The 230,686-nt window shown below is 70.3% G+C and carries 199 protein-coding genes, 3 tRNA genes and 5 pseudogenes (1 of these 207 only partly in view); 93 read left to right on the top strand and 114 right to left on the bottom strand.

Translation table 11 applies throughout. The features are described 5' to 3' along the window. The 3 genes from AB0E78_RS07745 to AB0E78_RS07735 form a co-directional block, all read right to left on the bottom strand. Nucleotides 1-344: the 5' portion of an ABC transporter permease gene (locus tag AB0E78_RS07745; protein ID WP_361829362.1), read on the bottom strand. The gene continues 484 nt to the left of window position 1, outside the view; 344 of the gene's 828 nt are visible here — the first part of the coding sequence; the start codon lies at nt 342-344; its stop codon lies off the left edge, out of view. After that, complete coding sequence (locus AB0E78_RS07740) at nt 341-1,318, bottom strand: ATP-binding cassette domain-containing protein (RefSeq protein WP_361829360.1); 978 nt, start codon at nt 1,316-1,318, stop codon at nt 341-343. Before AB0E78_RS07740 ends, AB0E78_RS07745 begins: the two co-directional genes overlap by 4 nt. A 138-nt stretch (nt 1,319-1,456) precedes the next feature. Beyond that, nucleotides 1,457-2,116, bottom strand: coding sequence for a PadR family transcriptional regulator (locus AB0E78_RS07735; protein ID WP_361829358.1), 660 nt, complete (start codon nt 2,114-2,116; stop codon nt 1,457-1,459). 43 nt (nt 2,117-2,159) lie between these two features. Here AB0E78_RS07735 and AB0E78_RS07730 point away from each other — a divergent pair, with 43 nt between their 5' ends. Further along, nucleotides 2,160-2,774 carry a VOC family protein gene (locus tag AB0E78_RS07730; RefSeq protein ID WP_361829356.1) on the top strand — a complete coding sequence of 205 codons (615 nt, stop codon included), beginning with the start codon at nt 2,160-2,162 and terminating at the stop codon, nt 2,772-2,774. On the opposite strand, the gene AB0E78_RS07725 is transcribed toward AB0E78_RS07730, so the two are convergent. The 3 genes from AB0E78_RS07725 to AB0E78_RS07715 form a co-directional block, all read right to left on the bottom strand. After that, entirely contained in the window at nt 2,771-3,319 is a 549-nt protein-coding gene (locus tag AB0E78_RS07725) for a DinB family protein (protein ID WP_361829354.1), read from the bottom strand. The genes AB0E78_RS07730 and AB0E78_RS07725 overlap by 4 nt on opposite strands. Nucleotides 3,320-3,454: 135 nt before the next feature. Continuing rightward, nucleotides 3,455-4,912: an aldehyde dehydrogenase family protein gene (locus AB0E78_RS07720; protein ID WP_361829352.1), complete on the bottom strand. Its 1,458-nt coding sequence runs from the start codon at nt 4,910-4,912 to the stop codon at nt 3,455-3,457. Between the two features lie 57 nt (nt 4,913-4,969). Then, nucleotides 4,970-5,833, bottom strand: coding sequence for a helix-turn-helix transcriptional regulator (locus AB0E78_RS07715; RefSeq protein ID WP_361829350.1), 864 nt, complete (start codon nt 5,831-5,833; stop codon nt 4,970-4,972). A 329-nt stretch (nt 5,834-6,162) separates the two neighbouring features. On the opposite strand from AB0E78_RS07715, the gene AB0E78_RS07710 reads away from it, so the two are divergent. Next, nucleotides 6,163-6,648 carry an ATP-binding protein gene (locus AB0E78_RS07710; RefSeq protein ID WP_361829347.1) on the top strand — a complete coding sequence of 162 codons (486 nt, stop codon included), beginning with the start codon at nt 6,163-6,165 and terminating at the stop codon, nt 6,646-6,648. 159 nt (nt 6,649-6,807) lie between these two features. Here the strand turns inward: AB0E78_RS07710 and AB0E78_RS07705 are convergent, their stop codons facing one another. After that, entirely contained in the window at nt 6,808-7,047 is a 240-nt protein-coding gene (locus tag AB0E78_RS07705) for a DUF397 domain-containing protein (protein ID WP_361829345.1), read from the bottom strand. A gap of 395 nt (nt 7,048-7,442) precedes the next feature. On the opposite strand from AB0E78_RS07705, the pseudogene AB0E78_RS07700 reads away from it, so the two are divergent. Both AB0E78_RS07700 and AB0E78_RS07695 read left to right on the top strand, forming a co-directional pair. Next, nucleotides 7,443-7,551 (top strand): annotated as a pseudogene (locus tag AB0E78_RS07700) (30S ribosomal protein S14); the annotation flags it as partial. Nucleotides 7,552-7,592: 41 nt separating this feature from the next. Then, the gene (locus AB0E78_RS07695; RefSeq protein ID WP_361829343.1) at nt 7,593-8,105 is read left to right on the top strand and encodes a hypothetical protein; all 513 of its coding nucleotides are present in this window, start codon (nt 7,593-7,595) and stop codon (nt 8,103-8,105) included. Nucleotides 8,106-8,133: 28 nt separating this feature from the next. On the opposite strand, the gene AB0E78_RS07690 is transcribed toward AB0E78_RS07695, so the two are convergent. Then, a complete protein-coding gene (locus tag AB0E78_RS07690; protein WP_361829341.1) occupies nt 8,134-10,485 on the bottom strand; it encodes an FUSC family protein in 2,352 nt (783 codons plus the stop codon). A 198-nt stretch (nt 10,486-10,683) separates the two neighbouring features. Beyond that, on the bottom strand, nt 10,684-11,865 hold the full coding sequence (locus AB0E78_RS07685) for a DUF2786 domain-containing protein (protein WP_361829339.1): 1,182 nt from the start codon (nt 11,863-11,865) through the stop codon (nt 10,684-10,686). A gap of 83 nt (nt 11,866-11,948) precedes the next feature. Between AB0E78_RS07685 and AB0E78_RS07680 the strand changes: the two genes are divergently transcribed. Together AB0E78_RS07680 and AB0E78_RS07675 are read left to right on the top strand one after the other, a co-directional pair. Continuing rightward, nucleotides 11,949-12,782, top strand: a complete 834-nt coding sequence (locus AB0E78_RS07680) for an ABC transporter ATP-binding protein (RefSeq protein ID WP_361829337.1) — start codon at nt 11,949-11,951, stop codon at nt 12,780-12,782. Next, on the top strand, nt 12,782-14,932 hold the full coding sequence (locus AB0E78_RS07675) for an ABC transporter permease (RefSeq protein WP_361829335.1): 2,151 nt from the start codon (nt 12,782-12,784) through the stop codon (nt 14,930-14,932). The genes AB0E78_RS07680 and AB0E78_RS07675 overlap by 1 nt, the downstream gene beginning before the upstream one ends. Before the next feature lie 240 nt (nt 14,933-15,172). Here the strand turns inward: AB0E78_RS07675 and AB0E78_RS07670 are convergent, their stop codons facing one another. Beyond that, nucleotides 15,173-16,012: a nitrilase-related carbon-nitrogen hydrolase gene (locus AB0E78_RS07670; RefSeq protein WP_361829333.1), complete on the bottom strand. Its 840-nt coding sequence runs from the start codon at nt 16,010-16,012 to the stop codon at nt 15,173-15,175. 216 nt (nt 16,013-16,228) lie between these two features. On the opposite strand from AB0E78_RS07670, the gene AB0E78_RS07665 reads away from it, so the two are divergent. Further along, nucleotides 16,229-17,950 carry a bifunctional 3'-5' exonuclease/DNA polymerase gene (locus AB0E78_RS07665; protein WP_361829331.1) on the top strand — a complete coding sequence of 574 codons (1,722 nt, stop codon included), beginning with the start codon at nt 16,229-16,231 and terminating at the stop codon, nt 17,948-17,950. Between the two features lie 85 nt (nt 17,951-18,035). On the opposite strand, the gene AB0E78_RS07660 is transcribed toward AB0E78_RS07665, so the two are convergent. The 4 genes from AB0E78_RS07660 to AB0E78_RS07645 form a co-directional block, all read right to left on the bottom strand. Then, nucleotides 18,036-21,911, bottom strand: coding sequence for a BTAD domain-containing putative transcriptional regulator (locus AB0E78_RS07660; RefSeq protein ID WP_361829545.1), 3,876 nt, complete (start codon nt 21,909-21,911; stop codon nt 18,036-18,038). Nucleotides 21,912-22,402: 491 nt separating this feature from the next. After that, nucleotides 22,403-24,682: an ATP-binding protein gene (locus tag AB0E78_RS07655; protein ID WP_361829329.1), complete on the bottom strand. Its 2,280-nt coding sequence runs from the start codon at nt 24,680-24,682 to the stop codon at nt 22,403-22,405. Then, the gene (locus AB0E78_RS07650; RefSeq protein ID WP_361829327.1) at nt 24,672-25,433 is read right to left on the bottom strand and encodes a response regulator transcription factor; all 762 of its coding nucleotides are present in this window, start codon (nt 25,431-25,433) and stop codon (nt 24,672-24,674) included. Before AB0E78_RS07650 ends, AB0E78_RS07655 begins: the two co-directional genes overlap by 11 nt. Nucleotides 25,434-25,537: 104 nt before the next feature. Further along, nucleotides 25,538-25,933 carry a hypothetical protein gene (locus tag AB0E78_RS07645; RefSeq protein ID WP_361829326.1) on the bottom strand — a complete coding sequence of 132 codons (396 nt, stop codon included), beginning with the start codon at nt 25,931-25,933 and terminating at the stop codon, nt 25,538-25,540. A 391-nt stretch (nt 25,934-26,324) separates the two neighbouring features. Between AB0E78_RS07645 and AB0E78_RS07640 the strand changes: the two genes are divergently transcribed. The 3 genes from AB0E78_RS07640 to AB0E78_RS07630 all read left to right on the top strand — a co-directional run bounded on the left by AB0E78_RS07640 (nt 26,325) and on the right by AB0E78_RS07630 (nt 29,036). Beyond that, on the top strand, nt 26,325-26,852 hold the full coding sequence (locus AB0E78_RS07640) for a hypothetical protein (protein ID WP_361829324.1): 528 nt from the start codon (nt 26,325-26,327) through the stop codon (nt 26,850-26,852). 88 nt (nt 26,853-26,940) lie between these two features. Beyond that, the gene (locus tag AB0E78_RS07635; protein WP_361829322.1) at nt 26,941-28,404 is read left to right on the top strand and encodes a histidine kinase; all 1,464 of its coding nucleotides are present in this window, start codon (nt 26,941-26,943) and stop codon (nt 28,402-28,404) included. Next, nucleotides 28,368-29,036 carry a response regulator transcription factor gene (locus AB0E78_RS07630; protein ID WP_361829320.1) on the top strand — a complete coding sequence of 223 codons (669 nt, stop codon included), beginning with the start codon at nt 28,368-28,370 and terminating at the stop codon, nt 29,034-29,036. Before AB0E78_RS07635 ends, AB0E78_RS07630 begins: the two co-directional genes overlap by 37 nt. 19 nt (nt 29,037-29,055) lie before the next feature. Here AB0E78_RS07630 and AB0E78_RS07625 read toward each other — a convergent pair whose 3' ends face one another. Then, nucleotides 29,056-29,649 (bottom strand): TetR/AcrR family transcriptional regulator, encoded by a 594-nt coding sequence (locus tag AB0E78_RS07625; RefSeq protein WP_361829318.1) that lies wholly within the window; start codon nt 29,647-29,649, stop codon nt 29,056-29,058. Between the two features lie 87 nt (nt 29,650-29,736). Between AB0E78_RS07625 and AB0E78_RS07620 the strand changes: the two genes are divergently transcribed. After that, nucleotides 29,737-30,300 carry a hypothetical protein gene (locus AB0E78_RS07620; RefSeq protein ID WP_361829317.1) on the top strand — a complete coding sequence of 188 codons (564 nt, stop codon included), beginning with the start codon at nt 29,737-29,739 and terminating at the stop codon, nt 30,298-30,300. Nucleotides 30,301-30,373: 73 nt separating this feature from the next. Here the strand turns inward: AB0E78_RS07620 and AB0E78_RS07615 are convergent. The 11 genes from AB0E78_RS07615 to bldG form a co-directional block, all read right to left on the bottom strand. Then, nucleotides 30,374-30,447: transfer RNA gene (locus tag AB0E78_RS07615), tRNA-Thr, on the bottom strand. Between the two features lie 103 nt (nt 30,448-30,550). Beyond that, on the bottom strand, nt 30,551-32,098 hold the full coding sequence (locus tag AB0E78_RS07610) for an alpha/beta hydrolase (RefSeq protein ID WP_361829315.1): 1,548 nt from the start codon (nt 32,096-32,098) through the stop codon (nt 30,551-30,553). 103 nt (nt 32,099-32,201) lie between these two features. After that, nucleotides 32,202-33,407, bottom strand: coding sequence for a DNA polymerase III subunit delta' (locus AB0E78_RS07605; protein ID WP_361829314.1), 1,206 nt, complete (start codon nt 33,405-33,407; stop codon nt 32,202-32,204). A 252-nt stretch (nt 33,408-33,659) separates the two neighbouring features. Continuing rightward, nucleotides 33,660-36,824 (bottom strand): dTMP kinase, encoded by a 3,165-nt coding sequence (tmk, locus tag AB0E78_RS07600; protein WP_361829312.1) that lies wholly within the window; start codon nt 36,822-36,824, stop codon nt 33,660-33,662. Between the two features lie 109 nt (nt 36,825-36,933). Continuing rightward, entirely contained in the window at nt 36,934-39,768 is a 2,835-nt protein-coding gene (gene topA, locus AB0E78_RS07595; protein ID WP_361829311.1) for a type I DNA topoisomerase, read from the bottom strand. A 296-nt stretch (nt 39,769-40,064) separates the two neighbouring features. Further along, a complete protein-coding gene (locus AB0E78_RS07590) occupies nt 40,065-40,262 on the bottom strand; it encodes a hypothetical protein (protein WP_361829310.1) in 198 nt (65 codons plus the stop codon). 292 nt (nt 40,263-40,554) lie between these two features. Further along, nucleotides 40,555-42,087: a class I SAM-dependent methyltransferase gene (locus AB0E78_RS07585; protein WP_361829309.1), complete on the bottom strand. Its 1,533-nt coding sequence runs from the start codon at nt 42,085-42,087 to the stop codon at nt 40,555-40,557. 162 nt (nt 42,088-42,249) lie between these two features. Beyond that, nucleotides 42,250-42,831 carry a small secreted protein gene (locus tag AB0E78_RS07580; RefSeq protein ID WP_361829308.1) on the bottom strand — a complete coding sequence of 194 codons (582 nt, stop codon included), beginning with the start codon at nt 42,829-42,831 and terminating at the stop codon, nt 42,250-42,252. Nucleotides 42,832-43,078: 247 nt separating this feature from the next. Further along, nucleotides 43,079-45,487 carry a sodium-translocating pyrophosphatase gene (locus AB0E78_RS07575; RefSeq protein WP_361829306.1) on the bottom strand — a complete coding sequence of 803 codons (2,409 nt, stop codon included), beginning with the start codon at nt 45,485-45,487 and terminating at the stop codon, nt 43,079-43,081. Nucleotides 45,488-45,876: 389 nt separating this feature from the next. Then, nucleotides 45,877-46,314: an ATP-binding protein gene (locus AB0E78_RS07570; protein WP_361829304.1), complete on the bottom strand. Its 438-nt coding sequence runs from the start codon at nt 46,312-46,314 to the stop codon at nt 45,877-45,879. 113 nt (nt 46,315-46,427) lie between these two features. Then, nucleotides 46,428-46,769 (bottom strand): anti-sigma factor antagonist BldG, encoded by a 342-nt coding sequence (bldG, locus tag AB0E78_RS07565; protein WP_003975386.1) that lies wholly within the window; start codon nt 46,767-46,769, stop codon nt 46,428-46,430. Nucleotides 46,770-46,849: 80 nt separating this feature from the next. Between bldG and AB0E78_RS07560 the strand changes: the two genes are divergently transcribed. After that, entirely contained in the window at nt 46,850-49,303 is a 2,454-nt protein-coding gene (locus AB0E78_RS07560; RefSeq protein ID WP_361829302.1) for a DEAD/DEAH box helicase, read from the top strand. A 252-nt stretch (nt 49,304-49,555) separates the two neighbouring features. On the opposite strand, the pseudogene AB0E78_RS07555 reads toward AB0E78_RS07560, so the two are convergent. The 7 genes and pseudogenes from AB0E78_RS07555 to ssd all read right to left on the bottom strand — a co-directional run. After that, nucleotides 49,556-49,885 (bottom strand): annotated as a pseudogene (locus tag AB0E78_RS07555) (Rv3654c family TadE-like protein); the annotation flags it as partial. After that, nucleotides 49,882-50,277, bottom strand: coding sequence for a TadE family type IV pilus minor pilin (locus AB0E78_RS07550; RefSeq protein WP_361829300.1), 396 nt, complete (start codon nt 50,275-50,277; stop codon nt 49,882-49,884). The gene AB0E78_RS07550 and the pseudogene AB0E78_RS07555, both read right to left, overlap by 4 nt. Then, entirely contained in the window at nt 50,264-50,467 is a 204-nt protein-coding gene (locus tag AB0E78_RS07545; RefSeq protein WP_361829298.1) for a DUF4244 domain-containing protein, read from the bottom strand. Before AB0E78_RS07545 ends, AB0E78_RS07550 begins: the two co-directional genes overlap by 14 nt. 105 nt (nt 50,468-50,572) lie before the next feature. Then, nucleotides 50,573-51,355: a type II secretion system F family protein gene (locus AB0E78_RS07540; RefSeq protein WP_361829296.1), complete on the bottom strand. Its 783-nt coding sequence runs from the start codon at nt 51,353-51,355 to the stop codon at nt 50,573-50,575. Continuing rightward, on the bottom strand, nt 51,352-52,239 hold the full coding sequence (locus tag AB0E78_RS07535; protein ID WP_361829294.1) for a type II secretion system F family protein: 888 nt from the start codon (nt 52,237-52,239) through the stop codon (nt 51,352-51,354). Before AB0E78_RS07535 ends, AB0E78_RS07540 begins: the two co-directional genes overlap by 4 nt. Beyond that, nucleotides 52,236-53,411 (bottom strand): TadA family conjugal transfer-associated ATPase, encoded by a 1,176-nt coding sequence (locus AB0E78_RS07530; protein ID WP_361829292.1) that lies wholly within the window; start codon nt 53,409-53,411, stop codon nt 52,236-52,238. Before AB0E78_RS07530 ends, AB0E78_RS07535 begins: the two co-directional genes overlap by 4 nt. Beyond that, complete coding sequence (gene ssd / locus AB0E78_RS07525; protein WP_361829290.1) at nt 53,408-54,559, bottom strand: septum site-determining protein Ssd; 1,152 nt, start codon at nt 54,557-54,559, stop codon at nt 53,408-53,410. Before ssd ends, AB0E78_RS07530 begins: the two co-directional genes overlap by 4 nt. Nucleotides 54,560-55,079: 520 nt before the next feature. Between ssd and AB0E78_RS07520 the strand changes: the two genes are divergently transcribed. Further along, nucleotides 55,080-55,919 carry an HAD-IB family hydrolase gene (locus AB0E78_RS07520; RefSeq protein ID WP_361829288.1) on the top strand — a complete coding sequence of 280 codons (840 nt, stop codon included), beginning with the start codon at nt 55,080-55,082 and terminating at the stop codon, nt 55,917-55,919. Nucleotides 55,920-56,259: 340 nt separating this feature from the next. On the opposite strand, the gene AB0E78_RS07515 is transcribed toward AB0E78_RS07520, so the two are convergent. Beyond that, complete coding sequence (locus AB0E78_RS07515) at nt 56,260-57,075, bottom strand: oxidoreductase (RefSeq protein ID WP_361829286.1); 816 nt, start codon at nt 57,073-57,075, stop codon at nt 56,260-56,262. Between the two features lie 101 nt (nt 57,076-57,176). Between AB0E78_RS07515 and AB0E78_RS07510 the strand changes: the two genes are divergently transcribed. Next, a complete protein-coding gene (locus AB0E78_RS07510; protein ID WP_361829284.1) occupies nt 57,177-58,157 on the top strand; it encodes an ATP-binding protein in 981 nt (326 codons plus the stop codon). Between the two features lie 3 nt (nt 58,158-58,160). Here the strand turns inward: AB0E78_RS07510 and AB0E78_RS07505 are convergent, their stop codons facing one another. Continuing rightward, nucleotides 58,161-59,441, bottom strand: a complete 1,281-nt coding sequence (locus AB0E78_RS07505) for a hypothetical protein (protein WP_361829282.1) — start codon at nt 59,439-59,441, stop codon at nt 58,161-58,163. A gap of 400 nt (nt 59,442-59,841) precedes the next feature. Here AB0E78_RS07505 and AB0E78_RS07500 point away from each other — a divergent pair, with 400 nt between their 5' ends. From AB0E78_RS07500 to AB0E78_RS07475, 6 genes are all read left to right on the top strand, one after another. Then, nucleotides 59,842-62,205 carry a SulP family inorganic anion transporter gene (locus AB0E78_RS07500; protein WP_361829280.1) on the top strand — a complete coding sequence of 788 codons (2,364 nt, stop codon included), beginning with the start codon at nt 59,842-59,844 and terminating at the stop codon, nt 62,203-62,205. 49 nt (nt 62,206-62,254) lie between these two features. After that, complete coding sequence (acs, locus tag AB0E78_RS07495; protein WP_361829278.1) at nt 62,255-64,258, top strand: acetate--CoA ligase; 2,004 nt, start codon at nt 62,255-62,257, stop codon at nt 64,256-64,258. Between the two features lie 237 nt (nt 64,259-64,495). Continuing rightward, nucleotides 64,496-65,905 carry a Na+/H+ antiporter NhaA gene (gene nhaA, locus AB0E78_RS07490; RefSeq protein WP_361829276.1) on the top strand — a complete coding sequence of 470 codons (1,410 nt, stop codon included), beginning with the start codon at nt 64,496-64,498 and terminating at the stop codon, nt 65,903-65,905. Nucleotides 65,906-66,003: 98 nt separating this feature from the next. Then, nucleotides 66,004-66,510, top strand: a complete 507-nt coding sequence (locus tag AB0E78_RS07485) for a phage holin family protein (RefSeq protein WP_361829274.1) — start codon at nt 66,004-66,006, stop codon at nt 66,508-66,510. Further along, the gene (locus AB0E78_RS07480) at nt 66,507-67,454 is read left to right on the top strand and encodes an alpha/beta hydrolase (RefSeq protein WP_361829272.1); all 948 of its coding nucleotides are present in this window, start codon (nt 66,507-66,509) and stop codon (nt 67,452-67,454) included. Before AB0E78_RS07485 ends, AB0E78_RS07480 begins: the two co-directional genes overlap by 4 nt. 165 nt (nt 67,455-67,619) lie before the next feature. Then, nucleotides 67,620-67,808 (top strand): hypothetical protein, encoded by a 189-nt coding sequence (locus AB0E78_RS07475; protein ID WP_361829270.1) that lies wholly within the window; start codon nt 67,620-67,622, stop codon nt 67,806-67,808. Between the two features lie 82 nt (nt 67,809-67,890). Here AB0E78_RS07475 and AB0E78_RS07470 read toward each other — a convergent pair whose 3' ends face one another. The 3 genes from AB0E78_RS07470 to nth form a co-directional block, all read right to left on the bottom strand. Then, nucleotides 67,891-69,093 (bottom strand): MarP family serine protease, encoded by a 1,203-nt coding sequence (locus AB0E78_RS07470; RefSeq protein ID WP_361829268.1) that lies wholly within the window; start codon nt 69,091-69,093, stop codon nt 67,891-67,893. Nucleotides 69,094-69,142: 49 nt separating this feature from the next. Continuing rightward, nucleotides 69,143-69,925: a CoA pyrophosphatase gene (locus AB0E78_RS07465; RefSeq protein WP_361829544.1), complete on the bottom strand. Its 783-nt coding sequence runs from the start codon at nt 69,923-69,925 to the stop codon at nt 69,143-69,145. A 106-nt stretch (nt 69,926-70,031) separates the two neighbouring features. Continuing rightward, entirely contained in the window at nt 70,032-70,979 is a 948-nt protein-coding gene (gene nth, locus AB0E78_RS07460) for an endonuclease III (protein ID WP_361829266.1), read from the bottom strand. 310 nt (nt 70,980-71,289) lie between these two features. Here nth and AB0E78_RS07455 point away from each other — a divergent pair, with 310 nt between their 5' ends. After that, entirely contained in the window at nt 71,290-71,964 is a 675-nt protein-coding gene (locus AB0E78_RS07455) for a Crp/Fnr family transcriptional regulator (protein WP_016642758.1), read from the top strand. A 103-nt stretch (nt 71,965-72,067) separates the two neighbouring features. On the opposite strand, the gene AB0E78_RS07450 is transcribed toward AB0E78_RS07455, so the two are convergent. The 4 genes from AB0E78_RS07450 to AB0E78_RS07435 all read right to left on the bottom strand — a co-directional run bounded on the left by AB0E78_RS07450 (nt 72,068) and on the right by AB0E78_RS07435 (nt 74,632). Beyond that, entirely contained in the window at nt 72,068-72,898 is an 831-nt protein-coding gene (locus AB0E78_RS07450) for an MBL fold metallo-hydrolase (protein WP_361829264.1), read from the bottom strand. A 151-nt stretch (nt 72,899-73,049) separates the two neighbouring features. Continuing rightward, a complete protein-coding gene (locus tag AB0E78_RS07445; RefSeq protein ID WP_361829262.1) occupies nt 73,050-73,916 on the bottom strand; it encodes an NUDIX hydrolase in 867 nt (288 codons plus the stop codon). 87 nt (nt 73,917-74,003) lie between these two features. After that, nucleotides 74,004-74,474: a RidA family protein gene (locus AB0E78_RS07440; protein WP_361829260.1), complete on the bottom strand. Its 471-nt coding sequence runs from the start codon at nt 74,472-74,474 to the stop codon at nt 74,004-74,006. Beyond that, nucleotides 74,471-74,632 (bottom strand): DUF4177 domain-containing protein, encoded by a 162-nt coding sequence (locus AB0E78_RS07435; RefSeq protein WP_003975360.1) that lies wholly within the window; start codon nt 74,630-74,632, stop codon nt 74,471-74,473. The genes AB0E78_RS07440 and AB0E78_RS07435 overlap by 4 nt, the downstream gene beginning before the upstream one ends. A gap of 82 nt (nt 74,633-74,714) precedes the next feature. Between AB0E78_RS07435 and AB0E78_RS07430 the strand changes: the two genes are divergently transcribed. Together AB0E78_RS07430 and AB0E78_RS07425 are read left to right on the top strand one after the other, a co-directional pair. Beyond that, nucleotides 74,715-75,695, top strand: coding sequence for an ArsA-related P-loop ATPase (locus AB0E78_RS07430; RefSeq protein WP_361829258.1), 981 nt, complete (start codon nt 74,715-74,717; stop codon nt 75,693-75,695). Next, nucleotides 75,692-77,083, top strand: coding sequence for an ArsA family ATPase (locus AB0E78_RS07425; RefSeq protein ID WP_361829256.1), 1,392 nt, complete (start codon nt 75,692-75,694; stop codon nt 77,081-77,083). The genes AB0E78_RS07430 and AB0E78_RS07425 overlap by 4 nt, the downstream gene beginning before the upstream one ends. Nucleotides 77,084-77,254: 171 nt before the next feature. Here AB0E78_RS07425 and AB0E78_RS07420 read toward each other — a convergent pair whose 3' ends face one another. Further along, nucleotides 77,255-77,599, bottom strand: coding sequence for a WhiB family transcriptional regulator (locus AB0E78_RS07420; protein WP_361829254.1), 345 nt, complete (start codon nt 77,597-77,599; stop codon nt 77,255-77,257). Between the two features lie 472 nt (nt 77,600-78,071). Between AB0E78_RS07420 and AB0E78_RS07415 the strand changes: the two genes are divergently transcribed. Further along, a complete protein-coding gene (locus AB0E78_RS07415) occupies nt 78,072-80,351 on the top strand; it encodes a transglycosylase domain-containing protein (RefSeq protein WP_361829252.1) in 2,280 nt (759 codons plus the stop codon). Nucleotides 80,352-80,503: 152 nt separating this feature from the next. Here AB0E78_RS07415 and AB0E78_RS07410 read toward each other — a convergent pair whose 3' ends face one another. Beyond that, the gene (locus AB0E78_RS07410; protein WP_361829250.1) at nt 80,504-80,968 is read right to left on the bottom strand and encodes a GatB/YqeY domain-containing protein; all 465 of its coding nucleotides are present in this window, start codon (nt 80,966-80,968) and stop codon (nt 80,504-80,506) included. A 75-nt stretch (nt 80,969-81,043) separates the two neighbouring features. On the opposite strand from AB0E78_RS07410, the gene AB0E78_RS07405 reads away from it, so the two are divergent. The 3 genes from AB0E78_RS07405 (at nt 81,044) to AB0E78_RS07395 (ending at nt 82,925) form a co-directional block, all read left to right on the top strand. Beyond that, nucleotides 81,044-81,982, top strand: a complete 939-nt coding sequence (locus tag AB0E78_RS07405) for a metallophosphoesterase (protein ID WP_361829248.1) — start codon at nt 81,044-81,046, stop codon at nt 81,980-81,982. A gap of 77 nt (nt 81,983-82,059) precedes the next feature. Continuing rightward, nucleotides 82,060-82,797: a Pr6Pr family membrane protein gene (locus AB0E78_RS07400; RefSeq protein ID WP_361829246.1), complete on the top strand. Its 738-nt coding sequence runs from the start codon at nt 82,060-82,062 to the stop codon at nt 82,795-82,797. Between the two features lie 54 nt (nt 82,798-82,851). Then, nucleotides 82,852-82,925: transfer RNA gene (locus AB0E78_RS07395), tRNA-Pro, on the top strand. A gap of 125 nt (nt 82,926-83,050) precedes the next feature. Here the strand turns inward: AB0E78_RS07395 and AB0E78_RS07390 are convergent. Next, nucleotides 83,051-83,398 (bottom strand): hypothetical protein, encoded by a 348-nt coding sequence (locus AB0E78_RS07390; RefSeq protein ID WP_361829244.1) that lies wholly within the window; start codon nt 83,396-83,398, stop codon nt 83,051-83,053. A 602-nt stretch (nt 83,399-84,000) separates the two neighbouring features. On the opposite strand from AB0E78_RS07390, the gene AB0E78_RS07385 reads away from it, so the two are divergent. The 7 genes from AB0E78_RS07385 (at nt 84,001) to AB0E78_RS07355 (ending at nt 92,124) form a co-directional block, all read left to right on the top strand. Then, complete coding sequence (locus tag AB0E78_RS07385) at nt 84,001-84,654, top strand: hypothetical protein (protein WP_361829242.1); 654 nt, start codon at nt 84,001-84,003, stop codon at nt 84,652-84,654. Nucleotides 84,655-84,839: 185 nt separating this feature from the next. Next, nucleotides 84,840-85,712, top strand: coding sequence for a hypothetical protein (locus AB0E78_RS07380; protein ID WP_361829542.1), 873 nt, complete (start codon nt 84,840-84,842; stop codon nt 85,710-85,712). A 72-nt stretch (nt 85,713-85,784) separates the two neighbouring features. After that, the gene (locus AB0E78_RS07375) at nt 85,785-86,096 is read left to right on the top strand and encodes a hypothetical protein (protein ID WP_361829240.1); all 312 of its coding nucleotides are present in this window, start codon (nt 85,785-85,787) and stop codon (nt 86,094-86,096) included. A gap of 7 nt (nt 86,097-86,103) precedes the next feature. After that, on the top strand, nt 86,104-90,546 hold the full coding sequence (locus AB0E78_RS07370; protein ID WP_361829239.1) for a DUF6531 domain-containing protein: 4,443 nt from the start codon (nt 86,104-86,106) through the stop codon (nt 90,544-90,546). A 4-nt stretch (nt 90,547-90,550) separates the two neighbouring features. Beyond that, a complete protein-coding gene (locus AB0E78_RS07365) occupies nt 90,551-90,859 on the top strand; it encodes a hypothetical protein (protein WP_361829238.1) in 309 nt (102 codons plus the stop codon). 61 nt (nt 90,860-90,920) lie between these two features. Next, on the top strand, nt 90,921-91,382 hold the full coding sequence (locus AB0E78_RS07360; protein ID WP_361829237.1) for a hypothetical protein: 462 nt from the start codon (nt 90,921-90,923) through the stop codon (nt 91,380-91,382). 157 nt (nt 91,383-91,539) lie between these two features. After that, on the top strand, nt 91,540-92,124 hold the full coding sequence (locus AB0E78_RS07355; protein ID WP_361829235.1) for a hypothetical protein: 585 nt from the start codon (nt 91,540-91,542) through the stop codon (nt 92,122-92,124). A 439-nt stretch (nt 92,125-92,563) separates the two neighbouring features. On the opposite strand, the gene AB0E78_RS07350 is transcribed toward AB0E78_RS07355, so the two are convergent. The 7 genes from AB0E78_RS07350 to AB0E78_RS07320 all read right to left on the bottom strand — a co-directional run bounded on the left by AB0E78_RS07350 (nt 92,564) and on the right by AB0E78_RS07320 (nt 99,865). Continuing rightward, complete coding sequence (locus AB0E78_RS07350; RefSeq protein ID WP_361829234.1) at nt 92,564-93,103, bottom strand: Pycsar system effector family protein; 540 nt, start codon at nt 93,101-93,103, stop codon at nt 92,564-92,566. Between the two features lie 86 nt (nt 93,104-93,189). Next, nucleotides 93,190-94,608, bottom strand: coding sequence for a DUF4407 domain-containing protein (locus tag AB0E78_RS07345; RefSeq protein WP_361829233.1), 1,419 nt, complete (start codon nt 94,606-94,608; stop codon nt 93,190-93,192). Then, nucleotides 94,601-95,677 (bottom strand): hypothetical protein, encoded by a 1,077-nt coding sequence (locus AB0E78_RS07340; RefSeq protein ID WP_361829232.1) that lies wholly within the window; start codon nt 95,675-95,677, stop codon nt 94,601-94,603. The genes AB0E78_RS07345 and AB0E78_RS07340 overlap by 8 nt, the downstream gene beginning before the upstream one ends. After that, complete coding sequence (locus tag AB0E78_RS07335; RefSeq protein WP_361829230.1) at nt 95,674-97,956, bottom strand: hypothetical protein; 2,283 nt, start codon at nt 97,954-97,956, stop codon at nt 95,674-95,676. Before AB0E78_RS07335 ends, AB0E78_RS07340 begins: the two co-directional genes overlap by 4 nt. Beyond that, entirely contained in the window at nt 97,949-98,761 is an 813-nt protein-coding gene (locus AB0E78_RS07330; protein ID WP_361829228.1) for a hypothetical protein, read from the bottom strand. Before AB0E78_RS07330 ends, AB0E78_RS07335 begins: the two co-directional genes overlap by 8 nt. Nucleotides 98,762-98,854: 93 nt before the next feature. Further along, a complete protein-coding gene (locus AB0E78_RS07325) occupies nt 98,855-99,562 on the bottom strand; it encodes a Crp/Fnr family transcriptional regulator (RefSeq protein ID WP_361829226.1) in 708 nt (235 codons plus the stop codon). Nucleotides 99,563-99,709: 147 nt separating this feature from the next. Continuing rightward, complete coding sequence (locus AB0E78_RS07320) at nt 99,710-99,865, bottom strand: hypothetical protein (RefSeq protein ID WP_361829224.1); 156 nt, start codon at nt 99,863-99,865, stop codon at nt 99,710-99,712. 766 nt (nt 99,866-100,631) lie between these two features. On the opposite strand from AB0E78_RS07320, the gene AB0E78_RS07315 reads away from it, so the two are divergent. The 4 genes from AB0E78_RS07315 (at nt 100,632) to AB0E78_RS07300 (ending at nt 107,834) form a co-directional block, all read left to right on the top strand. Continuing rightward, nucleotides 100,632-104,678: an AAA family ATPase gene (locus AB0E78_RS07315; RefSeq protein WP_361829222.1), complete on the top strand. Its 4,047-nt coding sequence runs from the start codon at nt 100,632-100,634 to the stop codon at nt 104,676-104,678. Nucleotides 104,679-105,262: 584 nt separating this feature from the next. Then, nucleotides 105,263-106,051 (top strand): GntR family transcriptional regulator, encoded by a 789-nt coding sequence (locus AB0E78_RS07310; protein ID WP_361829220.1) that lies wholly within the window; start codon nt 105,263-105,265, stop codon nt 106,049-106,051. A 3-nt stretch (nt 106,052-106,054) separates the two neighbouring features. After that, on the top strand, nt 106,055-106,849 hold the full coding sequence (locus tag AB0E78_RS07305; protein ID WP_361829218.1) for a glycosyltransferase family 2 protein: 795 nt from the start codon (nt 106,055-106,057) through the stop codon (nt 106,847-106,849). A 52-nt stretch (nt 106,850-106,901) separates the two neighbouring features. Next, nucleotides 106,902-107,834, top strand: a complete 933-nt coding sequence (locus tag AB0E78_RS07300; protein ID WP_361829216.1) for an FkbM family methyltransferase — start codon at nt 106,902-106,904, stop codon at nt 107,832-107,834. A 106-nt stretch (nt 107,835-107,940) separates the two neighbouring features. Here AB0E78_RS07300 and AB0E78_RS07295 read toward each other — a convergent pair whose 3' ends face one another. Next, nucleotides 107,941-109,161, bottom strand: coding sequence for an amidohydrolase family protein (locus tag AB0E78_RS07295; RefSeq protein ID WP_361829215.1), 1,221 nt, complete (start codon nt 109,159-109,161; stop codon nt 107,941-107,943). A gap of 186 nt (nt 109,162-109,347) precedes the next feature. On the opposite strand from AB0E78_RS07295, the gene AB0E78_RS07290 reads away from it, so the two are divergent. The 4 genes from AB0E78_RS07290 to AB0E78_RS07275 all read left to right on the top strand — a co-directional run bounded on the left by AB0E78_RS07290 (nt 109,348) and on the right by AB0E78_RS07275 (nt 112,073). Then, nucleotides 109,348-109,797 (top strand): DoxX family protein, encoded by a 450-nt coding sequence (locus tag AB0E78_RS07290; protein ID WP_361829213.1) that lies wholly within the window; start codon nt 109,348-109,350, stop codon nt 109,795-109,797. 118 nt (nt 109,798-109,915) lie between these two features. Then, entirely contained in the window at nt 109,916-110,470 is a 555-nt protein-coding gene (locus AB0E78_RS07285) for a hypothetical protein (RefSeq protein ID WP_361829212.1), read from the top strand. Between the two features lie 162 nt (nt 110,471-110,632). Next, nucleotides 110,633-111,307, top strand: a complete 675-nt coding sequence (locus AB0E78_RS07280) for a hypothetical protein (protein WP_361829210.1) — start codon at nt 110,633-110,635, stop codon at nt 111,305-111,307. A 172-nt stretch (nt 111,308-111,479) separates the two neighbouring features. After that, nucleotides 111,480-112,073 (top strand): hypothetical protein, encoded by a 594-nt coding sequence (locus AB0E78_RS07275; RefSeq protein ID WP_361829208.1) that lies wholly within the window; start codon nt 111,480-111,482, stop codon nt 112,071-112,073. An 8-nt stretch (nt 112,074-112,081) separates the two neighbouring features. On the opposite strand, the gene AB0E78_RS07270 is transcribed toward AB0E78_RS07275, so the two are convergent. Further along, entirely contained in the window at nt 112,082-112,921 is an 840-nt protein-coding gene (locus tag AB0E78_RS07270; RefSeq protein WP_361829206.1) for a class I SAM-dependent methyltransferase, read from the bottom strand. Between the two features lie 71 nt (nt 112,922-112,992). On the opposite strand from AB0E78_RS07270, the gene AB0E78_RS07265 reads away from it, so the two are divergent. After that, nucleotides 112,993-114,825: a prolyl oligopeptidase family serine peptidase gene (locus AB0E78_RS07265; RefSeq protein WP_361829204.1), complete on the top strand. Its 1,833-nt coding sequence runs from the start codon at nt 112,993-112,995 to the stop codon at nt 114,823-114,825. 91 nt (nt 114,826-114,916) lie between these two features. Then, nucleotides 114,917-115,750 carry an SURF1 family protein gene (locus AB0E78_RS07260; RefSeq protein ID WP_361829203.1) on the top strand — a complete coding sequence of 278 codons (834 nt, stop codon included), beginning with the start codon at nt 114,917-114,919 and terminating at the stop codon, nt 115,748-115,750. Between the two features lie 134 nt (nt 115,751-115,884). On the opposite strand, the gene AB0E78_RS07255 is transcribed toward AB0E78_RS07260, so the two are convergent. The 4 genes from AB0E78_RS07255 to AB0E78_RS07240 form a co-directional block, all read right to left on the bottom strand. After that, the gene (locus tag AB0E78_RS07255) at nt 115,885-117,162 is read right to left on the bottom strand and encodes a hypothetical protein (RefSeq protein WP_361829201.1); all 1,278 of its coding nucleotides are present in this window, start codon (nt 117,160-117,162) and stop codon (nt 115,885-115,887) included. Continuing rightward, complete coding sequence (locus tag AB0E78_RS07250) at nt 117,159-117,818, bottom strand: SigE family RNA polymerase sigma factor (RefSeq protein WP_160506274.1); 660 nt, start codon at nt 117,816-117,818, stop codon at nt 117,159-117,161. Before AB0E78_RS07250 ends, AB0E78_RS07255 begins: the two co-directional genes overlap by 4 nt. A gap of 377 nt (nt 117,819-118,195) precedes the next feature. Beyond that, nucleotides 118,196-119,257, bottom strand: coding sequence for an aspartate-semialdehyde dehydrogenase (locus AB0E78_RS07245; RefSeq protein ID WP_361829199.1), 1,062 nt, complete (start codon nt 119,255-119,257; stop codon nt 118,196-118,198). Next, complete coding sequence (locus tag AB0E78_RS07240) at nt 119,254-120,525, bottom strand: aspartate kinase (RefSeq protein WP_361829197.1); 1,272 nt, start codon at nt 120,523-120,525, stop codon at nt 119,254-119,256. The genes AB0E78_RS07245 and AB0E78_RS07240 overlap by 4 nt, the downstream gene beginning before the upstream one ends. A 321-nt stretch (nt 120,526-120,846) precedes the next feature. Between AB0E78_RS07240 and AB0E78_RS07235 the strand changes: the two genes are divergently transcribed. Further along, nucleotides 120,847-121,200, top strand: coding sequence for a PadR family transcriptional regulator (locus AB0E78_RS07235; RefSeq protein WP_361829195.1), 354 nt, complete (start codon nt 120,847-120,849; stop codon nt 121,198-121,200). A 29-nt stretch (nt 121,201-121,229) separates the two neighbouring features. Next, nucleotides 121,230-122,324: a hypothetical protein gene (locus tag AB0E78_RS07230; protein ID WP_361829193.1), complete on the top strand. Its 1,095-nt coding sequence runs from the start codon at nt 121,230-121,232 to the stop codon at nt 122,322-122,324. A gap of 54 nt (nt 122,325-122,378) precedes the next feature. Here the strand turns inward: AB0E78_RS07230 and AB0E78_RS07225 are convergent, their stop codons facing one another. The 3 genes from AB0E78_RS07225 to AB0E78_RS07215 all read right to left on the bottom strand — a co-directional run bounded on the left by AB0E78_RS07225 (nt 122,379) and on the right by AB0E78_RS07215 (nt 124,144). Continuing rightward, nucleotides 122,379-123,143 (bottom strand): DUF5063 domain-containing protein, encoded by a 765-nt coding sequence (locus tag AB0E78_RS07225; protein ID WP_361829191.1) that lies wholly within the window; start codon nt 123,141-123,143, stop codon nt 122,379-122,381. Beyond that, nucleotides 123,136-123,735 carry a recombination mediator RecR gene (gene recR / locus AB0E78_RS07220; RefSeq protein ID WP_125514107.1) on the bottom strand — a complete coding sequence of 200 codons (600 nt, stop codon included), beginning with the start codon at nt 123,733-123,735 and terminating at the stop codon, nt 123,136-123,138. The genes AB0E78_RS07225 and recR overlap by 8 nt, the downstream gene beginning before the upstream one ends. A gap of 67 nt (nt 123,736-123,802) precedes the next feature. Beyond that, a complete protein-coding gene (locus tag AB0E78_RS07215) occupies nt 123,803-124,144 on the bottom strand; it encodes a YbaB/EbfC family nucleoid-associated protein (RefSeq protein WP_361829540.1) in 342 nt (113 codons plus the stop codon). Between the two features lie 317 nt (nt 124,145-124,461). On the opposite strand from AB0E78_RS07215, the gene AB0E78_RS07210 reads away from it, so the two are divergent. Next, nucleotides 124,462-125,268 (top strand): SLATT domain-containing protein, encoded by an 807-nt coding sequence (locus AB0E78_RS07210; RefSeq protein WP_361829188.1) that lies wholly within the window; start codon nt 124,462-124,464, stop codon nt 125,266-125,268. Between the two features lie 65 nt (nt 125,269-125,333). On the opposite strand, the gene AB0E78_RS07205 is transcribed toward AB0E78_RS07210, so the two are convergent. The 4 genes from AB0E78_RS07205 to AB0E78_RS07190 form a co-directional block, all read right to left on the bottom strand. Then, nucleotides 125,334-125,984, bottom strand: a complete 651-nt coding sequence (locus AB0E78_RS07205; protein WP_361829187.1) for a hypothetical protein — start codon at nt 125,982-125,984, stop codon at nt 125,334-125,336. Between the two features lie 90 nt (nt 125,985-126,074). Next, on the bottom strand, nt 126,075-128,522 hold the full coding sequence (locus AB0E78_RS07200) for a dolichyl-phosphate beta-glucosyltransferase (protein ID WP_361829185.1): 2,448 nt from the start codon (nt 128,520-128,522) through the stop codon (nt 126,075-126,077). Further along, nucleotides 128,519-129,232 carry a GntR family transcriptional regulator gene (locus tag AB0E78_RS07195; RefSeq protein ID WP_361829183.1) on the bottom strand — a complete coding sequence of 238 codons (714 nt, stop codon included), beginning with the start codon at nt 129,230-129,232 and terminating at the stop codon, nt 128,519-128,521. Before AB0E78_RS07195 ends, AB0E78_RS07200 begins: the two co-directional genes overlap by 4 nt. A 131-nt stretch (nt 129,233-129,363) precedes the next feature. After that, nucleotides 129,364-130,725 (bottom strand): aspartate aminotransferase family protein, encoded by a 1,362-nt coding sequence (locus AB0E78_RS07190; protein ID WP_361829181.1) that lies wholly within the window; start codon nt 130,723-130,725, stop codon nt 129,364-129,366. Nucleotides 130,726-130,924: 199 nt separating this feature from the next. On the opposite strand from AB0E78_RS07190, the gene map reads away from it, so the two are divergent. Continuing rightward, nucleotides 130,925-131,695, top strand: coding sequence for a type I methionyl aminopeptidase (gene map / locus AB0E78_RS07185; protein ID WP_361829179.1), 771 nt, complete (start codon nt 130,925-130,927; stop codon nt 131,693-131,695). Between the two features lie 60 nt (nt 131,696-131,755). On the opposite strand, the gene AB0E78_RS07180 is transcribed toward map, so the two are convergent. After that, nucleotides 131,756-131,908 carry a hypothetical protein gene (locus tag AB0E78_RS07180; protein WP_361829178.1) on the bottom strand — a complete coding sequence of 51 codons (153 nt, stop codon included), beginning with the start codon at nt 131,906-131,908 and terminating at the stop codon, nt 131,756-131,758. Here AB0E78_RS07180 and AB0E78_RS07175 point away from each other — a divergent pair. From AB0E78_RS07175 to AB0E78_RS07165, 3 genes are read left to right on the top strand one after another with little or no spacing between them, the layout of a single operon-like run. After that, a complete protein-coding gene (locus tag AB0E78_RS07175) occupies nt 131,907-132,302 on the top strand; it encodes a hypothetical protein (RefSeq protein ID WP_361829176.1) in 396 nt (131 codons plus the stop codon). The genes AB0E78_RS07180 and AB0E78_RS07175 overlap by 2 nt on opposite strands. 44 nt (nt 132,303-132,346) lie before the next feature. Next, a complete protein-coding gene (locus AB0E78_RS07170; RefSeq protein ID WP_361829175.1) occupies nt 132,347-133,105 on the top strand; it encodes a response regulator transcription factor in 759 nt (252 codons plus the stop codon). After that, nucleotides 133,105-134,457, top strand: coding sequence for a HAMP domain-containing sensor histidine kinase (locus AB0E78_RS07165; RefSeq protein WP_361829174.1), 1,353 nt, complete (start codon nt 133,105-133,107; stop codon nt 134,455-134,457). Before AB0E78_RS07170 ends, AB0E78_RS07165 begins: the two co-directional genes overlap by 1 nt. On the opposite strand, the gene AB0E78_RS07160 is transcribed toward AB0E78_RS07165, so the two are convergent. Together AB0E78_RS07160 and AB0E78_RS07155 are read right to left on the bottom strand one after the other, a co-directional pair. Next, complete coding sequence (locus AB0E78_RS07160) at nt 134,390-135,202, bottom strand: VTC domain-containing protein (protein WP_361829172.1); 813 nt, start codon at nt 135,200-135,202, stop codon at nt 134,390-134,392. The two genes, AB0E78_RS07165 and AB0E78_RS07160, sit on opposite strands and share 68 nt — an antisense overlap. Beyond that, nucleotides 135,199-135,864: a DUF4956 domain-containing protein gene (locus AB0E78_RS07155; protein ID WP_361829170.1), complete on the bottom strand. Its 666-nt coding sequence runs from the start codon at nt 135,862-135,864 to the stop codon at nt 135,199-135,201. The genes AB0E78_RS07160 and AB0E78_RS07155 overlap by 4 nt, the downstream gene beginning before the upstream one ends. A gap of 187 nt (nt 135,865-136,051) precedes the next feature. Between AB0E78_RS07155 and AB0E78_RS07150 the strand changes: the two genes are divergently transcribed. The 4 genes from AB0E78_RS07150 (at nt 136,052) to AB0E78_RS07135 (ending at nt 141,012) form a co-directional block, all read left to right on the top strand. Next, nucleotides 136,052-136,648: a DJ-1/PfpI family protein gene (locus AB0E78_RS07150; RefSeq protein WP_361829168.1), complete on the top strand. Its 597-nt coding sequence runs from the start codon at nt 136,052-136,054 to the stop codon at nt 136,646-136,648. A gap of 23 nt (nt 136,649-136,671) precedes the next feature. Then, a complete protein-coding gene (locus tag AB0E78_RS07145; RefSeq protein WP_361829539.1) occupies nt 136,672-137,211 on the top strand; it encodes a helix-turn-helix domain-containing protein in 540 nt (179 codons plus the stop codon). Between the two features lie 79 nt (nt 137,212-137,290). Continuing rightward, nucleotides 137,291-139,315 carry a serine/threonine-protein kinase gene (locus tag AB0E78_RS07140; RefSeq protein WP_361829167.1) on the top strand — a complete coding sequence of 675 codons (2,025 nt, stop codon included), beginning with the start codon at nt 137,291-137,293 and terminating at the stop codon, nt 139,313-139,315. Between the two features lie 161 nt (nt 139,316-139,476). Continuing rightward, the gene (locus tag AB0E78_RS07135; RefSeq protein WP_361829165.1) at nt 139,477-141,012 is read left to right on the top strand and encodes a substrate-binding domain-containing protein; all 1,536 of its coding nucleotides are present in this window, start codon (nt 139,477-139,479) and stop codon (nt 141,010-141,012) included. A gap of 78 nt (nt 141,013-141,090) precedes the next feature. On the opposite strand, the gene AB0E78_RS07130 is transcribed toward AB0E78_RS07135, so the two are convergent. Beyond that, entirely contained in the window at nt 141,091-142,374 is a 1,284-nt protein-coding gene (locus AB0E78_RS07130; protein WP_361829163.1) for an adenylosuccinate synthase, read from the bottom strand. 164 nt (nt 142,375-142,538) lie between these two features. On the opposite strand from AB0E78_RS07130, the gene AB0E78_RS07125 reads away from it, so the two are divergent. Beyond that, nucleotides 142,539-143,366 carry a diacylglycerol kinase family protein gene (locus tag AB0E78_RS07125; RefSeq protein WP_361829162.1) on the top strand — a complete coding sequence of 276 codons (828 nt, stop codon included), beginning with the start codon at nt 142,539-142,541 and terminating at the stop codon, nt 143,364-143,366. A gap of 47 nt (nt 143,367-143,413) precedes the next feature. Here the strand turns inward: AB0E78_RS07125 and AB0E78_RS07120 are convergent, their stop codons facing one another. Next, on the bottom strand, nt 143,414-143,923 hold the full coding sequence (locus AB0E78_RS07120) for a MarR family transcriptional regulator (protein WP_361829160.1): 510 nt from the start codon (nt 143,921-143,923) through the stop codon (nt 143,414-143,416). Nucleotides 143,924-144,029: 106 nt separating this feature from the next. On the opposite strand from AB0E78_RS07120, the gene AB0E78_RS07115 reads away from it, so the two are divergent. The 5 genes from AB0E78_RS07115 (at nt 144,030) to AB0E78_RS07095 (ending at nt 149,923) form a co-directional block, all read left to right on the top strand. Further along, entirely contained in the window at nt 144,030-144,953 is a 924-nt protein-coding gene (locus tag AB0E78_RS07115; RefSeq protein ID WP_361829159.1) for an ABC transporter ATP-binding protein, read from the top strand. After that, nucleotides 144,950-146,566 carry an ABC transporter permease gene (locus AB0E78_RS07110; RefSeq protein ID WP_361829157.1) on the top strand — a complete coding sequence of 539 codons (1,617 nt, stop codon included), beginning with the start codon at nt 144,950-144,952 and terminating at the stop codon, nt 146,564-146,566. Before AB0E78_RS07115 ends, AB0E78_RS07110 begins: the two co-directional genes overlap by 4 nt. 177 nt (nt 146,567-146,743) lie before the next feature. Beyond that, a complete protein-coding gene (locus AB0E78_RS07105; protein WP_361829538.1) occupies nt 146,744-148,009 on the top strand; it encodes a histidine kinase in 1,266 nt (421 codons plus the stop codon). Then, complete coding sequence (locus AB0E78_RS07100; RefSeq protein ID WP_361829155.1) at nt 148,006-148,674, top strand: response regulator transcription factor; 669 nt, start codon at nt 148,006-148,008, stop codon at nt 148,672-148,674. The genes AB0E78_RS07105 and AB0E78_RS07100 overlap by 4 nt, the downstream gene beginning before the upstream one ends. Nucleotides 148,675-148,714: 40 nt before the next feature. Next, a complete protein-coding gene (locus AB0E78_RS07095; RefSeq protein ID WP_361829153.1) occupies nt 148,715-149,923 on the top strand; it encodes a cytochrome P450 in 1,209 nt (402 codons plus the stop codon). A 16-nt stretch (nt 149,924-149,939) separates the two neighbouring features. On the opposite strand, the gene AB0E78_RS07090 is transcribed toward AB0E78_RS07095, so the two are convergent. The 13 genes and pseudogenes from AB0E78_RS07090 to AB0E78_RS07030 form a co-directional block, all read right to left on the bottom strand. Beyond that, complete coding sequence (locus tag AB0E78_RS07090) at nt 149,940-150,821, bottom strand: alpha/beta hydrolase (RefSeq protein ID WP_361829152.1); 882 nt, start codon at nt 150,819-150,821, stop codon at nt 149,940-149,942. Between the two features lie 86 nt (nt 150,822-150,907). After that, nucleotides 150,908-152,107: a kynureninase gene (gene kynU, locus AB0E78_RS07085; protein ID WP_361829151.1), complete on the bottom strand. Its 1,200-nt coding sequence runs from the start codon at nt 152,105-152,107 to the stop codon at nt 150,908-150,910. Continuing rightward, complete coding sequence (locus tag AB0E78_RS07080; RefSeq protein WP_361829150.1) at nt 152,100-152,921, bottom strand: tryptophan 2,3-dioxygenase family protein; 822 nt, start codon at nt 152,919-152,921, stop codon at nt 152,100-152,102. The genes kynU and AB0E78_RS07080 overlap by 8 nt, the downstream gene beginning before the upstream one ends. A 178-nt stretch (nt 152,922-153,099) precedes the next feature. Continuing rightward, nucleotides 153,100-153,513, bottom strand: a complete 414-nt coding sequence (locus tag AB0E78_RS07075; protein ID WP_361829148.1) for a DUF3151 domain-containing protein — start codon at nt 153,511-153,513, stop codon at nt 153,100-153,102. A gap of 90 nt (nt 153,514-153,603) precedes the next feature. Next, complete coding sequence (gene fbaA, locus AB0E78_RS07070; protein ID WP_361829147.1) at nt 153,604-154,635, bottom strand: class II fructose-bisphosphate aldolase; 1,032 nt, start codon at nt 154,633-154,635, stop codon at nt 153,604-153,606. 175 nt (nt 154,636-154,810) lie between these two features. Further along, on the bottom strand, nt 154,811-155,362 hold the full coding sequence (gene pyrE, locus AB0E78_RS07065; protein ID WP_361829145.1) for an orotate phosphoribosyltransferase: 552 nt from the start codon (nt 155,360-155,362) through the stop codon (nt 154,811-154,813). Nucleotides 155,363-155,372: 10 nt separating this feature from the next. Then, a complete protein-coding gene (locus AB0E78_RS07060; RefSeq protein ID WP_361829143.1) occupies nt 155,373-156,161 on the bottom strand; it encodes an aldose 1-epimerase in 789 nt (262 codons plus the stop codon). 248 nt (nt 156,162-156,409) lie between these two features. Continuing rightward, on the bottom strand, nt 156,410-157,204 hold the full coding sequence (locus tag AB0E78_RS07055) for an SRPBCC domain-containing protein (RefSeq protein ID WP_361829141.1): 795 nt from the start codon (nt 157,202-157,204) through the stop codon (nt 156,410-156,412). 46 nt (nt 157,205-157,250) lie between these two features. Continuing rightward, nucleotides 157,251-158,792 (bottom strand): polyamine aminopropyltransferase, encoded by a 1,542-nt coding sequence (locus AB0E78_RS07050; RefSeq protein ID WP_361829139.1) that lies wholly within the window; start codon nt 158,790-158,792, stop codon nt 157,251-157,253. Between the two features lie 158 nt (nt 158,793-158,950). After that, entirely contained in the window at nt 158,951-159,469 is a 519-nt protein-coding gene (locus AB0E78_RS07045; RefSeq protein WP_361829138.1) for a DUF2617 family protein, read from the bottom strand. Between the two features lie 805 nt (nt 159,470-160,274). Then, nucleotides 160,275-160,577 (bottom strand): annotated as a pseudogene (locus tag AB0E78_RS07040) (tyrosine-type recombinase/integrase); the annotation flags it as partial. Continuing rightward, nucleotides 160,576-161,031: pseudogene (locus tag AB0E78_RS07035) on the bottom strand (ATP-binding protein); the annotation flags it as partial. The pseudogenes AB0E78_RS07035 and AB0E78_RS07040, both read right to left, overlap by 2 nt. A gap of 98 nt (nt 161,032-161,129) precedes the next feature. After that, complete coding sequence (locus tag AB0E78_RS07030; RefSeq protein ID WP_361829136.1) at nt 161,130-161,771, bottom strand: pentapeptide repeat-containing protein; 642 nt, start codon at nt 161,769-161,771, stop codon at nt 161,130-161,132. Between the two features lie 546 nt (nt 161,772-162,317). Here AB0E78_RS07030 and AB0E78_RS07025 point away from each other — a divergent pair. Beyond that, complete coding sequence (locus AB0E78_RS07025) at nt 162,318-163,526, top strand: pyridoxal phosphate-dependent aminotransferase (RefSeq protein WP_361829134.1); 1,209 nt, start codon at nt 162,318-162,320, stop codon at nt 163,524-163,526. A gap of 79 nt (nt 163,527-163,605) precedes the next feature. Here AB0E78_RS07025 and AB0E78_RS07020 read toward each other — a convergent pair whose 3' ends face one another. Together AB0E78_RS07020 and clpB are read right to left on the bottom strand one after the other, a co-directional pair. Beyond that, a complete protein-coding gene (locus AB0E78_RS07020; RefSeq protein ID WP_361829132.1) occupies nt 163,606-164,145 on the bottom strand; it encodes a YbjN domain-containing protein in 540 nt (179 codons plus the stop codon). A gap of 83 nt (nt 164,146-164,228) precedes the next feature. After that, nucleotides 164,229-166,826: an ATP-dependent chaperone ClpB gene (gene clpB, locus AB0E78_RS07015; protein WP_361829131.1), complete on the bottom strand. Its 2,598-nt coding sequence runs from the start codon at nt 166,824-166,826 to the stop codon at nt 164,229-164,231. Nucleotides 166,827-167,001: 175 nt separating this feature from the next. Between clpB and AB0E78_RS07010 the strand changes: the two genes are divergently transcribed. Next, nucleotides 167,002-167,430 (top strand): pyridoxamine 5'-phosphate oxidase family protein, encoded by a 429-nt coding sequence (locus AB0E78_RS07010; RefSeq protein ID WP_361829130.1) that lies wholly within the window; start codon nt 167,002-167,004, stop codon nt 167,428-167,430. Between the two features lie 126 nt (nt 167,431-167,556). Here the strand turns inward: AB0E78_RS07010 and AB0E78_RS07005 are convergent, their stop codons facing one another. Both AB0E78_RS07005 and AB0E78_RS07000 read right to left on the bottom strand, forming a co-directional pair. Next, on the bottom strand, nt 167,557-167,934 hold the full coding sequence (locus AB0E78_RS07005) for a hypothetical protein (protein ID WP_361829129.1): 378 nt from the start codon (nt 167,932-167,934) through the stop codon (nt 167,557-167,559). Next, entirely contained in the window at nt 167,931-168,137 is a 207-nt protein-coding gene (locus AB0E78_RS07000) for a hypothetical protein (RefSeq protein ID WP_361829128.1), read from the bottom strand. Before AB0E78_RS07000 ends, AB0E78_RS07005 begins: the two co-directional genes overlap by 4 nt. 113 nt (nt 168,138-168,250) lie before the next feature. Here AB0E78_RS07000 and AB0E78_RS06995 point away from each other — a divergent pair, with 113 nt between their 5' ends. Together AB0E78_RS06995 and AB0E78_RS06990 are read left to right on the top strand one after the other, a co-directional pair. Next, nucleotides 168,251-169,234 (top strand): helix-turn-helix transcriptional regulator, encoded by a 984-nt coding sequence (locus AB0E78_RS06995; RefSeq protein WP_361829127.1) that lies wholly within the window; start codon nt 168,251-168,253, stop codon nt 169,232-169,234. Nucleotides 169,235-169,257: 23 nt separating this feature from the next. Next, nucleotides 169,258-170,019, top strand: coding sequence for a helix-turn-helix transcriptional regulator (locus tag AB0E78_RS06990; RefSeq protein ID WP_361829126.1), 762 nt, complete (start codon nt 169,258-169,260; stop codon nt 170,017-170,019). A gap of 14 nt (nt 170,020-170,033) precedes the next feature. On the opposite strand, the gene AB0E78_RS06985 is transcribed toward AB0E78_RS06990, so the two are convergent. The 6 genes from AB0E78_RS06985 to dnaK all read right to left on the bottom strand — a co-directional run bounded on the left by AB0E78_RS06985 (nt 170,034) and on the right by dnaK (nt 175,489). Then, nucleotides 170,034-170,534: a nucleoside deaminase gene (locus AB0E78_RS06985; RefSeq protein WP_361829124.1), complete on the bottom strand. Its 501-nt coding sequence runs from the start codon at nt 170,532-170,534 to the stop codon at nt 170,034-170,036. Continuing rightward, nucleotides 170,534-171,037, bottom strand: coding sequence for a hypothetical protein (locus AB0E78_RS06980; RefSeq protein WP_361829122.1), 504 nt, complete (start codon nt 171,035-171,037; stop codon nt 170,534-170,536). Before AB0E78_RS06980 ends, AB0E78_RS06985 begins: the two co-directional genes overlap by 1 nt. Nucleotides 171,038-171,161: 124 nt before the next feature. Further along, entirely contained in the window at nt 171,162-171,626 is a 465-nt protein-coding gene (locus AB0E78_RS06975) for a helix-turn-helix domain-containing protein (RefSeq protein WP_361829121.1), read from the bottom strand. Nucleotide 171,627: 1 nt separating this feature from the next. After that, nucleotides 171,628-172,836: a molecular chaperone DnaJ gene (dnaJ, locus tag AB0E78_RS06970; protein WP_361829119.1), complete on the bottom strand. Its 1,209-nt coding sequence runs from the start codon at nt 172,834-172,836 to the stop codon at nt 171,628-171,630. A 41-nt stretch (nt 172,837-172,877) separates the two neighbouring features. Then, nucleotides 172,878-173,615: a nucleotide exchange factor GrpE gene (grpE, locus tag AB0E78_RS06965; RefSeq protein ID WP_361829117.1), complete on the bottom strand. Its 738-nt coding sequence runs from the start codon at nt 173,613-173,615 to the stop codon at nt 172,878-172,880. Further along, nucleotides 173,612-175,489 (bottom strand): molecular chaperone DnaK, encoded by a 1,878-nt coding sequence (gene dnaK, locus AB0E78_RS06960; protein WP_361829115.1) that lies wholly within the window; start codon nt 175,487-175,489, stop codon nt 173,612-173,614. Before dnaK ends, grpE begins: the two co-directional genes overlap by 4 nt. 274 nt (nt 175,490-175,763) lie before the next feature. Here dnaK and AB0E78_RS06955 point away from each other — a divergent pair, with 274 nt between their 5' ends. The 7 genes from AB0E78_RS06955 (at nt 175,764) to AB0E78_RS06925 (ending at nt 187,034) form a co-directional block, all read left to right on the top strand. After that, nucleotides 175,764-178,031 (top strand): (Fe-S)-binding protein, encoded by a 2,268-nt coding sequence (locus AB0E78_RS06955; RefSeq protein WP_361829114.1) that lies wholly within the window; start codon nt 175,764-175,766, stop codon nt 178,029-178,031. Between the two features lie 220 nt (nt 178,032-178,251). Then, nucleotides 178,252-179,589 (top strand): VCBS repeat-containing protein, encoded by a 1,338-nt coding sequence (locus AB0E78_RS06950; RefSeq protein WP_361829112.1) that lies wholly within the window; start codon nt 178,252-178,254, stop codon nt 179,587-179,589. 108 nt (nt 179,590-179,697) lie between these two features. Continuing rightward, nucleotides 179,698-181,071 carry an FG-GAP repeat protein gene (locus AB0E78_RS06945; protein ID WP_361829110.1) on the top strand — a complete coding sequence of 458 codons (1,374 nt, stop codon included), beginning with the start codon at nt 179,698-179,700 and terminating at the stop codon, nt 181,069-181,071. A 65-nt stretch (nt 181,072-181,136) separates the two neighbouring features. Next, nucleotides 181,137-182,609, top strand: a complete 1,473-nt coding sequence (locus AB0E78_RS06940) for an FG-GAP repeat protein (RefSeq protein WP_361829108.1) — start codon at nt 181,137-181,139, stop codon at nt 182,607-182,609. Between the two features lie 255 nt (nt 182,610-182,864). Then, on the top strand, nt 182,865-184,349 hold the full coding sequence (locus tag AB0E78_RS06935) for an FG-GAP repeat protein (RefSeq protein ID WP_361829537.1): 1,485 nt from the start codon (nt 182,865-182,867) through the stop codon (nt 184,347-184,349). Between the two features lie 88 nt (nt 184,350-184,437). Continuing rightward, entirely contained in the window at nt 184,438-185,910 is a 1,473-nt protein-coding gene (locus AB0E78_RS06930; RefSeq protein WP_361829107.1) for an FG-GAP repeat protein, read from the top strand. A gap of 146 nt (nt 185,911-186,056) precedes the next feature. Further along, nucleotides 186,057-187,034 carry a Yip1 family protein gene (locus AB0E78_RS06925; protein WP_361829106.1) on the top strand — a complete coding sequence of 326 codons (978 nt, stop codon included), beginning with the start codon at nt 186,057-186,059 and terminating at the stop codon, nt 187,032-187,034. Between the two features lie 79 nt (nt 187,035-187,113). On the opposite strand, the gene AB0E78_RS06920 is transcribed toward AB0E78_RS06925, so the two are convergent. Further along, entirely contained in the window at nt 187,114-187,611 is a 498-nt protein-coding gene (locus AB0E78_RS06920) for a phosphoribosyltransferase (protein WP_361829104.1), read from the bottom strand. Between the two features lie 8 nt (nt 187,612-187,619). Continuing rightward, nucleotides 187,620-188,195: a dCTP deaminase gene (dcd, locus tag AB0E78_RS06915; protein WP_361829103.1), complete on the bottom strand. Its 576-nt coding sequence runs from the start codon at nt 188,193-188,195 to the stop codon at nt 187,620-187,622. 536 nt (nt 188,196-188,731) lie between these two features. On the opposite strand from dcd, the gene AB0E78_RS06910 reads away from it, so the two are divergent. Then, a tRNA-Gly gene (locus tag AB0E78_RS06910) sits at nt 188,732-188,805 on the top strand. A 45-nt stretch (nt 188,806-188,850) separates the two neighbouring features. On the opposite strand, the gene AB0E78_RS06905 is transcribed toward AB0E78_RS06910, so the two are convergent. Continuing rightward, nucleotides 188,851-189,324, bottom strand: coding sequence for a carboxymuconolactone decarboxylase family protein (locus tag AB0E78_RS06905; protein ID WP_361829102.1), 474 nt, complete (start codon nt 189,322-189,324; stop codon nt 188,851-188,853). Nucleotides 189,325-189,460: 136 nt separating this feature from the next. Between AB0E78_RS06905 and AB0E78_RS06900 the strand changes: the two genes are divergently transcribed. Beyond that, nucleotides 189,461-189,826: a PH domain-containing protein gene (locus AB0E78_RS06900; protein WP_160506205.1), complete on the top strand. Its 366-nt coding sequence runs from the start codon at nt 189,461-189,463 to the stop codon at nt 189,824-189,826. Between the two features lie 82 nt (nt 189,827-189,908). Here the strand turns inward: AB0E78_RS06900 and AB0E78_RS06895 are convergent, their stop codons facing one another. Beyond that, on the bottom strand, nt 189,909-190,292 hold the full coding sequence (locus AB0E78_RS06895; protein ID WP_361829100.1) for a nuclear transport factor 2 family protein: 384 nt from the start codon (nt 190,290-190,292) through the stop codon (nt 189,909-189,911). A gap of 200 nt (nt 190,293-190,492) precedes the next feature. On the opposite strand from AB0E78_RS06895, the gene AB0E78_RS06890 reads away from it, so the two are divergent. After that, nucleotides 190,493-191,443: an SGNH/GDSL hydrolase family protein gene (locus AB0E78_RS06890; RefSeq protein ID WP_361829099.1), complete on the top strand. Its 951-nt coding sequence runs from the start codon at nt 190,493-190,495 to the stop codon at nt 191,441-191,443. A gap of 74 nt (nt 191,444-191,517) precedes the next feature. On the opposite strand, the gene AB0E78_RS06885 is transcribed toward AB0E78_RS06890, so the two are convergent. The 4 genes from AB0E78_RS06885 to AB0E78_RS06870 form a co-directional block, all read right to left on the bottom strand. Continuing rightward, on the bottom strand, nt 191,518-191,802 hold the full coding sequence (locus AB0E78_RS06885) for a DUF397 domain-containing protein (protein ID WP_361829097.1): 285 nt from the start codon (nt 191,800-191,802) through the stop codon (nt 191,518-191,520). Beyond that, entirely contained in the window at nt 191,762-192,610 is an 849-nt protein-coding gene (locus AB0E78_RS06880) for a helix-turn-helix transcriptional regulator (RefSeq protein WP_361829095.1), read from the bottom strand. The genes AB0E78_RS06885 and AB0E78_RS06880 overlap by 41 nt, the downstream gene beginning before the upstream one ends. Before the next feature lie 90 nt (nt 192,611-192,700). After that, the gene (locus tag AB0E78_RS06875) at nt 192,701-192,982 is read right to left on the bottom strand and encodes a hypothetical protein (RefSeq protein WP_361829093.1); all 282 of its coding nucleotides are present in this window, start codon (nt 192,980-192,982) and stop codon (nt 192,701-192,703) included. Nucleotides 192,983-193,023: 41 nt separating this feature from the next. Next, nucleotides 193,024-193,614 (bottom strand): hypothetical protein, encoded by a 591-nt coding sequence (locus AB0E78_RS06870; protein WP_361829091.1) that lies wholly within the window; start codon nt 193,612-193,614, stop codon nt 193,024-193,026. Nucleotides 193,615-193,839: 225 nt separating this feature from the next. Between AB0E78_RS06870 and AB0E78_RS06865 the strand changes: the two are divergent. Both AB0E78_RS06865 and AB0E78_RS06860 read left to right on the top strand, forming a co-directional pair. Beyond that, nucleotides 193,840-194,235: pseudogene (locus tag AB0E78_RS06865) on the top strand (hypothetical protein); the annotation flags it as partial. A gap of 187 nt (nt 194,236-194,422) precedes the next feature. Continuing rightward, nucleotides 194,423-195,715 carry an ion channel protein gene (locus tag AB0E78_RS06860; protein ID WP_361829090.1) on the top strand — a complete coding sequence of 431 codons (1,293 nt, stop codon included), beginning with the start codon at nt 194,423-194,425 and terminating at the stop codon, nt 195,713-195,715. A gap of 33 nt (nt 195,716-195,748) precedes the next feature. Here the strand turns inward: AB0E78_RS06860 and AB0E78_RS06855 are convergent, their stop codons facing one another. After that, nucleotides 195,749-196,378, bottom strand: coding sequence for a MarC family protein (locus tag AB0E78_RS06855; RefSeq protein ID WP_361829088.1), 630 nt, complete (start codon nt 196,376-196,378; stop codon nt 195,749-195,751). 37 nt (nt 196,379-196,415) lie between these two features. Then, nucleotides 196,416-197,327, bottom strand: coding sequence for a LysR substrate-binding domain-containing protein (locus AB0E78_RS06850; protein ID WP_361829087.1), 912 nt, complete (start codon nt 197,325-197,327; stop codon nt 196,416-196,418). 184 nt (nt 197,328-197,511) lie between these two features. On the opposite strand from AB0E78_RS06850, the gene AB0E78_RS06845 reads away from it, so the two are divergent. Then, the gene (locus AB0E78_RS06845) at nt 197,512-198,807 is read left to right on the top strand and encodes an SGNH/GDSL hydrolase family protein (RefSeq protein WP_361829086.1); all 1,296 of its coding nucleotides are present in this window, start codon (nt 197,512-197,514) and stop codon (nt 198,805-198,807) included. A gap of 76 nt (nt 198,808-198,883) precedes the next feature. On the opposite strand, the gene AB0E78_RS06840 is transcribed toward AB0E78_RS06845, so the two are convergent. The 3 genes from AB0E78_RS06840 to AB0E78_RS06830 form a co-directional block, all read right to left on the bottom strand. Further along, complete coding sequence (locus AB0E78_RS06840) at nt 198,884-200,857, bottom strand: FUSC family protein (RefSeq protein ID WP_361829085.1); 1,974 nt, start codon at nt 200,855-200,857, stop codon at nt 198,884-198,886. A gap of 51 nt (nt 200,858-200,908) precedes the next feature. After that, nucleotides 200,909-201,868, bottom strand: coding sequence for an endonuclease/exonuclease/phosphatase family protein (locus AB0E78_RS06835; protein WP_361829535.1), 960 nt, complete (start codon nt 201,866-201,868; stop codon nt 200,909-200,911). A gap of 129 nt (nt 201,869-201,997) precedes the next feature. Continuing rightward, nucleotides 201,998-202,846: a hypothetical protein gene (locus tag AB0E78_RS06830; RefSeq protein ID WP_361829084.1), complete on the bottom strand. Its 849-nt coding sequence runs from the start codon at nt 202,844-202,846 to the stop codon at nt 201,998-202,000. A gap of 187 nt (nt 202,847-203,033) precedes the next feature. On the opposite strand from AB0E78_RS06830, the gene AB0E78_RS06825 reads away from it, so the two are divergent. Beyond that, nucleotides 203,034-203,474 carry an SH3 domain-containing protein gene (locus AB0E78_RS06825; RefSeq protein WP_361829083.1) on the top strand — a complete coding sequence of 147 codons (441 nt, stop codon included), beginning with the start codon at nt 203,034-203,036 and terminating at the stop codon, nt 203,472-203,474. A gap of 72 nt (nt 203,475-203,546) precedes the next feature. Then, entirely contained in the window at nt 203,547-203,939 is a 393-nt protein-coding gene (locus tag AB0E78_RS06820) for a hypothetical protein (RefSeq protein ID WP_361829082.1), read from the top strand. An 83-nt stretch (nt 203,940-204,022) separates the two neighbouring features. On the opposite strand, the gene snpA is transcribed toward AB0E78_RS06820, so the two are convergent. Continuing rightward, a complete protein-coding gene (gene snpA / locus AB0E78_RS06815) occupies nt 204,023-204,688 on the bottom strand; it encodes a snapalysin (protein ID WP_361829080.1) in 666 nt (221 codons plus the stop codon). A gap of 219 nt (nt 204,689-204,907) precedes the next feature. On the opposite strand from snpA, the gene AB0E78_RS06810 reads away from it, so the two are divergent. Both AB0E78_RS06810 and AB0E78_RS06805 read left to right on the top strand, forming a co-directional pair. After that, nucleotides 204,908-205,846: a LysR family transcriptional regulator gene (locus AB0E78_RS06810; RefSeq protein ID WP_361829078.1), complete on the top strand. Its 939-nt coding sequence runs from the start codon at nt 204,908-204,910 to the stop codon at nt 205,844-205,846. A 207-nt stretch (nt 205,847-206,053) separates the two neighbouring features. Further along, nucleotides 206,054-207,331 carry a hypothetical protein gene (locus AB0E78_RS06805; protein WP_361829076.1) on the top strand — a complete coding sequence of 426 codons (1,278 nt, stop codon included), beginning with the start codon at nt 206,054-206,056 and terminating at the stop codon, nt 207,329-207,331. Nucleotides 207,332-207,415: 84 nt separating this feature from the next. Here the strand turns inward: AB0E78_RS06805 and AB0E78_RS06800 are convergent, their stop codons facing one another. Beyond that, nucleotides 207,416-209,524: a PhoX family protein gene (locus AB0E78_RS06800; protein ID WP_361829074.1), complete on the bottom strand. Its 2,109-nt coding sequence runs from the start codon at nt 209,522-209,524 to the stop codon at nt 207,416-207,418. Between the two features lie 555 nt (nt 209,525-210,079). On the opposite strand from AB0E78_RS06800, the gene AB0E78_RS06795 reads away from it, so the two are divergent. From AB0E78_RS06795 to AB0E78_RS06785, 3 genes are all read left to right on the top strand, one after another. Then, nucleotides 210,080-211,321 carry a VWA domain-containing protein gene (locus tag AB0E78_RS06795; RefSeq protein WP_361829072.1) on the top strand — a complete coding sequence of 414 codons (1,242 nt, stop codon included), beginning with the start codon at nt 210,080-210,082 and terminating at the stop codon, nt 211,319-211,321. An 86-nt stretch (nt 211,322-211,407) separates the two neighbouring features. Beyond that, on the top strand, nt 211,408-213,039 hold the full coding sequence (gene metG, locus AB0E78_RS06790; protein WP_361829070.1) for a methionine--tRNA ligase: 1,632 nt from the start codon (nt 211,408-211,410) through the stop codon (nt 213,037-213,039). 202 nt (nt 213,040-213,241) lie between these two features. Continuing rightward, the gene (locus AB0E78_RS06785) at nt 213,242-213,427 is read left to right on the top strand and encodes a hypothetical protein (protein ID WP_361829068.1); all 186 of its coding nucleotides are present in this window, start codon (nt 213,242-213,244) and stop codon (nt 213,425-213,427) included. Between the two features lie 168 nt (nt 213,428-213,595). Here the strand turns inward: AB0E78_RS06785 and AB0E78_RS06780 are convergent, their stop codons facing one another. Next, nucleotides 213,596-214,204: a TetR/AcrR family transcriptional regulator gene (locus AB0E78_RS06780; RefSeq protein ID WP_361829066.1), complete on the bottom strand. Its 609-nt coding sequence runs from the start codon at nt 214,202-214,204 to the stop codon at nt 213,596-213,598. 138 nt (nt 214,205-214,342) lie between these two features. Here AB0E78_RS06780 and AB0E78_RS06775 point away from each other — a divergent pair, with 138 nt between their 5' ends. After that, nucleotides 214,343-215,221 carry an NAD(P)-binding domain-containing protein gene (locus AB0E78_RS06775; protein ID WP_361829064.1) on the top strand — a complete coding sequence of 293 codons (879 nt, stop codon included), beginning with the start codon at nt 214,343-214,345 and terminating at the stop codon, nt 215,219-215,221. Nucleotides 215,222-215,312: 91 nt separating this feature from the next. On the opposite strand, the gene aspS is transcribed toward AB0E78_RS06775, so the two are convergent. Then, nucleotides 215,313-217,097 carry an aspartate--tRNA ligase gene (aspS, locus tag AB0E78_RS06770; RefSeq protein ID WP_361829062.1) on the bottom strand — a complete coding sequence of 595 codons (1,785 nt, stop codon included), beginning with the start codon at nt 217,095-217,097 and terminating at the stop codon, nt 215,313-215,315. Between the two features lie 164 nt (nt 217,098-217,261). Between aspS and AB0E78_RS06765 the strand changes: the two genes are divergently transcribed. Next, entirely contained in the window at nt 217,262-219,472 is a 2,211-nt protein-coding gene (locus AB0E78_RS06765) for a SpoIIE family protein phosphatase (protein WP_361829060.1), read from the top strand. Here the strand turns inward: AB0E78_RS06765 and AB0E78_RS06760 are convergent. From AB0E78_RS06760 to AB0E78_RS06750, 3 genes are all read right to left on the bottom strand, one after another. Further along, a complete protein-coding gene (locus AB0E78_RS06760) occupies nt 219,397-220,491 on the bottom strand; it encodes an AI-2E family transporter (RefSeq protein ID WP_361829059.1) in 1,095 nt (364 codons plus the stop codon). The two genes, AB0E78_RS06765 and AB0E78_RS06760, sit on opposite strands and share 76 nt — an antisense overlap. A gap of 59 nt (nt 220,492-220,550) precedes the next feature. Beyond that, a complete protein-coding gene (locus AB0E78_RS06755) occupies nt 220,551-221,507 on the bottom strand; it encodes a pirin family protein (RefSeq protein WP_361829058.1) in 957 nt (318 codons plus the stop codon). A 145-nt stretch (nt 221,508-221,652) separates the two neighbouring features. After that, nucleotides 221,653-222,141: an SseB family protein gene (locus AB0E78_RS06750; protein ID WP_361829056.1), complete on the bottom strand. Its 489-nt coding sequence runs from the start codon at nt 222,139-222,141 to the stop codon at nt 221,653-221,655. Between the two features lie 136 nt (nt 222,142-222,277). Here AB0E78_RS06750 and AB0E78_RS06745 point away from each other — a divergent pair, with 136 nt between their 5' ends. From AB0E78_RS06745 to AB0E78_RS06720, 6 genes are all read left to right on the top strand, one after another. Beyond that, nucleotides 222,278-224,104 carry an acyl-CoA dehydrogenase gene (locus AB0E78_RS06745; RefSeq protein ID WP_361829054.1) on the top strand — a complete coding sequence of 609 codons (1,827 nt, stop codon included), beginning with the start codon at nt 222,278-222,280 and terminating at the stop codon, nt 224,102-224,104. Between the two features lie 193 nt (nt 224,105-224,297). Next, nucleotides 224,298-225,653 carry a M18 family aminopeptidase gene (locus AB0E78_RS06740; protein ID WP_361829052.1) on the top strand — a complete coding sequence of 452 codons (1,356 nt, stop codon included), beginning with the start codon at nt 224,298-224,300 and terminating at the stop codon, nt 225,651-225,653. 81 nt (nt 225,654-225,734) lie between these two features. Then, the gene (locus AB0E78_RS06735; protein ID WP_361829050.1) at nt 225,735-225,956 is read left to right on the top strand and encodes a DUF6458 family protein; all 222 of its coding nucleotides are present in this window, start codon (nt 225,735-225,737) and stop codon (nt 225,954-225,956) included. A gap of 166 nt (nt 225,957-226,122) precedes the next feature. Further along, nucleotides 226,123-228,318, top strand: a complete 2,196-nt coding sequence (locus AB0E78_RS06730) for a BTAD domain-containing putative transcriptional regulator (RefSeq protein ID WP_361829048.1) — start codon at nt 226,123-226,125, stop codon at nt 228,316-228,318. Nucleotides 228,319-228,433: 115 nt separating this feature from the next. Next, complete coding sequence (locus AB0E78_RS06725) at nt 228,434-229,126, top strand: DUF4232 domain-containing protein (protein ID WP_361829046.1); 693 nt, start codon at nt 228,434-228,436, stop codon at nt 229,124-229,126. 112 nt (nt 229,127-229,238) lie between these two features. After that, nucleotides 229,239-229,736 (top strand): LURP-one-related family protein, encoded by a 498-nt coding sequence (locus AB0E78_RS06720; RefSeq protein WP_361829044.1) that lies wholly within the window; start codon nt 229,239-229,241, stop codon nt 229,734-229,736. 55 nt (nt 229,737-229,791) lie between these two features. On the opposite strand, the gene AB0E78_RS06715 is transcribed toward AB0E78_RS06720, so the two are convergent. After that, nucleotides 229,792-230,595 carry a carbon-nitrogen family hydrolase gene (locus tag AB0E78_RS06715; RefSeq protein ID WP_361829043.1) on the bottom strand — a complete coding sequence of 268 codons (804 nt, stop codon included), beginning with the start codon at nt 230,593-230,595 and terminating at the stop codon, nt 229,792-229,794. Nucleotides 230,596-230,686 lie beyond the last annotated feature (91 nt).

The raw sequence follows: 230,686 nt of genomic DNA, 5'->3' as shown, positions 1-230,686 counted from the left end.
GCGCCGTTGGTCATCGGCATGGACCGGAACCGGTCGATCACGCCCTTGTTGAGGTCCTGCGTGACGGCGACCATCGTCGCGTCCAGACCGAAGGTCATGGTCAGCGCGAACATGCCGGGCACCAGGAACTCGGAGTAGCCGCCGTTGATGCCCTTCCCGCCGCCGATCAGGTAGTTGAACATCAGCAGCAGCATCACCGGGAAGACCAGACCGACGAGCACCTGCACGGGCTGCCGCGCCCAGTACGCCAGTTCGCGCCGCGTCATGGTCCAGGAGTCGATCGCCGCCCACCGGACGGGCGTGCCGCCCACCGCCGGAACGCTGCCGGTCGTCGTCGCGCTCACACGGTCTCCTTCGTACGTCCCTGGCTGTCCGTCTGCGTACGTCCCTGATCCTCCGGGTGGCCCGTCAGGCGCAGGAACACCTCGTCCAGGGTCGGCCTGCGCACCGCGATGTCCTCGGCCTCGACACCGGCGTCCCGCAGGGCCTGTACGACCCCGGTGAGCGCCTCCATGCGGTCCGCGACCGGGGCGCTGGCGAGGCGGCGGTCCGCGTCCAGCGTGGCGTCGCCGGGCAGCAGCCGTGCGGCGAGCTCCAGTTGGGCCGCGTCCCGCACCACCACGTCGATCCGGTCACCGCCGGTCATCGACTTCAGCTCGTCCGCCGTGCCGTCCGCGATGACCCGGCCCCGGTCGATCACCGAGATGCGGTGGGCGAGCTGGTCCGCCTCTTCGAGGTACTGCGTGGTGAGCAGCACCGTCGTACCGCCGTCGACCAGCGAGCGCACCGCCTCCCAGACCTCCGTGCGGCCCCGGGGGTCGAGGCCGGTCGTCGGCTCGTCCAGGAAGAGCACCTCGGGCTCCGTGATGAGCGAGGCCGCGAGGTCCAGGCGGCGCCGCATGCCGCCGCTGTACTGCTTGACCGCCTTGCGGCCCGCGTCCCCGAGCCCGAACCGCTCCAGGAGCTCGTCGGCCCGCACGCGCGCGTGGCGGGCGCCCAGGTGGTAGAGCCGCCCGAACATGTCCAGGTTCTGCCGGCCGCTCAACTCCTCGTCCAGCGCGGCGTGCTGGCCGAGCAGGCCGATGCGCCTGCGCACCTCGTCGGGCTGCCGCCGCACGTCGTACCCGGCGACCTCCACCCGGCCCCCGTCCGCCCGCAGCAGCGTGGCGAGCACGCGCACCGCGGTGGTCTTGCCCGCACCGTTCGGGCCGAGCACCCCGTGCACCGTGCCGCGCCCGACCGCCAGGTCAAGGCCGTCGAGCGCCCACTTCTCCCCGTACCTCTTCCGTGCGCCCTCGACGACGATCGCGTCCGTCATCCGTCTCCCTCCGGGCAAGTCCCGCGCCCTTGCCGCTCCGCACTCTGTAGTCAAACTTGACTACAGGGTCAACGCGAAGGAAGGTATCCCCGAATCCAGGATTAGTCAAACTTGATCAGAGAGTCGCTTTCCCGCCGGTCAGCGGTCGCCCTCCGCACGCGATTCCCGCGATTCCCGCTGCTCCCCGGCCGCGAACGGGTTCTCCTCGCCCTCGGCGAGGACACCCACGAAGGGCTCGCCCTCCCCCGCGAACGTGTACGCCCCGCCCTCGATCCGCTGGATCAGGCCGCGCGTCCACTCCACGCCCCCGTCGGCCGTGTGGACCCAGAGGTTCATGATCTCGCCGATGTGCCCGAGCTGCTCCGGGCCCTCCTCGGGGGTGTAGTACTCCGTGACGGACCTGCGCCACTCCTCGATGCCCCGCACCCGCTGCTTCAGCAGGTCGACCGCCTCGTCGCGGGGCAGGTCCACGATGAAGCCGAGGGCCGCCGAGAGCATGTCCGGGCGCTGGTCGTACGAGACCAGGTTGGACCGGAGCAGGTTCAGGAACTCCTCGGTGCCCGCCTCCGTGATCTCGTACTCCGTGCGCGGCGGGCCGCCCGCCGTCGACGGGGCGATCTCGTGCGCGACCAGCAGGCCCTGCTTCGCCATCTGCTTCAGCGCGTGATAGATCGAGCCGGGCTTGGCGTTGGACCATTCATGGGCGCCCCAGTACTCCAGGTCGTTGCGCACCTGATAGCCGTGGGCCCGCCCGTGCTGGCGCACGGCGCCGAGGACGAGGAGTCGGATCGCCGACATCAGAGCCACCTCCTTCTAATCAACTTTGATTAGAGTAGCGGTTATGGCCGAGACAATGATCCCCATGTTCCCCTGCCACGAGCTCGACGAGACCCTCGACTTCTACCGGGCCATCGGCTTCGAGGTGACCTTCTACCAGAAGGCGCCCAATCCGTACGCCGTGGTCCGGCGCGACACCATGGAGCTGCAGTTCTACCGGCTCAAGGGCTACGACCCGCGCACGTCCCACAGCACCTGCTACGTCGTGACCGACCGCGTGGACGCCCTCAACGAGGCCTTCCGCGCCGGGCTCAAGCAGACCCTGGGGCGGATACCGACCAGCGGCCTGCCCCGGATAGGGCTCACGAAGGACACGAGCTACGGGGTGCGGCAGTTCCTGATGACGGACCCTGCGGGCAACTGCGTCCGCGTCGGCCAGCCCATCGCCGAGTCCTTCGAGCACGCGCCGGTGCCGAGGGAGCGGTACGCGCGCGCCCTGCACCAGGCCACCCTCCTCGGCGAGTCCAAGCAGGACCACGCGGCGGCCCTCCGCATCATCGACCGCGCCCTCGCCGCCGACGGCACCCCCACCCCCGCACAGCTGCGGGAACTGCACGCCCTGCGGGCGGAGATGGCCGCGCATCTCGGCGAGGAGGGGCGGCCCGCCGGGAGCTGCTAGCCCTGCCAGGGCCTGCCGCTCTCCAGGGCCACCAGCTCGAACGCCGTCTTGCCGTCGAGGGTCTCGCGGATGATGTCGGCGTGCCCCGAGTGCCGGGACATCTCGGTGATCAGGCGGAGCAGCACCCACCGCATCGACACGTCCTCCTTCGGGAACCACGGCTGATCGGGGAGCGAGAAGGTCTCGTCCAGGGTCGGCAGCGAGCGGATGAACTCCTCGGTACGGGACGCCACTTGCTCCCAGTACGTGAGCACCGACTCCACCGTCTCGCCCTCGACCAGGCGGAAACACTCGTCCCAGTTCGCCTCGGTGCGCGCGACCGCGGGTTCGACGCCCTTCGCCCGCGAGATCCAGCCCTCCTCGACCTCCGCGACATGCTTGAGCAGCCCGGAGAGCGACAGTTCGCTCGCGCTCGGCTTGCCGGCCGCCTGCTCGCCGGTCAGGCCGAGCACGGATCGCCGGATGCCGCCGCGCTCCGCGTCGAGGAAGGCGAGCAGCGCGCCGCGCTCGTCGCCGGGTGCCTCTGCGTTGACGTGGGTGACCATGGGGTCCGCCTCTCCGAGCCTGTGGAGCCTGCCGGGCTTTCCGACACCACGAACGTTACGGACCCTTGCGGTCAGGTTCTGTCCGCAAGGGTCCGGGATTCCATGCCGTCAGGAAGGGCGGAGAACAGGAGGGGCTCAGAAGGGGAACTGGGAGCGGCCGTGCTGCACCGAGATCCACTTCTGCGTCGTGAACGCCTCGACCGTCGCCTCGCCGTTGAGGCGTCCGACGCCCGAGCGCTTCTCCCCGCCGAACGGCACGATCGGCTCGTCGTGCACGGTGCCGTCGTTCACGTGGAACATGCCGCTGTTGATCTGCCGCGCGAACCGCACGCCGCGCTCGACGTCGGCCGTGTGGACGGCGCCGCTGAGCCCGTACGGGGTGTCGTTGGCGATGCGTACGGCCTCTTCCTCGCCGTCGAAGGGCACGAGCAGCGCCACCGGGCCGAAGATCTCCTGCTGCAGGGCGGGCGAGTCGGCCGGCAGGTCCGTCAGGACGGTCGGCGACACCAGGTTGCCGTCGGTGCGGCCGTGCAGCAGCGCCTTCGCGCCCGCGGCCACCGTCTGCTCGACGATCTTCGTCACCGCGTCCGCCTGCGAGGAGTTGATCAGCGGGCCGATGTGGGTGGCCGGGTCCGCCGGGTCGCCGACGTTCAGGGAGGCGACCTTCGCGACGAACTTCTCGGTGAACTCCGCCTCCAGGGAGCGGTCCACGAGGATGCGGTTGGCGGCCATGCAGACCTGGCCCTGGTGCACGAAGCGGCTGAAGACCGCCGCGTCCACGGCGTAGTCGACGTCCGCGTCGTCCAGGACGACCAGCGCGCTGTTGCCGCCGAGCTCCAGGACCGAGCGCTTGAAGTGCGAGGCGCAGACCGTGGCGACATGCCGGCCCACGCGGTCCGAACCGGTGAAGGATATGACGCTCGGCACCGGGTGCTCGATGAACGCGTCACCGATCTCGGCGATGTCGGTGATGACCACGTTCAGCACACCGGCGGGCAGCCCCGCGTCCTCGAACACCTTGGCGAGGAGGCTGCCGCCCGTCACCGGCGCGTTCTGGTGCGGCTTGAGCACCACCGCGTTGCCGAGGGCGAGCGCCGGTGCGACGGTCTTGGTGGAGAGGAGGAGCGGGAAGTTGAACGGGCTGATGGTCCCGACCACGCCCACCGGCTCGCGGTAGAGGCGGTTCTCCTTGCCCTCGCCGGGCGACGGCAGGATGCGACCCTCGGGCAGCAGCGCGAAGTTCACCGTCTCGCGCAGGAATTCCTTGGTGAGGTGGAGCTCGAAGGCGGCCTTGAGCCGGGTGCCGCCCAGCTCGGCGACGATCGCCTCGGATATCTCTTCCTCACGGTCCTCGATGATGCGCAGGGCACGCTCGAAGACCGCGCGCCGGGCATAGGGGCTGGTCTTGCCCCACGCCTTCTGCGCGCGTTCGGCCGCTCGGTAGGCCTGGTCCACTTCGTCGGCTGTCGCCACGGTGATCGACGCCAGCTTCTCCCCGTTGTACGGATTGAAGTCGATGATGTCCCAGGATCCGGAGCCGGCCTTCCACTCACCGTCGATGTACTGGTGAGCCAGGTCAGTGAAGAAGGACATGAGACCCCTTGCCGCAGACTGTGCAGACATCTGATTTCACGTCATCCTACTGACCGGTCACGTCAGTTGGAGCAGACCTCGTAGAAGATCCCGGCTATCGGCCGGATTCGGGCTGTCGCCCTGCAACTCGCCCACCACCCGCTCGTACTGGCCGACTTCCTCGGGCTTGTCGAGGTACAGGGCTCCGGTCAGCTGTTCCACGTACACGACGTCCGACAGGTCCGACTCCGGGAAGCGCAGCATGGTGAACGCTCCGCTCTCGCCCGAGTGCCCACCGAAACTGAACGGCATGACCTGAAGAGTGACATTCGGCCGTTCGGAGATGTCGATCAGGTGCTGGAGCTGACCCCGCATCACTTCCCGGTCGCCATAGGGGCGTCGGAGCGCGGCTTCGTCCAGTACGCAGTGGAAGCGGGGGGCGCGCTCGGAGATGAGGAGCTTCTGCCGTTCGAGGCGCAGGGCGACACGGCGTTCGACGTCCGCCTTGCTCGCGCCCTTCATGCCGCGCGCGACGACCGCGTGGGCGTAGGCCTCTGTCTGCAACAGGCCGTTGACGAACTGGACTTCATAGACACGGATGAGTGAAGCGGCGCCCTCGAGGCCCACGTACGTCTGGAACCAGCCCGGCAGGACGTCCGAGTAACTGTGCCACCAGCCCGCGAGGTTGGCTTCTTTGGCGAGCGAGAGCAGCGAGACCCGCTCGGCCTCGTCGTTGACGCCGTACAGCGTCAACAGGTCCTCGACATCCCTGGACTTGAAGCTCACCCGTCCCAACTCCATGCGGCTGATCTTCGATTCGGAGGCTCGGATCGAGTAGCCGGCCGCTTCACGGGTGATGCCGCGCGATTCCCTCAGGCGCCTGAGTTGCGAGCCAAGGAGCATGCGCCGTACGACCGAGCCGCTCGACTCCCCTGCGGTCACTTCGCTCAATCCTCCCCATCACTTGGAAGCCAGCAGTCTGCCATTAAACGCTTCAGGCCGTACTCGTTCGGTTACAGAAACGGAAAGCCTTCGGAAGTCCTCCACAAGAAGTCGTAGGAAGAAATGGGCAAGAAGTGGCACGGGAGCGACCAAGTCCGGCGCGTGCACGTGCATCTGCCCTTGCATCTGCTGTACGCATTCGGAACCATGGTCCGCGCGCCACCGCTGTATCACCGTCGCATCGAGCTGTACCGATGCGTCGCAGCGTCGCTGTACCGACCGCACCACCGCTCCATCGCTATGTACCGCGAAACCGGGGAGTGCCTCGCATGGGGACGAATGGATCGACCATGCTCGAGCCGTTACGGCAGGGGCTTCCCCCACTCGACCCCTCAGCCGTTTCCAGCGCCGCGTCCTGCTCGCTGCCCGCCCGCTATGAAGCAGTGGGCAGCGCACGGCAGTTCACCCGCAAGACGCTGTGTCAGTGGGAACTGGAAGAGCGCTTCGACGACATCGCCCTCGTCGTCTCCGAACTGGTCACCAACGCCCTCAGACATGCCCTGCCGTCGGACACCCCGCGCGACCACCGCCCGCCGGTACGGCTGCACTTGATGCGCTGGACCTCGCGTCTGGTGTGCGCGGTGCGCGACCCCAGTGACGACAGTCCGGTCACGCGCGAGACCGACGACGACTTCTCGGCCGAGTCGGGCCGCGGCCTGTTCCTGGTGGACTCGTTCAGCGACAGCTGGGGCTGGCACCCGCTCGCGGGCGCGCTGCGGGGCAAGGTCGTGTGGGCGCTGTTCCAGCTGGCCTAGCGGGCCTCGGGCCCGGCGGGTCTGTCGCGTCTGGCGGGCCTGGGGCCCGGCGGGTGGACGGCGGCCGACGCAGGGACGCGTGACCCGCACGGATTCAGTGACGTGAACGGGTTCAGTGGCGTGAACGTCATTCAGCGGCGGGGCTGATCAACCGGTCGGCTAACCACCTATCAGGTGGTCGAACTCCCCGTCCTTCATCCCGAGCAGCATCGCCTCTATCTCGGCGCGCGTGTAGACCAGCGCGGGCCCCTCGGGAAACCGCGAGTTCCGTACGGCGACGTCGCCGCCCGGCAGTTTCGCGAACTCCACGCAGGCTCCCTGCGAGTTGCTGTGCCTGCTCTTCTCCCAGACCACCCCATGAAGCTCCGTGGCGGCCATGCCGTTAAACACGTGATGCACAGTCGCTCCCCGGTGGTGGTGCAGTGCCTGGTGTGGCTCTAGATCGCTCTAGATGCAGTGGTCAACTGTCCCGGATCATAGCTGTGTTCACATGCCGATGCATGGGCAGATGCACGTGCACGCGGGGTGCTCTCTTGATTACAGCTCTGTCAGCACCTGCGTGAAGCCCCCGCATGCCATGCGAACCGCCGTCCAGGTCGAAGCCTCACCTGCAAGTCCGCGTACGTGTTCATGGGTTCGTGTACTAGGTAGAGACGCACAGGACGCCCTAGGTGTTCCAACGTTTACGCGACTACCTGATGGCGGCGTGGTTCAGCGAGCCGAACAGACCTCGAGGAGGGTGTCGAAGGCAGGGGGCAGGTGCTTCCAGGCCTCGCACCCGCCGGCGTACTCCTCGTCCGCGCGGGGTGAGGGTCTGATGGAAAGTTCGGCCTTTCCAGGGTGAAGCCGCGTGACCAAGCGCACGCCGGATTCCTCCCCGGGGTGCGCAAGTCGTCCTGGTAGCTTGGCGCGCGATTCACCGACCTGGTCCTAGGGGGATTTCAGTGCGCACGCACGTCCGGAACGTACGTATCGGTACCGCGGCGGCAGGTCTTGTCGCCGCCCTTGTCCTGACCGGTTGCAGCAGTGACGGCGGCGACGGTGGGGTCGAGGGCAAGGACAAGGACAAGGGCTCGGCAGGGTCCTCGGCCGGGACGCCGGACGAGGGCGGGGCGGACTCCGATGCGGACTCCGGGGCGGATTCCGGTGCCGAGGACGGCAGTTCCGAGGGCAGCTGGGTCGCCACCGCCGACGGGAATCCGCTGGCGCTGGTGATCGCCGGGAAGCAGGCGACGCTGCTCGGGGAGAACGTCCTGTGCAGCGGGACCGCCGGTGCCGAGACGATCCGGCTCAAGTGCGCCAAGGGTGACTCGGACCGCACCGAGGGCACGGTCGAGTCGGTCAACGGGACGTCGATGACGGTCTCCTGGCAGGGCGCGGGCAAGGATCAGTTCACCAGGACCAAGGGCGGAAAGCTGCCGGACGGGCTGCCTACGGCGGGCATTCCGGAGTCCTGAGGCTCTGGACTCCGGAGATACGGCGTGGTTAACGGGCCGCGGGACCCTGATCGGGGCCCTGCGGCCCGCTGTCCGTTCGGGCGGGGGGCTCTGCTGAGGCGGGGGGCTCTGCTGGAGCGGCGGTCTCTGTTCGGGCGGGGGGTCCTGGTTCTGCCTGTGTGACCGTTTCTGTCTGGGTCGCTGTTTCCGAGCCGTCCACGAGCATGGGCGGTGGCGCTGTGTCCAGGGCGTCCGACAACTCCTCCAGGGTGCTCAGGAGGAGGCCCGCTCCCCTGCGTACGACCCGGTCGGGGACGCCCTCTCCGTCCCACTCGTCCAGGGCTTTGCGCACGGCTTCCCACTTCGGGACGCGGCGCTCGCGTACGGCCTTCGCGCCGTCCTCGGTCGCCTTGCGCAGGGCCTCCGCGAGGCGGTCGGCCGCGGGGACGGGGGTCGCGTCGCGGTCCGGGAGGTGGGCCTCCATCAGCATGGCCACGCGGCCGAGTTGGGCGAGGGCGTCCTCGGCGTCGGCGGCCGCGGCGCGGGAGAGGCCGCGGTGGCGTACCGGCTCGTGCTTGGCGCGGGCGGCGGCCTCCTGCCAGGCGATGCGGGCGTCGCGGGCGGCGAGGAGCGCCTCGCGGACGTCGGGGCAGGCCTTGCCGACGGGGTCGGCGTAGCGGGTGACGACGGCCGCGGCGTACCGGCCGTCCGCGATGAGCCAGTCGGCGAGGCGGTTGCGCAGACGGGGGGTCTCCCAGGCCGGATACACGGCGTACGCGATCATCGCGAGGATGCCGCCGAGGAGGGTGAGCACGACGCGTTCCGGCACCGTCTGCGTCCACTGCTCGCCGCCCATGCCGAGCAGGAACACGACGTACGCGGCGACGCAGGCCTGGGCGGCGACCTGCCCCGTACGCATCAGCAGGTACATCATCCCGGCGCAGAGCACGGCGAGCGCCGCGGAGGGCCCGGTGTCGGGGTGCGCGAGCTGCACGATGCCGGTGGCGAGGGCCACGCCGACGAGGGTGCCGCCGAAGCGGGCCACCGCGCGGGAGTACGTCTGTGAGAAGTCCGGGCGCATCACCATCACGGAGGCCATGGGGGCCCAGTAGCCGTGACCGAGGGGTAGCCAGGTGCCCAGCAGGTAGCCCGCGGCGGCCACTGCGGTGACGCGGATCGCGTGGCGGGTGACGGGCGATTCATGCCGCCGCCGAAGCTCGCCCCGCATGGCCCGGAGAGCGGCGGGGAGCAGGGCGGGGAAGGTGGGACGGAGGAGGGGGGTGGGGGCTGGGGTGGCCGGGGTCGCTGTGGCACCCGTAGGCGCTGTGGCATCCGCCGGCCCCGTAGCCGCCGCAGGGCTTGTGGCTCCTGTCGCTTCCGGGGTTGCTTTTGTGGTGAGGGTTGCGGCCTTGCCGGGGGGCTTGCCTGCTGTTTCGAGTACGTCCCGCAGGAGTGCCGCCAGGCGTTTCGCCGCTCTCTGGGCCGGGCCCGTGAGGATCGCCCCGGTGTCCGGGGTCCGGAGGGTCGCCACGGCCGCGGGCGGGATCTTCACCGGCTCGCCCTGCCGGATCGCCCTGGCCGCCGCGTCCAGGATCGAGCCCGCCGCGGCCAGGATCTCGCGTACGCGGTCGCGTTCGGGGCCCTCCTCCGGTACGCCCACCGCCGGGTCGGCGAGGGAGGCGAGCACCGGGCGGATGCGTTCGGCGACGCCGCGGGCGCCGTGGAGTTCGGCGGGGCGGGTGCGGGCCTGGCGCGGGGTGACGGTCGCCGCGTCGCGGGCCGCCATCAGGGGTTCGGGGTCGAAGTCGGCGTGGGGGTCGTGGCGCAGGCGGCGGGCGTAGTCGGCCTCGGCCGCGAGCGCGTCGGCGAGGGCATCCCGGTGGGCGCCCCATCTGCGTACGGGAAACAGGACCACGAGGGCGGCCTGGACGGCGCCGCCCACCACCATCATCGCGGCGTGGCCGGCCGCGGCGGCGAGGGAGCCGGGGAGAGTGACCGTGACCAGCATGATCGCGACGTTGGAGGAGGCGATGATGCCGATGGTCGGGCCCGCGGCCCAGCTCAGGCCCGAGAGGAACGTCCAGAGGCAGAGGAGGGCGAGGAAGAGCAGGAGGTGTGAGCCGGTGAGGTAGCCGAGGAAGGTGGAGATGGCGAGGCTCGTGCCGGAGGCCAGGGCCAGCTCCGGGCGGGGGCGCCAGCTGCGCTGGAAGGTGGCGATGGCGGCCTGGAAGGCACCGAACGCCGAGCTGGCGGCCACGGCGGGACCGAAGAGGGTGAGGCTCACGCCGATGATGACGGCGAGGCCGGCTGCGCCACGGAGCGCGATGAGGGGTTCGAGGCGCTTCCGCTCGACGGTCAGGCCCGAGCGAGCGGTCTCCTTCAGCGCTCGGAGCCAGGTCACTCTGTGATGATACGGGGCATATAGGGCAGAACCGCGACGGGAGGCGGGAGGGGGTTTTGGTGCGGGTCCGCTCGAAGGGGGCGAGGGCTCGAAGGGGGCGGGGCCAAGACGCCCTCCCTCTCACATACCTGCACGGCGTCGTACTCACGGAGTTCTCGGGGTCCAGGACCGGAACCCAGCCTTGCCGCGCGGGACTTCTCAGGTGAGGCGGCGCCTGCCCGGGGCCATCTGTGCCTCGTCCGCCGCCGCCGTTCCGTGCGTCCAGCCCTCGTGGTCCGTCGCGCCCCGCACCCGGGTGGTGGTGGTCTCCGGGAACATCCGCTCGGTGTGGGACGTGACGGCCACGTCCCTGGCGGCCAGGACGGGCAGCAGCTCGCCCGCGTCCGGGGACTCCGCGGTGACATCCTCCGCCGCGGCCGTGAGACGCGCCCCGAGGCGGTTCGCGTACGCCAGGAGGAAGGCCTGACGGAACACCTTCGTGCGTTTCCGGCCGCCCGCGCGCTGCCCCGCCTCCGCCTTCGTCATCGCCGCCGTTCCCTGTACGAGGAGGGAGGTGTGGAGGAGTTCGACCACTTCCAGGTCGGGCTCGAAGCCGACGACGGTCGAGAAGCCGTACGCCTCGTTCCACACCGCACGGCAACGGTTCGCGGTGGCCACCGCGTCCAGGAGGATCGCCTTCGCCGTCTCGTAGGGGGCGTCCACGCCGATGCGGCAGGCCCCCGGAGCGTCCTTGGCGTGGGTACGGGACGCGAGCAGGGCCTCGTCGATGGTGTGCCGCGCCATCAGCTCCTGCGCCTTGGCGGTGAGCGCCTCCGCCTCCTCGGGAAACCCGGTGGCCTCCGCCTTGGCGAGGAGAGCCCGGATACGGGTGAGGATGCGGGGCTCCTCGTGGCCGGGAAGCGGGGGCGCGTGGACCGGGGTGCCGGGTGCGGGACCGACGGGCTCGATCGCGGGCAGGCGCAGGAGGAGGCGGTAGAGGGCGAGGGTGGCGGTGGCCCGGGAGAAGCGATCGGGCCGATGGCTGCCCTGCGATGCCGGCTCGGCCAGCTCGGCCAGCTGCGCCTGCCAGCGGGGCGGCAGCGTGTCGCCGTACCGCCGGGTCTCCGTGGTGATCAGGCCGGCGGCGAGCTGCGTCTGCTGGGTGCGGTCGGCGCCGTGGGCGATGTCGTCCTGGGCGCGGCCGACCATGCGTATGACGTCCGCCGGCTGCCAGCCCCGCTCCCACGCGCGGCGCACCAGCTCCTCGCCCCTGCGCCGCAGCTCGGCGTCGGCGTCGGGGGCCGCCGCGAGGAGGGACGCGCCGGTGTCGAGGCCCTCGTCGCCGTCCGCGTACAGCGCTGCCGCGAACGCCTTGTCGATCACCTCGGTCACCGGATCCATACGTCAAGGGTATGGCTGGCCCTACCCCCGGGACGCCCCCCAGTGGTCGTGCCCGGCGGGGCCGCGGGCGGTTGGGTTGAGGCATGACCTCAACTGCCGTACGGCTCACCGCCGTCCACCGCCGCTACCGCGATGTGACCGCCCTCGACGGCGTCGACCTCGCGATACGTGCCGGTACCTTCACCGCGATCATGGGGCCCTCCGGCTCCGGCAAGTCGACGCTGCTGCAGTGCGCCGCCGGACTCGACCGGCCGGCGTCCGGGACGGTCGAGGTGGGCGGCACGGAGCTGACGGGGCTGAGCGAGCGGCGGCTGACCCTGCTGCGGCGGGACCGCATCGGCTTCGTCTTCCAGTCCTTCAACCTCCTTCCGTCCCTGACCGCCGCCCAGAACGTCGCCCTGCCGCTGCGGCTCGCGGGGCGCAGGCCCTCGCGTACGGAGGTGAGGGACGCGCTGGGCCGGGTGGGCCTCGCCGACCGCGCCCGGCACCGGCCGGGTGAGCTTTCGGGCGGCCAGCAGCAACGGGTGGCGCTGGCGCGGGCACTCGTCACACGCCCCGCGGTGCTCTTCGGCGACGAGCCGACGGGCGCGCTGGACACGACGACCAGCCGCGAAGTCCTGTCGTTGCTGCGGGAGTTGGTGGACGGGGAGGGCCAGACGACTGTGATGGTCACGCACGATCCCGTGGCGGCGTCGTATGCGGACCGGGTGGTTTTCCTGGTGGACGGACGGGTGTCCGACGAGGTGCTCGCGCCGGATGCGGGGGAGGTGGCCCGGCGGATGGCGGGGCTTGAGCTGGGGGGCGGGGGTGGCGGCCGTTCTGCGGGTGCGGGTGCGGGTGCGGGTGACGGTGCCGGTGGCGGTGGCGGGCGTTCCGTAGGTGTGGGTTCTGCGTCGGTCGTCGTGGGTGGCCGGTGATGTTCCTCGCCTCCCTCCGTAGCCGCTGGGCGGGACTCCTCGGTGCGTTCGTCGCCGTCGCGCTCGGCGTGGCGCTCACCGCCGCGATGGGGCTCGGGCTGGCCTCGTCCTTCGGCGCCCCGGAGCGGGAGCCCGTGCGGTTCAGCGGGTCACCCGTGGTCGTCATGGGGCAGAACACCCTGACCGTCCCGGTGAAACGCGGCCCCGGCACCGCACACGTATCAAAGCCGCTCGCTCATCCACACCCTGTGGATATCGAACTTCTGCGCGACCTACGCCGCCTCGGTCCCGTCCGGCTGGACGGGGCGAAAAGGGATGCGGTGGGCGTGGATGCCCCGGTTGGGGACGTACGGAGAGTCGTCGGCGACCGGGCGCGCGTCCTCACCGGGGGCGAGCGGCGGCTCGCCGATCCGGAGCCGGAGCGGGACGCGCAGGCCCTGGTGGCGGTGAACTCCTTCCTGGGGACGGCGGGCGGGGTGTCCGCGTTCGTGTCCGTCTTCGTCACCGCGTCCACCTTCGCCTTCGTCGTGGCGTTGCGGCGCCGCGAGTTCGGGCTGCTGCGGATGGCCGGAGCGACGCCGGGGCAGGTCCGCAGGATGCTGCTCGCGGAGGCGCTCACGGTGGGCGCCGTGGCCTCCGGCGTCGGGTGCCTGCTGGGGGCCTGGGGCGCGCCGATGCTCGCCGACGCGCTGGTGGACGCGGAGATCGCTCCGGAGTGGTTCGCGATCGGCGGGGCGGTCTGGCCGTACCACCTCGCTTTCTGGGTCGGCGTGACGGTGGCCTTCTCCGGGGCGTGGACCGCCTCGCGGCGGGCGGGACGCGTGGGTCCCGTCGACGCACTGCGGGACGCGTCCGTCGATACCGGCGTCATGCCGTGGAGCCGGCGGATCGTGGGCGGCGCGCTGCTCGCGGCGGGCGTCGGGCTGCTGGGCTGGACCCTGTGGAGCGATCCGTCCGCGCTGATGAAGCGGAAGACGTACACGACCCAGCCGATGATCCTGATCACCGCGCTCGCCGCACTCACTCCCCTTCTGGTACGTCCCGTCCTGCGCGCCGTCCGGCTGCCGGGCGCGATCGGGCTCCTGGTCCGCGAGAACTCCGCCGCGTCCGTGCGACGCACCGCCGCTGTCGCCGCGCCGGTCCTGGTGACGGTGGCCCTCGCGGGTTCGCTGCTGGGCTCGGCGGAGACGGCGGGCGAGGCGAGAGCGGCGGAGGCGCGGCAGCGTACTGGGGCTGAACTGGTGTTGACGGGCGCTGAGTTGAGCCGCACGGAGAGGGTGGATCTGACGGAGAGGGTGGAGGGGGTGGAGGGGGTGCGGGTGGCCGCGTCGTCCGCTTCCACTGCCGTGTTCGTACGGGAGGAAGGCACGGCGCTGATCCGGTCGGAGGCGCGGGCCGTGAGCGATCCGGCCGCGCTCGCCTCGGTCTCGCGGCTTCCGGTGGTGGCGGGGGACGTACGCGATCTCGACGACCGCTCGATCGTCGTCAACGAGGAGTGGGAGCGGCGGCGCGTGGGCGAGTGGGTCGACGTGTGGCTCGGGGACGGCAGGGCCGTGCGGCTGCGGATCGTCGCGGTGCTGGCGCGGGGTACCGGTGACAACGGGGCGTACGTCACGTCGGCGAACGGGGCTGCCGCTGTGGTGGACCGTGTTGACGTGGGGCTACGGGATGGGGCGGACCGGGGTGCGGTGGCGGGGGCGCTGCGGGAGCGGATCGGGGGCGGGGGGCTTCGGGTGCGCACGGCGGAGGAATGGCTGACGGACACGCATCCGGCGACGAAGCCGCAGACGCGGCTGGGGCTGCTGATGCTGCTGGGTATCGCGTTGGTCTACACGTCCATCTCCCTGGCGGGAACGCTGCTGATGGCCACATCGGTACGGGGCCCTGAGCTGCGCTCGCTGCGGATGGCCGGGGCCACGCGGGGCCAGGTACGCCTGGTGATCGCCGGGGAGGCCCTGCTGGCGGTGGGAGTGGGCACGGTCCTGGGCCTGGCGGTGACCCTCCTCAATCTGGCCACACTGACCGCGGGCCTGACCCGCCTGTCGGCACCGGCGGGGATGACGGTGCCGTGGGACATGGTGGGGCTGGCCGCGGGGGTCTGCGCGGTGGTGGGGGTGGGCTCGGGGGTACTGGGGGTACGGCGGCGCTGAGGGTCCGGCCCCACCCACCCGCACCCGGCTCACTCACCTGCTCACCCCTTTGCCGCTGCGGGGCAGGTGAGTGAGCCGGGTGCGGGTGGGCGGACGGGAGAGCTTGTTCGTTCGGGGGTGGCTGCGGGGCAATCGGGCGGGTGAGTGGGAGAGGCCCGTTCGGCAGCGCCCAGCAGCGGGGCCCGGGTCAGCCCCACCCGCCGCAGGGCGACCCGCACCGTCCCGCCCGCCGCCAAGGCCCTAGCTGTCGCCGCCCTCGTCGATCAGGCGTCGTACCTCCCGGTCGACCAGCCCCAGCCGCGCCTCAGCGACAAGCGGCACCGCCCGCCGCTGCCGCCGCGCCTCGTGGACGTCGATGTCGACGGTCACCAGACCCGGCTCCCACTTCGGCGCCTGCGCGACGACCGTGCCCCGCGGGTCCACCACCCGTGAACCGCCCCAGAACGAAGCCCCGTTCTCGTTACCGACCCGGTTCACGAACACCACCCAGCACTGGAGCATGCGGGCCGTGTAGGAGAGAAGGGTGTCCCAGTACAGGCCCGTGTCCATCGCCTCCGGATCCAGGCTCGCCGCGCTGTTCGTGGGGACGACGATGACCTCGGCACCGTCCTGCACGGCCAGCCACGGAAGCACCGGCTGCCACGCGTCGTTGCAGACGAGCGTCGCGGCGCGGCCGTGCCCGCCCGGCAGGTCGTACGCACGCAGGTGCTGACCGGGGCTGACGTGCTTGCGCTCCTCCCAGGCCAGGTAGTTCGGCAGGTACAACTTCCGGTGGGCATGGAGGAGTTGGCCGTCCGCGTAGTACGCGGACGTGTTGTACGCGCGCAGGCTCGTGTGCTCGTGCAGGCCTACGATCACGTCGGGACCGGCGGCGGAGAGTTCCAGGAGGCGGCGGTCCGTCGCTTCCACGGACGTGTCCTGCGCGAGGCCGCCCAAGTGGTACCCGTGCAGACTCAGCTCGGGGAAGACGACGAGGTCGGCGCCCTGCGCCGCCGCCTGGCCGATCTGGTCCCGGGCCTCCGCGAGGTTCTCGTCCACCTCGCCGAGGACACAGTCGGTCTGCGCAAGGGCCACTCTCATGGCTCCGAGCCTCGCAGCGCCGGGCGCCCCTCGCATGTCGGGGCACCCAGGCGTGGGGTGCCCGGACGTGGGGCGCCCGGACGTGGGGCAGGACGTGGGGCCGGACGTGGGGCGCCCCGCACCCCGGACCGACCTCGCACCCCGGACCGACCCCCGCCCCTCCCCCGTAACAAGCCCTCCGCCGCATTGTCAGTGCCTGCTGACACACTCGACCGCATGACCGAAAGGTGGGCCCTCGCCGCCACCGAGGCCGGCGGCGCCACCCTCGCCCCCCTCGGGGAAGACGGCCTGCCCTCGGGCCCGGTCCGGCACGAGCCGGACCTCGCCAAGGCCGTGCGCGACAGACCCGACGCGAGCCGCTGGGTCTGGCGGTCCACCGCCGAGATCTATCCCGCGCTGCTCGCGGCGGGCGTCCGGGTGAACCGCTGCTATGACATCGAGGACGCCGAGCTGCTCCTCCTCGGTCACGAGGGCCGCCTCGGCGAGCCCCGCTCGGCCGCGGCAGCCTGGGCGCGGCTGCACAACGCCCCGGTCCCGGCCGACCCTCCCCCCAGAGCCGCTGCTCCCGGCGCCCAGGACTCCCTCTTCGAGCCCTCCCCCGTGACATCGCTGCCCTTCGACGCCCTCCTGGAGGTGTATGCCGCGCAGCAGCGAAGACACGGGGCCGCCGAGCACCCCGGCAGGATGCGGCTGCTCACGGCGGCCGAGTCGGCCGGCATGCTGGTGGCCGCCGAGATGAACGTGGCGGGCCTGCCCTGGCGCGCCGATGTCCACCACGCCCTGCTCACCGAACTCCTCGGCGAGCGGTACGCGGGCGGCGGCAGGAACGCGGGCGCGTCCGAACCCCGCCGCCTCGCCGAGCTCGCCGACGAGATCTCCGCCGCCTTCGGCCGCCGTGTCCGCCCCGACCTGCCGAACGACGTCATCAAGGCCTTCGCCCAGGCCGGGATCAGGATCAAGTCCACCCGCCGCTGGGCGCTGGAGGAGATCGACCATCCGGCCGTGCGGCCCCTCATCGAGTACAAGAAGCTGTATCGGATCTGGACGGCGCACGGCTGGAGCTGGCTCCAGGACTGGGTGCGCGACGGCCGCTTCCGGCCCGAGTACACCCCGGGCGGCACCGTCAGCGGCCGCTGGACCACGAACGGCGGCGGCGCGCTGCAGATCCCCAAGATCATCCGTCGTGCGGTGGTGGCCGACCCAGGCTGGCGGCTCGTCGTCGCCGACGCCGACCAGATGGAGCCGCGGGTCCTCGCCGCGATCTCCCGCGACCGGGGCCTGATGGAGGTGGCCGGCAGCCACGAGGACCTCTACACGCGCCTCTCGGACCGCGCGTTCTCCGGCGACCGCGACCACGCCAAGATCGCACTCCTCGGTGCCGTGTACGGGCAGACGTCGGGCGACGGCCTGAAGAACCTGGCGGCGCTGCGCCGCAGGTTCCCCGCCGCGGTCGCGTACGTCGACGACGCGGCGAGGGCGGGCGAGGAGGGCCGGCTCGTACGGACCTGGCTCGGCCGGACGAGTCCGCCGGCGGCCGGCGCGGAGGACTTCGACGAGGCGGGCATCCCGCAGCCGCCGGAGGAGTCCGCCGAACTCCCGTCCCAGGACGGTGAGTTCACTCCTGGGTACGCCTCCAGCAACACCCGGGCCCGCGGCCGTTTCACCCGTAACTTCGTCGTCCAGGGCAGCGCCGCCGACTGGGCCCTGCTGATGCTGGCCGCGCTGCGGCAGTCCATCGCCGCGGCCGGTCTCCGCGCCGAGCTGGTCTTCTTCCAGCACGACGAGGTCATCGTGCACTGCCCGCAGGAGGAGGCCGAGACGGTCACGGCGGCGATCCGCGCTGCCGGAGACCTGGCGGGACGCATCACGTTCGGCGAGACCCCGGTGCGCTTCCCGTTCACCGTCGCCGTGGTGGAGTGCTACGCGGACGCGAAGTAGCCCACGGGCAGGTCAGATCGAGCAGGAGCCGGCTCCCACCCCATCCCCATCCCCATCCCCATCCCCATCCCCGGCCGGGGCGGCTTCAGCCCGTCTCCGGCGAACCCGCCAGCAAGCTCTTCAGCTCGTCGACCACCTCGCTGCTGTCCGTGCCGTCCAGCGACGCGAGCGCCGACCTCCACTGCGCGTACGCCTCTTCGGCTCGCCCCTCCGCGTACAGCAGAAGCCCGCGCTGGTGGCGGGCCAGACCCGCCATATGGGCGTCGGCCCGCTGCTCCGCACGCTCCAGGAGGCCCGTGCACTCGCGTTCCGCGTCCCGCGTGCGGGACGTCTCGCGCAGGGCGCGGACGATGCCGAGGCGCACCTTGGACTCGTTGTGCCAGTCCTCGGCCACGCCATGGATGCGCAGGCTCTCCTCGAAGTGCCTGAGCGCCACGTCCGGTTCGTCGAGCGCGAGGTGGGCGTTGCCCATGTCGCAATGGACCTCCTGCCGCAGACCCGCGTGCCCGAGGGTCTCGCCGATCGCCAGGCTCCGCTCGTAGTAGGAGATCGCGGCGCGCGCGTCGGTGTGCTCGTAGACGTTACCCAGGGTGCTGAGGGCGAACGCCTCGCTCAGCGGGTCGTCCATGGCCTTGGCGAGATCCAGGCTGTGGCGCAGGGCCTCGGCCGACTCCTCGTAGCGGCCGAGCGCTTCGAGGAGGAGGCCGCGGTTGATGACGCCTCGGTGGACGCACGACATGCGGCCGAGCTGCTGCCACAGGTCGAGGGCCTCGTCGATCAGGTCGAGCGCCGTGCTGCTGCGCCCCGAAACGTAGTTGAGCCCCGCGAGGTCGGTGAGGGCCTGGGCCTCGGCCGCGGTGTCCTTCCATCGGCGAGCGGCGGTCACCGCGAGCCGGTTGAGGAGCCCCGCCTCGGCGAGCCGTCCACGGCGCTTGAGGTACGAGAAGAAACAGCGGACCAGCACGGGCAGGAGGGCGGATTCACGGCCGTGGCGTTCGGCGAGGGCGATGACGTTGGCAAGCTCGGTGTCGCCCCAGGCGAAGGCGTCGTCGGTGGACATCGGAGGGACGGGGGGAACGGGAGAGTGGTGGGCGGGGTCGTCGGCGTGGGCGGGGCCTGCGGTGACGTCGGCAGTGTCCGCACGGCCATCGGTCGTGTGCTGCTGGGGCAGCACGCCGTCCGGGAGGTCGCCGAGGCGGTCGTCGCGGTCGAGCCCCTCCGGCATGATCGCGAGCAGGGTCTGCCGTGCCGACTCCGCGTACCACCGCAGCGCCGATTCCACGACGTCCGCCGATCCCGCCCCGTCCTGGTGGGCCGCCTCCCGGGCGAAGTCGCGTACGAGGTCGTGCGGGGCATAGCGGCCGTAGGCCGTCTCGTCGAGCAGCGCCACGTCGACGAGCCGGTCGAGCGCGGCCCCCGCGCGCCATTCCTCCACACCCAACAGGCGGGCGACGAGGGGGACTCCGTACGCCGGAAGGTCCAGCGCGCCGATCGCGGCGAGGGCGGCGGCCGCGTCCCGGTCGGACTCGCGCTCGGCCGTACGCAGCGCGTCCAGAGCCACGGCGAGCGAGCGCCGGACGCTCAGGTCGTCGTGTTCCAGGTGGTGCAGGCGTCCGCCGCTGACGGTGAGGAGTTCGGCGAGGGCGTCGGGGGTGAGCGCGCGGCGGGCGGCGAGACGGGCCGCGATGATCCGCAGGGCCAGCGGCAGGCGGCCCGCGAGTTCGACCAGGGGGTGCCCGGCGTCGAGCCCCGCGCGCCCGGAGACGGCGCGCAGCAGGGCGACGCTGTCCCCCTCGGAGAGCGGCTCCAGCGGGAAACGTCCGGCCCCGTCGAGCGCGGTGAGCGGCGAACGGCTGGTGACGATGACCGCGCAGCCGGTCCCGGCGGGCAGCAGCGGGCGTACCTGAGCGGCGGTCGCCGCGTCGTCCAGGACCAGCAGGGTGCGGGTGGGCGCGAGCAGAGAACGGAGCAACGCGGCTGCTGCGTCCGGGTGTTCGGGGCTGTGACTCGACTCGATCCCGAGATCCCGCAGCAGGGCGGCGAGCGCCTGGCCGGGCGTGAGGGGCGTCATCCCGGGGGTGGCCCCGCGCAGATTGACGTAGAGCTGCCCGTCGGGGAAATGCTCCCGCAGGCGGTGCGCCACATGCAGGGCAAGGGCGCTCTTCCCCACACCAGCCATGCCGGACAGGACGGCTACGGGAGGGGTGGTGCTGGGGGGTGCGGTGCTGGGGCGTGCGGCGTCGGAGGGTGCAGCGTCGGAGGGTGCGGTGCTGCTCATCTGGTCGAGCGTGTCGCCATCGCCACCGGCGCGCTGCCCGGCCAGGAGCCGCGCGAGCGACCGCACCACTTCCTCGCGGCCGGTGAAGTGGGGCGGGGACGGAGGGAGTTGGGCGGGACGGGTGGATACGCGTGCGGGGGCGGTAGGGGCAGGGCTTGCGGGGGCGGGGCCTGAGGTTCCCGAGGGAGGGGGCGAGGCGGGGCTCGGGGCGAGGGGCGCCGGTGAGGCCGGACCGGCAGCGGCGGCGGGGAACTCGCCACCGAGGCCCATCGCACCGGCCGCGGGGGCGGAGCCGGTGGGCGCGGAACCAGCCGAGCTGGAGCCTGCGGGGGCGGGACTTGCCGAGGCAGCGCCTTCGGGGGCAGAGCCCGCCGGAGCGGAGCCTGCGGGCGCGGAGCCAGTCGGGGCAGAACCTGCCGGAGTAGTGCCCGCAGGGGCAGAACGCCCCGGAGCGGTCACAGGGGCGCCCACTGGGTCGGCCCCTGAAGCAGAGCTCACCGAAGCACCTCCCGGAGCGGACCCCGCCGAGCGACCACCCTCCGAGGCACCCCCCAGGCCGGACCCCGCGAAACCATCCCCCGAAGCGGACTCCTCCGAAGCAACTCCCCGAGCAGCCCCCTCCGAACGAACGCCCCCCGAAGCAGGCGCCGCCGCAGCAACCCCCCGAGCCGCCCCCGAAGCAAAACCAGAGCCAGAGCCAGTCCGACGCGCACCCCCGGCACTGGAGCCTGAACTCTCCCCGACAGCGGACCCCGACCCTGCCCCACGCGCACCGCCCGCAACGGACCCCGAGCCCGCCCCGCCAGCGGGCCCCGACCTCACCCCACGCACACCCCCGCCAGCGGTCCCCGAACCGGCCCCGGCAGCAGCGGACCCCTCCAAACCATCCCCCGAAGCGGACCCCGAACCGACCCCAGCACCGACCCCCGACCGCACCCCCGAAGAAGCCGAAGCCGACCCCGTCAACGCCGCGCCCGCAGGTTCCTGGAGTACCTCGCGGTGTGCTTCCCGTACCGAGGCGCCCGGTTCCACGCCCAGTTCCTCGACCAGGCGGCGTCGCAGCTCGCGGTGGACGGCGAGGGCTTCCGCCTGGCGGCCCGTGCGGTGCAGCACCAGCATCAGCTGCCGGTGGAAGGCCTCCCGCAAGGGATACTCGGCGACCAGTTCCGCCAGCCCCGGCACGAGCCCTCCGTCGCCGGCCCCGCTCGCGAGCTCCGCGTCGTACCGCAGCTCCAGGGCGAGCAGCCGCGCCTCCTCCAAGCGCGGCACAAGCGCGTGGCCCGCCGTGTCCGCGGGCAGTCCGCCCAGCGGGGCGCCGCGCCAGAGGGCGAGCGCGCCGGACGCGGCACGCGCGCAGCCGTCCCAGTCACGTTCCGCATGAGCGACCCGCGCCTGCGCGACCAACTGCTCGAAGACCCGTACGTCCAGCTCGCCCTCGGCCACCCGCAGCCGGTACCCCGGAGGCACCGCCCGCAGCCGTTCCGGGTCGTCGAGGAGCCGGCGCAACCGCGTCACGTGGTTCTGCAGCGAGGCGTGCGCGGACGCGGGCGGGGCGCCGCCCCACAGCGCGTCCTTGAGGGCGTCGACGGAGACCACCCGCCCCGGTTCGAGCAGCAGCGCGGCCAGCAGGGCGCGGCCCTTGGCGCTCTGCACGGGCTGCGGCTCGCCCTCGGCGTCGTACACCGCAGGCGCGCCCAGGAGCCCGAACCGCAACCCGTCGCACCGCACGTCCACGCCATCTCCCGCCAACCGTTGGCCACATGTTAGCGATCGGTTGGCGAGCCCTGATGGGATCACTACATCGGACCCGGCCGCGCCGGTACTCGCGCCAAGCGCGTAACTCGGGGGAGTGTCACCGTTGCGGCCGGGCCCGCTCAGTTTCTGCGATGCATCCTCAACTCCCTAACGGGGTGGGGGAGTTGAGGTGCTCGCGGAACGAGAGCAGCAGCGCGAGTGTCGCCGTACCCGCGCGGGCGTCCCCGTACCCGAGCGGGAAGCACCGACCCACGGGCCTTGGCCACACGTTCCGGCCCCGCATTCCGACACCAGGTGCTCACGGATCACCCACGGATCGCCCATGGATCGCCCACCATTCGCTCACGTGGACGGCCCGGCGAAGACGTCCCGGAATGGTATCCCCCGGTATCTCCCGGTAACCCCCACACCGGCACCCATCACCCCGCCCGTGACTCGGACTCCGCACCCGCAGCGACGCCCCCATGGCCACCGGCATCGGCCAGCGGCTCCGACGGCGGCTCCGACGGCACCCGCACCGTGAACACCGCCCCCTCCCCCGGGGTGCTCCGCGCCGTCACCGTCCCGCCGTGCCCTTCCACCAACTGCCGGACGATGGCGAGGCCGAGCCCACTGCCGCCCGTCGACCGCGTACGCGACTTGTCCGCGCGCCAGAAGCGGTCGAAGACGTGCGGCAGGTCCTCGGGGCTGATGCCGGTACCGGTGTCGGCGACCTCCACCACCACCGCGTCGAGCGTGCCGCGGCAGTCGATCGTGACGCTGCCGCCCGCCGGGGTGTGCCGGATCGCGTTGGAGACCAGGTTGCCGATGGCCTGGCGAAGCCGGAGCGGATCGGCGGTGAAGCAGGGATCGCCGAGCGTCGTCGCGCTCAGCCGTACGCCCGCCGCCTCGGCACGCGCCTGGTGCGCCGCAGCGACCTGGTCCACGACGTCGGACGCGTGCACGGGCTCCCGGTGCAGCCGCAGGGTGCCCGCGTCGGCGGCGGCAAGATCCTGCAGGTCGTTGACGATGTGCTGGAGCAGCACGGCTTCCTCGAGGAGCGAGGAGACCAGCTCCGGGTCGGTGGCGACCACGCCGTCCTCGGCCGCCTCCAGCCAGCCCCGGATGTTGGACAGCGGCGTACGCAGCTCGTGCGCGACGTCGCTCACCATGGCCTGGCGTTGATGCTCCAGCGCCTTGCGGTGGGCGGCCATGTCGTTGAAGGCGTCGGCGAGCTGTCGGATCTCCCCCGCCGATCCCGCCGAGCGCGCCGTGACGGGTTCGGCCGCCTCGCCCGCCTTCATCCGCTGCGTCGCGGCGGTCAGCGCCCGCAGCGGGCGGGTCAGCCGGGACGCGGCGAAGGCCGTCACGGCGACGGTCACCGCGAGGATGCCCGCCGAGAGCCCCGCGAGCCGGGCGGTGTTGGCACCGGAGAGGCTGAACCCCGAGCTCTCGCCCGCGCGGGCCGCCGCGGTGCGCGAACCATCGGAGGCGGTGACGAAGAGGAGCGCGGGCGCGGAGACGTACGGCCCGAGCTGCTCGCGCCGGGCGCTGCTCAGGCAGGCTGCGGCCTTGGTGTCGGCGGCGCGGGCGCCGTCCATCGGATCGGCGGCGGCGCGGCTCGGCTCGACGGGGCCGCGGCTCGGCTCGACGGGGGCGCGCCGACCGTCGGAACCACCCGTCTCCCCCTTCGAGCCACCCGTCCCCGTGGAACTCCCTGGCTCGGCAGGAGTGGAGCGGGGAGCGGGAGCGGCATCGGAACCAGAACCGGCACCGGAATCGGCACCAGAATCGGCACCAGAACCGGAATCGGGCGGCTCGGTGGGCGTCGGTTCGGCCCGCCCCCCGATACGAAGACCAGATTCGGCGCCCATACCCGACCCGACGGGCCCCACCACCCCGGCAGCGCGGCTCGGCCCTCCGTCGGTCCGCCGCCACGTCAGATCGAGCTCGACCGCGACGGACGGCTCGTCCCCGCGCCGCAGACACGCGTTGGTGAGCTCGTTGAGCCTCTTGAGGGCCTTGCTCTCCGTGCGGGTGGGCACGATGAGCCGTGCGTCGTTGCAGGTGAAGTCCAGGAACCGGTTCGGGTCGTTGGCGGCCTCGACACGCGGGCGCCCGCCGGGCCCCTGGACGGAACGGGCGACGACCCCGAAGTCGTGCATGCACCCCACGACGCCATCGGCCACCTTCGCCAGCTCCCCCCGCTCCCGCCCCGAGAGCCGGAAGGGACCCACCGCACGCGGATCGATACGGTCCGGACCCGCGGTGCCCCCGTCCCCACCCTCCTCGTCACCGCTCCCCGCACCGGCGGTCAGCGCCCCGTCGACGGCGAGCGGATCGACGACGGCCGAGGCCTTGGACGGCAGCTCGGCACCGGGTGCCCCCTTGCCTCCCGCACCGCCTCGCCCGCCCCGCGAATCGGCGATGACGACACGGTCCTGGGTGGTCAGGGCGATACGGCGGCCGGTCTGCCGGGCCAGCTCCCGCACGGTCTTCTCGGCACCCCGCCACCCGGGCGCGGTCGCCGCGAGGCCGAGCAACTCGTCGTAGACGCGCGCGTCATCGGCGAGGACCTGCCCCTGCTCCTGCCGGATCGCGCCGGAGGTGGTCTGCGCGGCGAGCCAGGCGGTGGCGGCGATCGAAAGGACGGAGACGAGCACGGAGACGGCGAGCAGCCGGGGCAACAGGCTCTTGCGGAACGGTATGTCACGCGCCACGACGCGCCGCCGCCCCCAGGGCCGCGCCGAAAGCGGCGCCCGTGAGCTTGTACCCGACGCCGAAGACCGTCACGAGATGGCGCGGCCTGCGCGGATCTACCTCGATCTTCTTGCGCAGATTCAGTACGTGTACGTCGACGGTGCGCACCGATATGTACCCGGACGACCCGTGGATACGATCCAGCAGCTGAGGCCGCGTGAAGACCCGCTCCGGCTCCGCGGCCAGCGCCGCGAGCAGCCCGAACTCCCCCGGTGTGCACTCCACGAGCTGCCCGTCGACGGTCACCTCGTGCCGCACCGGATCGACGGAGAGCCCACCCACCCGCAGAACGCGCGAGACGGTCTCTGCACCCTCGACGACGGGGTGGTGCGTGCCCTGGGAGCGCCGCAGCAGCGTACGGACGCGGGCCATCAGCTCGCGGGGGCTGTACGGCTTCGTCAGATAGTCGTCGGCGCCGAGATCGAGGCCGAGCAGCAGATCGTCCTCGGTGGAACGGGCGGTCAGCATCAGGATGGGAATCCCGACCGCGGGGCCGTTCCCGCCCCGCAGGACGCGGGTGACGCCGAGCCCGTCGACCCGCGGCATCATCACGTCGAGCACGAGCAGGTCCGGCGGCCTGCGCCGCACCTCGTCGATCGCGGCACGCCCGTCGTGGACGACGGCGACCGTGTGGCCCTCGCGCTCCAGATAGCGGCGGACCAGCTCGGCCTGTTTCTCGTCATCCTCCGCGACCAGGACAAAAGCGCACATGGCGTTGAGCATAGGCGGGGCCGCGCGACCCTGACCGAATCCGGACAGCGGCCTGACAGGATCCTCATAACTCCCGGCGGACCGCTCACACCTCGGCAGACCTCTTACGCCTCGTAGGGCACGACCACCACCTGGAACTCGTCCTCGTAGACAACCCGCCCCGGATCCGAGGACCGCACCACCCGGCACTCGACGCCGTGCGCATCGAGAATCTCCAGATAGCCGGGGACGCGCTCGATGAGATGGGTGGCGGTGACCTTGAACCAGGCGACGGCGCGGGGGTTCACGTCGTGGTCGTAGACAGTGGGATCAATCGTCGAGGGGTCCGGATAAGCACGGTCGTACCAGTCGTTGTTCGTACGCCGGAACTGCTCCTGCTCGGCGGTCAACTTCCCCTCCCGGGCAAGCCCGTTGACCAGACCGAACACCCCGGTGAAATGCCCTCGCTGATGGCGCGCGGGGGACTGATACCGAACGTACAACTCAGCCTCTGCGTTCATCGCGGCATACTCGCATCCCCTCACACGGACCCGGCAGCGGGGCTCCCCGGATTCCCCCTTGATCGCCCCACATCAACGAGCGGAGGCAATCACGCAAGGGCAGCACCCCACACGCACCCGCGGCCGGCAGCGCTCGCGAGGGGACGTGCCGGTATGTCCGCCCGGAGCACGGTTCGCGGCACTCCAGCCCCGAAGCACCCGAGCGGCCACCGGACGATAGCGAGGACGGACATACCGGCGCGGCACCGCACCCACAGACGAACCAGCCCCACAGCCCCGCCAAGCACCGCAGCAGGACCCCACAGCCCCGCAGCACCACAGGGCCCCGCAAGGCCCCCCATACGGCCGCCCCACCTCGCGCCCAGGGCCCACCACCCCGAAGGTGGTCCGCATGAACCGCACCCGCACCACCACCCGCACCCGCACCCCCACACCCACACCCAAGGCGACCCGCACCACCACAGCAACCCGCATCGCCACCGCCACAGCCACAGCCGCCCTACTCGCCCTCACCACCACCGCCTGCTCGGACAGCGACGTGGACAAGGCCAAGGACAGAGCCGCCTCCGCCACGGCCAAGGCAGGCGAAGCAGTCTCGTCGGCGACGGAAGCGGCCGCTTCCAAGATGGCCGAGGTAAAGGACGGAGTGGACGCGAAGGGCGACGTGAAGGTCGACGGCCCCACCAAGACCGAGGGCGACCGGGCAACGGCCAAGATCACGGCCACCAACCCCAAGGACAAGAAGGCGGACTACACCATCTCCGTCACCTTCCGCGACGGCGACGGCAACCTCCTGGACACGGCCGTCCTCAACATCACCGACGTGGACGCCGACAAGTCGAAGTCCGGCACAGTCCGCAGCAACCGTTCCCTCTCCGGCACCCCGAAGGCAGAGATCAGCAAGGCACTACGCCACTGACCGCCGTACCCCGACGCCCCAACAACCGCCCTCAAGAGGGGAGTTTTTACCACCGACATCCCAGGGGCACCCAACCCATAATCCCCGTATGGACAGCACAGACCAGGCACACTCCCCGGCCCCCAACTCGCCCCCCACCTCGACCTTCACCCCCACCTCCACCTCCACCTCCACCTCCAGCCACCTCGCATCCCTGAAACACTCCCTCACCCTCTGGGCCCTCTCTATCCGCGCACTGGCCCTGTCCCTCTGGCTCCACGTCGTACACCTCTTGCTCGGCAGCGGCCTCACCCTCCCCCTGCTGCCGAGCGCGACCCGAGCCGTACGCGACCTGGCGGACCGCCAACGCGACCTGGCAAAAAAGTGGACGGGCACAGAGATCCCCACGACGTACCCCGACCCAAAACAGGACACCGCCACCCCCACACCCACACCCACACCCAAATCCCTCCGCACAGCCCTGCTCTCCAAGGACAACCAGACGTACAGGGAATGGCGTTGGGCAAATCTGGACCCCTACATAGGCGGAGCCATCGCCTTCATCCCCGCGGCCCTCATCCTCAGCGGCAGCTGGGGCATGACCACAGCACTCTTCGGCCCCGGACTCTCGGACAGTTGGGGCAACGTCTGGTACCTCTTCATCCCGGTCCAGAACGGCCTCACCGCCACTCTGGCGGGAATCCTCGCCGCCGCGCAGTTCCCCCTGGCCCTCTGGGCGGCCCCCCGAGTGGTACGCCACCACTCCCGCTACCTCCGCGCGATGCTGGCCCCCAGCGAGAGCGAGCTGCTCGCCACCCGCATCGAGCACCTCACCATCACCCGCTCCGCGGCGGTGGACACCCAGCAGGCCGAACTCCGCCGCATCGAACGCGACCTGCACGACGGCGCCCAGGCCCGCCTGGTGGCGATGGGCATGACGCTGGACGCAGCGGAACACCTCCTTGAGTCGAACCCAGAGGCGGTCCGCGCCCTGCTCCAGGAAGCCCGCCAGTCCTCGGCCAAGGCACTGCAGGAGCTGCGCGACCTGGTCCGCGGAATCCACCCGCCCGTACTCGCGGACCGCGGACTGCCCGACGCCGTACGCTCACTGGCGATGACCTGCCACCTGCGCACCGAGGTCGAGGCAGACCTGCCGGGCCGCCTCGAACCCGCGGTGGAGTCGGCGGCGTACTTCGCGGTCTCGGAGATCCTGACCAACGCGGCCAAGCACGCCCAGGCAGACCGCGCCTGGATAGACATCCGCTACGAAATCTCGGAACCCCCACACCCCCCGCAGACTTCACAGCACTCACAGCACTCACAGCCCTCGCAGGCCCCACCGACCCCGCAGACTTCACTGACACCACAGCAACACGGCGCCCTCCGCGTCACGGTCACCGACGACGGCAGGGGCGGCGCGGACATCTCCGCCGGCACGGGCCTGCGCGGCATCGAACGACGCCTCGCCACGTTCGACGGCATCCTCGCCGTGAGCAGCCCGCTCAACGGCCCGACCATGGTGACGATGGAGCTGCCGTGCGTGTTGTCCTCGCAGAAGACCACTTCCTCCTGAGGGACGGCATCACCCGCCTGCTCCAGGCGTTCGGCCACGAGGTGACAGCGGCAGTGGACAACGGCCCAGCGCTCCTCTCGGCCCTGACCACACCCTCCAACGCCCCGACCGCGTCCCCCGACATAGCGATAGTCGACGTACGCCTCCCCCCGGACTTCACCGACGACGGCCTACGCGCAGCCGTGGCGGCCCGCGCCCGGAACCCCACCCTCCCCATCCTCCTGCTCTCGCAGTACGTGGAACCGCTCTACGCAAAGGAGTTGCTGGCCACGGGCTCGACGGGCATCGGCTACATCCTCAAGGAACGGGTCTCCAACGGCGCCGCCTTCATCCGCACCATCGAACGCGTGGCCGCCGGCGGCACGGCGATGGACCCCGAGGTGATCTCGAAGCTGCTCATCCGCAAGACCCACGACCAGGCGGACCCCATGACCCGCCTCACCCCGCGCGAACGCGAGGTCCTGGAATGCCTGGCCCAGGGCCGGTCGAACGCGGGAACGGCGGAAGCGCTGTTCATCTCGGAGAAGGCGGTCGCCAAGCACATCAGCAATATCTTCCCGAAGCTGGGCCTGCCTCCATCGGACACGGACAACCGCAGAGTCCTGGCGGTCCTGGCGTACCTGAACCGCTGATCTCCGTGGGAGAGACGGCTCAGGGAACAATCGACGCCCAGATCCTCTCCGGCAGGACACGCGCGGCCTGATCAAGGTCGACGTCGGCGAAGCCGGCGAGCCAGCGGCGCGCGGTGGCGACGACGGGCCCAAGGACCAGCCCCTCGATCAACGGCATCGGGATCGGGGCGACTTCACCCGAGTCGACGTGCTGCTGCATCCAGCCGCTCAGCGGGGACAGCCGGGCTTCCTGAGCATCACGGAGCTGCCGTGCCTGGGCCATCCCGAGCCGGTCGGCGTACGACGAGTGGAGGAGCCGGGAGGCGTCCGGGTTCTCCTCGATGAACTTCAGATAGGCCCGCACGAGGGCGCGGATTCCGGTCCGAGCCGTACGGGAACGCTCCACGGAAGCGGCGAGCTCGGCAAGAAGACGCCCGAGCCAGCGCTGTAGCAGGGCACTCATGAGGCCGTCGACGCTACCGAAATGGTGGTACAGACTCCCAAGGCTGACACCGCTGGTCTTGGTGAGCGCGCCGACGGTGACGCCCTGGTCGCCGGAGGCGGCGTACACCTGGAGCGCGGCATCCAGGAGACGGTCGGCGGTCTCTTCGCCGCGTTGCTGCTTGGGGCTCATGGTGCACCCAGCCTAGAGCATCTGCTTCTAGAACTAACTTCTAGAAAAACACTCCACTCGAACGGCCCTCTGCCCGATACTGACCCCGTGCCTGAACCCATACGGCCAGTACCGCCGACCCCACGACCTGCCCCCACACCCGGCTCCACAGCCCGCGGCTGCCTCGCATCGCTCGGCGCGATCGGCGCCGTAGTGATCGTCATCCTGCTGATGACCCAGGGAAACGACGACAGCACCGACAGCGCCACCCCGACCTCCACAACGAGCCAGAGCGCATACACGTACACCCCCTCAACCAGCACCCCGTACACAAACGACCCCTACGACTCCGGCACCGGAGCCGATACGGCCGCCCCCGCCGCCACCCCCACAAGCGAGGCCCCCACCCCCTTCACCTCAGGGACCTGCCTCAACGGCACGCTGCCGGACTCCGAGACGGCACAGGAGGTCAGCAACGTCGACGAGGTGTCCTGCTCGGCATCGGACGCCCACTACGAGGTGATCGAGACGATCCCCCTCACATCGGACATGAGCCGCTGCGACAACAACCCCAAGACGCAGTACGCCTTCTCCTACCGCTACACCCTCAACGGCTCGACGATCAACGAGTACGTCTACTGCCTGATCGGCCTCGGCCCCTACGCCCGCTGAGCCCCCAAGCCCCAAGCCCCGAGAAAAAGCAAAAGCCCCAGGTCACGGCGAGTGAGTCCTGGGGCTTCCACAGAGCCGCCTTCGGGATTCGAACCCGAGACCTACGCATTACGAGTGCGTTGCTCTGGCCATCTGAGCTAAGGCGGCGCACGCGTCCCGCACCTATGGTGCGATCAGCAGCGACGCCAAGTCTACACAGTTTCCGGGGGTGCTCCGCACACCCCCGGTAGGGCGGCCCGCTGGGCCCGTTTCACCCCTGCGAGCAGCGCTTTCCGTCGTTCGGGGCCTTGCCCTTCAGCAGGTATGCGTTGATCGCCGAGTCCACGCACTTGCTGCCGCGGCCGTACGCCGTGTGGCCGTCGCCCTCGTACGTCAGCAGCTTGCCGGAGGAGAGCTGGTCGGCCAGGGCCTCCGCCCAGCGGTAGGGGGTCGCCGGGTCGCGCGTGGTGCCGACCACGACGATCGGGGCCGCGCCGTCCGCCTCGATGCGGTGCGGCTCGCCCGTCGCCTTCACCGGCCAGTACGCGCAGTTCAGCGACGCCCAGGCCAGGCCCTCGCCGAAGACCGGGGAGGCCTTCTCGAAGTCCGGGAGCGACTTCTTCACGTCGGCCGCCGTGTCGAAGGCCGGGGGCAGGTCCAGGCAGTTCACGGCGGCGTTGGCGAACATGAGGTTCGCGTACGACCCGTCGCCCTCCCGCTCGTAGTAGCTGTCGGAGAGCGAGAGGAGGCCCGCGCCGTCCTTGTTCTTCATCGCGGCGGACAGCGCCGTGCGCAGTTGGGGCCAGGCCCCCTCGTCGTACATCGCGGCGATCACGCCCGTCGTGGCGAGCGCCTCGCCGAGCTTGCGGCCGTCGGAGTCGCCCGCCGGGATCGGCGTGCGGTCCAGGTCGTCGAAGAAGGACTTGAGGCGCTTGCCCGCGTCCGCCTCGCCCTCCGTGCCCAGGGGGCAGTCCGACTGGCTCGCGCAGTCCTTCGCGAACGACTGGAACGCCGTCTCGAAGCCCGCCGTCTGGTCACGGTTCATGCGGCGCGCCGGCAGCGACGGGTCCATCGCGCCGTCCAGGACGAGGCGCCCGACGCGGTCGGGGTAGAGCCCGGCGTACGTCGCTCCCAGGAACGTGCCGTACGAAGCGCCCACGTAGCTCAGCTTCTCGTCGCCAAGGGCCGCGCGCAGGATGTCCATGTCGCGGGCCGCCTCGACCGTGGAGACGTGGGGCAGCACTTCGCCGGACCGTTTTTCGCAGCCCGCCGCGAACTTCTTGAAGGAGTCCGACAGTTCGGTGGTCTCGCGCTGGTCGTCCGGCGTGATGTCCGTCTGCGTGTACGCGTCCATCTGCTTGCCGTCGAGGCAGGTGACGGGCTCGCTGCGGGCCACGCCGCGCGGGTCGACCGCCACCATGTCGTACTGCGCGCGGACCTCTTCGGGGTAACCGAGGGCCGCGTACGACTGGAGGTAGCCGATCGCCGAGCCGCCGGGTCCGCCCGGGTTGACCAGGAGCGAGCCCAGGCGCTTGCCGGGCCCCGTGGCCTTCTTCCGGGAGACGGCGAGCTTGATCTCCGGGCCGTCCGGCTTCGCGTAGTCCAGCGGCGCCTTCATCGTGGAGCACTCGAAGCCGGGGACGCCGCACTCGCGCCAGTTCAGCTTCTGTCCGTAGTACGGAGTCAGCTCCTGCGGGGTGGCGCGGGGCAGCGCGGCCATGGACGCGTCCACCGTCGAGCTCCCGGCCGAGCAGCCGGAGATGAGCAGTCCGGCCGCCAGGAACACGGTCACGGGGGTGCGGAGTCCTCTGATGCGCATCACGCGAGCGTAACGCCATGCGTTGGATCAGCTACGCAAGGTGCTCGTATGGGTGACTCCGTCAACCCGTCCCTCCGGCCTCACCGAAGCCCTCCCTGAGCCGCTAACCCGCCCGCAGCGCCACCGTCATCGCCTCCACCGCGAGCAGCGGCGCCACATTGCGGTCCAGTGCCGTGCGGCAGGCGCCGATCGCCTCGATGCGGCGCAGTGTCGACTCGGGCGAGGTCCCGCGCGCCAGGCGCTCCAGCATGTCGAGCACCTCCGTGTTGGCCAGTGCCACGCGCGAGCCCAGCTGCAGGGTGAGCACATCGCGGTAGACGCCGGTCAGCTCGATGAGCGCGAGGTCGAGGCTGTCGCGCTGGGTGCGGGTCTTGCGGCGCTTCTGGCGGTCCTCCAGGTCCTTCATGATGCCCGCCGTGCCGCGCGGCATCCGGCCGCCCTTCTCCGCGCCGAGCGCCGCCTTCAGGTCGTCCGTCTCCTTGACGTCGACCTCCTCGGCGACCTGCTTCGCGTCGTCGCCTGCCGTGTCGATCAGCTCCTGCGCGGCCTTGAGGCAGCCGCCGATGTCCTCCACCCGCATGGGCAACTTGAGGACGGCGGCACGGCGCTCGCGCGCCCGCGGGTCGGTCGCGAGGCGGCGGGCACGGCCGATGTGTCCCTGGGTGGCGCGCGCGGCGGCGGCGGCGACGTCCGGTTCGATGCCGTCACGCCGGATGAGCACGTCCGCGACGGCGTCCACCGGAGGCGTACGCAGCGTCAGGTGGCGGCAGCGGGAGCGGATGGTGGGCAGCACGTCCTCGAGCGAGGGCGCGCAGAGCAGCCATACGGTGCGGGGGGCGGGCTCTTCCACGGCCTTCAGCAGGACGTTGCCCGCGCCCTCGGTGAGGCGGTCCGCGTCCTCCAGGACGATGGCCTGCCAGCGGCCGCCCGCGGGCGACATCTGGGCCCGCCTGACCAGCTCGCGGGTCTCCTTGACGCCGATGGACAGCAGGTCCGTACGGACCACTTCGACGTCCGCGTGCGTGCCGACCAGGCTCGTGTGGCACCCGTCGCAGAAGCCGCAGCCGGGGGCGCCGCCCAGCGCGCGGTCCGGGCTGGTGCACTGGAGCGCGGCGGCGAAGGCGCGGGCGGCGGTGGACCTCCCGGAGCCGGGCGGTCCGGTGAACAGCCAGGCGTGCGTCATCTTGGACGCCTCGGGCCGGGGGGTGCCCTCGGCCACGGCGGTGACCAGCGTGTCGGCGTCCCGGGCAGCGGCACCGAGCTGCTCGCTCACCCGCTCCTGGCCCACCAGGTCATCCCATACGGTCATCGGTCACCGCCTCCGCCCTGCTCCCGCACCTGATCGCACCTGCACGCGTCGCCCGCCGCGCATCGCGCACCACACGCCACGCGCCGCACGCACCGCACCTCGCGCTGTCGCATTCATTGTGGAGCACGCCACTGACAACGCAGGCCGCCGTCCGCCGCCGTACAGCGACGTACGGCGGCCTGCACGCAACGTACGGCGGCACACAGCACCGCTCAGCAGCCTCCGGCGAAGGGCTGGCCTCCGGCGAAGGGCTCAGCGCCCGTTCCGACGCCCCCGCCGCCCCCGGCCGTCCTCGTCCTCGTCCCGCTCCCCCAGCAACTCGTCCGCCAGGGAGGGCAGATCGTCCAGCGGAGTCTCCTCCGCCCAGTCCGAGCGGGGCCGCTGCTTGGGCTCCCCGTTCTCGTCGACCTGGGGCAGCTCACGGGTCCGGTCGTTCCCACCGTCCGGTGCGGGCGCCGGCCGCTCGTCGCGGAAGTACCCCGGCGGCACCCTGTCATCCCGTACGGAAGGCAGCACGGCCGTCTCGTCGGCAGCCCCCGGCACGGGCGGCTGCGGCAGCACCTCGGTCTCGTCCGAGCCGGACGTGTCCCGGACCGACGGGAGTACCGCCGTCTCGTCGGCCGCACCCGGCGCGGACGCCCCGGGCTTCACGACGGGCGTGGGCACCGTCGTCTCGTTGTCCGGAACGGCGTCCGAAGGGGCGTCCGAAGGGGCGTCCGATACAGCGTCCGCAGGGGACGCGGACGGAGCCGGAGCCGGAGCCTGTGCAGGAGCCGGCTTCGCAACCGGAGTCGACGCGACCGCCCGCGAAGCCGTCGAAGCAGCAGCAGCCGCAGCCGCGGAAGCAGCAGCCAGCCGCCGCGCCTCCTCGGCCCGCAGCAGCGCCGCCTCGGCCTTGCGCTGCTTCTCCAGGCGTCGCTCCTCGGCCTCGGCCCGGAGCCGCGCCTCTTCCTCCGCCTCGCGGCGGCGCCGCTCCTCCTCGGCCGCCCGCACCTTCTCCTCGGCGAGCAGGCGTGCCTGCTCCTCCTCGGCCCTGCGCTTGGCGTCCTCGGCGCGCTGCCTGGCCTCCTCGGCCTGGCGCTCGGCCTCGCGGCGCTGCGCCTCCTCCAGCTCGCGGCGCTTGCGCTCCTCCTCCTCGGCACGGAGCTTGGCGAGCTGCTCCTGGCGCTCGCGCTCGACCCGCTCCTCCTCGGCCTTGCGCGCGGCTTCTTCCTCTGCCTTGCGGCGCGCCTCTTCCTCGGCTGCCTTGCGGGCCTCTTCCTGGGCCTTCACCTCGGCCTCGGAGAGCGGCAGCATCAGGTCGAGCCGGTGCCGGGCGACGGTCGTGACCGCCTCCGGCTCCTGTGCGGCGTCGATCACCAGATAGCGCCCCGGGTCGGCAGCGGCGAGCGTCAGGAAACCGGCCCGCACGCGCGCGTGGAACTCGGCGGGCTCCGACTCAAGACGGTCGGGGGCTTCCGTGAACCGCTCGCGGGCGGCCTCCGGCGCCACGTCGAGCAGCACCGTCAGATGCGGTACGAGCCCTGCCGTCGCCCAGCGCGAGATACGGGCGATCTCGGTCGGGGACAGATCGCGTCCGGCGCCTTGGTAGGCCACAGACGAGTCGATGTAGCGGTCGGAGATGACGACCGCGCCCCGCTCGAGGGCGGGACGTACGACCGTGTCGACGTGCTCGGCGCGGTCGGCCGCGTACAGAAGTGCCTCGGCGCGGTGCGAGAGCCCGGCCGACGACACGTCGAGCAGGATCGACCGCAGCCGCTTGCCGACCGGCGTGGCACCCGGCTCGCGCGTCACGACGACTTCGTGGCCCTTGGCCCGGATCCACTCGGCGAGCGCCTCGGCCTGCGTGGACTTGCCCGCTCCGTCGCCGCCCTCCAGGGCGATGAAGAAGCCCGTGGCCGCGATCCCCTGGGCGGGGTCGTCGCCGCCGCGCAGCGCGTCCCGCAGGTCGTGCCGCAGCGGCACACCCTGCCGGTCGTCGATCTTGGCGAGGACCAGCGCGGCCACCGGCAGGAGCAGTGCGCCCACCAGCATCAGTGTGAAGGCGGCGCCTCCGTGGTCGAACACGAACTTGCCGTTGACGAAGCGGTGCGGGCCGATGGCCGCGGCGACGACGGGGGCGATGAGCGCGCCGAGCGCGACGAAGAGCCGTACGACCGCCTGGAGGTGTTCCGTCGTGCGCGCCCTGCGGTGGTCCTCGACCTCCTGGTCGAGCAGCGCGTGCCCGGTGTGCGCGGCGATGCCCGCGGCCACCCCGGCGAGCGCCAGGAGCAGCAGCACGGTCGTCAGGTCGGGCACGAGGCCCGCGGCGAGCAGCGCGACGCCGGTGAGGGCGATCGCGAGCGCGAGCAGGCGACGGCGCGAGAGCGAGGGCAGCAGGGATGGCGAGGTGCGGATGCCGACGACGGTGCCGCCGGTCAGCGCGAGGACGATCAGGCCGTACGTGACGGGCCCGCCGTCCAGGTCCTTGGCGTGCAGCACGGCGACCGCGACGGAGGCCGCGACGGCCCCGGCGATCGCGGCGCAGGCGGCGACGAGCAGCGGGATCGCGCCGGTGCGGCCCTTGTCGGTGCCGCTGCCGGTGCGCGGCCTGCGCAGCCCTTCGAGGGGGCTACGCGCGCGTGGCGTCTGCGTGGCGGGAAGTTCGAGGAAGTAGACGATCGACAGCGAGGCCGCGAAGAGGCCCGCGGCGACGAACGAGCCGAGCCCCGCTTGGTGCCCCTCGAACCAGTCGAGCCCGGCACCGAGGAGGTTGCCGACCAGGGTGATGGCGACGAGCGCGGCGGCCGCGATGGGCAGCGCCACGAAGCCCGTACGCAGCGACAGGCGCCGCAGTGCGTCCATGTGGTCCGGCAGCGGCCGCACCGTCGCGCCCTCCAGCGGCGGCGCGGGCAGCAGCGCGGGCGCCGCGCTCTCGCGGCAGACCGTCCAGAAGCGTTCGGCGACGCCGATCACGAAGGCGGTGACGAGGAGCATCGCGAGCGCGTTGTCCGGGGTCCAGTCGATCCAGAGCGGCGCGACGATCAGGAGCCCGACCCGCAGCCCGTCGGCCACGACCATCGTCCAGCGCCGGTCCAGCGGCCCGTCCGGTGACGTGATCGAGCTCAGCGGCCCCAGAAGCACCGCCCCGAAGAGCAGCGTCGCGAGAACACGGGCCCCGAAGACAGCGGTGATCGCGAACGCGACCCCTCGGTAGCCGCCCCCGAACGCCCCCTCGGCGATGGCCGCTTGCAGCGCGAGCACCACCAGCACAAGGAGGGCGAGGGCATCGCCGACACCGCCGACCAGTTGGGCGCTCCAGAGCCGCTTCAGTTGCGGCACGCGCAGCAAGGCGCGGACAGCGCGCTCTCGGGAATCTGCGACCAGGGCGTCGTCGGGGGCCGGGTTTCCGACCGTTGGCTGCTCGGCACGCGTCATCCGTCCAGCCTATCTGGACGGTGCGACACTCCGAAGGGGCGCCCGAACAAACGGACGCCCCTTCGGTTCACACATGCACAGCGCCGGACAAAACGACGCGGACGGCCGGCTACTCGGTGTCGGAAGCCTTGGCGGCCGAAGCCGCGGTCTTCTTGGCGGCGGCCGTCTTCGTCGTGGTCTTCTTCGCTGCCGTCGTCTTCTTGGCGGCCGTCGTCTTCTTGGCAGCCGTCTTCTTGGCGGCGGTCTTCTTGGCCGGGGCCTTCTTCGCCGCCTTCTTGGCGGTCTTCTTGGCCGGACCCTTCGCCCGCTTCTCCTCGAGCAGTTCGAAGCCCCGCTCGGGGGTGATGTCCTCGACGCTGTCGGCGGCCCGCAGCGTGGCGTTCGTCTCGCCGTCCGTGACGTACGCCCCGAAGCGGCCGTCCTTGACGACGACCGGCTTCTTGCTGACCGGGTCCTCGCCGAGCTCCTTCAGCGGCGGCTTGGCCGCGGCCCGCCCGCGCTGCTTGGGCTGGGCGTAGATCGCCAGGGCCTCTTCGAGGGTGATGTTGAAGAGCTGGTCCTCGGTCTCCAGGGAGCGCGAGTCGGTGCCCTTCTTCAGATACGGGCCGTACCGGCCGTTCTGCGCGGTGATCTCGACGCCCTCGGCGTCCGTCCCGACCACACGCGGCAGGGACATCAGCTTCAGGGCGTCCGCGAGCGTCACCGTGTCGAGCGACATGGACTTGAAGAGCGAGGCCGTGCGCGGCTTGACCGCCTTCTTGCCCGTCTTCGGGGTGCCCTCGGGGAGCACCTCGGTGACGTAGGGGCCGTAACGGCCGTCCCTGGCGATGATCTCGTGGCCCGACGTGGGGTCGGTGCCGAGCGCGAAGTCACCGCTCGGCTTGGCGAGCAGTTCCTCGGCGTACTCGACGGTCAGCTCGTCCGGCGGCAGGTCGTCGGGCACGTCGGCGCGCTGGTGGCCCTCCGCGTCCTTCTCGCCCCGCTCGACGTACGGGCCGTAGCGGCCGACCCGGAGCAGGATGCCGTCGCCGACGGGGAAGGAGGAGATCTCCCGGGCGTCGATCGCGCCCAGGTCGGTCACCAGTTCCTTGAGGCCACCGAGGTGGTCGCCGTCGCCGTTGCCCGCGCTGGAGGCGGCGCCCGCGTCGTCGCCCTCGCCGAAGTAGAAGCGCCTCAGCCACGGCACGGCCTGCGCCTCGCCCCGCGCGATGCGGTCGAGGTCGTCCTCCATGCGTGCGGTGAAGTCGTAGTCGACGAGCCGCCCGAAGTGCTTCTCCAGGAGGTTGACCACGGCGAAGGACAAGAAGGACGGCACCAGGGCCGTGCCCTTCTTGAAGACGTAGCCGCGGTCGAGGATCGTGCCGATGATCGACGCGTAGGTCGACGGGCGGCCGATCTCGCGCTCTTCGAGCTCCTTGACCAGCGAGGCCTCGGTGTAGCGGGCCGGCGGCTTCGTCGCGTGGCCGTCGACCGAGATCTCGTCGGCGGACAGCGCGTCGCCCTCGCTGACCTGCGGGAGCCTGCGCTCGCGGTCGTCGAGCTCGGCGTTCGGGTCGTCCGCGCCCTCTACGTAGGCCTTCATGAAGCCGTGGAAGGTGATGGTCTTGCCGGACGCGTTGAACTCGGCGTCGCGGCCGTCGGCGGCCGTGCCGCCGATCTTCACCGTGACGGAGTTTCCGACCGCGTCCTTCATCTGAGAGGCGACGGTCCGCTTCCAGATCAGTTCGTAGAGACGGAACTGGTCGCCCGTCAGGCCGGTCTCGGCGGGCGTGCGGAAACGATCACCCGAAGGGCGGATCGCCTCGTGCGCCTCCTGCGCGTTCTTGACCTTCCCGGCGTACGTACGGGGCTTGTCCGGCAGGTAGTCGCTGCCGTACAGCTGCGTGACCTGCGCGCGGGCGGCGGTGACCGCCGTGTCGGACAGCGTCGTGGAGTCCGTACGCATGTAGGTGATGAAGCCGTTCTCGTACAGCTTCTGCGCCACCTGCATCGTGGCCTTCGCGCCGAAGCCGAGCTTGCGGCTGGCCTCCTGCTGCAGCGTCGTCGTACGGAACGGCGCGTACGGAGAGCGGCGGTAGGGCTTGGACTCGACGGAGCGGACCGCGAACCGGGTGTTCTCCAGAGCGGCGGCGAGCGAACGGGCGTTCGCCTCGTCCAGGTGGAGCGTGTCGGACTTGAGCTGCCCGACCGAGTTGAAGTCGCGGCCCTGGGCGATGCGCTTGCCGTCGACCGTGGTGAGGCGCGCGATCAACTGCGAGGGGTCGGACGCGTCACCGGTGCGGCCGGTGCCGAAGGTGCCCGTCAGGTCCCAGTACTCGGCGGAGCGGAAGGCGATGCGCTCGCGCTCACGCTCGACGACGAGGCGGGTCGCCACGGACTGGACACGGCCCGCCGACAGCCGCGGCATGACCTTTTTCCACAGGACCGGCGAGACCTCGTAGCCGTAGAGACGGTCGAGGATGCGGCGGGTCTCCTGGGCGTCGACCATGCGCTTGTTGAGCTCGCGCGGGTTGGCGACGGCGCCCTGGATCGCGGCCTTGGTGATCTCGTGGAACACCATGCGCTTGACCGGGACCTTGGGCTTCAGGACCTCGAGGAGGTGCCACGCGATGGCTTCGCCCTCGCGGTCCTCATCGGTGGCGAGGAAGAGTTCGTCGGAGTCCTTCAGCAGGTCCTTGAGCTTCTTGACCTGTGCCTTCTTGTCGGCGTTGACGACATAGATGGGCTCGAAGTCGTTCTCGACGTCCACGCCGAGCCGGCGCACCTCGCCGGTGTACTTGTCCGGGACCTCCGCAGCCCCGTTCGGGAGGTCGCGGATGTGCCCGACGCTCGCCTCGACTACGTAGCCGGGGCCGAGGTAACCCTTGATCGTCTTCGCCTTGGCAGGCGACTCGACGATGACGAGTCGGCGGCCGCCCTTTGCGGTCTCGCTGGTCGGGGACAACTTCGCTCTTCTCTCCGGTCGGTGCTCGGTGGCCGCGCCGCGTGGCCTCGTGGCCCTGCTGTGTGGCCTCGCTCGGTGCGCTTGCGTTGCGCTGACGCTGCGGAGTGTGACGGTACATCCCGCCCCCGTGTCAAACGGGAAAAGCCCGCAACGGCCACTCGAACGGTAACCCGACTACCGCCATTCCTGCCGCCCGGAGTGGCGACCTGCCGTTTCACCACCGGGTTCACGACCGGCGCGGCGCCGACGCCGGGCCTACGGCCCGTACGCGCCCCGCGGCCACCGGCCCCTTCCGGTCAGAGCCGAGTGAAACACCACACTCCGAGCACCAGTGCGCCCGATCCGGCGACCGCGGCGAGCGTCGCCGATGCGACAGGGCTCACACCCTGGGCGACGGGCGCGCGGTGCGCCACGCGTGCCCCGGTCCACAGCAGCAGTCCCGCTCCGAACAGCGCGAATACCGTTCCCGCGAAGATCGCTGGTCCGCTCTCCATGGCATTGCCTCCCCGTACTGAGTTCCCGGCTTGGGAAACTCGCACGCCCGGGAAGCCGGGGCGCGAACCCCGGGTGAACGGAGGGCGCCCGGCCCGAATGCCCGGCCCGCCGCCCGGCCGACTCGGCCGGATCCTGTCGCCGCGGAGCCGGTTCACAGTCCACCTTCTCGATGTACGTCCCACGGGCGCGGACGTCCATCCATCCCACCCACAACGGGCGACCGATGTCCCCGAAACGTACGAGACACGGCGTACGCGTACCGCCAACGGCCCGGCGTGCGAGCGGCCGCCCTTACGCGCCGACCGGCTCCAGGAAGCCCTGCTCGACGAGGAGCCGGATCTGCGACGGCGTGCGGTCCCGCAGCAATACGGGGTCCTCGCCGACCAGTTGGGCGATCGCGTCGAGGATCCGCCCCGCGCTCAGCGTCCCGTCGCACACACCGGCGAAGCCCGCGCCCACCGTGTCCACCTTGGTGGCCCGCCGCATCCCGCGGTGCTGGCGCAGCACGACGTGCTCGGGGTCCTCGGCGCCGGGCAGCCCGACCTGCTCCTGCACGACCTCGGCCGCGAGCTTGAAGTGCCCTGCGAGCAGCGCGGCGTCGTCGTGCGTCCGCAGGAAGTCCTGGCGCGCGAAGAATCCCCGCACCGTCTCGCCCAGCGGCTGCTCGACGGGGTGCGGCCACTCCTCCACGGTCACCGACGGCTCGGCAGCGCCTGTCTCTGTCCCGGACTTGCGCAACGTGATCCACCCGAACCCGATCGCGCGCGTCTTGCGGGCCTCGAACTCGTCCAGCCAGGCGTCGTACCGCGCCGCGTACTCCTCCGGGTCCGACCGGTGGTCCCCGGCGTCCCGCAGCCACAGCTCGGCGTACTGCGTGACGTCCTGCACCTCGCGCTGCACGATCCACGCGTCGCACCCGCGCGGCACCCAGGAACGGAGCCGCTCGGTCCACTCCTCGCCCTCCACGTGCTGCCAGTTGGCGAGGAAGTGCGCGTACCCCCCCTCGTTCAACCGCTCCCCCGCCTGCTGAACGAGCGACCGGCACAGATCGTCCCCGCCCATGCCGCCGTCGCGGTAGGTGAGCCGCGCACCGGGAGAGATCACGAAGGGAGGATTGGACACGATCAGGTCGTACGTCTCCTCGCCCACGGGTTCGAAGAGGGAGCCCTCCCGCAGGTCCGCCTCCGGAGCGCCGGACAGGGCCAGGGTGAGCCGCGTGATGTGCAGCGCGCGGGGGTTGAGGTCGGTCGCCGTCACCCGGGTCGCGTGTTGCGCTGCGTGCAACGCCTGGATGCCGGAGCCGGTGCCGAGGTCGAGAGCGCTGTCCACCGGCGTTCGCACCGTGAGCCCGGCGAGCGTCGTCGACGCCCCGCCGACACCGAGTACGACCCCTTCGTCATGGCTGCCGGTGCCTCCGGCGCCACCGACCGCGCACCCCAGGTCGGAGACGATGAACCAGTCTTCACCGCTCGGCCCGCCGTAGGGCCGCACGTCCACCGTCGCCTTCAGCGCGCCCTCACCGTCCGCCGCGGACAGCCAACCGCTCTCCAGGAGCGGGCCGACGGGCAGAACGGCCGCCACGCGCGCGTGCGACACGGAACGCTGCAGCAGGAAGAGCCGTACGAGCGTTTCCAGCGGCCCTTCGCCACGGGTGGCCCGCAGCGCGGGCACGGTCTCGCTGCGCGCGAGCGCCGTGTAGGCGGGCGCCCCGAGCAGTTCGAGCAGGCCGTCAGCGGTGAAGTCGGCCGCCAGCAGGGCTTCCCGCAACTGGGCAAAGACGTCGGCACGATCGGACGAGGGCAGGGGGGCGCTAGCAATACTCACCCCCTCATTGTGACCCGCATCCGCCTCTCCACGCCGAGTCCGCCACTGCCGGGCGCAGCCGGATGCCACCGGATGCAGCCGGATACACGGCTGCCCCGGCGCCGGGGTCTCCCCCAGGCTCCGGGGCAACAGGTCGAAGAAGGGTGCGACTCCGTGCGACCCCTACGCGGCCGAAGGCGTGGCGCTGGCGGACTTGCAGCTGTCCTGCTTGCTCATCGCCTTGCCCACCTCGCCCTCCTGGAGCTTCTCCAGCGCCTCGTTGCCGCTCTTGCTCAGCTTGTCCAGTTCTCCCGCGACGCTCTTGAGGCCGTCCGCGAAGTCCGCCTGGTTCTTGGTGTCCAGGCCGTCGACCTTCTTCTTCAGGTCGCCGTACGACTTGGAGATGGCGTTCAGTTCCTTGACCGCGTCGTCGGTCTTCTTCTGACCGCCGTCGACCGGCGGGGCGCCCGCGTCCTTCACCGCGGCACCCATCGCCTTGTAGGCGTCGGACATGTCCTGGAACGCCTTGGAGTCGGTCTTCTGGACGTCCTCCGGCGAGCTGTTGTCCGAGGTCTCCTTCTGGATCGCGGAATTGGCGGAAGCGATCTTCTTCGACTGCGGCTGAACCGAGTCACAGACGTCCTTGGCCCAGGAGTCCAGCTTCTCGTTGCCGTCATCGCTGCAGCCCGACAGCGCCAGTACCAGTACCGCACCGCCGGACAGTGCGGCTGCAAGCTTCTTGTTCACCGGATTGGTCCCTTCCATGGCTCTCGGCCCCGGAACTTACACGCCAACTGGGCTACAACCGCATGCCGGGGGTCCGGTACCGCCCCTATTGAAGCCATTTGCACCAAGCGGAGAGCGCGAGAGAAGCCTCACCAGACGGCTCATCGGTCACACGGCCCGCTGCACGACGGGGCACACGAAGGGGCACACGAAGGGGCACACGAAGGGCGGACGCCGCGTCAAAACGCGCCGCCCGCCCTTGTGTTGGGCAGAGTCTGACCCGGCGTTACGAAACCACGGCCGGGTCGGGTGAATTACTTACCCGCTCCGCACCACCTTCTTCCTCGTCGCCCACGGCGATGCCTCGCCTCTTGGAGACGTACACCGCGCCGATGATGACCAGGATCGCGAGCACCGCGATCAGTGCCCGGATCCCGGCGCTCGCGTCGTCCCCGTAGCTGAACTGGACGACCGCCGGCGCGATGAGCAGCGCCACCAGGTTCATCACCTTCAGCAGGGGGTTGATCGCGGGACCCGCGGTGTCCTTGAACGGGTCGCCGACGGTGTCGCCGATGACCACCGCGGCGTGGGCCTCACTGCCCTTGCCGCCGTGATGACCGTCCTCGACGAGCTTCTTCGCGTTGTCCCAGGCGCCGCCCGAGTTGGCGAGGAAGACCGCCATCAGCGTGCCGGTGCCGATCGCACCCGCCAGGAACGAGCCGAGCGCGCCGACGCCGAGCGAGAAGCCGACCGCGATCGGCGTGAGCACGGCGAGCAGACCTGGCGTGGCCAGCTCGCGCAGCGCGTCCTTGGTGCAGATGTCGACGACACGCCCGTACTCGGGCTCCTCGGTGTAATCCATGATTCCGGGGTGCTCGCGGAACTGCCGCCGCACCTCGTAGACCACCGCTCCGGCCGACCTCGACACCGCGTTGATCGCAAGCCCCGAGAAGAGGAAGACGACCGCGGCGCCCAGGATCAGGCCGACCAGGTTGTTGGGCTGCGAGATGTCCATGACCAGGTTCATCGGAGCGCCGTCGCCCATTTTCTCGCCGACGTCCTTGGCCGCACCCGCGATGGCGTCGCGGTACGAGCCGAAGAGCGCCGAGGCCGCGAGGACGGCCGTGGCGATGGCGATGCCCTTGGTGATGGCCTTGGTGGTGTTGCCGACGGCGTCCAGGTCGGTGAGCACCTGCGCGCCGGCGCCCTCGACGTCACCGGACATCTCGGCGATGCCCTGCGCGTTGTCGGAGACCGGACCGAAGGTGTCCATGGCGACGATCACGCCGACCGTGGTGAGCAGGCCGGTTCCGGCGAGCGCCACCGCGAACAGGGCGAGCATGATCGACGTACCGCCGAGCAGGAACGCCCCGTACACACCGAGCCCGATCAGGAGCGCGGTGTAGACGGCCGATTCGAGGCCGAGCGAGATGCCGGCCAGGACGACGGTGGCCGGGCCGGTGAGCGAGGTCTTGCCGATGTCCTTCACAGGGCGCCGGTTCGTCTCGGTGAAGTAGCCGGTGAGCTGTTGGATCAGTGCGGCCATGACGATGCCGATCGCGACGGCGACGACCGCGAGAACCCGCGGGTCTCCGTCATGACCGGCGATCGCCGGGTCCGTGACGCCGTCCAGGTCGGCGTACGACGACGGCAGGTAGACGAAGACCGCCACCGCCACGAGCACCAGGGAGATGACCGCGGAGATGAAGAACCCGCGGTTGATGGCGGTCATGCCGCTGCGGTCGGAGCGCCGTGGCGCCACCGCGAAGATCCCGATCATCGCCGTCACGACGCCGATCGCCGGAACGATCAGCGGGAAGGCGAGTCCGGAGTCGCCGAACGCGACCTTGCCGAGGATCAGCGCGGCGACCAGTGTCACCGCGTAGGACTCGAAGAGGTCGGCGGCCATACCCGCGCAGTCGCCGACGTTGTCGCCCACGTTGTCGGCGATGGTCGCGGCATTCCTCGGGTCGTCCTCCGGAATGCCCTGCTCGACCTTGCCGACCAGGTCGGCGCCGACGTCGGCGGCCTTGGTGAAGATGCCGCCGCCCACACGCATGAACATCGCGATCAGCGCCGCCCCGAGGCCGAAACCTTCGAGGACCTTCGGCGCGTCGGCCGCGTAGACCAGCACCACACAGGAGGCGCCCAGAAGACCGAGCCCCACCGTGAACATGCCGACAACGCCGCCCGTGCGGAAAGCGATCTTCATGGCCTTGTGCGAAACGGCGGTGAGATCCTTTTCGGGTTCACCTTCCGCAGGCGTGGCCTCTCGTGCGGCTGCCGCCACACGAACATTGCTGCGTACGGCGAGCCACATGCCGATATAGCCGGTGGTCGCCGAGAAAACCGCACCGATCAAGAAGAAGATCGATCGGCCGGCACGCTGATTCCAGTCGTCTGCGGGCAGCAGCATGAGCAGGAAGAACACCACGACGGCGAAAACACCGAGCGTGCGCAACTGCCTGCCCAGGTAGGCATTGGCGCCCTCCTGGATCGCCTTCGCGATCTTCTTCATGCTGTCGGTGCCCTCGTCGGCCGCGAGTACCTGGCGTACGAGTACCCAGGCGACCACGAGAGCCGCCACCGCGACGGCCGCGATGACCATCACGATGAGGCGGTTGTCGTCGGTCAGTACTGCGGCTGCGAGGGTTGTGGGCTGGTCAAACTGATGAGGGGTAGAAAGCCCCGCCATTCGTCCTCCTTGGCGCGTGGGCTGAGCTCAAGATGTGGACGGATTGTAGGGAGCGGAACCTGATCAAAACAGAGTGCCGCAAACGGAATTGGCGCAAGATTGCTTCCCAGCAAATGATCGCGACCACAGATTGACCCCGAAAGCGGTAATGCCCCAAAACCGTTGACGGCGACCGGCAGTCCCTGGGCAATTGACCGGGGCAATGATCCAAAAATGATCCACAAATGAAAAAAGGCCCTGCTCCCGGGTCGGGAGCAAGACCTTGGTGTGGCGGGATCTCTCGGTGTTCCGGGATCTCGGTGTGGCCGGATCCCGGCGTGGCGGATCTCGGCGTGGCGGATCTCGGTGTGGCGCGTGGAGCCGAAGCTCAGTGGCCGTGGAGCCGAAGCTCAGACGAGTGGCACCGGGGTCGTCGGCCACGTCATCCGGATGAGACCGCCGCCCTCGCCGGAAGTGACCTCGACGTCGTCCACGAGCCCGCTGATGACGGCGAGACCCATCTCGTCCTCGCCCTCGGCGTCCAGATCGTCGGCCGGACCGGCCCCAGAGCCGGGAGCCCGGTCGCCGGCTGTCGTGTGGGGAACCTCGTCGCCGACCTCGATGGAGAACTGCTTCTCGTCCTCGATCAGGGCGACCCGCACCGGCGCCGAGACGCCGTTGCTCTGGTGCAGCCCGACGGCACGTGTGCAGGCCTCGCCGACAGCGAGTCTGACCTCGTCCAGAACGGCCTCGTCCACTCCGGCCCTGCGCGCGACCGCTGCCGCCACGAGCCGAGCGGTCCGGACGTGCTCGGGCAGCGCGCTGAATCGGAGTTCAACGGTGGCCATGCATCCCCCTCGGACATACACGCGTGCTGTCAGGGGGCCGGGCCGAGGGCCCGGTCCCCTGCTGTTCTGCCACCCCCGGGCCGCGCAAGCAGCCAACCCGGGACTTCCGGCTCTCAGTCGGTGGCCGCGACCGCTTCCTCGACCGAGGTGTGAATGGGGAACACCTTGGTCAGGCCGGTGATGCGGAAGATCTTCAAAATGCGTTCCTGGTTGCAGACCAGGCGCAGCGAGCCCTCATGGGCACGCACCCGCTTCAGGCCGCCGACCAGTACGCCGAGCCCGGTGGAGTCGAGGAAGTCCACGCCCTCCATGTCGACGACCAGATGGAAACTGCCGTCGTTCACCAACTCGACCAACTGTTCGCGCAACTTGGGCGCGGTATAAACATCGATTTCGCCACCGACCTCGACGACCGTACGATCGCCGACGGTACGGGTCGACAGGGACAGGTCCACGGATCCTCCAGCACCTTGCTATCGAGCGGTCATCCCTCGGGACACCTCGGCAGAGCCCCCAGGACGGATCGCCAGCCGCGATGGCATTCAATCACTTACAGGCAGGCGTGCACGACGCCTTGGGACCATTGTCCATCCCGCCAGTGACACACTCGGTGCCGATGGCCAACTTTTCTCCCCCGGAAGGACCCTCCACGGGCGCCCCGGTACGCACGTCTCCACGGACGGTCCTGGACCGGCTCACCGCGGGACCGAGCCGTGCTTCGCGCGTCACTCATACGGAGCACTTGCCCCCGCGCGCGGCCCGATATGCAGTCTGGCCTGATCGCATTCGTTCGGAGGTCGTCGCCGCGGTCCAGTCGGCCGGGATCGAGCACCCCTGGGCCCACCAGGCACTCGCCGCCGAGTACGCCCTGGACGGCGAGTCGGTCATCGTCGCCACTGGAACGGCCTCGGGGAAGTCGCTGGCGTATCTCACGCCCGTGCTCTCGGCCCTCCTGGACGGCTCGGAGGCCCCCAACGGACGCGGCACGACCGCCCTCTACCTCGCCCCGACCAAGGCTCTGGCCGCCGACCAGCGCCGGGCCGTGCGCGAGCTCGCGGCGCCCCTCGGCAACGCGATCCGCCCCGCCGTGTACGACGGCGACACCCCGGTCGAAGAACGCGAATGGGTACGTCAGTACGCCAACTACGTCCTGACCAACCCCGACATGCTGCACCGCGGGATACTCCCCTCCCACCCCCGCTGGTCCTCCTTCCTGCGCGCCCTGCGCTATGTCGTCATCGACGAGTGCCACACCTACCGCGGCGTCTTCGGCTCCCACGTCGCCCAGGTCCTGCGTCGGCTGCGCCGCCTCTGCGCCCGCTACGGCTCCGACCCCGTCTTCCTCCTCGCCTCCGCCACCTCCGCCGAGCCGGCCATCGCCGCGGAACGCCTCACCGGACTTCCCGTGAAGGAGGTCGCCGACGACGCCTCACCCCGCGGCGACCTCGTCTTCGCCCTCTGGGAACCCCCGCTCACCGATCTCCACGGCGAGAAGGGCGCCCCCGTCCGCCGCACCGCCACCGCCGAGACGGCGGACCTGCTGACCGACCTGACCATCCAGGGCGTCCGCACGGTCGCCTTCGTACGGTCCCGGCGCGGCGCCGAGCTGATCTCGGTGATCGCCCAGGAACGCCTCGCCGAGGTCGACCGCTCCCTCGCCCGCCGCGTGGCCGCCTACCGGGGCGGATATCTCCCCGAGGAACGCCGCGCCCTGGAGCGTGCCCTGCACTCCGGGGAACTCCTCGGCCTCGCGGCCACCACCGCCCTCGAACTCGGCGTGGACGTCTCCGGTCTCGACGCCGTGATCATCTCGGGCTATCCGGGGACCCGCGCCTCGCTCTGGCAGCAGGCGGGCCGTGCCGGACGCTCCGGGCAGGGCGCGCTTGCCGTCCTCGTCGCCCGCGACGACCCGCTGGACACGTATCTCGTCCACCACCCCGAGGCGCTGTTCCAGCAGCCGGTGGAATCGACGGTCCTCGACCCCGACAATCCGTACGTCCTCGCGCCCCACCTCTGCGCGGCCGCCGCGGAACTCCCGCTCACGGACGGCGACTTGACGCTCTTCGGTCCTGCCACCGAGGAGCTGATCCCCCAGCTGGAGGCCGCGAAGCTGCTGCGCCGCCGCACGAAGGCCTGGCACTGGACCCGCAGGGAGCGGGCCGCCGACCTCACCGACATCCGGGGCGAGGGCGGGAAGCCCGTCCAGATCGTCGAGGAGGGCACGGGCAGGCTGCTCGGCACCGTCGACGCGTCCGCGGCGCACACCGCCGTCCACGAGGGCGCGGTCCACCTCCACCAGGGCCTCACCTATCTGGTGCGCCGTCTGGACCTGGAGGATTCGGTGGCCCTGGTCGAGGAGGCCAGGCCGCCCTACTCCACGACCGCCCGCGACACCACGGCCATCTCCATCCTGGAGACGGACACCGAGATCCCCTGGGGCTCCGGCCGCCTCTGCTACGGCTCCGTCGAGGTCACCAACCAGGTCGTGTCCTTCCTGCGCCGCAAGCTGATCACCGGCGAGGTCCTCGGCGAGACCAAGCTGGACCTGCCGCCCCGCACCCTGCGCACCCGCGCGGTCTGGTGGACGGTCATCGAGGACCAGCTGGACGACGCGCGAGTCAACCCGGAGATCCTCGGCGGCGCCCTGCACGCCGCCGAGCACGCCTCCATCGGCATGCTCCCGCTCTTCGCGACCTGCGACCGGTGGGACATCGGCGGTGTCTCCGTGCCGCTGCACCCGGACACGCTCCTGCCGACCGTCTTCGTGTACGACGGCCACCCCGGCGGCGCGGGCTTCGCCGAACGGGCCTTCCACACGGCCCGCGAGTGGCTGACCGCCACCCGCCAGGCCATCGCCTCCTGCGAGTGCGAGGCCGGCTGCCCCTCCTGCATCCAGTCCCCGAAGTGCGGCAACGGCAACGACCCCCTGCACAAACGCGGCGCGATCCGCCTCCTCACCACCCTCCTCAAGGACGCGCCGGCCCCGTGAGGGGCCGCTGTCGACGGCGGCAGGGCTCGCACCTGCCGACCGGAAGGCAGCGGACCCTGCGCCCACCCGAAGCCTCCGCCCCGCAAGCCCCACGAGGGTGTCTGGCGCCCTTCCGGTAGCTCGCGCCGACCACACGGCCGGCTGCCACCCGGCGTGCGCCACAGCCGCCGCCTCCGCATTCGTGTCCCCGTCCGTGTCCGTGCTCGTGCTCGTGTGCGGAGCCGGAGCGGCCGGTCCCGCCGGGCCTGCCCGGGATCTGACCTCCGTCACGAACGGGCCGAAGGCCATCGACGCGGTGACGTCCGAGATATCTCCGTGCACCGCACACCGCACGAGGCGCGTGCCCTGCGCCTCGGCCACCCGGTCGGCCTTGGCACACGCCCCGGAGCGGCCCTCCATCCAGTGGTCCGCAGCCGCCAGCGCCGCCAAGTCGGCCGCGCCGCCCGCCCGATGGCGGGCGACGATCACCTGGCTCATCGCGAGGACCGCGCCACAGACCACGCACAGCACGGCCATCACGACGACGACCCACACCGTGGCGGCCCCCCGGTCCGAAGCAGCCCCCGCAGCCCGCCCCCTCACGCGCCCACCCCCACCGTCTCCTCGGCCAACGCCACCGCCTCCGACCGCAGCCGCAGCCCGATCCCCAGCGCTTCAGGCCCCGGCGAGTCGGCCACGACCTCCACCCGCACCAGGTCACCGTCACGCCGCACGGCCACCGCCGCACCACGCGGCGCCGCCTGCCGAGCCGCCGCCACCGCCGCGCTCTCGGGGTCCTGCCGGGCCATCGCACGCGCCCCCGCCCGTGCCGCGTCCACGCACTGGATCTGCGCGGACGCGGTGAGCAACGCCCAGACCAGTGCCATCGTGAACAGCACAAGCGTGGGCAGCACCACGGCCGCCTCGGCCGTCACGAACCCTCGGTCCTCGCGAGGGCCCCGACCGCCCCGCACCACCCCCTCAGAACTGGACATCGAGAGCCTTCTCCACGACCGCCTGCAGAGCCGCCCTGACCTGCCCGCTCGTCACCACCTTGTAGAGCAGTCCGGCGAACCCCACCGCCGCGATGAGCCCCATCGCGTACTCCGAAGTGACCATCCCCGCGTCCCCTCGCACCGCACGCGCCTTGCGTCGCGACGCCCGTGCACACAGCTGTCCCCACATCTCAACCCCCGTGAAATTCCCGTACGTTCAGAACATCCAGATCACAGCGGCCCGCCTCACGAAGCCCCCGTCGACAAGCCGCCGATCCACCAGGCCGCCCAGCGCTCAGACCGCGCTCAACAACCCGCCCGCCAGGCCGATCACCACAGGCAGCACCCCCACCGCGACGAACGCGGGCAAGAAGCACAGCCCCACCGGCGCCGTCATCAGCACGCCCGCCCTGCGCGCGGCAGCCATTGCCGTACGACCCCGTTCCGCGCGGCAGTCAGCGGCGAGACGCGCCACCGGTTCCGCCGCCGGAGCGCCCGAGTCCCCCGCCCGCTCCAGCAGACGAGCCAGCGCTGCCGCGCCCGGTATCGCGGCCAGCCTCCGCCACGCGTCGACCGGTTCACCGCCGAGCCGCACCTGCGCGGCCCCCTGCGCGAGCCGCTCCCCGACCGGTCCCTTCAGCGCCTCGCCGACAGCCTGAGCGGCGGCAACAGGACCCGCGCCCGCAGCCACGCAAGCCGCCAGCAGGTCCGCCGCCAAGGGCAGTTGCCGAGCCGCCTCCACCGCGTCGAACTCAGCGGCGCGGTCACCTCGCCCCCGCCACCGGCGCCACACCCCGTACCCGGCGCCCACTCCCACCAGGCACCCCGCGACACCGCCCACCAGCACCCATCCGGCACTCACCGCCCCGGCCACCGCCAGCCACCCCCGCGCCGCGCCCCGCCACCGGCACCACGGCCTCTCCCGGCCCTCTGGCAGCCGCTCCACCACCCCCAGTACGACCCCTGAACGCCCCCGCACCGCCCGTTCACGTCGCGCCGCAAGGGCAGCCGACATCAGCCACAGCACCGCCGCCGCACCCCACGCGGCCACCCCCAGCTCGTGGACCACAAGGCTCATCGCTCCTCCGCCCCTCGTACGATCCGCAGCGCCCACCACACGCCGGCCCCCTCCAACGCCCCGCCCACCGCCAGGCATCCGAGCCCGGCCCCGGTGTGCAGCAACACCCGCAAGGGTGCGGCCCCGAGGGCGCTTCCCATGAGCAGTCCGAGGACCGGCAGCCCCGCCAGCATCACCGCCGTCGACCGGGCTCCCGCCAACTGAGCCCTGAGGTCGGCGCGTTGATCACGCTCCGCCCGCAGCGCACCCTCCAACCGCTCAAGCCCCGCCGCGAGCCCGGCACCGCGGTCCACCGCCACCCGCCAGCACGCCGCGAGCCCGGCAAGACCCTGCGCCCCCGGCTCCCGCGCCGCCTCCTCCAACGCCCCCGGCACATCCCCGCCGAACCGCGCCGCCGCCAGCACCCCGGCCCGCCCCTCACCAAGCCCAGCTCCGGCTCCAGCTCCAGCTCCAGCAACGGGCCCGGGTTCGGCCTCAGCCGCCGCAGCCCTCAGCGCCTCCCCGGGTTGCCGCCCGGCCCGTACTTCCCCGGCGAGCGCCCCGCACAACGCGATCACCGCGGTGGCCCTGCGCTCCCTGTCCAGCCGTGCGTCCCTGCCCCGCCGTACGCGCCGTATCAGCGGCACTCCGGCCGCCCCCAGGGCCAGCGGCACCAAGGACTCCCCGAGCAGCGCGACCGCGGCCCCGCCCGCCAGGGCCCACCACTCCTGACGCCCCCGGCCGCCGACGCGGACCTTCACCCGCCGCCACGCCGAGCCTTCCGGACCGGCCTCGCCGTCGCCAGCGAGCACCGCCCGTGCCCGCCGCTGCCCCCGGTCACGACCGACCACCAGGCAGACCGCGCTTCCGGCGAACACAGCCGCCGCAACCCCCGTCACGCTCATCCCTCGCCCCTCCAACCACCGCTCACCAGAAGCGAATTCAGCCGCTCCCAGCCCCGCTCACGGACAAACCCCTTCTCGCCCCACCGCAGCGCCGGCACCGTCACCACGAGCCCGGACGGATCGCGTTCCAGGACATGCACCTCCGCGATCCGCCGCCGCCCCGCCCGGTCCCGTACGAGATGGAGCACCACGGACAGTGCGGCCGCCAACTGGCTGTGCAGGGCTGCCCGGTCGAGCCCCGCAGCCGTCCCCAGCGCCTCCAGACGGGCGGGCACGTCCCCCGCGGCGTTGGCGTGGACCGTGCCGCAGCCGCCCTCATGGCCCGTGTTCAGGGCGGCCAGGAGATGGACCACCTCCGCGCCCCGCACCTCGCCCACGACCAGCCGGTCGGGACGCATCCGCAGCGCCTGCCGCACCAGATCGTCCAGGCCGACCTGACCGGCCCCCTCCTGGTTCGCGGGCCTGGCCTCCAGGCGCACCACGTGCGGATGGTCGGGGCGCAGCTCGGTGGAATCCTCGGCGAGGACGATCCGCTCCCCCGGTCCCACGAGCCCGAGCAGGGCGCTCAGCAGCGTCGTCTTGCCCGAACCCGTACCGCCACTGATCAGGTAGGAGAGCCGGGCGTCGAGCAGGGCCCGGAGCACCCGGTCCCCGCCCGGCGGCACCGTCCCCGCCGCGGTCAGTTCCGCGAGGGTGAAGGCCCGGGGCCGTACGACACGCAAGGAGAGGCAGGTCGACCCGACGGCGACCGGGGGCAGCACCGCGTGGAGACGAGTGCCGTCCGGAAGCCGTGCGTCCACCCAGGGCCTGGCGTCGTCGAGGCGGCGCCCCGCCACGGCCGCGAGCCGCTGTGCGAGCCGCCGCACCGCCGCCGCGTCCTCGAAGGACACCCCGGTCAGCTCCAGGCCTCCGCCGCGGTCCACCCAGACCCGGTCGGGCGCGGACACCAGCACATCGGTCACGGAGTCGTCCGCGAGCAGTGCCTCCAGGGGCCCCGCGCCCACCAGTTCCGATCGCAGCCGCGCCGCCGTGCCCAGGATTTCCGCATCGCCGAGCACCCTGCCCTGGGCGCGCAGCGCCTCGGCGACACGGGCCGGGGTCGGCTCCGTCCCGTTCTCCGCGAGCCACTGGCGCACCCCGTCCAGCATCCTGGCCCCGACGACGGCGCTCATGAGCCGCCTCCGGTGACGTCGGCCGGGACCCGGTCCCAGAAGGCCGTGCAGAACCGCGACAGCGGGCCCCGCGCGACACCTCCGGGCGGCGTCCCTCCGGCCTGGGCGGCCAACAGGCCCGCCTCTCGCGGCAGTTCCCCGACGAGCGGCAGCCCGAGCAGTCGCGCGACCTCCTCCGCGTCGAATCCACCGAGGCCGTTCAGGCCGTCGCCGCCAGTGCCTCCCGAGCGGCCTGCGCCGCCCCTGCCGACCACCACCCGCAGATCTCGCAGCACCATTCCCACCGCCGACGCGACCCGGCGGGCCCCCGCCACCGCCCGCAGCTCCGCGGGCACCACGAGAAGCCCCAGATCCACCTGGGCCAGCGCCTCGGCCACTCCTTCGTCCACGCGGCGCGGCAGGTCCACGATCACCACACCGCCCCGCCTGCGGGCCGCGGCGATCACCGCCCGCATGGCTTCGGGCGGGACGACCACCGCATCGCCGCGGTCCCAGCTCAGGACCCGCAGGGAATGCAGCTCGGGCAGCGATTCCTCGAGCGCGCCGCCGCCGACCCGGCCCCTGGACTGCGCGAAAGCGGGCCAGCGGAGCCCGTCGGCCGCCTCACCGCCGAGCAGCACGTCGAGCCCGCCGCCGAGCGGGTCGGCGTCCACCAGCATCGTGCGCCGCCCCGCGCGGGCCGCCGTGACGGCAAGGGCACAGGCCAGCGTCGAGGCACCGGCTCCCCCGCTGCCGCCGATCACCCCCACCGTGAGCGCCGCCCTCCCCACGCCCTCGGCGACATCGGCGATGCGGTCCACCAGCCATCGCTCGCCGTCGGGCAGGACCAGCACATGATCGGCACCGATCTCCACCGCGCGCTGCCAGACCCCGGAATCGTCCTGGTCCCGCCCGACCAGCACGACCCCGCGCCTGCGCACGGCCCCGCGCACCCGGTCCACCGCGTCGTCCCCGACCAGGACCAGCGGCGCCGCGTCCCAGCCGCCTCTGCGCTCCGGCACGCCGTGCTGCACCTCGGGCCGCACTCCCGCCGCGGCACACAGCCGCAGCAGGTCGTCCAGCAGGTCCACATCTTCCGTGACGATCAGCGGTCCGCCCTGCCGTCCATCGGACGACGGTGCCCCGTCACGTGTCATCACTCCGGCCACGATCCCCAGCCCCCTCTCACTGCAAGCCCGTTGAATGCCGCGTTCCACATCAGCGATGAGTCGGCCAAAGCAATCCGGCCATGAACTTCGCGTGCAGAACGAGCGGAATCAGCGTGCAGCGATCCGGGATAACGTGTGGATCTTGGTCAATAACTGTGGACAAGGCGGGGGCTGTGAATATCCCCGTCACCCATACCAGTGACATCGCGAAGTCTTCCGCAGAGCAGCCTGACAACTACGCACAGTGACGGATCTTGGGCATGCGGAAAGATCGCCGAAACGGCCGCCGGAAGGCGCCAGGCGATCAGATGAGGGTCGGAAGAGGTCCGGAAAACCCATCCGGACATGCGACGACCCCCGCCGGGGGGGAGAGCGGGGGTCGTCCCCACGGTCCGACTCGGGGGGGGAGGAGCCAGACCGGGTTAGCACGGTCGCGAACGATCCGTGACTTCCATGGTGTACCCGAGAGCCTTCTCAGGCAAACCCACGCGCCTCACCTTACGCCGAATGGTGGGCGCCTATGCTCGGGCTCGTGGAAAACCACTCCTTGCCCCGCACAGCCGCCTTCTTTGACCTGGACAAGACGGTCATTGCGAAGTCGAGCACTCTCACCTTCAGCAAGTCGTTCTACCAAGGCGGCCTGATCAACCGCAGGGCGGTTCTCCGAACCGCATATGCACAGTTCGTCTTCCTCGCGGGCGGAGCCGATCACGACCAGATGGAGCGGATGCGCGAGTACCTGTCCGCACTCTGCCGCGGATGGAACGTGCAGCAGGTCAAGGAAATCGTCGCCGAGACACTCCACGACCTGATCGACCCGATCATCTACGACGAAGCCGCGTCCCTCATCGAGGAGCACCACACCGCGGGCCGGGACGTCGTCATCGTCTCCACCTCGGGAGCCGAGGTCGTCGAGCCGATCGGTGAACTCCTCGGAGCGGACCGGGTGGTGGCGACCCGGATGGTGGCCGGCGACGACGGCTGCTTCACCGGTGAGGTGGAGTACTACGCCTACGGCCCCACCAAGGCGACCGCGATCAAGGAGCTCGCGGAGTCCGAGGGGTACGACCTCGACCGCTGCCACGCCTACAGCGACTCGGCGACCGACCTTCCGATGCTCGAGTCCGTGGGGTTTCCGCACGCGGTCAACCCCGATCGGGCACTGCGCCGCGAGGCTCTCGCGCGCGGGTGGCCGATTCTCGACTTCCATCGCCCGGTGCGGCTCAAGAAGAGGCGCCGAGCACCGTCCCGGCCGGCACTCGTGGCGGTGGCGGCGGTGGGTGCCGCGGCGGCCACAGCGGGGCTCGTGTGGTTCGTGAGTCACCGACGGACTCCACACGCCCGATTCACCCTTGTTTGAACCTAAAAGTAAAGAAGTAGTGCCAGGACTTCCGCTTACTCCAGGACAGGAGTACAAAGGAGTCAACGGCCCGCGAGACCAAGGACATCCGAGAGGATTACCTTTAAACGCAACCACGGCCCCACGGACCGAAGCATGAACACCGAGCACCCACGCGACGTCGACCCGTCGATTACGGGCCAGCCGCACCAGGTTACGGGCCAAGTTCCCGACTTGATGGGCAACTTTCGAGGACGCTTGGTAACCCGGTGAACATGCCAGCGGCGGTACGAGTTCTCGTACCGCCGCATCCCTGTGTCAGGGCCTTTCCGTCTCCGCGCCAGGCCTCTTCGAAGGTGCCTCAGGCCGCGCCGCGCTGCATCGCCTCGCAGACCGCCGTGGACTCCCTGACCCCCAGTTCGACCGCACGCCCGCAGTGGGCGATCCAGGCGGCCATTCCTTCCGGCGTCCCGGACGCGTAGCCGTCGAGCGCCCCCACGTAGGCCGCACGCCCCTGCTCCGCGTGGCCCGCCTCAGCGGGGCAGACGGACTTCGGGTCGAGGCCGCTGCCCACCAGGACGATGCGCTCGGCGGCCCGCGCCACCAGGCCGTTGTGCGAGCCGAAGGGGCGCAGGCTGAGCAGCTCGCCGTGCACCACGGCGGCCGTCACGAGGGCCGGCGCGGAGCCGCCCGCGATGATCAGCTGCGACAGGCCCTCCAGGCGGCCCGCCACCTCGTCGGAGTCCGGCACATCCAGCTCGACCAGCGGCTCGTCCACGGACTCGCCGGCCAGGCGCGGCCTGCCCGCCGCCTCGTCGTTCTCCGCGGCGGCCACCAGGTGGAGGCGCGCGAGGACCCGGAGCGGTGACTGCCGCCAGATGGACAGGAGTTGGCCCGCCTCCGCCGTCAGCCGCAGGGCCGCGCCGATCGTGCGGGCCTCGCCGCCGCCACTGAAGTCGCTGCGGCGGCGGACCTCTTCGAGTGCCCAGTCGGCACCGGAGAGCGCCGCCGAGCCGCGCGCGCCGCGCAGCGCCGCCTCGGAGGTGATCTCGTTGCTGCGGCGCCGCATGATCCGGTGGCCGTAGACCCGGTCCACGGCCTTGCGCACGGAGTCCACGGAGTCGGCCACGCCGGGCAGTGCGCCCAGGGCCGCGAGCGGATCGGCTGTCGTACTCATGAGTACGACCCTACGCACCCCGGGCGCCCACCCCACGAAGGAGTGGTCTTCTTCACGCCGCATCGATACGACACGTGATCACCCCGCTACTCTTGGTGACTATGAAAATCGCTTTCGTAGGGAAGGGCGGCAGCGGCAAGACCACGCTGTCCTCGCTGTTCATCCGACACCTCGCCGCCACCCGAGCGCCGGTCCTCGCGGTGGACGCCGACATCAACCAGCACCTGGGCCCCGCGCTCGGCCTCGACGAGGCGGACGCCGCCGCGCTGCCCGCCATGGGCGCGCGGCTCCCCCTGATCAAGGAGTATCTGCGGGGCTCGAACCCGCGAATCACCTCCGCCGACACGATGATCAAGACGACGCCGCCCGGCGAGGGCTCACGGATCCTGCGGGTGCGCGAGGACAACCCGGTGTACGACGCGTGTGCGCGGCCGGTGGAACTCGACGACGCGGCCGTGCGTTTGATGGTGACCGGGCCGTTCACCGAAGCCGATCTCGGTGTCGCCTGCTACCACTCCAAGACGGGGGCGGTGGAGCTGCTCCTGAACCACCTGGTCGACGGACGCGACGAGTACGCGGTCGTGGACATGACCGCAGGTTCGGACTCCTTCGCGTCCGGCATGTTCACCCGCTTCGACATGACGTTCCTGGTGGCCGAGCCGACCCGGAAGGGGGTCTCCGTCTATCGCCAGTACAAGGAATACGCACGGGACTTCGGCGTCGACCTCAAGGTCGTCGGCAACAAGGTGCAGGGCCAGGACGACATCGACTTCCTGCGCGAGCAGGTCGGCGACGACCTCCTGGTGACGGTCGGGCACTCGGACTGGGTACGCGCCATGGAGAAGGGCCGCCCGCCCCGGTTCGAGCTCCTGGAGGACACCAACCGCCGTTCCCTGCAAGCACTTCAGAGCGCCGTCGACTCCTCGTACGACCGCAGGGACTGGGACCGCTACACCCGCCAGATGGTCCACTTCCACCTGAAGAACGCCCAGAGCTGGGGCAACGAACGAACGGGCGCCGACCTGGCTGCCCAGGTCGACCCCACGTTCGTCCTGCGCGAGTCGCAGCCGCAGAGCGCCTGACGACTACGGCTTGGCTGCCGGGGCTCCCGGTACGCCCTTCGGGGCCGGGGCGGGCTGGGCGGAGAGGAAGGACGCCCAGCCCTCCTTCGGTGCCTTGCCCACCGGGAGCTTGGTGAGGCGTTCCACGGTCTGCGGGTCCTGGGCGTCGAGCCAGTCGGCGAGCTGGCGGAAGGACACACAGCGCACGTCGCGCTTGGTGCAGACCGACTCGATCGTCTCCTCGATGGCGCGCATGTACGTGCCGCCGTTCCAGGACTCGAAGTGGTTGCCGATGATCAGCGGGGCACGGTTGCCCTTGTAGGCGCGGTCGAAGCCCTGGAGCAGGCCGTCGCGCATCTGGTCACCCCAGTACTCGTGCTTGTCGGGGTCGCCCTGCGACGTCGTGCCCGACTGGTTCACCATGAAGTTGTAGTCCATGGTCAGCGTCTCGAACTTCCGCCCGGGCACGGGGACCAGCTGCATCGACAGGTCCCAGAGGCCCTCCTTCTTCTTGGGCCAGATCTGGTTGTTCACGCCGCTGGTGTCGTAGCGGAAGCCCAGGTCGCGGGCCGCCCGCATGAAGTTCTTCTGGCCTTCGAGGCAGGGCGTGCGGGCGCCGATGAGTTCCTTGTCGTAGTCGAAGGGCAGCGGCTGCGCCTTCTTCGTGCCCGTGTTCGTCTTCCAGCCCTTCACGAAGGACTTGGCCTGGTTGATCTCGCTCTTCCAGTCGGCGACCGACCACTGGCCCACGCCGCCGCTGGTGCCGCAGAAGTGGCCGTTGAAGTGGGTGCCGACCTCGTTGCCCTCGAGCCAGGCGCCGCGGAGCTGGTCCACGGTGTCCTTGATTCCCTTGCGGTCGTTGAAGCCGATGTCCGAGCTGCCGGACAGGTGCTGCGGCGGGTCGTAGAGCTTCCGCTTCGACTCGGGGAGCATGTACACGCCGCTGAGGAAGTACGTCATCGTGGCGTTGTTCCGCTTGGCCACCTTGCGGAAGTGCGAGAACAGCTTCTGGCTGTCCTCGCCCGCGCCGTCCCAGGAGAAGACCACGAACTGGGGCGGCTTCTGGCCGGGTCTCAGACGGGCGGGCTCGGGCAGGTGCGGCTGCCGGCCGGTGAAGGCGGTGGAGCCGTCACCGATCAAGCGGACCGCGCTCTTGGGGGCCTGGGCGGGGGCTGCCTTCTTGGCGCCCGGTGCGCCCGGCTTGGCGCCGGTGTCGCCGTTCGAGCAACCTGCCAGTGCGGCGGCGCAGGCCACGAGGGCGGTGATGCCCGCGGCGATCCGGTGGATCCTCTGGGTGGCGGCCATCTTCCGCCCACCTTCTTCCTTCAGTCGGCTTCGAATCGGGGCACTCCCCGCAGGCGCGCTGCGGGGAGCCCACGAGGGCACGCTTCAGGTGTCATCACCGGGGACGATTGGGCAGCATTTACCCGGAAATGACCCACAGCGCCGCCAACGTCGCATGGAGACTCCAGGCAGACGTTCCGACAAGCCGATGAATAGCTTTATTCACCCTTCAGGGTGATCTAGTGCCCCATTTGCGCCACTTGTCTATCCGAGACCTTTACTCTCCATTACGATTCATTTACCGAGAGTTGAGATATCCCGCCGCTGCAACGCCGTGACCCACGGCCGCGACCCGCCCTCCGGAGACCTCCGGAGGACCCCTAGTCCCGCGACCGCGCTGCCCCGGAGGAGACGGGAAACCATGTCTGCCTGCGTCCCCACCCATGCCACCGACTCGGCCCACGCCTCACGCGACCACGAGCCTCACGGGCCGCCGCCCGGCAAGTTCCGCAAGATCCGCAAGTTCCGTATCGCGGGCGCCGACGTGTCCGCGTCGATCGCCGTCTTCCTGATCGCCCTGCCCCTGTCCCTCGGCATCGCGCTCGCCACCGGAGCACCGCTCCAGGCAGGCCTCGTCGCCGCCGCCGTAGGTGGTCTGGTCGCCGGATGGGTCGGCGGATCGCCGCTGCAGGTCAGTGGACCCGCCGCAGGGCTCACGGTCGTCACCGCCGACCTCATCCACCAGTACGGCTGGCGGACCACCTGCGCCATCACCGTCCTCGCCGGAATCGCCCAACTGGGCCTCGGCTGCCTGCGCGTGGCCCGCTCGGCGCTGGCCGTCAGCCCCGCCGTCGTGCACGGCATGCTGGCCGGCATCGGTGTCACCATCGCCGTCGCACAGCTGCACATCGTGCTCGGCGGGACCCCGCAGAGCGCCGTGCTCGACAACCTCCGTGCACTGCCCGCCCAGTTGGCGAAGCTGCAACCGTCCGCGCTGTCCATCAGCGTGCTGACCCTCGCGGTGCTGCTGCTCTGGCCCCGGATTCCGGGCCGTGCGGGCAGAGCCCTGCGTGTCGTACCGGCCCCCCTGATCTCCGTCGCCGCCGCGACGACCGTCGCCGCGGTCGCCGGGCTGAGCGTGGCCAAGGTCGACCTGCCGTCGTGGAGCAGTCACGCCCTGGCAGGCCTGCCCCGAGGGCCCGTGCTCGGGCTCGTCGCCGCCGTCCTCACCGTCACGCTGGTCTGCAGCGTGCAGTCACTGCTCGGCGCCGTCGCCGTGGACAAGCTCGTCTCCGGGCGGCGCGATCCGCGGGCCGGCGGCATCCGCTCCGACCTCAACCGCGAACTGCTCGGCCAGGGCGCCGCCAACGCCGTGTCCGGAGCGCTCGGCGGGCTCCCGGTCGCCGGGGTCGCGGTGCGCAGCGTGGCCAATGTGCGGGCCGGTGCCGTCAGCCGGAACTCCACGATGCTGCACGGCGTTTGGGTAGTAGTGGCCGCCGCCTTGATGGTCCCCCTGCTGGAGCTGATCCCGCTCGCCGCACTCGCCGCCCTGGTGATGGCGGTCGGCATCCAGATGGTGAACCTGAACCACATCCGCACCATCACCCGCCACCGCGAGATCCTCGTGTACACCGTCACGATCCTCGGCGTGATCTGCTTCGGGGTGCTCGAAGGCGTGATGCTCGGCGTCGCCGTGGCCGTGGCCGTCGCACTGCACCGCCTCGCCCGCACCCGGATCACCCACACCGAGGAGGACGGGATCCACCACGTCCGCGTCCGCGGGCAGCTGACCTTCCTCGCCGTGCCGCGCCTCAGCAGGGCGCTGCATCTCGTGCCCCACGGCGCGTCCACCATCGTCGAGTTGGACGGATCGTTCATGGACCACGCGGCGTACGAAGCGCTGCAGTGCTGGCAGGACGCGCACACCGCGCAAGGCGGCACCGTCGAGGTGACCGGGCGCGCCGGGACGCGGATCGCCGAGCCCGCCAGCGCGTCGCACTCCTGCTGCCGGCCCTGGACGGCCTGGCGCAACCACCACTGCGACCGGCCCCAGGAAGCCCACCAGGGCGCGGGACGGCCCAGCGGGTATCAACTGGCAAGCGGCATCAGCGCGTTCCAGCGGAACACGGCGCCGCACGTGCGAGGGGAGCTGGCCCGGCTCGCGCGCGAGGGACAGCAGCCCTCACAGCTCTTCCTGACCTGCGCCGACTCCCGGCTCGTCACATCGATGATCACGTCGAGCGGCCCCGGCGACCTCTTCGTCGTCCGCAACGTCGGCAACCTGGTGCCGCTGCCTGGCGCAGAGAGCGGCGACGACTCGGTGGCCGCGGCGATCGAGTACGCGGTGGACGTACTGAAGGTGCGGTCCATCACCGTGTGCGGGCACTCCGGATGCGGGGCGATGCAGGCGCTGCTCACCACCCCGCCCGGGGGCACCCAGACGCCCCTGAAGCGGTGGCTGCGGCACGGCATGCCGAGCCTTGAGCGCATGGCGGCCCACGAGGACGAGGGCTGGGCGCGGCTCGCGGGGCGGGCACCCGCCGACGCCGTCGAGCAGCTCTGTCTGACCAATGTGGTCCAGCAGCGGGAGCACCTGCGCGGGCACGAGGCCGTGGCCCGGCGCATGGCCGAGGGCTCCCTCGAACTGCACGGCATGTACTTCCACGTCGGCGAGGCGCAGGCCTATCTCCTGACGGAGAGTCCGGACGACGTATTCGACCAGGTGACGCCGTCACCGCAGCAGGGAACACCCCGCGAGGAGCCGCCCACCCGAGTAAAGGTCTAAACCAATTTTCGGCAGCCTCTTGTCACCAGGGGTTCGGGTCTGATGAGCTGTGGCTTTGGACACAACGGACACCCTGGGAATGGGAGATGTCGTGAGCAACGAAAGCCTGGCCAACCTTCTTAAAGAAGAGCGAAGGTTCGCGCCACCGGCCGACCTGGCGGCCCACGCCAACGTCACCGCGGAGGCGTACGAACAGGCCAAGGCTGACCGACTCGGCTTCTGGGCCGAGCAGGCCCGCCGGCTGACCTGGGCCACTGAACCGACCGAGACGCTCGACTGGTCGAACCCGCCGTTCGCGAAGTGGTTCGCCGACGGGAAGCTCAACGTCGCGTACAACTGCGTGGACCGTCATGTGGAGGCCGGGAACGGCGACCGGGTGGCGATCCACTTCGAGGGTGAGCCCGGCGACAGCCGGGCCATCACCTATGCCGAGCTCAAGGACGAGGTGAGCCGGGCCGCCAACGCGCTGACCGAGCTCGGCGTCCGGCAGGGCGACCGCGTCGCCATCTATCTGCCGATGATCCCCGAGGCCGTCGTGTCGATGCTGGCCTGTGCCCGCATCGGCGCCGCCCACTCCGTGGTCTTCGGCGGCTTCTCCGCCGACGCCATCGCCAAGCGCGTGGCGGACGCCGACGCCAAGGTCGTCATCACCTCCGATGGCGGCTACCGCAGGGGCAAGCCCGCCGCCCTGAAGCCCGCGGTCGACGACGCCGTGTCGCGCGAGGGGAGCTCCGTCGAGCACGTCCTCGTCGTGCGCCGCACCGGCCAGGACGTGGCGTGGACCGAGGGCCGCGACGTGTGGTGGCACGAGCTCACCGAGCGCCAGTCCGCCGAGCACGCCCCCGAGGCCTTCGACGCCGAGAACCCGCTCTTCATCCTCTACACGTCGGGTACGACGGGTAAGCCGAAGGGCATCCTGCACAGCTCCGGCGGCTATCTGACGCAGGCCGCGTACACCCACCACGCCGTCTTCGACCTCAAGCCGGAGACCGACGTCTACTGGTGCACGGCCGACATCGGCTGGGTCACCGGGCACTCGTACATCACGTACGGCCCGCTGGCGAACGGCGCGACGCAGGTCATGTACGAGGGCACGCCCGACACCCCGCACCAGGGGCGCTTCTGGGAGATCGTCCAGAAGTACGGCGTGACGATCCTCTACACGGCGCCGACGGCGATCCGGACGTTCATGAAGTGGGGCGACGACATCCCCGCGAAGTTCGACCTGTCCAGCCTGCGGGTCCTGGGGTCGGTCGGTGAGCCGATCAACCCCGAGGCCTGGATGTGGTACCGGAAGAACATCGGCGCCGACACGTGCCCCATCGTGGACACCTGGTGGCAGACCGAGACCGGCGCGATGATGATCTCGCCGCTGCCGGGCGTGACCGAGACCAAGCCGGGAAGCGCCCAGCGCGCGCTGCCGGGCATCTCCGCGACCGTCGTCGACGACGAGGCGCGCGAAGTGCCGGACGGCGGTGGCGGCTACCTCGTCCTGACCGAGCCGTGGCCCTCGATGCTGCGGACCATCTGGGGCGACGACCAGCGGTTCATCGACACCTACTGGTCGCGCTTCGAGGGCAAGTACTTCGCCGGTGACGGTGCCAAGAAGGACGACGACGGCGACATCTGGCTCCTCGGCCGCGTGGACGACGTGATGCTCGTGTCCGGGCACAACATCTCCACCACCGAGGTCGAGTCGGCGCTCGTCTCGCACCCGTCGGTCGCCGAGGCGGCGGTCGTGGGCGCGGCGGACGAGACCACCGGGCAGGCCATCGTCGCGTTCGTGATCCTGCGGGGCACGGCGAACGCCGACGACGAGGGCCTCGTGGCGGACCTGCGCAACCACGTGGGCACGACGCTGGGGCCGATCGCCAAGCCGAAGCGGGTCCTTCCGGTGGCCGAGCTGCCGAAGACGCGGTCCGGGAAGATCATGCGGCGCCTCCTTCGCGACGTCGCCGAGAACCGCGAGCTGGGTGACGTCACCACGCTCACGGACTCCTCCGTGATGGACCTGATCCAGACCAAGCTGCCGGCCGCGCCGAGCGAGGACTGATCCACCGGGGCACCTCGTGCCCCATGCGCCGAAGGGCCGTCCGGCATCGCGCCGGATGGCCCTTTTGCGCATAAGGTGACGATCACCGGATGGGCTCGCGCACCCCAGGGACACGTTAGGTACGCTAAGGACCGCGTCAACAACGCGACAAGAAGTCACGACACGAAGTATCTGGGTGCGCCGGGAAGTCTGGTCGGCAAGTGTTTTGTCCTGCCTACCGACCGGAGGTCGACCCCCGTGGCCGCGCCCGCACCCAGCAACGCACCCCAGAACAACCGCAAGGTTCTCGGACGGCTCTCGCTGCCCGAGCGGAACTTCGTCGCGAACGCGCTGCGTGCCGAGACCGTCGGTGGTGTCCTCCTCCTCGTCGCCGCCGTCACCGCACTGATCTGGGCGAACACCGCCGGCGGTTCGTACGCGTCCGTGAGCGGTTTCCATCTGGGACCCGGCGCCCTCGGCCTCGACCTCTCCATCCAGCACTGGGCGGCCGACGGACTGCTCGCCGTCTTCTTCTTCGTCGCCGGTATCGAACTCAAGCGTGAGCTGGTCGCGGGCGATCTGAGCGACCCCAAGGCCGCCGCGCTGCCCGTCGTCGCCGCGCTCTGCGGCATGGCCGTACCCGCGCTCGTGTACTTCACGGTCAACACGGTCGGCGGCGGATCCATGGACGGCTGGGCGGTGCCGACCGCCACCGACATCGCCTTCGCGCTCGCCGTCCTCGCGGTCATCGGCACCTCGCTGCCGTCCGCCCTGCGCGCCTTCCTGCTCACCCTCGCCGTCGTCGACGACCTCTTCGCGATCCTGATCATCGCGGTGTTCTTCACCAGCGACCTCAACTTCGCGGCGCTCGGCGGCGCCGTCATCGGCCTCGCGGTCTTCTGGCTGCTGCTCCGCAAGAACGTACGCGGCTGGTACGTCTACGTTCCGCTGGCCCTGGTCATCTGGGGGCTGATGTACAACAGCGGCATCCACGCCACGATCGCCGGTGTCGCGATGGGCCTGATGCTCCGCTGCATCCGCCGCGAGGGCGAGGAGCACTCCCCGGGCGAGCACATCGAACACCTTGTGCGCCCCCTCTCCGCAGGACTCGCCGTACCGCTGTTCGCGCTGTTCAGCGCCGGTGTCGTGGTGTCGGGCGGCGCCCTGGGGGACGTCTTCACCAGGCCGGAGACGCTCGGTGTCGTCCTCGGGCTCGTGGTCGGCAAGGCGGTCGGCATCTTCGGCGGCACCTGGCTCGCGGCACGGTTCACCAAGGCCGAACTCAACGAAGAACTCGCCTGGCCGGATGTGTTCGCGGTCGCCTCGCTGGCCGGCATCGGCTTCACCGTCTCGCTCCTGATCGGTGAACTCGCCTTCACCGAGGACCCGCTGCTCACCGGTGAGATCAAGGCAGCCGTCCTGATGGGCTCTCTCATCGCGGCCGTGCTGTCCGGGATCCTGCTCAAGGTGCGCAACGCCCGCTACCGCGCGCTGTACGACGCCGAGGAGCGCGACGACGACCTCGACGGCATCCCGGACGTGTACGAACAGGACAAGCCGGAGTACCACCTGCGGATGGCCGCGATCTACGAGAAGAAAGCCGCCGAGCACCGCAGGCTTGCCGAAGTGTCGGCCGGGGCACGCGCCGATGACGAGGGTCCGGCATGATCTGAGCAGACTTGACTGCGCAGACTGAGCTGAGCGGTCGTACCGGAACAGACGTATGTGAGCAGGCTTACGCAGGCTTACGGAGAAGGGGAGAAGCGATGAGCGCACCCGACGGGCCCGTCGGCACCGAACGCAGCCTCGGCCAGCTGGTCTCCACGGCGACCAGCGAGATGTCCGCGCTGGTGCACGACGAGATCGCGCTGGCCAAGGCCCAGCTGCGGCAGGACGTCAAGCGGGGTGCGGTCGGCGGCGCCGCGTTCGCCGCGGCGGGGACGGTGCTGATCTTCTCGCTGCCGATGCTGAGCTTCGCCCTGGCGTACGGCATCCGCACCTGGAGCGGATGGAACATGGCGATCTGCTTCGTGCTCTCCTTCGCGGCGAACGTGCTGGTCGCCGGGTTGCTCGCACTGATCGGCGTCGTCTTCGCGAAGAAGGCCAAGAAGGGCAAGGGGCCGCAGAAGGCCGCCGCGTCGGCCAAGGAGACGGCTGCCGTACTGCAGAACGTCAAGCCGCACCCGCGTCCGGTGGGCCCCGCGCCCGCCGTGGGAGCCACCCTCGACCGTGTCGGTGACAAGGCTTCGGCTGTGGCACGCTCGTCTTCATGACGGACCCTGCCACGCCCGCCCCCCATCCGGCCCAACCGACGTCACTCGTACGCATCGAAGGACCGTGGACCCACCGGGACGTCGCCGCCAACGGCGCCCGTTTCCACATCGCCGAGATGGGCGACGGGCCGCTCGTGCTGCTCCTGCACGGCTTTCCGCAGTTCTGGTGGACGTGGCGGCATCAGATGGTGGCGCTGGCCGACGCGGGCTTCCGTGCGGTCGCGATGGACCTGCGGGGCGTGGGCGGCAGCGACCGTACGCCCCGCGGTTACGACCCGGCGAACCTCGCGCTCGACATCACGGGCGTCGTGCGGTCGCTCGGCGAGCCGGATGCCGCGCTCGTCGGGCACGACCTGGGCGGGTACCTCGCGTGGACGGCGGCCGTGATGCGGCCCAAGCTGGTGCGCCGCCTCGCGGTCTCCTCGATGCCGCACCCGCGGCGCTGGCGCTCGGCGATGCTGTCGGACCGCAAGCAGACCTCCGCGGCCTCGTACGTGTGGGGCTTCCAGCGGCCGTGGGTTCCGGAGCGTCAACTCGTCGCCGATGACGCCGCTCTGGTGGGGCGTCTGGTGCGGGACTGGTCGGGCCCGCGGCTTCCGGACGACGAGTCGGTGGACACGTACCGCCGTGCCATGACGATCCCGTCGACGGCGCACTGCTCCGTCGAGCCGTACCGCTGGATGGTGCGGTCGATGGCCCGGCCTGACGGCATCCAGTTCAACCGGCGCATGAAGCGCCCCGTACGGGTTCCCACGCTGCATCTGCACGGCTCGCTGGACCCCGTGATGCGCACGCGCAGCGCGGCCGGCTCGGGCGAGTACGTCGAAGCGCCTTACCGGTGGCGGCTGTTCGACGGTCTGGGGCACTTCCCGCAGGAGGAGGACCCTGTTGCTTTCTCCACCGAGCTGGTGAACTGGCTGAAGGATCCCGAGCCGGATCGGTAGGCCGGACCGGAAGGCCGTGTGAGGCCCTGAACGAGGCCGTCAACGAAGCCCTGAACGAGGGTCAGGGGAACACCTGTCCTTCGAACGGCCAATTGCCTCCCGCATAGGCCAATTGGGGCCCGTGGGCGCGATTACCGACCTTGAGGCACGGGCACACGTCCGGGTATGGGCTGGACGCACGACTACAGTGACGTAGCACGCAATCGCCGCTCGGCCACAGCGCTGAACAGCCGTGAGAGGGGCGGTCCGCATGACCCGGGCCATACGGGCCCTGCTCAGGGCATCGGCATTCCCCACATCCTGCGCCGCAGGGCCCGCTGGGTCTCGGCGCGGCTGAGGCATACGCGCGACTGAACCAATGGCGTACGCGCGACTCGGCTGAGGCGTACGCGCGATCGATCCGCCTGCTCCGACCGCTCCCCCGACTGCGCGCCGACTAGAGCGCGCAGCCCTCGCTGTCGACCTCTTGGTTGGCGGTGCGGCCTGCCTCGATGTCCTTGCGGATCTCGTCGGCGGTGAGGGCGTAGCCGGTGTCCGGGTCGTCGAGCGACTTCGCGAACACCACGCCGTAGACCTTGCCTTCGGGCGTGAGCAGCGGGCCGCCGGAGTTGCCCTGGCGGACGGTCGCGTAGAGCGAGTACACGTCTCGGCGCACGGTGCCCCGGTGGTAGATGTCCGGGCCGTTGGCCGTGATGCGCCCCCGCACGCGCGCGGGGCGGACGTCGTAGGGGCCGTTCTCCGGGAAGCCCGCCACGATCGCGTTGTCACCGCTGGCCGCGTCCTTCGACGTGAACTGCAGCGCGGGCGCCTGGAGGGTCGGCACGTCCAGTACGGCGATGTCGCGCTCCCAGTCGTAGAGCACGACCTTCGCGTCGTACGTCCTGCCGTCCCCGCCTATCTGCACCGTCGGCTCGTCCACGCCGCCGACCACGTGCGCGTTCGTCATCACACGGCGGTCGGAGAAGACGAAACCGGTGCCTTCGAGGACCTTGCCGCAGCCGCGCGCCTCGCCCTGCACCTTCACGATGGAGCGCTTGGCCTTCGTGGCGACCGCGCTCTTGGCGAGCTTGGGGTCGGGGGCCTGGACCTCGGTGATGGGCTCGTTCGAGAACGGGCTGAAGACCTGCGGGAAGCCGTTGCGCGCAAGGACGGTCGAGAAGTCCGCGAACCAGGTGTCCGCCTGGTTCGGCAGCGTGCGCGAGACGCCGAGCAGGATCTTGGAGTTGCGTACTTCCTTGCCGACCGTCGGCAGCGTCGTGCCCGCGAGGGCGGAGCCGATCAGCCAGGCGACGAGAAGCATCGCCAGTACGTTGACGAGCGCGCCGCCCGTGGCGTCCAGGGCGCGGGCGGGCTGCCAAGTGATGTACCGGCGGAGCTTGTTGCCCAAGTGCGTGGTGAAGGCCTGGCCGATGGAGGCACAGACGATCACGATGACCACGGCGACGACGGCCGCTGTCGTGCTCACCGCTCCCTCGTCGTCCGTGAGGGCGCCCCAGATGACGGGCAGCAGGTACACCGCGACGAGTCCGCCGCCCAGAAAACCGATCACCGACAGGATGCCGACGACGAATCCCTGGCGATAACCGACGACCGCGAACCATACGGCGGCGACCACCAAAAGGATGTCCAGCACGTTCACCGATTCAATCCTCGCCTCGCATCGCGGTCGCCACGTCCCCGCAACCTTGTCATGCGCGCCAGTCGAGCGGCACCTGCTTGGTGCGGTCCCAGGGGCGCTCCCAGCCTGCGAAGTGCAGGATCCTGTCGATCACTCCGGCCGTAAAACCCCAGACCAGAGCGGACTCGACGAGGAACGCCGGGCCTTGGTGGCCGCTCGGGTGAATCGTCGTCGCGCGGTTCGCCGGATCCGTGAGATCGGACACGGGGACCGTGAAGACGCGGGCCGTCTCGGCCGGATCGACGACGCCGACGGGGGTCGGCCTGCGCCACCAGCCGAGCACCGGGGTCACCACGAAGTCGCTCACCGGGATGAAGAGCTTGGGCAGCACGCCGAAGATCTGGACGCCCCGGGGGTCGAGCCCGGTCTCCTCCTCGGCCTCGCGCAGGGCGGCGCGCAGCGGGCCGTCCGTCAGCGGGTCGCCGTCCTCGGGGTCGAGTGAGCCGCCGGGGAAGGAGGGCTGTCCCGCGTGCGAACGGAGGTTTCCCGAACGCTCCATCAGAAGCAGCTCGGGGCCGCGTGCACCCTCTCCGAAGAGAATGAGCACGGCGGACTGGCGTCCCGCGCCGCTCTCCGGGGGCAAGAAGCGGCTGAGCTGGGTCGGCAGGACCGTCTCGGCCGCGCGTGCGACCGGATCCAGCCAGGCGGGGAGCCCTTCGACACTGAGGCGCACGTGCCCGTTGGGGCTCCCTGTGCCGTTGGGGCTGTCGGTGCCGTTGGGGCCCGTGCCGTGGGGGCTGTCTGGGTCGCCGGGCCGCTCCTGGAAGCCGTTCCCATCGCTCATGTCGCTCATGTACGTATCGCTCGTGTCGGTTGTCTCGCTCGTGTCGCTCGCGTGCGTCATCGGCACCCCCGTCCAACTGTGGACAACGCCTGTGGACCCTCGGTTGGTTCCTCGCTCATGCGGCACCCAGCGGGGGCGCCGCCTTCCCCGGATAGTCCGGCGGGGGCTTCAGACGCTGGCCCGGCAGGCCGCCCATCTCGTACTTCAGGAGCTTCTTCGCCTTCTCCGGGTCGGTCTCGCCCTCCCCGTACGACGGGCAGAGGTCGGCGATCGGGCAGGCGCCGCAGGCGGGCTTGCGGGAGTGGCAGATCCGGCGGCCATGGAAGATCACGCGGTGCGAGAGCATCGTCCACTCGCTCTTCGGGAAGAGGTCGGCGATGGCGGCCTCGACCTTCACGGGGTCGGTCTCCTCGGTCCACTTCCAGCGCCGGACGAGCCGCCCGAAGTGGGTGTCCACGGTGATACCGGGGACCCCGAAGGCGTTCCCGAGCACGACGAACGCGGTCTTGCGTCCCACACCGGGCAGCTTGACCAGGTCCTCTATGCGGCCGGGGACCTCGCCGCCGTGGTTGTCCCTGAGAGCCGTGGCGAGCCCCATGATCGACTTCGTCTTCGCCCGGAAGAACCCGGTCGGCCGGATCAACTCCTCGACCTCTTCGGGGTTCGCGGCGGCGAGGTCCTCCGGGGTCGGATACGCGGCGAAGAGGCGCGGGGTCGTCTGATTCACCCGCAGGTCGGTGGTCTGCGCGGAGAGAACCGTGGCGACGAGCAGCTCGAAGGGGTTCTCGAAGTCCAACTCGGGGTGCGCGTACGAGTACACCTCGGCGAGCTCACGGTTGATGCGACGGGCCCGGCGGACGAGGGCGGTGTGGGACTCGGGGGCGGCCTTCTTGGCTGGGGCGGCCTTCTTCGCTGCGGTGGCCTTCTTCGCTGCCGTGGCCTTCTTGGGCGCGGTGGCCTTCTTCGCCGGGGCGGTCTTCTTCGCAGCCGCGGCGGCCTTTTTGGCCGGGGTGGATTTCGCCGCGCCGGCGGTGGCTGGTTTTTGCTCCGAAGGCTTGCTCACCGGTGGCACCCTTGTCCCTTTTGTCGCATTCTCTGGCTCAGTGGAAGTATGTTCGCCCACAGCGGAATCCGGGTTGGCTGTCGCCTTCCCAGCCCTCCTGGCCTGTGCTCTCACCGGCTTTTTGGACACCCGGCCAGCCTAGAGCCCGACACTGACATCCGCCCTGGACCCCATGGATCGGCCCCCAATTGGCCCCCTCCCGCACAGCATGCGACGCCAGTGCGGCAGACTTGTGACTGATCACACTGTTTGGACGGTCCGGCAAAATGGGGACCCGGTCCCCTGATGCAGGTCGACAAGGAGAGAACTCGTGGACGACGTTCTGCGGCGCGCCCCGCTCTTCGCGGCGCTCGATGACGAGCAGGCCGCGGAGCTCCGCGCCTCCATGAGTGAGGTGACGCTCGCGCGCGGGGATGCGCTTTTCCATGAGGGCGACCCCGGAGACCGCCTTTATGTGGTCACCGAGGGCAAGGTGAAGCTTCACCGCACCTCACCCGACGGGCGCGAGAACATGCTCGCGGTGCTCGGCCCCGGAGAGCTCATCGGTGAGCTCTCGCTGTTCGACCCGGGTCCCCGTACGGCCACCGCCTCCGCGCTCACCGAGGTCAAGCTGCTCGGCCTGGGCCACGGCGACCTCCAGCCGTGGCTGAACGCGCGGCCCGAGGTGGCCGCGGCGCTGCTGCGTGCCGTTGCCCGGCGCCTGCGCAAGACGAACGACCAGATGTCCGACCTGGTCTTCTCCGACGTGCCCGGGCGTGTGGCCCGCGCCCTTCTGGACCTGTCGCGCCGCTTCGGCGTGCAGTCCGAAGAGGGCATCCACGTCGTGCACGACCTCACGCAGGAGGAGCTGGCCCAGTTGGTCGGCGCGTCCCGCGAGACGGTCAACAAGGCTCTGGCGGACTTCGCCGGACGCGGCTGGCTCCGGCTGGAGGCGCGTGCGGTGATCCTGCTGGACGTCGAGCGACTGGCCAAGCGGTCACGCTGACACGGTCACGCTGACACGGTCTCGCTGACGCTGTTTCTTACGTGGATGGGGTCCCGCCTCTCGGAGGCGGGACCCCATCCGTGCTTCCCCAGGTGAGTTACGGCTAGATCAAGCCGTGTTCCCGCAAGTAGTCCAGTTGCGCCCTTACCGACAGTTCCGCCGCCGGCCACAAGGAGCGGTCCACGTCCGCGTAGACGTGGGCGACCACGTCCGACGGGGCCGCGTGGCCGTTCTCCACGGCCGTCTCGACCTGGGCCAGACGGTTCGCGCGGTGGGCGAGGTAGAACTCGACGACGCCCTGGGCGTCCTCCAGGACCGGACCGTGGCCCGGCAGGACCGTGTGCACGCCGTCGTCGACCGTCAGGGACCGCAGGCGCCGCAGGGAGTCCAGATAGTCCCCCAGGCGGCCGTCAGGGTGCGCCACGACCGTCGTACCGCGTCCCAGGACGGTGTCGCCCGTCAGGACCGCCTCATCGGCCGGGAGATGGAAGCAGAGGGAGTCCGCGGTGTGGCCCGGCGTCGGGACCACGCGGAGCTCCAGGCCGCCCGTGGTGATCACGTCACCCGCGCCCAGGCCCTCGTCGCCGAGGCGCAGCGCGGGGTCGAGGGCCCGCACCTTGGTGCCGGTCAGCTCGGCGAAGCGCGCGGCGCCCTCCGCGTGGTCCGGGTGGCCGTGGGTGAGGAGGGTGAGCGCGACCCGCTGCCCGGCCTTCTCGGCCGTGGCGATGACGTGCCGGAGGTGCGCGTCGTCCAGGGGGCCCGGGTCGACGACGACCGCGAGCCCTGAGCCCGGCTCGGACACGATCCACGTGTTGGTCCCATCCAGCGTCATCGCGGACGCGTTGGGGGCCAGGACGTTGACCGCGCGGGCGGTGGCGGGACCGCTGAGGACTCCGCCCCGGGGCTGGCCGGGAAGGGCGGCGGCTTCGGTCATGCGGGGAGGACTCCCGTCCGGTTCGTGGCAGGTGTCGTCTGCGGGGCAGGTGTCGACTTCGGGGCAGGTGCCGCCTTCGCGACAGGTGGCGTCTTCGTTGTCGGCATGCCCCTCGGGGCAGGCGTGGCCTTCGTGGCAGGCGTGGCCGTGCTCATGCGGGACCCCCCGTAGGGATGTGCTTGGTGAATTCGGCGTGGCCCGGCCAGCTCAGCACCAACTCGCCGCCCTCGAAGCGCGCCTGGGCGAGCACCGGGGTGAGGTCGCGCTCCGGGGCGGCGGCCAGGGCGTCCGCGGCCGATCCGTAGGGACTCAGCTGGCGCAGGGTCGCGATGGTGGGCGGCATCATCAGGAGGTCGCCCTTGTCGTACCCCGCGGTGGCCTCCCCCGGAGCGATCCACACCGTGCGGTCGGCCTCTGTGGAGGCGTTGCGGGTGCGCTGCCCCTCCGGGAGGGCCGCCACGAAGAAGAACGTGTCGTAGCGCTTCGGTTCGAACTCCGGGGTGATCCAGCGCGCCCAGGCGGCCAGCAGGTCACTGCGGAGGACCAGGTCCCGGCGGTCGAGGAACTCCGCGAAGGAGACGTCGCGGGCCACCAGCGCCTCGCGGTCCGCCTCCCAGTCGTCCCCCGTGGTGTCGCCCACCACGCTCGACGGAGTCGGCCCGGCGAGCAGCACACCCGCCTCCTCGAACGTCTCGCGGACGGCGGCGCACACGATGGCCTGCGCGCCCGGCTCGTCCACCCCGAGGCGCTGCGCCCACGTCGCGAGGGACGGGCCCGCCCAGCGGACGAGGTGGTCGTCGTCGCGCGGGTCCACGCCGCCGCCCGGATACGCGTACGCGCCTCCGGCGAAAGCCATGGAGGCGCGTCGGCGCAGCATGTGTACGGCGGGGCCCGCCACGGAGTCCCGCAGGAGCATGACCGTGGCCGCCCGGCGCGGAGTCGCCGGCGTCAGTTCGCCGCTGCTCAGCGCACGGATACGGTCGGGCCACTCCGGGGGGTACCACTGCCCATTAGCCATGGGCGGAGGCTATCCCCTAGTGGGCTGATGTTCGAGAGGCAACTATCGGGTGCCAGGAGGCAGCCGATGAGGCACTCAGGGCGGCGTTTACGCCTCCGTCAGCTCCACCTGGATCTCGACCTCGACGGGCGCGTCCAGCGGCAGGACCGCCACACCCACGGCGCTGCGGGCGTGCACGCCCTTGTCGCCGAGCACCTCGCCGAGCAGCTCGCTCGTGCCGTTGATCACCGCGGGCTGGCCCGTGAAGTCCGGGGCCGACGCCACGAAACCGACGACCTTCACGACGCGCGCGATCCGGTCCAGGTCACCGGCGATGGACTTCACCGCGGCGAGCGCGTTCAGCGCGCACGTGCGGGCCAGTTCCTTGGCCTCCTCGGGGGTCACCTCCCCGCCGACCTTGCCGGTCATCGGAAGCTTGCCCTCCACCATCGGGAGCTGGCCCGAGGTGTAGACGTACACACCGGACTGGATCGCCGGCTGGTAGGCGGCGATCGGCGGCACGACCTCGGGCAGCGTCAGCCCGAGCTCGGCCAGCTTCGCCTCCACGGCGCCGCTCATGCCTGCTTCTCCCGCTTCAGGTAGGCCACGAGCTGCTCAGGGTTGTTCGGCCCGGGGACGACCTGGACGAGCTCCCAGCCGTCCTCGCCCCAGGTGTCCAGAATCTGCTTCGTGGCATGGACGAGCAGCGGCACGGTTGCGTATTCCCACTTGGTCATATGGCCGACTGTAGCCGTTGTGAGGCGCTGCTCACGGTGGCCTCCTGCTTAGCCCGGACGACGACTGGTTAGGCTCGGAAGTGTGAGCAGGCTCCAGGTCGTCAGCGGCAAGGGCGGTACCGGCAAGACCACGGTGGCCGCCGCACTCGCGCTCGCCCTCGCGACGGAGGGCAAGCGCACTCTCCTCGTGGAGGTCGAGGGCAGACAAGGCATCGCGCAGCTCTTCGAGACCGAAGCGCTGCCGTATGAGGAGCGGAAGATCGCCGTCGCTCCCGGGGGCGGGGAGGTGTATGCCCTCGCCATCGATCCCGAACTGGCGTTGCTCGACTACCTCCAGATGTTCTACAAGCTGGGGGGCGCCGGACGCGCGCTCAAGAAACTCGGCGCCATCGACTTCGCCACCACGGTCGCACCGGGCCTGCGGGACGTCCTGCTGACCGGCAAGGCCTGTGAGGCCGTACGCCGCAAGGACAAGAGCGGGCGTTACGCGTACGACTGCGTGGTGATGGACGCGCCGCCCACGGGGCGCATCACACGCTTCCTGAACGTGAACGACGAGGTCGCGGGCCTGGCCAAGATCGGCCCCATACACAATCAGGCGCAGGCCGTGATGCGCGTCCTCAAGTCTCCGGAGACAGCGGTCCACTTGGTGACGCTCCTCGAAGAGATGCCCGTCCAGGAGACCGCCGACGGGATCACCGAGCTGCGCGCCGCCAAGCTCCCCGTGGGGCGCGTCATCGTGAACATGGTGCGGCCCGCGCTGCTCGACGAGGACGCCCTGGAGCTCGGGCTCGGCGAGACCCCGCGTACCGCCATCGCCAAGTCCCTGTCCGCCGCCGGGCTCGGCGGGGCCCGCCGCGGAGGGGTCGCCGAGCGGCTTGTCGACCCGCTCCTGGAGCAGGCCGCCGAGTACGCCGAGCGGTACGCCCTGGAGGGCTCCCAGCGGGCCGTCCTGGGCGAGCTGGACCTCCCCCTGCACGAACTCCCCCTGCTGGCCGGGGGAATGGACCTGGCGGGGCTCTACGACCTCGCCACGGAACTGCGGAAGCAAGGGATCGCATGACCTCGGACCCGGCACGAGACCCGGACACGACACGCCCCCTGGATCCGGCCCGCATGCTCGACGTGGACAGCCTGCTCGACGACCCGAGGACCCGCATCGTGGTGTGCTGCGGCTCCGGAGGCGTCGGCAAGACGACCACGGCGGCGGCCCTCGGCCTGCGCGCCGCCGAACGGGGCCGCAAGGTCGTCGTCCTGACCATCGACCCGGCACGCAGGCTCGCCCAGTCCATGGGGATCGACTCGCTCGACAACGTCCCGCGCCGGGTCAAGGACATCGAGAGCCCGTCCGGCGACGGCGAGCTGCACGCGATGATGCTCGACATGAAGCGCACCTTCGACGAGATCGTCGAGGCGCACGCGGACAAGGAGCGGGCGAGCGCGATCCTGAACAACCCCTTCTACCAGTCGCTTTCGGCGGGCTTCGCGGGCACGCAGGAGTACATGGCGATGGAGAAGCTGGGGCAGCTGCGCTCCCGCGACGAGTGGGACCTGATCGTCGTCGACACGCCGCCCTCGCGGTCGGCCCTCGACTTCCTCGACGCTCCGAAGCGCCTCGGGTCCTTCCTGGACGGGAAGCTGATCCGGGTGCTCATGGCCCCGGCGAAGGTGGGCGGCCGGGCCGGGATGAAGTTCCTGAACGTCGGGATGTCGATGATGACAGGGGCCCTGGGCAAGCTGCTCGGGGGTCAACTGCTGCGTGACGTGCAGACGTTCGTGGCCGCCATGGACACCATGTTCGGTGGTTTCCGGACCCGCGCGGACGCCACCTACCGGCTGCTCCAGGCGCCGGGCACGGCGTTCCTCGTGGTGGCGTCGCCGGAGCGGGACGCGCTCAGGGAGGCCGCGTACTTCGTGGAGCGCCTGGCGGCCGACGACATGCCGCTCGCCGGTCTCGTGCTGAACCGGGTGCACAGCAGCGGTGCCGCTCAGCTCTCGGCCGAGCGGGCGCTTGCCGCCGCTGAAAATCTTGAAGAGATCCGCATTGTGGATCAGGAGGAAGGGAAGGTTCGACTGCGTAACTCCCGCGAGGCTTCTTCCGAGGCCGAGGCTTCCCCCGAGGCACCCCACGAAGCTCCCGGCAACTCCACCGAGGCCACCGGCGATTCCCGGACTCCCGCACCTTCCGAACTCGATGACGCGCATCCGCATGCCACGCATCCCCATGCCACGCATCCGCCCGTGGCGCAGCTGACCGCCGGTCTGCTGCGACTGCACGCGGAGCGCATGCAGCTGCTCGCGCGCGAAAAGCGCACGCGCGATCGCTTCACCGCGCTTCACCCCGAGGTTGCCGTGGCCGAAGTGACGGCGCTGCCGGGTGACGTGCACGACCTGGCAGGCCTTCGGGCCATCGGGGACCGGCTCGCGGCCGGTGATCCTGGTGACCAGTGACAGTGATCCGGCCTGGTGACCAGTGATGGTGGCCGACCGGTGACCAGTGATGGTGGTCCGGCCCGAGCTGCCTGAGCAGTGGGTCCGACCCACTCCCTCCGGCGCCCGCTCCCGCTCCCACTGCCACGCGGCCGGTGGGGACCTACCCCACCGCCACGCGGCGGACGGGCGCTAACCCACTGCCGCGTAGCTCTCGTACGTCTCGTCATCCTCCAAGTCCACGGGCAGCAGGCCCGCGCCACGCTCGTACTCGGAGCGCGCCGTCTCCAGCAGATGGCGCCACGAGGTGACCGTGGGACGCCTGCGCAGCAATGCGCGACGCTCCCGCTCAGTCATGCCACCCCACACGCCGAATTCGACGCGGTTGTCCAGCGCGTCGGCCAGGCACTCCGTGCGCACCGGGCAGCCGGTGCACACCGCCTTGGCCCTGTTCTGCGCTGCTCCTTGAACGAACAGTTCATCTGGATCGGTAGTGCGGCAGGCCGCCTGCGCACTCCAGTCGGTTACCCAGCCCATACCGGCGCCGTCCTCTCCCGAATCGAGGCTCCCCCACGGCGGCAGCGGCATATTCACCGCCGCCAGTTGAGGACGTTACGGAAGGTGGGCACAGCGCAACACCCCCTTCGGGCCCAATCTTGAATGGCCCGAACGGACTATGCGTAAGCGGCAGATCACCCGACGGAGTGAGCTGGCGACATGCGTGATTAACCCGGCAAATGCGGGCACTTCAGCTGAGTCACAACGGGCATCGAATGCCGCATGAGGCGAATTCGGGCACTTTCCCCGGCTCGATCAAGGCTCAATCCGGGCCGGGCTCCGGGCGCGTCCCACGAGCTCACTCGGAGCTCCGCAAGAGCAGGGGAGGCCCCCGTCCGGGATTCGGGACCGACGGAGGGTTGTTGCCGAACCGCACTGCTGTGACAGTTGAGAGCAGCTTAGGCCAAGGCATTGAGGCCTGTCCGGCGAATCAGAACGTAGGCTGCCCCCCATGGGAAAGAAGCGCTCGGGCGGTGGTCTGTCACCAACTCAGCAGGCCGCGAAGTTCCTAGGTGTCAGCGTGCTCGCGGGAGCCGTGCTGGCAGGTATCGCCCTGCCCGCGGCCGGAGCGCTCGGCCTCGCGGCGAAGGGCTCGGTGGAGGGGTTCGACGACATCCCGTCCAACTTGAAGCAGCCGCCGCTGAGTCAGCGCACCACGATCCTCGACAGCAAGGGCGGCTCCATCGCCACGGTCTACTCGCGTGACCGCACGGTGGTCCCCCTCAAGGAGATCTCGCCGTACATGCAGAAGGCGATCGTCGCGATCGAGGACTCGCGCTTCTACGAGCACGGCGCGGTCGACGCGAAGGGCATCCTGCGCGCGCTGAACCAGAACGCGCAGAGCGGCGGCGTCTCCCAGGGAGCGTCCACGCTCACCCAGCAGTACGTGAAGAACGTCTTCGTCGAGGAGGCGGGCGACGACCCCACGAAGGTCGCCGAAGCCACCCAGCAGACCCTCGGGCGCAAGATCCGCGAGCTGAAGTACGCGATCCAGGTCGAGGACAAGCTCGGCAAGAAGCGCATCCTCAGCAACTACCTGAACATCACCTACTTCGGGCAGCAGGCGTACGGCGTCGAGGCCGCGGCCCAGCGCTACTTCTCCAAGCCCGCCAAGGAACTGCAGGTCCAGGAGGCCGCGCTGCTCGCCGGCATCGTGCAGTCCCCCAGCAGGTACGACCCGGTCAACGACACCGAGGAAGCGACCAAGCGCCGCAACGTCGTCCTCCAGCGGATGGCGGAGACGCACGACATCACGCAGGCGGAGGCCGCCGCGGCCAAGGAGAAGCCGCTCGGCCTGAAGGTGAGCAAGCCCAAGAACGGCTGCATCACGGCGGTCAGCGGCGCCGGGTTCTTCTGTGACTACGTACGCGAGGTCTTCCTCTCCGACCCGGTCTTCGGCAAGACCAAGGAGGCCCGGGCCAAGGTCTGGAACCAGGGCGGTCTGCGCATCAGGACGACGCTCGATCCCAAGGCCCAGCAGTCCGTGCAGGCCTCGATAAAGGATCACGTCAACCAGTCCGACGACGTGGCGACGGCGGCCACCCTCGTCGAGCCGGGCACCGGCAAGATCCTGGGCATGGGCCAGTCGCGGCCGTACGGCTTCAAGAAGGACGAGACCACGATCAACCTGTCGGTGGACGACTCCATGGGCGGCGGCGCCGGCTACCAGCCGGGATCGACGTTCAAGCCGATCGTGGCCGCGGCCGCGCTGGAGGGCGGAACACCACCGACGAAGAGCTACGACTCGCCGTACGAGATGCCGTATCCCAGCAGCGTCGCGGCGTGCGACGGCAAGAAGTGGCTGAACTCGGGCAACGCGAAGCTGACCAACGAGAACGAGGCCGAGGTCGGCCCGTACGACCTGCGGGAGGCGACCGCGAAGTCGGTCAACACCTACTACGTGGAGATGATCGGCGACATCGGGATCTGCCCGGTGACGGAGATGGCCAAGAAGATGGGCGTCGAGCGCGCCGACGGCCGGAAGATCGACCAGGCGCCGTCGATCGCGCTCGGCACCCAGGAGATGTCGCCGCTGACGATGGCGGGCGCGTACGCCACGTTCGCGGCGCGCGGCAAGCACTGCACGCCCGTCGCGATCGAGTCGATCGCCGCTCCGGGCGGCAAGTCGCTGCCCGTGCCGAAGTCGACGTGCTCGCGCGCGATGTCGGTGAAGACGGCCGACACGGTCAACACCCTCCTGAAGGGCGTGGTCGAGGACGGAACCGGCAAGCAGGCCGGCCTCGGCTCCCGCGCGAGCGCGGGCAAGACGGGTACGACCGACTTCCGCTACGCCGCCTGGTTCGTGGGCTACACCCCGAACATGTCGGGCGCGGTCTGGGTCGGCGACCCGCAGCACAAGCGGCGGATGGTCGACATCACCATCGGCGGAGTCCCGTACGGCAAGGTCTTCGGTGGTGAGGTCCCGGGTCCGATCTGGCGGGACGCGATGAGCGGCGCGCTCGCGGGCAGGCCGGCCCCCGGCTTCAACACCGTCCACATCCCGGGCGGCGACAAGGACAAGGACAAGCCGCACGAGGACAACAAGCCGGGCGGCGGCGGTGGCGGCGGTCACGGCGGTGGTGGCGGCAACAACGGCGGTGGCGGGAACGGCGGCGACGACGATCCCTGGGGTGACATCACCCTGCCGCCGGATCTCGTCGGCGGCGGCGGGAACGGTGGGAATGGCAATGGAAACGGCAATGGAGGCGGGATCGGCGGCTGGGGCCGGTAGTCCCCCCCTCGGCTGGGGCCGGTAGTCCCCCCTAGCAGGCCTCCAGTAGTCCGTTCTTCTTCAGTACGTACGTGAGTGGGGCGCCCCCTGGCTTCAGGGGGCGCCCCACTCACGTACCGGAGTACTGCTTATTGCAGATTCTCGCCGTCCGGTCAGCCCGCGAGCAGCTTCTTCACCACGGCGGCGACGCGGCCGCCCTCCGCCAGACCCGCGACCTTCGGGTTCACGATCTTCATGACCTGGCCCATGGCGCGCGGCCCCTCGGCACCGGCGGCCCTGGCCTCCTCGACGGCCTGGGCGACGATCGCCTGGAGCTCGTCCTCGGAGAGCTGCTTCGGCAGGTACTCGGCGAGGACCTCGCCCTCCGCCTTCTCCTTGGCGGCCTGCTCGGCGCGACCGCCGTTGGCGAAGGCCTCCGCCGCCTCGCGGCGCTTCTTCGCCTCGCGGGCGATCACCTTCTGCACTTCATCGTCGGAGAGCTCGCGGGCCGTCTTGCCCGAGACCTCCTCCTTCGTGATGGCGGTGAGGGTCAGCCGGAGCGTCGAGGAGCGCAGCTCGTCACGCCCCCTGATCGCGGCGGTGAGGTCTTCCTGAAGCTTCGACTTGAGCGTGGTCATGCGGTGATTGTCGCAGGTGCGTACGCCCCGACGCCCGCAGATTTACCGGCCCTTCAGGTCTGACACCATGGGTGGATGCGCGCGCGATACGCAGTACCCCTGGGAATCACGGCGACGGCCGCCGCCGGTCTTGTCTACTCGGTGGGCATCGAACCCCGCTCCTTCAGAGTGCGACGGGTCACGGTGCCCGTGCTGCCGCCGGGGATGCGACCGCTCCGGGTCCTCCAGGTGTCGGACATCCACATGGTGTCCGGGCAGCGCAGGAAGCAGCGCTGGCTGCGGTCCCTGGCGGGCCTGCGCCCCGACTTCGTGATCAACACCGGGGACAACCTCTCCGACCCGGAGGGCGTGCCGGAGACGCTGGACGCGCTCGGCCCGCTGATGCAGTTCCCCGGGGCGTACGTCTTCGGCTCGAACGACTACTACGGGCCCAAGCCCCGCAACCCCGCCCGCTACCTCGTCGAGAAGTCGCAGGGCAGGCACGGCCTGAACGGCAACGCACCCGTCGTCGGCGTGATCCACAACCCCTGGGAGGACCTGCGCGACGGGTTCGACGCCGGGGGCTGGGTGAACCTGACGAACACGCGGGGCGCGCTGAAGATCGAGGGCTACGAGATCGGCCTGACGGGAATCGACGACCCGCACATCAAGCGCGACCGGTACGAGCACGTGGCGGGCGGCCCCGATACGGGCGCCGACTTCTCGATGGGCATCGTGCACGCCCCGTACCTGCGCAGCCTCGACGCCTTCACGGCCGACGGCTACCCCTTGATCCTCGCGGGCCACACGCACGGCGGTCAGCTGTGCATCCCCTTCTACGGGGCGCTGGTCACCAACTGCGACCTGGACAGGCAGCGGGTGAAGGGCCTCTCGCGGCACGAGGCGGAGGGCCGGACGTCGTTCATGCACGTCTCGGCGGGCTGCGGCGCGAACCGCTACACGCCGATGCGCTTCGCGTGTCTGCCCGAGGTGACGCTCCTGACGCTGACGGAGCGCTCCGCCAGCGGGTCCTGACCCGCTTCCCTCCCGTCGGCCGCCCGGGCGGACGCTGACCGCGCGCGGCCGGGCGGGAGGGTGCTTAGCGTGGAGTCATGATCGCGCCGATGCCCTGGTACGCCCCCACGGAGGCGGTCGTGCCTCCGGTACGACGCCCCGTGGCCGGGGTGTTCCGGGCGCTGGTCGCGCTGGCGGCGATCACCGGCATCGCGATCGACCTCTACGTAGGCAGCCCGTTGCGGGTGCTGAGCTACTTCACGATCCAGAGCAATGTGCTGGTGGCGGTGGTCTTCACGCTCTCGGCGCGCCAGGCGTGGCAGGGCCGGCGCCCGCTGCCGCCGGTGGTGACGGGCGGCACGCTCCTCTTCATCTCGATCACGGGCCTCGTCTATCACCTCATCCTGGCGAATGACGCGAGCAGCTTCTCCATGACGGGGGACGCCGCGACGGCGGTGTCCGGCTGGCGCACCCTCTCGAACGACCTGCTGCATACGGTGACCCCGATCGGCGCGGTCCTGAACTGGCTCCTGCTGACGACCCCCGGCACCCTTCAGCTGCGCCATGCCGCGCGCTGGATGCTCTACCCCTTGGCCTACCTGGGCTTCGCCCTGCTCCGAGGCGCGCTCATGGCCTCCGGCTCGACGGCCCGCTACACGTATCCGTTCCTGGACGTGGACGCCCACGGCTACCCCGGAGTCCTGGCCAACGCTGTCTTCTTCGGGCTGGCCTTCTACGCCCTCGCCGCGCTCCTGGTGGGCCTGGACCGCATCCGGCCCGCTCCTCCCCCCAGGGGCCCGAAAACCGGATTTCGTCTCCGGGCATTGGTCCGCTAAAGTAATCGATGTCGCCACGGCCAGCAGCAATGCGGGCAGGTGGAGCAACGACATCGGGGTGTAGCGCAGCTTGGCAGCGCGCTTCGTTCGGGACGAAGAGGTCGTGGGTTCAAATCCCGCCACCCCGACAGCTGAAACACCAGGTCAGGGGCCTGATCCGCTTAGCGGGTCGGGCCCCTGAGTGGTTTCTGGGATCGTCTTGGGAGCCATTTGAGAGCCAGTCACCAGATCCGGCTCCCAAATCTCCCGGTAATCAAGCAGCCATCTCCGACACGGGGGCGGGCCCCTCCGGCGGGTCGAGGAGCGTGAACGCGCAATCCCCCGGGCTCCGCTCCATACGCTGGACCGTCAGTGCACCCAGAAGCGCGGCTCCAGGGCCGCGCACCGGCCCTGCCTCGGTACCTACGAAGGTCAGGCCGTTCTCGTCCGGCTCCCACTTCTCGTACTCAGCCCCGGCAACCGAGGCGAGGCAGAAACCGAGGAGGTCGGCCTGTAGCCCGGTGGGCAGGTCGCCGCGGAGGAACACCAGCGGATGCGCCATCCCCTCGTCGTCGTAGCCGGCTGCCACGACGGCACCGAGGCGTTCAGGCAACGGGTACATGTCTTCGGGATGTCCTCCACGACGCCCTTGAGATGAAGGACTCCGACCTCTTTCAACTCCGCGAGGACCTCCTCATCGCACCGCCAGCCCTCCTTCGGCGCTCAGTTGCCGTCCCCGTAGAGGTCCAAGACGTCTGCCGTCACCTCCGGCGCCTCTGTCGGCATCGAAGCTGGCAGGTCATCCACTCCCTCCACCCTTACGCCTTGCCCGTTCGGCTCCGGCCAGAGCGCCAGCAGCGACCGGATGGCGACTGCGACCTGCGGAGCACTCAGGCCGGGACGCACAAGTATGCAGAGCCGTCCTGAAACGACGGCCAGTGCCGCCTGCCTACCCTGCTCCCCAGGTCGAACTCGACTGCCCGTGCGCTCATCGCAGCCCCAGACTCGGTGCCCGAGCCGCCGTCGAACTCCTAGCTGGGCCGCTTCGTTCGGATCAGGCCGTTTCTCAGCCGGGCAACGAAGCCATTCGTAGGCGAAAGCAGCCGCCAGCAACAGGTATGCCCGGTACGTCTCAGCCAGAGCCCGACCCGCTCTCATCGTCACCAGGCGGCCACGGATAGCGTTACTTCACTCGTGTAAACCCTCACCTCACCGGAGACAACAGTGACTCGCTCGACCCGGCGCGTGGTGGCCGCGCTCACGGCCTCCGCCGCCCTGCTGCTGACCGCCTGCGGCGGATCGGACGACAGCAAGGACAACGACAAGATCGCCGGCGCTGACGCGGGCAGCGGGAAGTCGGCATCGCCGTCGTCATCCGCGCCAGCGGACGGGGCCGACCGGCCGGAGATCAAGCTGCCCTCTGACGTGAAGCTCACCTTCACTCCAGAACGGGCGGGGGATTCCGTCAAGGACGCGATCCTGCGGGACAACGCGGACATGATTCGTGCGCTCAACATGGCCATCGTGGCTGGCGATCCTCAGCTGCCCGCCCTGGAGTTCTACACCGAGGGCGAGGGTGCTGTGGCCGCCCAGGACTGGGCGAAGTCGTTCAAGGATGCGGGCTGGACCGTCACCGGGACGGTGCGCTATTTCGACCGGAGCGTGAAGGTCAAGTCCAAGGACAGCGCGGCGATCGGATACTGCGCCGATGAGAGCAAGGGCTTCAGCAGAGACGTCAAGACGGACGAGATCAAGCGGACGAAGGTGACGAAGGACAGCTACGTCGCCTACAGCGCTCAGCTCAGGAAGAACAAGCAGGGGGTCTGGGAACTCATGAAGATGGCATCCACCCGCGGCGCGACGGGCTGCCAGCCGTGAGTCGGCTCCTCCGTACCGCCGCGATCGCGGCGGTAGTGGGAGCGGCCTGGCTGTGCGCGGCGCCTGCCGCCGTCGCGGACCAGAAACCTCCCGGAGGAGGCGGCTCATTCGGTGGCGGGCCGGGAAGCGACGCCAGTGTCTCCGGCGATGCCAGCGGTCCCGCCCTCTCGGCGTCGGCCAAGGGGATCGTCTACGACTTCTCGAAGAATGGAAAGGGCAGCTCCGCCGGTCCCGTCACTTCGTCTTCCGCAACGTGGACTCCCCCTGCCTGCTATTACGCTCCCAAGTACACCCCGAAGTCACTTGAGGGGTACATGCGGTACCAGTGGATGGGCACATCGACCACCGAAGAGTGGGACAAGGAGACGCAGGGCCAGTACGTCGACAAGGGCGGCGACTCCGACAAGGACTTCAACAAGGACAAAGCCGGCAAGGGGAATTGGTGGGGTGCCTTCGTGACCGAGGGGCGAGAGGCTGACCCCGCGGCGCAGGACTGCGACAAGATTCCCTTCTGGGTCGACAAGGGGGACCCGCCTCCCGCTGACGCTCCGCAGGCCGTCACCCCGGAAATCCTCGCGCAGCTCGCCTACTCCGAGATTCGTGTTCCCGGTACGAAGGTCGAGTTGAAGCCGCAGAACAAGTCGACGGTGAATCTGCCGACGTGGGCGTGGCTGGAGAAGGCAGAGTTCAAGCCGGTGTCAGTCACCGCCTCCGTTCCCGGGCTCGGGATCGAAGCAACCAGCACGGCCGAGCCCGCTGCACTCAAGATCGAACCAGGGACGCCAGATGCTGAACTACACCCGGCCTCCGGACAGTGCCCGATTCAGGGCGGCCGCATCGGTGTGCCGTACAGCAAGGGCAACAGCGGCCACAGCCCTCCGTGCGGCGTGACGTACTTGCGGGCGTCCGGCGACGACGCGTATCAGCTCAAGGCCACCGTCACCTGGAAGATCCATTGGACAGGAACCGGGATCGCGGGCGAACAAAAGCTTCCTGATGGCGTGTTCGGCACTGAACAGGAAGTCGTCGTGCAGGAGATCCAGTCCATCAACCGCTGACCGGGGCATGGGTCCGTCGGCTGGTAGTCACACCGCACGCACAACCATCTCAACCAACGGGGGCAGGGCAGCATGTCGGACCTGAGGAAGGATGCGGAGTCGCTGAACAAGGCGGCTACCGCGCTGGGCAAGGTGGATGACCACACCCGTAAGCCGCTGCACGACTTCAAGGCGGCCTCGCACGACATGTCTGCGTTCGGGGTCCTTGGCTCGCTGATGGGCGCCAAGGACGACATCCAGGACGGCATGGACACCATCGCCAAGCTCACGGGGAGCCTGCACAAGGAGTGGGAAGCCGAGGCCAAGTTCATGGGCGACGTCTCCGACGCCTTCGACCTCCTGGACATCCTGCTGAGCGCCGCGGCCCGCGCCAAGAAGAGCTGACCCGCACGTGGGCATCGACCTCAACCCCCTGCACTGGATCAACAAGGCCAACCACGCCTTCGGCGACACCCTCGCCGGCAATCTGGAGTTCCTGGGCATCACCGACCCCGCCGTCGATCCCGACGGCATCCGCGAGATGGCCAAGCAGTGGCGGGCCCTGGCCAAGGGGCTTGACGCCGCCGCGCACGCCGCCGAGACGGCACTCAAGGACCTGGAGTGGAAGGGCGAGGCCGCCAAGGCCCTCCACAAGCGGGCCAAGGCCTCCCGCACGCAGGCCACCGACATGGCCGAGTCGCTGCGCAAGGGCGCCAAGGCCCTGGACGACTTCGCCGACGAAGCCCACGAGCTTCTTACGGAGATCGGCGTGATCCTCGCGGAGATCGCCGAGTTCGAGATCGCGAGCCTGGGCCTGTCCGTGCTGACCGGTGGCCTGTCCGTGATCGCCGGAAACCTGGCGGCCGGTGCGCGGGCCGCGAAGGTCGTGGCGCTGATCGCCCGGATCGAGAAGTCCGGGACCCGCATGGCCTCGGTCATCCGCACCGTCATGGAAGCCATCCGCGGCCTGGAACGGGCCCTGAAGGCACTCGGCGAGATCAAGACGATCGCCAAGGCCGGGAAACTCGCGGGCGAGGGAATGAAGTTTTCCGCCTTCGACGCCGCCCTGCAAGACCCTGGTGCGTTCAAGGATCCGGGCAAGCTGGCCGGGCTCTTGGCGGAAGGCGCGGTTGTGGGCGTCGGCGGCGGAATGCTGGGCAAGGCTCTCGGCAAGGGCCTGAAGAAGCTCAAACCCAGTGAACTGGCCAAACTGAGCAGGTCGTTGGGGATCGGCGGATCCGACGTCACCAGGCTCAAATTGAAACCTGGTGAGGCTGAGCAGCTCAAGGCTGGAATTCGCGCGGCGGAGAAAGAACTCAAGGTCGACCCGATCGACGTGGCCACCGGAGACATGTTCCTGGCGCAGACCGATGTCCAACTCCCCGGTGCTCTCCCCTTGATCCTGGAGCGTACTCACCTCTCCTCCTACCGCTGGGGAGGCTGGTTCGGCCCCTCCTGGGCCTCCACTCTTGACCAGCGTCTACAGGCGAGCGACGAAGGCATCACGTACGCCACGGCGGACGGCGCCCGGCTGACGTACCCGCTCCTCGATGCCGAGGCCGAGGGCCCCGTCTATGCCGGTCCGGTCAAGTCCTTGCCGCTGAGCTGGGACACAGAGACCGACGGTGCGCTCCGGGTGAGTGACCCCGCTTCGGGCCTCGCGTACGTGTTCCACACGCCGCAGCCCACCGATGACGGTGAGGCTGTGGATCTGCCTTTGCAGGCGATCGTGGACAACAACGGACAGCGCATCACCGTTCAGTACGCCGACGACGGCACCCCTACCGGGCTCGCTCACTCCGGCGGATATCGAATAGCCCTGGATCAGCACCCCACCCTGCCGCGGATCTCCGCCCTTCGTCTGCTCGACCCGGAACACCCCGGCGGCCGCGGGACGACGCTCGTGTCGTTCGGCTACGGCGACGACGGCAACCTCACGGAGGTCACCAACTCCTCCGGCCTGCCGACCCGATTCACGTACGACGAGGCGGACCGGATCGCCTCATGGACCGACCGCAACGAATCGGCCTACCAGTACTTCTACGACGACCGCGGCCGCGTCGTGCGCACCGACGGCAGCGGCGGATTCCTCGCAGGCACCCTGACCTACGACGACGCCACCCGTACGACGACAGTCACCGGCTCGCGCGGCCAGACGACCCGTTACGAGCATGATGAGGCCCACCGCCTCGTCCGCGAGACCGATCCGCTCGGACACACGCGGCAGCAGGAATGGAACGCCCACCACCAGCTCGTCGCTGTCACAGACTCCCAAGGGCACACCACACGCTACGAGTACGACGAGCACGGGCAGGTGACATCCGTCGTCCGCCCGGACGGCAGCGAAACCCGGTCCGCGTACAACGAACTCGGCCTGCCCACCTCACTGACCGGGCCGGACGGTGCAGCCTGGCACCAGGAGTACGACGCCCGCGGCAACCTCACAGCCATGGCGGACCCGACCGGAGCCACCACGCAGTTCGCGTACAACGGGGCAGGACACCGGAAGTCCGTCACCGACCCGCTGGGCAACACCACTCACCTGCGCTGCGACCGCGTGGGGCTCCCTCGTGACCTGATCGACCCGCTCGGGGCCGTAACCCACTACGAGCGAGACGCCTTCGGCCGCACCAGCGCCATCACCGACCCTCTGGGGAACGTCACTCGCTTCGAGTGGACAGTCGAGGGCAAGCTCGTGCGCCGCACGGCTCCGGACGGGACCTCGGAGTTCTGGCAGTACGACGGCGAGGGCAACTGCACCGCGCACACGACCCCGGACGGGGGCGTCACCCGCTTCGAATACACCCACTTCGACCTCGTGGCGGCCCGCACCGACCCCGATGGCACCCGCTACGAGTTCACGTACGACACCGACCTGCGGCTGGTCAGTGTCACCAACCCGCAGAATCGTTCCTGGAGTTACACCTACGATGCCGCGGGCCGACTCGCGTCCGAGAAAGACTTTGACGGCCGGGGCTCGGAATACTCCTACAGTCCCGCGGGGCACCTGACGTCCCGCACCAACGCCATGGGGCAGATCACCCGCTTCGAGCACGACGCGCTCGGCCGAGTCGTTCGCAAGGACGCCGACGGAGCGGTCACCACCTTCGAGTACGACCACACGGGACTCCTGGCCAGGGCGGCCAACGCCGACGCTGCCATCGAGCTGGAGCACGATGCCGCAGGGCGCGTGCGGAGCGAATCCGTCAACGATCACACCATCAGGTACCTCTACAACTCCGCCGGGCACAGGACGAGCCGCACAACACCCAGCGGCGTCTCAAGCGAGTGGGCGTACGACAGGGCGGGCCGCCCCACAGTTCTGCTCACGGGCTCCGGACACGCGGTCGCGACCGACTACGACACGGCGGGCGGCGTAGTCGGTCGTCGCGTGGATGACACTGCCACGCTGACGCAGACCCTTGACCAGCTGGGCCGCCTCACCGACCAGTCGGTCATCGCACCAGGTGGGCTGACCGTCCAGAACCGCACTTATGAGTACGGCAGCGACGGCAGCCCGCGCCGCATCGACGACCGGCTGAACGGCGCACGCCACTTCGACGTCGACGGCGCCGGACGCGTCACCGCCGTCCAGGCCCACGAGTGGAGCGAACGGTACGCCTACGACGAGCTGGGCAACCAGACGGAGGCGGCCTGGCCCTCCACTCACCCGGAGCAAGAGGCCACGGGCACCCGCACGTACCAAGGCACCCTGGTCACGCGCGCCGGCGCTGTGCGCTATGAGTACGACGCCCAAGGCCGCGTCGTCCTTCGCCAGAAGACCCGCCTGTCCCGTAAGCCGGACACCTGGCGCTACGCCTGGGACGCCGAAAACCGCCTCGTCTCGGTCACGACTCCAGACAGGACTACATGGCGCTACCTCTACGACCCCTTCGGACGCCGCATCGCCAAACAGCGCCTCGCCGCCGACGGAGCGTCCGTCACAGAACAGACTGACTTCGCCTGGGACGGCACCACCCTGTGCGAACAGAGCACGAGCTCCGCCGACTTGCCCTCCGTCACAGTGACGTGGGACCACGACGGCACACGCCCTGTCGCGCAGACCGAACGCCGCGTCGCCCCGGACGCACCGCAGGACCAGATCGACACACGCTTCTACGCCATCGTCACCGACCTCGTCGGCACACCGACCGAACTGCTCGGCGTGGACGGGGACATTGCCTGGCGCGCCCGCAGCACGCTGTGGGGCGTCACGGCGTGGTCCACGCAGAGCACTACGTACACGCCACTGAGATTCCCGGGCCAGTACTACGACCCCGAATCCGGCCTCCACTACAACTATTTCCGGTACTACGACCCGGAGACCGCCAGATACCTGAGCCAGGACCCGCTCGGACTCGCCCCCGCCGACAACCCCCGAACGTACACAGCGAACCCAAATGTCTGGACTGACATATTGGGGCTCGCTCCTGGCACTTGCCCTGTCACCGGGCAGCAAATAGACCCCAAGGGGTATTCGTCCCTTTTTGAAATGCAATTGGATCCGACGGACTTCGGACGGGGGCGCGGTGTCCACTTCAATCGTGCGAACACCGCGCTTGACGATGCGATCAAGGCGAATCCTGAACTGGGCGCTTACCTGGACCAGTTTTCTCCCGGGATCGCGGACCGTGTGAGCTCCACCGGTGGCCGAAGGGACCCGCTTGGTCACACGTGGCAACACGAGCCGGCCGCCAATGCCGGGGGCCGTCAGGGAGTTATCCGCCTTGTGCCCCGCTACCAGCACACTCCGGGATCCCCCTGGTGGGACGTCCTCCATCCCGGAAACTCCGGAGGGTATGCTGAATGGGCGATACCCAATGGAGCTCCTCCAAATTATCGACGCAGAAGGTGAATTGATGTCCTATTTTATGCGCGACGTAATGGGGTCGGACATTGATGATCCCAATGAGGAGCAAATCCGAGAGCTCGTCGAAAGCCTGGAAACGGCGGCTGATGACGAACACACAGACGTGTCGCTGCAGCACGAGTCGGAATGGTGTCTCAGTGTTTTCGCCGATCGGACACTGTGGTGGGAAAACGTCGAGGATTCCTCGGTCACTCCTCGTCGCATCACACTCGAATCCTGGGACGAGGTCATCGAAACCCTCCTCAAGCTCTCCCGGGGAGACATTGAGGGAGTGAATCAGCTCGATTGGCAGGAGTGACCGGATTCCTTGCCCGGTCCGGAGCCTGTGCGCAAGTGGCCGACGCGGCGGTGACAGCCAAGTGGTCGACGCCGCGGCTGAGCGGATCGTGTGGCGGGCGTACCGGTCGCGCAAGGGCAAGGCACGCCGTCACTGCGAGCGGGTCGTCAGGGAGCATTCTGAGCGGGTGGTTGCAGTCCTGCGGGAAGCCGAAGCCCACCAAGGCGCAGAGCCCGAGCAGGCACTGGAGGACTTGATGGTCCTGCTGCTGACGATCGCCGAGCGCTACGCCGAGGGGCATGTGGGCCGACTCTTGGACGGCCCCCAGCTCGGCGAGGACCGCGTGGCCCCACGGGAGAGCCTGCGATTTGTCGCCTTCGGGGTATCGGTCGTCGCGCTACTGGCGGGTGCTGCCTTCGCGGGCTTTCCCGAAGCCGCGCTCGTCGCACTGCTGCCGTTGCTGGCCATCGGGTCCGCGATCGTCCTGAACCGGGGAAAGGTGCCCGCCCCCGGACAGCTGACTGACCTGATCATCCCCCGATAGAGGGCGGCCACCCACCGGCACGCGGTGAGTGCGCTGTCTCCCTGATCGGCGACCACGCAGCACGCCGACCCGAGGCACCACCGTCTCGCGGCTACGCCGCCTTGGTCGCGTCGCAAAGGACCTGCGCGAAGAGCGGGTCGCTCACCGCGAAGACATCATGAAGCAGCCGGTGTGGGCACCGGCCAGTGATGGACCCGTGCCGGGCGAACTGTCAGGGCTCGTCCGTTTCCACGCAGATGCCATCTGCCGCTATCTCAACGACGCGATCCACCGCGACCGTTACACGGGGCTGCCCTTCTACGAGTGGCAGCGCATGACGCTGTACCACCTGACCGACGCCCTGGAGCACCTGAATCTGCTCATCGGCACCATTGCGGCCTACCTCCAGGACCAGCGCGTTGACCCGCAGCGGATCCGCTCCCACCTGCAAGTACGGGACGAGAAGGCGGTGCGGGCCCTCGTCACGCCCAGCGCTCTGGCCCACCTCGCAGGGCTTACGGGCAAGACCACCGAGGAAGACCGGTCCGGTGTCTGGCACGACGTCGGCGCATCCATCGCCGAGGGCACCGGCTGGGCATCCCCAGAGCGCGAGGCCGCGCTCGAAGCTGCGCTCGCGGCCCTGTATGCCAACTATCCGGACGACGAGGAAGCCTTCGGCAACCTGCCGACTCCGCTCAAAGAGCGAGCCCTGGCCTTCAACGAACTCGTTCGGTCGTTCTTTGGCCCAGAGAGCCAGAGGTAGCTGGCCCGTCGACGCGGGGAAGCCCACGGGAGCGGCCTAGTGAGCAGTGGAGTTCGGATCATCGGCCACGGTCGATGCGTGAGCGATGCGTGAGCGGATGGCTCCCCACAGGCCGTTCCCCGGTGGATCAGGCAGCCCGCGCCATCCCTGACCAGGTGTCTACGGACTGGAGGGGACTGCCCCGCCGAGTCCGCCCGAGAAATCTGGGAGATGATCTTCTCCCAGAGCCCTTGCGACACCCCGCCACACCAACCGAGACCAACAGTCTGACGTGCACAGATATCGATCTCGGCCGGTAGTGATCTTGTCCGAACCTCATTTCGGGACGAAGAGGTCGTGGGTTCAAGTCCCGCCGCCCCGACAGCTGAAACACCAGGTCAGGGGACTGATCCGTACTGCGGATCAGGCCCCTGAGTGGTTGTAGGGAGCTGTGGTGCCTCTAGGTCGACGCCCCCAGCACCATGCCCAACAGCGAGAGTGCGAAGAAGACTGCGGTCCAGACCAGTGCGTGGCGTATGCGGCGGTATTTGGTCCAGGCGATCTGGGACACGGTCGCCAATTGGCTCAGGTTCCGGGACGTGAGGTCGGTGCGGCGGATCCTCCGCTCCAAGTGCACGACCGTCGTCGCGAGCCTCGCGTCGCCGAAGTAGTGGGTGCGGCAGCAGTAGGGACGCCCGATCCGCGGGGTCACGGCAAGACCCAGCAGGACGAGTGCCGGTACACAGGCGGCGCAGCCCGCCCAGAGAAGGACCTGCGGAACGACGGCGTACTGGCGTGGGGCGATCACGCCGCCTGCGATCGCACTGAGCATGGCGGCCAGTGCCGCCCCCAGGGACGCCAGTATGAGGCCGGCCTTGCTGTCAGCCTTCATGACCTCCTCGCGAGCCTCGGCCAGCAGGACCCTGGCGAGTTCCGCGCCACAGTCGGCTGTCGTGTCGGCATCCGGCACCGTACCGCCGTCGCCTCCGGGTGTGGTCATGCCTCCCCCTCCGTTGCGTCGATGCCAGGCGACCGCCCCGGTGCGCGGGCCGGCCGTGATGCTGTGTTCTGGTGCAGGCAGCTGCGTCAGACCGTCGACTGGCGGCGGATCTCGTCCTCCAGCGCGTTCACCGCCTGCCGCACCCGGATGTTCATCGCTGCCGTGTGTTCCCGGAGCGCCGCCTCCGACTCGGCGCGGTGCCGCCGGACCTCCTGTTCGATGGCGTCCTGGGCGATCTCGATGTCCGCCATGACCCGGTACTCGGTGAGCCGAACCTCGGCGTCGTGGACCTTGACCCCGCTGTTGCTCGCGGTGGTGAGCATCCGGTCGTATGCGGACTCGCCGCTCAGGTACTTCACCAGCACGGGGAGTATGTCGAGAAGGATGAACAGCAGGCGGACCAGCCAGATACCCACGAACAACACCGGATTTCCGGTGGCCAGTTGCTCAAGCGCCCGCATCCGCTCCAGGACCCCGATCTCCTTCTGCTTGGCATGCTCTTCTTCCAGACGCCGCTCGACACCATCGGCCCGCGCCTTGAGAAAGGCGCCGCGTGAGGCAGTCTGCTTCGTCTCGATCGTTGAGATACGGCTGTTCATGCGGGCCAGCCGTTGCTCGTTCTCGTCGGTACGGTGGGTCGTCCGATAGTCCCGTGCCTTCTCACGCAGGCGCAGGCACTCGGAGGTCCGCTGATACAAGCCGGTGGAGGCCATGCGGATCAGCCGACGGCACTCGCCGCGCACCTCGGAGTCGATGGATTCCAGCCTGGTGCTGTCCCGGTCCACTCGCTTCTGCAGAGCGGCTGCATCCGAGCGCAGGGTGGCCAGTTCCTCGGCGCGTTCACCGGGCGTCTTACTGAAGGACAGGACGTACGTCCGCTCACAGCCCTCCGGGGTTACGGCTCGCATCGTGGACGGTACGGGGTTGCAGCGCACCAGGTTCGCGCGCAACTGGTCGATCTCATCAGTACGTTCGTCAGCGACGCGTTCCTCGATGGCAGTCTGGAAGATGCGCAACACCAGGGGCTCAGCGATCACCGCGCCGAGCATCAAGGCGATCAGCAGGCGCATGAGGAGGGGGCCGACCCGTCGCCGCGCGTTGGGTTGCGGAGTGACCAGCCAGCGGTCGAGGTTGAGCACGAAGAGCATCCAGATGCCCGTCGGGACGACGGCCAGGAGGGAGACCCTGCCAAGCGCCTCGATCGCGAAGTTCCACATCGAGAACGCCGCGATGACGGAGGTGCCGAGCACCACCCCGCCGAGGGCCGTGTACTTGCTCCGCTCATACCTGACCCTGTCAAGCAGCTCCTCGTCGACGCCGGTCAGCGTGCGCAGCCGTCGTGCGGCGTCGAAGCCGAAGGGACGGTGGGCAGTACGGGCAAGGGGGCCGTCACCGGTAGGGCGGGCTGTTGACCGACCGTGCGCAGTATGCGCGACAACATCGTCAGCGCCTTGGCCCTCCCCCGCACCGGAGGCCATCACAGGGTTCGTCGAGACGTCACTCAATGAGATCGTCCTCGTCCCTGACGAAGCCACCCTGCGGGTCACGGGAGCCGCCGCGGCCCTCCTCCGTGTGACGGGGGCGCGCCGGTCCCGACTCGACCATGCGGGCAGTGTCAGCAGCGGCACCGAGGCCGGACGCGGCCTGGCCGCCGCCCGTCTCCCGAAGGACCTGTTCCAGTACTTGGTGATAGTCGACGTACTCGCTGCCGCCCATCTGCCGGAGCAGCGTCAGCAGCATGTCGCGGCGCATCTGCGTCTCCGCCGTCTCCCGCGCCTGGGCGTGGGCGCGGTTCGACGTCTCAGCTGCGTGACGGCGGGCCGACTCCCCCTCGGCATTCCGATGGATACGGGCCGCCGCCTCAGTGACGTCGATCTCCTTCCTGGCGATGCCGAAGGCGTCCACGTGGTCGGAGCCTTGGGAGAGCAGTTCGGCGATGCGGCGCGCGTCCTGGGTCTCGAAGTCCCGCTGTCCCCGACGGAGTTCCCAGGAGCGCCGCTCGTCGCGCAGCGTCTGCTCCCAGTCGCGCAGGTCGTCCGACGCGTGCACTTCGGCGCTGACGAACTCCACGCTCATGCCGGCCACCCGCGGCGGCACGATGGCGCTGTACGCGGTCATGCGATGACTGACCTCGGTCCGTACCGCGTTGACCTCCTCCACGCGGTGCCCGGCGCTCGCCCGCGGCAGGTCTCCGTCTCCCATCAGGTAAGCGCGCAACGGGACGGTGACGTCGATGGTGCCCTGTCGGGCGATGACGGTCGGATCAGTCACCTGGCAGGTGAAGGCCGCCCGCACCGTGAAGTTGTCCGCCTCGCTCACCGACGGGAGTGTGCGTTCCACCTCGACCAGGCGCGCGCGGGTGTCGACCAGGCTGACCGAGGAGGCGTCGAGCACGTCCGGGTGTGACGAGTCGAACACCATGCCCTCGGGGAAGGTGCGGTAGTTGCCGCCGACCCTGAAGACGTAGACCGCGCCGGGCGGTAGCTGTGGCACGTCGTCGCGCTGGCGACGCCGAGACCACCAGGTGCCTTGGACGGTAGCCAGTATGTGCTCGGCGATGACCGGGTAGTTCACTTGCTTCTGCCTCCTTGAGCCGGAGTGAAGTGAGGGGTGGGCATGAGGGGCGAGGTGGCGCCCTGCGGGTCCGTCAGCAGTCGTCCGCGGAGTGATCCGAGGAGCACCTGCGCCAGTTGGTCAGCGCCGGGGAGCGCGTAGTCGGGATGCTTCAAAGCAATGGACAGGTGCTGGCGCAGCGCGCCCCACTGGCGTCCGCTCATGGCGTTGCGCATGGCCTCGCCGAGTTCGTGTACGGCGCCGGTGACGGATGGGTCATCACGTAGCTGCACCAGCGTCCTGCACAGCGCGCTGACCGCCCGGCTGCGGTTGCCGCTGTGCAGGACATCCGCCCACAGGGACCCGAAGTGGCGGGCGCTGTCTGGGACGGTGCGCAGGAGTGCCGAGGTGAGCGCTTCAGGAGTCTCCAACCGGACCGCTTCAAGGAGTTGAACGGCGGTGCGCAGCGCGATCGACCGCTCTCGGGATCCCGGGGCCGTCCTGGCGATCACGGTCCGCATGAACCGCAGGATGATCAGAGCGCGTTCCGTGTCCTGTTCGGAGGTCTGCAACAGCAGGACCATGGAGCGGTGGGCCGCGAAGGCGATTCGCTCCCCACGCTGCGTCAGGAACCAGAGCAACTTGAGCGCGTCCAGGCGGTAGAGGGACCCCAGGCGGCCCGTGAGCGCCATGGCCGCCGTCACCGCACGGCCCTGCCCACTGTTGTCCGTCCAGCTCAGCGCGATGTTCAGGGCCTGCGGCGCGAGATGCTCGTCGTCACACATGAACTGCAGCGTCAGCGCGGCGGTCACCCGCTGGCTGGCGAGCCCGTCGGACCACACCTTCAACATGTTCTCGTCGACCTCGACGAGCGCGTGCCGGGCCAGGAGCGCGACACCACGGGCCACCTCCGTACGAGTGGCCAGGTCGCCCAGCAGGGCCAGTTCGCCCAGCCACTGGCGCAGTGGGTACCAGAGTTCGTAGCCATACAGCTCATGCAGTTCCTTGATGAGGAACTCACGGACGCGCGGCGTGGTGAACACCAGACGGCGCTCGCTACGCCCGGAGCTCCGACCCGACTCGGCCCGGCGCTCGGCCGTCACGAGCCCCACCGCCCGTTCCCTCCACCGGGCCCGCGACTGCTGGTCGACCGCACCGCGCAGTCGCAGGGCCCCCGCGGCCTCGTCGCCCCGCTCCGCCACCGGCGTTTCGCCGCTCTGCTCCCAGTTGTGGATGTGGGTGGTGAGGGCGGCGCACTCCTTCTCGAACGTCCGCTCCGGGATGCCCTCGAGAAAGGCCAGGGCCGCGAGCGGAATCAGGTCGTCCGCGGACGGCTGCTTGCGGAACAGCTCCTGAACCAGCTCCTGGTGGGTGTCTCGCAGGTTGTCCAGCGCCTTCTGCGCTCCTTCCCTGGACAGGGCCACAGCCGCAGTGACGACATCCGTAGGCCGCCGCTGTTCGCCGACCCGCTCCAGCAGCTCCTTCTCGATGTCGGGCTCCAGAGAGGGGTGCGGCAGCTCCTCGCGGCAGCGCTCGAACAGCTCCACGGGGTCCGGGGCCTGCCACGGCACACAGTGATCCCGCAGCGCCAGCCGCCGACGGGTCGTACCACCCGCGGTGATCACCAGATACGACCCCTTGCGGCGGAGCTCCTCGCTCAGCCGTCCGATCGCGTACGCCTGCACGGACTCGACATGCAACTCGCCGACGTAGTCGAGGAGGACGTACCCCTGCCCCGGCTTCAAGTCACGCGACCCCGCAAGCTCGGCCAGGGCGTTGGCGGGCGACAGGCTGCGCAGCCTGGCCTCCTTGCCCAGGATCTTCCTGATCAGAGCGAGGGAGCTTGCGCCACGGCCGCAGTGGTCCTCACCGGTCAGCACCACTAGGGCGTCTGTGCTCAGTTTGCGCAGCGCCTCGTCGAAGCAGGGCTGCGGCGGGTAATAGAACCGCAGGGCCCGGTCCGCCTCCTCGGGCTCGATGGTGCCAGGTGCCAGACCGACGGACGGCGCGGCGCCGAAGCCGAACGCCGCCCCGGAGGCATCGACGCCGCCGTAGAAGTTGTTGTTGACGAGTTGATGGACGCGGCGCAGCTCGCCGTAGCCCCGTTCGTCCTCCTCGCGTTCGTCCGGCTCCTTGCGCCCTTCGAAGGGCACGTCCGGTCCAGCACCCAGGTCTTGGGACTCCTCACCTGCTTCCGGAGCCCCGTCGGTGTCCTCCGGCGCGGGCGACAGGACGTCCTCGTCGGGTGCGGATACAGGTGGGACGACCGCCATGTCGTCCGGGGGCGCATCGTCAGCCACCAACACTCCCGAAGCCGAAGACAGCGCCCCTGGCGTCCACAGGGCCCGCGACATTGGTGACGTTGACGTTGTCGGCCCGGTACTCGTTGCTGATCCGCGCCCCGCTGCTGGCCCCGCCTGCGGCGGCCGGTCCCGTCCGGTCCGCCGCAGGCTCCCCCGGCGCAGGGGCCGCGGACGCCCCCTCCTCCGCGGCCCCGGGCTCGTGTGCGGCGCCGGTCGGCGCACCGAGCGCGGGCACGCGCAGCCAGGCCGTGGCCTCGAACTCCTTCACCTGCACAGTGACGCGGCGGAAATCGCCGGTGGACAGGGTCGTGTGACCTCCCGCCACGGTGGACCGGAAGACCTCATCGGACAGCAGCAGCGCCAGGTCGGCCTCGGGGTGTGCGGCCAGGGCGCCGTAGAGCGGACCCGAGTTCAGCAGGCGTGCCGTGGCCACCACGGCCGTACCGGCAAAGCCGTTGTCGGCCAGCTCCACCAGTCCCTGGTGGATGACGGCCCGCAGTCGCATACGGGCCTCGGGAACGCGCTGTGCGTTGTAGGCGCGCAACTCCCCGACGAGATGGCGGACGTAGTCGTCGACCAGGCGCGGTTCCTTGCCGTCGACGGGCCGCACGGCCAGTTGCTCGTCGCCCTTGCGCTGGATCTGCCACTGCTCGCGGTCCAGGCCGGCGCTCCTGGCGGCACGGTCGAGGAGCCGCGGCAGGTCGTGCTGGATTTCCGACTGCCTACGGTCGCTATTGCTCCCATACGCCTGTGCGTCCACGGCTATGCAGGTGCAGGGATAGAAGTCAGGCCACGCAGCCACCCGATCATTTCCTCTCTGGGTAGGCGATGGGCAGACACTGCCCACGAAGTGCTGCCCGAGAGGCTAGGAGAGGACGCGCGAGGTGATCCCGTATCAGTACGGGTTGTCAGCAAAGACTTTGGCGAATTCGAGCAGCTTCGGAACGTCACAGATGGTTATGTTTCGGTAGTGACGCTCCACCAAGCCATGAGCTGTCAGCACAGCCAGGTTCTTTTCGGCCGTGTTGAGCTTCAGGCCGGCCAGTGAGGCGAGTTCTTTCTGCGTCAGCGTCACGCCGAGGTCGCACCGCTTGCCATCGCTGCCCAGTGCGGGCTGTGCGTACGCCTGACACAACTCGGCGAGTACCCGAGCCAGTCGGGTCAGCGAGTCGTACGCCTGGAAGTCGACCCGGCGCCGGTTGGCCCATCGCAGCCGGGCGCACAGCATGTGGAGGATGGCCCGCATGGCGTCCGGGTGGCGGCCGAGGAACGCCTCCAGCGTCCGCATCTGGATGATCCTCGCGGTCACGTCACTACACGCGATCACAGTGCCGGACCTGGGGCGCTCCTCGAAAGCCGCCATCTCGCCGACCAGGTCACCCGCTATCCGGACGGCGAGCAGCATGTCGTAGCCGCTCTCAGCGCTGGCGACAACCTTCACGACACCACTCGTGATCAATAGAACGTGACGGCTCTCGTCTCCCTGTTGCAGCAGAGCGCGATGGGTCGGATACGTGATCGGGGTCCCCTGGCTCAGGAGTTCTTCCCGTGACGCGCTCCGCAACCGGCCGAGAAAGGTCGACGGTGGCCATGCTTGATTCACCAACACCCCCGCGATCTCACTCCGCAGCGCAGCGCGCCGTTCAAGTGCCTGACCATGCTGCCGTCGAGCTGCCAGCCGGCAAACAGACAGGTAGGGATGTGGCCAGTTTCGTCGCTTCACATCCGGGATTGGCCGAATGCGCATTCTTTACAGGCGGCGTCCGTCCAGAGCTTGCGGAGCCGCGGTGAGCTTGGTGGCACGGACGATCGCGGCGTGCACGCCGTCCGCGACGGTATGGGTGAGGGCGATCTCCGTGAAGCCGACCGCCGCCAGGCCCTCGCCGGAAACGTCGGCCCCCCTCATCGAGGTCCCCGTCCTCATCGGACTCGTGTACGTGGCACTCGCCGCCCCAAAAGACCTGCGGTCCCGGCTGCCGAATCCACCGACGTACCGGAAGACCCCCCAGCCTGACCTCGCCAAGCCCTCGGTGCTGTTCGTCTGCGTCCACAGCGCCGTACGCTCCCAGGTGGCCCGGATGCCACAAGGCCGTACGTCCGATCCACGACGCGATCAAACAGCGCGGCGGGCCCCTGATCGCCGACGTCACTCCCGCGTAGCCGCAGGTCGTAACGTCTGGGAGCCGCCTGCGTGCGCCCGCGTGACGACCACCGCTCCGGGCCGCGCTTGAAGGTGCTGTGCCGTCCATGAGCACCGAACCGGTCTGGATCGCGGGACGCGGGACGCGAGTTTCCTCGAGTCTGCGTCGATTCGGCACCGGTCCCTCCCCTGTGGGGACCGGTGCCGAACGACGCGGTCTGTTTCGATCCGTGCCGCATGGGCGTAATGGCGCGGATCGAGGAAAGGTGGAACCGCAGTCGGTGTGACGGCGGTCCGGATGTGATCGGCGGAAACCAGCCGAGGCGCCGTGCGGCGTCGTGGGGCGCCGTCCACGGAAACCGGGGCGGTGACCTGCTCTGACGCTGCGCGGTTGGTTCGCTACCGCATCGCGATCCTGCCAGTTGGGGTGCCGGAAGAGGAGGTTCCACTGTTGTCCGGACAACTAATCCGCAGGTCAGCGATATAAAGTGAGTTTTCCGGTCCGGATATTCAGGTGCGGGGGAAGTAAGGGGTGGAGGCCTTGAGTTCCGACTCAGGGGCACGCACGGCCTTCGCGGAACGTCTCGCGCTGCTGTACAAGGAGGCCGGCAATCCTCCCCTTCAGCGCGTGGCCGAGGCGGTCGTCCGGCTGCAGCGGGTCGACGAGCGCGGGCGGACCGTGCGGGTCTCCGCCCAGCGGATCAGCGACTGGCGGCGGGCCAAGAACGTGCCTGCCCAGTTCGTCGCGCTCGCAGCGGTGCTGCACGTCCTGATACCCGAAGCACGCCGCGAGCGGCCCGCTCCGGTATCCGCGGGCCTGTACGACATGGCCCAGTGGCAGCTCCTCTGGGAACACGCCGTGGCCGATCCCATCGGGGGGCGGGCCGCCGCCACATCCGGGGATGAAGAGGAGCGGCGGCCTTCGGGCGACTCCCCCGGCCCGCCGAGTGTGTGTCCCTACCGCGGGCTCGCTTCCTATCGTCAGCAGGATGCCCGGTGGTTCTTCGGCCGGGAGCGGAGCACGAATGCCCTCATCGCCCAGCTCCGCGCCGTGGAGGAGACCGGTGGCCTGGTCATGCTCGTGGGCGCCTCAGGGGCGGGGAAGTCCTCGCTTCTGAACGCCGGCCTGGTGACCGCCTTGCAGAACGGCGCACTGAGCGACGGCAACAGCAAGCCGGGGCTCGTGCTGCAACTCGTACCGGGGCACGATCCTCTCGCGGAGCTGATCCGCCAGATACCTGAGCTGGCGGATGTCCTCTCCGCCACGGGGGGTTCAGGGGCGGCGGAGCCCGGTACTCCGCACTTCGCGCGGGCGGTGCGGGAGGCCGTCGGGGCGAGGGCCCGGTGCGAGAACTCGGGTGGCGGCCGGCCGGTCATCATCGTGGATCAGTTCGAGGAAACGTTCACCCTCTCCTCCGACGAGGCGAGCACCCGCACCTTTATTCAGCTCCTTCAGGCCGCGTGCACCCCCGGTGACGGTGAAGGCCAAAGCCAAGGCGACGGCGCCGGTGAGCCCGCTCCCGCGCTCGTCGTCCTCGGCATCCGCGCCGACTTCTACGAGCACTGCCTCGGGTACCCCGAACTCGCCGACGCCCTGCAGCACCGGCACATGGTGCTCGGGCCGCTGACCACCCCGGAGCTGCGCGAGGCCGTGACCGGTCCGGCCAAGGCCGTGGGTCTTGAGCTCGAACCGGGGCTCGCGGAACTGATCGTCCGGGAAGTGAGCACGGACGGCCCCCGCGGGACCCACGACGCGGGAGTGCTGCCGCTCCTCTCCCACGCCCTGCTCGCCACCTGGCAGCGGCGCAAGACGGGCCGGCTGACACTGGCCGGCTACCGCGCCGCGGGCGGAATCCAGGGAGCGGTGGCGGCGAGCGCCGAGCAGGCCTGGTCCGGCCTCGACCCGGCGGCGCGCACGGCCGCGAGGCTGCTTCTGCTCAGGCTGGTCCGGCTGGGCGAGGACACCCAGGCCACCCGTAGGCGGGGGACGCGGCGCCAGTTGGCGGAGGAGTCGACGGACCCCGGCAAGACGGACGAATCACTCGAAGCGCTGGTACGCGCCCGGTTGGTGACGCTCGACGCGGAGACCGTGGAGATCACTCATGAGGCGCTGCTGCACGCCTGGCCACGGCTGCGCGACTGGATCGACGAGGACCGGAACGACAATCTGCTGCGGCAGCGCCTGGAGGAGGACGGCAGGACCTGGGAGGACTCCGGCCGCGACACCGCGCTGCTCTACCGGGGTTCCCGTCTCGAACAGGCCCGTGCCTGGACGAAGACCGCCGGCGGCACCTTCCTGACCAAGGGCACGGTGGAGTTCCTGGCCGCGTCCGCCAGGCTGCGCAAGCGCACGGTCTGGATCAGCCGTGGCGCGGTGGCGGCCCTGGTCGTCCTGGCGGTGGTGGCCGCCCTTTCGGCGGTGGTCGCGTGGCAGCAGCGGGACGACGCGGTGTTCGAGCAGGTGGTCGCCGAAGCCGATCGCGCCCAGCACACGGACCCCTCGCTGTCCGCCCAACTCGATCTGGTGGCGCACCGCTTGCGCCCGGACGACGAGGGCGCAAGGAACCGCCTGCTCTCGATCGTGAACGCGCCGCTGGCCACACCGCTCCTCGGCCACAAGGGCGCCGTCTACCTCACCTCGTTCAGCCCCGACGGCCACCTCCTGGCCACCGCCAGCTACGACCGGACCGTACGGCTGTGGGACGTGTCGGACCCGGCTCGTCCCGAACCCCTGGGCAAGCCCCTCAGGGGTCACAAGAGCTGGGTGAGCAGCGCGGTCTTCAGCCCGGACGGCACCACCCTCGCCAGCGCTTCGGACGACGGCACGATCAGGCTGTGGGACGTCCGGGACCCCAGCCACCCGCGTCCGCTGGGGGAACCCCTGACCGGCCGTGGCGCCGCGACCTACCTCGTCGCCTTCAGCCCGGACGGGCACACGCTGGCATCCGCCAACGACGACCACACCGTACGGCTGTGGGACGTGGCCGAGCCGCGCCGGCCGAAGGCACTCGCCACGCTGACCGGCCACACCGCCGCCGTGCGCTCCGTGGCCTTCCGTCCCGACGGCCGCACACTGGCGGCCGGCGGTGACGACGGCACCATCAGGCTCTGGAACACGTCCGACCCGCGCCGCCCGAAGAAGCTCGGCAAAGTCCTGACCGGCCACACCGGCACCGTGCACTCCGTGGCCTTCAGCCCCGACGGCCGCACACTCGCGAGCGGCGGCTCGGACAACACCATCCGGCTCTGGAACACGGCCGATCCGCGCCACGCGAAGCCGCTCGGCACGCCGATCACCGGCCACACCGGCGCCGTATGGTCCGTGTCCTTCAACCCCGCGGGAACCATGCTCGCGGCCGCCAGCGCCGACAGCACCGCGAGCCTGTGGAACGTCCGGGATCCGGCCCACCCGTCGCAGGTCGGCGAGTCCCTGGCGGGCAGCAGCGGGGAGATCTACGCACTCGGCTTCAGCCCCGACGGGCGCACTCTCGCCACCGGGAGCGGAGACAACAAGGTCCGCCTCTGGTCGATCCCGACATCGGACATGATCGGCCGCATCGGAGCGTTCCGGCCCGACGGGAAGGTGCTCGCCACGGGCGCGCGCGACGAGCAGCTCCGGCTGTGGAACGTGGAGCGGCCCAACCGGCCCGTGTCCCTGGGCAAACCGTTCCGGCCCGGGGGCGGGGTCGGGGACGTGCGTTCGCCGGTGTTCTCCCCCGACGGCCACACCCTCGCGGTACTGACGGGAAGCCGCGCGGTGCAGCTGTGGAACGTCACCGACCCGAAGAAGCCGGTCCCCTACGGGCCGCCCGTCGCGCTGCGGACCCGGTTCGCCGCCGCCCTGGCCTTCAGCCCGGACGGGCGCACGCTGGCAACCGCCCACACGGACCGCACCATCCAGCTGTGGAACGTCAGCGACCCGTCCCATATGCGCCAGTTGGGCGCGCCACTCGCGGGCCACAAGGGATACGTCAACACCCTCGAATTCAGCCGGGACGGGCGAACTCTCGCCAGTGGCAGCGCGGATGGCACCATCCGGCTCTGGAAGGTGTCGGAACGGCGCCGTGCCGCCCTCGTCGGCCGGCCTCTCAGGGGTCATCTGGGCCCCATCAACGAGCTCGCCTACAGCCCGGACGGCCGTTCGCTGGCCAGCGGCAGCGACGACAGCACGGTCCGGCTCTGGAACATCACCGACCCCCGCAAGGCAACCCAGCTGGGCTCCTCCCTCACGGGCCACACCGACTCGGTGGTGTCACTGACGTACAGCCGGGACGGCCGCACGCTGGCGAGTGGCGCCAACGACAACACGGTGCGGCTCTGGGACGTCACCCGACCCGCCAAGGTCGCTCCCATCGGCCAGTCGATGAGCCCCAACGCCAAGACCGGCAGTTTCTTGTCGTTCAGTCCGCAAAGCAACATGCTCGGTATCTCGAGCGGCACCGACACCGTCCGCCTGTGGAACCTGGATACCGATGCGGCCATTCGCCGCATTTGCTCGACCACTCGGGACGTTCTGACACCGAAGAAATGGCACGAGTATCTGCCCCGGCTGTCCTACGAGCCGCCGTGCGACAACTGACGGAGTCGAGGATCAACAGATGGCCGGATGGCTGGATGTCGAGCATCACGCGGCGCTCGCGCACGTGATCCCGATCACAACTCAGCAATTCGGTCGAGCGGTTGACTCCCATCGAGCAGGCAGTCTTGTTACTGTTTCACCAGCCCGATCGCTGGTGCATCCCCCGTCGCCAGCGATCGGGCGCTTTCATGCCCGCGCCGTCACGGCGGCAGCCGCACATCACCTGCAAGGCATCCGGTTACCCGATGCTTTTCGATACGGCGGGGCAGGCGCTCCGAATTGAGGCAATAGGCCTCCACTCCTTCCGGTGCGCCCTGCCAACCATCTCCCGGCCAGGTCGATGGTAGAGCCATGCTTCGTATCGTTGAGCCTTGTCCATATCGAGGATCAGGCCGGGTTCGCCTATTAGCACGCTCGGCTTGATTACTGCTTGAGTAACAGGTCAGAAGCCTCGCGGGAGTTGCCCCGACTGCTGGCGGGGCGCCCATCGCCAGCTCCTCTTTAGGAGTCGTATGCTGAGCCGCGTTCACGACAGGGCGGTGAGCGTGACCGGACGGTGAGCGGCGACAGGACGGTGAGCACCGGTGGCGAAGGCGTACGAGGAGATCGCGGACGAGCTCCGTGCGCGGATTCGCGGAGGCCTGCTCGCGCCCGGTGACCGGCTGCCGTCCGAGGCGGACCTCATCAGGAGCACAGGGCGCAGCGGGCCCACCGTCCAACAGGCCCTGCGCGTGCTCCAGTCGGAGGGGCTGATCGAGAGGCAGCACGGTCGCGGAACCTTCGTACGCCGCCCGCGGGTGAGAGTACGGCGCAGCAACGCGCGGCACCAGTGGGAGAAGGACCGTGCCCGCGCCCCCGAGCGGCAGCGCCTGGCGACGGGCGCGACCGAGCACGACACCGGCCTCACGGTCGACGACCTCGTCTTCCACGCCGCGTACCGCGAGATCGAGGCGCCCCAGGAGATCGCGGCGGCCCTGGGCGTCGCGAAGGGAACGGCGCTCGTCGAGCGGACCTACCGGACGCGGTACAGCGCCGAGCAGAATCCGTTCGGCCTCGTCACGTCGTACCTGATCCGCGAGCTCGTCGAGGGAAACCCGGACCTCCTCGACGAGGCGAAGGAGCCCTGGCCGGGCGGGACCAGCAACCAGCTCCGCACGGTGGGCATCGAGATCGACCGCGTCGAGGAGCGGGTGACGGCGCGGCCCCCGACGGTGGAGGAGGCGGCGGAGCTGGGCCTGCCGCCCGGCACATCGGTGCTCGTCCTGCGCAAGATCCTGTACGACACGGACGACCGCGTCGTCGAGATGTCCGACGTCACGCTGCCCGGCGACCGCACGGAAATGCTCTTCACGACTCACTTGGAAAGGTGGTGAGCCGTGACCCGGCGCATCATCATCGTCACGGCCGTCCATGCACCGTCGGCGCACTTCCTGGCCGACGCGTACAAGTCCCTCTGCGCGCAGGAGTTGCCCGCGGGCTGGGAGTGGCACTGGCTGATCCAGGAGGACGGGACGACGGACCAGGTCGCGCCCCACGTCCCCGACGACGAGCGGATCACGTTCAATCAGGGGCGCGCGGGAGGCCCCGGGGTCGCCCGCACCATCGCCCTGGCGAACGCGGACGGCGAGTACGTCAAGATCCTGGACGCCGACGACCAGCTCGCGCCCGGTGCGCTGGCCCGCGACCTCGCGGCCCTCGAAGCCGACCGGAGCATCGGCTGGGCGACGTCACGCGTGCTCGATCTGCTGCCCGACGGATCCACCGCCGGTTTCCCCGGCGACCCCGAGCCCGGGGCGATCGGGCTTCAGGAGGTGCTCGACTACTGGGCGGCGCACGACTATCGCGCGCAGGTTCATCCGGCGACGCTCTTCGTCCGCCGCGACCTGCTCGTGGCCCTGGGTGGCTGGATGGCCCTGCCGGCATCCGAGGACACGGGCCTTCTGCTCGCCCTGAACGCGACGTCCCGCGGCTGGTTCTCGTCCGAGGTCGGCCTGCTCTACCGCAAGTGGGAGGGCCAGATGACCGGCCAGGCCGCCCACGTCGACACGGCGGAGCGCGCGGCGCGCATGACCGTGGTCGAGGCGAGGGCGCGGGCGCTGGGGTCCTTGCGGTGGCGCTATCCCGGTGCGGCTGATGGCACGGCTCCTGGCGCGGCCGCCGGCACGCGCTGAGCGGCTCCGCCGATCTTGCCGTGGCCGCGGCGGACTACGTACGGTCTCGTCCATGCCTCGCACCCCCCTCCACCGCGTGTCGGAACCCCTGGTCACCCTCGGCCGCGGCTACGTGCGCAACGCGCCCGGCTCGCTGCTCAAGGGGCCCCTCGCTGCCCGGTTCCTCAACCCGTATCTGCGCGACCATCCGCGGCAGCGCGTGGTCGAGGCGCGGTTCGGGGCCCGTTTCGCCTGCGATTCCCGCGACCTCATTCAGCGCTACATCAGCCTGTACGGGGTGTGGGAGCCGCACATGACGCGGTGGCTGCGGAGTCGGCTCGCCCCCGGCGACACGTTCATCGACGTGGGCGCCAACATCGGCTACTTCACCATCCTGGGCTCGCGTCTCGTCGGCGGCACGGGGCGGGTCGTGGCCATCGAGGCGTCCCCCGCCTTCCACGACCGCATGCTGCGGCACGTCGGGCTCAACGGCTGCGACAACGTCCGTACGGTCAACGAGGCGGTCTCCGACAGCCACAAGAAGCTGACGTTCGTGCTCGCCAGCTCGAACAACATGGGGGCGAACTCGATCGTCCCGTACGACGGTCCCGCCGAGTCGAGCTTCGAGATGGCGGCCAGGCCCTTGCCCGAGATCCTGGACGAGGACGAACTCGCCACGGCCCGCGTGATCAAGATCGACGTGGAGGGTGCCGAGGGCGGCGTCATGAGAGGCCTGGCCCCCGCCCTCGGGCGGCTCCGCCCGGACGTGGAGATCGCCGTGGAGGTGACCCCGGACCGCATGAGCCAACTCGGCGATTCCATCGACGAGTTGATGGAGACCATGGCCCGGCACGGCTTTCGCACCTACCGGCTGCCCACCGACTACCGGCCCGAGAACTACCCCCGCGCCCTGCGCAGGCCGGAACCCCCGGTGCGGTGGCGCGGCCCCATCGTCGGCGAGAGCGAGCTGGTCTTCTCGCGCGTCGACGCCGAGACCCTGCGATAGCCGGCCGATGGGCACGGGCCGGTGCCCCGGTTCGGCCCCGGCTCCCGCGCCCGGTGGTGGAGCCGGCTGCGCACGCCCGGCCCACCACGAGTGAACGCGAACGTGCCTACAGGTCCCGGTCGAACGGCAGATCCAGCATGCGGATGGCATTCCCCCGGAGCAGCTTGTACGCCACGTCCTCGGGGAGGTGGCCGACGTGGTCCTCGGCCACTGCCTTCGTGTGCGGCCACGTCGAGTCGACGTGCGGATAGTCGGTCTCGAAGGTGGCGTTGTTGACGCCCACGGTCTCGATCGAGGCGACACCGTGCTTGTCCCGGAAGAAGCAGCAGTAGATCTGCCGGTAGTAGTACATCGACGGGGGCTCCGGGATCAGGTCCTTGACCCCGCCCCAGGCGCGGTGCTCCTCCCAGACGTCGTCGGCACGCTCCAGGGCGTACGGGATCCACCCCATCTGGCCCTCGCTGTAGGCCAGTTTGAGGCGCGGGAACTTCACCAGGACCCCGGAGAAGAGGAAGTCCATCATCGAGGCCATGGCGTTGTTGAAGCTCAGGGACGCCTGGACGGCCGGGGGCGCGTCGGGTGACGCCGCCGGCATCTGCGACGACGAGCCGATGTGCATGTTCACGACGGTGCCGGTCTCCTCGCACGCCGCGAAGAACGGGTCCCAGTAGCCGGAGTGGATCGACGGCAGTCCGAGGTGCGTGGGGATCTCGCTGAAGGTCACGGCACGCACGCCGCGAGCCGCGTTCCGCTTGATCTCGGCGACGGCGAGGTCCACGTCCCACAGCGGGATGAGGCACAGCGGGATCAGCCGTCCGCGGCTGTCCCCGCACCACTCCTCCACCATCCAGTCGTTGTACGCCCGGACGCAGGCGAGCCCGACCTCCTTGTCCTTGGCCTCGGAGAACGTCTGCCCGCAGAAGCGGGGGAACGTCGGGAAGCAGAGGGAGGCCTCGACGTGGTTGATGTCCATGTCCGCCAGGCGGGCCGCCGGGTCCCAGCAGCCGCGGCGCATCTGCTCACGCGTGATGCCGTCGAGCGTCATCTCGTCGCGCGAGAAGCCGACGGCCGCGATGATGCGCTTGTACGGGAAGATCTCCCCCTCGTACTCCCACCAGTCGGTGATCTGCCCTTCCGGGTCGGTCGTGAACTTGTACTTGCCTCCGATGTACTCCAGTTCCCCGATACCGGCCGTGAAGGGCTTCGGTCCCCGGTCGCGATATTTGCTCGGCAGCCACTTCTCGAAGAGGTGCGCGGGCTCGATCACGTGGTCATCCACGCTGATCACCCTGGGGAGTTCCTTGGTGCCGTCGTCGCTACTGACCACTGCTGTGCCCCCTACTGCCTGCCGGCTGCCGAGACTCGTATCTGACGATCCATCAGATTTAGGCTATGGGCTCACCGGGGTGACGGCAAGCGCTCACCCTGAACTCAGCCTCTTGCGCGATCGCCGCCGATCCGCTGAACTGACGCATCGTCAGGTCGGATGGTTCAGGTCGAAGGAGGGCACACGATGCAGACGATGTGGCTCAGCGGAGCCGAGTGGCTGGCCGTTCTCCGGATCGGGCTCGGCCTCTGGTGGCTGGAGAGCTGGCGCCACAAGGACAAGAAGACCTGGTTCGACGGCGGCGGGATCACCTGGGCCGCGGGGATCGCGGACAAACACCGCTGGGCCTTCGTGCGATCGGGCTTCGAGGTCGTGGCGAAGCCCCGGCCGCGCACGATGGCGTACGTCGTCGCCTACGCGGAGCTGGCGCTCGGCCTCGGCCTCGTCGTCGGCTTCCTCACGCCGATAGCCCTGGTCTGCGGCCTCGTGCTCAACCTGATCTATCTGGTCCTGATGATCCATGACTGGGGCGAGCAGGGGCAGAACCTGATGATGGCGCTGATCTCCGCGGTCGGCTTCTTCGGGATGAGCTGGCAGGTCTGGTCACTCGACCACGTCTTCGGGCTCTTCATCTGAGGTCATGAGCAGCAAGCCCAGTGCGCGCACTCCAGCGATCACCTTCCCCCGCCCCGGCCGTACTCGTAAGATCGTCCAGTCGTCTTGAGGAGTACGGCTGACCTGACCTGGGGGAACGTTGGGAGCGGGCGAACAGCTCGTCACGGTGGCCGCCGTTCTGCTCGGCGCCCTGACCACACACGTCACCAACTACTTGATGGAACGCAGCCGGAACCGGCATCAGTTGCTCACGCGCTGGGACGACAAGAAGGTCGAGGCGTACGGCGATTACGTGGACGCGGCGAAGGCGCGCATAGCCATGGCCGTGCGGCTCTACGAGCAGCGCGGCGGCATGCAGGATCACCGCAGGACGGAACACGAGCTCCGTGACGACCTGGCGGAGGCGGGGCGCGCCTGGGGCAGCGCCTTCGAGCGGGTCATGCTGATGGGCGGTGACGAGGCCGTCGAAGCGGGCCACGACCTGAACGCCCTTGTCGCGCAGATCGATTGGCAGGCCACAGGCAGGACCGAGGGGACTCTCGACGAGTGGCGCCACCGGAACCGCGAGGCGTTCCGCGCCATCAACACCTTCCACGACGCGGCGCGCAAGGACCTCGGAATCCAGGGCAGCGTGTCGGGCGAACAGCACCCGGAACGTGATCTGTTGTTGCCGCCCGCGCAGCGGAACGCGTAACGCGCGGAGCGTGTGAAGGGCGGCCGGGTCCGCGCGCGGCTCTGGTCTGTTGTGCGGCGACGTGCCACCCTGCCCGACACATCCGCCGTCCACCGCTGTGGACCACGTCGGGTGGGGGCGGGGCACAGCGCCCCGTTGCTCCGTGCAGGCATGGAGGTGCCGGTGAACGAGCACGACCACGAAGAGCGAGAGCCAGCGGGTGAACCGGGAGCACCGGGAGCACACGCCCCTGCGGCGGAAGCCCTGCGGGCGGGTCACGCGGCCCGCGCCGAGAGCGCGGCGGCACGGGCGGCGGCGCTCAGCCGCTACGTCGAGCGGCGCGGGGCCGAGCAACGTGGGGCCGAGCAACGTGGGGCCGAGCAGCAAGGGACCGGGCAGCAAGGGACCGAGCAGCCGGGGCCCGGGGCCGGCGGTCATGCCGACGCCGTCTGGAAGGCCGCTCACGCCGCCCGTGTGGCGGCCCAGGCCCTCGCCGTCCTCTCCGAGAGTGCGCCCGACCCGGCCGCGGATTCCCGCTGTGCGCGCAACGCCTCGGCCGCCGCCGCGCAGGCCGCCCAGATGGGGCAACTCGTGGACGAAGGCACCGAGGGCGCCGAGCACGCCGAGCACTCGGCAGCGGCCTGCAAGGCGGCTCTCAAGGCCTCGCTGACGGCCGGAACAGCGGCGGGGGCACAGCACTTGGGCGCCGACGAACGGCTGAACGCGGAAGCCGATGCCGGGGAGCGGGACGCCGTCATGGCTGCCGAGCGCGCCGGATGGATCCGCGCGGACGAAGACGTGCCCACCGTGTCGACGGGCGTACGGAGCCCTGAGGTCATGGCGATGATGCACCTTTGAAGCCACCGATGGCCCGGCGTCCTGTCTTCAAGTAGCCCTGTCTTCAAGTGGCTCTGTCTTCAAGTGGCCCTGACACGCCCCGTTCCGCTCACCGTTCCGTGGTGCCACCATGCGGAGTCCATGGGTGTCGAGGGGTTCGAGGTTCCCTCGGCGGGGGCGGGTGGAGGAACGAATGGCAGAGGTCTTCTTGCGGCGGCTGACCCGGTGGCAGGCGGAGCAGCAGCGGGAAGCGGTCGCCGACGTCTATGTCGAGGCCTACGAAGGAGACGCCGGCGCCGAGTACCGCGACAGGCAGGGGTTTCTGCGGCTCTTCGAGAGCGCCGTGCAGCGGCCCGACTTCGACATGGTCGTCGCCGACGCGGGGGGCCTCGTCGGCTGTCTCTACGGCTACCGCGCGGCGCGTACCGGCGACTGGTGGGAGGGGTTTCGCGGGGTGCTGCCCCCGGAGGTCGAGGAACGCACGGCATCGGGCCGGGTCTTCGTCCTGACCGAGCTGATGGTGGTGCCCGCGTACCGGCGCCAAGGGGTCTCGGGCCGCCTGCGCACGCTGCTGCTCATCCGGCACGCCACGGATCTGGTCGTCGCGGTCATCAAACGGGACGACGACCTGGGGCGCGAGGTCCTGCGCTCGTGGGGCTGGACCAAGCTCGGCGAGTTCGACCCGGTCGGGCCCGGCTCGACGGCGCCGCCCGGCCGGGGAGAGAGCGAGGCGGGGGTGGCGCGCGACGGGCTCGTGCGGGAGGGGTGGATGCGGCCGACCCACTGAGAAGAAGCTCAGGCCGCCGTCCTGCGCGGCTTGCTCGCCCGCAGGGAGTACATGAGGGGGATGCGGGGGCGGTCCACCGGGAACTGGTGGACTCCGTCGCGGAGTTCGAGGGTGCCGAAGCGCGCGAAGAGCGTCGTGTCGCGCTCGTGGAGGAAGTCGATGCGCAGGCCCGCCGCCGCCAGGGCCGAGACGACCTCGCCCACCGGGTGCTGCCACTCGACGGTGCGGTTGTGGACCGTGGGGGTGGTGGTGTCCGCGTAGCCGCCGGGGGCCTCGTCGACCCAGGCGTCGCGGGCGAAGTAGTCGTGCTCGATCCGTGAGCCCGTCGCGTCGTCCAGGATGTCGGCGAGCGGGTGGAACTCCGAGAGGTAGAGGAAGCCGCCGGGCGCGACGAGCGCCGCCGCGGTCTCGGCCCACCGCTGGATGTCGGGGAGCCAGCACAGGGCGCCCACGCCGGTGTAGACGATGTCGTACGAGGAGTCGGGCACCGCATCCGCCGCGTCGTACACGTCGGCGGCGACGAAGGACGCCTGGTCGGCGCTGAGGCCGAGCTCTGCGGCGAGGTCGCGGGCCGCTTCCACGGCGGGCTCGGAGAAGTCCAGGCCGACCACGCGGGAGGCCCCGTGCCGGGCCCAGGAGAGGGTGTCCAGGCCGATGTGGCACTGGAGGTGGAGCAGCGAGCGCCCGGTGACGTCACCGACCTCGGCGAGCTCGAAGGCGCGCAGCGGGTCCTTGCCGGCGCGGAAGGCGTCGAGGTCGTAGTAGTCACTGGCCAGGTGCAGAGGCACGCGTTCGTCCCAGCGTCTTCGGTTGGCCTCGCGCCAGTCGGAAGGGGTCGGTGAGTACATTCCAGAAAGTTATCCACAGGCTGGGGACCCTCGCCAGCGGATTGTCGGCGTGGACGTGCACTATGGGGTCCATGAGCGACTTGGGTGCGGGTACGGATGCGGGTGCAGGTACGGACGCGGCTGCGGAGACGCCGGACTGGGAGAAGCGGTTCCGTGCGCCGCGGGTGTCCCTGCCCGACTGGGCGGAGGACGCCCCCGACCGTTCCTTGTTCGTGTCGAACGCGACAGGGACGTACGAGCTGTACGCGTGGGACCGCGCGACCGGCGAACAGCGCCAGGTGACGGACCGGCCGAACGGCACGACGGACGGGATCCTCTCGCCGGACGGCGAGTGGATCTGGTGGTTCAACGACACGGACGGCGACGAATTCGGTGTGTGGATGCGCCAGCCCTTCGCGGGCGGCGGCACCGACGAGCCCGCGGTGCCAGGGCTCGAGGCGTCGTATCCGGCGGGCCTCGCTCTCGCCCGGGACGGGCGGATGTCCGTCGTGGGCCGCTCGACGGACGACGAAGGGTCGACGATCCATGTCGTACGTGCCCCGGGCGCGGACCCCGTCGAGATCTACCGCCACCGCGAGTCCGCGGGCGTCGGCGACCTCTCCCACGACGGCTCGCTGATCGCCGTCGAGCACACGGAGCACGGCGACGCGATGCACTCCACCCTCCGGGTGATCAGGCCGGACGGCTCCACGGTCGCCGAGCTCGACGACACCGAGGGCGGCACGGTCGAGCTGGGTCTTGAGGTCCTCGGTTTCGCGCCCGTCGCCGGGGACACGCGGCTGCTCGTCGGGCATCAGCGGCGCGGCCGCTGGGAGCCGATGGTGTGGGACGTCGCGTCGGGCGAGGAGACGGACCTGGCCCTGGACCTGCCGGGTGACGTGAGCGCCGAGTGGTATCCGGACGGTTCCGCCCTGCTCATCGCGCACAGCTTCGAGGCCCGCAGCGAGTTGTTCCGGTACGTGTTCGCCTCCAGTGAGCTGATCGAGGTCGAGACGCCCGCGGGGTCGGTGTCGGGGGCGACGGCGCGGCCGGACGGCAGCGTGGAGTACCTGTGGTCGTCGGCCGCCGAGCCGCCGGTGGTGCGCTCGACGACGGGCGGCGTCGTCCTTGACCCGCCGGGCATGAAGGCCCCGGCCTCCGTGCCGGTGGAGGATGTGTGGGTGGAGGGCCCCGGCGGCCGTGTCCACGCGCTCGCGCAGAAGCCCGCCGGCGCGACAGGCCCCCTCCCCACGGTCTTCGAGATCCACGGCGGCCCGACGTGGCACGACAGCGACGCGTTCGCCGCGGGCCCGGCGGCCTGGGTGGACCACGGGTACGCGGTGGTGCGCGTCAACTACCGCGGCTCGACCGGGTACGGCCGGGAGTGGACGGACGCCCTCAAGCACCGGGTCGGTCTGATCGAGCTGGAGGACATCGCTGCGGTGCGGGAGTGGGCCGTGACGTCGGGCCTCGCTGACCCGGACCGCATCGTCCTTGCGGGCGGCTCCTGGGGCGGCTATCTCACGCTCCTCGGCGTCGGCACCCAGCCCGACTCCTGGGCGGTGGGCCTGGCCGCGGTCCCGGTCGCCGACTACGTGACGGCGTACCACGACGAGATGGAGGCCCTGAAGGCCATGGACCGCACGCTCCTCGGCGGTACGCCCGAGGAGGTCCCGGAGCGCTTCGAGGCCTCGTCCCCGCTGACGTACGTGGACGCGGTGAAGGCCCCGGTCTACATCTCCGCGGGCGTGAACGACCCGCGCTGCCCGATCCGCCAGGTGGAGAACTACGTGGACCGGCTCAAGGCCCGGGACGCCGTGCACGAGGTGTACCGGTACGACGCGGGGCACGGCTCGCTCGTCGTGGACGAGCGGATCAAGCAGGTGCGGCTGGAACTGGACTTCGCCGCGCGGCACCTCCGCTAGGCGGGACCCGGGCCGCGGGGGCGGTGGCGCGGCCGGTGGCTTCGCCAACCCCGCGGGGCGTCTGTGCCGGGCACACCCGTACCGTGGGGGTGTGTACCGGTTCCTGCTGACGCCCCGCTGGTGGGGGATCAACGTCTTCGTACTGCTGGCCATCCCCGTCTGCGTCTTCATGGGGTCATGGCAGCTCGGACGGTTCGAGGACCGCGTCGAGGCGCATGACGCCGCACAGAAGCAGGCGGACCGGCAGGCGTCGCCGACCCGGTCGCAGGAGAAGCCCCGGCCGCTGGACTCGATGCTCCCCGTGGACAAGGAGACGTCCGGGGAACGGGTGTCGGCCTCCGGGCGGTACGGCAAGCAACTGCTGGTTCCGGACCGGGAATTGGACGACAAGTCGGGCTACTACGTCCTCACCCTGCTGCACACCGGCGACGGCAAGGACCTGCCGGTCGTGCGGGGCTGGCTCCCCGGGCACGCGAGTGCGGCGAAGGCTCCCGCCGCGCCGTCCGGTGAGGTCACCGTGACGGGGGCGCTCCAGGCCTCCGAGAGCCCCGGTTCGAACGGGGTCAGCGCGGCCGGCGGGCTGCCGGACGGCCAGCTGGGCGCCATCAGCGCGGCCTCGCTGGTGAACCTGGTCAAGGGCGATGTGTACGACGCCTGGGTCACCCTGGAGAAGGGCGACTCCGGGATGAAGGCGGTACCGGCGTCAGCGCCGGAGAACTCCGGGCTCGACCTCAAGGCCTTCCAGAACCTCGGTTACACCGGCGAGTGGTTCGTGTTCGCGGGGTTCGTCGTCTTCATGTGGTTCCGGCTGTTCCGGCGGGAGCGGGAGTTCGCGCGGGACGCCGAGCTGGGGATCCTGCCAGAGGGTTCCGCCACGGCGGACGGGGCGGCGGGGGCCGGGACGGCCGAGGTCCGCGCGGGCTGAGATCCCCTCTCCCCCTCCCTCACCTCCAGCCTTCTCCCACTGAACGTCGGACGGGCCGGATCCTTCTCAGGATCCGGCCCGTCCGGTTTCGTACCACTGGCGTCCGGCCGTGAGGGTCCGGTCGCCGACGTCACCTACGACGCCGACAACATCCCCGTCCGGTACACCGTCCCCGCACACGCGTTGGTGATCGTCGCGCCCGCCGAGGGCGAACCCTGGGCGGCGGTCAGGGACACCGTCACACCGCCGTCCAGTACGCCGCCGTCCTCGCGCACCATCTGGGGCTCCGTGCCGCCCGGTGAGCCACTGTCTCCGCCGCTGCCCTCGGTGGGGGTCGGGTCGGGGGACGGCGGCTCACCGCTGTCCGTCGGACACGACTCCGAAGGCACCCAGGCGAACTTCACCTCGTACGCGGCGCCCGGCTGCAGGACCAGCGAGCCGACCGCCTGTCCCGGGTCGGGAAGGCCCGTCGCCGCGTCGCCCGCCACGTGGTCGGCGACGACGATCTTCGCGGGATCGGCCGCCCCCGTGGCCGCCGTGCTCACGCCGCCCGGGGCGCTGACCGTGCAGCTGCTGCCGGAGATGTTGGCGATGCGGAAGCTGCCGTACACCTTGCCCTCGGCGTCCGCGCCGCCCGCGCTACCGCTGGCATTGCCGAGCTGGTCCGCCGCGCAGGCAGGCGAGTCGGCGGATGCTGTACCCGCCGGGTCGGGACCACCGGTCGCGCCGCCGCTGGCCTCACCCTTCCCCTTGCCGTCCTTCTTGCCCTTCTTGTCCTTCTTGTCCTTCGACTTGGAGGGGCCGGAGTCGCTGCCCCTGCCCTTCTCGCCGCCGTCGGGGCCCTTGCCCTGACTCGAACCGCCCTGCGTCTGCTCGCTGTTGCCCGCGATCGACGGCCGGTCGTCCGAGCCGCCGCCGGAGTTCGTGACGTGCACGAGAGCGGGGATGGCGGTGCCGATGAAGAGCGCGGCGGCGGCCATACCGACCACGGCCTGGCGCTTGCGCTGCCTGCGCGCCGGTACCGCGTACCGCAGCCGCTCCAGGGCGCGGTCCCCCGGCTCGATCTCCTGGACGGCGGAACGCATCATCCTGCGCAGTGCCAGCTCGTCCGGGCCGCCGTCCTCACCGAAGAGGGAATCCGCCCCGGAGCCCGACTCGGCGTCGGCCTTCGCCCCCGGCTCGCTCTCGCTCCCGGAGGCCTCGGCCTCGGGAGTATCGGCCCCGGAGACCTCGGTCTCCTCCGTCCCGGAAGCCTCGGTTTCGGACCCGCTCTCGGGCGCGGACGCGGTGGGCTCGTCGCCCTGGCCGTGTTTCACAGTTCCGTCCCCAGCATGCTGCTCAAACTCGGCGCTCTCGTCGCGGCTCTCGTCGCGGCGCTCTTCGTGCTCGCGCCCGTACTCATGCTTGCTCATGCCGGTGCCTCCATGGCGACCCGCAGCGCCGCGATCCCGCGCGAGCCGTACGCCTTCACCGACCCGAGCGATATGCCCAGGGTCTCGGCGACCTGCGCCTCGGTCATGTCCGCGAAATACCGCAGGACCAGAACCTCGCGCTGGCGGCGCTGAAGGCCGCGCATCGCCTTGATCAACTCGTCCCGCTCAAGGAGGTCGTACGCACCCTCCTCGGCGCTCGCCATGTCGGGCATCGGCTTCGAGAGCAGCTTCAGCCCGAGGATCCGGCGCCGCAGCGCGGACCGCGAGAGGTTCACGACGGTCTGCCGGAGATAGGCGAGCGTCTTCTCCGGGTCCCGCACGCGTTTGCGCGCCGAGTGCACCCGGATGAACGCCTCCTGCACCACGTCCTCGCAGGAGGCCGTGTCATCGAGAAGCAGCGCCGCCAGGCCGAGGAGCGACCTGTAGTGGGCGCGGTAGGTCTCGGTCAGGTGGTCGACTGTGGTGCCGGCGCTCATCGCCTCCTCAGCGCCCTCGCGCTGCGTCGGGATGCGGGCCGATCTCGTGGTGGGCATGGGGGCGATCACCGGCATGCCGGCGGGCGCACGGGGACGGCGAGGCGGGCGCAGGGCCGCGCCCCTCGCCTGAACCGCTGTGAAATCGAGTACCTCTGCCACGCCTGTTGGACACGCTCACCCCCTGGAGGGTTGTACGCATCACGCGGCGCGTTTGCGGCAGGCAGCGTCGCCGTTGGTGACGATGCATCAATTGCACCCATGCGTACCAGCTCTTCCCCTATGCCCAAATTTCCGCAGCGCTCAGGTCACACCCCCGGGAGGGCGCTCGCAAAGACGCGCCCCGCCCAGCTGCCGGTTGCAGTGGACGGGGACGAATATTGCGAATCTTGGAACGTGGCAATGGTCCAGTTCAAGCGATCCTGGCCACCAAGTTGGACACAGAACTTACACAGACGCCACAAAGACTTTCGCCCCGGGGAGCATGTGGGGCTATTTCTGCCCGCCCGCCCGCACCTTTCTGCGCCTTTTTGTCCCTACTACTGACGCCCGGTGAACTCCCCCGCCACGAGCTCCGCGATCTGGGTCGTGTTCAGCGCGGCGCCCTTGCGCAGGTTGTCCCCGCACACGAAGAGCTCCAGGGCCGTCGGATCGTCCAGCGCGCGCCGCACCCGGCCCACCCACGTGGGGTCGGTCCCGACCACGTCGGCGGGGGTCGGGAACTCCCCGGCGGCCGGGTTGTCGAACAGCACGACGCCAGGAGCGGTGGCCAGGATCTCGCGCGCGCGGTCCACCGTGACCTCGTCCTCGAAGCGCGCGTGCACGGTCACCGAGTGCGTGGTGACGACCGGCACGCGTACGCAGGTCACCGCGACCTTCAGATCGGGCAGGCCGAGGATCTTGCGGGACTCGTCCCGCACCTTCATCTCCTCGGACGACCAGCCGTCGTCGCGCAGCGTCCCGGCCCACGGCACCACGTTCAGCGCCACGGGCTCCGGGAAGGGCCCGGTGTCGTCGCCGACGGCACGGCGTACGTCACCCGGGCTGGTGCCGAGCTCCGAACCCGCCACCAGCTTCATCTGCCGCCGCAGCGTGTCCACGCCGTCGCGTCCGGCCCCGCTCACCGCTTGGTACGAGGAGACGATCAGCTCGCGAAGCCCGAACTCGGCGTGCAGCGCGCCGATGGCCACGATCATCGAGAGGGTCGTGCAGTTGGGGTTGGCGACGATGCCGCGCGGGCGCACGCGCGCGGCGTGCGGATTGACCTCGGGGACGACCAGCGGCACGTCCGGGTCCATCCGGAAGGCGGCGGAGTTGTCCACGACGACGACGCCCTTGGACGCCGCGACGGGAGCCCACTGCGCGCTCACCTCGTCGGGCACGTCGAACATCGCGACGTCGACGCCGTCGAAGGCCTCTTCGCTCAGCGCGAGCACCTCGACCTCCTCACCGCGCACGGCCAGTTTCTTGCCGGCCGAGCGCGGTGAGGCCACGAGTCGGATCTCGCCCCAGATGTCGGCGTGCTGCGACAGGATCTGGAGCATGACCGCGCCGACGGCCCCGGTCGCTCCGACGACCGCGAGCGTCGGCTTTCCGGTCATCGCCCGGTGCCTCCATAGACCACGGCCTCGTCCGTGTCGGAGTCGAGGCCGAAGGCCGTGTGTACGGCGCGCACGGACTCGTTCGCGTCATCGGCGCGCGTCACGACCGAGATGCGGATCTCGGAGGTCGAGATCAGCTCGATGTTCACGCCCGCGTCGCTGAGCGCCTCGAAGAAGGCGGCGGTGACGCCGGGGTTCGTCTTCATGCCCGCGCCGACCAGCGAGATCTTGGCGATCTGGTCGTCGTAGCGAAGGGAGTCGAAGCCGATGGCCGCGCGGGTCTTCTCCAGCGCGTCGACGGCCTTGCGGCCCTCTGCCTTGGGCAGCGTGAACGAGATGTCCGTGAGGCCCGTCGAGGCGGCCGACACGTTCTGGACGATCATGTCGATGTTGACCCCGGAGTCCGCGATGGCGCGGAAGATCCCTGCGGCCTCACCCGGCTTGTCCGGCACGCCGACGACCGTGATCTTGGCCTCCGAGGTGTCGTGCGCGACACCGGAGATGATGGCCTGCTCCACCTTGCGGTCCCCTTGCGGTTCGTTGCTGACCCACGTACCCCGCAGTCCCGAGAAGGACGAGCGGACGTGAATCGGGATGTTGTAACGACGGGCGTACTCCACACAGCGGTGGAGCAGCACCTTGGACCCGGAGCTCGCGAGCTCCAGCATGTCCTCGAACGAGATCCAGTCGATCTTCTGGGCCTTCTTGACCACACGGGGGTCGGCGGTGAAAACGCCGTCCACGTCCGTGTAGATCTCGCAGACCTCCGCGTCGAGCGCGGCCGCGAGGGCGACAGCGGTCGTGTCGGATCCACCACGACCGAGCGTGGTGATGTTCTTGCCCTCCTGGCTGACGCCCTGGAACCCGGCGACGATGGCGATGTTGCCCTCGTCGATCGAGTCCCGGATGCGGCCCGGGGTGACATCGATGATCCGCGCTTTGTTGTGGACGGAGTCGGTGATGACACCGGCCTGGCTGCCCGTGAACGACTGGGCCGCGTGACCCAGGTTTTTGATCGCCATGGCCAGAAGGGCCATGGAGATCCGCTCCCCGGCGGTCAGCAGCATGTCGAATTCACGCCCGGCAGGAATCGGGGATACCTGCCCGGCAAGATCGATCAACTCATCCGTCGTGTCACCCATGGCGGACACCACGACAACGACCTGATGGCCGTTCTTCTTGGCGTCGACAATCCTCTTGGCGACCCGCTTGATGCCCTCGGCATCGGCTACGGAGGAGCCTCCGTACTTCTGCACGACAAGGCTCACGTGCGCTCCTCGCTCAGTCCGTCTCTTACCGCACTGCTGCGGTCGGCTCAGTCTAACGAGCGGCCGAAATTCGCCGCGCGAATATCGCATCGTGAGATGTCCCGCCCACTCCGTGATCATCCGCCGGCATACGCGCCCGCTGCTCGGGACGTACGTTTCGACCGCTCGGCTTGGCACATGCCCGCTGGGGAGTGGAGCACTCCGAAAGTGGGGCGGGTCACAGGCTCTCCCTCGCTTCACTCTTCCGGGTCTGGCGGATGTCCGAGACTCCGACTATTCTGAAATCCGAACTAGTCGAGAAGACGAGGAGGGGCGGAGGGCATGGCGGAATTCAGCTCCGCATGGCTGCGCGCGGCGTTGCCTCTGTGTCTGCTCGGGATGCTGGAGCGGGGCGAGAGCTATGGGTACGCGCTGCTGCAGGAGTTGAGCGCGGCCGGTCTGTCCAACGCCAAGGCGGCGACGCTCTATCCGGCCCTGACCAGGCTGGAAGAGGAAGGCGCCGTCGACATCCGCTGGAGCGCGGGCGACGGCGGACCCGGACGGAAGTACTACAGCCTCACCGAAACGGGGCGCACGCGGCTGGCCGTCGAGTACCGCGCCTGGCGGGACTTCGACGGTGTGGTGACGGCATTGGCCGATGGCAGCGGGGTCTCCGCGGAGAGCTCCGAGAGTTGAGAGCGGACAGGGACTGGGGGAAGTTGACGATGCGTACGGAAGGCAAGGAGAAGGCTTCGGGCTGGCCGAGCGGCGATGACGCGCGGTGGGCCGCGGAGTTCGAGCTCGCGCTGGTTGTAGAGCACTCGCCGCCCGAGGGGCTCGCCGAGGAGGCCCTCGAGGAGGCCCGGATGACCGCCGTCGAGGCGGGGGCGCCCGTCAGAGAGGTGCTCGGCGATCCCACGGCGTACGCCGAGACGGTGGCAGCCGAGCGGATCGACGAGACCCGGCGCAGCTCCGTCGACGTCGAGGGCTTCGCCCCCGGTGACCGGTTCACCAGCTCCTTGTTGCTGGCCGGCGGCCAGGTCACCCTGTTCGGCGTGGTGCTGTGGGCCGCCAACGGCCTCTGGATGCGGGTCGGTTGGGCCACCGGCGGGGCCGGGCTGCTGCTGGCCGTGCTGATCGTGCTCGTGACCGGCGTCGTCCCCGAGCTGCGCGCGGCGGGGCGGCTTCGCGCCGGCCGGGTGGCCATGGCCTGCGCCGCGGTGCTCGTCGTGGTCTGCGCCGCGTTGTTCACCGCAGTACCCCGAGGGCCTCAAGTGAGCGTTCCGGCGCCCTCGTTGTTCGCGGTCGGCGCGCTGCTCGGGATGGTGGGGTGGCGGATTCGCCCGGAGTCAGTCGGGCGCTGGTTCCGTGGCCGGGCCGTGCCTGCCGAGGACATACGGAGCGGCCGGGAAGGGGGCGCGGGGAGCGACGACGAGGCGTGGCTGACGCGGCTGTTCGCGCTGCTGCGGGGGCGGCACGGGGTGTCCGCGGGGGACGCCCGGCGCAGCGTGGCCGAAGCGCGGGACCATCTCGCCGCATCGGGCGGGAGCGCCGCGGGCGAGTTCGGGGACGTCGAGGTCTACGCCCTGCGGCTCAGCGAAGGGCCGGGGAAGTCACGGCGTGCGGCACGGGCCGAGGTAGTGCCCACGGTCCTGTTCACCGGTGGACTTCTCTGGTGGGGCATCGACCTGGTCAGTGATCCGGAGCCCGCGTCGCTGTGGTTCTGGACGAAGGTCGCGGTGCTGGTCGCCGGTGCGTGGGCCTGGACCACCACCACGTGGTCGCTGTGGCGCAAGCTCCGGCCGACCGGCAAGCGCTGAGCCCTCGCCGGCCCGGGCAGCTGGGTGGCCCGGACCGGGTGTCCCGGACGCCGTCTACTGCACGGAGCGCAGGCCCAGAGGCCCGGCGATCTCCTCCGCCATGACCTTGCCCGCCGCTTCCGCGAGTGCTTCCTCGGCCAGGTCCTCGTCGGTGTCCAGGCCGTTGAGGTCTTCGAGGGGCTGGTTCAGGCGGACGTGGGCGACCAGCGACTGGAGGGCCCGCAGGGCACCCGACGCGGTGGAGCCCCAGTTCGAGAAGTACGAGAACTGCCACCACCACAGGGCCTCGACTGTGCGGCCCGCGCGGTAGTGCGCCAGGCCGTGGGAGAGGTCGGCGACCACGTCTGCCAGGTCGTCCGAGATGCGGCAGGGCACCGGGGCCTTGCGGGGCTCGTACGGGTCGAAGACCTCGGAGTAGACGTCGATCGGCTCCAGCATGGCGGCCAGGCGCTCACGCAGATCGTCGACGTCGCGCTCCGGGCCGAGATCCGGCTCGTAGCGGTCCTCGGGGACGATGTCCTCGTGCGCGCCCAGGCGGCCGCCGGCCAGCAGGAGTTGGGAGACCTCAAGCAGGAGGAAGGGGACGGCCGAGTCGGGCTCGTCGCCCTTGGCGACCTCCGTCACCGCGACGATGAAGCTCTCGATCTGGTCCGAGATCTGCACCGCGAAGGAGTCGGGGTCCTGGGCGGCGTGCAGGAGGACCGTCGCCTCCGGGGCGATGAGCGTCTCGGGGACGATCACCGGCTCGGGGACGACGACCGGCTCCGCGACGGCCGACGCTTCCGGATTCGTGGACTTCTCTTGCTGCTTCTTAGACATCTAGGAGTCGTCTCCCCTCGAAGGCGCGGCCCAGGGTGACCTCGTCCGCGTATTCCAGATCTCCCCCGACAGGGAGCCCGCTGGCCAGGCGGGTGACCTTCAGGCCCATGGGCTTGATCATGCGCGCGAGGTACGTCGCCGTCGCCTCGCCCTCCAGGTTCGGGTCCGTGGCCAGGATCAGCTCCGTGACCGTGCCGTCCGCCAGGCGCGCGAGCAGCTCTCGTATACGCAGGTCGTCCGGTCCCACCCCCTCGATCGGACTGATCGCTCCGCCCAGGACGTGGTACTTCCCCCGGAACTCGCGCGTACGCTCGATCGCCACGACGTCCTTGGGCTCCTCGACCACACAGATGACGCTGAGGTCGCGGCGCGGGTCGCGGCAGATGTTGCAGAGCTCTTCCTGCGCGACGTTGCCACAGGTCGCGCAGAAGCGGACCTTGTCCTTCACCTCAAGGAGGGCGTGGGCGAGGCGGCGTACGTCCGTCGGCTCGGTCTGCAGGATGTGGAAGGCGATCCGCTGCGCGCTCTTGGGACCGACGCCGGGCAGCCTGCCCAATTCGTCGATGAGGTCCTGAACCACGCCTTCGTACACGGGGTGCCTTTCCTGCTTTTGCCGAGTATCACACTTTGGTACGTACGGTAGTTGGCCTGTGGCCCTCTTAGAAGGGAAGGCCCGGGATGCCTCCGCCGCCCAGACCCTGCGCGAGCGGGCCCAGCTTCTGCTGCTGGAGCGCCTGCGCGTTCTCGTTCGCCGCCTGGACCGCCGCGACCACCAGGTCCGCGAGGGTCTCGGTGTCTTCCGGGTCGACCGCCTTGGGGTCGATCACCAGGCCGCGCAGCTCGCCGGAGCCGGTGACCGTCGCCTTGACGAGGCCACCGCCCGCCTGGCCTTCGACCTCCGTGCGCGCGAGCTCGTCCTGAGCGGTCGCGAGGTCCTGCTGCATCTTCTGGGCCTGCTGGAGCAGCTGCTGCATGTCGGGCTGGCCACCACCGGGGATCACGATCAGCTCCTGTCTCGTCACGGTATTTGCGGTGGGTTTTCCACCTGGAATGAGCCTACGTGGTCGAGGGTGCCCTCGCCCCAGCACTCTTTCGAGTGAGATCGGCCGTCTTCCTATACCTGATCAAGCAGCTCTTCCGGGCGGAAATACCGCGAAAAAGGGCTCATGGCCACCCATTGGGCGGTAGGACTGGGGCTGCGCATGAGCAGATGACATCAGTCGCATCAGCACCACACAGCACCAACTGTCACAGCGCGCGCACCGTACGGAGCCGCCGCAGGGAACAGTCAGGAATCTCGTAGAGGTAGGAGTGCCGGGTGAGCCAGCCGGAGATGCAGCCCGAGGGGGTGCCCCCAGAGGGGCAGGGTGCCGGGGCGGGTGCGCAGCCGGGCGTTCCTGGTGGCGTTCCTGGTGGTGGTCCCGGTGGCGCCCCCGGCGGTGGGGACCGCTCCCGGGTCGGGGATCTGACGGGGCGGGCCTTTCCCCTCGGCGACTGGGGCGATCCCGCGCGGCGGCTCGACGAGCTGTACCGGTGGGTGGAGCGGGGCGCGCTCAACACCGCCGAGTGGTACTTGTCCGACCGGGCGTGGAAGCGGCGCGGGGCACGGCTGGCGCGGGTGGGGGCGGCGGTGGGGGCCGTGGGCGCGGGGGTGCTTCCGCTGCTCGATCTGGCGGGGGCGGTGGGGGGCATCGCCACGTGGGGGTTCGTTTCGCTGCTCGCGGGGGCGGCGTGTGTGGCGTGCGACCGGTTCTTCGGCCTGACGTCCGGGTGGATGCGGGACGTGGCCACCGCGCAGGCCGTGCAGCGGCGGCTCCAGGTGCTGCAGTTCGACTGGGCGTCGGAGAGTGTGCGGGAGGTGCTCGGGCCCACCGACGGGACGGCCAGCGAGGCCGCCGAGCGGTGTCTCGGGGTGCTTCGGCGGTTCTCGGAGGACGTGACGGAGCTCGTGCGGTCCGAGACCGCGGACTGGATGGTGGAGTTCCGGTCGGGGCCCGCGCCGTTGGCCATGCAGGCCGTGGTTCCGGCCTCCCGCGGGGAGGCCGGAACTGCCCCGCTCCGAGCCGCCCTGCCGCCCGGGGCGCGCCCCAACATGCCCCGACAGCGACCGCCGGAGCCTCGCTGAGGTGAGGTGAGGTGAGGTGAGTGGGACGGATGGGCGCCTCGAACGGCCGGGCGGGCCACGAGCCGTCAGCTGTAAATGATCATTGAGCCTTGCGCCAGGCTTCGGGTGGTCGCCGCGTGCAGGCCGAGCCACACATGGCGCTCCCTCGCGAAGGGGCTGTCGTCCGGTGGAGCCGGGGCCGCCGGTTCCTCCAGGGACGTGGGCGCCTCGGGCGGGGTCGGCGGGCGAGGAGGGTTGGTCGCGTCGATGCCGATGGACGGGGCCACGAACTCCAGTTCCCGCAGGAGCGCGTGGGACGAGCCCAGCGGGCCGCCCCCGGAGAGGAGTTCGTCGTTCGAGAGGGGCGCGGGGAAGTCGACCGGGACGTAAGCCCCCGCGTGGTCGTAGTGCCAGACCAGGTGCGACTGCTGAGCCGTGGTGTCGAACATCTCCAGCAACTGCTCGTAGTCCCCGCCCAGTTCGTCCACCGGCGTGACCTCCAGGCCGCAGACCTGGAGCAGATACGCCCGACGCAGGAAATGCAGCGCGTCGTAGTCGAATCCCGCGACCGGGGCCACGTCCCCGGAGAGGCCCGGCATATAGGCGAAGACGGGGACGGAAGGCAGGCCGGCCTCGTGCAGCGCCTTGTCGTACGCCGCGATCTCCTCCGCGAAGGGATTGTCGGGGCTGTGGCACAGCACGTCGACGAGCGGGACCAGCCACAGATCACAGGCCAAGGGTGCTCCTCAGGTCAGGTCATACACGGATGGCATATCGGACGTCGGACGTTCCTCGCGTGCAGGCAGCGTAGTCCGGGCGGACACCCGCTAGCTCCCCTTGTGCAGATCCCAGATCCACACCCCGTCTACCCACTTTCCGGGGCGGTCAAGGAGTTCCTCCACCGTCACCCGCAGTTCGGTGTCGTGCTCCTGCGGCGCGAGCACCAGGACGCCCGCGTTCCAGTACGCCAGGTCCTCGCGCGCCGCCCTGCGCCACGCGTCCGTGATCCGCGGGGCACGGCCCGCCGCGCGGACGTCCCGCAGGAGGTCGGAGGTGTTGCGGGGCGACGCGCCGTAGATGCCCACACGGTCCGGTCCCCACGGCCCGTTGAAGTAGCCGCCGGGCAGGCGGAAGCCCAGGCCGGCGGTGGTCTGCCAGTGCAGCGCCTCCGCGCCCGCCGGGTCCGGCAGGGGCACGGGCACGAGAGTCTCGCCGTCGCCCAGGTACTTCTTCCAGGTCCCGTCGGCGATGAACCCGGGAGGCTGCTCCCGCTCCACCGCCCGCAGCGGCGCCGGCACGATCGGCAGCAGCGCGAGGGCGACCGCCGCCACACCCGCGTACCGCGCTGCCGTCATCCGGCGGGGCGCGGCGAAGAGGCCTGCCAGCGCGAGCGCCACCAGCATGCCGAGCGCGGGGGCGCACACCATCGCCACCCGCGATTCGATGACCGACTCGAAGAGCGGGAGGTGGGACAGGGGCGCCCAGGGGCCGGGAAGCACGATGTCCGTCAGCGGAACGCGGAACTTCGGGCCCAGGGAGAGGAACGCCGCCGCGAGGACCGTGAAGGCCAGCGCCTTCACCACCGTCCACTCCCAGAGACGTACGACGATCGCGAAGGCCAGCGCGGCCAGGGGCCAGCCGTAGAAGGCGTTCTGTTCCGTGGGGTTGGCGGAGAGGGCGGCGGCCGTCTGCTCGTTGCCCGCCAGTGAGCGTTCCGCGAAGGAGAGGAGCGCCAGGGGGCTGTTGCCCGCGTTGTCGCCGTGCAGCACGCTCGTGTAGCTCTGCGGGCCGAAGAACTGCCAGTACAGCGGGAGGGCGACCAGCGGGACCGTGACCGCCACGGCCACGCCGAGGCCGCGCGCGAGGGGGCGCAGCGCCGCCCGCGCCATGTCCCTGTGCGCCAGCCCGTACGCCGCCGCGAACAGCAGCATGCCCACCGCGGCGAGCAGCAGCGGCTCCTCGCCGAGGAAGATCTGGTACGTCGTGAAGAGCCCGAGGATCACCCCGTCGCGTACGACCCGGGTGCCCTCGCCCTCGCAGAGCCGCAGCGCCCGGTCGATGATCAGCGGGATCATGAACAGGACCATGAAGTTCGGGTGCGCGTGGGCGTGGCTGACCATCGGTGGTGCGAAGGCGGCCAGTGCCGCGCCGGCGGCTGCCGCGCCCCGGTGCCGTACGAGACGTCTGCGGATCAGCCAGTACCAGGCGAGGGCGGTCGCGGCCAGGCCCAGCGTCATCGCCGCGTTGAGGGCGGCCGCCGGGCCGAAGAGCCAGGTCACGGGGGCGAAGGGGACGGAGAGGCCGAGCATGACCGTGTTGGCCATGAGGTTCACGCCGTCGGGGTGGTTCTGGAGGTCCGTGAAGAGGGGGTTGTGGAGGTGGCGGACGTTGTCCGCGGTCACCGCGAAGAACCACTCCCACTGGTTCTGGTCCTGGAGGGAGTCCGGGAGATAGCGCGCGCCCGGTGCCGCCCAGCGTCCCGAGTAGAGGGTGACGGCCATGGCCAGGAAGAGCGCCGCCACGAGCAGGTCCCTGGGGCGGAGGGTGCGGGCCTTGAGCGAGGTCAGTTCGGCGAGGACCTTCGCGTAGTCGACCGGGCGAACCTTCGAGCCCTCCTGGTGCGCCCAGCGCACCGGCACCTCGGCGACCGGCCAGCCGGAGCGGCGGAAGTACTGCAGTATCTCGACGTCTATGCCCCAGCCGCGCAGGCGCGACGCGGCGAAGGCTTCACGGGCACGGTCGCCGTCGAAGAGCTTGAAGCCGCACTGGGTGTCGCGGACTCCGGGGACGGCGACCGTTCGTATCAGGAAATTGCCGGTACGGCCGAGGAGTTCGCGCAGGCGGTGCTGGTGGCTCTCGATCGTGGCGCCGGGTCGGGCCCGGGAACCTATCGCCGCCGCGTGGCCCTCGGCGAGCGCCTTGTCGAGGCACTCCAGTTCCTCGATGGGCGTGGCCAGATCGGCGTCGGTGATCAGGACGCGGTCGCCGCGCGAGGCTAGGACGCCCAGGCGCAGGGCGTGGCCCTTGCCGCGGTTGCGGGGGGAGTGGACGAGGCGGACGCGGGGGTCGGCGGCCTCGGCGTCGGCCGCGATGTCGAGGGTGCCGTCGGTGGAGCCGTCGTCCACGACGATCAGCTCCCACCGGGTGCCGTCGCCGCTGCCCGCCGGCCCGCCATCGGTCCCGTCCTCCAGGTACGCCCGGATCGCGGCGAGGGTGGGGGCCAGGCGCCGCTCCTCGTTGTAGGCGGGGACGACGACGGACAGATCCACGCTCATGCAGCGGCCAGCCGCTCGATGAGGGCGAGGGAGTGGGCGTTGTACTCCTCGACGATCGCGTGCGCGGCCTTGGGGTCGCGGTGCGCCAGGGCGTCGACGAGCTCGGTGTGCCGGGCCCAGAGGGTGCCGCGCAGGTCGCCGTCGCCGCGTTCGACGGCGCGGCGGAGGTAGGTGACGGCGCAGACCCAGGACTGCAGCCGGAGGCGGTGCAGGAAGTCCGAGAGGTAGGGGTTGCCGAAGAGGGCGCTGAGCTCGCGCCAGAAGCGGAGGTCGTAGCCGATGAGGACGTTCAGGTCGCCCGCGCAGGCGGCGCGTGCGGCTTCCTCGCCGCGGCGGCGTACGGAGATCAGGGCGGCGGTGGTTTCCTGCTGGCCCCTGGGCCCCAGGGGGGTGCCCTTCTTCACGAGGTCGCGGAAGATGCCGTCGGCGACGAGGCCGCGGGCCTCCAGCATGCCCCGGTAGTCGGCGAGGGTGTGCTCGTGGACGCGGTAGCCGCGGTGCTGGTCGGCGTCGAGCAGGCCCTGCGCGGCGAGGTTCACCAGGGCCTCGCGGACCGGGGTCGCGGAGACGCCGTACTGCTCGGCGATCTCCTTGACCGTGAACTCCTGGCCCGGCTCCAGACGGCCGCCGAGGATCTCGTCGCGCAGCGCGTCGGCGATCTGCTGGCGCAGAGTGCTGCGGATGACGGCGGAGCCGTCGGTGCCGGGCATCTGGGCTCCCTCGCGGAGTCATCTTGGTGGTCGTCGTCTGCTTACGAGCACGTCAGACTACGCGGTCGGGGTTCCCGGCCCCGGGCGACCGGTTTCCCGGCGCCCGGCGGCGGGGGTGCCCACCGGGGCGGTCACACCGTGTGCTTGTCCGCCTCCGTCAGCGCCACGTCCAGCGCCGCGAGGCCCTCCTTCGCCTCCGTGTCCGTGATGTTGCACGGGGGGACCACGTGCGTGCGGTTCATATTGATGAAGGGCCACAGGCCCTGCTTCTTCGCTGCGGCGCCGAACGCGGCCATCGGGGCGTTCGCCTCGCCCGTGGCGTTGTACGGGACGAGGGGCTCGCGGGTCTCCCTGTCCTTGACCAGCTCCAGGGCCCAGAACATCCCGAGGCCACGGACCTCGCCGACGCTCGGGTGCCGCTCGGCGAGGTCCGCGAGGGCGGGAGCGATGATCTCCGAGCCGACGCGGGCCGCGTTCTCGACGACGCCCTCGTCCTCCATGACGTTGATCGTTGCCACGGCGGCGGCGCAGGCCAGCGGGTGTCCGGAGTACGTGAGGCCGCCCGGGTAGGGCCTGCGGGCGAACGTCTCGGCGATGGCCGGGGAGATCGCGACCCCGCCGAGCGGGACGTACCCCGAGTTCACGCCCTTCGCGAAAGTGAGGAGGTCGGGCACGATGCCGCCGTCGAAGTGGTCCGCGGCGAACCACTTGCCCGTACGGCCGAAGCCCGCCATGACCTCGTCGAGGATGAAGACGATGCCGTGCCGGTCGCAGATCTCGCGTACGCCGGCGAGGTAGCCCGGCGGCGGGATCATGATGCCGGCCGTGCCCGGGACGGATTCGAGGATGATCGCCGCGATCGTCTGCGGGCCCTCGAAGGCGATGGTGTCCTCGAGGTGCTGGAGGGCGCGCTCGCACTCCTGCTGCTCGTTCTCGGCGTAGAAGGCGCTGCGGTAGAGGAACGGCGCCCAGAAGTGGACGACGCCCGCCGTGCCGTTGTCGGAGGGCCAGCGGCGGGGGTCGCCGGTGAGGTTGATCGCGGCGGAGGTGGCGCCGTGGTACGAGCGGTAGGCGGAGAGGACCTTGGGGCGGCCGGTGTGGAGGCGCGCCATGCGGGTCGCGTTCTCCACGGCCTCCGCGCCGCCGTTGGTGAAGAAGATCTTGTCCAGGTCACCGGGGGTCCGCTCGGCGATGAGGCGTGCGGCCTCGGAGCGGGCTTCCACGGCGAAGGCGGGCGCGAAGGTCGTCATCTCCGCCGCCTGTTGCTGGATCGCGGCGACGACCTTCGGGTGCTGGTATCCGATGTTGGTGAAGACGAGGCCGCTGGTGAAGTCGAGGTAGCGGTTTCCGTCGTAGTCCCAGAAGTACGAGCCCTCCGCGCCTGCCACGGCGAGGGGGTCGATCAGCTCCTGTGCGGACCAGGAGTGGAACACGTGCGCGCGGTCCGCGGCCTTGACGGCGGCGCCGACCTGGGGATTCGGCTGAGGGGTCATGTGGGCGAGGGTAAATGTCCACGGTGTGGACGGGACATGGGCGGTCTGTTTCACGGCGGTGAGGGGCACTGGACAGTGTGTCGGGGTCCCCGGAGCCCCGGGGTGTGAGTGAGTGGGACCGGACCACGGCAGGAAACCAATTCTAATACCGGTACAGTATGGCCGGTATAGTTATTGGTTTCATGAGAAGGGCACCCCCATGATCGAAATCCTGAACCCCACCCTGCTGGCCCGGGCGAAGGACGCCGGCGCCCTGGTCGCCGACATCCTGCACACCCTGAAGGGCCGCAGCACGGTCGGCACGAATCTGCTGGACATCGACCGGTGGGCCAAGGCCATGATCGACGAGGCGGGGGCGGTGTCCTGCTACGTCGACTACGCGCCGTCCTTCGGGCGCGGCCCGTTCGGCCACTACATCTGCACGGCCGTCAACGACGCCGTGCTCCACGGCCTTCCGCACGACTACGCGCTCGCCGACGGCGATCTGCTGACCCTCGACCTCGCCGTCTCCAAGGACGGAGTCGCGGCGGACGCCGCCATCAGTTTCCTCGTGGGCGCCGCGCGGCCCCAGGAGAGCGTCGCGATGATCGAGACGACCGAGCGCGCGCTGGCCGCGGGGATCGCCGTCGCCGGGCCCGGGGCCCGCATCGGGGACATCTCGCACGCCATCGGCACGGTCCTCGGCGATGCGGGGTACTCGGTCAACACCGAGTTCGGAGGGCATGGCATCGGATCGACGATGCACCAGGACCCGCACGTCGCGAACACCGGGCGCCCCGGCCGCGGATACAAGCTGCGCCCCGGGCTGCTGCTCGCGCTGGAGCCGTGGATCATGGCGGACACCGCCCAGCTCGTCACCGACGACGACGGGTGGACGCTCCGCAGCGCGACCGGCTGCCGGACCGCGCACAGCGAGCACACGATCGCCATCACCGACGACGGGGCCGAGATCCTCACCTTGCCGAAGTAGGCCGAAGCAGCGGGGCGTCGCGACGCCGGGGAGATCCCTCAGCAGTTCCCTCCGAAGCCCCTAGTCGTCCGCCACCACCTTCGCCCGTGGCTGCCCGTCCGCCCCGCACCGGATCTCGTAGGGCAGATCGTCCTGTGCGTCGTCGTCATCGTCGCTCGGCTCCGCCTCCAGGCGGGCCACCGCGCCCGGGCCCCGTGCCACGTCGTCGTCCATGTGGAACCCGTCCGCCGGGCTCCACGAGACGAGGTACACCGTCCCGTCCGCCCTGCACTCGACCGTCGCCGTCCCGCCCGTGAACCGCAGGGTGGACCGCTCACTCTTCGGCGGCGTGCTCTTCGAGGGAGACGGCGAGGTGGACGGCGCGGTGGACGGCGAGGTGGAGGCGGACGGCCGTCCTGGCGTCGGCGGGGACGCCTTCGTCGCCGCCAGGGCTCTCTCCACCGCCCCCTCGTCCAGCGGACGGCTGTGCGCCGCGACCCCGCTGTCCGACGTGGCCAACTGCCAGGCGCCCAACGCCCCGGCAGCCGTTCCCATCGCCACCCATGCCGCGGTCACCGCCGCGCTCCGCCACTTCCTCATCCGGCCACTGTGCCGCACCGTTTCCTAACGCCCGGTTAAGGGCTGCCCAAAGCACGTGGCTACGGTGGATGTATGGCCCATCTTCTCGTCGTGGAGGACGATCCCCAGCTGCGCGGCGCCCTGGTGCGGGCCCTGCGCGACAGAGGGCACGCCGTCGCCACCGCGCCCAGCGGCATGGCAGGACTGGACACCGCGGTCACCAACCGCCCCGACCTCGTCGTGCTCGACCTGGGGCTCCCGGACGTGGACGGCGCCCAGATCCTCCGGATGCTCCGCGCCGTGAGCGACGTCCCCGTCATCGTCGCGACGGCGCGCGACGAGGAGCAGGAGATGGTGGCGATCCTGGAGGACGGGGCCGACGACTACATCGTCAAGCCGTTCGGTGCCGCCCAGCTCGACGCCCGCATCAAGGCGGTCCTGCGCAGGCTCGGCGCGGCCGACGCGCCGGAGGAGCCCCTGCGCGTCGGAGGCCTCGCCATCGCCCCGGCCTCCCGTGAAGTCACCCTGGACGAAAGCCCCCTGGACCTCACCCCGCGCGAGTTCGACCTGCTCGCCTACCTCGCCCACCGCCCCGGCCAGGTCGTCTCCCGCCGCGAACTCCTCGCCGAGGTGTGGCAGCAGCCCCTGGGCGGCGCCGACAAGACGGTCGACGTACATCTCTCCTGGCTCCGCAGGAAACTCGGCGAGACGGCCCAGGCACCCCGCTACCTCCACACGGTCCGCACGGTGGGCGTGAAGCTGACGCCCCCCGAAGACCTCCAGAGCCCCCAGGACCCCCAGGACCCCCAGGACCCAAGTGAGTCCGCCGCCGAGCCGGAACGGGACCGCTGATGCGCCGCAGTCTCCTCCTCCTCACCGCCGCGACCACCGCCCTCGTCCTGACCGCCCTGCTCGTCCCCCTCACCCTGCTCACCCGCACCCACGCCGCCGACCGCACCACCGCCGAAGCCACCGCCCGTGCCCAGTGGGTGGCCCACGCCCTCGGTCCCGCCCTGGCCACCCGGGACGAGCGCGAGACCGCCGAGCAGACCGTGGAGAGCGTCAACACGCAGGATCTGCCGACCACTTCGCTCGTCCTGGCCGACGGCACCGTCATCGGGGCCGGCCCGCAACGCCGGTCCCGGGCGCACGTCACGGACGCCATCCGCCTGGCCCGCACCGGCCGCGCCTTCACCTACGAGCCGTCCACCGGCGGCCGCCAGGTCCTCGTCCCCGTCCAGGGCGCCGCCGACGGCACCGCGGTCGTCCAGGTCACGCTCACCGAGCGGCAGTTGTACGCGGGCACCATGACCTCCTGGCTCGTGCTCGCCGGGATCGGGGTCGGCCTCGTCCTCGTCGGGCTGCTCCTCGCCGACCGGCTCGGCTCCCGTCTGGTCGGCGCGGCCCGCCGCCTGGCCCGCACCGCGGACCGCCTCGCCGCGGGCGACCTCACCGCGCGCGCCACTCCCGAGGGCCCGCCGGAGCTCCGCCTGGTCGCGGGCGAGCTGAACCACCTCGCCACCCGCATCGACGAACTCCTGACCGCCGAGCGCGAGAACGCCGCCGACCTGGCCCACCGCCTCCGTACCCCCGTGGCCGCCCTCCGGCTGGACGCCGAGACCCTGCGTGACTCGGAGGAGGCGCACCGCATCGCCGCGGACGTCGCCGCCCTGGAACGCAGCGTCGACGACGTGATCCGCAAGGCGCGCCGCCCCTTCCGGGACGCCCCCTACGCGGACCTGGCCGCCGTGGCGCGCGAACGCGCGGCGTTCTGGCTGCCGTTGGCGGAGGACCAGGGGCGTACGACGGAGATAGCGGCCATCAGCGGCACCCACCCCGTGCCCGTCCCCGAGGACGATCTGACCGCCGCCATCGACGCCCTCATCGGCAACGTCCTCGACCACACCCCTCTGGGTACCCCGTTCCGTGTCACCGTCCGCACCAACCCGGCGGGCGAGGCCGAGCTCAGCGTCGCCGACGAGGGCCCCGGCCTCCCGCCCACCTACGCGGCGGAACGCGGCACCAGCGGCGGCGGCTCCACCGGCCTGGGTCTCGACATCGCCCGGCGGACGGCACAGGACGCGGGCGGCACCTTCGACATGGCGTCGGACGCCGCCCACGGCACCCGGGTGACCCTCACCTTCCCGCAGGCAGCGCGGCGGCCCGCGGAAACGCGACCCGGACGGCCCGGGCCCACCGATTGACGCCCAACTCGGGCCGCAGGGCGGCGAACCCACCGCAGTACTTCGTGAAGTCCGCGGCCCGCACGCCGTACCGGTGAAGGACCCGGTCCGCCTCCGTCAGATGCCCCTGCGTCTTGGTCTCCACCAGGACGAGCCCGGAGTCCGCCGCCACCGACCGGCCCGTGGCCAGGTCCCGCACGACGAGCCCCGCGTCGCACGTGATGCGCTGGCCGTCGGCCACGAATGTCGCCCGCTGGTACTCGGTGACCAGCGCCGTCGTGAGACCGCCCGGCGCCTCGATGCCGTACGACCCGCTCAGGACGCCCGCGAGGAACCCCTGCCGCTCGGCGTCGAGCACGCGGTCGTCGCCCTCCAGGCGCTGGCGGTGCTTGACCGTCTCGCCGCGCCCGCTCTTCAGCTTGATCTCGAACTGCCGCTCGCCGCTGTCCTGGTAGACCCGCTCCCGGATGCGGTAGCGCAGCCGCCTGCCCTGCCGGTGGTGGTGGTAGGTCAGCAGCTCAGGGGTGTCGTAGTACGTCGAGTGATAGCTGAACCAGCGCTTTCCGCCGATGCTCAGGGCCCGGAAGGGGCCCGAGGGGCGGCGCGGGTCCGTGAGCAGCGCGGCCAGGTCGTCGAAGATCTCGACGGGCACGAGGTAGCTGTTGTCGTAGCGGGCGAGCAACTCCGCGCGGGCGTTGACCTCGTCGAGCGAGATGGAGTGCGCGGCGAGCGCGGCTCGTCCGATGGCGCGTACGGCGGGGTTCACACGGTCTCCTTCTGATGGGGGACGGCAGGCGTGCGGGACCGGGTCGTGCGGCGTCGTGGTTCTGTGGGTACGAACTCCCCGCGACCCTCGGAAGGTTCCGGTGGCCGGAATCGGACTTCCAAAACCATCAGGTCGCGTACGTAGTCGACCTCTTGGACGGTCCAGCCGAGCGGCTCCCCGAGGCGCCGCGCCAACTCGGCGCGCAGCGCGCTCTCCTCGCGGTACACGGCGTCCAGGGTGATGACCGCGCGGCGGTCGGCGGCGAAGAGGCGGGGGTGGTCGGCGCCGTACATCACCAGGAGCAGCACGGCCGCGAGCCCTGCGGCGACCGGCAGATCGAGGCCCGGAAGCCCGCAGAGGAGGCCCAGGACGAGGGTGATGAAGTAGTACGCCACTTCCTGGTGCTGCAGCGCGTCCGAGCGGAGCCGCACGATGGACAGCACCCCGAAGAGCCCGAAGCCGAGCGCGAGCCCGCCGTTGCCGCCGGCGCTCGCGAGGGCGGAGACCACCGCGAAGAGCGCGACGTTCAGGGCGAGGTAGGCGGGGACCAACTCCCTTCTGCGGTGCCGTGGATAGAAGACCCCGAAGGTCAGGAGGGTCACGGCCACCAGGTCGAGCCCGAGGTGGGCCGCCATCTGTCCGAGGTTCTCTGCGCTGTCCATGACCAGGACGCTAGGGACCGGCGGGTTAAGGCCGCCCCCGGCGGGAGTTAACGAGCCCTGGTACAAGCGCGGGCACTTTCTTGACAGCATGCTGTCTATTTGACAGCATGCTTACATAAGCGCGACGGAGAAAGCACAGCACGCAGCGGCACCCCACCCCGTGGACCAGTGACCAGTGGAGGCAGTCATGACCCGCAAGCCCGTGCACCTCGCCGTTTACGACACACTCGCCGACTGGGAGCCCGGATACGCCACCGCGTACCTCGCCCGCGCCGGGTACGAGATCCGCACCGTCGCCGCCGGCTCGCTGGACCCCGTCACCACCGTGGCCGGAGTCCGCGTACAGCCCGACCTGACCCTCGCCGACCTGCGGCCCGAGGACAGCGCGCTGCTGATCCTGCCGGGCGCCGACCTGTGGGACACGGGCGACGACCTCGCCCCCTTCGGCCGCGCGGCCCGCGCCTTCCTCGACGCGGACGTGCCGGTCGCCGCGATCTGCGGGGCCACCGCGGGGCTCGCCAGAGAGGGGCTGCTCGACGATCGTGCGCACACCAGCGCGGTGTCGTTCTACCTCGCGGCGACCGGCTACAAGGGCGGCGAGCGGTACGTCGACGTGGACGCCGTCACCGACGGCGGGCTGACCACGGCGGGTCCTACCGAGCCGGTGGCCTTCGCCCGCGAGATCCTCGGGCGGCTCGGCGCCTTCGAGGGCGAGAAGCTCGACGCCTGGTACCGCCTGTTCCACGACTCGGACGCGTCCGCCTACGAGGTGCTGGAATCGTGAGCGACGACAGCGTGAGCGAGGACATGGGCGGCGACGACACCGACCGCCGGGTGCGGGAGCGGCAGGACCTGTTCTCCCGCACCGCCCTCGGCGTCTTCCGGCTCAACGGCCAGTTCCTGACGGTGGCCGACGAGCTGGCCAGGCCCGGCGGTCTCACCGCCGCCTGGTGGCAGGTGCTCGGCGCCGTGCTGCGCGAGCCCCTGCCCGTCGCCGGCATCGCCCGCGCGATGGGCATCACCCGGCAGAGCGTGCAGCGCATCGCCGATCTGCTCGTGCGGCGCGGCCTCGCCGAGTACGTGCCGAACCCGGCCCACCGCCGCGCCAAGCTGCTGCGCCCCACGGACGAGGGACTGGCCGCCGTCCGGCGGATCAGCCCCGGCCACGCGGAGGTGGCCACCCGGCTCGCGGAAGCACTCGGCGAGGCGGAATTCGCCGAAACGGTACGGGTGTTGGAGCGGCTTTCCGGGGTTCTGAGCGAGGCGGTCCTCCCCCTTTTGGAGGGGAATCCGGCTATCGAGGGGAATTCGGCCACGGATACGGAACAACCCGTTACGGAGCCGTAGCAGGCAGTCCGTGCCCCGATGTCCTACCGCCCCACTATCCTCGATCTGTTGCACACCAACGGGGGAGGTCGGCGCGGCGATGGAGAAACTGGGACCTGGGGATCCACAGCGAATAGGCGCCTATCGGCTGCTCGCGCGACTCGGCGCGGGCGGCATGGGGCACGTCTATCTCGCGCGATCCGACCGGGGACGTACGGTCGCGGTCAAGCTGGTGCGTGAAGAGCTCGCCGAGCAGGAGGAGTTCAGGAACCGTTTCCGGCAGGAAGTGAAGGCGGCGCGGCGGGTCGGCGGCGCGTGGACGGCGCCGGTGCTCGACGCGGACACCGAGGCGACGATCCCCTGGCTGGCCACGGGGTATGTCGCGGGTCCCTCGCTCCAGAGCGTCATCTCGCACGACCACGGGCCGCTGCCCGAGCGGTCCGTGAAGATCCTGGCGGCCGGGCTCGCCAACGCCCTCAAGGACATTCACGCGGCGGGCCTCATCCACCGCGACCTCAAGCCGTCGAACGTGCTCGTCACGATCGACGGACCCCGCGTCATCGACTTCGGCATCGCCCGCGCCCTGGAGACGGTGACCGACGGCGGTCTGACCCGCACCGGCGCGCTCGTCGGCTCGCCCGGCTTCATGGCGCCCGAGCAGGTGCGCGGCGACCGGATCACCCCGGCCTGTGACGTGTTCTGCCTGGGTTCGGTCCTCTCTTACGCGGCTTCGGGCGCGCTGCCGTTCGGCACGGCCAACAGCGGCGTGCACGCGCTGATGTTCCGCATCGCGCAGGAGGAGCCGGACCTGGAGGGGCTTCCGGAGGAGCTGGCCGAGCTGGTCGGCGACTGCCTGCGCAAGAACCCCGCCGACCGGCCGACGCTGGGGCAGGTCCTCGAGCGGACGGGCGCGGAGGACACCCTCGGCGACGGCGGCCGGACACGCGATCCCTGGCTGCCCGGCGCGCTGGTGGCCCAACTGGGCCGCCATGCCGTGCAGTTGCTGGACACGGAAGATCCGGACGAGGACGGCTCGGAGGCGTCCGCGAAGGGAGCGTCCGCGAAGGGGGCGGTCCCGCCCGTGTCGCTCGCACCGCCGAAGGAGCTGGCCGCGGGGAGCGGGGACGGCGCGGCCAGGTCCGCCGCGGAGGCCGGGGCAGCAGCGGAAGCCGCTGCCGGGGCCGCCGCCGTGGCCGGAGCAGCCGCCGCGGCCGCGTCCGCCGAGGGGAACGGCACCGGGCCGGGCCCCGTCGACGGTGACACCCCGCCGGCGCCCGGCAGACCCGGCGACGCGACGCCCGTGAACCACCTCCCCACGATGATCACCGGGCAGGCACCACCGCCCACTCCCCCGCCGGGCCAGGCGGCGTACGGCTATCCCCAGCAGCACCCGCAGCACCCTCAACCCCAGCAGCACCCCCAGCAACCGCCGCCCGGCTACGGCTACCCGCAGCAGCAAGGCCCGTACGGCCCGACACCGCCCTACGGCCCCACGCCTCCCTACGGCCCCCTCGTCCACCCCCAGGGCGAGCCCCCGCGCCGCAGCGGGCGGTCCACCGCCGCGCTCATCGCGGTGGCCGTCATAGTGGCCATAGGGGCGGGCGGCACGGTGTACGCGGTGATGAAGGGCGACGGCACCACCAAGGCGGGCGGCACGAACTCCGATACGCCGTCCAGCGCGCCCTCGACTCCGGGCACGCCGTCCGAGGACGGCTCGTCGGATGCCGAGACCCCGCCCACGTCCGCCGCCTCCGAGGAGGAGACCGCGGACGGCACGATCCCGGAGAAGTTCCTCGGCACCTGGAACGGCTCCATCCAGAACAACCTGGGCAGCAACTCCCGGCGTCTGGTCCTCCAGCAGGGCGACGTCGGCGACACCGTCGTCTCGATCACCGCGGACGGCCCGACCGACACGGGCGGCACGTACCACTGCGTGTTCCAGGGCAAGTTGGAGTCGGCGAGCGGCAACACCCTGAGCATCGGTCCGACGGACGTGATCGTCGGACAGCCCGCGAGCTCCTGCAAGGCGGGCGAGGCGAGCACGGTGACGCTGCTCTCCGGCGGCAGGCTGCACCGCGAGAGCGCGGGCACGGACAAGGGGCTGACGTACGACAAGGAGGGCTAGGACCAGGACCAGGTCCGGGAGTCAGAGCCAGGCCGGGAGTCAGGACCGCGCGGCCACTGAACTGGGCGTACGGCGACGGTAGTTGAACCCCCGGCGAACAGCTGCCGTCCGGACGGACAAGCGCCGCCCGGCGGTCATGGCCGCCCCCTACCGTGCCGCCCATGAACTGGTTGAGCACCGAAAACATCATCGCCGTGCTCGCCATCCTGGTCGGCATCGCCGGCGCGTTCGTCCCCGTCCTGCTCGAACGCCGCGTACCGCGCCGCAAGCGCATCGGCTACCGCAAGCAGATGGACACGGCGATAGGCGACAACGTCCGCACGGGCGACGCGAACGCGCGCCTCGGTCTCTTCGACGAGGCCCCCGAGATGTCGGACGCGACGCTGGTGCTGCTCCGCGTCGAGAACGACGGCTCGCTGCCGATCGACGTCGCCGACTACACGGGCCGTTCGCCGCACGGCCTGACCGCGGTCTTCGAGAACCGCACGATCCGCGCGGTGGCGGTGACGCTGCCGCCCGCGGCCGACCATCTGATGGAGCACTTCGCGCCCGGCACGGGCCTCGGCTACGAATCCGGCAGGCTGCACATCCCGCGCGTGCCGCTCAACCGGGGTGAGTACTACAAGCTCCTGGTCCTGCTGACCGGCGGCCCCGTCGACAGCGACTACACGGTCGTCGGCGGCATCCAGGGCGGCGAGACGCACGAGAACCACAGCGCGGCACCCGACGAGAAGCCGCCGGTGTTCAGCAGGCTCTCGCAGCGGGTGGCCATCGCGCTGAGCCTGGTGATCCTCGGCCTCGCGGGGCTCATCCTGCGCCCCGACACCCCGCCACCGCCCTCGTACTGCGAGAAGGGCACTCTCACCCTGACCGGGTCGACCGCGTTCGAGCCGGTCGCCACCGAGCTCGCGGACAAGTACATGAAGGACTGCGAGGGCTCGGACATCACGGTGAGCGCGCACGGCAGCCGGGGCGGTGTGCGGGAGCTGGCGGCGTCGGACACCGGGCCGGGCAAGGGCTCACCGCCGGTGATCGCCTTCTCCGACGGGCCGCGCCCCGCCAGCTACGCGCAGCTGAGCGAGACGCGGGTGGCGGTCTCCCTGTTCGCGCTCGTCCTGAACGACAGGGTCCCGGTCAAGAACCTCTCCACGACGGACGTACGCCGCCTCTTCACCGGCGAGATCCGCAACTGGAAGGAGCTGCGGGGCGGACCCGACCTGCCGGTGGTCCTGGTGAGCCGGGGCTCCAGCTCCGGCACGCGGGTCACCCTCCAGCACCGGGTCCTCAAGGGCGCCCCGGAGATCCAGGAGTCGTCGAGCGACTGCCTGACGAAGGACATCGGCCCCAGGGCGCCGGTGATCCGCTGTGAACTCGACTCCACGGAACAGGTCCTGGACACGGTCGCCACCACCCCCGGCGCGATCGGCTACAGCGAGCTGCGCAACACCAGCGCCCTCAAGGGCATGCACCGCCTGACCCTGGACGGCCACACCCCGTCCGTTGACCACATCCAGTCGAGCGGCTATCCGTACCGCGAGATCGAGTACGCCTACACCTACGGCAGTCCGCCCGCCGACTCCCTGGCGTCGAGCTTCCTCGCGTACGCGATCCGCGGGAACGGCCAGGACGTGGTCCGCACGCACGGACACCTGCCGTGCCAGACGCCGGTGGGGCTGCGGATGTGCGGGGCGGGCTGAGCGGGGCGGACCGGACGGGGGTACGGCGAAGGGGCTCCCCGGACTGGCCGGGGAGCCCCTTCGCCGTACTGAGGACGCCTAGACGAACGAGTTGATCTCGATCGTCTCCGTGCGGCCCGGGCCCACGCCGATCGCGGAGATCGGCGCGCCCGACATCTCCTCGAGCGCCTTCACGTAACCCTGCGCGTTCTTCGGCAGGTCGGAGAAGGTCTGCGCCTTGGTGATGTCCTCGGACCAGCCGGGGAGCATCTCGTAGACGGGCTTCGCGTGGTGGAAGTCGGTCTGGTTGTACGGGAGTTCCTCGACGCGCTTGCCGTCGATCTCGTACGCCACGCAGACCGGGATCTGCTCCCAGCCCGTCAGGACGTCCAGCTTCGTGAGGAAGAAGTCCGTCAGGCCGTTCACGCGGGTCGCGTAGCGCGCGATCGGCGCGTCGAACCAGCCGCAGCGGCGGTCACGGCCGGTGGTGACACCGCGCTCGCCACCGATGCGGCGCAGGTCCTCGCCGTCCTGGTCGAAGAGCTCCGTCGGGAACGGGCCCGCGCCGACACGCGTGGTGTAGGCCTTCAGGATGCCGATGACGCGGCTGATCTTCGTCGGGCCGACGCCCGTACCCGTGCAGGCGCCGCCCGCGGTCGGGTTCGAGGAGGTGACGAAGGGGTACGTGCCGTGGTCCACGTCCAGGAGGGTGCCCTGGCCGCCCTCGAAGAGGACGACCTTGTCCTCGTCGAGCGCGTTGTTGAGGATCAGGGTGGTGTCGGCGACGTACTGCTTGATGTTCTCGCCGTGCTCCAGGAGCTGCTCGACGATCTGGCCGACCTCGATGGCGCGGCGGTTGTAGAGCTTGGTGAGGAGCTGGTTCTTGACCTCAAGAGCCGCCTCGACCTTCTGCTCCAGGATCGACTGGTCGTAGAGGTCCTGGACGCGGATGCCGGTGCGGTTGATCTTGTCGGCGTACGTCGGGCCGATGCCGCGGCCGGTCGTGCCGATCTTGCGCTTGCCGAGGAAGCGTTCCGTCACCTTGTCGACGGTCACGTTGTACGGCGTGATGATGTGCGCGTTACCGCTGATCAGCAGCTTCGACGTGTCGACGCCGCGCTCGTTCAGACCGCTCAGCTCGGAGAGCAGGACCGACGGGTCGACGACGACTCCGTTGCCGATGACAGGCACGCAGTCCGGGGAGAGAATCCCGGAAGGGAGGAGATGCAGCGCGTACTTCTGGTCGCCTACGACGACCGTGTGGCCGGCATTGTTGCCGCCCTGGTATCGCACTACATAGTCCACGGAGCCACCGAGCAGGTCAGTGGCCTTTCCCTTGCCTTCGTCACCCCACTGAGCACCGAGCAGCACAAGTGCGGGCACAGGCGTACACCCCTTCCGGGCGGGGCATGTCCAAGGTCAGGGGCCGTAGCCGCCGTATGGGTGTGCCTTGGATGCTGCCCCGGAATAGACGAAGCCCCTGGCGCAATAGCGCAAGGGGCTCTTGCACAAAGATGCTACCCGAGGACTCTGAAAAGGGGCGCACGTTGTCGGCTCGCGACCAGCTGCTAGTCGTCATCGACCCGGTCGCCCGGCGCACGGACGGTGAGTCGGTACGGATCGCGAAGGATGTGCTCGGCGCGGGCGCGGCCATCCGGATCTGCCTGCCGGAAGGACCGGAGGATTTCGCGAAGGCCCTGGCCAGAAGGGGTGCACGGCGTCCCGTGGTGATCGGGGACGACCGGGCGCTGCTGCGTGCCGTGACGGTCCTGTACCGCGAGCGGGAGCTCGGTTCGTGTGCGATTTCGGTCGTTCCGGTGGGGGCTTCCCAGGTGCTCTCCAGGTCCCTCGGAGTGCCGTCCGGGGCCGTCGCAGCGGCCCGCGCGGTGCTCGAAGGGGCCGAGCGGCGGCTCGATCTGCTGGTGGACGACAGCGACGGGGTGGTCCTCGGGACGCTGCGGATCCCGCCCGTCGCCTCGACTGCCCCCGGGGGCACGGCGGTGGACGGGCACCACCCCTGGCTGCGCACGTGCCAGTCCTTCGTGCGCACGCTGGCGCGTCCCTCGCGGGTGGCGTCGGCGCCGGGACCCGGTCCCGCGCGGCTGCGGGTGGAGGCGGACGGGGTGCTCGTGGTGGACCTGGACCAGCCGGTGGAGGGCGTCTCGGTGCGTCCGGGGGCCGACGGTCTCGCGGAGGTCGAGGTGCGGCCGTCCTCGGTGGGCGCGGCGGCGGAGGCCCTGCGCGCGCGGGCCCGGACGGTCACGGTGTCCGGGGCGGACTTCCGCTACCGGGCGGACGCGGTGGTCGGGGGGCCCGTGCGGACGCGGACGTGGTCGGTGCGGGCCAGTGCCTGGGGCCTGATGCTGCCTCGGTGACTGCCGGTGCGCAGGGGTGACCGGCTGCGCGCGCCTGCCCCGGTGGCTCACTTGCCGAACAGGGTCTCCCGGTGCACCCGCCAGCGGTCCAGCATGGCCACGAGCTCGTGCTCGACGAACTCGAAGAAGGCGAGCGTCTCGGCCATGCGGCGGCCCGCCGGGGTGTCGGCGCCCAGGCTGCTGACGCCGTCGCGCAGGGCGGACTCCCAGCGCTTGAGGACCCCGTCACGGTTGGCCAGCGCCTCGTACCACTGGTTGCTGTGCACCCGGAAGAGATCGCGCCGGGAGCCGGGCTCGCGCTCCCGGGCCACCATGTGCTGCTGCGTGAGATAGCGGACCGCGCCCGACACCGCCGCCGGGCTCACCTGGAGCTGCTTCCCGAGCTCCGCCGAGGTCAGCGCGCCGGAGTCCGAGGCCAGGAGCGCCGCGAAGATCCTCGCGGGCATCCTCGCCATGCCCGCCTCGACCAGTTGCGCGGCGAACTGCTCCACGAACCGGGAGACGACCTCGTCGTCACGTCGCGTGCCCTCCGCGGACCCCTCGGACCCCTTGGGCATCTGTCGATCATCTCCCCTGTGCTTCGTCGAGCGTGTCCCGTTCATGGTCGAGTTTATACGCTTCCTTAACTTCACAAATTTCTGAAAGAAGCGTACTTTCAGAAACATGACGAAGGCAATCACCGTCTCCGGACTGCACAAGTCGTTCGGAAGGACGCACGCGCTGGACGGTCTCGACCTCGACATCGAGGCCGGCGAGGTGCACGGCTTCCTCGGCCCGAACGGCGCCGGGAAGTCCACGGCCATCCGGGTCCTCCTCGGCCTGCTCCGCGCCGACTCCGGCGCCGCACAGCTCCTCGGCAAGGACCCGTGGAGCGACGCCGTGGAACTGCACCGGCGCGTGGCGTACGTGCCGGGCGACGTCACCCTGTGGCGCAACCTCTCCGGCGGCGAGGTCATCGATCTGTACGGGAAGCTGCGCGGCGGCCTCGACCGGACCCGGCGGGCCGATCTCGTCGAGCGGTACGAACTCGACCCCGCCAAGAAGGGCCGTACGTACTCCAAGGGCAACCGGCAGAAGGTCGCCCTCGTCGCCGCCTTCGCCTCCGACGTCGACGTCCTGATCCTCGACGAGCCCACTTCCGGGCTCGACCCGCTCATGGAGGAGGTCTTCCAGAGCTGCGTCGAGGAGGAGCGCGAGCGGGGGCGGACGATCCTGCTCTCCTCGCACATCCTCAGCGAGGTGGAGACGCTCTGCGACCGGGTCAGCATCATCCGCAAGGGGCAGACCGTCGAGGCCGGGTCGCTGGCCGAGCTGCGGCATCTGACGCGGACCAGCGTCACCGCCGAGCTTGCGGGGCCGCCCAACGGGCTCTCCCGGCTGCCGGGCGTGCACGACGTCGACGTGTCCGGGCATCGCGTCAAACTCCAGGTCGACACCGACAAGCTGGACGCCGTGCTGCGATCGCTCACCGAGACCGGGGTCCGCTCGCTCCTCTCCACGCCGCCGACGCTGGAGGAGCTCTTCCTGCGGCACTACCAGGCGGACGTCCGGGTGAGCGGTGCCGCGGAGAAGGCGGACGCGCGATGACCGCCCTCGCCGAAGCATCGGGGTTCGCCTCCCGCACTGGCGGCTCCCGCCAACTCGCCGGTACGGGCGCCCTGTTGAGGCTCGCGCTGCGGCGTGACCGCGTCATGATGCCCGTCTGGGTCCTCGTCGTCGGCGGCCTGGTGCTCTCGATGCCGGGCGCGCTGGAGCAGACGTACGGAACGGCTGCCGAGCGGGCCGATGCCATGCGGTCGATGAACGCCAACTCCTCGATGCGGGCGCTGTACTCGCCGGTGTTCGGGGATTCGCTCGGGGCGCTCTCCGCGTGGCGCATCGGCGTCTACGCAGCGATCCTCGCCGCCGTGATGAGCCTGATCATCGTCGTACGGCACACGCGCGAGGAGGAGGAGACCGGCCGCCAGGAGATGCTCTCCGCCGCGATGGTGGGGCGGCGTGCGCCGCTGACCGCCGCGCTGCTCGCCGCGTTCGTGGCGAACGCCGCCGTGGGGCTGCTCATCGCCGGGGGGATGGCCGGGCAGGGCTCGGCCGGTGCGCTCGCGCTGGCGCTCGGCGTCGCGGGGACCGGGATGCTCTTCGCCACCATGGCGGCGATCGTCGCCCAGCTGACGGAGAGCGCGCGGCTGGCGAAGGGGCTGACGTCCGGGGTGCTGGGGGCCGCGTACGTCCTCAAGGCCGCCGGTGACGCGGGGAGCGAGGGCGGCTCATCGGCCCTGACCTGGGTCTCGCCGCTCGGCTGGACGGAGAACCTGCGTGCCTACGCCGGGGAGCGGTGGTGGGTGCTGCTCCTGGTCGCCGCCGCGGTCGTGGCGCAGGGCGCGGTCGCGTACGGCCTGGCGGGGCGGCGTGACGTCGGCATGAGTTTCCTGCCGACCCGGCCGGGGCCCGCGAGCGGTCGCCTCGCTTCGGCGGGCGGGCTCGCGTGGCGGTTGCAGCGGGGCAGTGTGCTCGGCTGGACGCTGGGGTTCCTGGCCTCGGGGGTGGTCTTCGGCGGGATGGCCGAGGGGGCGGCGGACATCGTCGGCGACAACGAGAACACCCGGGACATCATCGAGCGGATGGGCGGCCAGGCGGGCCTGACGGACGCCTTCCTCGCCACGATGGTCGGCATGCTCGGCATGGTCGCGTCCCTGTACGTCGTCGCTTCGGTGCTGCGGCTGCACGGCGAGGAGACCTCGCAGCGGGCGGAACCGGTCCTGGCGGGCGCGGTGGGGCGGCTGCGGTGGGCGGGCGGCCACCTGGTGATCGCCTTCGGCGGTGCGGTTCTCCTGATGCTGGTGGGCGGGTTCGGTCTCGCCCTCGGGTACGGGAGTGACCTCGGGCCGATCCTCGGGGCGTGCCTGGTGCAGGTGGCGGCGATCTGGGCGCTGGGCGGGCTCGCGGTGCTGCTCGTGGGGGCGGTTCCTCGGGCCGCGGTGGCCGCGTGGGGGGTGGCGGGGGTGTGCCTGGCCATCGGCTGGATCGGCCCGGCCCTGGACCTCCCCCAGGCAGCCATGAACCTCTCCCCTTACGGCCACCTCCCGAAGCTCCCGGGCTCCCCGATGACCTGGGCCCCGGTAGCAGCCCTCCTCGCCACGGCGGCGACCCTGACCACAGCCGGCCTCGCAGGCTTGCACCGCAGGGACCTGACTACGTGATCCATGGCGGGTGAGGGTGCCCCACCCGGGAGGGGTCCTGTAGTACCTGGGATGGAGGGGGGAGGACCCCTCCCTGGCGGGACGACCCCCCTGCCCCGCACCCGTACCTTCGTAAGCGTGACTGACGCGACCAAGACCGATACCAGCGGCAACCGCAGCCCGGAGTTCCGCCTGGCCATGGGGGCGCTCGCGGGCCTGCGGCAGGACCTCTTCCGGGACGCCTTCGCCTACCGCCCGCTGCAACCGATGCGTACGGACGGGGCCCTCACCCGGCGCCTCCCCGCCCGCATACGCCCCTACGCGGGCTGGACACCGCACGCGGCCCTCGCGGTCGCCGCCTTCTTCACCGTCCTCCTCGGGTACGCGGACGACTCCATCGGCCTCGACTACGTGATCACCGGGATCGTCCCGGCCGCCACCATCCTCATGACCCTGATCAGGCCCATCGGCGCCTGGTGGCTCCTGCTCGCGGTCACGCCCTTCGCGGGCGCCGTCGGCAATCCGTGGGGCGAGCATCCGTGGCCCTCCAGCGTCTTCTTCGCGCACATCGTCGTGATGACGGTGATCACCCTGCGCACCCGCCCCCGCACCGCCGCCTGGATGTGGGTCGGCACGGGGCTGTACGGCATCGTCGCCGAGATCGGCTTCAGCCCCGGGTACGGCTCCAACACCCCGCAGATGCTCTTCTTCTCCGCGCTCGCCCTCCTCGCCGCCTCCTTCGTGCACGTCCGCCGCGAGGCCAAGCACGAGGTCAGCGTCCAGCGGACGGTCACCGAGGTGGAGCGCGGCAGGCGCACCCTCCTGGAGGAGCGGACGACGATCGCGCGCGAGCTGCACGACGTCGTCGCGCACCACATGTCGGTGGTCGCCATCCAGGCGGAGGCCGCCCCCTACCGCGTCGAGAACCCGCCGCCGGAACTGGAGCAGGCGTTCGTCACGATCCGCGAGAACGCCGTGGCCGCGCTGACGGAGCTGCGCCGCGTCCTCGGTGTCGTACGCGCGGAGGACTACGAGGCGCCGGACGCCCCGCAGCCCACGCTCGGCGACCTGGACCGGCTCATCGCGAACGTCCGCGAGACCGGCCTGGACGTCGAGAAGGTCGTCACCGGAGCCGTCCGCGATCTCCCGCAGGGCGTCGAGCTCTCCGCGTACCGCATCGTTCAGGAGGCGCTGAGCAACACCCTGCGCCACGCACCCGGCGCCACGGCCCGCGTCGAGGTCGGCTACGTCCTTGGCGGGCTCGGCCTGCGCATCGTCAACGGACCCGCGACCGGCCTGGTCAAGCCGTCCCCCGGGGCGGGCCACGGTCTCACCGGCATGCGGGAGCGTGTCACGATGCTGGACGGCGCGATGACGACCGAGGAAACGGCCGACGGCGGCTACGAAGTGACCGTGTTCCTGCCCGTCGCGTCCGCGTCGGAACCCACCGGAGGCCAGGAATGACGATCCGCGTACTGATCGCCGACGACCAGATGATGGTCCGCGAAGGCTTCTCCGTGCTGCTCAACGCGATGCCGGACTTCGAGGTCGTGGGCGAGGCGGTCAACGGCCGCGAGGCGGTCGACCGCGTCCGCGAGCTCAACCCGGACGTCGTCCTGATGGACATCCGCATGCCCGAGCTGAACGGCATCGAGGCGACCCGCGAGATCGTCGCGGCGGACGTCACGTCGAAGGTCCTCGTCCTCACGACGTTCGACCTCGACGAGTACGTCTACCAGGCGCTGCGCGCCGGTGCGTCGGGCTTTCTCCTGAAGGACGCCTCCGCGCGCCAACTCGCCGACGGGGTGCGGGTGGTGGCCGCCGGTGAGGCCCTGCTCGCGCCCTCCGTGACGCGCCGCCTCATCACGGAGTTCTCCAAGCTGGGCGACACGCCGCGCCTCTCGGCGACGGTGCAGGCGCAGCAGTACGGCGAGCTCACCGAGCGCGAGACGGAGGTCCTCGTCCTCATCGCCCAGGGCCTGTCCAACGGGGAGATCGCCTCGCGCCTCGTCGTCGCCGAGTCCACGATCAAGACCCATGTGAGCCGCATCCTGGTGAAACTGGGCCTGCGCGACCGCACGCAGGCGGCGGTCTTCGCGTACGAGGCACGGCTGGTCACCCCGGGCTGATCCCTTCCTGGGCGGGCGCACCTGCGACTACCGTCCCTCCATGGATGCTCCCTTCGCCCCCTGGTCCCCGGAGTTCGTCGCCGACCCCTACCCGGCCTACGCGCGACTGCGGGCCGCCGGGCGGGTCCACTACTTCGAACCCACCGACCAGTGGCTCGTCCCGCACCACGCGGACGTGTCCGCGCTGCTGCGCGACCGGCGGCTCGGGCGGACCTATCTGCACCGCTTCACGCACGAGGAGTTCGGGCGGCAGGCCCCGCCGCCCGAGCACGAGCCGTTCCACGTCCTGAACGACAGCGGCATGCTCGACCTGGAGGCGCCCACCCACACCCGCATCCGGCGCCTGGTGTCGAAGGCGTTCACGCCGCGCACTGTCCAGCAACTCAGCCCGTACGTCGAGGAGTTGGCCGACCGGCTGGTACGGGAGCTGGTGGACGACGGCGGCGGTGACCTCGCCGCACGCGTCGCCGAGCCGCTGCCGGTGGCGGTGATCGCGCAGATGCTGGGCATCCCGGAGAGCGACCGGGACCAGTTGCGGCCCTGGTCCGCCGACATCTGCGGGATGTACGAGCTGAGCCCTTCCGAGGAGACCGCCGGGCGCGCGGTCAGGGCCTCGCTCGAGTTCTCGGCGTACCTGCGCGAACTCATCGCCGTGCGCCGCGAGAAGCCGGGCGACGACCTGATCTCGGGGCTCATCGCCGCACACGACGAAGGGGAGTCACTCAGCGAGCAGGAGATGATCTCCACCTGCGTGCTGCTGCTCAACGCGGGGCACGAGGCGACGGTCAACGCCACCGTCAACGGCTGGTACGCCCTCTTCCAGAACCCCGCTCAACTGGCCGCCCTGCGTGCCGACCCGGCGGCACTGATCCCCACCGCCGTGGAGGAGCTGATGCGGTACGACACCCCGCTCCAGCTCTTCGAGCGGTGGGTCCTCGACGACATCGAGGTCGACGGCACGGTGATCCCGCGGGGCAGCGAGGTCGCCCTCCTCTTCGGCTCCGCGAACCACGACCCGGCGGTGTTCACCGCTCCCGCCGAACTGGACCTGGCCCGCGCCGAGAACCCGCACATCTCCTTCAGCGCGGGCATCCACTACTGCATCGGCGCACCCCTGGCCCGCATCGAACTGGCCGCGTCGCTCGGGGCGTTGCTCCGCCGGGCGCCCGGCCTGACCCTCGCCGCCGAGCCGGAGCGCAAGCCGAACTTCGTGATCCGGGGGCTGCGGGAGCTGGTGGTCCAGGTGTAGGCCCGTACCCGCCCCCTCAGAACGCCAGTTGCGCGATCTCCTCCGCCACCACGGCGCAGGCGTCGGCGGCCGGGTCGATGAGCGGGAAGTGCCCGACCTCTTCGAGCAGCGTCACGCCGACGACCTCGCCCGCCTTCGCCGCGGCGTCGGCGTACGCCTCGGCGACCGCCTGCGGCACCACGATGTCGGTGCGTCCCTGGACGACGGTCGTGGCGATGCCGGTCGGCAGCAGGGCCGCCGGGTCCGCGTGCGGGAGACGCTCCTCGAAGTGCGCGTCACCGCCGAGGAGTTGCAAGGCGGCGCCCGAGCAGACGCCCAGCTCCTGGGCGACGCGGAAGTCGGCGATGGGCGCGAGGGCGACGACACCCCGGAAGGGGGCGGGCCGGTCCAGGCGCCACGGGGAGCCGGTGGGCAGCACGTGACGGGCGGCGGCCCAGAGGGCGAGGTGGCCGCCGGCCGAGTGGCCGGTGACGACGGTGCGGCGCAGGTCGGCGGTCGGCAGGAGTTCGGCCGCGAGCGCGGGCAGCGCGTCGAAGGCGGCGGCGATGTCGTCGAAGGTCTCGGGCCAGCGCCCGGCGACGGGCCCGTCCCCGCCCTGGGCGGGGATCGAACTGCCGCGGCGGTACTCGACGCTGGCCACCGCGAAGCCCCGCCTTGCCAGGAAGTCCGCGAAGGGCGTGAGGTGCTGCCGGTCGTACGGGGCGCGCCAGGCGCCGCCGTGCAGGACGACGACGAAGGGGGCGGGGTTCTCCGTGGCGGTGCGGGGCTCGTAGAAGTCGACCACCTGGTCGGGGTGCTCGCCGTACGCGGCGGTGGCGTCGGGCGTCACCGCGGGGTGCGAGAAGGCGGCCTCGGCCTCGGCGGCATCACGGGCCACGGCGTAGGCGTCGTCCGGCATGCGACTACCTCTCTGCGGGTGGGGGCAAGGGGCGGGGTGCTGGTCTCTTGATCTTCCCCTACCCCGCCCCCGCCCGATACCGGCGGTCAGCCCAGCGTCTCGGCGAGCACCCGCGCCGCCCGCTCCACATCGGCGAAGCCGACGTACAGCGGCGTGAACCCGAACCGCAGCACGTCCGGCGCCCGGAAGTCGCCGACCACGCCCCGCTCGATGAGGCGTCGCATCACGTCACCCGCGTCCTGGGACCGCAGCGCGACCTGGCTGCCGCGCTCCGCGTGGGCGGCCGGGGTGAGCACCTCGACCCTGCCCTCGGGGACGTAGGACGCCACGCACTCGACGAAGAAGTCCGTCAGCGCGAGGGACTTGGCCCGTACGGCCTCGATGGACACGCCGTCCCACACGTCGAGCGCCGCGTCCAGCGCCAGCATCGACAGGATGTCCGGCGTACCGACCCGCCCCCGCAGCGCACCCTGGGCCGCCTCGAACTCCGGCCGCATCCCGAAGGGTTCGGCGTGCGAGTTCCAGCCCGGCAGCGGGGAGTCGAAGCGGGGCTGCAGATCCGCCCGTACGTAGAGGTACGCCGGTGCACCCGGGCCCCCGTTCAGGTACTTGTAGGTGCACCCGACCGCGAGGTCCACGCCGTGCGCGTCGAGCCCGACGGGCAGCGCACCGGCGGTGTGGCACAGGTCCCAGACCACGAGCGCGCCCGCGTCGTGCACGGCCGCCGTCAGACCGGGCAGATCGTGCAGGCGCCCGGTGCGGTAGTCGGCGTGGTTGAGCAGCACGACGGCCGTGCGCGGGCCGAGGACACCGCGCACCTCGCCGGGCGCCACCGGCACGAGACGGCATCCCGTCATCCGCGCCGCGGACTCGGCGATGTACCCGTCCGTGGGGAACGTCGTCGCGTCAACGACGATCTCGTCCCGCCCCTCGTCCGGGTCGCGCACCATGCGTACGGCGGCCACCAGGGCCTTGAAGACGTTCACGCTCGTCGAGTCGCCGACCACGATCTGGCCGGGTGCGGCCCCGACGAGGGGGGCTATGCGGTCGCCGATGCGCTCGGGCGCGGTCCACCAGCCGCTCTCGTCCCAGGAGCGGATGCGCAGCTGCCCCCACTGCCGGGAGATGACGTCCGCGACCCGGTCCTGGACGACGGCGGGCAGGGCGCCCAGCGAGTTCCCGTCCAGGTAGACGGTGTCGTCCAGGACGAACTCCGCGCGCTTGGCGCGGAGTTCGTCGTCGGCGTCGCGCTTCGCCGCCTGCTCCTTGAGGCCGGCCTCAGACATGGCTCCTCGCAGTCCACAGCTCGGGGAAGACGTTCTTCGTCGCGCGCTTCTCCAGCCACGCCACACCGGCGGAGCCGCCGGTGCCCGTCTTGGAGCCCATCGCGCGCCGGGTCGCCACCAGGTGGTCGTTGCGCCAGCGCCACACCAGTTCGGCGACATCCGTCATCGTCTCGCCGAGGCGGGCCAGTTCATCGCTCTCGTCACCGGCGTAGAGGTCGGTCCACACCTTCTCGACCTCGGGCGACGGCTCGTACTTCTTGGTCAGGTCGCGCTGCAGCACGGCGGCCGGGACGGCGTGCCCGCGGCGGGCGAGCAGGGCGAGGACCTCGTCGTACAGGCTCGGCTCCTGGAGGGCCTTCTCCAGCTCCGCGTGCACGCGGGGCGCGCCCCGGTGGGGCACCAGCATCGACGCGGACTTGTCGCCGAGCAGGAACTCCATGCGGCGGTACATCGCGGACTGGAATCCGGATCCCTCGCCGAGCGCGGAACGGTAGGAGTTGAACTGCGCGGGGGTGAGCTGGGCGAGCGGGCGCCAGGAGGCGTTCAGCGCCTCCAGTTCGCGCAGGCTGCGCTTGAGTGCGGCCACGGCGGTGGGGATGTCGTCGCGGCGCAGGGCGTGCGACGCGGTCTCCCACTCGTGCACGATGACCGTGAACCACAGCTCCATCACCTGGGTGGTGACCAGGAAGACCATCTCGCCCGGGTCGTCCGAGCGCAGGTGCTGGAGGTGCGTGAGGACGTCCGCCTGGACGTAGTCCTCGTACGGGGTGGTTCCTGCGAAGTCGAGGTTCGGGGTGTCCGCCTCTTGGGACATCGCGATCTCCTTGATACGTACTCCGGGTAGCGGTCCGCCCCTGCCGTTACCGACACGGGGGCCCCGGTCCCCACCGGCATCCTCCGCAACATCCCGGGAAACGGCAAGACCTGCCTGGTCACACAGGGTGGCCGGGCAGGTCCTGTACGTTTTTCCGCCGGTCGGGCGGGTGCGGGCGTCAGCCCAGGGTGTCCGCCGCGGTCTGCGAGGAGTCCCGCAGGAAGCCGGCGCAGCGCTCGTACTCCTCCTGCTCACCGATCGACTGGGCGGCGCGGGCGAGGCCGTGCAGGGCCCGCAGGAAGCCGCGGTTCGGCTCGTGCTCCCACGGCACCGGGCCGTGGCCCTTCCAGCCGCTGCGGCGCAGCGAGTCGAGGCCGCGGTGGTAGCCGGTACGGGCGTACGCGTACGACTCGACGACGCTGCCCCGCTCGAACGCCTCGTCGGCGAGCTGCGCCCAGGCGAGCGAGGAGGTGGGGTACTTCGCCGCGACGTCGGCGGGCGCCGCGCCGTTCGCGAGCAGCTCGCGCGGCTCCGGGTCGTCGGGCAGGTGGGTCGGGGGCGGTCCCCCGAGCAGATCCTTGTGAATGGCCATGGGTTCCAGTCTGCGCCATACGCGTACGGGCCCGGCACCCAGGGAAGGGTGCCGGGCCCGTATCCGGACGCGGTGGTGCCTGCCGTGCGGCTACTTCAGCTTCGTGCCCGTGGAGCGCAGGTTCGCGCAGGCCTCGGTGACGCGCTTGGCCATGCCCGCCTCGGCGGCCTTGCCCCAGGTGCGGGGGTCGTACGTCTTCTTCGAGCCGACCTCGCCGTCGACCTTCAGGACGCCGTCGTAGTTCTTGAACATGTGGTCCGCGACGGGACGCGTGAAGGCGTACTGCGTGTCCGTGTCGAGGTTCATCTTCACGACGCCGTTCTCCAGGGCGGTCGCGATCTCCTCGGCGGTGGAGCCGGAGCCGCCGTGGAAGACGAAGTCGAACGGCTGCGAACCGGCCGGCTTGCCGTACTTCGCGCCGACGCCCTCCTGGAGGTCCTTGAGGAGCTCGGGGCGCAGGACGACGTTGCCCGGCTTGTAGACGCCGTGGACGTTGCCGAAGGACGCGGCCAGGAGGTAGCGGCCCTTCTCGCCCAGGCCGAGGGCCTCGGCGGTGCGCAGCGCGTCGTCGACGGTCGTGTAGAGCTCGTCGTTGATCTCGTGCGTGACGCCGTCCTCCTCGCCACCGGTGGGGGTGATCTCCACCTCGAGGATGATCTTCGCGGCGGCGGCCTTCGCGAGCAGCTCCTGGCCGATGGCCAGGTTGTCGGCGAGGGTCTCGGCGGAGCCGTCCCACATGTGCGACTGGAAGAGCGGGTCACGGCCGGCCTTGACGCGCTCGGCGGAGACGTCGAGCAGCGGGCGGACGTACGTGTCCAGCTTGTCCTTGGGGCAGTGGTCGGTGTGCAGCGCGACGGTGATGTCGTACTTCGCGGCGACGATGTGCGCGAACTCGGCGAGGGCCACGGCGCCCGTCACCATGTCCTTGTTGTACTGGCCGCCCAGGAACTCCGCACCACCGGTGGAGATCTGGATGATGCCGTCGCTCTCGGCCTCCGCGAAGCCGCGCAGCGCGGCGTGCAGGGTCTGGGTGGAGGTCACGTTGATGGCCGGGTAGGCGAACTTGCCTGCCTTCGCCCGGTCGAGCATCTCGGCGTAGACCTCGGGAGTTGCGATGGGCATGTGTCCGCTCCTTGTGATGTGCGGGTGTGTGCTTGGCCCTGACCTAAGGGGGCGACGTCATCGTCGCCCCCATCTTTCCAGACTTGCCGGGCGGCTCCGGCCGCCCGACGGACACCGGATCCGGTCCGGCCGTGGTCCGGCCCCGGTCCAGCCCTGGTCCAGGCCTAGTCCAGGCCTAGTCCAGGCCGAGGTCGTCCTTGGAGTACGCGAAGAGGTACGGCACCCCGGCCCCCTCGGTGATCTTCTCGCCCGCCCCGGTGGCGCGGTCCACGATGGTCGCGACGCCGACCACCTCGGCACCGGCCTCGCGCACGGCCTCGACGGCGGTGAGCGGGGAGCCGCCGGTGGTGGAGGTGTCCTCGACGACGAGAACGCGGCGCCCCTTGATGTCCGGGCCCTCGACGCGGCGCTGCATGCCGTGCGCCTTGGCGGCCTTGCGCACGACGAAGGCGTCGAGCCGCTTGCCGCGGGCCGCGGAGGCGTGCAGCATCGCGCCGGCGACGGGGTCGGCGCCCATGGTGAGGCCGCCCACGGCGTCGAAGTCGAGGTCGGCGGTGAGGTCGAGAAGGACCTGGCCGACCAGGGGGGCGGCCTCGCCGTCGAGAGTGATGCGGCGCAGGTCGATGTAGTAGTCGCCCTCAAGACCCGAGGAGAGGGTCACCTTGCCGTGCACCACGGCCTTGTCCTTGATCTGCTGCAGCAGCACGCCACGTACGTCGTCAGTCATGCCTGTCAGCTTAAAGCCGCGCCCAGGTCCAGGTCGTCGACGCTTCCAGGGGGTCGATGGGGGTGACCAGGCGGGGCAGGGTGTTGAGCCCGTTCGGCGGGCCTGTCTGCGGCTCCACGCACACCGCGGCCTCCTGCTCGTCGTACACGACGGCCCACGGCTCGCGGCTCTTCACCGTGAGCGCGAGCTGGCCGGGCCAGGTGAGGGTGACGTCGACGCCGTCGGGCATGCCGAAGCAGTCGTCCCAGGGGCCGGGGGTGGGGGCGATGCGGTTGCCGGTGGGGAGATGGTCATCGCCCCGCTCCTCCTGCCAGGCGGGCTCGAAGCCGATGCGGACGTCCTCCTGCCCCAGGTTCCGGTTGAACCACGGGTGCCAGCCCGCCTGGGCCGGGAAGGAGTCGCCGTACGTCTCGATGCCGAGCGTGAGGGTGAGGGAGTCCTCGGTGAGCGCGACGATCTGCGTGACGCGGCCTTCGTAGGGCCAGGGATCGGTCAGGTCGTACGTGAACGCGGCCTCGCTCTCGCCCGCGCGGGCGGTGCGCCATGCCGCGTCCCTCGCGAAGCCGTGGATGGCGTGCGGCGGGGAGTTGAGGGGCATCTGGTGGGTGGTGCCGCCGTTGCGGAACTTTCCCTCCCGGATGCGGCCGGCCCAGGGGGCCATGGGGAAGCAGCCGTAGCGCTCGCCCTGCCTCAACAGCTCGGTCCCGCCGACCCGAAGGCTCCCGATCCGGCAGCCGTTCCCCGCCTGCACGGTAACTTCCGCGTCACCCGCGGTCAGTGTCACGTCTTCGCTACTCACGGGGACGACCCTACGGCCAAAGGGCTTTTACTTCCCCAACCCCGCCCCTTCCCACAAACCCGCTCGGCGCAGGGGCCTTGTGCGTACCGTCATCACCGGCTTCGCCGAGTTCGTCCTCAGGCGCCGGACGGGCTGGAAAATCCAGCCCGTCCGGCGCTTGAGGACATCTTGTCGGGGTCTGGGGCGGAGCCCCGGGTAGGCCCGGGGCGCAGGCACGGTTTTCGGGAAGGGGCGGGGTCGGGGAAAATTCACCGCCTACGGCGCAAGACGCGGCCCGCGACGATCGCCGAGGCCAGCACCACCGCGGCCGCGGGCGCGGCCCAGCGCAGGGTGGCCCTCGTGGACATCGACTCGGCGGCGGGCGCCGGGGCGTACCGCCCGCGGGGCGGCGCGTGGTCGACCTCCTCCGCGCTGCGGCCGATCATCGTCCGCCGGGCGTGCGCGGCCTCGGCGGGAGGCACCACGACGTCCTCGATCTCCACGTCGGTGTCGACGGTGTCATCGGTGTCGTCGAACGACGACGGCGGCACCTCCGTCTCGAAGACGGAGGGGGCGTCGACCGGCTCGACCACCGCTTCCGGCTCGGGCGCCGCAAGCTCGGGCTTCGGCTCGGCCGCCCGGCCCAGCCCCTCGGCGAACCGCTCGATGAGCCGCCGCACCGCGCCCTCCACAGCCTGTGGAGAACTTTCGGTGACGCGCCCCTCGCCCGCGCCCGTACCGGCGAAGACCAGCTGGGTCCCGGCGCCGTCATCGGCGGATTCGAGCCGCACCGTCAGCGAGAGCTTCACGGAGCCGCCGCCCCGCACCTCCACGCCCTCGCCCTCGATCGCGAAGGAACCCTCGCCGCGGCGGGCGACCCGCGCCGCGCCGCGGTACGTGATCGTGTGCCCCCCGACCCGCACCCTGAGACGGCCGGAGAGCGGCGACGCGGACTCGTCGGCGTCACGCTGAAGGCCGGGCACCGCCCCAGCGACCTGCTCGGGGTCGCTCAGCACCTGCTGAAGACGGTCGGCGGGAACCGGAACGAACACCTCATGCTCCATGGCAGTCGAGCCTACCCACGTGGCCGAGAACATGTACGTCAGTTCGTCAGTTCGCGTACCGCGGGTGCACCAGTGTGGAGGGGGTGAGGCCCCGCATCCGCGTCCGTTCGGCGGACGCCACGCCCACCCGCAGCAGCGCCGCCGTCCCGGGCGGTTCCAGGACGGGGCGGGACCTGGCCGCCAGGACGAAGCCCCAGTCGCGCGGCGCGGAGGCGCCTTCCGCCGTCCGGTCGGGGCCCGCCGCGAACCCGGAGATCCTGCCGCCCACGCGGTACGGCTCGGTGAGCAGCCCCGCCGCCCGCAGCGTCGCCTCCACCGTCCAGAAGACGCGCGGCCGGTCGGCCATCGGCCCCGCGTGCACGGCGAGGCGTCCGCCGTCGGCGAGGGCCTGGCGCGCGAGGCCGTAGAACTCCTGGGAGTAGAGCTTCGTGCTGGCGGTGATGCCGGGGTCGGGCAGATCGGAGATCACCACGTCGTACGTACGAGGGGGTGAGCGCAGCCAGCGGAACGCGTCGGCCTGCACCACCCGCACCCGGGGGTCGCTGTACGCGTGTTCGTTCAGCTCGCTCAGCGCCGGGTCGTGCCGCGCCAACCGCACCACCTCCGGGTCGAGTTCGACGACGTCCACCCGGCGTACTCCCGGATGCCGCAGCACCTCGCGCGCCGCGAGGCCGTCGCCGCCGCCGAGGATCAGCACGCGCGCGTGGCGTCCGCTCATCGCGGGGCCGACGAGCGCCCGGTGGTAGCGGTGCTCGTCACGGCCGCTGACGCGCAGCCGCCCGTCGAGGTAGAGGTCGAGCGAGTCGCGCCTGCCGCCGGTGAGCACCACTTCCTGGATGTCGGTCTGTACGGCGACCCGTACGTCCTGGCCGTAGACCGCCCGGCGCGCCGCATCCTCGAAGTCGCCGACGAGGACGGCGGCCGAGGCGAGCAGGCCCAGGACCGTGGCGTTCGCGACGAGCAGCGCCCAGCGGCCCCGCACGCTCAAGTCCTCGCGGAACAGGCCGAACACGAGCGCACCGCCCGCCAGCGCGTTGACCGCGCCGGTGATCAGCGCACCGCTGAGCTGTCCGAGCAGCGGGAGCAGGAGGAAGGGGAAGGCGAGGCCACCCACCAGCGCGCCCACGTAGTCGGCGGCGAACAGGTCGGACACCGCGCCGCTGGGGTCCTGCCGTCTGATCCGCTGGATGAGCACCATGAGCAGCGGTACTTCGGCGCCGATGAGCAGACCGATGGCGAGCGAGAACGCGACGAGGAGATAACGCGAGCCGCTCGCCCAGACCTCGCCCCGGTCGCCGGTCCAGGCGAACGCCGCGTACAGCGCCATCGCGCTCAGTCCGCCGACCAGTGCGAGGGCGGCCTCGACCAGACCGAAGCCGACCGCGGCGCGGCACCGCAGGTGCTTGGCGAGCAGGGAGCCGATGCCCATGGCGAAGACCATCACCGAGAGGACCACCGACGCCTGCGTGACCGAGTCGCCGATCAAGTACGAGGCGAGGGCGACGAGTTCGAGTTCGTACACCAGACCGCAGGCCGCGCAGATGAAGACGCCGACCAGGACGAGGAACCGCCCCGTCCTCGGCGTCACCGGTAAATGCGTTGACGGCTCGATCACCTTGGGAACGCTACGTCACCGCACTCGCACATCCAGTCACCCACAAGGATGCAACTCGACGCCGGAGGTGTATATGAGATGTCTGCGGGGCGCGGTGGTCAGAGCACCGCCAGAGCACCTTCAGAGCTCTGTCAGAGCACGGCCGGCATGCGCACGCCCACGCGGGTGCGGGTCGCCACGAGTTGTCCGTCCTGCGGGTAGGCGTGCCAGGTGCGCCATTGCACCACGCCTTCGTGCCGCTGAGCCAGCATGGCCGTGAACGCGTGCGGACTGCCGGGGAAGACCCCGGCGAGGCCCCGCGGGTGGTCGGCCACCAGGGCGAGTAATTCCTGTGCGCGGCCCGCGAACTGGCCGCGCGAGAGGGTCTCGACACGCGCCGCGAATTCGTACTCCCACTCGCCCAGGCGCTTGGAGACGCCGAGCGGCAGTGGCGTACTGCTGCCGGGGATGCAGGCGACGGTCTCGGAGCAGGTGCCCTGCTCCTCTTCGAGGATCACTTGGTGCGACGCGCCGAGGAGTCTGAGCTCCATTCTCGCGTCGGACAGTTCCAGTTCGAGTGTGGCGAGCGCGGGCAGCGGCTCGCGCCCAAGGGTCCAGGCGAGGTCCGCGGCGCACGTGTCGGTGTAGACAGTCTTCAGGGTCGTGAGCATGGGTCGGCTCCGCTAACACGCAATGGAGGTGGGGCCGGCGCGCACGGTCGGAGACCGGGCGGTCGGGATGCCGGCTCGTGCCCACGAGAACGTCCTTGATGTCCAAGTCGTCCGTCCGAGGGCGGTGCTGACGGTTAAGAGGGAATCATGGACTGCTGCACTGCCACTGCGCTTTTACCCAACTTCGGAGGGTTTCCACCCCCGCGGGGGCTGCACAGTTCAACTGTTCAATGACTCAACGACGAAGTGCCCGGCAGGAGTTGCCTCCCACCGGGCACTTCAACAGATGGACGGACCAGCTGCCCCGTGTCAGCTGCCTCCACCACCGCCACAACCGCCACCGCCGCCGCACGAAGAACCGCCGCCGCAGGACGAACCGCCACCGCATGAGCCACCGCCGTGGTGACCGCCGTGCCCCCCGCCACTGTCACCACCGCCGGCCCACCAACCGCCGCCGGACCCCGCCGCACCGGCCGCACTGGAGCCCGAACCGCCGCCGCGTCCCCGCCCCGCGTACATCGCGAGTCCGACGACCAGAGCCACTGCGATCACCACGAAGACCAAGACCATGACCTCCACGCCCCTTTCCATTCCCCCGAAGCAGGCCCCCCGTGGGTCCGCGTGGGTCCGCGTTCTTCTTCTTGTTTGTTCTTCTTGTTTCTTCTTCTTGCCTCGTACTTCTCGTGTGAAAGGGGAATGCCCCCGCGCATGCCGACCCAAAGCAGAGTTGAGCAACTTCAGAGGGTTCTCGCGGGGCAAATGCCTTTGACCTGCTCAGAGGTGCAGTTCAGGGGCCGTCCGCGCCTCACTGGGCCGTCTGTGGGCCGTCATCGCCTGCGGAGAGGGCTCCAAAGACCTGGTCGATGGCGCGCCGGGCGCGCTCCCGGCTATCGGGCATCAGATGGGCGTACACCCGCAGCGTCAGCCCCGGATCGGCGTGCCCCATGTACTCGCTGACGGCCTTGATGTTCTCGCCCGCGTCCAGCAAGGCGGAGGCGTAGAAGTGCCTCAGGGCGTGCATGCCGTGCTCGCGGGCTCCCGCGTAGCGTTCCCCTTCCTCAGCCTCCGGGATGAATCCCACCTTGGCGAGAGCGGGCTTCCAGTCCTTGGATGACGCCCACGTCGATACCCGTGAGAAGGAGGGGGCGGCGGTAGCCGACGCGGAATACGTCCCCGTCGGTGAACAGGGCCCGCTTGACGCTCTCGGCGCCGGTCACGATGCAGCACATCGCATCCGACAGGTCGGGCGTCATGTGGGAGAGGTTGTCCAGCGCGGTGATCCATCCCGCCGCCACGGCCGCGGTGAGGTTCTCCTCATCCTTTGGCGCCCGCCGCAGGTCACCGCTCATCCCCTCGATGATCCGGGTGAGCATCCGGCCCCCGGTGGACTTGCCCGCGCCCTGCGGGCCGGTGAGGAACGGCGCGGGGACGGGAACGGACGGCCCGAGACAGCCGATCAGCCACGCGATGGCCAGGCACTCGGTCTCCGCGTTGGCGAAGTTGCACAGCCGCATCAGCAGGTCGATGCCCTTGCCGTCGGTGTCCTTGACCGGTAGCGGGAGTTATGCATCAGGCTGCGCTATTCGCCTGCTTGGATGGCCTCGTTGCCGCAGCCGCCGACAGATACTTCCGCCTCCCCTTGCCACGCTAACCCCCGACTTCACGAATTCCTGCCCGCTTTCCATTCTTCGACTTCAGAGATCCGTTCCACTACTAGCGGATCATTCTCTATTCCGTTCGGTAATTTCGTGCCAAGAGACGGGAAGGCACTCAAGACTTGTTCTACAGTCAACCCTTTAGAGTAGTGGAATTGTGCCCCATCCAGCCATGCGCGAGACAGGTCGGCCCCGGATAGATCTGCGTTCGCAAAAAAGGAAAACTCAAGGTTCGCTCCCGCGAGGCTTACCCGCTCAAGTTGCGCATTGCGGAAATCTCCTCGGCCGAAATACGTTTGAGACAGATCTAAATCACGAAAGTCCAATCGAGCAAAGGGTTCGTAACGACTGATCAGAGCAGTCACAGCCGCTGTGACGTCAGCAGGAAGTGGTGCCCCTGCCTCGCGCCCGCCACACCTGGGCGCTTGCGACTGGAGGAATGCGCTCAGTACCTGCCGGGCGTGCCGCGACTGATCGGGAGCATCGGCGGCGATTTGCTCAAGAGCAAGGATCCCGCCGAGACGCACGTGCATTCGCTCTGAATCGAGGCGCTCCAAGGCCTTTGTAAAACGATCCGTCACTTGCCCACGGAAGGCCAGCTTGTAATTGCGTGCAGTGTAAGCCAAGGCGATACTGGCGCCAGCCACTGCCGCAAACTGCACGACAGCTGTACGGAATCCGGTTACAAGGGCAGCGGACCCTGACCTCAGTTCATCGTCACTGATGTACTTACCGTCGAACCACCAAGGTCCACGCCAAATTAGCACCACAGTGACTATGAAAAGTGAGGGAATCCCTATGAGGAAGCGGCTTCGGTACAACCACGTACTGGTTCGAAGCAGCAGGACAAATATACCCACGATCAGGCCGAGGATACCCGCGTGCACTTTCGACCGTAGTTTCGATTCCGGGCGCCATGCAGCTCTCTGGCTGGCCATACTGCATGAAAGCAGATCACATGCCTCCACGTCTGGCTTACATCAGTTCAAGCGTGGGAGGACCACCGAGATGTGGCGCACAGCTCCTCTCCCCGTAAGCCCTGGGCCGTCTCTGGGCCGTCCAACGAAGATCGATAACAGCCGACGACGACCAACGACGACGGCTCCGCCGCAGGTCAGGCGCAACGCCTCGTGCATCACTTCAGGCCCCCAAGCCCGTACGTGAGTTGAGCAACTCCAGAGGTTGGGCGCAGGATGGCGGCCATGACCTCCACATCCGGGAGCGGGCGCCCGCTGCTCAACCGCCGCCTCGCCGAGTTCGGTACGACGATTTTCGCCGAGATGTCCGCGCTGGCCGTGAAAACGGGTGCCATCAACCTCGGGCAGGGCTTTCCCGACACGGACGGCCCCGAGGAGATCCGCGAGGCCGCGGTCCGCGCGCTGCGGGACGGGCGCGGCAACCAGTACCCGCCGGGCCCCGGCATCCCGGAGCTCCGCACCGCGATCGCCGCGCACCAGCAGCACCGGTACGGACTGGCGTACGACCCCGACCGCGAGGTCCTGGTCACGGCGGGTGCGACGGAGGCCATCGCCGCGTCCCTGCTGGCGCTGGTCGAGCCGGGTGACGAGGTCATCGCCCTGGAGCCGTACTACGACTCGTACGCGGCGTCGATCGCCCTCGCCGGGGGCAAGCGGGTCCCGGTGACGCTGCGCCCCGACGCGGCCGAGGGGCGCTTCCGCCTCGATCTGGACGAGCTGCGCGACGCCATCACGCCCCACACCCGGCTGCTGCTCCTGAACACGCCGCACAACCCGACCGGCACGGTCCTGACCCGCGCGGAGCTCACCGAGATCGCGAGGCTCGCGGTCGAGCGGGACCTGCTCGTCGTCACGGACGAGGTGTACGAGCACCTGGTCTTCGACGACGGCGAGGGCACGGCGCACATCCCGCTCGCCTCCTTCCCCGGCATGCGCGAGCGCACGGTGACGATCGGCTCCGCGGGCAAGACGTTCTCGTTCACCGGCTGGAAGGTCGGCTGGATCACGTCCTCGCCGGAGCTCGTGACGGCGGTCCGCTCGGCGAAGCAGTTCCTCACCTACGTGTCGTCGGGCCCGTTCCAGTACGCGATCGCGGAGGCCCTCGCCCTGCCCGACACGTACTTCACGTCCTTCGCCGAGGGCATGCGCGCCAAGCGGGACCTCCTGAGCGAGGGCCTGACGGCCGCGGGCTTCGATGTCTACCGCCCGGCGGGCACGTACTTCGTCACCACCGACATCCGGCCCCTGGGCGAGTCGGACGGCTTCGCCTTCTGCCGGGCCCTGCCCGAGCGCATCGGTGTCGTCGCCATCCCGAACGCGGTCTTCTACGACCACCGGGAGGCCGGGGCGCCGTTCGTGCGCTTCGCGTTCTGCAAGAAGGACGAGGTCCTGGCCGACGCGGTCGCGCGGCTCAAGTCGCTGTAGCCCCCCTCATGACGAAAGCCCGGCCGGGGCGCCCACCTGATGGTGTGGCGTCCCGGCCGGGCTCTCGCCGCGGCGTGGCCTAGGCCTCGTCGTCGGGCTTCTCTTCACCCTCGGTGGCGTCGACCTCGGCCTCCAGGCCGAGCTGCTCGACCAGCCACTTGTCGAACTCGATGGCGGCCCGCACCCAGCTGACCGTCGACGACACGAAGTGCTCGAGCGCGACGCCCGTGCCGATCAGCATCTGCGCCTCGCCGATGAGGCGGACGGTGCCGTCGTCGTGCGTGTGCGTGTAGACCTTCGGCCACAGGGTGCGGCGGTTCCAGTCGTCGATCGCCTCAAGGATCTGGGGCTTCTCTTCGATGCCGTGCGCGCGGTCGTAGAACGTCCGCACCGAGAAGACCTGCTGGTCGTCCTCGCCACGGAACATGAAGTACGTGCGGAACTCCTCCCACGGCGCCGCGAGGTCTCCCTCTTCGTCGACGACGTGCTTGAGCTCCATCTGGTCCAGGAGCTGCTTGACCAGGTCCTGGTCGGGGACAACGGGGCCCGCCGGTCCATCGCCCTGCTGCGGTTCGGGCTGTCCCCCGAAATTCGGAATCGAGGACGGGTCGATGCTCACGTGCTTAGTCCCTTCGTACGGATTCCGCCATCCTGCCCCATGTCGGGCGGGGGCCCGCAACCCCCGCCCCCGATGTGACCGGGTTATGCCGTCCCGGCCGTGGCCGGACCGACGATCAGGCCGTCGCCGAACGTGTCCACGCGGACCGTGTCGCCGTCCTTCACCTCGCCCGAGAGGATCTCCTTGGCGAGCCGGTCGCCGATGGACGTCTGGATGAGGCGCCGCAGGGGCCGCGCACCGTACGCCGGGTCGTTGCCCTCCTCCGCCAGCCATGCCAGCGCCTCCGGGGAGACCTCCAGCGTGAGCCGCCGCTCGGCGAGCCTCGCGGCGAGGCGGTCGATCTGCAGCTGGGCGATGTGCGCCAGCTCGTCCTTGCCGAGCGCCGAGAAGACGACGAGATCGTCAAGCCGGTTCAGGAACTCCGGCTTGAAAGAGGCCCGTACGACGTCGAGGACCTGCTGCTTCTTCTCCTCCTCGGAGGTCAGCGGCTCGACGAGGTACTGACTGCCGAGGTTCGAGGTCAGGACGAGGATGGTGTTGCGGAAGTCCACCGTCCGGCCCTGCCCGTCGGTGAGCCGCCCGTCGTCGAGGACCTGGAGCAGCACGTCGAAGACTTCCGGGTGCGCCTTCTCGACCTCGTCGAGGAGCACGACGCTGTACGGGCGCCGACGCACGGCCTCGGTGAGCTGGCCGCCCTCCTCGTAGCCGACGTACCCGGGCGGGGCGCCGACCAGCCTGGCCACGCTGTGCTTCTCGCCGTACTCGCTCATGTCGATGCGGACCATGGCGCGCTCGTCGTCGAAGAGGAAGTCCGCGAGGGCCTTCGCCAGCTCGGTCTTGCCGACGCCGGTCGGCCCGAGGAAGAGGAAGGACCCAGTGGGCCGGTCGGGGTCGGCGATCCCGGCGCGCGTGCGCCGCACGGCGTCGGACACGGCCTGCACGGCCTCGGTCTGGCCGACGAGCCGCTTGCCGAGCTCGTCCTCCATGCGCAGCAGCTTCTGCGTCTCGCCCTCGAGGAGCCGCCCGGCGGGGATGCCCGTCCAGGCACCGACCACGTCGGCGATGTCGTCGGGGCCGACCTCCTCCTTGACCATGGTGTCCTTGGACACCTCTTCCTCGGCCTCGGAAGCGACCTCCAGGTCGTGTTCGAGGGTGGGGATCTCGCCGTAGAGCAGCTTGCTCGCGGTGTCGAAGTCACCGTCGCGCTGGGCGCGCTCGGCCTGGCCGCGCAGCTCGTCGAGCTTCTCCTTCAGCTCACCGACGCGGTTGAGGGACTGCTTCTCCTTCTCCCAGCGCGCGTTGAGCCCGCGCAGCTCCTCCTCCTTGTCGGCGAGGTCGCGCCGCAGCCGTTCGAGGCGCTCCTTGCTCGCCGGGTCGGTCTCCTTGCTGAGCGCCAGCTCCTCCATCTTCAGGCGGTCGACGGAGCGCTGGAGCTCGTCGATCTCCAGGGGGGAGGAGTCGATCTCCATCCGCAGCCGGGACGCGGCCTCGTCGACGAGGTCGATGGCCTTGTCGGGCAGGAAGCGCGAGGTGATGTACCGGTCGGAGAGCGCGGCTGCGGCGACGAGCGCGCTGTCGGCGATCTGCACCTTGTGGTGCGCCTCGTAGCGCCCCTTGAGCCCGCGGAGGATCGCGATGGAGTCCTCGACGCTCGGCTCGTCGACGAGCACCTGCTGGAAGCGCCGTTCGAGTGCGGGGTCCTTCTCGATCCGCTCGCGGTACTCGTCGAGGGTGGTGGCGCCTACCATCCGCAGCTCACCGCGGGCGAGCATGGGCTTGAGCATGTTGCCGGCGTCCATGGCGGAGTCGCCGCCCGCGCCGGCGCCGACGACGGTGTGCAGCTCGTCGATGAACGTGATGATCTGGCCGTCGCTCTCCTTGATCTCGGAGAGGACGGTCTTGAGCCGCTCCTCGAACTCGCCGCGGTACTTCGCGCCCGCGACCATGGCCCCCAGGTCGAGGGAGACGAGCCGCTTGTTCTTCAGCGACTCGGGGACGTCGCCCTTCACGATGCGCTGCGCGAGCCCTTCGACGACGGCGGTCTTGCCGACGCCGGGCTCGCCGATGAGCACGGGGTTGTTCTTCGTGCGCCGCGAGAGGACCTGCACCACGCGCCGGATCTCCTGATCACGGCCGATGACGGGGTCGAGCTTGCCTTCCCTGGCGGCGGCGGTGAAGTCGGTGCCGAACTTCTCCAGGGCCTTGTACTGGCCCTCCGGGTCCGGTGTGGTCACCCGACGTCCTCCCCTTGCCGTCTCGAACGCGTCGAGCAGCTTCTTGGCGGTGGCCCCGTGCTTGCTCAGGACCTCTCCGGCGGGACCGCCCTTGGCGGCGGTGCCGATCAGCAGATGCTCGGTGGAGAGGTAATCATCGCCCAGCTCCTTCGCCCGCTGCGAGGCGTCGGCGATGACCGCGAGCAGGTCGCGGTTGGGCTGCGGTGGTGCGACGGTCGACCCGGTGACGCTGGGCAGGGCGCTCAGGGCGCGCTCGGCGTCGGCGCGGACGGCGGCCTGGTCGGCCTCGACCGCGGCGAGCAGGTCGGTGATGTTCTCGTTGTCCTGCCCCTCAAGCAGTGCCAGCAGCAGATGCGCGGGGGTCAGATCGGGATGCCCTTCCTGCACGGCCCGACTGCTGGCCGCGTTGATCGCGTCCCGGCTCCTGTTGGTCAGCTCGGCGTCCACGTGCGTCGTCTCCTCCTTGCGTCCTTGCGGTGCGTATGGCGTACGGCTCGCGTACGGGTGCGTGCGTTCTCCCTGGCGGGTTCCGCGACCCCACCTGACTTAAACAGCGTACATAAAGTTGAGTCTATTCCGCTCAAGGGAAGGTGATGGCCGGAGAACGGCTAGGTTCCAATGCATGGCCATGGACCCTCACCACCCGACCCCGGCGTATCTCAGCTTCTGGCGTGAACGGCATCTGTGCACGCTGACGACCCCGCGCCCCGACGGCACCCCGCACGTGGTTCCCGTCGGCGTCACGTACGACCCGGAGGCGGGTGTGGCCCGCGTCCTCGCAAACAAGTCGAGCGCGAAGGTCGCCCACGTCCTCGCGGCGACGGGCGGGGAGGGGTCAGGGGCGCGGGTGGCGGTCTGCCAGGTCGAGGGACGGCGCTGGGCGACGCTGGAGGGGCACGCGCGCATCCGTACGGAGGAGGCCGCGATCGCGGTGGCGATGCGGCGCTACGAGGAGCGGTACGGGAGGGTGCCGAGGCCGAATCCGGACCGCGTACTGATCGAGATCACGCTGACGCGGGCGATGGGCACGAGGTCCCTGCTTGAGGCATGACCTCCGGGCCCGCAGCGCCGGCCTTCCCCCCTCGCACACACCACAGCGACGCCACCGTGTTCAGGTCCACGGTGGCGCCGCTGCTGGGGGAAGCACCTGCGCGATGTACAACGACGGGGGATCGCGTCAGGCGCTGCGGGGGGTGGCTGTAATGGTTCTTGTAGTGGTGGAACTCTGCTGGTCCTGCTGCTCGCGGCCGCCGCCGGGCTGCCCCGGCTCACCGACCAGCTGGTGGTCGCGCCGGTCCAGATTGACGAAGACCATCCCGTACCGAATGGCACACCGCACGGGCTGTGGGGCGCCCCGCGGCTTGCGGAGGCACCGGTAGGCCCGGATCTCCTCCTCGTCGTCACGGGTGACGACCACCGGCTCCCCGAGGAGCGTGACCATCAGCGAGTCGCCGGCGTGGGGTATCGCGGTGGCGAGATCGATGAAGTGCCAACCGGAGCGGTAGGCGGTGGCCATTTCTCGGCGGAAGGTGCGGTCGTCGGGGGGAGTGCTCATGACGCGACACCCTCAGCGCCAGGCAGGACATTCCAAGAGACGTCCCCCTTGGCGGCCTGCGTGGCGACGCCCTTTCCGGAGGCTCCTCCTGAGGAGTCCCAGGAAACGTCACCCGCGGTTGCAAGGGTGAACGCCGCGGCGGCGACGGTCATGACTAGCGCCGAGCGAAGCATTCTCGTGAACATCGTCAGCTTCGTCCTCACTTGGTAGGTCCTATCCCCCGGCTCCATGAAGACGATGTCTTAATCCAGCACGTCGAGGCCACAGGATCGATGCATCATGTTCCTGTACGTACAGGACCCTGGGGGGTGGAGAATTGCTCACAACAAGCACGAAACCGACACATCCCCACCCCATTACCGAGCTCTGCGGTGAGGGAGCGCGTCTCTACGCAAGCGCTCTGAGCGCTGGACGCATCGCCCGGGCGGAGATCGAACCGGCTCCCTGCTTGGTGGAATTCGCGTTGCTCCACCCCGATCCGGACGATGCGAATTGGCTTCGCCCCGTACCGCCGTCGGCCATACTCGCGCAGCGCCTCCACCCCATCGAGCGCGAGATCAGGGACCGTAGAAAGCTCAGCATCGAACTAACCGATGTGTTTGAGCCTTTCATGAACATCAGTTCACAACCGTCGGTGGCCACACACGCGATCACGGTCCTTGAAGGTTTGGCGAGTATCAACTCCACCCTGGACGCGGCGACAGCCGCATGCAAGGACGAGATACTCACCATCCAGCCCGGCGGTGTGCGTGGCGGCGACATGCTCTCCCAGTCCCTGGCCCGCGTACGAGAACCCCTCGACCGGGGCGTACGGATGCGGACGCTGTACCAGCACACAGTGCGCCACGGACCCGGCGTCTTCGCCTACCTGGAGCAGCTCGATCCTCGCCAGATCCAGGTCAGGACGCTCGAGGAACTCATCGACCGCATGATTATCTTCGACCGGTCGACCGCCGTCATCCCGGCGCGCCGCGACCGGCAAGTGGCCCTGGAACTCCGTCATCCGGGCCTCGTCGAGTACCTCGTCTCCGTATTCGACCAGTTCTGGCAGCAGGCCACTCCCCTGCGGGAAGAAACCCCGTACAGCCCCGCTCACAACGGCATTACGGGCGTTCAGCGCACCATTGCCAAGCTCCTCATCGACGGCCACGTCGACGAGGCGATCGCCCGTCGACTCGGCATGAACGTCCGCACCTGCCGCGCCCACATCGCTAAGATCGCCGCCGCCCTGGGCAGCGGAAGCCGAGCTCAACTCGGCTATCTGATCGCCCAGTCCGGAATCCTCGACAAGGATCACTGAACTCGGCGATGGAATGAGTCGACGTGACGACAGAACCCCATGCCCACGAGGCCGATGAGCCGTGTGAAGCGGGCTCCGGCCTGCACTGCCGGGCTCTGCGGGAGACGCAACCGGCCGCAGCCTCCGCCACCACGGAGCTGAGGGGTATCGCTCGCATCAACGAAGCCGTCAGCCGGGCCGAGGCGGCGGCTTCGCAGGAAGTGCTCACCATCCAGCCCGGCGGAGCCCGCCCTCCCGACATCCTGGAAGCCACCCTTCCGCGTGAGCAGGCGCTGCTCACCCGCGGCTGCCGGATGCGGACGCTCTACCAGCACACGACGCGTCACTCACTGCCTGCTCTGGCCCACTTCGAACAGCTCGACGGGGATGTCGAGGTACGCACCCTCGACGAGGTCACCGAGCGGCTCTTCGTCTTCGACCGCAAGGTCGCCTTCATCCCCGCGAGCAAGGACCGCAGCCGCGCCCTCGAACTGCGCCACCCCGCCGTGGTCGGCTACCTCGCCACCACCTTCGACCGGCTGTGGCGCCTGGCCACCCCCATGTGGCCCCAGTCGGCGCCCCAGCGGGCGGAAAACGGCATCACCACCCGCCAACGCGCCATCGCCACTTTCCTTACCGAGGGGCTGACCGATTCCGAGATCTCCGCGCGCCTGGGCATGAATGTCCGCACCGCGCGCGTCCACATAGCCAAACTCGCCGCAATCCTCGGCAGCGAGAGCCGGGCCCAACTCGGCTATCTCATAGGCCGGTCAGGAATTCTCGACACGGAGGAAACGGAGGGCTGAGCCCGAGCCGCGGGTCAGTCGGCCGTGTGCGATCTGCGGTGCAATTCCTTGATTTCTTCCGTCAGTTCGGGGGACGGGCCCGCCACCTGTACGCCGGGCGCGATCGCGGCGATCGGGAGTGCGTTGACCGGTGCGGGTGGGGCTTTGAACTCCGTCAGCCAAGAGGTCAGTTGGGCGGAGGAGGCCGCGTACACGATGCGGCCCAGGCCCACCCAGGCGTGAGCCGCCGCGCACATGGGGCAGTGCTCGCCCGACGTGTAGACCGTCGCTCCCGCCCGCTCCTCGGGGGTCAGGTGCTCCGCCGACCAGCGGGCCAGTTCGAACTCGGGGTGGCGGGTGTGGTCGCCGCCCGCGACGCGGTTGTGGTCCTCCCGGAGGACCTTTCCGGCCGCCGACACCAGGAGCGAGCCGAAGGGCTCGTCGCCCGCGTCCAGGGCCTCCCTCGCCAGCTCCACGGCGCGGCGCAGGTACGCCAGGTCCGTTTCGGCGGGCGGCGGCACGTGCGGGGTGTCCATCAGATCTCCGTCCAGGTGCGCAGCAGGTCCTCGCGGTCCGGTGTCTTCGGGGTGCCGCCCTCGTGGCGTCTGCCCCATTCCGCCATCGCCGCCAGCGTCGTCAGCAGTGTGCCCGCACCCTGCGTGAGGCGGGCCAGGAGGGCGCGCGAGAGGTCGTACTCCGTCTGCGAGTAGCCCGTGGCCGCCGCCGTGTAGACCGTCAGGTCCGTGTCGCCCTCGGTGCCCGAGACCCGCAGCGTCATCGTGGGCGCCTCGTCGCCGCCGCCGAGGCCCACCGTCAGCGCCAGGTCCACCAGCACGCCCACGTTGCGCTTCAGGGACTTCACGGGGGCGTCCTCGACCGAAAGGGCGTGGACGTCCTCCCAGGGCCACAGACCCGCCTGCTTGTCCCCCAGGGCCACCACTCCCTCCGGAGTGAGCCGCGCCCCCGCCGCGAGGCCCGACGGCTTCGCGCCCACGTACACATCGCCCTCGGCGATCCAGAAAAGTCCCACCATGGTCATGGCGAGCCCCCCGCTTCCCCAGCATGAAACAAGCAAAGAATCTTCAGGTCGTCACCGCCAACGCACGTCGGGGCCGGGAGGTTCCCACCTCCCGGCCCCGACGGCGCGCACGGCGCACGAAAAATTACTGCTCCGACGTCCTCTTCGGACGCCACACCACCAAGGCGCTCGCCTGCTGCACGTCCTGGTACGGAACCAGGTCGCGGCGGTACGACGCGTGGACCGCCGCCTCGCGCTGCTGCATCGCGGCGGCCGCGCCCTCCACCGCGCTGGACAGCTCGACCACCCTCGCCTGCAGCGCGGCGACCTGGTTCTCCAGCTCGATGATGCGCTTGATGCCGGCGAGGTTGATGCCCTCCTCCTGCGACAATTGCTGGACGGTGCGCAGCAGTTCGATGTCGCGGGCGGAATAGCGCCGGCCACGGCCCGCCGTGCGGTCCGGGGAGACCAGACCGAGGCGGTCGTACTGGCGCAGGGTCTGCGGGTGGAGGCCCGAAAGCTGAGCGGCCACCGAGATGACGTAGACCGGCGTCTCGTCAGTCAGTTGGTACGCCCGCCCAAAATTGGACTGTCGACGACGGCCGTCCATCTCATGCTCCCTTCGCGGCCTGGAACAGTTCTGCCCGCGGATCGTCGTCCGCAGTCGCCTCGCGGTAGCTCTCCAGGGCTTCCTTCGCCTGGTCGCTCAACGACGTCGGTACGGATACCTCCACCGTCACGAGCAGGTCGCCCCGTGAACCGTCCTTGCGGACCGCGCCCTTGCCCCGCGCCCGCATCGTACGGCCGTTGGGCGTGCCCGGCGGCAGTTTCAGCGTGACGGGAGGGCCGCCCAGCGTGGGCACCTTGACCTCGCCGCCCAGTGCCGCCTCGGCGAACGTCACCGGCACCGTCACCGTCAGGTTGTCGCCCTTGCGGCCGAAGACCGGGTGGGTGTCGACGTGCACGACCACGTACAGATCGCCTGCCGGACCGCCCCGTTCACCGGGACCGCCCTTGCCTCGCAGGCGGATGCGCTGGCCGTCCGACACCCCCGCGGGGATGCGGACCTGCATCGTGCGCGACGACTTCGCCCGGCCCGAGCCCTTGCAGACCTCGCAGGGGTCCTGGGCGATGAGCCCACGCCCCTTGCAGTCCACGCAGGGATCCGTGAGGGAGAAACCGCCGCCGCCTCCCCGCGTGACCTGGCCCGTGCCGACGCAGGTCGGGCACACGCGCGGTGTGCCGTTCTTGTCGCCGGTGCCGGAACAGGCCTTGCAGGGAGCCTGGGAGGACATCCGGAGCGGGACCGTGGCCCCGTCCACCGCCTCCGTGAAGCTCAGCGTGACCTCGGACTCGATGTCCTGGCCCCGCCGGGGCTGCGTACGCGTGCCCGCGCCGCCCGCGCCCGTGCCGCCTCGGTTGAACAGGCCCCCGAAGACGTCACCCAGACCGCCCCCGAAGCCGCCGCCCGCGCCGCCCGCTCCACCGCCGCCCGGGGCGCCGCCTCCGAAGAGGTCGCCCAGGTCGAAGTTGAACGAACCGCCGCCGCCCGCGCCTCCGGGACCGGCCCTGAAGCCGCCGTTGCCGAAGAGAGCACGCGCTTCGTCGTACTCCTTGCGCTTCTTGGGGTCCCCGAGGACGTCGTTCGCCTCCGAGATCTCCTTGAAGCGCTCTTCCGCTTTCGCGTTGCCCTTGTTGGCGTCCGGGTGGTTCTCGCGTGCGAGTTTCCGGTACGCCTTCTTGATCTCGGCTTCGGTGGCGTCCTTGGGGACGCCGAGGACCTTGTAGTAGTCCTTCTCGATGAAGTCCTTGGTGCTCATCCCCGACGTCCCTCCTCTCGCTTCACAACAGCTCCGTCATGTCAGCCCTCGTCCGGGCCACCGGTCTCCTTGTCCTCCGCCGCGTCGGCGGAGTCCGTGGAAGCAGCGGTCTCGGACTCGCCCTTGACCGTCTGCGCGCCCGGCTGCGGTTCGGCCACGGCCACCCGCGCGGGGCGGATGGTGCGCTCGCCGATGCGATACCCCGGCTGCAGGATCGCGACGCAGGTCGTCTCGGTGACGTCCGGTGCGTACGAGTGCATCAGGGCCTCGTGGATCGTCGGGTCGAAGGGCTCGCCCTCCTTGCCGAACTGCTGCAGGCCCATCTTGGCGACGACCGTCTCCAGGGCCTCCGCGACGGACTTGAAGCCGCCGACCAGCTCGCCGTGTTCACGGGCGCGGCCGACGTCGTCGAGGGTCGGGAGGAGCTCGGACAGGAGGTTCGCCGCGGCGATCTCCTTGACCGTGACCTTGTCCCGCTCCACACGGCGGCGGTAGTTCTGGTACTCCGCCTGCAGTCGCTGGAGGTCCGCCGTGCGCTCGCCGAGCGCCGTGCGCACCTGGTCGAGCTGCGCGATCAGACCGACGTCCTGAGTGGACTGGGCGGACTGAGCGGACTGACCCGACTGGGCGGATGCCTTGCTTGCGTCCCCGGCCGGGGCCGCCGGGCCCTCCTCGATGGAGGGCTCGGCGGCCTGCGGCGCCGCGTCATCAGGGGTGGCGCCGGAGGGGACGTCAGGCTTCTCGGCGTTGTCGCCGAAGCCCGGAGTCTCCTCGGTCATGCGGCGCCGCCCTTCGTGTCACCGGGCTTCTCGTCGTCGACGATCTCGGCGTCGACCACGTCGTCGTCCTTGGACATGTTCGGGCCCTCGTCGCCGCCGGCACCTTCGGCACCGGGGGCAGCGCCCTCGCCGCCGGCGGCCTGAGCGTCCGCGTACATGGCCTGGCCCAGCTTCTGCGAGACGGCCGCGACCTTCTCGGTGGCCGTGCGGATCTCGGCGGTGTCCTCGCCCTTGAGCTTCTCCTTCAGCTCTTCGACGGCGGACTCGACCTCGGTCTTCACGTCACCCGGAACCTTGTCCGCGTTGTCCGTGAGGAACTTCTCCGTCTGGTAGACGAGCTGCTCGCCCTGGTTGCGGGACTCGGCGGCCTCGCGGCGCTTGTGGTCCTCGTCCGCGTACTGCTCGGCCTCCTGGCGCATGCGGTCGACCTCGTCCTTCGGCAGCGAGGAGCCGCCGGTGACGGTCATCTTCTGCTCCTTGCCGGTGCCGAGGTCCTTGGCCGTCACGTGCATGATGCCGTTGGCGTCGATGTCGAAGGCGACCTCGATCTGCGGCACGCCACGCGGGGCCGGCGGCAGACCGGTGAGCTCGAACATCCCGAGCTTCTTGTTGTACGCCGCGATCTCGCGCTCGCCCTGGTAGACCTGGATCTGGACGGACGGCTGGTTGTCCTCGGCCGTCGTGAAGATCTCGGAGCGCTTGGTCGGGATCGTGGTGTTGCGCTCGATGAGCTTGGTCATGATCCCTCCCTTGGTCTCGATGCCGAGGGACAGCGGGGTGACGTCGAGGAGCAGGACGTCCTTGACCTCGCCCTTGAGGACACCGGCCTGGAGCGCGGCGCCGATGGCGACGACCTCGTCCGGGTTCACGCCCTTGTTGGCGTCCTGGCCGCCGGTCAGCTCCTTGACGAGCTCCGCGACGGCGGGCATACGGGTCGAGCCACCGACGAGAACGACGTGGTCGATCTCGGAGAGCTGGATGCCCGCGTCCTTGATGACGTTGTTGAACGGGTTCTTGCACCGCTCAAGGAGGTCGGACGTGAGCTGCTGGAACTGGGCGCGCGTGAGCTTCTCGTCCAGGTGCAGCGGGCCCTCGGCGGACGCCGTGATGTAGGGCAGGTTGATCGAGGTCTCCGTGGAGGAGGACAGCTCGATCTTGGCCTTCTCGGCCGCCTCGCGCAGGCGCTGGAGCGCCATCTTGTCCTTGGAGAGGTCCACCCCGTGGCCGTTGTTGAACTGCTTGACCAGGTAGTCGACGACGCGCTGGTCCCAGTCGTCACCACCGAGGTGGTTGTCGCCGTTCGTGGCCTTCACCTCGACGACGCCGTCGCCGATCTCCAGGAGGGACACGTCGAAGGTGCCGCCACCGAGGTCGAAGACGAGGATCGTCTGGTCGTCCTTGTCGAGGCCGTACGCGAGAGCGGCGGCCGTCGGCTCGTTCACGATGCGCAGGACGTTCAGGCCCGCGATCTCGCCGGCCTCCTTCGTGGCCTGGCGCTCCGAGTCGTTGAAGTACGCCGGGACGGTGATGACCGCGTCGGCCACCTTCTCGCCCAGGTACGACTCCGCGTCGCGCTTCAGCTTCTGCAGGATGAACGCCGAGATCTGCTGGGGGTTGAACCCCTTGTCGTCGATGTCCACCTTCCAGTCAGTGCCCATGTGGCGCTTGACCGAACGGATGGTCCTGTCGACGTTGGTGACCGCCTGGCGCTTCGCAACCTCGCCGACCAGCACCTCGCCGTTCTTCGCGAAGGCGACGACGGACGGCGTGGTCCTGGCGCCCTCGGCGTTGGTGATGACGGTGGGCTCGCCGCCTTCAAGAACGCTGACGACAGAGTTAGTCGTGCCCAGGTCGATGCCGACCGCACGTGCCATTTCGATTCCTCCAGATGGTTCTTGAGTGGATCTGACTCAAGGATGCATGAGCGCTTCGCTTGAGTCAACAGAGCTGAGTCGAGGGCACTCAACTCTTATCCAGGCCTTACGCGCAACCTGGCCTTCGGGGGCGCTGACACGGCAAGGGTTGCCTGAGCGACGCAGATCACCGCCTCGCTGGCTACAGTGCGGCTGAGTAAGTGGGTAGTCTCAGACGGACTGCATAAGTTACCGCTTAGTAATAGTTCGCCTCGCAGGCCCGAGGAGCCCCCTAATGCAACTCGCCGCGATCATCGTGTCGCTGGTCCTAATCGCGGTCGGCGTAGCGCTGTTCGGCCGTGCCATCGTGCAGATCTACCGGTTCGTACGGCTCGGACAGCCCGTACCCGCGGGTCTCAGGACCGACAACCCCTGGCAGCGCGCCCTCACCGTGGTCAAGGAATTCCTCGGCCATACGCGGATGAACAAGTGGGGCATCGTCGGCTTCGCGCACTGGTTCGTGGCGGTGGGCTTCTTCTCGCTGCTGCTGACGATCGTGAACGCCATCGGCCAGCTCTTCCAGGCCGACTGGATGCTCCCGATCATCGGCGAGTGGGCGCCGTACAACATGTTCGTCGAGTTCATCGGCACGATGACGGTCCTCGGCATCCTCACGCTGATCGTCATCCGGCAGCTGAACCGCCCCGGCAAGCCGGGGCGCAAGTCCCGCTTCGCGGGCTCCAAGACCGGCCAGGCGTACTTCGTCGAGACCGTCATCCTCATCGTCGGCGTCTGCATCTTCACGCTGCACGCCCTTGAGGGCGCCCAGCACCACGTGGACGGCTACGAGGCCTCGTTCTTCATCTCGTACCCGTTCGTCTCCTGGTTCGAGGGGATGGACGTCTCCACCCTGCAGAACCTCACGTACTTCTTCGCCGGGCTGAAGATCGCCACCTCGTTCATCTGGATGATCGTGGTCGCCCTGAACACCAACATGGGTGTCGCCTGGCACCGCTTCCTCGCCTTCCCGAACATCTTCTTCAAGCGCGAGGCGAACGGCGCGGTGGCGCTCGGCGAGCTCCAGCCGATGACGTCCGGCGGCAAGCCGATCGACTGGGAGGACCCGGGCGAGGACGACGTCTTCGGCGTCAGCCAGGTCGAGCAGTTCTCCTGGAAGGGCCTCCTCGACTTCAGTACGTGTACGGAGTGCGGCCGCTGCCAGTCGCAGTGCCCCGCCTGGAACACCGGCAAGCCGCTCTCCCCGAAGCTCCTGATCATGTCGCTGCGCGACCACGCGCACGCCAAGGCCCCGTACCTTCTCGCCGGTGGCGGCAAGGACATGGAGGGCAACGAGAAGGCGACCGAGGAGCAGCTCAAGGACGTTCCCGCCGCCGCGATCGCCGAGGCCGAGCGCCCCCTCATCGGCACCGCCGAGGAGAACGGCGTCATCGACCCCGACGTCCTGTGGTCCTGCACCAGCTGTGGCGCCTGCGTCGAGCAGTGCCCGGTGGACATCGAGCACATCGACCACATCGTCGACATGCGCCGCTACCAGGTGATGATCGAGAGCGCGTTCCCGTCCGAGGCCGGGACGATGCTCAAGAACCTGGAGAAGAAGGGCAACCCCTGGGGTCTCGCCAAGAAGCAGCGCCTGGAGTGGCTCAAGGAGCTCGACTTCGAGGTGCCGGTCGTCGGCAAGGACATCGAGGACCTCAGCGAGGTCGAGTACCTGTACTGGGTCGGCTGCGCGGGCTCCCTGGAGGACCGCGCCAAGAAGACCACCAAGGCCTTCGCGGAGCTCCTCAACATGGCGGGCGTCAAGTTCGCGATCATGGGCGGCGACGAGAAGTGCACCGGTGACTCCGCCCGCCGTCTGGGCAACGAGCCGCTGTTCCAGCAGCTCGGCCAGGAGAACGTCGCCATGCTCAATATGGCGTTCGGCGAGGACGACGAGGACGAGTCGACCAAGAAGCCGAAGACCGCGAAGAAGATCGTCGCGACCTGCCCGCACTGCCTCAACACGCTCGGCAACGAGTACCCGCAGCTCGGCGGCGACTACGAGGTCATCCACCACACGCAGCTGCTCCAGCACCTCATCGACGAGGGCAAGCTGATCCCGGTGACGCCCGTCGAGGGCCTCATCACCTACCACGACCCGTGCTACCTGGGCCGGCACAACAAGATCTACACGCCGCCGCGCGAGATCATGTCCGCCGTCCCGGGCCTGCGCCAGCAGGAGATGCACCGCCACAAGGAGCGTGGCTTCTGCTGCGGCGCCGGCGGTGCGCGGATGTGGATGGAGGAGCGGATCGGCAAGCGCATCAACACGGAGCGGGTCGACGAGGCGCTCAGCCTCAACCCCGACATCGTGTCGACGGCCTGCCCGTTCTGCCTGGTGATGCTCACCGACTCCGTCAACGGCAAGAAGAACGACGGTGCGGCGAAGGAAGCCCTCCAGGTCGTGGACGTCGCGCAGCTGCTGCTCGACTCCGTGAAGACCCCGGTGGACCCCGCAGGTGAGTCCGAGACCGCGGACGAGCCGGAGCCCGAGCCGGTGAAGTAAGCACGGCCACGCGGTATTGAGGCCGGTTCCGCCCCTGGGGGCGGGGCCGGCCTCTCGCGTTGTTGTGATGCAAACGGCACCCCGCCGTCCTTATGGCGTGAGCATGAGGGGAGCATCATGTGCTGGTTGTTGTCGGTTGGGGCTGTCGGGGTGGGTGATGGGCATGCGGAGTGCCGGGATACGTGGCGTCGGACGCGGTGGTGTCAGACGCGGTGGTCTCGTGGGTACGGCCGCCGTCGTGAGCTGCGCGCTGCTGCTCGCCGGGTGCGGCGGGAGCGATGACGGCGCGGGCAAGAGCGACGCCCGGCACGACCCCGTCAGCATGGCGGGCAAGGGCGCGGCCCAGCTGCCCGTCCCCCGCGGCAAGGGCAGCAAGGGCAGCCAGGTCGACGACGACTTCAACGGTGACGGCGCCCCCGACCTCGTACTCGACGACCTGGTGCACAGCGGGCACGGCGACGACGCGGGCATCGGCGTCGTCTACGGCTCGGAGAAGGGACTGCGGCCCGGGGCACGGCAGTTGCTCAGCGCGCGGGCCAACGGGGCCCGGACCAAGGGTGAGTTGCCCGCGGCCTTCGAGTCGGAGGCCTCCTGCGACCTCGACGAGGACGGCTTCACCGATCTGCTGGTCTCCACCGATCCGCCGTACGACGGCATCGGCCAGCCGCCCGTGCCGCTGCAGATCCTCTTCGGTTCGCCGAAGGGTCTCACCGGCAAGGCCGTGAAGGTGCAGGTGCCCGCGAAGTCCCGCTTCGGCAACGACTGGTCCGACCAGCCGGTGTGCGGGGACTTCGACGGGGACGGCGCCACCGACCTCGTCCTGCACGCGAGCGGCGCCCGCCTCACCTACCTGCGCGGCCCGTTCAAGCGGACCGGCGCCCCGCGTGCGGCGGGCAAGCCGCTGACCGCGCCGGGCAACGACCTCGTCACCGGCAGGGCCACGGACGTCGACCGCGACGGTTACGACGACCTCCTCGTCCGCAAGGCCGCGAACGCGTCCGGCGCCGCCACCAGCGCCCTCGTCCTGGGCGGCCCGAAGGGTCCCGCCGAGACCGGCGTGCTCTTCCCGGCGGGCACGGAGATCGCGTTCGGCCGCTTCGGCAAGGGCAAGGCGACGGACGCGGCCGTCGCGGGCCCGAAGGGCGTCGCCCTGCGCTACGACGTGCCCGGCACCGCTCGCGCCGCCATGGAGTCCAAGAACGTCGCCGTGGACGCGGGTGACCTCGACGGCGACGGCCTGAGCGAGCTGATCCTGAGCGGCGGGAGCAGCGGGGACGGCGGCGGCACCGGTGAGGTGCGGGTCTTCCGAGGGCGCACGGGCGCGCTCGACAGGAACGCCTCCGCGCTCGTGGTCCCTTCGGCCAAGGGCACCACGCAGGTCCTCGCCGTCGCGGACTTCGACGGGGACAAGCGGGCCGATCTGGTCCTGCGCACGTACCGGGGAGACGGCGAGGACACCATCGGGATCTACCCGGGGGTGAAGACCGACCTGGTCGCGCGCAAGCCGCAACTGGCCTTCTCCAGCGCCGAGTTCGCGGCTCTGGGGGACGGCGCCTGAGAACCCGGCGTTCACCCGGCGGCCACCCTCACACCCCCGTCGCACAACCATTCGTACGCCTCACCTGTCACACCCCCGGAAGCCTTCCCCCACTCCCGGGAGTCCCACGTGCGCCTACGAAACCTTGCCATCGCCGCGAGTGTCGCCGCCCTCGCCGGGGCAGGCCTGACGCTGCCCCTCGCGGGCACGGCGAGCGCCGCGTCGACGCTCAAGGACGACTACAACGGCGACGGCTACCGCGACCTGGCGGTCGGCACGTCCCGGTCCAACTCCGTGACCGTGACGTTCGGTTCGGCGTCCGGTGTCTCCGGGGGACGTTCCGTCACCGTCACGCAGAACACGCCCGGGGTGCCCGGAGTCACCGAGACCGAGGACGAGTTCGGCGAGAACGTCAGCAGCGGTGACACCGACGGGGACGGCTACGCCGACCTGATCGTCGGAGCCCCCGGCGAGCAGGTCGCGGGCAAGCCCTCCGGCTCCGTCACCGTCATCAAGGGCGGCAAGAACGCGTTCACCACCGGCGGCCATGTCCTGAACGCCCCCGATGACACCGCGGGCCGCTACGGCGAGGCCACCGCGTGGACCGACCTCGACGACGACGGCTCGCCCCAGCTCGCCGTGATCAGCGGCGACAACTGGTGGTACTACTCCGGTGCCGAGGGCCGCGCGTACGGCCTGGAGGTCGACTTCATCCCCGAGGGCGCCCACCTCGACGGCATGGTCGCGGGCAACTTCACGTACAAGGACGGCTTCGGCTTCGTCCTGTACGGCGAGCGCGCGGACGGCGGCGCCTGGACCGCGCACATGAACGGCGGCGCCGGCGACTACGGCTACCAGGCCGAGGTCCTCGGCGAGGGCGCCGACCCGACGGCCACGCGCGACGCGGCCACCGCCGGTGACGTCAACGGCGACGGCTACGACGACCTGATCACCGGCAACTCCCGGGACGGCAAGGGAGGTTCGGTCACCGTACTGTTCGGCGGCGACCGGAAGTTCGGCGCCGCGGTGACGTACGACCAGGAGAGCGCGGGCATCCCCGGCGCCGACGAGGCGGACGACGGCTTCGGCGCGTCCGTGGCCGTGGGTGACGTCACCGGCGACGGTCTCGCCGACCTCGCGGTGGGCGCGCCCGGCGAGGAGGTCGGCACGGTGGACGGCTCCGGCAGCGTGACCCTCCTGAAGTCCACCGCGGGCACGTTCACCTCGGGCAAGGCCTGGCACCAGGAGACCGCGGGCGTGCCAGGGGTCTCCGAGGCGGGCGACAGCTTCGGCGCGTCCGTACGCCTCAAGGACATCAACAGGAACGGCAGGGCGGACCTGGCCACCGGCGCGGTCGGCGAGGACATCGGCTCGACGGTGGACGTCGGCGCCGTGTGGGTCCTGCGCGGCACGTCGACGGGCCTGACCTCGTCGTACGCGGCCTCCTTCAACGGCTCGGACTTCGGGCTCGGCGCGGCGAGCTTCGGCACGACACTGCGCTGAGCGCCTTTGCGTTACATCACCCCCACACACCTCATCAGTGAGTTGGAGATATCCCAGTGGCATCAATGCCTCAGCACGTCCGGAAACTCGCGCGGAACAAGGCGCTCGCGGCGACCGCGATCTGCGCCGCGACCGTGCTCGGTGTCGCGGGCCTGACCGCGGGCGGCGCGTCCGCCGCCGACCGTGGTGTCGAGCCCGCCAACCCGACGGCCGACTACAACAACGACGGTTACGCGGACCTCGCGGTCGGCGTGCCCGGCGCGACGGTCGGCGGCAAGGCCAAGGCCGGTTACGTGAACGTCGTCTGGGGCGGCAAGTCGGGCCTCGGCAAGCACGGCTCGACCACGGTCAGCCAGTCCACGGCGGGCGTGCCCGGCACCGCGGAGGCGGGCGACGGGTTCGGCACGGCCGTCGACTCGAACGACATGAACGGCGACGGTTACAGCGACCTGATCGTCGGAGCGCCCGACGAGGACACCGACGCGGGCCTGTCCGCCGGTACGGTCGCCGTCGTGTGGGGCGCGGCGAACGGCTTCAAGGGCGGCTTCACCGCGGCCAACGGGCAGATCAGCGACGGCAGTTACGGTGCGGTGCTGGCGAGCGGCGACTTCGACGACGACGGCGACCAGGACATCGCCCTCAACTCCCACTTCGACGAGTCCAGTTCGATCGTGATGCGGCCGGGTCCCTTCACGGCGGGCTCGCCCTCCGACGTGTCCCGGGTCGAGGGCTGGCACTTCGCGGGGCCCCGCACGATGGCCGCCGGTGACTTCGACGACGACGGCAAGGACGACCTCGCCTTCAGTTACGCCGGTATGGAGGTCAGCGGTACGAGTGTGATGAGCCGTGAAGCGGGGAGCGGCGAGTGGAAGACGACGTGGTCCACGGGCGACAGCACCGACACCGCGCTCGCCGCCGGTGACTTCGACGGTGACAACACGACGGACCTGGCGATCGGCAACGTCCGGCCCAACCCCGAGTCGGAGACCACGTACTGCGAGGAGCGTCTCGGCGGGGCCATCGCGACGGTCTACGGCAAGAAGGGCACCACGCTCGGCGGCCCGTCCTCGTGCACGACGCAGAGCGGTCCGCAGGTCGGCGGTGACCCGGAGGCCGAGGACAACTTCGGTGCGCATCTCGCCTCCCTCGACTCCGACCAGGACGGGCGCGAGGAGTTGATCGCGGGCGCGGACTCGGAGGCGGTCGGGACCGCCAAGAACGCGGGCTCGTACTGGTTCCTCACCTCGACCGGTGCGGGGACGACTCTCGCGGGGCCGGCCTTCAGCCAGAACACCGCGGGTGTGGCGGGCACGGCGGAGGCGGGCGACCGCCTCGGCGCGGCGGTCACCGCCGGTGACTACAACGGCGACGGCCTCCCCGACTTCGCCGTGGGCGCGCCCGGCGAGGACGCGAAGTCGGGCGGCGTCTGGTACGCCGCGACCCCCACGGACGGACCGAGCCCGGCGGTGACGTCGGTGACGCCGGGGAAGCTGGGGCTGGCCGGGGCCAGCGGGTACGGGGCGGTGCTGAGCCGCTAGGACGTGTGGGCGCGGGGCGGGCTGGAGCGATCCAGCCCGTCCGGCGTTTGAGGACGAACTCGGCGAAGCCAGTGATTTCTGGTACGCACACCCCCAACACCCGCCCCCCATACAACCCTTGCTCCGCGCCGCGAGTCTCCCGTTCGCCAACAAGGTGTGATGTCCGGGCCAAAACCCGGTGAACGCGCCCCACCGGCACCCCATCGACTGCGGATGTCCGCCAGGCATCCCCGCATGCAGCAGGAGACCGACGGAATGCCCAAGCACAAGCGCACTTCCCCTCTCGCCCGATCCAGACGCGGCCGCCTCGCGGCGGCAACGGCCACCGCCGCCGCGCTGACGGGCGGACTCCTCACTCTCACGGCCACCACGGCGACCGCCGCGCCCGCCGCGGCCACCCAGCCGGACGACGCCGACTTCAACGGCGACGGCGTGGCCGACCTCGCCACCAGCGCCCCGCACGCCAACGTCGGCGGCAAGGACAAGGCGGGCCAGGTCGTCGTCACGTACGGCGGTGCCGAGCAGCGCCACGTCACCTACAGCCAGAACAGCGCGGGCGTGCCCGGCTCCGCCGAGACGCGTGACTACTTCGGTGGCGACACCGCGTACGGCGACTTCGACGGCGACGGCTACGACGACCTCGCCGTCGGCGCCCCCGGCGAGGACGTCGGCAGCGACACCGACGGCGGCACCGTCCAGGTCCTGTGGGGCTCCCCCGGCGGCCTGTCCGGCGGTTCCACGATCAAGGACCCGCGCCCCACCAAGCACGACAACTTCGGCGGCCCGATCCAGGCGGGTGACTTCGACGGCGACGGCAAGGACGACCTCGCCGTCGGCGCGGCGTCGGGCGCCGCCACCATCGACGTCCTCGACGGCGGGATCTCCCGCTCCGGCGCCACCGGCGGCCGCTACACGGTCCTGCCCCCCATCCACAGCGGCGAAGGCGCGGGCCCCTTCAACCTGCACTCCGGGGACGTCAACGGCGACGGCAAGGACGACCTGATCGTCAACGGCTACTCCACCGGCGACGACTACAACGCCAACCTCTGGCTGCCCGGCAGCGCGAACGGCGTCACCACGAGCGGCGTCCAGCGGCTGCCCGCCGGCATCATCACCGACGTCGGCGACACGGACAGCGACGGCTACGGCGACGTCATCATCGGCCTGGACTGGGACGAGGGCATCGACGGCGCCAACAAGGGCGGCACCGTGTACGTGGTGAAGGGCAACGCGAACGGCCCGTACGGCGACAGCCAGGCCTTCACCCAGGACACGGCGGGCATCCCCGGCGGCAGCGAGAAGGGCGACTTCTTCGGCTCCGAACTCGACCTCGGGGACATCAACGGCGACGGCCACCTCGACCTGGTCGCCAGCTCTCCGGGCGAGGACCTGAACGGCGTCACCGACGCGGGTTCCCTCACCGTCATCTACGGCGCGGCGGACGGCTCGGGCCTCTCCACGGCAGGGTCGGCCCTCTACAGCCAGGACACTCCCGGCGTCCCCAACGCCAACGAGAAGAACGACTTCTTCGGGTCCGACGTCCACGTCGACGACCTGAACGCCGACGGCCGGGGCGATGTCGCGGTCGGGGCGATGGGCGAGAACGGCCTGAACGGCGCGGTGTACATCCTGGACGCCCTGCCCGACGGCTCCCTCGCGGGCACGTCCGGCGTCTACACGTCCACGGTCGGCATCTCGTCCGCGGGCACCCCCCGCCTGGGCGTCGGCTTCGCGGACTAGCCCCGCAGCACCCCCTTCTCCACTGCCGGGTCCACACCTTCCCCCGATGCGGACCCGGCCCCCAGACCATCAATAAGTTGGAGTCCCCGTGACCCTGCGCCCCCGCACCCTCGCCCTTGCCGCCGCCACCGCCCTCGCCGCCACCGGCCTTGCCCTTCCCCTCGCGGGGACCGCCGGGGCCGCGCCCGGGGCCGCCGATGCTCCGCTCGTCAGTGACTTCAACGGGGACGGATACGACGACCTCTTCGTCGGTGTGCCCAGTGGCAGTGTCGGGGGTGAGGCCAAGGCGGGGTACGTGAGCGTCGTGTTCGGGGGGAAGTACGGGCCGGGGCCGCACGATGTGCGACGGATCACTCAGGCCACCGTCGAGGTGCCCGGTACGCCCGAGGCCGGAGACCGGTTCGGGGGAGCCGTCGTCGCCGCGCATGTCGACGGCGATCAGTACGCCGACCTCGTCATCGGCGCTCCCGGCGAGGACATCGACGCCAAGACCGACGCCGGTTCCGTCACCGTCCTCTACGGGACGGGGGACGGCTTCGCCCTGGCCAACACCGCCGCCCGGGGTGCCGCGTCGAAGGACGCGTACGGCAACGCCCTCGTCGCAGCCGACTTCACCGGTGACACGGACGTCGACCTCGCGATCGGCGGCAAGGACAAGGTCGTCGCGAACTTCAACCCGTTCGCCGCCGACACCCAGCCCCTCATGACCGACCGCATGGGCGGTCGCGCCCCCGTCATGGCCACCGGCGACTTCGACACCGACGGGCTGCCCGACCTCGCCCTCGGCTACTACACGCAGAACCAGCCCTACACCCAGTCCCACCTCCGCCTCTACGGCTGGAACAAGGACGAGGGCTCCATGGCCAACTTCTGGAACAACTCCAACGGCGCCGCGAACGCCCTGGCCGGCGGCGACTTCGACGGCGACGGCTACGACGACCTCGCCCTCGGCAACTGCCGCGAGATCGCCGACGAGAACATCACCGACCCCTGCGGCCCGGAGGAGCTCGCCAAGGGCGGCGCCGTCCACATCCGCTTCGGCGGCCCGAACGGCAGCTTCGGCTGGGAGCAGCAGACGTTCAACCAGGACACCCCGGGCATGCCCGGCGTCGCCGAGACCGGTGACGGCTTCGGTGACGCGCTCTCCGTGGCGGACATCGACGCCGACGGCCACGACGACCTGATCGCGGGCGCCCCCGGCGAGGCCATCGGCAGCGCGGCGAAGGCGGGCAGCTTCACGGTCCTGAAGGGCGGCGAGATGGGCCTGCTCGACCCGGCGGGCGCGGCGAACCCGGGCACGGCCGCCTACCAGCAGAACTCCCCCGACATCCTGGGCGTCGCCCAGGCGGGCGACCTCTTCGGGGCGGCCCTCGCCTTCGGTGACCACAACGGCGACGGCGTACCGGACCTGTCCGTCGCCGCGCCCGGCGAGAACTCCGCAGCGGGCGGCGTCTGGGACCTGCCGGGCGCGAAGGCCGGCGGCTCGGTCGTCACCCCGAACTCCCTTGGCCTGCCCGCCTCTTTGAACCCGCTGGCCTACGGAGCCGTGCTCGGAAAGTAACCGGTCCCTCGCGGCACCCGGACCGTGGGAGGGCCCTGGGGAAAACCCCTCAGGGTCCCCCTAAGGGTTGTCACAGGTCAGCGGCAAAGCCGCTCTCCTCCACAGGACGGACGACCCGGGCCCTCCAGACCAGGTACGTTCGATTCGTGGCTGGATTCAGGATCGGACGCGGCCGGGACAACCGCACCCCGCAAGCGCGACCCCAACAACGACCGCGGCAGGAGCCGTACGGGCAGCAGGCCCCCCAGGGCCAGCAGCCTCCGTACGGCTCCCCTCAGCCGTCCCCGCAGCAGTACGGCAGGCAGCAGCCGCCGTACGGCCAGGGCCAGAGAGGCCAGGGCCAGGGCGGATACGGCGGCCAGCAATGGCCGCAGCCGGGCGGCAACCACGGCAACCACGGCGAGCCGGAGTACTTCGGCGGGCCGGGAGGCCAGGGGCACGGCGGCCAGGGCGGACAAGGCGGACAGGGCTTCGATCCGTACGCCGCCAACAACCCGGGGCACACCCAGGCCTTCTCCGTGGGCGAGGACCCGTACAACCAGGGCGACACCTACCGCGCGGGCCAGGCCCCCGCCCCGGTGGGCCCGCGCCTGCACTGGAAGGACCTGCTGCGCGGCATCGTGCTGCGCCCGGGCCCGACCTTCCTCCAGATGCGGGACTACGCGATGTGGGCCCCGGCCCTCATCGTGACGTTCCTCTACGGCCTGCTCGCGATCTTCGGCTTCGACGGCGCCCGCGAGGACGCCATCAGCGCCACGCTCTCCACGGCCGTGCCGTACGTCCTCACCACGGGCGTCGCGATCACGATCAGTGCGTTCATCCTGGGCGTGGTCACGCACACCCTCGCCCGCCAGCTCGGCGGCGACGGCGCCTGGCAGCCGACGGTCGGCCTCTCCATGCTGATCATGTCCATCACGGACGCGCCCCGCGTGATCGTCGCGATGTTCCTCGGCGGCGGCCAGTCCTTCGTGCAGCTGCTCGGCTGGCTGACCTGGATCGCGGCGGGCGCGCTGCTCACCGCGATGGTGAGCAAGTCGCACGACCTGCCGTGGCCGAAGGCGCTCGGCGCGTCGGCGATCCAGCTGCTCGCGCTGCTGTCGATCATCAAGCTCGGCACGTTCTAGACCCCGCGGACAGAGCAGACAGAACAGGACGGCCCCCGGCGGATCACTCCACCGGGGGCCGTCCTCGTCCGTACGGGCCTCAGGCGTCGAGAACCTGCCCGGCACGCTTCACTACGGGAGCCTCGACGCTCCACGGGAAGTTGATCCAGTCGTCGGTGCGCTTCCAGACGTACTCGCACTTCACGAGCGACTGCGACTTCTCGTAGATGACGGCGGACCGCACCTCGGCCACGTGGTCGAGGCAGAAGTCGTGCACGAGCTTCAGCGTCTTCCCGGTGTCGGCGACATCATCGGCGATGAGCACCTTCTTGTCGGTGAAGTCGATGGCGTTCGGCACGGGCGCCAGCATGACGGGCATTTCCAGGGTCGTCCCGACGCCCGTGTAGAACTCGACGTTGACCAGGTGGATGTTCTTGCAGTCGAGCGCGTACGCGAGGCCACCCGCGACGAAGACGCCACCGCGCGCGATCGAAAGCACCACGTCGGGCTGGTAGCCGTCATCGGCGATGGTCTGCGCGAGCTCGCGCACGGCGCCGCCGAACTTCTCGTACGTAAGGTTCTCGCGCACGTCACTCATGCTGGATGTCACACCTGTGTCCGATGGAAATTGAGGAAGGAGCGGGAGGCGGTGGGTCCGCGCTGGCCCTGGTAACGCGACCCGTACCGCTCCGACCCGTAGGGCTCCTCGGCGGGCGAGGTCAGCCGGAACAGGCAGAGCTGCCCGATCTTCATGCCCGGCCAGAGCTTGATCGGCAGCGTCGCGAGGTTGGAGAGCTCCAGGGTCACGTGCCCGGAGAAGCCGGGGTCGATGAACCCGGCCGTGGAATGTGTCACAAGCCCGAGGCGCCCCAGGCTGGACTTGCCCTCCAGCCTGCTCGCGAGGTCGTCGGGCAGGCTGATGACCTCGTACGTCGAGGCCAGCACGAACTCGCCGGGGTGCAGGATGAACGGCTCGTCGCCCTCGGGCTCGACGAGCCGCGTGAGGTCGGCCTGCTCGACGGAGGGGTCGATGTGGGGGTAGCGGTGGTTCTCGAACACCCGGAAGTAGCGGTCGAGCCGCACGTCGATGCTTGAGGGCTGCACCATGGATTCGTCGTACGGATCGATCCGTACTCGTCCGGTGTCGATCTCGGCCCGGATGTCCTTGTCTGAGAGAAGCACGCACCGAGGATACGCAGAGCGCGCGGGCCCGCCCCAATCGGACGGTCCCGCGCGCTGTCGTTCTCTGCGTCCGGTGCCTGCCTGCGCCTGCCTGCGCCTCTGCCGCTACCGCTTCTGCGACGCGACCGGCACGGCATGCCTCAATCGGGCACATCGTGGACAGCGGATCAGCCGGCCGGGTCCGAGCCGGTCGGCCTTCTGCATCGGGAACGAAGCAGTGCTGAACACGTGCCCTTCGGCACATCGGACGACGGTGTGCTCCATCAAGTCCTCGAGTCCCTTCCCCAAAGCCGTAGTTGAGCTCGCAGCGTCCCGCACTCTGCTCGTACGCGAGCTGACGACGAAAGGCCACATTACGGGACGAATGGGGCGCCCCTCCAGGCGGCACTCCGGTCCCTCACCGTACGCCCCAACTCCCGCGTCCCGCAGCGCCATCCATGCCCCGGACAGCACGCAGGCCCCATGGCAAAAGCGCCCGGGGCCTGGGATGAGGTAGAGTGTGCGACGTTACGACACCGCCACAGACGGTGTCTTTCGCGGGTGTAGTTTAGTGGTAGAACATCAGCTTCCCAAGCTGAGAGTGCGAGTTCGATTCTCGTCACCCGCTCCACAGTTGAGACCCAGGTCAGTGACCTGGGTCTTTTTGTTTCCCCTCTCAGCCGAACTGGCCCGGCTGGTAGTCACCCGCCGGCTGCTGGACGATGACGTTCACCCGGTTGTACGTGTTGATCAAGGCGATGAGCGACACCAGGGCGGCGAGCTGGTCCTCGTCGTAGTGCTTGGCGGCGTCCGCCCAGGCCTCGTCCGTGACGCCGCCCGCCGCGTCGGCGACGCGCGTCCCCTGCTCGGTGAGCTCAAGGGCGGCGCGCTCCGCGTCCGTGAAGACCTTGGCCTCGCGCCAGGCGGCGACGAGGTTGAGGCGCGTCGATGTCTCGCCCGCGTGCGTGGCGTCCTTCGTGTGCATGTCGGTGCAGAACCCGCAGCCGTTGATCTGGCTCGCGCGGATCTTCACCAGTTCCTGTGTCGCGGCGGGCAGGGTCGAGTCCGTCACGACCTTGGACGCCGAGTTGATGTGCTTCAGGACCTTGCCCGCGAGCGAGCTGCCGAAGAGGTTCAGACGAGCTTCCATGGTGATCTCCTATGCCGCTGCCGATGCTTCCATTCCTCTGACGGATGCGCTCGGCAAGATGTGACAGAGCAGGCGTCCCACAGTGCGCGCGTTACAGTCGGAGATTCCTTGAGTTCAACTGAATGGGGGGTCTCTCATGGCACTTTTCGGAAACGCTCACACGATCGATCCGATGACCGCGCAGCAGGACTACGCGCGTCTGCTGGGCCACGGTGAGCAGGTGCAGGCCGCGTTCCTGCTGATCCGCGACACCATGCTCTTCACCGATCGTCGCCTCGTCCTCGTCGACAAGCAGGGGATAACCGGCAAGAAGGTCGAGTACCACTCGGTCCCCTACCGCAGCATCACGCACTTCGCGGTCGAGACCGCCGGGCACTTCGACCTCGACGCCGAGCTCAAGATCTGGATCTCCGGGACCCCCGAGCCGATCCAGAAGACGTTCACGAAGGGCGTCGACATCTACGAGGTCCAGGCGATCCTCACGCAGTACGTGGCCCGCTGACGCACCTCGGGTCAGTTCGCCCTACGGGCTGTAGTGGTTCGTAGGGCGAACGTCGATCGCGGCTCCGGCCGTGCACCGGGCCTCAGGCCGTGGGCACGCGGTCCAGGAAGCCGTGCACGGACCGGATCCGGCCGTCGTCGGCGAGCGTGATGACGTCGAAGCCGGCGACGGGGGCGGAGCCGTCCGCGACCGACACCAGTTCCCAGCCGAAGCGCGCGACGTGGTGGTGGCCGTCGACCGCCCCGAGCTGCCGGAACTCGAAGCCGGGGAACTGCGCGTGGGCTCCCGCGATCACTGCGGCGAGGGCCTCGTGCCCCGTGACGTCGGCCAGCGGGTCGGTGTAGCCGCCGTCCTCGCTCCAGCAGGCGGCCACGGCCTTGGCCAGGTCCTCGGCCCCCTCGGCGTTCCACGCCTCGAAGTAGCGGGCGACGGCGGTCTCGTACGCGGTGGTGGCGTGTGCGGTCATGGCGGGTGCCTCCTGCGGCTGGTCATCCGGGCTGTTCTTTCCGATGACCTGATCTTGCCGCGCGGTACGCAAGGGGTCGATTACGTCCGGGGTAATGCGGGAACGGAAGCGGGCCAAAAGCGCCACCCGCTCTCTTCTCACGCGACGGTGACTGTGCTTGCCTAAGGGGCTATTTCGGTCGCCTGAACGGGAGTTGGCGTATGCGCAAGCCGTGGATCGGTGGGGTGCTGGCCGCTGTGCTGCTCCTCGGGGCGTGCGGTGACCCCGGCTCGGGAGGGGCGTCGGACGAGGTCCCGGAGACCCCCGCCGCCGCACGGACCTCCGACGCCGCTCGGGACGAGCCGCCCGCCGGGTCCACCGACCCCTCGCCCTCCTCGACCACCCGCCGCCGCGCCGCGGAGAAGCCACGGCCCGCGAACGCCCCGAAGGTCCTCTACCTCGGCGATTCCCTCGCCATGGAGAACCAGACGGTCCTCGGCGACCACCTGCGCGACGGTCTCGGCGCCCGCTACCGCAGCGCGCCCTACTCCGGCACCACCCTCTGCGACTACCTCGAAGGCACCGGCAAGGACTCCCTCGTCCCCGACAAGGACAAGGCCGCCACGCTGGTCCGCGAGCAGCGGCCCGACTACGTGGTCCTCCAGTTCTGGGGCAACGCGTGGGGCTATACGCCGTGCATGGACGGCATCACGTACGACAAGGCACGCCAGAAGTACTTCGACCGGTACGCCGCCGACGCGAAGGAACTCGCCTCCCAGATCCGCGGCGCCGGGTCCGGGGCGGGCCGGCCGCGGATCGTCTGGGTCCTCCAGGGCCCCGACCCGATCACTCCCGACCGCGTCCGGCGCGTCAACGGAATCTACGCGGCGCAGGCGCGGGCCTCCGGCGGGGTCATCGCCGACGCGGGCCGAGCGGTCGCTCCGGCGGCGGATCGGTACACGTGGGTGGAGAAGCTGCCGTGCACGTCGTACGAGCGGTCGCACCCGGCTTACTGCACCGGGGCTGGCCGCGCGGCCCTGCACCGGGGGGATGACTACCTGCACTTCTGTCTGGCCCCGACCACGGCCAAGTCCCGGCCCTGCCCTGCCCGTTCGCCCGGCATCCGCCGGATGGCCGCGGAGATTACCCGGGCCGTGGCCTCGGCGGGGTGAGGCTGCCGCCGCCGCCTCGCCGCTGCGGGTGCGTCGTGGCTTGTCGCGCAGTTCCCCGCGCCCCTGCGGGGCGCTTACCTCAGGGTGCCGTTTGCCGCTGCCGCTACGAAGGTGGCGAAGGCTCGGGGGGTGGTGGTGAAGGCGGGGCCTTCGGGGTTCTTGCTGTCGCGGACGGCGATGGTTTCGTTGCACTGGGCTTGGGCGAACTCGATGCATTCGCCGCCGGTGTCGCTGCTGTACGTCGACTTACACCATGCCGTGCCGTTGAGGGGGGCGCATTCGATGCAGTCGCCGCCGGTGCCGCCGCTGTAGGACGACTTACGCCACAGGGCGCCCGTCTGGCTCTGGTTGATCCCCATATCGCTCCTCCATTACGCGGGCGATCCGCGCCGCCGACGCCTCCACGGAGAGGGCCGCGGCCTGCAAATGATCGTAACGGTGGGCGCAGTCTCTGGTGGTCTCTGGATTGGCGAGAACATGGGAGGAGCCGTAGCTCTCGGCGTAAGTGATAGCCGGCTCGTCGTCGAACCTCAGGACATTGAACGACCCCACAGTCGCGGGGTGTTGAGCGGCGCCAAAAGGCAGCACCTGGATCCGGACCTCACGTCGTTCCCGGAAGTCCAACAGGTGCCGCAGTTGGTTTCGCATGATCTCGTGACCGCCGAACGGCCGGTACAACACCGCCTCGTCCAGGACCACCCACACCAGAGGTGGACGATGGCGGCTGAGGATGCGCTGCCTCTCCATTCGGGCGGCGACAGCTTCGTCGAGCTTGTCCGTCCACCCTGCGTGCAGCACCGCGCGTGCGTAGTCCTCCGTTTGCAACAGCCCGTACACCAGCTGGCATTGGAACGAGGAGATCGCAGTGGCCCGCGTCTCCAGTTCCGCATACTGCTGAAACCACGTAGGCAACTGGCTCCGCAGCACCAGCCCCACCAACCGCGAAAACACCCCGTCAGTCCCGAGCGCCGCGTCCACCCGCTCGGAGAAATCCCTCGTCGGTACCTTCTTCGCCGTCTCGATCTGGCCGATCAGTGACGCCGTACAGAAGATGCAGCTCCCCAACTGGCCCTGTTTGAGGCCCGCGGCCTCTCTGAGGCGGCGCAGTTCCGAGCCGTAGTAGTCCAGCGGGGACGCGCTGGGGTCCAGGTCGCGGATGTTGACCATGCGTGGGCCACCCCCATAACCGGCGCCGTGTGACGCTCAGTTCATCTGGTAGCCCAGCGTAACCAGCCAACTCCACGCCGGAGGCGTGAATCATGAAACTGGCGGGTCCTCTGACGTGCCGGTCTCGTCGTCCGTACGCGGACGTCGGCCGCGGAGGCGTTCCAGGGCGGCGGCGCCGAGGAGCACGAGGCCGACGGCCACGATCTTGCTGCCCTGGTAGCCGGCCACCGGGTCGTCCGCGGAGGCGGTGCCCAGGAAGGCCCACAGCGTCCAGGCGATCCCGGTGAGGATGATGAGGATGGCCCCGACTGGGCCGACGCCCCACCACCACGGCGCCTGGGGGTGCTCGCCGGACTGGTCGTTCTTCGTCACGGACTCTCCAAGGTTCGAACCGTGTTCCCTGGGTCCCGCGCTTACTGGTGCTTGGCCGGCGGGCAGGTGCCGGTGTCCTCGCCGATGCTGTTGATCTCGGCGTTGGAACGGGGGTCACCGGCGTAGTTGATCTGGTCGGTGCAGCTGACGCCGGGCTTGTTGGGGGTGCCCGTGGGCTTGGTGGCCTTTTGCGGCTTGGGGCAGGTGCCGGTGTCCACGCCGATGGAGTTGATCTCGGCGTTGGAACGCGGGTCGCCCGCGTAGTTGATCTGGTCCGTGCAGCTCGCACCGGACTTGGTGGGGGTGCTTCCCGAGGGCTTGTTGCCCTTCTCCGGCGTCGGGCAGGTGCCGGTGTCCGCACCGATGGAGTTGATCTCGGCGTTGGAACGCGGGTCACCCGCGTAGTTGATCTGGTCCGTGCAGCTCTTGCCGGACTTGTTGGGCGTGCTCGTCGACTTGCCGTCGGCGGAGTTCCCGGCGGAGTTCCCGGCGGACTTGGTCGCGGAGCTGGAGGCGGAGGACGACGAGGTGTCGTTGCCGCTGCCCTGACAGGCGGTGAGCCCGAACGCGGCGACGGTGATCACCATGGCGGCGGCGGCCTTGCGGGCGTTGCGGAGGGTGGTGTGCGTCATTGTTCTTCCCGTTCTTTCCGGTCGTTCGGGCTGGTGAGAACAAGACTGTCCGCTGCTGCTGTTGATCTGGCGCTGTCTGACTAACGCCCCGCTAACGTCCGATCCGATGGCGGAATCGTGCGGCGCGGGAGGTCGCAAAGGGACCCGTTCGGCCCAAGCCCGGTCGCGTGCCCCCGTAGGGCTGTCACACGCTGTGAACTCCTGACCGGCTAAGAAAGGGAGCCCATGAGCAGCGGAGCGAGCAACCCGCGGGGCGAGAGCCCCTGGGCGTCGGGCGGCACGGTGTTCGCGGGTGTCCTGATGCTGGTCAGCGGCATCCTGGGCGTCCTCGAAGGCATCGCGGGCATCGCCAAGGACGACGTCTACGCGCGCATCGGCGACTACGTCTACAAGTTCAACCTCACCACGTGGGGCTGGATCCACCTGATCCTCGGCATCCTGGTCGCGGTCGCCGGTTACGGCATCCTCAAGGGCGCGACCTGGGCCAAGGCGTGCGGTGTCGCGCTCGCCTCGCTCTCCGTCATCCTGCACTTCATGTGGCTGCCGTATCAGCCGATCTGGGCGCTGATCGCGATCGCGATCGGCATCTTCGTCATCTGGGCGCTGTGCACGGACCACTCGGACCGTGACGACCGCCGCGGCGGACCGGGCGCACCGGGCGGCTGGGAGCCCCGGCGCACCACCTCCGGCCCGGGCCCGTTCGCCGAGGGCTCCGCGGGCGCCGACCCCGGTCCGCCCCGCGACGCGGGCCGCACGCCGCCTCCCACCGTCTGACCGAGCGAGAGGCGGGGGCTGCCCCGGAGGGTCCATGACCGAGACATCCACGCCGGACCGCAGCCCCTCCCTCTGGACGCCGCAGGCCCGCGCCCTGCTCCCGCTCGTGCTGCCCGCCCTGCTCGTCGGCGTCGGGTCCAGCCTGGTCCTGCTGCTGCTCAGCTTCGTCGCCGAGCGGCTGCAGGATCTGCTGTGGGACGCGCTGCCGGACGCGGTCGGTGTCTCCGGCACGTCGGCCGGGTGGATCATCGGCGTGCTCACCGTGGCGGGGCTCGTCGTCGGGCTGATCGTGTGGAAGGTCCCCGGGCACGCCGGGCCCGACCCCGCGACGCTGGGCCTCGTCGACCCGCCGCTGCCGGTCCGGGTGCTCCCCGGCATCGCGCTCGCCGTCGTCGTGGGCCTGGCGGGCGGTGCCAGCCTCGGCCCGGAGAATCCGATCACGGCGATCAACATCGCCCTCGCCTACGCACTCGGCGTGCAGGTCATGCCCCGTACTCCCGCCGCCGACTGGGTCGCGCTCGCGGCGGCGGGGACCATCGGCGCGCTCTTCGGTACGCCGGTCGCGGCGGCGCTCATCCTCTCCGAGACCGTCACCTCCCCCGGCCCCGACCCGCGCCCGCTGTGGGACCGCCTCTTCGCACCGCTGGTCGCGGCGGGCGCGGGGGCGCTGACCACGGTGCTCATCGCGCACCCGACGTTCCAGATCGACGTCCCGGCGTACTCGGGGCCGCACTGGGGCGACATCCTCTCCGCGATGGTCATCAGCACGGGGGCGGCGGCCGTAGGGCTGTGCGCGGTGTACGCCTTCCCCCACCTCCACCGCGCCTTCCGCCAGCTCGGGCATCCCGTCCTGATGCTGACGGTGGGCGGTCTCGTGCTCGGCGCCCTGGGCGCGCTCGGCGGCCATCTCACGCTCTTCAAGGGCCTTGAGGAGATGAAGGAGCTGACGGCGGAGGCCGCCGACCACGACGCGGGCAACCTGCTGCTGCTCGCCCTGGTCAAGCTCCTCGCGCTCTGCGTGGCCGCCACCTGCGGCTTCCGTGGCGGGCGGATCTTCCCGGCGGTCTTCGTGGGCGTGGCGCTCGGCATGTTCGCGCATGCCCTCGTCGACGGGGTGCCGCCCGCTCTGGCGATCACCTGCGCCATCCTCGGCGTGCTGCTCGCCACGACGCGGCAGGGCTGGCTGAGCCTGTTCACGGCGGCGGTCGTGGTGATGGACCTCTCCGTGCTGCCCGTCCTGTGCGTCGCGGCGCTGCCCGCCTGGCTGTTGGTGACGGGGCGCCCGGAGATGCTGATCGAGGAGGGCCATTCGAAGACGGCGGGTTAGACGCCGGTCATCGGTGTCCTCGGCAGGACAGTGTCAGTGGCGGTCCAGGCCCGGGACGCCGAGTGAGGCGAGCCCGTCCAGGACCAGGTCCACGCCGACCGCCGCGAGGAGCAGGCCGAGCAGCCGGCCGAAGAGCTCGATCGTGGCGTGGTGGGTGCCCCGCAGGACGCGCGCGAGCAGCACCACGCAGACCAGGTCCAGGGCGACCACGGCGACGTACGCGCCGACGACCGTGGAACGCCACGACCAGGTGTCGCGGGCCGCCGCCTCGATCAGCACGGCCGTCATGGCGAGCGGACTCACGATGTACGGCATGAGCAGTTCGCGTACGCCGCTGACGAGGTCGGGGGCGTCCTGGTTCGCCCCGTCCGAGCCGAGGTGGACGCCGAGGACGAGGCCGACGGCGTAGATGAAGAAGATGACGCCGCCCGCGAGTTGGAGTGCGGGCGTGGAGATGTGGAAGAGCTCAAGGAGCCAGGGCGCGGTGAAGCCCGCGATCAGGCCCACCACGACGGCGGCACCGGACGAGACGAGCGCGATCATCCGCAGCTCGCGGACCGGATGGTTCTGCGCGAGGCCGCCGAAGGCGAGCAGCACCTTGGGCGGCCCGACGACGGAGAAGAAGGTGATGAAGGCGGCGGAGTAGGTCAGGGCAGCGGTCACGCACGGCATCCTCCCGCGCGGGAGCCGCGCGGGAGCGTCAGAACCGCGCCGGTCCTCCGTTTGCCGCGACGGAGTCACGCACCGCGCGGACGAACGCGTCGAGGCGCGGGGTGCCGGCGGCGGCGGTGCGCCAGATGAGAGCGACGTCGGCCAACGGGACGTCGTCCAGCGGGACGAAGACGATGTCGGGGCGGGCGTAGTACTTCTCCACGGACGCGACGACCGGCGACACCCCCTGCCCCATGGCGACCAGCGTCATCAGCTCCTGGAACCCGGCGACGGCCTGACCGCGGCGGATCGGGAGGCCGCTGGGGGTGCGGGGCGGGTGGTGGAAGTCCCACCAGTAGCCGGGAGCGCCGTTGACGACACCGAAGAAGGTCTCGCCCGCGCACTCTTCGAGGGACACGCTGTCGCGCCCGGCGAAGCGGTGGCCGAGCGGCACGGCGAGCATGCGGGATTCGTTGATGACGACCGGCCCGACCGTGAGGTCCGGCTCCTCGACGGGGAGGCAGGTGAACAGCGCGTCGGCGTCACCGCCGCGGAGCGCGCCGAGCGGGTCGCCGTACTGGGTCTCCCGCATCCGGACGTCGCAGCCGGGGCAGCGCTCGCGGAACGTCCGGAGGATCGAGGAGGTCAGCGAGCCCGCGCCCGACCCCAGGAAGGCGACGGTCAGTTCGCCCTCGACGCCGCGCGCCACGTCCTTGGCGCGGGCGACGGCGGCCTCCATGCGTACGTGCAGAGGCGCCAGGTCGTCGTACAACTGACGGCCCAGCGGAGACATCTCGACCTTGCGGCTGGTGCGCTCGAAGAGCGGGGCGCCGATCTTGCGCTCCAGCTTCTTCACGGTCTGGCTGACGCGGGCCTGGGAGAGGAGGAGGCGTTCGGCGGTGCGGCCGAAGTGGAGCTCTTCGGCGAGCGTGAGGAAGGTTTCGAGTTCTTGGCGTTCCATTGCTGTTCCCCGCCCCGTCCGTAGGTCCTTCTATGCCCGTTACGGCTCTGACCTGCATCGATAAGCCTGAGCGTGGTAATCGTTTCACGGATCGCCGTTGATCGGGGGTGGGCGGAGGCGGATCTTGGAGGAGTCCGGTCACCGGATGCCTCCCACCACTCCTTTCAACTCCCCGGAGATTCAGATGCTTTCGCGTACTCGTACGTCTGCCGCCGCCGTCGCCACCGCCGCCACCGCCGCGCTCGCCCTGACGGCCGGTCTCGGCCTCGCCGTCACGGGGGCCCACGCCTCGGGCTCGAAGCCGTCGGGCCCCGCCTGGACCGCCGCCTGGGCCGCGTCGCCGCAGCGCGCCAGCACGGGCTTCAAGGCCAACTGGTCGGAGGACGGCTTCTCCGGCCACACCCTGCGCCAGATCGTCCGCGTCACCGAGGGCGGTGACAGATCCCGCATCCGGCTCTCCAACGCGTACGGCACGTCGCCGCTGCACATCGCGGGGGCGACCATCGCCCGCACGAAGAAGGGGGCGGCGGTCGAGGAGGGGTCGGTACGGCGCCTCACGTTCGAGGGGAGGCGGTCGGTGGAGATCCCGGCACACGGCCAACTCTCCAGTGATGAGGCGGGCTTGAAGCTGAAGCCCTCCGAGTCGGTCACGGTGACCTTGCACCTCGCGCGGACCACGGGTCCCGCCACGTTCCACGCGCAGTCGTTCGCGACGAGTTACCGGGCGGACGGGGATCATGTGGGGGACGCGGGGGCGGGGGCGTTCGACGAGTCGACGGAGTCCTGGTACTTCCTGTCGGGTGTGGACGTGAGGGGCGCACGTGACCGTGACCGTGCACATGCCCGTGGCGGCATCGTCCTGTTCGGCGACTCCATCACCGATGGCTTCGCCTCCTCCACGGACCTCAACCGCCGCTGGTCCGACGCGCTCGCCGAGCGGCTCGCCAAGGCGGGTACGCCCCGGCCCGTCCTGAACGCCGGTATCGGCGGCAACCTCGTCCTCAACGACTCGGCCTGGTACGGGGAGAGGGGTACGGCCCGCTTCGGGCGGGACGCGCTCGACCTGCCCGGGGTGGGGACGGTGGTCGTCCTCGAAGGCCTGAACGACATCGGTTTCAGCGAGAGCGACACGCCCACGTACAAGCCCGCACCGAAGGTGAGCGCGGCCGAACTCATCGCGGGGCACCGGAAGCTGATCCGGGCCGGGCACGCGAAGGGGGTCAAGGTGGTGGGGGCGACCTTGCTGCCGCTGGGGGGTTCGGATCACTACGGGGAGCGGGCGGCGAAGGTGAGCGACGAGTTCAATGAGTGGGTTCGGAACTCCGGGGAGTACGACGGGTACGTGGACTTCGACCGGGCGCTTGCGGATCCGGCGGACGGGGAGCGGATCGCCCCTGAGTTCGACAGCGGGGATCACCTGCATCCGAATGATGCGGGGTATCGGGCGATGGCCCGTGCGGTAGATCTGGAAGCGCTGTAATCACCGGCTTCGCCGAGTTCGTCCTCAAACGCCGGACGGGCTGAAGGTTCTTTCACCCGCAGGGAACGCCCGAACCTCACTCCCGCGGCGGGGCGGGCGACGCAATCGCCCTCGCCGCCGCCACCTCCTGGCGAAGCGGCTCCAGGACACTCTCCTGGGCGCCCATGAAGGAAGCAGAGACCTCCTCCAGGGTCTCCGAGTCCCGCAGACCCTGCGCCAACTCCCGCAACTGCCGAGCGACCTCCCCCACCTCAGTGAGACCCGGCTCCCCCGCCCCATGCCGAATCCGCACCCGCGCAGCGGTCGTCGCGTCCACGATGCGTTCGACCGCGATCACCAGTGGCCACCACGCCGCCGCCCGCGCCCCCATCGGAGGCGGTTCCGTCAGGGCGCGCTGGAACTCGGTGCGGATGACGGACAGGTCCCGGTACAGGCCGCGCCGCATCCGCGCCCGCGCGGCCACGTCCACCGCCGTGCCGAACGCGCTCTCGACGTACGACGCCGTATCGGCCACCGCATCCGCAAGCCGGTCGCCGATCCGGGTGTGCCAGCTCTCCGGCCACAGCAGGTAACCCGCCACCAGGGAGATGCCGCAGCCGATCAGGCTGTCCACCAGGCGGGGCAGGACCAGACCGAAGCCCTGGTGGTTCAGGACGTCCGACAGGAGCAGGATGACCGGGGTGATCGCGGCGGTCTGGTAGCCGTAACCCCGCGTCGTGAGCACCGGGATGAGCGCCGCGAGGACCAGCATCACCGGGACGTCCCACCAGCCCCGCGGCACCTCGGCGAGGACGGCGGCGGCGACCACGAGCCCGGCCGCGGTGCCGATCGCCCGCAGCACCGCCCGCGAGAAGACCGAGCCGAAGTCGGGCTTGAGGACGAACGTGACGGTGAGCGCCACCCAGTACGAGCGGGGCACGTCGATCAGGGACACCAGCGACTGCGCGATGCCGATGCAGAGCGCGAGACGCAGGCCGTAGCGCCAGGACGCGCTCGACAGGACGACGTTGCGGGCGGCTCTGCGGGCCCGCACGCGCAGGGCGGCGGGGCGGCCGAGGCGGTCGTCGACGTGCACGACGCCGTGCGGGTCGGAGTCGTTGAGGAGTTCGGCCACGTGCCGCAGGGCGTGGTCGACGGCGTCGGCGGAGGGTTCGAGGGGCTCGGGGAGCACCGGTTCGGCGACCCGGGCGGCGCCGGGGGACGCCACCTCGTCCGCGAGGCGCCGCACCTCCGCGGGGAACTCCGGGGGCATCGGGACCCCGCACTGATGGGCGGCGGGCGCGGCCTCGATGACGGGCGTGATCGCGTTCAACTGGGCGATCAGGCGCACCAGATCGGGGTTGCGGCCGTGCGCGCGGGTGCGCCGGGCGAGGACGAGGTCGTACGACTGGTTCAGGGAGGCGGTGACGGCGGTGCGCGCCTCGTCGTACCGCTCGGTGCCCGCCGCTTCGAGGAGCGCGGCCACGCTGCGGTAGGTCGCCGCGACGGCGGCCCGCTCCGGGATGCCGGACCGCAGCGGCCAGGCGAGCAGGGCGAGGAGGAGGACGAGAAGGCCGCCGCTCGTCATCAGGGCCGGGGCCAGCCACCATTCCCCCGGCATCGGAAGTCCCGCCCCCACCACGGAGTTGAGGAGGAGCAGCAGCCCTGACACGGATGCCACCGCGCCGATCGTGGACATCATCCCGGAGACGAGCGCGACCAGGGTCACCACGCCGACCGCGACCCAGCCGTGGCCGAAGACGAGCGAGCCGATGGTGACGCCGATCGCGCCGAAGAGCTGCGGCACGGCGATGTTGAAGATCCGCATGCGGTAGGCGTCGGCGGTGTCGCCGATGACTCCGGACAGCGCGCCCATGGAGGCGAGCGCGCCGTACGCGGGCTGTCCTGTCGCGAGGCCGATGAGGAGGGGCAGCGCCATGGCGACGGAGGCGCGCGCCACCGCGGCCCACGGGACCGGCGCCGTCTGCGGTTTGAGCGTCCTGACCAGCCAGGGAGGTGGGGCGAGGGCGCTCAGAGGGCCCGGTGGTGCGGGTGACTCACGGCGGGGCATGCGGCCATTATCGCTGCCGCTGTTGCCGCGCTGCCCGGCCTGACCTGCGTTTTACCGGTCCGTCCCGTGCAGCGTCACGTCCACCACCAGGGCCCGGTGGTCCGTGTGGCCGATCTCCAGGAAGCGGGCGTCGCGGGCCGAGAAGTCCGGGGTGAGCAGGACGTGGTCGATCTGGGTGCCCAGCGGTGACATCAGGTCGGCGGGCCAGCTCGGAGTGCGGGCGGAACCGGCGAGGCGGGCGGCGTCGCGTACCCCGCCGGTGTCCAGGATGTCGCGGAAGGCGGCGTGGTCCTGGGTGGCGTTGAAGTCGCCCGCGATGATGGTGGACCGGTTCGCGCGCCTGCCCTCGGCGGCGTAGTCGCGGATCCCGGCGAGTTCGGTGCGCCAGGTGGAGAGCTGTTTGGGCAGCGGCGGCATCGGGTGGGCGAGCTGGACGCGGACCTGGTGGCCGTTCTTCAGCTCGGCGACGGCGCCGGGCATGCCAAGGGTGCCCGCGAGGCCGCTCGCCTTCTTCAGGGGCAGCTTGCTGACGATCACCGAGCCTTCGGCGCCGCCGGCCTCGCTCGCGGTGCGGTAGGGGTAGTCGGAGCGGGGCAGTTCGTCGCGCAGGGTGTCCGAGCAGCTGTAGTCGCACTCCGGGACGAAGAGGAGGTCGGGTTTCTCCTTGCGGACCGCCTTGAGCAGACCCTGGGTGGCCCGGCCGAACTGCACGTTCGACGCCATGACGCGGATCTCGGCGACGGCGTGCCCCTCCGGGTCGTCGGTCTTGCCGTACGGCTCCATGAACCAGGCGACGCCGCCGAGCACGACGACTCCCCAGACGAGGCCGACGCGCCAGCGGGCGAGTGCGGCGAGCAGTAGTCCGGCGACCGCCGGGGCGATGAGCCAGGGCAGGAACGCGAGGATCTGCGGTACGGGCGTGACGCCGTCGGAGTCGGCGATCCGGAAGCCGATGACGGTGCTGACACCGGCCAGGAGGAGAGCCGCGAGCCAAGCGGAGAAGCGGTGCACCGGGCGCCGCTTCGCCCGCGGCTCGTGCCACTCCTCGTGGGGAGCCGTCCTGGCTGCCGTTGCGCTGTCTGCGCTGTCCAAGGCCGGCCTCTCCGTCTGATCCGTCTGGGGTCCTGCGCGAATCTTCCCCTAGAGACGGCGGGAGGCACGGGAGGGTTGCATGCGCCGGAGCAGCCATGCGGCAAGGGCAGCCGCCAGGCCCACCCCGAGGATCACCCAGCCGGCCACGCTCAGGGAGGACGTCAACGCGTCGTAGACCGCTTCCGCCGCCGGGCGGGAGACGTCCTTCGGCAGGTCGTCCAGGGTCAGACCCCGGCCCACCATGACCGCGAGGGCGAGGGCCGCCCCCGCGAGGGCCGCGCCGAGGGCCGTGCGGATGATCGCGCGGCGGCGGTGCACCGCCAGGAAGATGCCGGCCACGGCGAGCAGTACCGCGGCGAGGGGGAGCCAGAGGCCCGCCACCTGGAGCATGTGGAATCCCTTCCCGAAGGGCCCGAGGTCCGACGACTCCATGAGCGTCACCTCGGTGTGGGTGACGGGGATGCGGTCCGCGAACGGCACGCCGTCCGCGTCCAGTTGGCGCTTGACCTGCTCGGTGATCGGCGCGAGGTCGATGGTGACGGCGCCGCCGTCGGCCTGGTCGGTGAGGGCGTCCTGCACCGCGGCGTGCGCCTCGCGGTTGGCCGCCTTCCAGGCCGCCTCGAACGCCGGGGTCCCGGTGAAGGACCGCACCGCGTCCCGTACGAACGACTCGACGGTGTCCTGGAGCGGCCCCGCGTCGATCTCCTTCGCCACCCCGTCCGTGACCGCGTCCGCCACCGCGTCCCGCACATCGGGGTCGGAGGCCAGCGGCGCCATCGTGGCGACGTACCGGTCGGCGTCCTCGATCTCGTACTTCGCCCAGGTGGAGAGCGCGCCGAGCGGCACGAGGAGGACGGCGAGCACGAGGAGGACGGCGGACAGCGAACGTCTGAGCACGTGCCCCAGCAGAAGTCCCGGTCACGCGGGGCGCGACCGGGACGAGTGCATACGGGGGCAGGAACTCCCCCGTGTGAACTCATCCTCCGGTGGAGCCCTAGCCCGAACGGGTGTTTGCTGGAGGGGGGAGAAAAGGGGCGGAGGGACCCGGGGGAACGGGGAAACAGGGGGAACGAGGAGGTCGATCATGCGGACCACTCCGGCCCTGAGGCGCACTCCGGCCGCCCTGGGAACTCTTGTCACCGCGCTCCTGGCCGCGGGCGCACTGTCCTTCGGAGGTGCGTCACCGGCAGCCGCCGCCGCGGCACCCACACACGACCACCATGTGGTCTGGGGGACGATCGTCGCCCCCGTCGACCTGAAGATCCGGGACGCGCCGTCCACCAGCGCCTCGATCGTCGCGAAGCTCCCCGCGGAGAGCCAGGACCGCGTCGAGTGCGTCACGCAGGGGTCCAGCGTCTGGGGCGACACGTCCTGGTACTGGCTCGGCGGGGTGCAGGGCTGGGCCAGCGCCGCGTACGTGGACACCGGCGGGCAGCATGTGCCCAGCTGCGCCACCGCGGACCCGTGCCAGCAGTACAAGCCGTGCTGGGACTCGTGCCAGGGCGGCTACAACCGCTACCACTGAAGCCGCCGAGTTGCCGGGCGGCGCGGGCGGGTGTGCCCTGGATGGGGGGCGACCGTGTCTGGAGGACCCGTCATGGCTCACGTGGCATCCACTTCGACAGCACCCCGCGTGCTCGGCGGCTCCGCCGCCACCAGGGCAGCGACGGCCACCGTGCTCCTCGGCCTCGTCTACGGCATCTGGGCGGCGGGCATCGCACGCGACGCGGGGCCCATCACCACCGGCAACGTCCTGCTCGGCATCGTGGCCGGAGTCGTCGTCGCGGCGGTCTTCATGGGGCTGCGCACGATCGCGCCCCGGCTGCCGCGCGAGCTGCGCGCGGCGGCCTGGGCGGCCTTCGCCGGAATCGCGTTCGGCTATCTCTACAGCCTGACCGACGCGACGATCCTGCGGTCCGTGATCATGTCGCTCGCGGTGGCGGGCGGCGTGTTCGCGCTGACGTTCTACCGCTACTACACGAGCGAGTGACGGACGCCGGTGCGGCCACCGGCAGCAGCACTGTGCCCATCAGCGTCGAGCGCGCTGATGGGCACAGTGGGTGAAGCGGCAGGTCAGCCGACCTTGTCCATTCTGTCCAGCTTGTCCAGCGCCTTCGCCAGACCGTTGGCCCAGAGCTGGTTCACCTGGGACCGCTCGTTGGCGTCCGGCTGCGAGTTGGTGCACGAGGTGCCCGGTCCGCCGCCGGACATCAGCTCGCTGCACGGGCCTTCGTAGTGGTCCGGAAGGCCGAGGACGTGGCCCGTCTCGTGCGCGGTCACACGGGTCGAGTCGTACTCCTGGTTCTGCGCGTAGTCCAGGAAGATGTACCCGCTGCCGTGGCCGTCCGTGCTCGCGTACGAGCCACGCGGGTCATTGCCCTCGCGGTACTCGAAGTTCGCACCGCTGCTTCCCGCCTGGAGCTTCACGTTCGAAACCGCGCTGTTCCAGATGGACGCGCTGCTGGCTATCTGCTGCGCGAAGGTGGGGGCACCGGAGGCGTCGTACACCACCGTGACCTGCTTCGTGCCGGGGTTGGCCGCGCGCTTCTCGGCGACCGACTTCAGGACGGCGTCGAAGAAGGCCTTGTTGGCCTTGGCTTCCTCGCCGGAGCCCGCGTAGTTGGCGTACGCGGAGACGGATGACGGCGCGGTGGGGGTCGCGGCCGTCGCCGATGTCGTGCCGATACCTGCGGCAGCGAGGCCGATGACGGCCGCGACAGAGAGGTAACGCTTGTTCATGTGGGGGGCTCCCTACTCGTTCGGTGAAAGGTGAACGGTTCGGTAGGGGGAGTCTCAGGGAACCGGGGCTTCCGCGGATGATGGCAAGTGGTGATAGTGCCGGGCTATCGCCTGCCCCTGGCCAACCTTCGGGCGGGCTCCGGGTGTGCCCAACTCAGGGGGTTCACGTGGGGTTTGTGAGTCTGGTGCACCGACGCCCACCGCTCTACGCTCACAGCCATGGAGCTCGAGGTGAGGCACCTCCGCGCGCTGTGCGCCATCGCCGACACCGGCAGCCTGCACAAGGCGGCGCGCCAACTCGGCATGAGCCAGCCGTCGTTGACGACCCAGCTGCGCCGCATCGAGCTGGAGATCGGGGGCCAGCTCTTCGCCCGGGCACGCACCGGCTGCCGCCCGACCCCGCTCGGGCGCCTCGTCCTCAGCCGTGCCCGCCCCCTGGTCAGCGAGATGCGCTCGCTGGTCAACGAGACCAAGGCCGCCGCCGCCCGCGCCACCGAGGGCCCGCAGCTGCGCATCGGCTCCACGGCGAGCTGCGCCATACCGGGCTGGCTGCGCCGGCTGCGGCTGCGCCTGCCCACCACCGAGACCTCGCTCCAGATGGACGTCTCCGCGAACGCGCTGCTCCGCATGGTCGCGGGCGGGCAGCTCGACGTGGCCTTCGTGCACGAGGTGGAGGGCAGTCCGCTGCGGATGCCGGAGCGGCTGCGGCGGCGCGTGCTGGTCGAGCGGGAGCCGCAGTTCGTCTTCCTGCCCGCCGACCACCCGGCGGCGGGCAAGGCCGTCGTGCACCTCACCGATCTCGCCGATGACCGGTGGATGGTGGACCCGACGGTGGACGGTGAGTGGGACGGACTGCTCCGGGTGCTGCGCGAGGCCGGGCTCAACCCCCGTGTCCTGCACGGCGATTACCTCACCGCGTCCTCCCTCGTGGCCACCGGCGAGGTCGTCACGGTCTGCCAGCCGACCTCGCACGCGAGACCCAACATGACGGTCCGGCCACTGCACGGCGACCCGCTCGGCGTGCGCCTCGTCGTGGCGGCCCGTACGGAGGGGGAGCTCGACGCGGTGTACGGGGACCTCGAAGCCTCGTACTGGGAGGCGGCGCGCCAGGCGCCCGCTTACGGGGAGTGGCTCGCGGGGCGGGCGGAGGCGGCGTGACGTAGGTCCCGAACAACCGATGACCTTCGACCTGACCACCCCTGAACTGCACTTTTACCCGCTTTACGGTTCCGCGCCACCGCATGCGGCCGGTTGTTACGTTCCCTACGGATGACGCACACACAGCGCCCGTAGCTTCATGTCTGTCGCCGCCGCAAACAGGCATAAAGACGGACAGTTCGACCGACCAGTCATAAGGGATCCGCTATGCGTGCCACCCGCCGTACCTTCCGCACCGCCGCCATCGCCACCGGGGCGATCGCCGCTCTCGCCGTCCCGACGGCGGCGGCCTTCGCCGCCGACGCCCCGTCGAACCCGCAGGGTCAGGTCGCCGCGGGTGACCGGCCCGGCGCCTCGGACCAGGACGGGAACGGCCAGGATCAGACGGACCAGGACCACACCGACAACGGCCAGAAGGACAAGGATCAGGCCGACAAGGACCAGACGGACCAGGACAAGACCGATCAGGACAAGTCCAAGGACCCGGACACGCCGAAGCCCGGCAGCTGGGAGTCCAAGGGCACCACGGACCTCGGCAAGGGCTGGTCCGCGAAGGTCGAGGTCAACGCGTCCGCGCGCAGCGCCAGGGCCGCCATCACCCTCGACGGCGCGGCCAAGGGCTCGCTCACCGCGTACGAGAAGTCCGCGAGCACCACCATCGACGGCAGCACCTTCACCCTGTCGCCCGACGGCACGGTCACCGCCAAGCTCGTGGACAAGGACAACAACAAGGACAAGGACAAGGACAAGCCCGTCCCCGGCGGGTGGGTCTCCAAGGGCACCACCGACCTCGGCAAGGGCTGGTCCGCCAAGGTCGACGTGAACGCGTCCGCTCGCAGCGCCAAGGCCGCCATCTCCCTCCACGGCAAGGCCAAGGGCTCCCTGGAGGCGTACATCAACCCGAAGACCACCACGATCGACGGGAACACCTTCAAGCTCTCGGCGGACGGCACCATCACCCGCACCGGCGGCAAGCCGGTCCCGCCGAAGCCGCAGCCCAAGCCGAAGCCGGACCACAAGCGCCACCTGGTCCACCAGTACACGAACCTCGGTGGCACCGGCTTCGACGCGAAGGTCTACAAGACCAAGGCCGGATACGAGGCCGACATGATCGCCAAGTCCACCGACACCGGCAAGAAGGTCGTCTGGGACACGATCAAGCAGTCCGGCCACAAGCCCGCGTACGGGCAGCACAACGGCGCGCACTTCGTGCTCAACCCGGACGGCACCATGAAGGGCTGGACCGAGGGCAAGACCCACGGCAACGGCAACGGCGACAGCGGTCACGGACAGAAGCCGCAGGGCCAGGTCCAGCCGGGGAAGGGCGCCTCCCACGTCGTGCCGAAGGGCGGCGTCAAGGCCGGGGCCGACGGCATGTCCCCGGCAGGCGACAGCGCCCCGCTGATGGCGGCGGGCGGCGGCATGGCGGCACTCGGCGCGGCTGGCCTCGGCTTCGCGCTGTACCGCCGCAAGCAGAACAACTGACCTCGCGGCAGCGGCGGTACGACGCTGGGGCACCCCCTGGAAGAGGGGGTGCCCCAGACGCGTACGTGGTCGTGCTCGGCCTGCTCAGACGCCGATGTCGCAGCCGTCCTTGCGCCACACGGAGACGACCGACGGACGGACGATCCTGCCGGCGCCGTCGGGCCACGCGCTCGCGGGCTTCTCGACGGACGCGCCGTCGACCTCGCCCGGGTGCTGCACCGAGACGAGCACGCGACGGTCCTGGACCAGCGGGCCACAGGTCTCCGCGCCCGTCGGCATGGTCAGGAACTGCTTGAGCTCACCGCGCCGGTCGCCCTTGGTCGCGACGCCGAACAGGCCGTCGTGCGAGCCGAGTTGGTTGCCGTCCGTCGAGATCCACAGGTTGCCGTGCGGGTCGAAGGCGACGTTGTCGGGGCAGGAGATCGGGCTGACCTTGTCCTTCGGGAAGCCCGCGAAGTACGTGGCCGGGTCCTCCGGGTCGCCCGCGACCAGGAAGAGCGACCAGGCGAAGGTCGTCGACTCCGGGCGGTTGCGGCGCTCGGTGAGCTCCAGGATCTGCCCGTGCTTGTTGAGGTTGCGCGGGTTGGCCTCGTCGGCCGGGGCCTTGCCCGCCTTGCCGCGGTCGGAGTTGTTCGTGAGCGCGACGTACACCTTGCCGGTGTGCGGCGACGGCTCGATGTCCTCGGGGCGGTCCATCTTGGTGGCGCCGACCTTGTCACCGGCCTGGCGCGTGAAGACGTACACCTCTTCGGCGGTCATGCCCTCGACGTGCGAGACGGCGTGGCCCTCGGGGCCCGCGGTGGCGAGCGGGATCCAGACGCCGCTGCCGTCGAACTCGCCGTCGGCGGGCAGCTTGCCGGTGCCGTCGATGTCACCGGCGGGGGAGTCGCCGGTCAGCTTGGCGACGTACAGCGTGCCCTCGTCGAGGAGTGTGAGGTTGTGCGCGTGCGCGGCGCGGGACGAACCCTTGGCGACGCGCTTGCTGCTGACGAACTTGTAGAAGTAGTCGAACTTCTCGTCGTCGCCCATGTAGACCACCGGGCGGCCGTCGTGCGTGAGGCGCGGCTGCGCGGCCTCGTGCTTGAAGCGGCCGAGCGCGGTGCGCTTGCGCGGGGTCGAGTCGGGGTCGTACGGGTCGAGTTCGACGACCCAGCCGAAGCGGTTGGCCTCGTTGGGCTCCTTGGCGAGGTCGAAGCGGTCGTCGAACCGCTCCCACTTGCGCTCGGAGGCCGCGCCGATGACGCCGTAGCGCTTGAGGCGCGCGGCGGCGGTGGGCTCGGTGACCTTCTCCGCGTTGGCGAAGTACTGGTTGAAGTTCTCCTCGCCGTGCAGGGTCGTGCCCCACGGCGTGGTGCCGCCCGAGCAGTTGTTCAGGGTGCCGAGGACGGTGGTGCCGCGCGGGTCGGCCTTCGTACGGACGAACGCGCTGCCCGCGGCGGGGCCGGTGAGCCGGAACTCGCTGGTGGCGGTGAGACGGCGGTTGAGCTGGTGGCGCGTGACGGCGGTCAGCTTCCCGCTCCTGCGCTCCTCCTCGACGACCACGACGGAGAGGCCGTGGGCGGCCCAGGCGATCTCGACCTGCTCGCGGGTGGGGTTGGCGGCGTCGTACCCCTTGAACATCAGAATCTCGTCGGTGTACTCGTGATTGGCCACGAGGACCTGACGCCCGCGCTCGCGGTGCAGCGGCAGGAGGCTCAGGAAGTCGTTGTTGTAGCCGAACTGTCCGGCCTGCGCCTTCGCGGTCTGCTGGTCCGCGTCGAAGGCCGGGGCGCCGCGGAGGATGGGCTCGCCCCAGCGGATGACGACGTTCTGGGCGTAGCCGTCCGGGATCGTCACGGAGTCGGCGGTGTTGGGCGCTACGGGCGTGAAGCGGAGACCGCGCGCTCCCTTTTTGCTCTTGTTGCTCTTGTCGCTCGTCGGCGCCGCCGGTTTCCCGGCCTCGGCGGCGGCCTCGGGGGCGGCGGGGCCCGCGAGTACGGCGCCGCCCGCGGCGGTCGCCACGGTCACGACGGCGGCGGCGCGCATCATGGAGCGGCGGCTGAGCGCGCCGGCTATGACGTCGCCGACGTACTCGTTGTCGCTGGTGTTGGGCACCTCGTGGAAGCAGGCATCACCACACCGGAACCGGCAGGTCATGGCGGAACGGCCGCCGCTCCCCTGGTGCGAGGTGATGATCGGCAGCAGCTTGGGCACGTTTCCTCCGCTGGATGGGCATGGCTTGATTCCGCCGTGACGCTAGGCGCGGAGGTCGGCAGGGCGACGGCCTGAGGGTGAACGGGAGGTGAATCGCGGGCGCACAGAGGGCAGTTGAGCTGCGTGTGCTCGGTGAGGGTGACGCTTGGGCGACCCTCACCAAGATCGCCTATCGCGGCGGCTAACCTTACGTGTCCGCCCTGGCCAGGGGTTATCGGGAATCAACTCACGCGAAGGGGTGCACCCATGGGCATTCTGAGTGCCTTGCGGAACGCGTTCGGACGGTCGTCACGCAAGGGGGATCAGGCTCCGGAGCCCGGGGCGAGCCCGGAAGCTCCGGAGAGCCGGGAGACCCCGGGGGCCGGGGAGGCTTCGCTGACCGCGGAGACCTCTGAGGCTGCGGGGGCTGCGGAGGCCTCTGAGGCGGCCACCTCTTCCTCTGCCGCTTCCGCCACCTCTGCGACCGTTCCGGCGCCGTCGTCCGAGCGGGTGCCGCCGGCTGCCGAGCCGAAGGCGACGGTTCCGGGACCGTCGTCCGAGCCTTCGCCTTCGGCGGTGGACGATCTTGTCGCGGCGGCGTTCGACCGCGACCGCGTGACGGTGCCGGCACCTTCGCCGGAGCCGACGCCGGAGCCTCAGCCTTCGAAGGCTGAGGCTGCCCCCGAGGTCGAGACTGCCCCCGAGGCTGCCGCCCCGGACCCCGAGGCGGCGGAGGCCCCCGAGGCCGTGGAGCCGGAGGCCCCCAAGGCCGTGGAGCCGGAGGCCGAGACTGCCGCCCCGGAGGCCGAGGCGGAGCCCACGGCGGTTGTCGCGGACGCCGCTGCCCCGGAACCGCCAGTTGTACCCACCCTTCCCCAAGCTCTCGGCTCCGCTCGAGCAGGGGAGACCCCAATCGCCCAGCGGGACGATTGCCCACAACAAGCGACCCCCACGGGCCCCGAGCCGGCCGAGGAGTCCGTCACCGCTGTGGCCCCGGTCGAAGCCGAGCCGGTGGCCGAGCCCGCCGCCGCTGCGACGGACGCCCCCGTGGCGGAGGAGGCGCCGGTCGCCCCCGCCACCCCGGCCAAGCCCGAAGCCCCCGTCGCTGCCCCGGCAGAGGCGGAGCCCGAGGCCCCCGTCGCCCCGGCGAAGCCCGCTCTCAGTGCTGCGAAGTTGAAGAATCGGGCCCCGGGGCTCGTGAGTGCGTACAAGGCCGCCGGCCAGGCCCTGCAGAAGCGGGAGCTCACCGGGGTGCGCGCCCCCGTCTACCTCGTGCTGGACCGCTCCGGGTCCATGCGCTCGTACTACAAGGACGGCTCCGCCCAGAGCCTGGGCGAGCAGGTGCTGGCCCTGGCCGCGCACACCGCCCCGGACCCCGAGGCCCCCACCGTCCACGTCGTCCTCTTCTCCACCGAGATCGACGGCACCGGCGCCCTCACGCTCCCCGAGCACGAGGGCCGCGTCGACGAGCTGCACGCGGCGGCCGGCCGCATGGGCCGCACCAGTTACCACGCCGCGATCGAAGAGGTCGTGGCCCATTACGAGAAGTCGGAGCACAAGGGCGAGCCCGCCCTCGTCGTCTTCCAGACGGACGGCCCCCCGGACGCGAAGGGCCCCGCCAACCAGGCCCTCGCGGACGCGGCCAAGCACCCCCTCTTCTTCCAGTTCGTCGCGTTCGGCGAGCACGAGGCGAAGGGCTTCGACTACCTGCGCAAGCTGAAGGCGGAGAACGCCGCCTTCTTCCACGCGGGCCCCACCCCCCGCGAGCTCACCGACGCGGAGCTGTACGAGGGCCTGCTGGCGGCCTGGCGCCCGTAGTGCAGGAGTGACAGGGGGTGGACCGCCGGGTCCACCCCCTGGAATCGAGGTGAATCGCCCGCTCCATGGCCGTTAGGATTTCGACCATGGCGGCCACTGGATCCGAGAAGCGGGGAGCGGGCGAGAACGCGAAGGCGTTCTACGTCTCGACCCCTATCTACTACGTAAACGACGCTCCTCACCTGGGCCACGCCTACACGACCGTTGCAGGGGACGTGCTCACGCGCTGGCACCGTCAGCGCGGCGAGAAGGTGTGGTACCTCACCGGCACGGACGAGCACGGTCAGAAGATCATGCGCACTGCCGAGGCGAACGACGTCACGCCCCAGGAGTGGTGCGACAAGCTCGTGGACGAGGCCTGGCGGCCTCTCTGGGAGCACCTGAACATCGCGAACGACGACTTCATCCGCACGACGGAGAAGCGTCACACGGACCGCGTGCAGGAGTTCGTCCAGGATCTCTTCGACAAGGGCGAGATCTACAAGGGCGGCTACGAAGGCCCGTACTGCGTGGGCTGTGAGGAGTACAAGCTCCCCGGCGACCTGATCGACGGCGAGGCCGGGAGCGAGTTCGAGGGGCAGAAGCTCTGCCCCATCCACAAGAAGCCGGTGGAGCTCCTCAAGGAGGAGAACTACTTCTTCAAGCTCAGCGAGTACGGCCCGAGGCTCCTCGCCCACTACGAGGCGAACCCCGACTTCATCCAGCCGGAGTCGGCGCGCAACGAGGTCGTGAACTTCGTCAAGCAGGGCCTGCAGGACCTGTCGATCTCGCGCTCGACGTTCGACTGGGGCGTCAAGGTCCCGTGGGACGACAAGCACGTCATCTACGTCTGGATCGACGCTCTCCTCAACTACGCCACGGCCGTCGGCTACGGCGCGGACGAGGAAAAGTTCAAGTCAACGTTCCCCGCCGACGTCCACCTCGTCGGCAAGGACATCCTGCGCTTCCACGCGGTGATCTGGCCCGCGATGCTGATGGCGCAGGGTCTGCCGCTGCCGGGCCGCGTCGCGGCGAACGGCTGGCTGATGGTCGGCGGCGAGAAGATGTCGAAGTCGAACCTGACGGGCATCAAGCCGCAGGACCTCACCTCGCACTTCGGCGTCGACGCGTACCGCTGGTACTTCCTGCGCGCCATCGCGTTCGGCCAGGACGGCTCGTTCTCGTGGGAGGACTTCACCGCCCGCTACACGAGCGAGCTCGCGAACGACTACGGAAACCTCGCCTCGCGCCTGGCGGCCATGGTCGGCAAGTACTTCGGCGGGGCGCTCCCCGAGGCGACGGCGGTCGGTGCCGCCGAGCAGGCGGTCCAGGAAGGCCTGGCCAAGGCGGTCGCGACAGCCGACCTGAAGATCGGCGAGGAGCTGGACTTCCAGGGCGGCATCCTGGCGGTCTTCGCCTTCGTCAAGCAGGTCAACGGCTACATCACGGAGCAGGAGCCGTGGAAGGTGGCCAAGGACGAGTCGCCGGAGGGCCAGGCCCGCCTGGCGACGATCCTCTACACGGCGGCGGAGTCGCTGCGCGCCGTGGCCGTCCTGCTCAACTCGATCATGCCGGAGACCTCGCAGAAGCTGTGGGACTCGCTCGGCGCCGAGGTTTCGCTGGGCGCCCTCGCCGACCAGCAGGTCCAGTCCGCGGGCACGTGGGGCCAGCTCCCGGTGGGCGCGACGGTGACGAAGGGCGCGGTGCTGTTCCCGCGCCTGGAGGAGCCGAAGGCCTGAGCGCATGCAGAAAAGTCCCGGTGGCGGCCCGTGATCACGGGTCGGCACCGGGACTTTCTCGCATCTCGGGCCACCGGATACGCGCCGCCAGGCCTCTGCTTCTTGCCCAACTTGGCTGATTCATGCGGGTCAAATAGCGATACCGATCACATTCGACCAGAACTCACGTCGTCTTCACATCTTCATACGTACGCTTCACTGTATGACCACGACTCCCGGCACCCCCGACCGGCCGCGCCCCGCGGCCGAGGTGAACGAGGAGATACGTGCGCTCTGGCTGCGCACCGGCGGATATCTTCGCCCCGAGCAACACCTCGAGTACGAAAAGCTGGTGGCGGAGTGGGCCGAGGCCACCGCCGACGCGGCGTCGCACTCACCGGCCGTGTGAGCGAACGGCGTGAGCCGGACGCGACGGGATTCAACAACCGAGCGGCTGGCATGAGCCACCCGCGACGCGATGCAACAACGGCGGCACAGCGGCACCTTTCGCCCACCACGTGAACCACCGCCCCGTGGGCTGGATCGCGCCGTGCGCCGACTGGTTCGGTCAGCAGCCTCAGCCGCCCGCTTCTACCTCGTACGACCCCACGAGCCGTGCCAACTGACGCCCCACGGCCCGTAGCGGCTCCTCGCTGCGGTTGACCTGGGCCGTGACCTCGGCGCCCTCGATGGCGCTGATCACGGTGGTCGCCAGCTCCCGCGCGTCCCGCGCGGCGAAGCCCGCGCCGAGCAGCTTCTCCTCGACCAGCCGCTCCCAACTCGCCAGCGCCGCCGCGCACACCCGCTGGATCTCCGAGTCCGTGCCCAGCGTCTCCAGGGCCGCCGCCGTGACGGGGCAGCCGTCGATCCAGCCCGACTCCCGCAGCCCCACGGCCAGTTCCGCCACGCAGGCCTCGATCGCGGCGCCGGGGGCGTCGACCGTGGTCAGCGCGTCGCGCAGCAGCACGGCGAACTCCTCGCCGCTGTGGGTGATCGCGGCCACCGCGACGGCCTCCTTCCCGCCGGGGAAGAAGTGGTAGACGGAGCCGAGCGTGGCCTCCGCGTCCTTCGCGATCTGCTTGATGCCGGTGCCGACATAGCCCTGACGCTGCAGCAGTCGTGCGGCGGCGATGACGATGCGGTCGCGGGTGCCGGTCTTTGCGGCTGCGCTGCTGGTCCGAGGCATGCGGACACCCTACCTCGCATCTAATTAGAGCGTTCGTTCCAGAGCCGTGCTACGTTTCCTCCACGCTCTAGATAGAGCGCTCGTTCTAGTTGTCGTAGCGCTCGGTTTTAGTTCGAGTCCTACTCGTGGAGGTAATACGTGAACGCCAGCCCAGTCACTTTGATCGGCCTCGGTCCCATGGGCCACGCGATGGCCACCGCCCTGCTCGACAAGGGCCATCAGGTCACCCTCTGGAACCGCACGGCGTCCCGCGCCGACGATCTGGTCGAGCGCGGCGCGACGCTCGCCGCCAGCCCCGAGGAGGCCGTCGCCGCCAACGAGTTGGTCATCCTCAGCCTCACGGACTACGACGCGATGTACTCCGTACTGGAGCCGGCGGCAGCGGCCCTCTCCGGCCGCGTGATCGTCAACCTCAGCTCGGACACCCCGAAGAAGGCCCGCGAGGCGGCGAAGTGGGCGGCCGGGCACGGTGCCGCCCACCTCACGGGAGGCGTGCTCGTGCCGCCCTCCGGCATCGGAAAGCCCGGGTCGTCGACGTTCTACAGCGGCCCGGGCGAGGCGTACGCGAAGCACCGCGCGACCCTTGAGGTGCTGACGGGCGAGACGGACTACCGGGGCGAGGACGCGGGCCTCGCGGCGCTGATGTACCAGCTCAACATGGTCATCTTCTGGACCAGCGTCTCCAGCTACTGGTACGCGGTCGCCCTCGCCAAGGCCAACGGCCTGTCGGCCACGGACATCCTCCCGTACGCCTCGCTGAACATGACCGGGATGCCGGAGTTCCTGTCCTTCTACTCGTCCCGCATCGACGCGGGCAACCACGAGGGCGACGTGGACCGCCTGGCGATGGGCCTGGCCAGCATGCAGCACGTCGTGGACACCCACACCGACTCGGGGGTGGACGCCGCGCTGCCGACGGCGGTGGCGGACCTGTTCCGCCGCGGAATGGCCGCGGGCCACGCGGCGGACAGCTTCTCCAGCATCGTGGAACTGCTGGGGCAGGAGCAGCTTTCCTAGGCCGCCGCTACGTCCCGTCGTGCGTCACGTCCCCATAGGAAAGGGCCCGGAACCGAACGGTTCCGGGCCCTCAACTGGTCAGCTTCCAGGCTTACTTGTCCGCGTCGCCCTTGCCGGAGGCCACCGGCTTGCGCAGCTGGATGTTCAGCTCGCGCAGACGGGACTCCTCCAGCTCGGAGGGGGCGCCCATCATCAGGTCCTGCGCGTTGCCGTTCAGCGGGAACGCGATCGTCTCGCGGATGTTCGGCTCGTCCGCGAGGAGCATGACGATGCGGTCGACGCCGGGGGCGATGCCGCCGTGCGGCGGGGCGCCGAGGCGGAAGGCGCGGAGCATGCCCGCGAACTCCTGCTCCACCGTCTCGCGCGCGTAGCCCGCGATCTCGAAGGCCTTGAGCATGACCTCGGGCTCGTGGTTACGGATGGCGCCGGAGGACAGCTCGATGCCGTTGCAGACGATGTCGTACTGCCAGGCGAGGATGTCGAGGGGGTCCTTCTCCTCCAGGTCCTTCATGCCGCCCTGGGGCATCGAGAAGGGGTTGTGGGAGAAGTCGATCTTGCCGGTGTCCTCGTCCTTCTCGTACATCGGGAAGTCGACGATCCAGCAGAAGCGGAAGACGCCCTCCTCGAAGTGGCCCGCGCGCTTGGCGGCCTCCACGCGGACGGCCGACATGATCTTGGAGACCTCTTCGAACTCGCCCGCGCCGAAGAAGACCGCGTGGCCCGCTTCGAGGCCAAGGCGCTTCGTGAGCTCCTCTACGTTCGCCTCCGTCAGGAACTTCGCGATCGGGCCCGTCAGCGAACCGTCCTCGGCGACGCGCACCCAGGCCAGACCCTTCGCGCCCTGCTCGACCGCGTAGTCACCGAGGCCGTCGAAGAACTTGCGGGACTGCGAGGCCGTGTCCGGGACCGGGAGGGCGCGGACGTGCTTGCCGGCGAACGCCTTGAACTCGGAGTCGGCGAAGATGTCCGTGATGTCGGTCAGTTCGAGCTTCGCGCGCAGGTCGGGCTTGTCGTTGCCGTACTTCAGCATCGACTCGCGGAACGGGATGCGCGGGAAGGGCGAGGTGACCTCGCGGCCGTTGCCGAACTCCGTGAAGATCTCCGTCATGAGCTTCTCGATGGGCTGGAAGACGTCTTCCTGCTCCACGAAGCTCATCTCGACGTCGAGCTGGTAGAACTCGCCCGGCGAGCGGTCGGCGCGCGCGTCCTCGTCGCGGAAGCACGGCGCGATCTGGAAGTAGCGGTCGAAGCCCGAGATCATGAGCAGCTGCTTGAACTGCTGCGGGGCCTGCGGCAGGGCGTAGAACCTGCCCGGGTTCAGGCGGGACGGCACGACGAAGTCGCGGGCGCCCTCGGGGGACGTCGCGGCGAGGATCGGCGTCGCCATCTCGTTGAAGCCGAGCGCGACCATCTTCGAGCGGATCGAGGCGATGACCGAGGACCGCAGCATGATGTTGCGGTGCATGCGCTCGCGGCGCAGGTCCAGGAAGCGGTACTCCAGGCGTCGCTCTTCGTTCACGCCGTCGTCCGCGTTGACCGTGAAGGGCAGCGGGGCGGCGGTGCCGAGCACCTCGACCTCGGCGGCCTCGATCTCGACCTCGCCGGTGGGCAGCTCGGGGTTCACGTTCTCCGCGCCGCGCGAGACGACCTTGCCGTCGACCCGGACGACCGTCTCCTTGGAGAGCTTGTCCAGGACCTCGGCGGCCTTGGTGCCGGGGCGGGCCACCAGCTGCGTGATGCCGTAGTGGTCGCGCAGATCGATGAAGAGGATGCCACCCAGGTCTCGGCGATTGTGCAGCCAGCCGCTCAGCCGGACGTCGGAGCCGACGTCAGAGGCGCGGAGCTCGCCGCAGGTGTGGGACCTGTACCGATGCATCTTCGTTCATCCAGTCTTCGCGAATAGGGGAGAGAGCAGACAGTCCCCAAGGCTACCGTCCGGGCGGAGATCGCTTTCCGTATTACTTCGCGGATCACTCCTGGAGCGCTCCGCACCGCCCCCGGCGGTGGCGGTGTGTCCGCGGATCTTCCTAAAGTGGGTCAATGCGCACCGACGATCCCTTGCAGCAGGCGGGGGACGAACCCCTGCCTCCCGTACGGGACGTCCTCGCCGCCATCGCCACCGGCCTGTGGCGCTGGAACAACGCGGCCGGCACCGTCACGCTCGACGCCGAGGCGGCCCGGCTGCTCGGTCTTCCCCCGCACGGCCAGGTCCTGACCGAGGCGGGCGTGCGCTCCCGTTTCCACCCCGTCGACTGGAACGAGATCGACGGGGTGGTCCAGCTCGCCGTCGCCGAGGGCACCCTCGCCGAGGCCCGGCTGCGGATCATGGACGACCAGGGGCGGGTCCTGCGCATCGTGCGCAGCCGCTCCAAGCCGATCGTGGACGAGGCCAGGCAGTCGTACGAGCTCATCGGCACCCTCCAGGAGGTCAGCGAGCCCCCGCCGGGCGCCGCGGCCCGCACCCCGGTCACCGGTGACTGGCGGCGCTCCCGCGAGGCGTTCCTGCTGGACGCGGGGCGCGCGCTCGCCGAGGCCCGGTCGACCGAGGAGGTGCTGCGGGTGGCCAGCGGGCTCTCCATGCCGGGGTTCTCGCCGGACGGGCTCGGGGTCTTCGGGGTCGAGGGCGACCGGCTGAAGATCATCGGGCATTACGGCCACCAGCCCGGCGACGACCTGCCCTTCTCGGCGATGCCGCTGGACACGGACTATCCGGCGGCGGAGGTGGTGCGCACGGGCCGCGCGGTCTATCTCTCGTCGCCGGAGGAGTATCACCGCCGCTACCCCGCCACGTGGCCGCTGGCCCGGCCCTTCGACCGGCAGTCGTGGGCGTTCCTGCCGCTGACCGTCGCGGGCCGCACGATGGGCGCCTGGCTGGCCGCCTTCGCCTACCCCGTCTCGTTCACGCCGGACGAGCGCTCCGTCCTGACGACGGTGGCCCGGATGCTGGCCCAGGCCCTGTCGCGGGCCGGGGTCGCCGAGTCGGAGCGGGAGCTCACGGAGGGGCTGCAGCGCTCGATGCTGCCGCTGCTCGGGCCGCGCATCCCGGGGATGACCGTGGCCGCGCGGTATGTGCCCACCGGCGGCGGGCTCCAGGTGGGCGGCGACTGGTACGACATGATTCCGCTGCCCAACGGCCGCATCGCCTTCGTCATCGGCGACGTCCAGGGCCACGATGTGCGGGCCGCGGGCCTGATGGGGCAGCTGCGGATCGCCCTGCGCGCGTACGCGTCCGAGGGGCACCGGCCGGACGCCGTGCTCTCCCGGGCGACGCGCTTCCTGTCGGGGATCACGGACGGCATCACGATCGGCTCGGACGGCGACGCGGGGGGCGACCCCGCCGATCCGCGCTTCGCGACCTGCCTCTACGTGGAGGCCGACCCGGCCACCGGCGTCCTGGAGATCGCCCGCGCGGGCCATCCGGAGCCGGCGATACGGATGAGTGACGGAACGGTCCTGCTGCGCCCCACGGCGGGCGGCCTGCCGCTCGGCATCGACCCGGACGCGGACTACCCCACGACCCGCCTCGTCCTGGAGGCCGGCGAGACGATGCTGGTCTGCACCGACGGCCTCATCGAGACCGGCGGCCACGACCTGGACAGCGGCTGGAAGCGGATCCGCAAGATTCTTGAGGAGGACGGGGGTGATGGCGACGACGGCCTCGAAGAGCTCGCCGACACCCTCGTACAGGCCGTGCACGGGCCCTCCTCGCACCAGAACACCGGGCCCCTGGTGGACCGCCGCGAGGACGACATCGCGGTCCTGCTGCTCCGCAGGGCGGGCCACCCCGCGCATCGCACCCCCGCCCGCCGCACCGTCCTGACGGTCGCGCAGGCCGAGCCGGAGCGCATCGCGGGGGCGCGGCGCCATGTGCGGGAGCTGCTGCACGACTGGGCGGTGGAGGACCAGGTCGACTCGGCGGTCCTGATGGTCTCCGAGATGATCACGAACGTACTGGTGCACACGGACGGCGACGCGCTGCTTGTCGCCGAGGTCATCGGGGAGCCGGGCTCGCGGCGGCTGCGGGCCGAGGTCTCGGACGGCAGCGACGACCTGCCGCACAAGCGCCACCCCGGTGAACTGGCCTCGTCCGGGCGGGGGTTGGTCCTGATGGAGCTGCTCGCCGACGAGTGGGGGGTGGACCCCAGGGGCGAGGGCAAGAGCATCTGGTTCGAGCTCTACGAGGGTGCCGTGGAGCCCTCCGACGGCCCCGCCGAGGCATCGGACCCGGTCGGGGCCGAGCCTGCCGGATAGCGCTCCCGCAGCTCCGAGATCACCCCGAACGCGGCCGCCGTCACCGGCACCGCGAGCAGCATCCCCAGGATTCCGGCCACGGACGCCCCGGCGGTGATCGCCAGCATGACGACCGCCGGGTGCATCTGCACCGTGCGGCTCTGGATCACCGGCTGGAGCACGTGCCCCTCCAGGACCTGTACGGCCAGCACGACCCCGAGCGCCCACAGCGCGATGACGAAGCCCCGGTCGGCCAGTGCGACGAGCACGGCGACGGCTCCGGAGATGAACGCGCCCAGGTAGGGGATGTAGGCGCCGATGAACACGAGCGCGCCGAGCCCCCACGCCCCCGGCACCCGCAGGATCAGGAGCCCGGCGGTGATGCAGATGGCGTCGATCAGCGCGATGAACGTGGTCCCGCGCATGAAGCCCTCGACGGCCTCGAAGGCCCGGCGGCCCATCGCCTCGACGGTGTCGGCGGTGCCGCGCGGGGCGAGCGAGCGCATGGAGCCGAGTGCCCGGTCGGAGTCGCGCAGGAAGAAGAAGACGAGGAGCAGCGCGAGGACGGCCATGGCGATCATCTCGCCGACGACGCTGAGCCCGCTGATCACCCCGGAAGCGGCGGAGCCGCCGAACTTGCCCAGCAGGTCCTTGGCGTTGGAGGCCATGTCGTCCAGGGAGGTCCCCGCGGCACCGAAGTGCTCGGAGAGGTCGGCGGCGGCCTGCTTCAGGGAGGCGATGATCTGGTCGCCGGTGTCGATCAGGGCCTTGACCACGATGTACATGGCGCCGCCGACGACCGCGACGACGGCCGCGCAGGTGAGCCCGGCCGCCAGCGACCGCTGCACCTTCATCTTGAGGAGCCAGCGGTAGACGGGTCCCAGGAGCGCCGTGCCCAGGAGGGCGAGCAGCACCGGGGTGACGGCCGTCTTGAAGGTGACGAAGAGCCAGATCGCCACGGCGGCCACGCCGGCGACGAGCAGGAGGAAGACGCACCAGGCAGCGGTACGGCGTGCGGGCTCGGGCAGAAGGGTGCTCACCCTCCTACCCGAGCACGGGCCGTGCGGCCCCGCACGTCGTGTGCGCCGAACAGCCGTGCCTACATGCCGTGCACGGCGGGGACCGTGCCGAGCAGGCCCTTCTGGAAGTCCTCGAAGGCCTGCTGGAGCTCGGCCTGACTGTTCATCACGAACGGCCCGTAGTGCGCCATCGGCTCGCGGATCGGCTGCCCGCCGAGCAGCACGACCTCCAGGTCGGGGGTGTGCCCGTCCTGCTTCTCGTCCGCGCGGACGGTCAGCGAGGAGCCCGCGCCGAAGACCGCCGTCTGGCCCAGGTGGACCGGGCGGCGCTCGGCACCGACCGTGCCGCGCCCGGCGAGGACGTACGCGAGGCCGTTGAAGTCCTCGCGCCAGGGCAGCGTGACCTCGGCGCCCGGGCGCACCGTCGCGTGGATCATCGTGATCGGCGTGTGCGTGATGCCGGGGCCCTGGTGCCCGTCGAGCTCACCCGCGATGACGCGCAGGAGCGCGCCGCCGTCGGGGGAGGTCAGGAGCTGGACCTGGCCGCCGCGGATGTCCTGGTAGCGGGGGTCCATCATCTTGTCCCGCGCGGGCAGGTTCACCCAGAGCTGGAGGCCATGGAAGAGGCCGCCGGACTGGACGAGGGACTCCGGCGGGGCCTCGATGTGCAGGAGGCCGCTGCCGGCGGTCATCCACTGGGTGTCGCCGTTCTGGATGGTGCCGCCGCCCCCGTTCGAGTCCTGGTGCACGAAGGTGCCGTCGATCAGGTACGTGACCGTCTCGAAGCCGCGGTGCGGGTGCCAGGGCGTGCCCTTGGGCTCGCCCGCTCCATAGTCCACCTCACCCATCTGGTCCATCATGATGAACGGGTCGAGGTGCTTGTAGTTGATCCCCGCGAACGCCCGGCGCACCGGGAAGCCCTCGCCCTCGAAACCGCTGGGCGCGGTCGTCACGGCGAGCACGGGACGGGCCACGGCGTCGCCGGACGCGGCCACACGGGGCAGGGTCAGCGGGTTCTCGACGGTCACAGCGGGCATGTCGTGCCTCCTTCTTCGTACGTCCACTTTAGTTGAACGTAGAACTTCTTGCCACCGGGAACGCGAGACGCCCGGAGGGAATTCCCTCCGGGCGTCTCGGTGGCTTGTTCTCGGCGGCGGCTAGCCGTCCGCGCAGCAATGGCGTCTAGCCATACATCCGGCGCATCGCGAAGTCGACCATCTGCTCGACGGCCTTGGCGTCGAAGACCATGCGGTGCTCGCCCTCCATGTCCAGGACGAAGCCGTACCCGGTGGGGAGGAGGTCGATGACCTCGGCGCCCGTGATCACGAAGTACTTGGACTCCTTGCCCGCGTACCGGCGCAGCTCCTTGAGGGAGGTGAACATCGGGATCACCGGCTGCTGGGTGTTGTGCAGGGCGAGGAAGCCGGGGTTGTCGCCGCGCGGGCAGTAGACCTTCGAGGTGGCGAAGACCTGCTGGAAGTCCTCGGCGGACATCGACCCCGTGGTGAAGGCGCGCACCGCGTCCGCGAGGGACGGGGGCGACGGCTCGGGATAGAGCGGCGGCTGCTGCGCGTACCCGCCCGCTCCGCCGGACATCTGCTGCGGCGGCGGCTGGGCCCCGGGCGGGGCGTACTGCTGCTGGGCGCCTGGGCTCTGGTCGTAGCCGTACATGCCCGCAAGAGTACTGAGCCCGCACGAGTAGTGAGTCACAGATGACCCATTAGGGGTTGCTTCTTATTACTGGCGGGTAGCATCATCGTAGCTACTTGCTGGTACTTACTCCCTTTCTGCTTACGGAGCCGTCGCCATGGGGCACTACAAGTCGAATCTCCGCGACATCGAGTTCAACCTCTTCGAGGTACTCGGCCGCGACAAGCTGTACGGCACCGGCCCGTTCGCGGAGATGGACGTCGACACCGCCAAGAGCATCCTCGACGAACTGCGCCGCCTCGCCGAGAACGAGCTGGCCGAGTCCTTCGAGGACGCCGACCGCAACCCGCCGGTCTTCGACCCGGCCACCAACACCGCGCCCGTGCCGGCGTCCTTCAAGAAGAGCTACCAGGCCTTCATGGACTCCGAGTACTGGCGCCTCGGCCTGCCCGAGGGCATCGGCGGCACGACCGCTCCCCGCTCCCTGATCTGGGGTTACGCGGAGCTGCTGCTCGGCGCCAACCCGGCCGTGTGGATGTACTCCTCCGGTCCGGCGTTCGCGGGCATCCTGCACGACGAGGGCAACGAGGCGCAGAAGAAGATCGCCGCGATCGCCGTCGAGAAGCAGTGGGGCTCGACGATGGTCCTGACCGAGCCGGACGCCGGTTCGGACGTCGGCGCGGGCCGCACGAAGGCCATCAAGCAGGAGGACGGCTCCTGGCACATCGAGGGCGTGAAGCGCTTCATCACGTCCGGTGAGCACGACATGTCGGAGAACATCCTCCACTACGTCCTCGCCCGCCCCGAGGGCCACGGCCCCGGCACGAAGGGCCTCTCGCTCTTCCTCGTCCCGAAGTACGAGTTCGACTGGGAGACCGGCGAGCTGGGCGAGCGCAACGGCGTCTACGCCACGAACGTCGAGCACAAGATGGGCCTCAAGGCCTCCAACACGTGCGAGATGACGTTCGGCGACCAGCACCCCGCCAAGGGCTGGCTGATCGGCGACAAGCACGACGGCATCCGCCAGATGTTCATGATCATCGAGTTCGCCCGCATGATGGTCGGCACGAAGGCCATCGCGACGCTCTCGACGGGCTACCTGAACGCCCTGGAGTACGCCAAGGAGCGCGTGCAGGGCCCGGACCTGGCCCAGTTCATGGACAAGACGGCCCCCAAGGTCACCATCACGCACCACCCGGACGTGCGCCGCTCGCTGATGACGCAGAAGGCGTACGCGGAGGGCATGCGCGCCCTCGTGCTGCACACCGCGGCCGTCCAGGACGACATCCAGATCAAGGAGGCGGCGGGCGAGGACGCGTCGGCACTGATCGCGCTCAACGACCTCCTCCTGCCGATCGTCAAGGGCTACGGCTCGGAGAAGTCGTACGAGCAGCTGGCGCAGTCGCTCCAGACGTTCGGCGGCTCGGGGTACCTCCAGGAGTACCCGATCGAGCAGTACATCCGGGACGCCAAGATCGACACCCTCTACGAGGGCACGACGGCCATCCAGGGCCAGGACTACTTCTTCCGGAAGATCGTCCGCAACCAGGGTGCCGCGCTGAACGGCCTCGCCGAGGAGATCAAGAAGTTCCTCGCGGTCGCCGCGGGGGGCGAGGACCTGGCCGGGGCCCGCGAGGAGCTGGCCAAGGCCGCCGTCGACCTGGAGGCCATCGTCGGCGTCATGCTGACGGACCTCGCGGCCACCGAGCAGGACGTCAAGTCCATCTACAAGGTCGGTCTCAACACGACCCGCCTCCTGATGGTCTCCGGCGACGTCGTCGTCGGTTACCTCCTGCTGCGGGGCGCGGCCGTCGCCGCCGAGAAGCTGGAGACGGCCTCCGCGAAGGACAAGGCCTTCTACGCGGGCAAGATCGCCGCGGCCAAGTTCTTCGCCGCGAACGTCCTGCCGTCCGTCGCCACCGAGCGGAAGCTCGCCGAGGGCGTGGAGCTGGACCTGATGAACCTGGACGAGGCGGCGTTCTAGCCTCTCCCGACACTCCAGAGTGGCCCGCTTCCGGTTACGGGGGCGGGCCACGGTCGTTTCCCGGGGGCCGGTGGACGGGGAGATCCTGCACGGAACGGCGGTACAGCTGTCCCGGTTACGGGCACATCCGGTACAGAACCTCCCGGAAAAGGCCCCCCGCACCAGGGGGTGACCGCTAGCTAGGCTGGAAGCCATGAGCACACCCGCCCTCCCGTCTCCCGCCGCCACCCCTGCAAAGAGCGCTCCGCGCACCGCTCTTGCCTTCGACCGCGGCCACTCCGACGACCTCTTGACCTTCCTGGCGGCAAGCCCCTCGCCGTACCACGCGGTGGCGAGCGCCGCGGAGCGGCTGGAGAAGGCCGGTTTCCGGCAGGTCGAGGAGACCGACGCCTGGGACGGTTCGACCGGCGGGAAGTACGTGCTGCGCGGCGGCGCGATCATCGCCTGGTTCGTCCCCGAGGGGGCGTCCGCGCACACCCCGTACCGCGTCGTCGGCGCCCACACCGACTCCCCGAACCTGCGCGTCAAGCCGAAGCCCGACAGCGGTGCGCACGGCTGGCGGCAGGTCGCGGTCGAGATCTACGGCGGGCCGCTGCTCAACTCCTGGCTGGACCGCGACCTAGGCCTGGCGGGCCGGCTCTCGCTGCGGGACGGCTCGACGCGCCTGGTGAACATCGACCGGGCGCTGCTGCGGGTCCCCCAGCTGGCGATCCACATGGACCGCGGGGTGGTCGCCGACGGCCTCAAGCTCGACAAGCAGAAGCACATGCAGCCCATCTGGGGGCTCGGTGACGATGTGCACGAGGGCGATCTCATCGCCTTCCTGGAGGAGGAGTCGGGGCTCGCCCCCGGCGACGTCACCGGCTGGGACCTGATGACGCACCCCGTCGAGGCGCCCGCCTACCTCGGCCGCGACCGCGACCTCATCGCGGGCCCACGGATGGACAACCTCCTCTCCGTGCACGCCTGTACGGCGGCGCTGGCCGCCGTCGCCACGGCGGACGGCGCCGACTCCCTGCCGTACATCCCCGTGCTCGCCGCCTTCGACCACGAGGAGAACGGCTCGCAGTCCGACACGGGCGCGGACGGCCCGCTCCTCGGCTCGGTGCTCGAACGCTCCGTCTTCGCGCGCGGCGGCACGTACGAGGACAGGGCGCGCGCCTTCGCCGGCACCGTCTGCCTCTCCTCCGACACGGGCCACGCCGTGCACCCCAACTACGCGGAGCGGCACGACCCGACGCACCACCCGCGCGCCAACGGCGGCCCGATCCTCAAGGTCAACGTCAACAACCGGTACGCCACGGACGGCGCCGGACGGGCCGTCTTCGCCGCCGCGTGCGAGAAGGCCGGGGTGCCTTTCCAGACGTTCGTCTCGAACAACGCCATGCCCTGCGGCACGACGATCGGGCCGATCACCGCGGCCCGGCACGGCATCAAGACCGTCGACATCGGCGTCGCGATCCTCTCCATGCACAGCGTGCGCGAGCTGTGCGGGGCGGACGACCCGCATCTGCTGGCCAACGCCCTTGTGGCGTTCCTCGAAGGCTGAAGGAGTATTTCCGCTTCTCTGTGTGACCGTGCCGGGCCCGGGTACCCGGGAGCCCTGCCACGACTTAGGGAGGCGGTCCACATGGGCCTGGGCGGATGCATCATTCTGATCGCCGCGGGCGCCATCCTCGCGTTCGCCACCGACTGGGAGATGGAAGGGATCAACCTCACCATCACCGGTCTGATCATGATGGCCGTGGGGGTGATCGGCGTCGCCGCGTTCACCAACGCGCGCCGCAAGACAGTCGTGCCCCCGGGCGCGACCGTGGTCGAGACGGAAGACGACCACCACCACCGCTACTGACGGCCCGCCCGCTCGCGGGCGGACGTTTCAGCCGCTCCTTTTCGCCGGGCCCGGCAGCCATCTCCGTGGCTGCCGGGCCCGGCGATAGTCTTGTGCCTTGTTCGAAGCGTTATTCGAGACGTTGTCCAGGCGTGCGGCACAGGCACGGCAAAGGAGTTGAGGCCAGGTGGAGTTCCAGCTGCTCGGGCCGGTGACCGTCGCCGGAGGCAGCGGATCCGTCCCCCTCGGCCCCGCCAAGCGCAGCAGCCTGCTCGCGGCGCTGCTGCTGCGGGCGGGTACGCCGGTATCGGTGGACGCCCTGACCGAGACCCTGTGGGACGGCGAACCGCCGATGCACGCGCGCACCGTCATCCAGGGGCACATCTCCCGGCTGCGCGCCCTGCTCGTCGAGGCGGGCCTCGACGCGTACGGCGTCGAACTCGCCACGCAGGGCGGTGCGTACTCCCTCCAGCTCCCCGAAACCCTGCTCGACGTCAACCGCTTCGAGGACCTCGTCACGCTGGCCGGGCGGCAGCGGGAGGCCTCGGACGCGGCCCTGATGCTGCGGGAGGCGCTCGCGCTGTGGAACGGACCCGCGCTGACCGGCACCGTCGCCACGGAGCCGATGCTGGCCGCCGCGCGGAGCCTGGAGGAGAGCCGCCTCGTCACCGTCGAGCAACTCGCCGACGCGTACGGACGGCTCGGCTCGCACGGGCAGGCCGTGGGCCTGCTGACCGCGGAATCGGTCCAGCACCCGCTGCGGGAGAGCCTGGTGGCCGCCCTGATGCGGGCGCTGCAGCGGTGCGGCCGGCAGTCCGAGGCGCTGGAGTACTTCAACCGGACGCGGGAGCTCCTTGCCGAGGAGCTGGGCGTGGACCCCGGCAAGAAGCTGCGCCGGGCCTACGAGGAGATCCTCGCCGGTGAGCCAGACACCGGGGCCCACCCGATGCTGGGCAATCCGCCGCCGCGCCGCCGGGGGCGGTACGACCTGGGCCTGGGGGGCGCGAAGACTGCGCCCGGCGCTCCCGGTGCTCCCGCCTCGCCCGGTGCTCCCGCGTTCCCTGCGGCGCCCGCGGGCCCTGGTGGGCCCGCAGCGCCTGGGGGCCCCGGCGCGCCCGTGGCTCCCGGCGCTCCCGCTCAGGCCGCCGAGGGCAGCCGTCCCGTACAGCGTGGGGGGCCGTCCCCGGCCGAGCGGGGCCGTGAGTCCGGCGAAGGGCGGGCACGGCTCACGATGCCGGGCGCCGACAGCCGTGGCACCGGGCCCGCGGCCACCGCCCCCGCAGGTCCGGCCGCCCCTGCGGCAGGCCCTCCGCCGGGTCCCGTGATCCCCCGCCTCCTGCCCAGAGCTCCCCGCGCCTTCGCGGGCCGTGAGGAGCAGCTCGCCGCCCTGAAGGCCGTACTCGTCGAGGAGACGGAGGCGCCGATCGTCCTCCTCACCGGCGCCGCGGGCGTGGGAAAGACCGCCCTCGCCCTGCAGTGGGCGCACCACCACGCGGCCCCCCACCCGGACGGCCAGCTCTTCGCGGACCTGCGCGGCTTCAGCGGCGGCGCCCCCGCCCACCCCGAACGCATCCTGCGGGAGTTCCTCCTCGCCCTGGGCGTGCGGCAGCAGGAGGTGCCCGCCGGCATCGAACCGGCGGCGGCCCTCTACCGCTCGCTCCTCGCCGAGCGGCGCGTCCTCGTCGTACTCGACAACGCCCACGACTCCGCCCAGGTCCGCCCGCTGCTGCCCGGCGCGCCCCACTGCACCACCCTCATCACCAGCCGCAACCGCCTCGACGGCCTCGTCGCGTCGGACTGCGCGCGGCCCGTGCCGGTCGGCATGCTCGGCGAGCGCGACGGCGCCGAGCTGTTCCTGCGCGCCCTGGGGCAACGGCCCGGCCTGGACGCCGACTCCGTGGACGTACGCCGGATCGCCCGCCTCTGCGACGGCCTCCCGCTGGCCCTGCGCATCGCCGCCGCCCGGCTCATCGGGCGCCCCCAGCGGACCGTGGCCGGACTCGCCGCCGAACTCGCCGACGGAGAGCAGCGGCTGGCCCTGCTCTCCGCCGAGGACACCGGCGTCGCGGCCGCCCTGCGCACCTCCGTGGCCCAACTCCCGGGAAGTGACACCCGGTTGCTCGCCTGGCTGGCCCACGCCTCCACCCCTGACGTGGACGCGCACGCGGCGTCCTCCCTCGCGGGCATGGACGTGGCCGCCGCACACCAGGGGCTCGACCGCCTCGCCGCGGCCCACCTGATCCAGGAGGAGGGATCGGGGCGTTACGTCCTGCACGACCTCGTGCGGCTCTTCGCCCGCGGCCTGGAAGCACCCGGGCCCGCGGCGGCCCCCCGGCCCCGCGCCGAGGAGCCGCGCCGGTCCGTGCCGGACTCCTCCATGTGAGCTCTGTGAGCTGCGTGAACGATTCATTAGTCAGGTGTTAGCGGAACGCCAGTGCCGGGCGGCAGGCTCAGTGGAGCAAGCACGACCGGCCACCGCTCACGGGGGAGTCACCGCAATGCGCACCACCGCTCGCGCCACACGCTCCGCCCGTACCGCCGGTACTGCCCGTAAGAACACGGCGTTCGCCGTCGCGGTCCTCGCCGCGCTGTCCCTCTCGCTCACCGCGTGCGACAGCGGGAGCGGCGACGGCAAGGCATCCGGTGCGGACCAGGGGGCGGCGGGCACGGGCGGCGCGGGCGGCTCGTCGAGCGGGGAGAAGACGGCCACCACGCCGGGGGACAGGGGCCCCGCGCCACGAGCCGCCGGCGACGGCTGCACCCTGGCCACCACGAAGATCACGCTTGAGGACACCAGCGGCTCCGCGCCCCTCGTCCTGCTCAAGATCACCAACAACGGCGGCACGGCCTGCTCGCTCCTCGGGGCCCCCGTCGTCAGCGACCCGACGACCGGCAAGGACCTCCCGACGGCCGAGAACACCCGCCCCCAGTCGGTCGTCCGGGTCGGACCGGCCCGGTCCGCCTACGCCGCGATCAACCTCGCGGGCATGGACGCCGTCAAGACCCACCGCGCCAAGACCCTCGGCATCACGCTCACCGCCAAGAACGCCAAGAACGCCGAGAACGGCAAGACCGGCAAGGGCACGGACGGACCCGTCACGGTGAAGTCCCCCGGCGCCGCGGGTCTGCTCCTCAACGCGGACTCGCACGTCACCTACTGGCAGAACACCCTTGAGGACGCCCTGTCGTAAGACCGCGCGGCCTCCCCTGATCCGCAGCCGGTCCGTGTCCCACTTTCCCCCGAGTGGCGCGGACCGGCTGTGTCGTGCGCTGTCGTGCGCGCGGCGGGGTAGTCATGGACCCATGAAACTTCTCGTACGCGACCGGCTGCTCGGCATCGGTGACGACTACTGGATCGAGGACGACCAGGGGCAGAAGGTCTTCCTCGTCGACGGCAAGGCGATGCGCCTGCGCGAGACCTTCGAGCTCAAGGACATGCAGGGCCGCGTCCTCATCGACATCCGCGCCAAGATGCTGGCGCTGCGCGACACGATGGTGATCGAGCGGGACGGCGAGGAGCTGGCCACGATCAAGCGCAAACGCCTCTCGCTCCTGCGCAACCACTACCGCGTGGCCCTGGTCGACGGCACCGAGCTCGACGTGAGCGGCAAGATCCTGGACCGCGAGTTCGCCATCGAGTACGACGGCGAGCTGCTTGCCGACATCTCCCGCCGCTGGTTCACGGTCCGCGACGCGTACGGCCTCCAGATCGTCCGGGAGGACGCCGACGCGTCCCTCCTCCTGGCCGTCGCGGTCTGCGTGATCCGTCTTGCGGAGAAGGAACGGGGCGATGACGACTGAGGCGGCCGACCGGGCCGGAGATCTCAGTGGCCCGAGGTCTCAGTGATCCGAGGCCTCAGCGCCGGGGCGTGTCCATCCCGAGCAGCCGGTCCTTCAGCGCGGGGAACTGATCCCGCGTGGCCGCGACCTTCGCCGGGTCGAGCTCGACGGTGAGGACCTCCTCGCCGTCCCCCGCCTCGGCGAGCACCTCGCCCCACGGGTCGACGACGATGCTGTGCCCGGCCTGGGGAACCCCGGCGTGCGTACCGCCCGTACCGCACGCGAGGACGAACACCTGGTCCTCGACGGCGCGCGCCCGCGCGAACAGCGTCCAGTGCTCACGCCGCCGCGCGGGCCACCCCGCGGGGACGACGAACATTTCGGCGCCCGCGTCGACGAGCCCCCGGAAGAGCTCGGGGAAGCGGAGGTCGTAACAGGTGGCGAGGCCCAGCGTCGTGGACGGCAGCCGCACCGTGGTCAGTTCGGTCCCGGCGCCCATCAGCACGGCCTCGCCCTTGTCGAAGCCGAACCGGTGGATCTTCCGGTACGAGGCGGCGAGTTCACCTTCGGGCGAGAAGACGAGCGAGGTGTTGTAGAGGTCCCCCGCAGCGTCCTGCTCCGGGATGGACCCCGCGTGCAGCCAGACACCCGCGTCACGCGCGGCCTTGGCCATGGCTTCATACGTGGGACCTTCGAGCGGTTCCGCCTCGCTCGCGAACGACTCGTACGCGAAAGCGCCCGTGGTCCACAGTTCGGGAAGAACGACGAGATCCGGCCGCTCCCGTTCGGCGACCTCGCGGACCAGCGAAGAGACCCGCGAGCGACGGGAATTGACCGATTCGCCCTCGTCTACGGCGATCTGGATGAGGGAGGCGCGCACACTACCACCGTCCTGGCATTCGAGCCGTCAACACGGGCCTACGATCGTCACACGAAAGCACTGCCGGGGTGCCTGCGGGCAGCGTACTGTG

The sequence above is a fragment of the Streptomyces sp. NPDC032198 genome (genome assembly GCF_040636975.1).
Lineage (GTDB): Bacteria > Actinomycetota > Actinomycetes > Streptomycetales > Streptomycetaceae > Streptomyces.
This window is presented reverse-complemented; position numbering and strand designations above follow the sequence as displayed.

Coding starts and splice junctions, on each gene's coding strand:
- AB0E78_RS07740 (WP_361829360.1), bottom strand. CDS start 1,318: ATGACGGACGCGATCGTCGTCGAGGGCGCACGGAAGAGGTACGGGGAG.
- AB0E78_RS07735 (WP_361829358.1), bottom strand. CDS start 2,116: ATGTCGGCGATCCGACTCCTCGTCCTCGGCGCCGTGCGCCAGCACGGG.
- AB0E78_RS07730 (WP_361829356.1), top strand. CDS start 2,160: ATGGCCGAGACAATGATCCCCATGTTCCCCTGCCACGAGCTCGACGAG.
- AB0E78_RS07725 (WP_361829354.1), bottom strand. CDS start 3,319: ATGGTCACCCACGTCAACGCAGAGGCACCCGGCGACGAGCGCGGCGCG.
- AB0E78_RS07720 (WP_361829352.1), bottom strand. CDS start 4,912: ATGTCCTTCTTCACTGACCTGGCTCACCAGTACATCGACGGTGAGTGG.
- AB0E78_RS07710 (WP_361829347.1), top strand. CDS start 6,163: ATGGGGACGAATGGATCGACCATGCTCGAGCCGTTACGGCAGGGGCTT.
- AB0E78_RS07685 (WP_361829339.1), bottom strand. CDS start 11,865: ATGGATCCGGTGACCGAGGTGATCGACAAGGCGTTCGCGGCAGCGCTG.
- AB0E78_RS07680 (WP_361829337.1), top strand. CDS start 11,949: ATGACCTCAACTGCCGTACGGCTCACCGCCGTCCACCGCCGCTACCGC.
- AB0E78_RS07675 (WP_361829335.1), top strand. CDS start 12,782: ATGTTCCTCGCCTCCCTCCGTAGCCGCTGGGCGGGACTCCTCGGTGCG.
- AB0E78_RS07670 (WP_361829333.1), bottom strand. CDS start 16,012: ATGAGAGTGGCCCTTGCGCAGACCGACTGTGTCCTCGGCGAGGTGGAC.
- AB0E78_RS07665 (WP_361829331.1), top strand. CDS start 16,229: ATGACCGAAAGGTGGGCCCTCGCCGCCACCGAGGCCGGCGGCGCCACC.
- AB0E78_RS07650 (WP_361829327.1), bottom strand. CDS start 25,433: ATGTGCGCTTTTGTCCTGGTCGCGGAGGATGACGAGAAACAGGCCGAG.
- AB0E78_RS07645 (WP_361829326.1), bottom strand. CDS start 25,933: ATGAACGCAGAGGCTGAGTTGTACGTTCGGTATCAGTCCCCCGCGCGC.
- AB0E78_RS07640 (WP_361829324.1), top strand. CDS start 26,325: ATGAACCGCACCCGCACCACCACCCGCACCCGCACCCCCACACCCACA.
- AB0E78_RS07635 (WP_361829322.1), top strand. CDS start 26,941: ATGGACAGCACAGACCAGGCACACTCCCCGGCCCCCAACTCGCCCCCC.
- AB0E78_RS07625 (WP_361829318.1), bottom strand. CDS start 29,649: ATGAGCCCCAAGCAGCAACGCGGCGAAGAGACCGCCGACCGTCTCCTG.
- AB0E78_RS07610 (WP_361829315.1), bottom strand. CDS start 32,098: ATGCGCATCAGAGGACTCCGCACCCCCGTGACCGTGTTCCTGGCGGCC.
- AB0E78_RS07605 (WP_361829314.1), bottom strand. CDS start 33,407: ATGACCGTATGGGATGACCTGGTGGGCCAGGAGCGGGTGAGCGAGCAG.
- tmk (WP_361829312.1), bottom strand. CDS start 36,824: ATGACGCGTGCCGAGCAGCCAACGGTCGGAAACCCGGCCCCCGACGAC.
- AB0E78_RS07590 (WP_361829310.1), bottom strand. CDS start 40,262: ATGGAGAGCGGACCAGCGATCTTCGCGGGAACGGTATTCGCGCTGTTC.
- AB0E78_RS07580 (WP_361829308.1), bottom strand. CDS start 42,831: ATGGAAGGGACCAATCCGGTGAACAAGAAGCTTGCAGCCGCACTGTCC.
- AB0E78_RS07575 (WP_361829306.1), bottom strand. CDS start 45,487: ATGGCGGGGCTTTCTACCCCTCATCAGTTTGACCAGCCCACAACCCTC.
- AB0E78_RS07570 (WP_361829304.1), bottom strand. CDS start 46,314: ATGGCCACCGTTGAACTCCGATTCAGCGCGCTGCCCGAGCACGTCCGG.
- AB0E78_RS07560 (WP_361829302.1), top strand. CDS start 46,850: ATGGCATTCAATCACTTACAGGCAGGCGTGCACGACGCCTTGGGACCA.
- AB0E78_RS07550 (WP_361829300.1), bottom strand. CDS start 50,277: ATGTCCAGTTCTGAGGGGGTGGTGCGGGGCGGTCGGGGCCCTCGCGAG.
- AB0E78_RS07545 (WP_361829298.1), bottom strand. CDS start 50,467: ATGTGGGGACAGCTGTGTGCACGGGCGTCGCGACGCAAGGCGCGTGCG.
- AB0E78_RS07540 (WP_361829296.1), bottom strand. CDS start 51,355: ATGAGCCTTGTGGTCCACGAGCTGGGGGTGGCCGCGTGGGGTGCGGCG.
- AB0E78_RS07535 (WP_361829294.1), bottom strand. CDS start 52,239: ATGAGCGTGACGGGGGTTGCGGCGGCTGTGTTCGCCGGAAGCGCGGTC.
- AB0E78_RS07530 (WP_361829292.1), bottom strand. CDS start 53,411: ATGAGCGCCGTCGTCGGGGCCAGGATGCTGGACGGGGTGCGCCAGTGG.
- AB0E78_RS07520 (WP_361829288.1), top strand. CDS start 55,080: ATGCTCGGGCTCGTGGAAAACCACTCCTTGCCCCGCACAGCCGCCTTC.
- AB0E78_RS07515 (WP_361829286.1), bottom strand. CDS start 57,075: ATGAGTACGACAGCCGATCCGCTCGCGGCCCTGGGCGCACTGCCCGGC.
- AB0E78_RS07510 (WP_361829284.1), top strand. CDS start 57,177: ATGAAAATCGCTTTCGTAGGGAAGGGCGGCAGCGGCAAGACCACGCTG.
- AB0E78_RS07505 (WP_361829282.1), bottom strand. CDS start 59,441: ATGGCCGCCACCCAGAGGATCCACCGGATCGCCGCGGGCATCACCGCC.
- AB0E78_RS07500 (WP_361829280.1), top strand. CDS start 59,842: ATGTCTGCCTGCGTCCCCACCCATGCCACCGACTCGGCCCACGCCTCA.
- AB0E78_RS07485 (WP_361829274.1), top strand. CDS start 66,004: ATGAGCGCACCCGACGGGCCCGTCGGCACCGAACGCAGCCTCGGCCAG.
- AB0E78_RS07480 (WP_361829272.1), top strand. CDS start 66,507: ATGACGGACCCTGCCACGCCCGCCCCCCATCCGGCCCAACCGACGTCA.
- AB0E78_RS07475 (WP_361829270.1), top strand. CDS start 67,620: ATGGGCTGGACGCACGACTACAGTGACGTAGCACGCAATCGCCGCTCG.
- AB0E78_RS07465 (WP_361829544.1), bottom strand. CDS start 69,925: ATGAGCGACATGAGCGATGGGAACGGCTTCCAGGAGCGGCCCGGCGAC.
- AB0E78_RS07450 (WP_361829264.1), bottom strand. CDS start 72,898: ATGACCGAAGCCGCCGCCCTTCCCGGCCAGCCCCGGGGCGGAGTCCTC.
- AB0E78_RS07445 (WP_361829262.1), bottom strand. CDS start 73,916: ATGGCTAATGGGCAGTGGTACCCCCCGGAGTGGCCCGACCGTATCCGT.
- AB0E78_RS07440 (WP_361829260.1), bottom strand. CDS start 74,474: ATGAGCGGCGCCGTGGAGGCGAAGCTGGCCGAGCTCGGGCTGACGCTG.
- AB0E78_RS07435 (WP_003975360.1), bottom strand. CDS start 74,632: ATGACCAAGTGGGAATACGCAACCGTGCCGCTGCTCGTCCATGCCACG.
- AB0E78_RS07425 (WP_361829256.1), top strand. CDS start 75,692: ATGACCTCGGACCCGGCACGAGACCCGGACACGACACGCCCCCTGGAT.
- AB0E78_RS07420 (WP_361829254.1), bottom strand. CDS start 77,599: ATGGGCTGGGTAACCGACTGGAGTGCGCAGGCGGCCTGCCGCACTACC.
- AB0E78_RS07415 (WP_361829252.1), top strand. CDS start 78,072: ATGGGAAAGAAGCGCTCGGGCGGTGGTCTGTCACCAACTCAGCAGGCC.
- AB0E78_RS07410 (WP_361829250.1), bottom strand. CDS start 80,968: ATGACCACGCTCAAGTCGAAGCTTCAGGAAGACCTCACCGCCGCGATC.
- AB0E78_RS07405 (WP_361829248.1), top strand. CDS start 81,044: ATGCGCGCGCGATACGCAGTACCCCTGGGAATCACGGCGACGGCCGCC.
- AB0E78_RS07400 (WP_361829246.1), top strand. CDS start 82,060: ATGATCGCGCCGATGCCCTGGTACGCCCCCACGGAGGCGGTCGTGCCT.
- AB0E78_RS07390 (WP_361829244.1), bottom strand. CDS start 83,398: ATGTACCCGTTGCCTGAACGCCTCGGTGCCGTCGTGGCAGCCGGCTAC.
- AB0E78_RS07375 (WP_361829240.1), top strand. CDS start 85,785: ATGTCGGACCTGAGGAAGGATGCGGAGTCGCTGAACAAGGCGGCTACC.
- AB0E78_RS07365 (WP_361829238.1), top strand. CDS start 90,551: ATGTCCTATTTTATGCGCGACGTAATGGGGTCGGACATTGATGATCCC.
- AB0E78_RS07355 (WP_361829235.1), top strand. CDS start 91,540: ATGAAGCAGCCGGTGTGGGCACCGGCCAGTGATGGACCCGTGCCGGGC.
- AB0E78_RS07350 (WP_361829234.1), bottom strand. CDS start 93,103: ATGACCACACCCGGAGGCGACGGCGGTACGGTGCCGGATGCCGACACG.
- AB0E78_RS07320 (WP_361829224.1), bottom strand. CDS start 99,865: ATGAGGGGGGCCGACGTTTCCGGCGAGGGCCTGGCGGCGGTCGGCTTC.
- AB0E78_RS07300 (WP_361829216.1), top strand. CDS start 106,902: ATGCCTCGCACCCCCCTCCACCGCGTGTCGGAACCCCTGGTCACCCTC.
- AB0E78_RS07290 (WP_361829213.1), top strand. CDS start 109,348: ATGCAGACGATGTGGCTCAGCGGAGCCGAGTGGCTGGCCGTTCTCCGG.
- AB0E78_RS07275 (WP_361829208.1), top strand. CDS start 111,480: ATGGCAGAGGTCTTCTTGCGGCGGCTGACCCGGTGGCAGGCGGAGCAG.
- AB0E78_RS07270 (WP_361829206.1), bottom strand. CDS start 112,921: ATGTACTCACCGACCCCTTCCGACTGGCGCGAGGCCAACCGAAGACGC.
- AB0E78_RS07265 (WP_361829204.1), top strand. CDS start 112,993: ATGAGCGACTTGGGTGCGGGTACGGATGCGGGTGCAGGTACGGACGCG.
- AB0E78_RS07255 (WP_361829201.1), bottom strand. CDS start 117,162: ATGAGCAAGCATGAGTACGGGCGCGAGCACGAAGAGCGCCGCGACGAG.
- AB0E78_RS07245 (WP_361829199.1), bottom strand. CDS start 119,257: ATGACCGGAAAGCCGACGCTCGCGGTCGTCGGAGCGACCGGGGCCGTC.
- AB0E78_RS07235 (WP_361829195.1), top strand. CDS start 120,847: ATGGCGGAATTCAGCTCCGCATGGCTGCGCGCGGCGTTGCCTCTGTGT.
- AB0E78_RS07230 (WP_361829193.1), top strand. CDS start 121,230: ATGCGTACGGAAGGCAAGGAGAAGGCTTCGGGCTGGCCGAGCGGCGAT.
- AB0E78_RS07225 (WP_361829191.1), bottom strand. CDS start 123,143: ATGTCTAAGAAGCAGCAAGAGAAGTCCACGAATCCGGAAGCGTCGGCC.
- AB0E78_RS07200 (WP_361829185.1), bottom strand. CDS start 128,522: ATGAGCGTGGATCTGTCCGTCGTCGTCCCCGCCTACAACGAGGAGCGG.
- AB0E78_RS07195 (WP_361829183.1), bottom strand. CDS start 129,232: ATGCCCGGCACCGACGGCTCCGCCGTCATCCGCAGCACTCTGCGCCAG.
- AB0E78_RS07190 (WP_361829181.1), bottom strand. CDS start 130,725: ATGACCCCTCAGCCGAATCCCCAGGTCGGCGCCGCCGTCAAGGCCGCG.
- map (WP_361829179.1), top strand. CDS start 130,925: ATGATCGAAATCCTGAACCCCACCCTGCTGGCCCGGGCGAAGGACGCC.
- AB0E78_RS07175 (WP_361829176.1), top strand. CDS start 131,907: ATGTGGAACCCGTCCGCCGGGCTCCACGAGACGAGGTACACCGTCCCG.
- AB0E78_RS07180 (WP_361829178.1), bottom strand. CDS start 131,908: ATGGACGACGACGTGGCACGGGGCCCGGGCGCGGTGGCCCGCCTGGAG.
- AB0E78_RS07170 (WP_361829175.1), top strand. CDS start 132,347: ATGGCCCATCTTCTCGTCGTGGAGGACGATCCCCAGCTGCGCGGCGCC.
- AB0E78_RS07165 (WP_361829174.1), top strand. CDS start 133,105: ATGCGCCGCAGTCTCCTCCTCCTCACCGCCGCGACCACCGCCCTCGTC.
- AB0E78_RS07155 (WP_361829170.1), bottom strand. CDS start 135,864: ATGGACAGCGCAGAGAACCTCGGACAGATGGCGGCCCACCTCGGGCTC.
- AB0E78_RS07150 (WP_361829168.1), top strand. CDS start 136,052: ATGACCCGCAAGCCCGTGCACCTCGCCGTTTACGACACACTCGCCGAC.
- AB0E78_RS07145 (WP_361829539.1), top strand. CDS start 136,672: ATGGGCGGCGACGACACCGACCGCCGGGTGCGGGAGCGGCAGGACCTG.
- AB0E78_RS07140 (WP_361829167.1), top strand. CDS start 137,291: ATGGAGAAACTGGGACCTGGGGATCCACAGCGAATAGGCGCCTATCGG.
- AB0E78_RS07135 (WP_361829165.1), top strand. CDS start 139,477: ATGAACTGGTTGAGCACCGAAAACATCATCGCCGTGCTCGCCATCCTG.
- AB0E78_RS07120 (WP_361829160.1), bottom strand. CDS start 143,923: ATGCCCAAGGGGTCCGAGGGGTCCGCGGAGGGCACGCGACGTGACGAC.
- AB0E78_RS07115 (WP_361829159.1), top strand. CDS start 144,030: ATGACGAAGGCAATCACCGTCTCCGGACTGCACAAGTCGTTCGGAAGG.
- AB0E78_RS07110 (WP_361829157.1), top strand. CDS start 144,950: ATGACCGCCCTCGCCGAAGCATCGGGGTTCGCCTCCCGCACTGGCGGC.
- AB0E78_RS07105 (WP_361829538.1), top strand. CDS start 146,744: ATGGGGGCGCTCGCGGGCCTGCGGCAGGACCTCTTCCGGGACGCCTTC.
- AB0E78_RS07100 (WP_361829155.1), top strand. CDS start 148,006: ATGACGATCCGCGTACTGATCGCCGACGACCAGATGATGGTCCGCGAA.
- AB0E78_RS07095 (WP_361829153.1), top strand. CDS start 148,715: ATGGATGCTCCCTTCGCCCCCTGGTCCCCGGAGTTCGTCGCCGACCCC.
- AB0E78_RS07090 (WP_361829152.1), bottom strand. CDS start 150,821: ATGCCGGACGACGCCTACGCCGTGGCCCGTGATGCCGCCGAGGCCGAG.
- kynU (WP_361829151.1), bottom strand. CDS start 152,107: ATGTCTGAGGCCGGCCTCAAGGAGCAGGCGGCGAAGCGCGACGCCGAC.
- AB0E78_RS07080 (WP_361829150.1), bottom strand. CDS start 152,921: ATGTCCCAAGAGGCGGACACCCCGAACCTCGACTTCGCAGGAACCACC.
- AB0E78_RS07075 (WP_361829148.1), bottom strand. CDS start 153,513: ATGGCCATTCACAAGGATCTGCTCGGGGGACCGCCCCCGACCCACCTG.
- fbaA (WP_361829147.1), bottom strand. CDS start 154,635: ATGCCCATCGCAACTCCCGAGGTCTACGCCGAGATGCTCGACCGGGCG.
- pyrE (WP_361829145.1), bottom strand. CDS start 155,362: ATGACTGACGACGTACGTGGCGTGCTGCTGCAGCAGATCAAGGACAAG.
- AB0E78_RS07055 (WP_361829141.1), bottom strand. CDS start 157,204: ATGGAGCATGAGGTGTTCGTTCCGGTTCCCGCCGACCGTCTTCAGCAG.
- AB0E78_RS07045 (WP_361829138.1), bottom strand. CDS start 159,469: ATGCTCACGACCCTGAAGACTGTCTACACCGACACGTGCGCCGCGGAC.
- AB0E78_RS07025 (WP_361829134.1), top strand. CDS start 162,318: ATGGCGGCCATGACCTCCACATCCGGGAGCGGGCGCCCGCTGCTCAAC.
- AB0E78_RS07010 (WP_361829130.1), top strand. CDS start 167,002: ATGGCCATGGACCCTCACCACCCGACCCCGGCGTATCTCAGCTTCTGG.
- AB0E78_RS07005 (WP_361829129.1), bottom strand. CDS start 167,934: ATGAGCACTCCCCCCGACGACCGCACCTTCCGCCGAGAAATGGCCACC.
- AB0E78_RS06985 (WP_361829124.1), bottom strand. CDS start 170,534: ATGGACACCCCGCACGTGCCGCCGCCCGCCGAAACGGACCTGGCGTAC.
- AB0E78_RS06980 (WP_361829122.1), bottom strand. CDS start 171,037: ATGACCATGGTGGGACTTTTCTGGATCGCCGAGGGCGATGTGTACGTG.
- AB0E78_RS06975 (WP_361829121.1), bottom strand. CDS start 171,626: ATGGACGGCCGTCGTCGACAGTCCAATTTTGGGCGGGCGTACCAACTG.
- dnaJ (WP_361829119.1), bottom strand. CDS start 172,836: ATGAGCACCAAGGACTTCATCGAGAAGGACTACTACAAGGTCCTCGGC.
- grpE (WP_361829117.1), bottom strand. CDS start 173,615: ATGACCGAGGAGACTCCGGGCTTCGGCGACAACGCCGAGAAGCCTGAC.
- dnaK (WP_361829115.1), bottom strand. CDS start 175,489: ATGGCACGTGCGGTCGGCATCGACCTGGGCACGACTAACTCTGTCGTC.
- AB0E78_RS06955 (WP_361829114.1), top strand. CDS start 175,764: ATGCAACTCGCCGCGATCATCGTGTCGCTGGTCCTAATCGCGGTCGGC.
- AB0E78_RS06940 (WP_361829108.1), top strand. CDS start 181,137: ATGCCTCAGCACGTCCGGAAACTCGCGCGGAACAAGGCGCTCGCGGCG.
- AB0E78_RS06935 (WP_361829537.1), top strand. CDS start 182,865: ATGCCCAAGCACAAGCGCACTTCCCCTCTCGCCCGATCCAGACGCGGC.
- AB0E78_RS06920 (WP_361829104.1), bottom strand. CDS start 187,611: ATGAGTGACGTGCGCGAGAACCTTACGTACGAGAAGTTCGGCGGCGCC.
- AB0E78_RS06905 (WP_361829102.1), bottom strand. CDS start 189,324: ATGGAAGCTCGTCTGAACCTCTTCGGCAGCTCGCTCGCGGGCAAGGTC.
- AB0E78_RS06900 (WP_160506205.1), top strand. CDS start 189,461: ATGGCACTTTTCGGAAACGCTCACACGATCGATCCGATGACCGCGCAG.
- AB0E78_RS06895 (WP_361829100.1), bottom strand. CDS start 190,292: ATGACCGCACACGCCACCACCGCGTACGAGACCGCCGTCGCCCGCTAC.
- AB0E78_RS06890 (WP_361829099.1), top strand. CDS start 190,493: ATGCGCAAGCCGTGGATCGGTGGGGTGCTGGCCGCTGTGCTGCTCCTC.
- AB0E78_RS06885 (WP_361829097.1), bottom strand. CDS start 191,802: ATGGGGATCAACCAGAGCCAGACGGGCGCCCTGTGGCGTAAGTCGTCC.
- AB0E78_RS06880 (WP_361829095.1), bottom strand. CDS start 192,610: ATGGTCAACATCCGCGACCTGGACCCCAGCGCGTCCCCGCTGGACTAC.
- AB0E78_RS06870 (WP_361829091.1), bottom strand. CDS start 193,614: ATGACGCACACCACCCTCCGCAACGCCCGCAAGGCCGCCGCCGCCATG.
- AB0E78_RS06860 (WP_361829090.1), top strand. CDS start 194,423: ATGACCGAGACATCCACGCCGGACCGCAGCCCCTCCCTCTGGACGCCG.
- AB0E78_RS06850 (WP_361829087.1), bottom strand. CDS start 197,327: ATGGAACGCCAAGAACTCGAAACCTTCCTCACGCTCGCCGAAGAGCTC.
- AB0E78_RS06845 (WP_361829086.1), top strand. CDS start 197,512: ATGCTTTCGCGTACTCGTACGTCTGCCGCCGCCGTCGCCACCGCCGCC.
- AB0E78_RS06840 (WP_361829085.1), bottom strand. CDS start 200,857: ATGCCCCGCCGTGAGTCACCCGCACCACCGGGCCCTCTGAGCGCCCTC.
- AB0E78_RS06825 (WP_361829083.1), top strand. CDS start 203,034: ATGCGGACCACTCCGGCCCTGAGGCGCACTCCGGCCGCCCTGGGAACT.
- AB0E78_RS06820 (WP_361829082.1), top strand. CDS start 203,547: ATGGCTCACGTGGCATCCACTTCGACAGCACCCCGCGTGCTCGGCGGC.
- snpA (WP_361829080.1), bottom strand. CDS start 204,688: ATGAACAAGCGTTACCTCTCTGTCGCGGCCGTCATCGGCCTCGCTGCC.
- AB0E78_RS06810 (WP_361829078.1), top strand. CDS start 204,908: ATGGAGCTCGAGGTGAGGCACCTCCGCGCGCTGTGCGCCATCGCCGAC.
- AB0E78_RS06805 (WP_361829076.1), top strand. CDS start 206,054: ATGCGTGCCACCCGCCGTACCTTCCGCACCGCCGCCATCGCCACCGGG.
- metG (WP_361829070.1), top strand. CDS start 211,408: ATGGCGGCCACTGGATCCGAGAAGCGGGGAGCGGGCGAGAACGCGAAG.
- AB0E78_RS06785 (WP_361829068.1), top strand. CDS start 213,242: ATGACCACGACTCCCGGCACCCCCGACCGGCCGCGCCCCGCGGCCGAG.
- AB0E78_RS06780 (WP_361829066.1), bottom strand. CDS start 214,204: ATGCCTCGGACCAGCAGCGCAGCCGCAAAGACCGGCACCCGCGACCGC.
- aspS (WP_361829062.1), bottom strand. CDS start 217,097: ATGCATCGGTACAGGTCCCACACCTGCGGCGAGCTCCGCGCCTCTGAC.
- AB0E78_RS06765 (WP_361829060.1), top strand. CDS start 217,262: ATGCGCACCGACGATCCCTTGCAGCAGGCGGGGGACGAACCCCTGCCT.
- AB0E78_RS06755 (WP_361829058.1), bottom strand. CDS start 221,507: ATGCCCGCTGTGACCGTCGAGAACCCGCTGACCCTGCCCCGTGTGGCC.
- AB0E78_RS06750 (WP_361829056.1), bottom strand. CDS start 222,141: ATGTACGGCTACGACCAGAGCCCAGGCGCCCAGCAGCAGTACGCCCCG.
- AB0E78_RS06745 (WP_361829054.1), top strand. CDS start 222,278: ATGGGGCACTACAAGTCGAATCTCCGCGACATCGAGTTCAACCTCTTC.
- AB0E78_RS06740 (WP_361829052.1), top strand. CDS start 224,298: ATGAGCACACCCGCCCTCCCGTCTCCCGCCGCCACCCCTGCAAAGAGC.
- AB0E78_RS06735 (WP_361829050.1), top strand. CDS start 225,735: ATGGGCCTGGGCGGATGCATCATTCTGATCGCCGCGGGCGCCATCCTC.
- AB0E78_RS06725 (WP_361829046.1), top strand. CDS start 228,434: ATGCGCACCACCGCTCGCGCCACACGCTCCGCCCGTACCGCCGGTACT.
- AB0E78_RS06720 (WP_361829044.1), top strand. CDS start 229,239: ATGAAACTTCTCGTACGCGACCGGCTGCTCGGCATCGGTGACGACTAC.